A 214,044-nucleotide genomic window follows, 5' to 3' on the forward strand; every position below is an offset into this window, starting at 1 on the left:
GAGGAGCTGCTGTCGGCGCTGCTGCGCCGGCTGCCGGGGCTGCGGCCTGCCGTGCCCGCCGGGGAGATCGCCTGGCAGGGCAGTGTGCTGATCAGAGGGCCGGTCGGGCTTCCGGTCACCTGGTGAGCGCGGCGGCGGCCGGTGCGGGCACGCTCCGGCCGCCCGCTGCCGGACCTTCCGTCCGGCGCGTCCGCCGCTCGGACCCGGAAACGGCCGCACCCGGTCCGGACGGGACTCGGTCGGAGTCCCGCGGACCGGGTGCGGCCGTTCGTACCCGCGGAAGGGTGACCTGCGGGCCGGTTCAGCCCTGCTTGGTCTCCCAGAAGATCTTGTCGATCTCGGCGATGAGCTCCAGCGCCTTCTGCCCGGTGGCCGGGTCGGTGGAACCCTTGGCGGCGCTCAGCGCCTTGAGGGTGTCGTTCACCAGCTGGTGCAGCTGCGGGTACTTCTCGAAGTGCGGCGGCTTGAAGTAGTCGCTCCACAGCACCGAGACGTGGTGCTTGGCGAGTTCCGCGCGCTCCTCCTTGATGACGGTGGCCCGGGTCCGGAAGTGCGGGTCGTCGTTGGCCTGGTACTTCTCCTGAACGGCCTTCACGGATTCGGCCTCGATCCGGGCCTGTGCCGGGTCGTAGACACCGCAGGGCAGGTCACAATGGGCGCTGACCTGCACCTTGGGGGCGAACAGTCGGGAGAGCATAAAAGCCGTCCTTCCTCGTGATCGTCTTCTCACGTGCGAGATTACTCCGTGTGGGAAGTCTTTTCGCGTGTGCCCCCACGGGCTTAGGACAAAAGTCCGGTGACGGACTGGATCTGGTGGAGTGATCGGGCCGGAGACGGCCTTGGGACCGGAGGCGGAAATATGCCGGAGCACAGGCCGCAGCGCGGGTCGGGCCGCGGGGCGGAGCGCCGGGAGGGCGATCGGCACGAGGGGCCCCTGAAGCGGATCGGGCTGGCCGAGGTCTACAACCCGTCGATGCGGCCGACCCTGCTGCCCGGGGACCAGCTGGTCGTCGGCTACGGGGGCGCCGTGCGTCCCGGGGACGTCGTGGTGCTGCGCCACCCGTTCCAGCACGACCTGCTCATCGTCAAACGCGCGGTCGAACGGCGTCCCGGCGGGTGGTGGGTGCGCGGTGACAACCCCCGGGTGAAGAACGACAGCCGGGAGTTCGGCGCCGTCCCCGACGACCTGGTGGTGGCCCGGGCCTGGCTGCGGCTGCGCCCGCCGCGCGGGGCTCAGCGCTCGCCGGGTTCCGCGGTGCGCTGGGCGGTCTCCGCCGTGCGCCCGCTGGTGGGCCCGCTGCGGTCCCGGCCGCCCGCGGGGTCCGGTGCGCCCTCGGAGGCGGCCGGGCTGCTCTCCAGGCGTTTGCGGGCCCGGTAGGCCGCCACGTTGGCGCGGGTCGCGCAGCGGTCGGAGCAGTAGCGGCGGGAGCGGTTGGTCGAGGTGTCCAGGTAGGCGTTGCGGCAGGGCGTGGCCTGGCAGATGCCCAGCCGGTCCACGCCCAGGTCGGTGAGGTGGAAGGCGAGCCCCATGCAGGCCGTCGCCGCGTAGGCGGCGGTGGCGTTGGCGGGCTGTTCGGCCAGGTGCATGTGCCAGCGGGGCCGTCCCTCGTCGTCCAGGTCCCCGTGTCCGGAGATCTGCGGACTCGTGGGGAACTCCATCAGCAGGGCGTTCAGCAGGTCGACCGCGCGGACCTCGTCGTCCTCGGCGGCTGCGGTGAAGACGGCGCGCAGCCGGGTGCGTACGGCGCGGAGCCGGCTGACGTCCGCCTCGGTCACGCGGCGGGCCATGGTGCCGTGCGGCCCGAAGAGTTCGAGGACGGCGCCGACCGAGGTGAGGGTGTCTTCGCCGCGCTCGGGCTGCTCGCTGTTCACGAGACGCACTGCCAGATCCGAGTAATAGTTCAGTTCCACTTGTGATCCTTACGGCGGGCGGTCTATCGTCAGTAATGGTTGAAAGTCGTCAGAGCGTATTACGGCGGAGGACGGGTATGGCGACCCACGCACGGAGCGCTGCCGACTGGCGGCGCCGGCAGGAGAGTTGGGACCGGCAGCAGGAGTGGTACCTGCCCGACCGCGAGGAGCGATTCCGGGTCATGCTCGACATGACCGAGGCCCTGGTGGGCCCCGAACCCCGGGTGCTCGACCTCGCCTGCGGTACAGGCAGTATCTCGGACCGCGTGCTGCGGCGGATGCCGGGCGCGAGCACCGTCGGCGTCGACCGGGACCCGGCGCTGCTGGCCATCGCGCGCGGCACCTTCGAGGGTGACGGGCGGGCCCGGTTCGTCACGGCGGACCTGAGCGATCCCGACTGGCCGGCCGCGCTGCCCCGGGGCCCCTACGACGCGATCCTGACGGCCACGGCCCTGCACTGGATGCGCACCGAACCGCTGCGCGCGCTCTACGGCCGGCTCGCGGGCCTGGTGCGGGAGGGCGGGGTGTTCCTCAACGCCGACCACATGCCGGACGAGTCGACCCCGCGCATCAACGCCGCGGTGCACGTCTTCGACGAGGAGCGGCGCGCGCGGCGGACCGCCGAGGGGGCGCAGGACTGGAAGGGGTGGTGGCGCGCGCTGGGGGAGGACCCGGAACTGCGGGCGGTCGCCGCCGAGCGGTTCGCCCTGTTCGGGAACCCGGCCGAGGCGCAGCACAGCGACCACAACGACGAGGAGTTCCAGAGCGCGGAGTGGCACGCGGCCGCCCTGCGCGCGGCCGGTTTCGGCGAGGCCCGCACGGTCTGGTCCTCGCCCGCCGACGCCATGGTCCTCGGACTGCGCTGAACGCTCCGCACGAGGCCCGCGCGCGGGCCGGCACCCGCGGCCGGACCGGCACCCGAGCCGATCCGGCGGGGTGCCCGGGCCGCCCACCCGCCGGCAGAGGGCGGGCGGCCCCGGTGGGGCTCAGCGGCGGGCGACGCCCTCCGCGCGGGCCGCCGCCGCCACCGCGGAGGTCACGGCCGGGGCGACGCGCTCGTCGAAGGGCGAGGGGATCACCCGGTCCGCGCTCAGCTCGTCGGCCACCACGGCGGCCAGCGCCTCGGCGGCGGCCAGCTTCATGCCCTCGGTGATGTCCGTGGCGCGCACCTGCAGGGCTCCGGCGAAGATGCCGGGGAACGCCAGCACGTTGTTGATCTGGTTCGGGTAGTCGCTGCGGCCGGTGGCCACCACGGACGCGTACTTGCGGGCCACGTCCGGGTGGATCTCCGGGTTCGGGTTGGCCATGGCGAAGACGAAGGCGTCCTCGGCCATCCGTGCGACGGCCTCCTCGGGGACCGTGCCGCCGCTCACGCCGATGAACACGTCGGCGCCCTCGAGCACCGACTCCAGCGAACCGGTGCGGTTCCCCTTGTTGGTGAAGCCCGCCAGATCCCGCTTGACCTCGGTGAGGTCGCCGCGGTCGCGGGAGACGACGCCCTTGCGGTCGCAGACCGCCACGTCCCCGATGCCGGCCTCCACCAGGATCTTCGCGATGGCCACCCCGGCGGCGCCCGCGCCGGAGATGACGGCGCGCAGCGAGCCCAGCGCCCGGCCGCTCAGCTTCGCGGCGTTGCGCAGCGCGGCCAGCGTGACGATGGCCGTGCCGTGCTGGTCGTCGTGGAAGACCGGGATGTCCAGCGTCTCCTTGAGGCGGGCCTCGATCTCGAAGCACCGGGGTGCCGAGATGTCCTCGAGGTTGACCCCGCCGAACGAGGGCGCCAGCCGCTGGACCGTGGCCACGATCTCGTCCGTGTCCTGGGTGTCCAGCGCGAGCGGCACCGCGTCGACGCCGCCGAACTGCTTGAAGAGGATGGCCTTGCCCTCCATGACCGGGAGCGAGGCGCCGGGGCCGATGTCGCCCAGCCCGAGCACGGCGCTGCCGTCGGTCACCACCGCGACGACCTGGGACTTCCAGGTGTAGTCGTCGACGAGCTCGGGCTGCTCCGCGATGGCGCTGCAGACCTTGGCGACGCCCGGCGTGTAGGCGAGGGACAGGTCGTCCGCGTCCCGCACGGGCACGGTCGCCTGAACGGCCATCTTGCCGCCCCGGTGCAGGGCGAACGCCGGATCGATCACGTCCGGCTCCAGCCCGTCCTTCTGATTGACGATCTCCGCTGCCACTGTGTTGAACCCCTTAGTCGAATCTGGTGAGGGTGACCGCTCCCTGCGGTGAGGAACGGGCGGGCACCGCGTCCGCTTCCCGGGCGAGCGGCCTGCCGCTGCCCGGAGGGAGGTACGGACGCCGGGCGCGCCGCACACGCGCCCTGGTCCCCGGGTGAGGGGTGTAATCGACCTTTCTACCCGACACCCGCCGCCGGGGACGACCTACTTCCGGCCGCACCGGTGTCCAAGCTGGCGGAATGCGGGACAAAGTGCCTCGACTCCGACTCGAAGTCCGCAGGGTGAGACGGCCGGGGAGTGTGAGAGACCGCACTCCGGCCCGTAATCCCCTTTACGGCCGTTCCCACCGCCCTGTATCCGGAGTCCTGTATCCGTTATCCGATTTTGACCTCGGAGGCGTCCTGCTGCCGCTTGTCCGGATGGCAAGATGCCCCCCATCGTTCATCCGTTCATCCGTCGGACACGGTCGCGACATCCGAAGGTGTGTGCCCGACCCCACGGCTGCTCTCCCTCACCGCAGGAGGACCCGCTCATGACCGCTAGCAGGCGCATGACCGCCGGCCGGGCCGCACGTACGGCCGCTCGTACGGCCACTCGGCGTGCCGGGATCATCCCGGTCGCCCTCGTCACCGGCGGCGCCCTGCTGCTGACCGGCTGCGGCGACCAGACCGAGGGCGCCGACGGCGGCAGCTCCGGCGAGAAGGCCGAGCTGAGCTCGAAGCTGCCCGACGAGATCCGCAGCGCCGGTGTCATCAAGGTCGGCACCGACGCCGCGTACAAGCCGATGGAGTTCAAGGAAGGGGCCGACATCGTCGGCCTGGACCCCGACCTCGCCAAGGCGATGGGGGAGAAGCTGGGGGTCCGCTTCGAGTTCTCCAACGGCACCTTCGACGGTCTGATCACCTCCATGCAGACCGGCCGCTTCGACATGATCATGTCGTCGATGACGGACACCAAGGACCGCCAGGAGGGCCTGGACGACAAGGGGAAGAAGGCCGGCAAGGGCGTCGACTTCGTCGACTACCTCTCCGCGGGCTCCTCGATCCTGGTCAAGAAGGGCAACCCGGACAAGATCGAGTCGGTCGACCAGATGTGCGGCAAGAAGGTCGCCACCCAGCGCGGCACCACCTCGCACGAGATCCTCAAGACGCAGACGAAGAAGTGCGTCGAGGACGGCGAGAAGAAGATCGGCATCGAGGCGTACAACACCGACGACGAGGCCCGGGTGCGGCTGAAGGCCGGCGGTGTCGTCGCCGACATCTCGGACTTCCCGGTCGCCGCCAACGCGGCCAAGTCCGGCTCCGACTTCGAGGTCGTCGGCGACCAGATGCAGTCCGCCCCCTACGGGATGGCCGTCGCCAAGGACAACAAGAAGCTCCGCGACGCCCTCCGGGCCGCGATGGACGCGATCATCGAGGACGGCTCGTACAAGAAGGCCCTGGAGAAGTGGGGCGTCGAGGACGGCGGCGTCGAGAAGGCCGCGATCAACGGCGGCTCCTGAGCCGCGCGGCGACGACGCACCAGACACACCCCGCAGGACGTCCAGGACGCTGAGAGGCAAGCCCCCGTGACACCACCCACCACCGACAAGATCCCCTCCGGCGGGGCACCTCCGTCGAAGGACGCACCGGAGGCCATCAAGGCCATCCCCGTACGGCACTACGGGCGGTACGTCTCCGCCGTCGTGGTCCTCGCGCTGCTGGCGCTGCTGATCCGCGCCTTCGCCACCGCGGAGGGGCTGCGCTGGCAGGCGGTGGGGGACTTCTTCTTCAACGACCAGATCCTCGAGGGCGTCCGCAACACGCTGGTCGTCAGCGTGCTCTCGATGCTCATGGGGCTGGTGCTGGGGATCGTCCTGGCCGTCATGCGGATGTCGAAGAACCCGGTGACCTCGTCCGTCGCCTGGGGCTACATCTGGTTCTTCCGCGGCACACCCGTCTATGTGCAGCTGCTGCTCTGGTTCAACCTGGCGCTGATCTTCCCGGTGCTGAACCTGATGCCGCTCTACAAGGACGAGATGACCGACGTCATGACCCCGTTCATGGCGGCGCTCCTGGGCCTGGGGCTGAACGAGGCCGCCTACATGGCGGAGATCTGCCGGGCGGGCATCCAGTCCGTCGACGAGGGCCAGACCGAGGCGTCCCAGGCGCTGGGGATGACCCAGGGCCAGAACATGCGGCGCATCGTGCTCCCGCAGGCGATGCGGGTGATCGTGCCGCCCACCGGCAACGAGTTCATCAACCTGCTGAAGACCTCCTCGCTCTGTTCGGTCGTGATGTACGAGGAACTGCTGCGCAAGGCGCAGAACATCGGCAACAACTCCAGCGCCGTCGTCGAGATGCTGCTGGTCGCCACCATCTGGTACCTGGTCATCACCAGCATCTTCAGCGTGGGCCAGTACTACCTGGAGCGGCGCTACGCGCGCGGCTCCCTGCGCCAACTGCCCGAGACCCCGTGGCAGCGCGTACGCAAGAACGTCTTCGCCTTCGGGCGCGGCACCGGATCGGGGGCGCAGGGCGCATGAGCACGTCGGTCAAGAAGAAGGAGAGCGGCGGCCCGATGGTCAGGGCCGAGCGCGTCTGCAAGTCGTTCGGCCACGTCGAGGTCCTCAAGGGCATCGACCTGGAGGTGAAGACCGGCGAGGTGTTCTGCATCGTCGGTCCGTCCGGGTCCGGCAAGTCCACCTTCCTGCGGTGCATCAACCACCTGGAGAAGATCAACGCCGGCCGGCTGTACGTGGACGGCACGCTCGTCGGGTACCGCGAGAAGGGCGGCAGGCTCTACGAACTGCGGGACCGCGAGGTGGCGGCCCAGCGCCGCGGCATCGGGATGGTCTTCCAGCGCTTCAACCTCTTCCCGCACATGACCGCGGTGGAGAACGTGATGGAGGCACCCGTCCAGGTCAAGCGGACCCCGCGGGCCGAGGCACGCAAGCGGGCCGCGGAACTGCTGGACCGGGTGGGGCTGGCCGACAAGATCGACTCGTTCCCCGCGCAGCTGTCCGGCGGTCAGCAGCAGCGCGTCGCCATCGCGCGGGCGCTGGCCATGGACCCCAAGCTGATGCTCTTCGACGAGCCGACCTCTGCGCTGGACCCGGAGCTGGTCGGCGAGGTGCTGGACGTGATGAAGGCGCTGGCCCGGGACGGGATGACGATGGTGGTCGTCACCCACGAGATGGGCTTCGCGCGGGAGGTCGGCGACTCGCTGGTGTTCATGGACGGCGGCGTCGTCGTCGAGTCCGGCAACCCCCGGGACGTCCTCACCGACCCGCAGCACGAGCGCACCAAGTCGTTCCTCTCGAAGGTGCTCTAGACCGCCGTCCGCCGGGAACCGCGGCCCGCCCCGCCGGGCCGGGACGGACCGCGGTTCCTGGAATACCGGCCCGCGGTGTGATGCTGTGTCCGCCATGGCACATCACGCATCCCTGGGCAGGGTCGGCATCTGGGCCTCCGCACTGCGTACCGACGACGCCGCGCGGCGCCCCCTGGTCGAAGAGGCCGCCGCCGAACTCGACGAGCTGGGCTACGGCACGCTGTGGATCGGCGGCAGTCCCTCGCCGGACATGGCGCAGCGGCTGCTGGCCGCCACCTCGCGGGCGACGGTCGGCACCAGCATCCTCAACATCTGGGAGCACGCGGCTGTCGAGGTCGCCGCGCGGCACGCGCAGTTGACGGACGAGTACGGCGGCCGCTTCCTGCTCGGTCTCGGGGTCAGCCACGCGGAGACGCGCAGCGGGCACGCGCTGGACCATCCGCTGGCCGGCCGGCCGCGGTCGGCCATGCGCTCCTATCTCGACACGCTCGACAACGCGCCGCGTCCGGTGCCCGCCGCCGGGCGCGCGCTGGCGGCGCTCGGGCCGAAGATGCTGCAGTTGGCCGCCGAGCGGTCGCTGGGCGCGCTGCCCTACCTCGTCACCGTCGAACACACCGCGGAGGCCCGCGACATCCTCGGCGCCGACCCGCTGCTGGCCCCCGAGCTGAAGGTGGTCCTGCAAGGGCCGGGCGCCGACCCGGCCGCGGCGTACGCCACCGCGCGCGACTACCTCTCCCGGTACCTGGCCCTGGCCAACTACCGCAACAGCCTGCTCCGGCTCGGCTTCGCGGAGTCCGACTTCGACGGCGGCGGCAGCGACCGGCTCGTCGACGCGCTGTTCGCCATCGGCGACGCCGAGGCGGTACGCGCGAAGGCGGACTCGTTCCTGGCGGCGGGCGCCGACCACGTCGCCCTCCAGGTGGTCACCGCCGCCACCGGCACCGACCTCCCTCGGGAGGAGTGGCGCGCGCTGGCCGCGGCGATGCCGCTGCGGGACTGAGGCCGCGGGACCGGGCGGCGGCCGGGGCGTTCCGGGCCCGGCCGCCGTGCGCCGACGGCGTGAGATCGGTCGCTCCGTGGCCGGATGGTCTGTCGGTGGGTCGGCGGGGCGGCGTAGCGTCGGGGCATGTTTGCTGCTTACGCCGCTCGTATCGACAAGGAAGAGCCGCTCAGCGGGCTGGAGCTGGGGCAGAGGCCGGAGCCCAAGGTGCCTCCGGGATGGATGACCGTGGCGGTGAAGGCGGCGTCGCTCAACCACCACGACCTCTGGTCGCTGCGCGGCGTGGGGATCGGTGAGGAGTCGCTGCCGATGATCCTCGGCTGCGACGCGGCGGGGGTCGACGACGACGGCAACGAGGTCGTCCTGCACTCGGTCATCGGGCAGTCCGGCCACGGGGTCGGCCCGCGCGAGCCCCGCTCCATCCTGACGGAGCGCTACCAGGGCACGTTCGCGGAGCGGGTCGCGGTGCCCCAGTGGAACGTGCTGCCGAAACCGGCGGAGCTCTCCTTCGAGGAGGCGGCCTGCCTGCCGACGGCCTGGCTGACGGCCTATCGGATGCTGTTCACCAACGCCGGGGTCAGCCCGGGGGACTCGGTGCTGGTGCAGGGCGCGGGCGGCGGGGTCGCCACCGCCGCCATCGTGCTGGGCGCCGCCGCCGGGCTGCGGGTCTTCGCCACCAGCCGGGACGAGGCCAAGCGCAAGCGGGCCCTGGAGCTCGGCGCCGAGGCGGCGGTGGAGGCGGGTACCAGGCTGCCGCACAAGATGGACGCCGTGCTGGAGACGGTGGGCGCCGCCACCTGGTCGCACTCGGTCAAGTCGCTGCGCCCCGGGGGCACTCTGGTCATCTCCGGCGCCACCAGTGGTCCGAACCCGCCCGCGACCGAGCTGAACCGGATCTTCTTCCTGGAGCTGCGGGTGGTGGGCTCCACGATGGGCACCAAGGAGGAGTTGGCGGGGCTGCTGAACTTCTGCGCCGCCAAGGGGATCCGGCCCGTCATCGACTCCGTGCTCCCACTCGACCGGGCCCGGGACGGCTTCGCGAAGATGGCGGAGGGCGACCTGTTCGGCAAGGTCGTGCTGACGGTCTGAGCCGCGGCCGCGCACGGTCGGCCGGGCCGCCGGGGTCCGGCCTTCGCGGTGTCCGGTCCGGTGCCGCCGGGCCGGGCACGCGGCGCGGTGCCGCGCCCGGTCGCACGGGGCCGGGCGGGGCCGCACGGGGTCGCGGGCGCGGGGACGGCCCCCGGACGGACCGGGCCCGCGCCCTCACGCCGGAAGGGGCGGCGCGGTCCCGGAGGTCCGCGCGGTCCCGGCGGTGGCGCGGATCTTGGACTGGCCGTGTCCCAGGAGCTCCCAGTCGTCCATGAAGCGGGCGCGCAGGCCGTGCCGCGCGGCCAGCGCGGTCAGCGTCTCGGTCCGGTAGTAGAAGTCCTCGCGCAGCACGTGGTGCTCGGCACCGACCGTGCGGTCGAACGTGAAGTCGAAGAATCCGCCCGGCGCCAGCACCCGGCCCACGTGCGCGAAGCACTCCTCGATGACGTCGAGCGGCGAGTGCGAGAAGACGCTGTGCGCGTGGACGACGTCGAAGTGCGCGTCCGGCAGGAAGTCCAGTGTCAGATCCTGGGTAAGGGTCAGATGGGGAAGCTTGGCCTGGAGATTGCGCTCGGTCACCGTGCGTTTCGCGGCGATCAGCACGTCGGGGGAGATGTCGATGCCGTAGTAGTGGCCCGCGTCCAGATGCTCGATGAAGCGCCAGCCCGCACGCAGATTGCCGCAGCCGATGTCCAGCATCCGCGCCGACGGTGCCAGCCCGTGCCGCCGCAGATAGCTGAACTGCAGTTCGCCCAGCTTGAGCCACCCCTCGCGGGTCGCGCTGCCGACCGCGGCGTCCGGATCGCGCCGGGTGTCGGAGGCCATCACCGCGCGGTAGTAGCTGACATGGTCGCGGTGCCTGAACGCCAGCCACCGGTCGCGGCCCGCACGCCGGAGATGGCCGGGGACGCGCTGCGGGTGCGCCAGCGCGTACCGGGCCTTGTGGGCGAGGGCGGTGCGGTCGGCGACGAGGTTCTTCCTGCTGGCCATGCGGACTCCGGCGGCGAGGCGGTGGCACGGGCGGGGGACGGCGGCGGGCGGCGCCTCCGGTGCGCGGGCACCGCGCCTGGCACCGCGAGTGCCCTGCCTTGAGTGTCGGCGGCTGCGGCCGCCGCCGCTCGCCCGGGCTCCGCCGTCCGGGGCGCGCACCCCCCGCAGGGGTGATCCGCGGCCGACGGGCAGGTCCGCGGAGGCGGCGGACCCCTGCTCGGAGGGCCTGCCCGGCGGACGCCGACGCGCGCCCCGGCACGGGGCCTGGCCCGTGCGCCGGCTCCCACGGCGATCCGCCCTCCTGCGGCGCCGTCCGGTGCGGTGGCGGTGCAGTCCGACGGCGGAGAAGGGAGGCCGCTGTGGTGCAGCGGGCGGCTCGAAGCGTTCGGCCGGGCCCAGGGCGACACACCTGGGCCCACGCTCCCAGGTCGCCTGGAGAGCGCCGACCGGACCCCGCGGGAACGCCCGATTCAGCAGGATGTGGGCTCGCAGGGCGCGGAGTCAGCCCGCGTGCGTGAGGCAGCGGCGGGACACTCGGACGGAGGTGCCCAGCACGGCGTGCGAGGCGGCGGACAGTGCCCCCGCGAGCAGCAGCAGCGGCCAGTGCGCGGTGGCGGCGGCGGTGCAGCTCAGGACCAGCGTGGCGGCTGCCATACCGGCGCTCGCGCCGGTTCCCGTCCAGGCGACCAGGCGCGGCAGCGCCTCCGGGACGCCGAACCGGCGCGCCGCCGGGCCACCGGTCGCGGTCAGGGCGGCCGCTGCCAGCAGCGCGCTGACGGTGGCGAGGATCGCCAGCGGAGCGGCTGCCGCGCCCAGCGCCGTGCGCGCCAGCGCCCAGCACACCAGCAGCAGCGGGGCGCAGAGCGCGGCCGCACGCGAGGTCTGCCGGGTCTGGGCGAGCGCCAGCTCCCGTCGGCACTCGGGCGCCAGTTCGGCCACCGGTCCGAAGTCGCGCACGGCGCGGTGGGCGGCGTCGGTGCGCGGTACGCCCTCCCGGACGTAGGCGTCCGTCGCGTCCAGCAGCCCGTGGTGGATCTCCTCGACCATCCGGGACGCGGCCCGGGCGGGCCCCGGCAGTGCCGCTCGCAGCTGGGCGGTGTAGACGAGCAGCGGGTCGCGGAACTGCTGCGGCGCGCTCATGTCGCGGGCCGGTGCCGGGCCGGTCCCAGGGATGCCGGGCCGCCGGCCGCCGGAGTGTTCCCGGTCGGCGTCGACGGGTCGAGCACCGCGCCGATCGCCGCGGTGAACTGCCGCCACCCGGTGCGCTCGTCCGCGAGCGTCCGCCGCCCGGCACCGGTGAGGGCGTAGCAGCGCCTGCGCCGTTCGCCGACGGACTGCCAGTCGCCGGCCAGCAGGCCCAGCCGCTCCAGCCGGTTGAGCGCGGGATAGACCGTGCCCGTCCGCAGCTCCAGCACCCCGCCGCTGCGCTCCTGGACCGCGGTGATGATCGCGTATCCGTGCAGCGGTCCGTCCTCGAGCGCGGCCAGCAGCAGCCCGTCCAGATGTCCGCGTACCGCTTCCGTCTTCATGAGCGGAGTGTAGGCAGAGAATATATTGCTGTGCTACCTATTGCCTGCCAATGTATTGCAGGGGTGTCGGTGTCCACGGCGGACACGTCGGCGCCCCTGCTCCCTCGCCCTGCCGAATCGGAGCCCCGGTGACCGAGTTGCTGCTCTCCCTGCACGTGCTGGCCGCGATCCTGGCGGTGGGGCCGATCTCCGTCACCGCCTCGATGTTCCCGCGCAGAGCCCGGGAGCTGCTCGCTGCCGGCTCCTCCGGTGACCCGGGTGGCGAGACCCCGCCCGGCGGTGCGGCGGGCGCGGCCCTGCTGCACCGTGTCTGCCGGGCCTACGCCGTCTTCGGTGTGGCCGTACCGGTCTTCGGTGTGGCCACCGGTGCCCGGCTCGGGGTCCTCGCCGACGCCTGGCTGCTCGCATCCGTCGTCCTGACGGCCCTCGCCGCTGTCCTCCTGGGCGCGGTCGTCCTGCCCCGGCAGGCGCGACTGCTGGGTGCGGCCGGTGTCGGCCTCGACGAGGGCGAGGCCGTGCCGGAGATACCCGACCCGCGTGCCGCAGCGGCCCGACTGGCCATGGTGACCGGCGTCTTCAACCTGCTGTGGGCGGCGGTGGTCGTCCTGATGATCCTCCGCCCGGGCTCGACCACGAGCGTCTGACCTCGCGCCCGCGGCGACCGGACCCCCGGGCGGGGTCCGGCGCCGCGAACGGGCCGGCGCCCGGCGCCCGGTTCAGCGCTCCCGCTGGTAGGTGGTCATGCTGATGCCCGACGCGAAGTCGCGGGTGGTGACGGGCCGGAACGGGGTCGGTGCGAACGCGCCGTCGAGGAGCGGGACTCCGGCACGGGCCAGCCGGGGGCTGCGCTTGATCATCAGCTCGTCGATCTCCTCCACCAGCGAGCCTGCCAGCTTCCCGCCGCCCGCGAGCCAGATGTCCTGGCCCTGTTGCTGTTTGAGTTCCTGTACGACCTCGACCGGGTCCCGGTCCCGCACGATCTCCACCTCCGGGTCCGTCCCGGGCGGCAGCGTGCGGGAGAAGACGATCTGCCGCAGATGCGCGTACGGGCTGATGATGCCCTGGCCGAGTGCGGGCTCGTAGGTGCCGCGGCCCATCAGTACCGTGTCGAAGCGCCGGTTCGGGGTCTCCTGCAGGCCCATCGCCGCCCGGGCGGGGGTGGGGATCGTCTCGGGCAGGTTCTCCACGGTCGCCGAGACGAAGTCGTCCGGCACCGGGAAGAAGTCGTACTCGCCCTGCGGGCCCGCGATGAGCCCGTCGATCGTGACGGCGACGTAGTAGACGAGTTTGCGCATGGGGTTGCTCCTTCGTGGCGATGACTTGCTCTGCCGGGGGCGGGTGAGGTGCCGCGGTCCCGTTCTCCGTGCCCTTGCAGGCGAGGAACCTCGCGAGCGCTCTGCGCTTCACTCGGAGTACTCTGGTTGGAGTGGTTTGAACGTAGTACTTCAAGTGAAGTGGTGCAAGGGGGTTCGGTGCGGACCCGCGGAAACCTTCAGGAGAACCAGGGAGTCGTCATGCGGCAGAACACCGAGCGGCGCACCGCGCTGCTCGACGCGGCCATCGAGGTGCTGGCGCGGGAGGGCTCCCGCGGACTGACGCTGCGCGCCGTCGACAAGGAGGCCGGAGTGCCCACCGGCACCGCCTCCAACTACTTCGCCCACCGTGGCGACATGCTCACCCAGGCCATGCGCCGTACCCGCGAGCGGCTCACACCGGACGAAGCGGCCTTGGCGGCGCGGATGAGCGCCCCGCGCACGCTCGGGCTCGAAGTGGAGCTGATGCGCGACCTGCTGGCCCGGATGCGCGCCGACCGCAGCAGCTATCTGGCCATGCTGGAACTGCGGCTGGAGGCCACCCGGCGTCCCGAACTGTACGAGGAGCTGTCCGGGTTCCTGCGCGCCGAGTTCGAGGGTCTGCTCGGCTATCACCGCGACGCCGGGATGCCCGGCGACGACCTGGGCGTCGCCCTCCTCTACCTCGCCATGGCGGGCCTGCTGCTCGACGACATGACGGCCCCGGACATCCTGCGCGACCCCTTCGGCGCCGACCGCCTGATCCGGACGATGGTGTCCCGCGTCTTCGGCGACAGCGCGGCACCGGGTGGTGCGGGCGAGGAGGCGGGCGCCGACTGACCGGTGGTCCCTCGCTGGACGTACGCACGAGGGAGCGGGCGGGTGGGAGGTGTGTTCCTCCCGCCCGCCCGCTCCGTGGCGCGTCGCCGGGGTGTGGCGGTGGTGTTGGTTTGTGTGTGTCAGTAGGCGGAGTCGACGTTGTCCATGCTGCCGTAGCGGTCGGCGGCGTAGTTGCAGGCGGCGGCGATGTTGGCGACGGGGTCGGTGAGGTCGTCGGGGGTGCCCTTGACGTGGTACTGGTCGAAGGTGGGTTGGATGACCTGGAGGAGTCCCTTGGAGGGGATGCCCTTCTGGGCGTTGATGTCCCAGTCGTTGACAGCGTTGGGGTCGCCTGCGGACTCGCGGATGATGTTGCGTTTGATGCCGTCGTAGCTGCCGGGGATGTCGTGCTTGGCCATGACGGCGCGTGCCTCGCGGATCCAGCCGTCCAGGTTGTCGGCGTACTTGGCCTTCGCGCCGCTCTTGCCGCTGTCCTTGGCGGCCTTGGCGGCCTTGTCCGCACTCTGCTTGGCGTGGTGGGCCTGGGTGGTCAGGTGCTGGGCGGTGGCGGCGGCCCGGTGGCCGGCCGGGCCGGCGGTGTCGGGGGTGGCGGCGTGGGCGGTGCCGGTCAGGGCGGTGGCGGCGATACCGGCCGCGCCCAGGGCGGTCAGGCCGCCGACGGCCAGCCGGCGGGTGGGGCGGACGGTACTCAGAGCGGTGAGGGTGGTGCGCATGGGGGAGCGGAACCTTTCGCGGGGGGACGTGGCGCCGCACCCGGCACGGGGCTGCCGGTGGTCTGGTTGCGGCGTGGGGCCCACCGTGCGGGAGGCACCCCCCTCCCCGGCAACCATGTGACCTACGACCCCGCCTCGTCCCCCGCACCCGCCCCGGCACGCCATCCCCACCCCCACCCCGAACCCGGCATACCGGACATACGATGCCGGTTCGTACGTGACGTGGACCCTATGGGCGGCCTCACACCACCCACCCCGCAAAACCCCCGCCCCCGCACCCCCAGTACTCACCCCCACGCACACCGCAACCGGTTCCGGGGATCGCACCGGAGGAGGGTGACGTGCATGCACTTCTCGTGCTGGGTGCACTCCTACGAGCACGCCACGGAGAAGCCGGATCCCGCGCTCTTCCGGACGGCCTGCCGGGAACTCGGTGCCGGTCCGGGCGAGACGCTGATGGTCGGCGACCACCCGGCCAACGACGGCGGCGCCGTGGCCGCGGGCCTGCGGGCGTACGTCCTGCCGGCCGGTGCGTCACCCGGAGGGTTCCGGGGCCTGGATGCCGTGCTGCGCCTGGCCGGGATCCGGGAACGGGGGTGCGGGTAGCGGGGGCCGCCCGTGCGTACCGGCTGGTTGCCGCGTGGGGCGGTGCCGCGGGTCAGGCGGGCCAGGGGAGGGTCGCGTAGAGGCGGTAGTCGGTGCCGTCCCTGCCGTGTTCGAGGGTGCCGCCCGCGAGCAGTGTGCGCTCCGCCAGCCCGATGAGGCCCTGTCCCCCTCCGGGGACCCGTGGACCGGCGGGGTCGCCGGCGGCGCCGTCGTGCCGTACCGGGTTGCGGATCTCGACGGTGAGGCCCGCACCCGAGGCGCCGCGTACGGTCACGGAGACCGGCGCGGCGGGGTGCGCGCCGTGCTTCCGGGCGTTCGTCAGGCCCTCCTGGACGATGCGGTACGCCGTGCGGCCCGCGACCGCGGGCGCGGAGCCCGGGCCGCCCGCCACCGCGACGTCGAGTGCGACCGAGGCGCCTGCCCGCCGGGCCTCGTCCGCCAGGTTCCCGATGTCGGCGAGCACCGGCTGGGGGCGGTCGCTGTCCTCCGGTGCACGCAGTACGCCGATGACGTCCCGCAGGTCCTCCAGCGCCCGGTGGGCGCTGTCGCGGATCACGGCCGCGGCCTGCCCGATCTCCTGCGGGGCGGCGCCGGGGTTGAACTCCAGGGCGCCCGCGTGGACGCTCAGCAGGGAGAGCCGGTGGCCCAGTACGTCGTGCATCTCGCGGGCGATGTCCTCCCGCGCCGCACGCCGCGACTCGGCCGCGGCCCGTGCGGCCTGCTCCCGCAGCGAGGCGACGAGCTGCCGCCGCGACCGTACGTACAGGCCCCAGCCGATGCTTCCGGCGAGCAGCGCGAAGTACGTGGCGGCCGACGCGGTCCTGGGGTCGTCCGCCGCCGGTCCGCTCGCCAGGAGGAACGGAACCGGCGCGAAGGCCACGCACGCCAGGTACCCGGTCACCCGGGGCGGCTTGTCGACCGCGACGGTGAACAGCGCCACCAGGATCGGGCCGGTGACGAAGTGCGAGAAGGGCTCCAGGAGCAGCAGCCCGACGGCGAGCGCCACCGGCTGCCACCGCCGCAGGAACAGCGCCGTGCAGGCCAGCGCCCCGGTCAGCTGGTCCAGGAACAGCGCGGTCTCGGAGGTGCCGGGGTCGATCACCACCGAGTCCGCGGTCAGTACCAGGAAGCATCCGGCGAACAGGAACGCGCCGGTGTCGACGACCCGGTCCCGTGTCCCGCGGCGGGTGCGGGGGGCGGCGCCGTGCTCCTCGCGGTGCCGCCGGGTCCGGCGTATCCGTCGCGCGGCGCGGCGCACCGGCTCGCTGCCGCGGTGCAGCAGCCGCCCCGCGGCGGGGAGTCGTGCACCGCGTCCGGTCCCGAGCAGTTCCATGCGGTGAATCTACGGCGGACCGCGTGGTGTCGGGACCGGTGCCCGGGAGGCGGCGACTTCGGTATGACGTCGGCGCGCCCTGTCGGATACTTCGGTCGCCTCCGCCGAGGCCGAAGCCCGATCCGGCGGCCGGTCCGGGCGGGCCAGTCTGCCGCCATGAAGAACTTTCTCGGGTTCGTGTCCTTCGTTCTCCTCGCCCAAGGCGCCGGCGGCATCCTGCACGAGGTGACCGGCGGCCGGTTCAAGCTGTGGACGGTGGTCCAGCGGATCGGCTTTCTCGACGGCTACGAGGTGTACGCCTGCGTCCTGCTGCTCGTCCTCGGTGTCGCGGTCGGTGCGGCCTCGGACGCGGTGGGGCGGCGCGGCTGACGGCTGCCGACGTCGGCGACGCGGCGGTGCGGGCGGCCGGACGGGCCGGTGGTTCCGACCGGCGGGGCGGGAGGGGGCGGGCCGCGGCATATTCTGAGGCGGCGGCAGGCCGCACTGCCACTCCCCGTACGGACCGATCAGGAGCAGAACCGTGTACTTCACCGACCGTGGCATCGAAGAGCTGGCGCAGCGGCGCGGCGAGGAGGAGGTCAGCCTCGGGTGGCTGGCCGAGCAGTTGCGCACCTTCGTCGATCTGAACCCCGACTTCGAGGTGCCGGTGGAGCGGCTGGCGACCTGGCTGGCGCGGCTGGACGACGAGGACGACGACGAGGACGACTGACGAGCGCGGACCGGGCCGTTCGGTCCTGCCGGGCGGACGGGGCCGGGCGGTTCGGTCCGGTTCGGTTCGGGGTGTTCGAGGTGGTCCGCTCCGGGACGGGCGGGCCGTCGTCGCCGGACGAGGGCGGGAGGGGCCCGGGAACGCCGGTTCCGGGGCGGGTGCGCGGGCTCACCGGACACGGAGGCTTGCACCACTCGCGATACGCGACATATCGTGTTCACCGCGATACGCGATATGTCGTCGCGCTGCGGTGCCGTACGGCCGGTTCCGTACGGTTTTCCGTGCGCCCGCAGTGCCCGAGCCTGGGAGGCCGCGCAGTGTCCGCACCCGACGATCGCTCGTGGGAGATCACGACGCCGCAGCGGATCGAGTTCGACGATCCGGTGACGGAACTCCAGGTCCGTGTGGTGGGCGGTACCGTCAACGTCGTCGGTACCCAGGAGCCGACCACCCGCGTCGAGATCGGCAAGGTCGAGGGACCGCCGCTGCGCGTCCGGCGGGAGGGCGGCAGGCTCGTCCTCGCCTACGACGACCTGCCCTGGCGCGGCTTCCTCAAGTGGCTGGACCGCAAGGGCTGGCGGCGCGCGGTCGAGGTCTCCGTCCAGGTGCCGGCGCACGCGGAACTGTCGGTCGGTGTCGTCACGGCCGGAGCCGTCGTCTCCGGGGTGCACGGCCGCACCCGGGTGGCCGGCGTCTCCGGCGACACGACCCTGGTCGGGCTGTCCGGTCCCGTCGCGGCCGACACCGTCTCCGGCAGCGTGGAGACCCAGCGCCTCTCCGGCTCGCTGCGCTTCTCCACCGTCTCCGGCGATCTGACATGCATCGACGCCTCCGCCGATCAGATCAAGGCGGACTCGGTCAGCGGCGCGATGATCCTCGACCTGGCCTCGCCCCGCGGCGACCGGCCTGCCGACATCCGGCTCTCCAGCGTCTCGGGTGAGCTCGCGCTCCGGCTCCCCGACGACGCGGACCTCACGGTGGACGCGCACACCACGGGCGGCGCGGTCTCCAGCGCCTTCGACGATCTGCACACCGGCGGCTGGGGCGACCACCGCATCACCGGCACCCTGGGCACCGGCCGCGGAGCGCTGCACGCCGTGAACGTCTCCGGCGGCCTCGCCCTCCTCCGCCGGCCCCCCGGCGAGGCCGCCGAGGGCGCCGCGGAGGACGCGGCCGCCTTGGCCGCGGCCCGCGACCCGCACCCGCCCGGGCAGCCGGGCACCCCCTCTCCGGCGAAGGACCTGTGACATGCCCCCCGTCTTCGCACACGGCCGCCTGCGCCTGTATCTGCTGATGCTGCTCGACGAGGCGCCCCGGCACGGCTACGAGGTCATCCGCCTGCTGGAGGAGCGGTTCGAGGGGCTGTACGCGCCCTCCGCCGGAACCGTCTACCCCCGGCTGGCCAAGCTGGAGGCCGAGGGGCTCGTCAGCCACACCACCGAGGGCGGCCGGAAGGTCTACTCGATCACGGAGGCGGGCCGGGCCGAGCTGGTCGACCGGCAGGCCGAACTCGCCGAGCTGGAGGTGGAGATCCGCGACTCCGTGGCCGCGCTCGCCGCCGACATCCGCGAGGACGTCAGCGGCACGGCCAGCGACCTGCGGCGCGAGATGCGGGAGCAGGCCCGGGACGCCCGGGGCCGCGCCAAGAGCGGGCGCGGACGCGGCCGCTCCGCGGCCACCGGGGCGGCTCCCGGCACCGAGAGCGCCTGGGGCGGCGCCTGGGAGGGCGTGCGCGGCGACAAGGAGGGGTGGCGCCAGGCCAAGGAGGAGCTGCGCCGCGCCAAGGACGAATGGAAGGAGCAGGCCCGCAGGGCCAAGGAAGAGGCCCAGCAGGCCAAGCAGCAGGCCCGCAAGGAACGCGAGGCGCACAGCGCCGCCCTCGCCGAGGTGCGGCGCATCGCCCACCAGGTGCAGGAACAGGTGCAGACCCGGATGCGGGGCGGCGACTGGTCGGGCGCCGTCCGCGACGGCATGTCCGAACTCGCCCGTGAGATGGGCGACCTGGGGCGGTTCGCCGGTCAGCCGGCGCCTCGCCCCGCGGCGGAGCACCCCGGCGCCGCCGGAGCGGAGTCCGATGACGAGGGCGGTCTGCCGCTTCCCGACTCCACCGGAGACCCGGCGCGCGACCTGGAGCGTCTGCTGGACCGCTTCCGCGACGACGTGCGGGACGCGGCGCGCGACCACGGCGTCGGCGAGGGCGAACTGCGGGAGGTGCGGCGGCAGCTGTCCACCGCGGCGGCCCACATCGGGGTCGTGCTGCGTGGTTCCGGCGGAGGAGCCGGCGCCTCGGGCGGCGGATCGGCGGAGGGCGCCGCGAGCGGGAACTGAACCCCGCACGCGGCGGGCCGGTGCGCCCCGCCGGCCCTGCCGGGACCCGGCCCGCGGCGTGTATGCCCCCTGCGGACCCGGACCCGGACCCGGACCCGGACCCGGACCGGGTGCATGGCTCCCGGACGCCCGGCGCCCGGATGCCCGGCGCCCTGCGTCGGCCCTGCGGCCTCCGGTGCCGAGTGCGCGACCGCCGTCACTCGGCCCGGCCGGCCCGACCGGTGCGGGGGTGCTCCCAGAGGCGGACCAGGTGCGCGCGGAGGGCGTCCTCGGCTTCCTCGGTGCTCAGGTGCCCGATGAGAACGTGGCTGGTCAGACCGTCCGCGAGGGCGAGCAGGGCGCGGGCCTCGCGCTGCGGATCGACCGACGTCGCGCCGCTGTCGGGGCCGGCTGGGTCACCGGGGCCGCCCCGGACGGCGTCGGTGACCAGGCGGGCGAGGAGGTCCTGGAGGGCCGCGTAGCTGATCCGGAGCCGGGCGGCGAGCGGCTCGCTGATCGCGGCCTGGGCGAGGAAGGCGAGCCACACCCGGGCCTCGGCGCGATGCGCGCTGCGGAGCAGTGCGATCTCTCCGGCCGCGTGTTCCAGGGCGGTGCCGGCTGTCTGGTCCGGGCTCTCGGACAGCCGGGCCCGCATGCGCTCGGTGACGCGTTCGCCCACGTGGTCGACGGCGAACACCAGCATCTCCTCCTTGGTGCGGAAGCAGCGCTGCACGGCGCCCAGCGAGACCTCCGCGTGGGCGGCCACGTCGCGCATCGTCACCCCCTCGGGGCCGTGCGCGTCGGCGAGCACGCAGACGGCCTCGGCGATCCGCCGGCGTCGGTTCTCGTAGTCCACCTGCTTGGGCATGCGGAGGCGCCTCCTTAATTCGATACGAGTGTATCGGATCTGGGTTAGGGTGCTGCGACGAGCACTTCGACACAGGATTCGACACAGGAACGGGGAGGGCAGCAATCGTGCGGGACGCCCTTTGGAAGATGCCGGCCGCGGCCCAGGCGGCGGCGGTCCGGAACGGCGACGTATCGGCCGCCGAACTGGTCGGCAGCCACCTGGACCGCATCGCCGAGGTGAACCCGCGGGTCAACGCGGTCACTCAGCTCATGGCCGAGCGCGCGCGGGAAGCCGCGGCGCGGACGGATGCGCGCCGGGCCGCCGGTGCGGAACTGGGGCCGCTCGCCGGAGTGCCCTTCACGGTGAAGGAGACCACGGCTGTCGAGGGCGTGCCGACCACGATGGGAGCCGCCCGCTTCCGCGATCTGGTCGCGGCGGCCGATGCGCCCCCGGTGGCCCGGCTGCGCGCCGCCGGAGCCGTACCCATCGGCCACAGCAACGTTCCCACCATGATCCTGGCCGGGATGCACACCCGCAGCGAACTGTTCGGCGACACCGTCAACCCCTGGGACCCGAGCCGGACTCCGGGCGGCTCCAGCGGTGGCGACGGAGCGGCCGTCGCCACCGGCATGGCCGCACTCGGCCTCGGCAACGACTCCGGCGGGTCGGTGCGGATCCCGGCCTCGTTCTGCGGTGTGGCCGGACTCAAGCCGACCGCCGGCCGGTTCCCCGCCGATCACCGGCTCTTCGGCCCGGCCGACCCGGGGCCGGCCTCGCAGATGCTGGTCACCGACGGCCCCCTGGCGCGCACGACCGCCGATCTGCGGCTGGCGTACGAGGTGCTGGCCGGGACCGACCCGCGGGACCCGCGGGCCGTTCCGGTGCCCGTCCGCGGCGAGCCGCTGCCCGGGCCGGTGCGGGTCGCGGTCGTCGCCGACCCCGGCGGCCACGGGGTCCACCCCGCGGTCGGCGGCGCCGTCACGGCAGCGGCCGAAGCGCTGCGCGACGCCGGCTACGACGTGCGGGAGGTGGCGGACGTGCCGCGGCTGGACGAGGCGCTGGAGACGTATGAGCGGATCGTCCTCACCGAGTTCGCCCCCAACTGGCCGGTGCTGCGCACGCTGCTCGGCGAGGGCGGAGGCCGCTACATCGAGATGGCGCTGGAGAAGACCCCGCCCGCGACCGCCGAGGAGTTCATGCAGCTGATGGGAGCGTGGCTGAACATCCGCCGCTCCTGGGCGGAGTTCCTCGACACCTGTCCGCTGCTGCTCGGCCCCGTGTTCACCGAGCCGCCCGTCGAACCCGGACTGGAGTCGCGCGACCCGGCGGGACGGGAGCGGGTCGGCTCGGCGATGCGCCTGTGCACGGCGACCAGCTTCGTGGGCGTGCCCGGCGTCGCCGTGCCGACCGGCGTGTCCGACGGGCTGCCGCTCGGTGTGCAGCTCGTCGGGCGCGCGTTCCGCGAGGACCTGTGCCTGGACGCCGCTCAGGCGGTCGAGGACCGCCTCGGCGTGCTCTCCCCGGTCGACCCCCGCCCGGACGCCGCACCGGCCGCCGCGCGCTAGGAGTGCCGTGCCGCGGGACGGCCGGCGCGGGGGGCCGGCCGTCCCGCTCGGCACGTGGCCGGTCCCGGCCGGTGCGGCCGGGACCCGAGGGCCAGGAGGGTTCAAGGAGGACTCGTACAGGGCAGGTTGACGCATGCAGGGCCGTGACGGGAGCGTCGGCGGCAGAGGCGAGGGGGCGCACATGGAGCAGGAGATCCGGGAGATCACGCTGCCGGGCGGGGAGACGGTGCTGGCCAGGGTGCACGTCCTGGACGACGGGGAAGTGCCGTTGGAGGCCGAGGAGTTCCAGTACGACGACGTGGGCGTGCAGGACATGCTCGTCGCGCGGGCCCAGCAGCTCAACGAGGTGATCGGCGGAGTGGGCTCCGCGGTGCTCGCCGCCGCCCGGCACGCGCGCCCCGACGAGGTCAGCGCGACGTTCGGCGTCGAACTCGCCGTCAAGTCCGGCAAGGCCCTGGCCGCGGTCCTCGCCGAGGGCGAGGCCAAGGGTGCTGTCTCCGTCACCCTCACCTGGCGCAAACCCGAACCGGCCGCCCCCGGACCGGACTCCGGCGCCGGTGGCGGCGGCACGCCGCCGCAGGACGGGTGAGTCGGCGTCCGCCGTCCCGGCGGGCGGGAGGCTGGACCGGCGGCCTGCCGGGCTCCCCGCGGGAGGGCGCGGGGACCGGCGTGCCCTGGGCGTACGAAGGTGTGGAGTCGGCGCACGGCGATTGACGCGCCCCGGCGTCGACGTCCCCGCGCGCTCCCCGGTCACCACCCGCTGCCAGGGCCGCGCGGACAGGGAGCTGTCCGGACCGACGAAGGCCGGACCGACGAAGGCCGGACCGACGAAGGCCGGACCGACGAAGGCCGGACCGGCGACCGGCGAATGGCGCACGGCGCACGGCGCACGGCGCACGGCAAGGCCGATCGGCGAAGGGCGACCCCGCCCGGCGAAGGGTGAGGGCGAACCGGTATCCGGCGGACCGGGGGAGGAGCCACCGTCCCAACCGGCAGCGGAGCCGGGCGGGTTGCGAACCCGCTGCTCCCGCCTGTCAGTTGCGGCCACTAGCCTGCTGGAGGGCTGCGGGGAACCCGGCGTGGAGGGGGAGCGTTGTGACAGGAGTGCGAGCCGCGCGACACGGCGGTTCACGATTCGGCGTGCTGCCGTGCGCGCCCTGTGCCGTATGAACGCCCCCGCGAACCTCGCAGACTCCGTTCGGACCTCGGTGGTGCGCATCGGGGCACCCCCCGAGGGGTACGACGGAAGCAGCGGGACAAGCGGCGACAGCCGTCGCAGCGACAGGAGCCGGCGAGCGTTCTGGGGGAGCGGCTTCTTCGTCGCGCCCGGATGGGTCCTCACGTGCGCACACGTCCTCGCCAAGGGGGCCGCGCCCGTCTGGAGGGGGGAGCGCGCCATCGGCATCACGATCGGGGACGCCGCGGGCAGCACGGGCGGCCCCGGCGCCGCGGACGGCACCGGCGGGGGCGGCGGCACCGTCCTCCTCGGAGAGCTGGCCTTCGGACTGCCGCGCCCCGAGGACCCCCAGGCACCGCCCTCCCCCTGGCCCTTCCCCGATCTGGCGCTGGTGCGGGTGCCGGGCGCCGAGGACGCCGACTGCCTGTGGCTGAGCGACCGTTCCGTGCTGACCCCCGCGGACATCGGACTGTACGGCTGGGCGCCGGGTGAGGTCCGGGGCGAGCAGATGTTCTTCACCGGGCTGGGGAAGGCCACCGGGGTCGTCGGCCGCCCGCTCATGCTCAGCGGCGACCAGCTGACCGAGGGCTGCTCCGGCGGGCCCGTGCTCGACCAGCGGCGCGGCACGGTGCTGGGCGTCAGCAAGGGAGCCGGCCGGCGGCCGGGCACGGGCCTGGCGACGCCCGTCACGGCCCTGCGCCGACTGTGCGACGCGGGCCCGCGCGGCGCCCGGGTGCTGCACGAGGTGCTCTCCGCACACGACCGGCACCACCTGAGCCGCTACACCGGATTCGGCCACAGCTGGCACCGGCAGCACGCCCGGCTGGGCCCCACCGGCGGCGAGCCCGCCTACGGATTCACCGTCGACCGGCGCGCGGAGCTGTACGCGCTGTTCGCCGAGGTCGAGCCGCCCACCGGGGCCGGTCAGGTGCTGCAACTGGCCAACGAGGCCCGGAACATGGTGCTGCGCCGGCCCTACACCCTCCGCGACCACGATCCGCGCTCCTGGCGGGAGGGCGCGGGCCTGCTCTACGACCCGCGGGACCACAGCACGGCCGAGGAGGAACCGTCCCCGGACCTCGCGCTGGAAGCGGTGGTGCTGTACGCCGCGAAGGTGACGGCCGCGCTCCACCGATCGGGTCCCGGGCGTACGCCGCGCGCGGTCCGCGCACTGGCCGAGCTGCGCGAGTGGGTGGAGCGCACGGCGCGGACCCTGCTCAACGACGTCATCCGGGCCCAGGTCCCCGGTGTGCTGGACGGCCACCGCGCGGCCTCCGCGGCGCGCGCCGACGTCCTGGTGGAGATAGAACCGGACATCTACGGTTCCGGCCGGCACGCCTGGCGGGTGGCGCTGGTGCGCCCGGCCGACAAGGACGACCTCCCCGGCGAGCCCGCCGGCGGAGCCTTCGGACACCTGCCCGACGCGGACCAGGCCGCGGGTGAGGACGGCGAGCGGGAGGAGCTCACCGTCGAGCAGAGCCGGGAGGACGCGCCGCGCTCCGGCCTGGAGGAAGCGGTGCGCGCCGCGCTGTCCCGGGCGCTCGACCAGTGCGACGTGGACGACCACCTCGCGGCGGTGGAGTTCATGCTGCCGCGCCCGCTGTTCGACGAGCCGGTGGACGGATGGCGGGCCCGCCCCTACGACCCCGACGATCCCTTCAACCCGCACACCATGCCGCTGGGCCAGCGCAGACTCGTCGTCCTGCGCGACCGGACGCGCAAGGACCAGGGCTTCACCCCGGAATGCCGTACCCGCGCCGCCGCGGTCCTCAGCGGCCCGCTGGAGGCCGTGCCGCTGCGCCGCGAGGTGCCCGGCGCCGGGCACGACGCGCCCGGTCCGGAGAGCGGGCAGGCCACCTACGGAAGACTGCGCGCGGCGGCGCCCGGTGCGGTGCCGGTCCACTGCGCACGGGTCGGCGGCGGCCCGGGCGCGCGGGCCATGGCGGCGGCGCTCGGCGCGGGGCACGCGATGGCGCTGTGGCGGCACGGCTGCGGTGACGGCCAGGACCACGACGACTGCGCCGAGTTCCACCGGCGTGCCGCCGAACTGCTGGCCGAGGCGCACTCCGCGCGGCAGGTCCCGCTGCACATCAGAACCCTGCGCAACCGCAACGCCGAGGCCGCCGATGACCCGGAGGAGTCAACAGGCGTCAACAGCGCGCCAATTGATCCCTCGTCGGCCTGGGCACGGCATATCGTCCTGCTCTACGATCCGCCCCACAGGACCTCGGGGGACGGACCGTTGCGCGAACCACCGCTCATGCCCAGGCCGCCGACAGCGTTGAGGAGCACACCGTGAGCGATTGGCGCATCTACCGCGGTGCGGGGGTGCCGCACGAGGCTGTGCGCGAGCTGCCCGACCCGCCGCCCTGGCGGGACTTCACCGGCGCCGGCACCGGCCCGGACTCCCCGGACGGCGGGGACGGTCCGGAGGGCGCCGACACCGCCCGGCGGCTGGGGGCCCGGCGCCGCCTGGTGGAGAGCCTCCATCCGCGCCCCGAGGAGGTCGAGGCCGTCAACGCGGCGCTGTACCTGCGCCGTCCGCTGCTGGTCACCGGCAATCCCGGCACCGGGAAGTCCACCCTCGCGCACGCGGTCGCACACGAGCTGGGCCTGGGCAGAGTGCTGCGCTGGCCCATCGTCAGCCGCACCACCCTGCAGGACGGCCTCTACCACTACGACGCCATCGGCCGGCTGCAGGACGTCCAACTGGACCGCGCGGTGGCCGGGGACGGCACTCCGTCCGCCCGCCCGCCGATCGGGTCCTACCTGCGGCTCGGCCCGCTCGGTACGGCGCTGTTGCCCGCGCGCCCCGCCGAGCCGGGCGGGGTCCCGCTGCCCCGGGTGCTGCTCGTCGACGAGTTGGACAAGAGCGACATCGACCTGCCCAGCGATCTGCTGAACGTCCTGGAGGACGGCGAGTTCACCCTTCCCGAACTGGAGCGCATCGCCGACCGCGAGCCGGTCACCGAGGTGCTGACGGCGGACGGCGACCGGGCCCGGATCGAGGGCGGCCGGGTGCGCTGCACCGCCTTCCCGTTCATCGTGCTCACCTCCAACGGAGAGCGGGACTTCCCGGCCGCGCTGCTGCGCCGCTGCATCCAGCTCGACCTCAAACCGCCCGGCGACGAGCAGCTCGCCGCGATGGTCCTCGCGCACCTGGGAGAGGAGGCGCTGGAGGACGGCGCCGAACTGGTCCAGCGGTTCCTGCGGCGCCAGCCGGGCCAGGTCATCGCCACCGACCAGCTCCTCAACGCCCTGTTCCTCACCCAGCACGCCTCCGGCGTCGAGCGGGTCTCCCGCGACCGGCTCGCCGAGATGCTGCTGCGGCCGCTCGACCGCCCGAGGTGACCGTGACATGAGTGCGGCGTCGACCCCGCCGCGGCGGCCTCCGGGCAGCGGCCGGGAGTCCACCGCGGACCCGGGGCCCGCGCAGCGGTACCGGCAGGACGTCACGGAACTGGTGGCACGGCTGCGTGCCGCGGGCCGGGAGCCGGGGTCCGAGGAGCTCGCCGAGGCACTGTGGCTCGCCCGCTTCGCCTCGGGCGGCGCTGCACGGGAACCCGACGCGGACTCCACCGGCCCCCGCTACCAAGGGAGCCGGACGCCGCAGCCGGAGCCTCCCATGCCCCCAGTCGAGGACCACGACGCCGACGAACCCGCCGACGCCGCCCCGGTCCAGGAGCGCACCGCCCCGGTCTCGCTGTTCGCGCCGCGCCGGCACGGCGGGGCCCCGCCGGCCGGCTTCCCGGTGCGGGCGCCCGCGGCGGGGGCGCTGTCCGGACTGCTGGAACTGCAGCACGCGCTGCGCCCGCTGCACGGCTACCGGCCGCCGCTGCCCCCGGCCACCGGCGCGCTGGACGAGGCGGCCACTGCCGATCTGAGCGCCCGCTCCACCACCGTGCTGCCCGTCTTCGGCACCGAGCAACGCCGCTACAGCGAGATCCAGCTCCTCATGGACGCCTCACCCACCGCGTCGGTGTGGCAGCCCACCCTGGAGCGGCTGCGCCAGACCTTCGAGCAGCTCGGCGCCTTCCGCGACGTCCAGGTCCGCTATCTGCACCGCGCCCCGGACGGAGCCCCGCTCATCGGCACCGGTCCCGCCGACGGGACCGCGCGGCTGCGCCCCGCCGACGAGTACCGCGACACCACCGGGCGGCGGCTCACCCTCGTGGTCAGCGACTGCGTCGGCGCGCTGTGGCAGGACGGCCGCGCGCAACGCCTGCTGCACCACTGGTCCGGGCGCTCCCCGCTGGCCGTGGTGCAGCCGCTGCCGCCCCGGCTGTGGCCGCGTACCGCGCTGCCGGCCGAACCCGGCCTGCTGCTGCGCGAGCGCGGAGCCGGCGGGCGCGTCACCTTCGAACCGGACAGTTTCGCCGCGCCCGAGCAGGACGACGCGGTGCCGGTGCCGGTGCTGCTGCCCACACCCGAGGCGCTGGGCAACTGGGCGCGGCTGCTGGGCACCGAGAGCGAGCGGGCGGTCGCCGGTGCCGCCGCCTGGGTGCTGCCCCGGCACCCGGCGATGCCCGCGCCGCGCACCTCCCCGGGCGGCGTACCGGCCCGCACCCTGCTGCGCGAGTTCCGCAACAGCGCCTCACCCGGCGCCCTCGACCTGGCCGTCCACCTGGCGGTGGTGCCGCTGCTGCTGCCGGTCATCCACCTGGTGCAGGAGGCGATGCTGCCCGACACGGGGTCGATGGAGCTGGCCGAAGTGCTGCTGTCCGGCCTGCTGACCCGGCTGCCGGAGGATGACGGCCCGCACAGCCGCGGGGAGGCGGCCGACGGCCGCGGAGAACCGTCCGGGCCGCGCTACGCGTTCGCGCCGGGCGTCCGCGAGCTGCTGCTGCAGTCGCTCGACCAGGGCGCCGCCGTCCTCATCCTCAAACATCTGTCCGGCTACGTGGCGCAGCGCTTCGGCAAGGGCACCCGCAACTTCGCCGCCGTGGCCGTCGCCCAGCTCTCCGGCCGCACCGGCCCGGCCCAGCCGGTCCGGTCCTCCGGAGGACCCGCGGAGGAGGCCGCCGGGCCCGACGAGGCCGAGGACGGGGACGAGATGTTCGCGACGATCCCCGCCGAAGTGGTCCGCTTCTACCTTCCCGAACAGACCGCGGTCGACCAGGTGGCCGAGACCGAGCGGCTGCTGCGCCGCTGGCGCGACCAGGGCGACATCCAACTCCTGCACCGCGCCCGCTCGGTGGGCGAGACCGCCCGCACCGCCGACCACGACAGCCTCCGCGCCCGGCTGGCCCTGGGCCGGGTGCTGCACGCCCTCGCCGGCACGGCCTCCGTGCGCCGCAGCCCGCAGGGCCCCGAGCCGTTGCTCCGGGAGGCAGCCGAACTGCTGACCGGCGACGCCCCCGGCACACTGCTGGAGCGCGCCGGTGTGGAGTACTCGCTGTGGCAGGCACGCGGCGCGCAGGCGGAGCCCGACCCGGCCGGCACCCGGCACCTGCTGCGCGCCGAGGGGCTCCTGCGCTCGCTGGCCGGACGCACCACGGCGACCGGCCGGGACACGACGGACCCGTCGCTCCCGCCGGACGCCGAGCGCACCCGTAGACTCCGGCTGGGCCGGGTGCTGCTCGCCCTGGCCCGGACCGCGCCCGAACACCGTCACCGGGCGGCCGCCGAGGCCGCCGGCGAACTCCGCGAAGCGAGCGACATGCTGGCAGACCGCGCCCCCGGGTCCCCCGAGCCCTCCGGTGCCCCCACGACCTCCGAACCCCGGCCCGCGGCGGTGCCCGGACAGCACCCGGAGGAGCACCGGGCGCAGCACTGCGGGGCTCTTCTCGACCTGGCGGCCGCCCTGCGGCTGAGCGGCGCCCCGCGGCAGGAACGCCTCGACGTGCTGACGCGTGCCGGGAGTCTGGCCGGGGAGCACTCCGGACTGCGGCTGCGCTGCGTCCGCGAGCGTGCCCGGGTGCTGCGCGAGACCGGGGACCTGGAGGCGGCGAACGCGGCGTACGCGGAAGCCGAACAGCTGTCCGACCGGGACAGCGCGCAGCGCGGCGACCTGCTCGTCGAGTGGGGCGAGATGCTGTTCACCGAGATCGGTGCCCTCGCACGCGCGGAGGGCCCGCTGCGTGAGGCCCTCACCCGCGCCCCCTCCGGCAGCCCCACCGTGGCCAGGGCCGGGCTGCTGCTGGGCCGCCTCCTGCTGCTCCGCTACGAACGCGAGAGCTTCCTGCCCGACCTCTACGAGGGATGCCACCTGCTGGAGCAGGCCGCCCGCCAGAGCCCGGAGGCCGGGAGCCGCGCACAGGCGTGGCTGCGCCTGGCCGCGGCGCGTGCGCACTTCCCCGCGGGCGCTCCCGAGGCCCAGCAGGCGGCCGGCGAGTACGGCAGAGCACTGGAGGAGCTGTCCGGTACGCGTACGGGCGGCTCCCTCACCGCGGCCAGGGCCCTGCACGGGCGGGCCGAGTTCCACCGCGCCCAGGGGCGCACCGCGGAGGCGCTGGCCGACTACCGCGCCGCGGAGGCCGAGTGGCAGCTGCTGGCCGGTCACCTCGCGGACATCCCCTGGGCCGAGGTACGCGCCACCCGGGAGCGGATGGCCGAACTGCCGGGGTGACGGGGCCCGGCCCGGCCGGGTACGGCGGGCGGGCACGGCCGGAGCGGCGACGACGGACCGAGGGGCGAAGGACCGGCAGACCCGGAAGCGAAGGGGGACGAACCGATGCGGTGCACGGGGGAGGACGAGGACCGGCCGAATGCAAGGACGGCGCGGCGCGCGCGGGTTTCCGGCTATCCGCCTCGGGAAAGAGACAGCAGCCGTGTCACGACCCCGGAGCGGGGCCCCAGGGAGGAGAAGAGCGTGCCGAAGCGGACCGAGGGCACCGTCCGCAGCCCGGGCCGCCGGCCCGCTGCCGCACCGCAGCCGCCCCTGCCCGATCTGACGGGTGTGACCCTGCGCGCCCTTCGGACCTGCGACGATCCAGCCGTCACCGCCGCGGTGGAGAGCACGCTGCACGCTCCCGAGGAACTGTCACGGGTGTGGCGCTCGTCCGGCACCCAAGGCGGCCAGGTCGAGCGGCGGCACTCCGGCACCCCGCAGGTGAACACCCCGAGGACAGGTCGGAAACGGGGCGCGATCCGGTCAACCTCCGGCCCGGTCCACGGCGTCTCCGACCCGCCCGCGGGCCCGGGAGACGGCGTGGGCCGCCATGAACCCTCTTGAGATACCGGGCCCCCGGCTGCGCCGGATGGGGGAGACCCGGCCGGTACCGGGAGAGGCCGCCGCGCTGGAGGGCTGGCTGCACAGCAGGCGCCTCGTCCTGCTCAAGACCCTGCTGACCCGCGCCGAGCGCGCCCCGCTCCCCGGCCCGGCGGCCCGCGCCCTGCGTGCGCACTGGACGCTGCTGGAGGACGCCGAGCAACTCGACCCCGCCGCGGCGCGCCGCGCCCTCGGCTCCCCGGCGGCCGGGAACTGGCTGGCGCACGCGCTCGCCGCACCGCCCGGGGAGGACTTCGCGGCGGCCGTCGCCGACCTGGGCGCGCTCGCCGCCGTCGTCGCCCTCGCGGCCGGAGCCGACTTCCGGCTCGACCTGCCGGCGTCCGCCGGACGGCTCTCCCTTCCCGGACTCGGCGCGTATCTGTGCGCGGCGCCCCGGGTGCGGGTCGCCGCACACGGCGGCACCGTCACCTTCGCCCCGCCGGACGGGGCGCCGAGCTCCCTGACGCGAGGCGCCCTGCTGCGCCACGAGGTGCCGCCGGCCGGCCCCTGGCGTCCGCTGAACCGGCTGCCCGGCGGCCGCGCCGTCCTGGACGACCGCGATCCGCACCTGGCCCGGGAGGAGGGCCGTGCCGGGCTCGCGGGCCTGCTGCCGACCACTGTGACGGCACCCGGCGAGGCCCGCGAGTGGCGGGAGCTGTGGACGCGGGCGCTGGCCCTGCTGCGCGACGCCGACCCCGAGCGGGCCACTGAGGTGGCGGCCCTCGTACGGACCGTGGTCCCCGTCCGGTGGAAGCCCGACGGGCGGGCCAGCGCCACCCGGCTGGCAGCGCCCTGGGCGGTGCTGACGACCCTTCCGGAGTCGCCCCAGGAGATGGCGGAGGTGCTCGTCCACGAGGTGCAGCACAGCAAACTGGCCGTCCTGGGCGGGGTCGTACGGTTGGACCACGAGTCCGCCGAGGCCGTCTTCCGGGTGGGCTGGCGCAGCGATCCCAGACCGCTGGGCGCCGTCGTGCAGGGCACCTACGCACATCTGGCCCTCGCCGACCTGTGGGGCAGGCTCGCGGACCGGGCCGCGTCCCCGGCAGCCGAGCGCGCAGCCGCCCGGCGCCGCGCCGCGGACTACCGGGCCCAGGTCGACCACGCTCTTTTCCTCCTTCTGGGCTCTGGTCAACTCACCCGGCAGGGCACAGAGTTCGTGGAGGGCATGCGCCGCCGCCACGAGCGGCTCGGCTCCCCGGGCGGGCCGGCCGTCCGTGCCGCGGAGCACGCGGAACGCGGTGACCCGGCCGACGACGCGGAAAACGCAGCAGACAGGCTGACGAACGGTCACTTTGGGTAATCTCGCCGTACACGTCGCCCGCGGGGCGGCGACGGCTGCTGGACGAGGGAGAACGCAGGCATGGTCGCTCAGCGGGAAACGGCTCGGGGCAGGCCGCCCGGAGGGGAGCCCGAGCACTTCGTGGTGGTCTTTCCCGGCTACCACCGGGGCTGGGGCAACTGGATCGCGCACCGGCTGGAGAGCCACGGGCACCGCACCACGCTCCAGCGCTGGGACCCGGACCGCGAGCAGCCGCTGGCGGAAGCCCTCGGCGACCTCCAGCTCGCCACCGGGCGGGTCCTGCTGGTCATCAGCGACCTGTTCCTCCAGCTCGGCCCGCGCACCGAGGCCGACTGGAACGCCGTGCTGCGCGGCTACGTGGCCGAGCACGCCGAGGAGTTCGCCGCCGTCAACCTCACCAACCGCGAACTGCTGCCCGCCACCGCCGTACTGGAGCCGGTCAACCTGTGGGGCGTCGGCGAGGAGGAGGCCGAGCGCCGGCTGCTGAACCGGCTGGGGCTGCGGCCCCGCCGCGTGCCCGTCCCGCAGCCCGGCTACGCCAGCCGCTACCCCAACGATCCCCCCGCCGTCTGGGGCGAGGTACCGCGTCGCAACGGCCGCTTCACCGGACGCGACGTCATCCTCGGCGACCTCCAGCAGCGGCTGATGGACGCCGAGCACGGCGCCGCCGTCTGCACCCTGGTCGGCACGGCCGGTATCGGCAAGACGCAGATCGCGGCCGAGTACGCGCACCGCTTCGCCCCCGACTACGACGTGGTCTGGTGGGTCAACTGCGACCAGCGCAACACCCAGCGCGACACCTTCGGCGCGCTCGCCGCCGAGATCGGCCTCGACAGCTCCGGGGAGGTCGGTGAGCGGGTCCGCGCGGTACGCGACGCGCTGCGCCGGAACGAGCCCTCCGGCCGCTGGCTGCTGATCTTCGACGGCTGGGAGGAGCCCGAGGACGCGGCCGGCTACCTCCCGCAGGGTGGCAGCGGGCACGTCCTGATCACCTCCCGCAACAAGAGCTGGCGGGCCGGCACCGACATCAAGCAGATCAGCGCCTTCCGCCGGGCCGAGTCCACCGGCTACCTGATGCGCCGCGCCCCGCACATCACCGTCGAGCAGGCCGACCAGGTGGCGGGCGAGTTCCAGGACCTTCCGCTGCAGCTCGCGCAGGCCGCCGCCTGGCTGGGCGAGGAGGGCATGGAGGTGCCCGAGTATCTGCGCATGGTGCGCGGTGTCGGGCTCACCCGGCTGGAGAGCAACACCATGCCGGACGACTACCCGTACTCGTCGCTGACCTCCTGGTCGATGCTGCTCAACAAGCTGCGCAAGTCCGAGCCGCGCGCCGTCGAACTGCTCTCCCTGTGCTCGGTCTTCGCCCCCGGGCGCATCCCGCTGGGCCTGGCCCGAGCCATCCCGTCCGGTGAACTCCCCGAGAGTCTGCGCTGGCTCAGCAGCGACCGCTCCGGCTGGTCCCGCGCCCTGGACTCCCTCGTCAACTACTCGGTGCTCACCCGCGAGGCCCGCGCGCCCGCGATGGGCGACGTCGACCAGAACGACTCCGTGCACATGCACCAGGTCGTCCACAGCGTCATCGGTGAGCTGACCCGGGGGCGGGAGGACGAGGTCTACCGCGACACCGTGCACCGGCTGCTGGTGGAGGCCGACCCGGGAACGCCGAACGACAGCCGCCAGTGGGGCCGGTACGCCGAGATGCTGCCCCATCTGGTGGCCTCGGCGGCACCCGCCAGCAAGGAGCGCCGGGTCCAGGAGATGCTGCTCAACTGCCTGCGCTACTGCTTCGCCAGCGGCGAGTACAGCGTCGGCTCCGAGCTGGCCGAGAGCATCCGCGCGGACTGGGAGACGTTCCTGGACCCGGCGGCGGACCAGATGCTGGCCCTGGCCACCCTCCAGGGCAATCTGCTGCGCCAGCGGGGCCGCTTCCGGGAGGCGCAGGTGCTCGACAGTGCCCGGCTGCAGCGGCTGCGCGGAATGCCGCACGCCGACGGCCTCCATGAGGAGGCCGTCATGGACGCCACCAGCTGCCTCGCCTCCGATCTGCGGCTGCTGGGGCAGTACGACGAGGCGCTGCACCTGCAGGAGCAGGTGGTCGCGGTCTCCCGTAGGCTCTACGGCCCATTGGAGTGGACGAGCCTGCTCGCCCAGCACAATCTGGCCGTCGGCCTGCGGCTACTGGGCCGCTACGAGGACGCCTACGAAACGGACCTGGACACCCTCCGTAAACGCGAGCAGGAACTGCGCGCCCGGCACCCGCACACCCTCGCCTCCGGCAACGCCAGCGCCCGCGATCTGCGGCTGATGGGCCGCTACCAGGAGGCGCTGGCCCGGCAGGAACTCGGCATGCGGCTGCACCTGCAGGTGCTCGGTGCCCAGCATCCGCAGACCCTCATGGCCCGGCACAACCTGCTGCTGTGCCAGCGCAGGGCGGGCGCCCCGGGCCAGGACATCGCCACCGCCATGGCGCTCCTGCTGGAGCAGCACGAGAAGGTGCACAACCGCAGCCACTACTCCACGCTGTCGCTGCTGACCGACTACGGCAACTTCCTGCGCGAACAGGGGGACGTGGGCCTGGCCCGGGAACTGCTGATCGAGGCGGAGGACGGATTCCGCTCGCTGCTCGGCCAGGCGCACCCGGTCCCCACCGCGATGCAGTCCAACGCGGGCCTGGTGCTCCAGGCGGAGGGCGAACGCGACGGCGCGCTCAACATGTTCGAGCAGGCACTGGTCGGACTCACCACGCTGCTGGGCGCCGACCACCCCACCACCCTGGGCTGCGCCCTGAACGCCAGCGGTGGGCGCAACTTCAGCGAGGCGCTGGAGGACGCCTACGAGCTGAGCGGTGACACCCTGGAGCGCTCCCGGCGGGCACTGGGCGAGGACCATCCGCTCACCCTGTCGTGCATGGTCGCCCACGCGGGCGACCTGCGCTCGCTGCGGCGCCGCGAGGAGGCCCGCACGCTGGAGAGCACGGCCCTGGAGCGGTTCACCCACTCGCTCGGCGCCCAGCACCACCACACGCTCGCCGCCCGCCAGCGCACCCGTCCCTACTGGGACTACGAGCCGTACCTGGGCTGACCCGCCCTCCGCGGTCCGGGCGGGCAGCAGCACGCGGTCCGGGCCCCGCACGGCCGGGGGCCCCGCCGCACAGCTGTGCGGCGAGGCCCCCGGCCCGGTACGGCAGGACCGCTCAGATCTCGAAGACCTCCTTGAGGAGCTGCGCCTGCTCCTCCGCGTGCCGCTTGCCCGAGCCCACGGCGGGCGAGGACGAGGACGGCCGGGAGACGCGGCGCAGCCGGTCCGCGTTCGGCACCGGCTCCGAGCCGATGATCAGGTCGAGGTGGTCGACCAGATTCAGGGCGATGAACGGCCATGCGCCCTGGTTGGCCGGCTCCTCCTGGGCCCAGATGTACTTCTCGGCGTTGGAGAACCGCGCCATCTCGGTCTGGATCTCCTTGCCGGGCAGCGGGTAGAGCCGCTCCAGCCGGATGATCGCCGTGTCGGTCAGCCCGCGCTTGGTCCGCTCGGCGTCCAGGTCGTAGTAGACCTTGCCGGAGCAGAAGACCACCTTGCGGACCTTGGCCGGATCGATACTGCCGTCGTCGACCATGGTGTCGCCGAGGACCGGGCGGAACCCGCCGCTGGTGAACTCCTCCGTCTTCGAGGCCGCCGCCTTCATCCGCAGCATCGACTTCGGGGTGAAGATGACCAGCGGCTTGTGGTGCGGGTTGTGCACCTGCCAGCGCAGCAGGTGGAAGTAGCTGGAGGGCAGCGACGGCATCGCGACCGTCATGCTGTTCTGCGCGCAGAGCTGCAGGAACCGCTCGATCCGGGCCGAGGAGTGGTCCGGGCCCTGGCCCTCGTAGCCGTGCGGCAGCAGCAGGGTGACCCCGGAGGTCTGGTTCCACTTCTGCTCGGCCGAGGAGATGAACTCGTCGATGACCGTCTGGGCGCCGTTCATGAAGTCGCCGAACTGCGCCTCCCACATCACCAGCGCGTTCGAGCGGGCCAGCGAGTAGCCGTACTCGAAGCCCATCGCCGCGTACTCGCTCAGCAGCGAGTCGTAGACGTTGTAGCGGGCCTGGTCGTCGGAGAGGTACAGCAGCGGCGTGTAGTCGTCACCGGTGTTCTGGTCCAGCAGCACGGCGTGCCGCTGGCCGAACGTGCCGCGGCGCGAGTCCTGGCCCGCCAGCCGGACCGGGGTGCCCTCCATCAGCAGCGAGCCGATGGCGAGCGTCTCCCCCATGCCCCAGTCGATCGTGTCGTCCTCGACCATCTGCGCGCGCCGCTGGAGCTGCGGCGTCAGCCGGGGGTGGACCGAGACCCGCTCGGGGATGTTGACCTGCGACTCGGCGATCCGCTTGACGACCTCCTGGCTGATGGCCGTCTCCACGTGCACCGGGAACTCCGCCTGCGGCGCGGGGACCTCGGCCGGTGCCGGCGCCGAGGTGGCGTCCCGGACCTCCGTGAAGACCTTCTCCAGCTGGCCCTGGAAGTCCTGGAGCGCCTGCTCGGCCTCCTCCAGCGTGATGTCGCCCCGGCCGATCAGCGACTCGGTGTAGAGCTTGCGCACCGAGCGCTTGCGGTCGATCAGGTCGTACATCAGCGGCTGGGTGAACTTCGGGTTGTCGGTCTCGTTGTGACCGCGGCGCCGGTAGCAGAGCAGGTCGATGACCACGTCCTTGTTGAACGCCTGCCGGTACTCGAACGCCAGTCGCGCCACCCGGACGACGGCCTCCGGGTCGTCGCCGTTCACGTGGAAGATCGGCGCCTCGACCATGCGGGCCACGTCCGTCGAGTACATCGAGGAGCGCGCCGACTCGGGGGCCGCGGTGAAGCCGACCTGGTTGTTGATGACCACGTGGATGGTGCCGCCGGTGCGGTAGCCGCGCAGCTGCGACATGTTGAGCGTCTCGGCCACCACGCCCTGGCCCGCGAAGGCCGCGTCGCCGTGCAGGGCGAGTGGCAGCACCGTGAAGTCCGTGCCGCCCTTGCCGATGATGTCCTGCTTGGCGCGTGCGACACCTTCCAGGACCGGGTCGACGGCCTCCAGATGGGACGGGTTGGCGGTGAGCGAGACCTTGATCTGCTCGCCGTCCAGGCCGGTGAAGACGCCCTCGGCCCCCAGGTGGTACTTCACGTCGCCGGAGCCGTGCATCGACTTCGGGTCGAGGTTGCCCTCGAACTCCCGGAAGATCTGCGCGTAGGGCTTGCCCACGATGTTCGCCAGCACGTTCAGCCGGCCGCGGTGCGCCATGCCGATCACGGCCTCGTCCAGCCGCGACTCGGCGGCCGCGTCGATCACCGCGTCCAGCAGCGGGATGACGGACTCGCCGCCCTCCAGCGAGAACCGCTTCTGCCCCACGTACTTGGTCTGCAGGAACGTCTCGAACGCCTCGGCGGCGTTGAGGCGGCGCAGGATGCGCAGCTGCTCCTCGCGCTCCGGCTTGACGTGCTGCAGCTCGACCCGGTCCTGGATCCACTTGCGCTGCTTGGGGTCCTGGATGTGCATGTACTCGATGCCGGTGGTGCGGCAGTACGAGTCGCGCAGCACGCCGAGGATGTCGCGCAGCTTCATCATGGACTTGCCGGCGAAGCCGCCGACCGCGAACTCCCGCTCCAGGTCCCACAGGGTGAGCCCGTGCTCGGTGATGTCCAGGTCGGGGTGCTTGCGCTGCTTGTACTCCAGCGGGTCGGTGTCGGCCATGATGTGGCCGCGCACCCGGTAGGAGTGGATGAGGTCGAAGACCCGCGCCGCCTTGGTGACGTCGTCGTCGTGCGAGGCGTCGATGTCCTGGTTCCAGCGCACCGGCTCGTACGGGATGCGCAGCGCCTTGAAGATCTCGTCGTAGAAGCCGTTCTCGCCCAGCAGCAGGTTGGCCACCTGGCGCAGGAACTCGCCCGACGCCGCGCCCTGGATGACGCGGTGATCGTAGGTGCTGGTCAGCGTCATCACCTTGGAGACGCCGAGCCGGTTGAGGGTGTCCTGCGAGGTGCCCTGGAACTCCGCCGGGTACTCCATCGCGCCGACGCCCATGATCAGGCCCTGGCCCGGCATCAGGCGCGGCACGGAGTGCACGGTGCCGATGCCGCCGGGGTTGGTCAGCGAGCAGGTGACGCCGGAGAAGTCCTCCATCGTCAGCTTGTTGTTCCGGGCGCGGCGGACGATGTCCTCGTACGCCTGCCAGAACTCGAAGAAGGTCAGCGTCTCGGCCTTCTTGATGCCCGCCACGACGAGCTGCCGCTCGCCGTTCGGCTTCACCAGGTCGATGGCCAGGCCCAGGTTCACGTGGTCCGGCTTGACCAGGGTGGGCTTGCCGTCCTTCTCGGTGAACGCGTGGTTCATCGAGGGCATCGCCTTCAGCGCCTGCACCATGGCGTAGCCGATCAGGTGCGTGAAGGACACCTTGCCGCCGCGGGCGCGCTTGAGGTGGTTGTTGATGACGATGCGGTTGTCGAACAGCAGCTTCACCGGGACCGCGCGCACGGACGTGGCCGTGGGCAGCTCCAGCGAGGCGTTCATGTTCTTGGCCACGGCCGCCGAGGGGCCGCGCAGCGCCACGTACTCCGGTCCCTCGGCGCTCTCCGCCGCCGAGGCCTTCGCGCCGCCCGGCTGCGCGGGCTGCTGCGCCGCGGGCTTCGCGGGTGCGGCCTGCTTCGGCGCGGGCTGCGCCTGCTTCGGCTGTGCGGCGGCCTGCTTCGGCTCGGCGGCGGGCGCCTGCGCCGGAGCGGGCGCCCCGGCGGGCTGCGCCGCGGCCGGTCCGGACGCGGCCGGCTGCTGGGCCGGGGCGGCCTTGGCGGGCGCCGGGGCGTTGTCCCGGGGGGTGCCCGCGCTGTTCGGCGCCGTGCTTCCGTCGGAGGACTCCGGCTGATAGTCAGCGAAGAAGTCCCACCAGGCTCGGTCTACCGAGTTCGGGTCCTGGAGGTACTGCTGGTAGATCTCGTCGACGAGCCACTCGTTCGGGCCGAACGACGGGCCGGGTTCCTTGCCCGGACCGTCCTTCCGTTCCGTGGTGGTGCTCGATGAGCTGTTGGGGGACTGTGACGACACGGCGGCAACCGCCCTCTTCCGCTTCCTTAGGTGGTGGACAGCGGAAATAAAGGCTACGCCTCTCCGGACGATTGGTGGAGTCCGGGCCGCTCTTGGTCACGTACATCACATCGCGGCGGCGGTTTCGGGGCGGAATTTGGCGGGAATCACTCCCGGTTCCGCCTCGGCACCGGAACCGGGCAGCCCCTATTTCGCGTCTGCGGGGTTTCACCTGCGAGGCTACGTCAAACCTGCGGCTGACTCGTCCCCGGAAGAGTGAGCTGGATCCGGCAACCGCGGGGAGATTCGGCCACTCTGATCCGGCCCCCGTGCAGTTCCACCGCCCACCGGGCTATCGCCAGCCCCAGCCCGGTGCCGCCTCCTGGACTGATCCCGCCGCCCTTGCGCCCGGTGGCCGACTCGGTGCTGTGCGTGCCGTTGAACCGGTCGAAGACCCGGTCCCGCTCCGACTCGGGGATGCCGGGCCCCTCGTCCAGCACCTCCATCTCCAGGCTCCCGTCGCCCTCGGCGGCCGCGCCGGGCCTGGCCCGCACCGTGACCCGGCCGTGCTGCGGGCTGTGCTTCACGGCGTTGTCGATCAGGTTGGCCACGACCTGGTGCAGCCGCTCCGGGTCCGCATAGGCCCGCAGCTCGGGCGGGGAGACGTCCAGATGCAGATGGACGTCCTTGCGGGAGTGGCCCGAGCCCTTGCTCATGTTGGCCTCCTTCAGCACCCCCGCCAGATACGGCCACACCTCGAAGCGCCGCGAGCCCAGCGGCACCACCCCGTTGTCCAGCCGGGAGAGGTCCAGCAGATGGTCCACGAGGCGGCCCAGCCGCTCGGTCTGCGACAGGGCCGTGCGCATCGTCTCCGGATCGGCGTCCGAGACCCCGTCCACCACGTTCTCCAGCACCGCGCGCAGTGCCGCGATCGGGGTGCGCAGCTCGTGCGAGACATTGGCCACCAGCTCCTTGCGGTGCTGGTCGACGGCCTCCAGGTCGGCCGCCATCCGGTTGAAGTTCGCAGCCAGCTCACCGAACTCGTCGCGCCGCTCGCCGCGCACCCGCCGGGAGTAGTCGCCGCCGGCCATCGCCTTGGCCACGCTGCTCATCTCGTCCAGCGGTGCGGTCAGCGACTGCGCCACGAACTGGGTGATCAGCAGCGAGGCCACGATGGAGATGATCGTGATGACGCGCAGCTCGGTCGCCGACTGCACCGCGAAGAGCGCCAGCAGTGTGGTGATCACCACGGAGACGATCACCAGCCAGCCCAGGGCCGCCTTCACCGACCGGTACGGGTCGACCGGCCGCAGGCCTTCCCACAGCTGGCCCCAGGCCTCGGCGCCCTGCCGCGCCGCGGCCCGGCGGCAGCGGACCAGCGCACGGCCCAGGAAGCGGACGACCCGGCGCGCGCACGAGCGGGTGCGCGCCCGGAGGGTGACGGACACGGAAACGGACACCTCGCTCCGCCCTCCGGCCGTCAGGAGCTCTCCGCCGCGGCGCCCGTGACCGGTGCCGGCGCGCCGTCCGGGTTGCCCGGTGTCTCCAGCGCGTAGCCGACCCCGTGCACGGTGCGGATCCGCTCCGCGCCGATCTTGCGGCGCAGCGCCTTGATGTGGCTGTCGACGGTGCGGGTGCCGGAGGCGTCGGCCCAGTCCCACACCTCGGCCAGCAGCTGCTCGCGCGAGAGCACCGCTCGGGGCGAGTGGGCCAGGCACACCAGCAGATCGAACTCGGTGGGTGTCAGGTGCACGTCCTCGCCGGTGACCCGGACCCGCCGCTGCGCGTGGTCGATCTCCAGCTCCCCGAGCCGCAGGATGCCGCTGCGCGGCGTGTGCGCGGCCAGCGTGGCCCGCTCGACCCTGCGCAGCAGCACATGCACGCGGGCCGCGACCTCGCGCATGGAGAACGGCTTGGTCATGTAGTCGTCGGCGCCCACGCCGAGTCCGACCAGCATGTCCGTCTCGTCGTCCCGCGCGGTCAGCATCAGCACCGGCACCGGGCGCTGGGCCTGCACCCGGCGGCAGACCTCCAGGCCGTCGAATCCGGGCAGCATCACGTCCAGCACCAGCAGGTCCGGCTGCCAGGCCTCGGCGGTGTCCACGGCGGCGGGCCCGTCCCCCGCGGTCTGCACCTGGAAGCCCTCGGCACGCAGCCGCCGTGCGAGAGCGTCCACGATGGTGGGATCGTCCTCCACGACGAGGATGCGGCGCTGCGCGCCCGGGGTGGTCGCGGCGGCAGCGCCGCCAGGTGTCTGAGTGGTGTTCTTCTGGTCCATGCGACCCCGCCCCTGTGGCTCTTCCGGCTTTCCTGGGACAGCAGCGTAAGGGCCTGCTACGGGCCTCGGCTACGCCGGTCGGGCCGCGAAGTGGACCACGTCGGGGACGCCTCGGGCGACCGGGATCTCATCCGTCCGAACACGGCAGAAGCCCGCATTGCGCAGAGATCCCTCGAATGCGGACGACGGCTGGGCCGACCACACGGCCAGGATCCCGCCGGGGGCCAGGGCCGCGCGGCAGGCGGCCAGCCCGGCGGGGGAGTAGAGGGTGGAGTTGCCGTCGGTGACCGTCCACTCCGGGCCGTTGTCGATGTCCAGACACAGCGCGTCGAAGCGCGGCCCGGTCTCGGCGGCCCGATGGACGTAGGCCACCAGGTCGGCTTCCACCAGTTCGGTCCGCGGGTCGGCCAGCGCCGGTCCGGAGATTCCGGAGAGCGGTCCGCCGCGGTGCCAGTCCAGGATCGCGGGCTCCCGCTCGACGACCGTCACCCGGCCCCAGTGCGGCTCGGCCGCCGCCTCCGCCAGCGAGAAGCCGACTCCGAGGCCGCCGATGAGCAGCCGCGGGCCGGCTGGGCGGCCCGTCCGGTCCTCCGCCCCCGGGGGAGTCACGGTCCGCCCGGCGTGGTCCTCCCCGCCCCGGGAGAGTGCGTCCAGGGCCGCACGCACCAGCAGCCGTTCCGAGCGGCCGTCGGAGGTGTCCATCAGGAAGCAGCCGTTGGCGATGATCTCGAAGTGTGCGCCGCGCTGCCGCAGGACCACCTCGCCGTACGGTCCCGAGCGCCACTCGAGGGTGACTGTCTCCTCCGGGGCGGCTGAGCGGGACGCGGGGGTCGCGGGGTTCGACATGGGAGCAGCGTAGGACGGCCGTGGTGAGTCGATGAGAATGATCACGTCAATCGCACCCCGGGGCGGTGGCCTCCGCTCGGATCGCCCGCCCCACGCGGGCTGACCACACCACGTCCGGGTGACGCGGCGGGGTGCGCGTCCCCGTTCCGGCGGGCGCAGTCGCGGGTGGCCGGGCGGTCGCCTCCGCGTGCCGGGGAACGACGGGAGGTCCGATCGCTCACGGCGAACGCGCCTCCCTCCTCCTCGGGGAACATCAGCAGCCTCAAAAGCATTGAGCGGGTACTACTCAACTTGCCTGCCTAGGGAGAGATCATGGCTGCTGAGTCCCTGGAGTCCACACCGCTCACCCTGCCCGTGCTGCCCATCGACGCCGAGGACGGTGTCGTGCTGCCGGGAATGGTGGTGCCGCTGGAGCTCTCGGACAACGATGTGCGGGCCGCCGTCGATGCCGCGAAGTCCGCCGCCTCGGACGCGCCCGACGGGGAGAAGCCGCGGGTGCTGCTGGTCCCGAGGATCGAGGGCAGCCATGCGGAGATCGGCGTCGAGGGCCGGGTGGAGCAGACCGGCCGCCTCGCGGACGGCGACCCCGGGGTGCTGATCCGCGGAGTGCGCCGGATCCGCGTCGGTACCGGGACGACCGGGCCCGGGGCCGCCCTGTGGGTCGAGGGCACGCCCGTCGCCGTGCCCGACCCTTCCCCCGCCTCCGGCCGGGGAGCCTCCGAGCCCGGCCAGGTCGCCGAGCAGATGAAGGAGTACAAGGCACTCATCACCGACTGGCTGCGCAAGCGCGGCGCCTGGCAGGTCGTGGACCGGGTGCAGCAGATCGACGACGCCGGCCAGCTCGCCGACAACGCGGGCTACTCCCCGTTCCTGTCCACCGAGCAGAAGCTGCAGCTGCTGGAGACCACCGACCCCGTCGAGCGGCTCCGGCTCGCCATCGGCGCGCTGCGCGAGCACCTGGCCGAGCAGGACGTGGCCGAGTCCATCGCCAAGGACGTCCAGGAAGGGGTGGACAAGCAGCAGCGCGAGTTCCTGCTGCGCCGCCAGCTCGACGCGGTCCGCAAGGAGCTGAGCGAGCTCAACGGCGACCCGGAGGGCGAGGGCGAGGACTACCGTGCCCGCGTCGAGGCCGCCGGACTGCCCGAGGAGGTCGAGAAGGCCGCCCTCAAGGAGGTCGACAAGCTGGAGCGCTCCAGTGACCAGTCGCCCGAGGGCAGCTGGATCCGCACCTGGCTCGACACCGTCCTGGAGATGCCCTGGAACGAGCGCACCGAGGACGCCTACGACATCACCAGCGCCCAGCGCGTGCTGGACGCGGACCATGCCGGTCTGCAGGACGTCAAGGAGCGCATCACCGAGTACCTCGCCGTCCGCAAGCGGCGCGCCGAGCGCGGACTCGGCGTCGTCGGCGGACGCCGCGGCGGAGCGGTGCTGGCACTGACCGGACCTCCCGGGGTCGGGAAGACCTCGCTCGGCGAGAGCGTCGCCCGTGCGATGGGCCGGAAGTTCGTCCGCGTCGCGCTCGGCGGCGTCCGGGACGAGGCCGAGATCCGCGGCCACCGGCGCACCTACGTCGGTGCCCAGCCGGGCCGGATCGTCCGGGCCGTCAAGGAGGCCGGATCGATGAACCCGGTCGTGCTGCTGGACGAGGTCGACAAGGTCGGCTCCGACTTCCGGGGCGACCCGGCGGCCGCGCTGCTGGAGGTGCTGGACCCGGCGCAGAACCACACCTTCCGGGACCACTACCTGGAGGTCGAGCTCGACCTGTCCGACGTCGTCTTCCTGGCCACCGCCAATGTCCTGGAGGCCGTGCCGCAGCCGCTGCTCGACCGGATGGAGGTCGTCGAGCTCGACGGGTACACCGAGCACGAGAAGGTCACCATCGCCCGCGACCACCTGCTGCCCCGGCAGCTGGAGCGGGCCGGGCTGGAGAGCGGCGAGGTCGTCATCGAGGAGCCCGCGCTGCGCAAGCTGGCCGCGGAGTACACCCGGGAGGCAGGCGTCCGCTCGCTGGAGCGGTCCGTGCAGCGGGTGCTCCGCAAGGTGGCGGCCAAGCACCAATTGGGCGAGGCGGAGCTGCCCTACAGCGTCGGGGTGGACGCGCTGCGCGAGCTGATCGGCCGTCCCCGGCACACCCCCGAGGCCGCACAGGACCCGGCCGAGCGCCGCACCGCGGTGCCCGGTGTGGCGACCGGGCTGGCCGTCACCGGAACCGGGGGCGACGTGCTCTTCGTCGAGGCGTCGCTGGCCGACCCCGAGACGGGTGCCTCCGGGCTGACCCTGACCGGACAGCTCGGCGACGTGATGAAGGAGTCCGCGCACATCGCGCTGTCCTACCTCCGCTCCCGCGGCGCGGAACTGGAGCTGCCGGTCGGCGATCTGAAGGAGCGCGGCATCCACCTGCACGTACCGGCGGGCGCCGTGCCCAAGGACGGTCCCAGTGCCGGTGTCACCATGACGACGGCCCTGGCCTCGCTGCTGAGCGGTCGCCAGGTGCGGCCCGAGGTGGCGATGACCGGTGAGGTGTCGCTGACCGGCCGGGTGCTGCCCATCGGCGGCGTCAAGCAGAAGCTGCTGGCGGCGCACCGGGCCGGGGTGACCACGGTGGTCATCCCGAAGCGGAACGAGCCCGACCTGGACGATGTTCCGGCGGAGGTGCTGGAGGGCCTCGACGTCCACCCGGTCTCCGACGTCCGCCAGGTCCTGGAGCTGGCGCTGACCCCCGCGCAGGCACCTGCGAGGGAGGCACCGGTCGCGGCGTGACGGGCGCGACCGGCGCAGAGTGGCCCCCGCCGGACGGCGGGGGCCACTCGCATGCGCGGTGTGACGGAACTGCTCAGCCTCCGTTGGCCAGAACCTTCAGACGGGTCATCGACCCGTTGAAGTAGTCGTGGTCACCCACGGTCGGGCCGCTGGAGGTGTACTGCCAGAAGGTGTAGAAGCCCCACCCGGCCGGGAGGGTGCCCGGCGAGGAGGCGTAGCGGGCGATCCAGAGCGGGTTGGAGTTCCCGAAGGCACTGCTGTTGCCGGTGCACTGGGTCCACCAGCTCGTGGTGGTGTAGATGACCGCGTCGCGGCCGGTCCGCGCCTTGTAGGTGCTGGTGAAGTCCTTGATCCAGTTCACCATCGCGCTCTTGCTCAGGCCGAAGCAGGTCGCCCCGTAGGGGTTGTACTCGATGTCGAGTACGCCCGGCAGGGTCTTGCCGTCCTTGCTCCAGCCGCCGCCGTTGCTGGCGAAGTAGTTCGCCTGGGTGGCGCCGCTGGAGGAGTTGGGCAGCGCGAAGTGGTACGCGCCCCTGATCATGCCCACGTTGTAGGAGCCGTTGTACTGCTGGGCGAAGTAGGGGTTCTTGTAGCTGGTGCCCTCGGTCGCCTTGGCGTAGGCGAAGCGGACCCCGCTGTTCCACAGCGTCGACCAGGCGACGTTCCCCTGGTGGCTGCTGACGTCCACGCCGTGGACCGACGCGAGCAGGCCGGCGCGGTTCTTGTCGGGCTGGGTACCGTCGGTGGAGTCGCCCTCGTGCATCCGCACACCCGCGCCCATCCAGGCTTCGCCGCGCTTGGCGGGCGCCTTGGGATTGCCGCGCAGGCCCGCGGTGCTCTTGGCCGATTCCGAGGCCTTGCCAGGTGTCGTGGCCTTGGCCGACTTCGTACCGCTGTCCCCGTTGCCGGAAGCGGCCGAGGCCGCGCCCGGAAGTGCCAGGACGAGTGCGAGAAGGGAGACGAACATCCCGATGACAGCCGCGATTCCGCGTCTGCGACGGGCCGTACCGGATCTGAAGCTGGGCATCGCTGCCTCCGGAGCCTCGGTGGTGGGGGTCTGGTACGTACGTAGTATTTACCGATGTGGGGGGTTTTGCTCTGCGACGCGCGGGAGCAACAACACGCCACTGGTGTGGTCATGTCAGGACGAAGGTACGCGCGTAGACCGGCCACGCGGAAGACGCCCCGCCCGCTGCCGTTGGTCTACTCCTGCGAAATACTGGCGGAGCTGCGACTATCGGGCTCGCTGGAGATAAGTTTCTTCATGGAAAACGCCGGAGGCACCACTGACGTGCACAAGAAGTCCACAGACCCCGCGGGCCACGAGGACCCGGCAGCGCCGTTCGGCCCCGAATGCCTCGACGTCGAACGCGAGTTGGCCGTCTTTCTGCGCCGCGCCCGCGCCTCCTCGGGCGAGATGGCCCGCCAGGTCCACCCCGACCTGGAACCCGCCGCCTACGGACTGCTGGTCCGCCTCGAGGACGCGGGCGAGCAGCGGGCGACCGAACTCGCCGCCTACTTCGGAGTCGGCAAGGCGACGATAAGCCGCCAGCTGCACGCGCTCCTGCAGCTCGGCCTGGTGGACCGGCGCACCGACCCCGCGGACCGGCGCGCCTCGCTCGTCCGCCTCACCGCGGAGGGCCGGGAGCGGTTCACCCGGGTACGGGACGCCCGCCGCCTGTCCTACGCCCGCAAGCTCGCCGCCTGGGACCGCATGGAGATCGCCGAGCTGGCCCGCCTCCTCCACCGCCTCAACTCGCTGGCCGACCAGGACGAGTAGCCGCCGGCGTCGGAAGCCGCGCGGGCGCCGGGGAGCCCCGCGGCAGCTCTACCGGCCCGCGCTCGCGCCCACCGCTCCCCGCAGCTCACTGCGCAGCTCGGGCGTCAGCACATGTCCGGCCCGGCCGACGAACAGCCCCATCTGGTAGCCGACCGCGGCCATGTCGCAGTCGGCCGCGGCATGCACCCCCAGCAGCGAGCCGTCCCCGATGGCCATCACGAGCAGCGCGCCCTCGTCCATGGAGACGATGGTCTGCTTCACCACACCGGCCTCCATCAGCTCGGCCGCCGCGAACGTCAGCGAGGCCACCCCGGACACCAGAGCGGCCAGGTCCCCGCTGGTGCCCCGGGGGCCGGCGGCCGGCCGCCCGCCGCGCCGCCGCCGCACCGGAATCCCCGCCCGCGTGGCGCCGCCCTCCTCGCGGGCCGCCGCCGGGGTCCCCCCGCCCGGGGGCCCCGCGCCCTGCCCCGCGTACGCGGGCCGCTGCTCGCGGAGCCCGGCGTGCTGCTCCTGGTGCCGTCCCTGCTCGGCAACGACGACGGAGCGGCCGTGGCCGGTCCCCAGGGCGGAGGACCCGTGCTCGACACCGAGCGCGGGATCGGACGCGAGCAGCAGCAGGCCGTCGGACGAGACGACTGCCACCGACCGGATCCCCGGGACCTCTTCGACCAGTTCGCCGAGCAGCCGGCGAAGGCTACGTGCCTCCGCGCTGCCGGACGTGCCCGTGTTGAGCGGGTTCACCTACGTGCCTCCTCGGCGGTACCACCGTCAAGCTGCGCCCCCGCTCGCTGTTCCGCACTGCTGATGTCCTCGGGCTGCTCGCCCCGTGCTTCCCGTTCGCCGCCCCGGCCCTCCCGGTCCGGCGGAGCGTCCTGCTGCTCGGGCCCGTCGTGCCCGTCCTGCGGCTCCGGTCCGTCGGGCGGCTCCGGTCCTTCGTGGGCCCCGTGCGCCTCCCGCACATCCTGCCCGGCGGGCCGATCCTGCGCGTCCTGCCCGTCGTGCGCGGCGTGTTGCCCCTGTTCCCGGAGCGCCGCGGGCCGGTTCTGCTCGTCGCGCGGCGTGTCCTGCCCGGCGTGCTCGTCGTCTCCGGTGTGTTCGTCCTGCCGGATCCGTTCGGCCTCCGGCGAACCGGCGGGCGAGGGGACTCTGGCGGTCGACGGCGCGGCCTGCGTTCCCGCGTCCCGGAGTCCCTCACGGGCCCCCTGCTGGAACCCGCCGAGCTTGCGGCGCAGCTCCTCAGCGGTGGCGCCGCCGCGCGGATGCGGGACAGCCGACTCGCGCGGCGTCTCCCTCCGCACCCGCTGCGGCAGGCCCGGATGGGTGAGGGGGCCCCTGGGCTCGGCCTGTCGCGCCTCCGGCCCCGCTGCACCCGCGCCGGAGGCCCTCGCCCCGGGTGCGCCGGTCCCGGACGCACCTGTCCTCGATCCACCCGCCCCGGTTGCGCCGGCCTGAGGGTGCTCGTCCGCGGTCCGTGCGTGGTCCTCGGCCTCGAGTGGCCGCCCCGCCCCGTCGCCGCTGCCGGGCAGCAGGGCCCGGGGCACCGTCACCTCGGCCACGGTGCCGCCCGCTTCCCGGCCGCGCAGCTCCACCCGGATCCCGTGCCGGGTCGACAACCGGCCGACCACGTACATTCCCAGGCCCCAGCCACTGCTCGCCCGCAGTGCCTCGGCCTCGGTCGCGGCCTGCGGTTCGGCCAGCCGGGTGTTGAGCTCGGCGAGCTGCGGCTCGGGCACCCCGCGGCCCTCGTCCTCCACGGACACCAGGGCGGCGCCGCCCTCCAGCAGCTTGGCGCTCAGACGTACTCCGGAGCCGGCCGGGGAGAAGCCCGCCGCGTTGTCGAGGAGTTCCGCGACCAGGTGGCTGAGATCGTCCGCGGCGGATCCGGCGATCCGTACCTCCGGCGCCGGGGTCCCCAGCTCCACCCGCTCGTACTCCGCTATCTCGCTGACAGCCGCGCGCAGCACGTCCAACAGCGGCGCCGGGGCCACGTCCGCGGACGAGTCGTGGCGCTCGGTGCGGTCCGTACCCGCCAGCAGCAGCAGGTTCTCGCTGTGCCGCCGCATGCGCGTGGCCAGGTGGTCCAGTTTGAAGAGAGTGTCGAGCCGGTCGGGGTCGGCCTCCCTCTCCTCCAGTCCCTCGATGATGCCGAGCTGGTGTTCGACCAGCGTGAGGGTGCGGTTGCCCAGGTCGGCGAACGCGGTGCGGTCCGCACCCGTGCCGTCCTTCGCGGCCCCGTGCGGGCTCGCGCCGAAGCCGTCCGCAGCGGTGTCCGGAGCCCCCGGAACCGCCGTCGCTTCCGGGGCCGCGGCGGGCGACTGCTCGCGCGCCGCTCGGAGTTCTTCCCGCAGGGCGTCGCACTCTTCGCCCAGCAACTGGTGGCGCTCGGTCAGTTGCGCCTTCTCGACCGCGAGCTGGTCCTGTTCCTGCTCCGCGCAGGCCGACCGGCGCCGCAGGTCGGCCGCGGTGGCACGCAGTGTGTTGAGCGCGCGCACCACGTCCGCGAACTCGTCGTTGCGGCCCCGGAAGGTGATCGGTTCCTCGCCCACCGGGTCCTTGAGGAGCCGCTGCGAACCGCGCTTGAGCACCGAGAGCGGGCGGGTGAGCGAGCGGGCGACCGCGACACTGACGGCGACGGCGAGCAGGAGGCAGCCGCCCACCAGCCCGGCGCGCAACTGCAGTGCCGTCACGTCGTCGTCCCGCAGCTTCTCCAGCCGCTCGGTCTCCGCCGCCGCGAACGACGACTGCACCCCGCGCATATGGGCGAGGCGAGCCGAGACGGCACTCTCGAACCGCTCCCGGTCCAGCGCGCGCGCTCCGGCAGTGAGCCCGTTCTGCGCGGTGAGGGACTTCAGGTAGCGCTCGGCGACGTTCACGTCCGTACCGTTCACGGTCGTGCGATAGCGGTCGCGTGCCGCGGTGTCGGCCGTCTCCTCGAAGTCCGCCAGGGCCGCCTGTTCCCGGACCCGGGCCTGCCCCGCCGCCGTGACCAGCGCGCGCTGGGAGCCCTGCCCCGCGAGTGCCGCTTCCAGCAGCCCGCGGGTGGCCGACGCCTGGTCGACCGCGCGGGCCAGGTCGGGGAGCGCCGCCGCCGTCCGGTCGGCCGCCCGCGCGGGCAGACCGTCGGCGATGCCGCGGGTGAGGTTCCGGAGGGGCTGGATGATCTCGGAGTAGGCGTCGTAGGAATCCAGCGGGTCGCCCTTGCCCGCCAGCGCACGCTTCCGGACTCCGGGCAGCTTCTCCAGCGCCTCGGCGATCGAGGACGGGGAGGCGGACGACCCCGCGGGACCCGACGGCGCCGCCGCCGCTTCCGTGCGCAGCTCGCGGGCCAGCCGGTCCACCCGGTTGCGCTGGGCCTCGCTGACGCCCGTGCCGCTCTTGTCCCCGCCGCCACCCGCGGCGTGCCGTTCGACCATTCCGTCACGCTCGTCCGCGAGCGAGTGGGACAGGGCGATGGCCTGCTGGTCGAGTCGCGCCAGGTCGACGAGGTCCTGTGCGTCGGCGGCGTCCCGGGAACCGGCGACGAGCGTGGGTGCCCCGGCAGCCACCACGGCCACGGCTCCCACCGCGACGGACACCAGCAGCCGGTTGCGCGCCCGCGCGCGCCGACGTCCCGTAGGGGTGAGGTTCTCCGTGTCCGCCGCAGCGGTGGGTTCCGCGCTCCTTGTGGCTTCCGCGTCCCCGGTGGCGCCGGTGCCGGTCGCCTCCTGGGGAACGTCCGCTTTGAGACGTTGCTTCTTCCGCACCCGCACTCGCAATCTCGTCCCGCCTCTCCCGGAGCCCGGGCGGCACAGTCCAACGTGTGTGGCGAGAGGGTGGCCCCGCCCCCGCGCCGGCACCCTCCGCGTCCTTCCGTCCCCAGCTACCTCTCCGGGCCCCTGGACGCGCGGTGCTCGGCAGCGGTGTCCCCACACTCGACGACCGACCTTGGCAGTGCGCTCCCGAGGCGGGTGAGAATCCCCTGCTGGGCCACCCGAAGGAGTGAACATCACTCCTCGGCGGCGGAACAACTCGGCCCGAGCCGGGCGATGTCCGTCCCCCGGGCACTGGTTGGAAATCCGCGCGCGGTCCTGGCAGGATGCCTGCCGCACTGTGCGGAGGGGTAGGTTCCGTTCGGTGTCCGGGTGTTTTCCGGCCTTCCACGTCGCCCGTGTACCCGGGAGCGGCTCCGGGCGGAGGGCTCCCGTTGCCCTCCCGGCCCGGCGGACGGCCGGGGGCGCGGTGAGCGGCACGGCGGCCACCGGCCCTGCGGTGATCCGCCGTCGGGCAGACTGCGAAGCATGCGCATCGACATGGTCACCGAGCCCGGCAGCCCGCAACGCCTCAACGAGGACTACATGTCGGCCGCCGTTCCCGCTGCCGACGGCGGCGGAACGCTCGTGGTGCTGGACGGTGTCACCCCGCCGGAGGAGGACGGCTGCCGGCACGGGGTGCCGTGGTTCGTGGCACGGCTGGGGGGCGCGCTGCTCGAACTGGCGGGGACCCGCCAGGACATGTCGCTGGCCGAATGCCTCGGTGCCGCCGTCGTCCGGACCGCGGACGCTCATCGCGGCACATGTGATCTTTTTCACCCCCGTACGCCTCAGGCAACCGTCGTCGCCGCCCGCTGGGACGAGGAGCGGGTCGAACATCTGGTGCTGTCCGATTCCGCGCTCCTCCTGGAGGCCGCCGACGGCACGGTGCACCCGCTCCTGGACCGGCGACTGGCCGAACTGCCCGCCACCGTCCGAGACCTGCGCGACCGGGCCCGTCTGACCGGCGAGGAGGCCGACCGGACGGCCTACGTGGACGCCGTCGAGGCGCTGCGCAACGCACCGGACGGCAGGGGCTTCTACACGGCCGCCGCCGATCCGGGGGTCGCCGCCTACGCGGTGACGGGCAGTCATCACAGGGGCGGGGTCCACGCCCTGCTCGCCGTCACCGACGGCGCGGCCCGCTGGACGGAGACCTTCCACCTCGGTGACTGGGCCGGGCTCCTCGCCCTCGTGCGCACGGAAGGGGCGCGCGCGCTCGTCCGGCGCGTGCGGGCCGCCGAGTCCGAGTCGGCACCCCGGCGCGGCAAACAGCACGACGACGCCACGGTGCTGCTCGCCGAGCTGGACTGAGCCCGGGGCCGGCATCGCCCCCGCGGCCGAGCCGGGGGCCGCTGTCCCCTCCGCGGGGCGGAGCCGCGCCAGGGCCGCCCGCCTCACGTGCGCCGTCCGTCCGGTCGTACCGCGCCGATGGGCGGGTCCACGGCGAGCTCGGTCAGCCGGACCTCGCCTCCGGGGCGTGGAGCCTGCACCACGCGGCCCCCTCCCGCATACAGGGCCACATGCGTCGCACTTTCGAAATAGATCACCAGGTCGCCCGGCCGCAGTTCGTCCAGCCCCACCTTCGGCAGCCGACGCCACTGCTCCTGGCTGGTACGCGGGATCTCCCGGCCCGCATGGCGCCACGCCTGCCGGGTGAGTCCGGAGCAGTCGAAGGCCCCCGGCCCCTCGGCGCCCCACACATACGGCTTGCCGATCTGCTCCAGCGCCCAGTCGAGCGCTTTCCGCCCCTGAGCCGAAGCGGGCCGGCCCGCGCCGCTGGGATCCAGCGCGCCCCCGGCCACCAACTTCTGCTGCGCCGCGTCCGTGCGCTCGCCTTCGAGCGCGTTCAGGCGGGCGAGCTGCTCGCCGGTCAGCGACGAGAGCAACCCCTCGACCTTCCGCAGCCGGGTGCGCACCTCGTCGCGCTGGTGCTTCTTGCGGTCCGCCAGCCGCTCCTGCCGAGTCACCGCCGCACGTGCCTTGCGGACCGCGGCCGTGTGCCGGCGTTGCCCCCGGGCGAGCCTGCGCAGCGTGTCCGCCTGGTCGTCCGCCGCCCGCTGGAGCAGGTGCCCCCGATCCAGCAGCCGGTGGGGATTCCGCGTGAGCAGCATCCGCACCGCCGAAGGGATTCCCGTACCCCCGTTCCGGTACTGCTGCCGGGCCAGCTCACCGGCGCGCCGCCGCTCCCGCGCCAGCACCGAACGGGCCCGGCCCAGTTCGGCCTGTGCCCGCCGGGCCGTCGTGCGCTGTGCCTTCAGCTTCTCCGCCGTGCCGTTGTACGCCTCCGATGCCTTTTCCGTGCGTTGGTACAGCATGCTCAGCTCGCCCAGCAGTTCCCCGAGAGACCCGTGCCGCGCACTCGGCGGACCCGGTTCCGGACCCGGCTGCGGAGCACCGGGCGCTCTCGACCCCGCCGCCGGTGCCGCCCCGGCGTCCACCGCCGCGCCGGGCACCAGCACGGCCGCTGCCGCCAGTACCAGCCCCGCCGACATCGCACCGGGCCTGGACCGGGCAACCGCGCCCGGCCCTTCTCCGCGCGCCCGTCGCGCCCCGGCCTCCCGCAACACCCGCCATACCCGCAACACCGTGCACCTCGTTCCCGAGCGGCGTCTCCCCGTCCTCGACCGCTCTGCCGCGATCGTGGCACGGCCGTGGACCCCGGCTCAGGGCGAGCTGCGCGGCTGGGCGCATGGCTCTCACCCGAACGAGAGGCCGCCGTGTCCCCGTCCCGCCCCGGCCGCTGCCCTTCCTCCCGTCAGGCGGCAGTGGGGCCCGGCCCGGTCCTCATCGGCCGGAGGGGCTCCATGGCTGGTGGGAACAGTCGCCGGAAAGGCTGTGTCCCCCGGGGGCGTCGAAAGCGCCCTGCCCATATCCCCGGCCCCAGTCCCTGTCCAGCGACGGCGACCAGCTCCACATCACCCGAACGTGTGGGATCTCGCCCTCGCCCCGCCAGCTGCCACCGGCCAGGTGGAGCCGCCCGCGACGACGGAGGTGCTGTCGCCCGGAGGCCGAGGGCAGCTGCTCAGCGGTTCCGGCCCCGACGTCCGATCAGCGCCCGTGCCGTGTCCGCGAGTCGGCCGATCTCCTGGAGATACGGGCCCCGAAGCCGCTCCCGCCCGGACGTGTCGCGGTTCCGGAGAGGTCCAGGGTGCGGGCCCGCGTCGCCGCGTGCGAGGACCCCGAAGAGCCGGAAGGGGCCGAGCGCCGGGGATCCGTCTCGCGCAGCCGCGCGATGCCTTCGATCACGTCGGCAGAGAACCCCCTCTTCGCCGCTCTGTCCAGGCCGATCGCGCCCCCGCGGCGGGGCCGGCGCGTCCCGGGGCCTTCCGGAGGGCACCGGGCCCGCACCCAGCGGTCTCAGCGTTCGCGCCGCCTGCGCCACGGCAACCGCTGCAGCGGACCCTTCGCCGGTCGCCCTCCGGGTTCGTAGACGTACGCCCAGCCCCGCGGCAGCCCCAGTCTGTTCAGCGCGGCAGGCTCCAGCCGGTAGACATGGACCACGGTCGGGCCGCCCGCCGGATCCGGTACCGGTACTTCGTAGCTGCGCGGCGGTCTGCCGGTCGGGCCCAGCGGCACCGACAGCGTCCGCCCGTCGAGCGGCCCGCCGCGGAAGCTCGTCTCCTCGCTGCGCACTGCCTCAGTTCCCTTCGGCCGCGCGGGCGGTGGCGGCGTGCGCCCGTCGGCCGCCGGGCGCCGCGTCGGCGGTGCCCGCGTGCGCGTTCCCCGCGGCCGCTGCGGTGCCCGCGCGGCCGGTGGCTCCGCCGCCGCGGCAGCCGGACGCGTCACCGTGAGCGGGATCCGGGCCGCACGGCTGGCTGAGCCGGCGGGCACCGGGGCCCTGCTCGCCGAGCCGGTCCTGCGGGTTGGCCAGTGCACACGAGGTCAGTGACAGGCAGCCGCAGCCGATGCAGTCGGTCAGGTGGTCGCGGAGCTGCTCCATGAGGGCGATCCGCTGGTTGAGGTCCTCCCGCCAGCACTCCGAGACGGCTGCCCAGTCCTCGCGCGTCGGCGTCCGGCCCTCCGGCAGCAGGGCCAGCGCCCCGCGAATGGCGGAGAGGGGGAGGCCGAGCCGCTGCGAGGCCCTGATGAAGGCGACGCGGCGCAGGGTGTCGCGGCTGTAGCGGCGCTGGTTGCCCGAGGTACGGCGGCTGTGGATGAGCCCTTCGCGCTCGTAGAAGCGCAGCGTCGAGGTGGCCACGCCCGCGCGTTCCGCCAGTTCTCCGACGGTGGCTTCCGGGGCCTTCCATGAGAGCTGAGTCGGCATGACCGCAGCCTAGCTCAGACTTCAAGCAGGCTTTAAGTGTCGGACGGTCCCAGGGGGCCGGGGAGCAGATGCCCGGACTCCGCGACCACCGGCAGCACTCTGCCGACCAGGTCGGCGACCGCGCCGTCGGGCTCCTCCAGGGCGAGCGCCCGCCGGGTCGCGGCTGCCGTCCGGGCGTCTCCGGCCGCGGTGGCGGTCAGGACCGCGACGAAGTGGTCCACCAGCCAGTCGCGCAGCTCCGGCAGCGGCGGCTGCTTGCCCTCGTCCAGCCAGATCAGCGAGGCCGCCTCCACCGCCGAGATCCAGGTGCGCACCGCCATCCGCAGCCGCGGCGACCCGCGGCTCCCGCCGTCCCCGTCCGCCGCCAGATGGGCGAGGATCTGGTCGGCCGCGTCCCTGCGGACCTCGTCGACCATGGCGTCCGTCCGGGAGGTCCCCACCACGCTGCCTCCCTGGAGCAGCGCCATGAACCCCGCGTCATGCTGGTCGACGAAGCCCAGGTACCGGTCGAGGGCGCGGGCCAGGCGGGTGGTCAGGGGTCCGGTCGGCGGCTCGGCGAAACACTGTTCGAGCTGGTCGGCGGCGCTGCGCAGGGCGGCTTCGTAGAGCTGCTGCTTGCCTCCGGGGAAGTACCGGTAGACGAGGGGCCGCGACACCCCGGCAGCGGCCGCGACGTCGTCCAGCGACACGTCCTCGGGGGGCCGGTGCGCGAACAGGCCCAGTGCGTGTCCGAGCAGTTGGCTGCGCCGCTCCTGCACACTCAGCCTGCGATACGCCGGGGCGGTGCCGCTGCTGCTCATGCATGGCAGCGTAACCGCCCGGCGGCCACCGGTGTCCTCCGCGTGCACCGGAGTTCCTCACCGGGGCTTCACGCGGCCCTCACCGGCGGCCCTCACCGGCGGTGCTCACTTGGCCAGCAGTCCCGAGCTGACCCACAGCTTCCTGCCCACGCCGCGCAGTACGCCGATCTCGTCCAGGAAGTCGGTCAGCCGCCTGGCGCCGTTCTGCATGACCTCGCGGCGGTGCCCGCTGGCCTTCACCTGGGCGACGGCCTCCCGCTTGTCCAGGCCGACGTTCTCGTAGACCTGCGGGTTGACGAAGGAGATGGAGAAGACGCGGGCGGCCTCGCCGGAGCTGACCCGTGTCAGTTCCGCCTCCCAGCGGGGGCAGCTGACCATCTGGCGGCGCAGCTCCTCGCGCGCGTAGCGCACATGCCGGGCCTCCTCGATGACATGGATCCGGGTCACGCCGCGGATCAGCGGCTGGATGCGCTCGTCGGGGAAGGTCAGCCGCTGCATCCAGTCCAGGATCTCCTCGCCCAGCAGCGTCGCGGTGAACGAGCCGGGCGTCGTGGAGATCGTCTTGAGCAGCCGGGCCATATTGTGGTGCAGCCTGGAGACGGGGTACGCGGGGGCACCGCCCCGCTTGATCATGCGCGCGAACATCATCGAGTGCCGGCACTCGTCGGCGATCTCGGTCAGTGCGTAGCGGACGTGATTGCTGGTCAGCGGCTTGTCGTAGATGTGCCGTACCAGCAGCTGCATGAGGATCACCTCGAACCAGATGCCCAGCGACGCGAGTGACGCCGCCTCGTGCCGGGCGAGGTCCATCCGCTGCTCCTCGGACATCCGCCGCCACAGCGGGGTGTCGTAGAGCGACACCAGCTCCGGCGGCCAGAACCACTTGCCGTCCTCGAAGGGGGCGTCCCAGTCCAGCTCGGTGTCCGGGTCGAAGGAGTGCTTCCGGGAGGACTCCAGGAGGCGCTCGGCGACCTGTTCGCGGTCCTTGAGCAGGCCGAGGGCGTCCTTGAGCACCTGCTGTTCCTTCTCGGCGAGGTCAGGCGCTGTCGTCATGCTGAGGCACCTCTTCGTCGGGCGGCGCCGGCGCTCCCGTGGGTGTTACCGGCGGTCACATCTACTGTCCTCTCTTATGAGACTGCGTGTCAGCAAGGACGTCAATCCCTTGCGCGCAACTTGTTGACCGTGCAGTAACCCCCGTGTGAGCCTGCCAACCATCCACCCTCACCGGGCAGTCCGTGACCGAAGGAGATGTCCGTGTCCACACACGATCTCTATGTGCACGCAACCGACGCCCCCCTCTGGCAGGTCCCCGCCTCCGGCAGCGCCCGCTTCTCCTGGGAGTACGACGACGGCCGGGACCGGCTGCTCGCGCTGTACCAGAAGGGCAAGGACAAGCAGTGGGACGGGCAGCGGCGCATCGACTGGGACCTGGAGGTCGACCCGTACGACCCGCTGGGCACTCCTGACGAGGCCATGACGCTGCACGGCACGGCCTACTGGGACAAGATGAACGAGGCCGAGCGCGGCGAACTGCGCCGGCACTACGCCTCCTGGCAGTTCAGCCAGTTCCTGCACGGCGAGCAGGGCGCCATGGTGTGCGCCGCGCGGATCGTGGAGTCGGTTCCCGACATGGACGCGAAGTTCTACTCCGCGACGCAGACGATGGACGAGGCCCGGCACGCGGAGATCTACGGCCGCTTTCTCCACGAGAAGGTCGGCATGCTCTACCCGATCAACGACAACCTCCAGTCGCTCCTGGGCGACACTCTCCGCGACTCCCGCTGGGACATGCCGTACCTGGGCATGCAGGTGCTGATCGAGGGACTGGCACTGGCCGCCTTCGGCATGATCCGGGACACCACCGACAAGCCGCTGCCCAAACAGATCCTCGCCTACGTCATGCAGGACGAGGCCCGCCACGTCGCCTTCGGACGGATGGCCCTGCGCGACTACTACAAGCAGCTCTCCGACGCGGAACTGCGGGAGCGCGAGGAGTTCGTCATCGAGGGCTGCTATCTGATGCGGGACCGGCTCAAGGGCGTCGAGGTGCTGGAGAACTTCGGCATCCCGCGGGCGGAGGCGGAGACCTTCAGCGAGCAGTCGGAGTACCTTCAGCTCTTCCGCAAGCTGCTCTTCAGCCGCATCGTGCCCTGTGTGCGCGACATCGGCCTGTGGGGCGAACGCCTGCAGCGCGCCTACGTCGACATGGGCGTCTTCGAGATGGGCGACCAGAATCTCGACCTGCTGATGGCCCAGGACGAGGAGATCGCCGAGAAGCTGGACGCCGAGCGCTTCGCCGCAGAGGAAGCCGAACGGACGGCTGAGGTGGCCGAAGCCATCGAGGAAGGCAAGACTCAGGTGTAGCCCATCCGGCACTCCACGGCTCGCGGAGGCCGGCGCTCCTGAGGAGGACGGCCATGGCACGCGCTGTCGGAATCGACCTCGGCACCACGAACTCGGTGGTCAGCGTTCTGGAGGGCGGTGAGCCGGTGGTCGTCGCCAACGCCGAGGGCGCCAGGACGACGCCGTCCGTGGTCGCGTTCGGCAAGGGCGGCGAGGTGCTCGTCGGCGAGGTGGCCAAGCGGCAGGCGGTCACCAACGTCGACCGCACGGTGCGCTCCGTGAAGCGCCACATGGGGGAGGCCGCCTGGCGCTTCCCGGAGTCCGGGAGCATCGACGGGACGTCGTTCACGGCTCAGGAGATCTCCGCCCGGATCCTGCAGAAGCTCAAGCGGGACGCGGAGAGCTACCTCGGCCAGGACGTCGGCGACGCCGTCATCACCGTCCCGGCGTACTTCAACGACGCGCAGCGGCAGGCCACCAAGGAGGCCGGCGAGATCGCCGGACTGGAGGTGCTGCGCATCGTCAACGAGCCGACCGCCGCGGCCCTCGCCTACGGTCTCGACAAGGAGGAGGAGCAGACGGTCCTCGTCTTCGACCTGGGCGGCGGGACCTTCGACGTGTCGCTGCTGGAGATCGGCGAAGGTGTCCTGGAGGTCAAGGCCACCGCGGGGGACACGCACCTGGGCGGCGACGACTGGGACCAGCGCGTGGTCGACCACCTGGCCGAACGCTTCAGGAACGCGCACGGCGTCGACCTGTCCCAGGACCGGATGGCCGTGCAGCGCCTGCGCGAGGCCGCGGAGCGCGCGAAGATCGAACTGTCCTCGGCCACCGAGACCACCATCAGCCTGCCCTACATCACCGCGACCGCCGAGGGGCCGCTGCACCTGGAGGAGCAGTTGACCCGGACCCGTTTCCAGCAGTTGACGGAGGACCTGCTGGAGCGCTGCAAGGTCCCCTTCCACCAGGCGGTGGAGGACGCCGGAGTCGACCTGTCCGACATCCACCACGTGATCCTGGTCGGCGGCTCCACCCGGATGCCCGCGGTGACGGACCTGGTCAAGAACCTCACGGGCCGGGACCCGCACAAGGGCGTGAACCCGGACGAGGTCGTGGCGATCGGCGCCGGACTCCAGGCCGGTGTGCTCAAGGGCGAGGTCAAGGACGTCCTGCTGCTGGACGTCACCCCGCTGTCCCTGGGGATCGAGACCAAGGGCGGCATCATGACCAAGCTGATCGAGCGGAACACCACCATCCCGACCAAGCGCTCGGAGACGTTCACCACCGCGGAGGACAACCAGTCGTCGGTGCAGATCCAGGTCTTCCAGGGGGAGCGGGAGATCGCCGCCTACAACAAGAGGCTGGGAGTGTTCGAGCTGACCGGTCTGCCCCCGGCGCCGCGCAATGTCCCGCAGATCGAGGTCACCTTCGACATCGACGCCAACGGGATCATGCACGTCTCCGCCCGGGACACCGGCACCGGCAAGGAACAGAAGATGCAGGTCACCGGAGGATCAGCGCTGCCACGCGACGACATCGAGCGGATGGTGCACGAGGCGGAGCAGTACGCCGAGGAGGACGCGCGGCGCCGCGAGGCCGCCGAGACGCGCAACCAGGCCGAGCAACTCGTGCACCAGACCGAACGGCTGCTCGCCGACACCGGTCCGGACACCGTGCCGGCCGAGACCCGGTCCGAGGCCGAGGCCGCCCTCGCCGACCTCCGGGCGAGGCTGGCCGAGACGCCCGAGGACCCGGCCCGGGCCACCGAGCGCACCGCGACGCTGCGCGAGGCGGTCGACCGCACCGCCGCCGCGGCGCAGCAGATCGGCACGGCGATGTACGCGCAGGCGCGGAGCGGGCCGTCCGGCGGTGCGGAGGGGCAGCAGGCGACGGGTGAGGAGCCGCGTCAGGGGAGCGCACCCGGGGACGAGGACGTGGTGGACGCGGAGATCGTCGACGACGAGGAGCCCGGCGGCTCCACCGGGCCGGGGAGCGGCGGGGGCGGCCCCCGAGGATCCTGACCGGTCCTCCCGGCCGGGGCCGGGCCGGGGACTGCCGCAGGGGGTGCCGCCGGGCGCCGGGCGTGCCCGGCCGCGAGCGCGGGGGCGGGTCCCGTTTCCGCCGGGGGAGTGGGCCGGGACCGGATCCGCTGGTCAGTCCCCGAACCATGTCGCCGCGTCCAGACCGAACGCGGCAGGCCCCACCACGGTCTCCAGCGCGTCCTCCAGCTCTGCCAGGCGCTCCTGCCCCAACCGGTCGGCCCATCGGCCGCGCAGTTCCTCGAAGACCGTGCCGGAGAGCACCAGAGCGTCCTGGCCGTGCGGTGTGAGCCGCACCAGCTTGCGCCGTGCGTCCCCGGGGTCGGAGACCCGTTCCGCATAGCCCAGTGCCGCCAGCCGGTCCACCGTCTTGCCCGCCGCCTGCTTGGAGACGCCCAGCCGTCGCCCCAGTTCGCTCGCCGTCACCCCGTCCCCGCCCACGGCCTGCATCGCGAAGCCGTGCACAGGGCGCAGTTCGGGGTGTCCGTGGTCGGCCAACTCGGCGTGCAGCTGGTCGATCAGCGAGCGGAACCCGGCGAACAGCAGCAATGGCAGCTCGAAGCCCCACCGTTCCCGGTCAGCCATGGCGGGGCCCGCACTCGACATATTCGACAACCTGGTTTACCTTTTTTTCGACAACCACGTTGACCATTTTAGGAGAGGGGCCCGCCGTGCCCGAATCCGCCTTCACGGATCTCACCCCGCAGTCAGCTCCCGCCGGTTCGCGCCGGGTCATGGAATCCACCCGGCAGCGCCTGGGCTTCCTGCCGGCGGCGGTGGCACGCCTTGCCGCCTCGCCGCACACCCTGGAGGCGTTCATGCGGATCAGCGCCGCCTTCGAGGCCACCAGTCTGGAACCGCAGGCGCGCGAGACGGTCGTCTTCACCGTCGCGACCCGCAACAGGTGCCATGTGTGCGTCGCCATGCACACCCGCAAGCTGCGCGCCCTGCGCGCGGACGAGGCGCTGATCGCGGCCCTGCGCGAAGCCCGCCCGCTCCCCGACGAACGCCTCGAGGCCGTGCGGGTGTTCACCCTGCGGGTGCTGGACCGGGCGGGGGACGTCGGAGAGGAGGCGCTCGAAGCCTTCGCCGCGCACGGCTACACGCCGGAGCAGGCGCTGGAGGTCGTCCTGGGGATCGGCGCGTACACCCTCTCCACCCTGGCCAACAGGCTCACCGGCGCCCCTGTGGACGCCGAACTGGAGGCGTGTGCCTGACTGTTGCTCCGTCGCGGCCCGCCGCCCGCCGCCCGCCGCCCGGTCGTGCGTGACTGGGCGGCGGGCGGCTGCGCGTTCAGCTCGCCAGCCCCCGGACCGGCAGCATGCAGTGGGCGGCGGTGGACATCATCTCCTCGCTGACGAACTCCCGCAGGGCCTGCTCGCCGATCTCGAGACCCGGGCGCGCCTGCGGCCAGGGGGTGCTCGCGAGCATGAAGTAGACGAGGCCGCGCTCCTGCGCCGCCGCGAGCCACTGGGGTGGTGCCACGTACTGCGCCGTCAGCTTCGGCATCCGCAGCACGGCCTGTCCGCCCTCGACGAGCAGAGTCACCGGGAAGTTGCGGTTCTCGGCCGCGTCCACCACCTCGCCCACCGGCAGTCCGACCTCCTGGGCGAGCTGCCGCATCGCGCGGGAGGCCGCCTGGGGGCCGTCCGCGCCGTCGCCGAGCGAGTAGGCGAGCAGGAAGGCCATGTCCCGCCCGTCCTCGTACTCGCCTGCCCAGCCGATCACGGTCAGGGTGCCGAACTGCTGTTGCTGGATGCCGCCCGGGGCGGCATGGGGGGAGGTCATGGATCGGCACCCTAGTGGCGACCATGGACCCCGACGGCACCCGAATCACCCGCAATGACCACCCTCGGGCCCGTGAGTACGCCACCGGGGGCAGGTTCGCTCACCTGTGCGTCATCAACGCACTGACGCCGGTACCCCGGCCGTGCCCCGGCCGGGTTGGAGCCCGACGGAACCGGTCGACTACTGTATGGAGTCATGCGGTGACATGTTGTTGTCCCGCCTTCCGCACGACCTCGTACTCGGTGGTGACACATGCTGAACTCCCGACCTGCCCGTCACAGGGCCCCCTCCCAGCGCGTCCTCCTGCGGGCCGGACTCCTCGCGACGGTCCTCGGGGCCGCCGCGCTCGGTTCGGGCGGCCAGGCGGCGATGGCGGCGGAACACGGCGGCACGGCCGAGAAGAGCGGTGTCGCCGAGGACCTCGACGCGGCGGGCAAGGGCGGCGCCGTCGCAGCCCGATCCGCCGCCGAGGGGCTCAAGGCGCCGGCCAGGGAGACGGTGCGCGGCACCGGAATCGCCCTCGCCAGGACCCTGGAGACGGTCACCGGCCTGCAACTCGACCCGCTGGCCAACACGGGCACGGACCCCCTGGACAATGCCGTGGGCACCCAGGTCGCCGACTTCCGCGCGGTGAGCACCGCCGCGCTCACCGGCCCGCTCGCCCGCGGTGCCTCCCTGGGCGAACTCCCGCTCGTCGGCCCCGTGGCCAACGGCGTGATCGACGCGCTGCCGCGCTGAGCGTGCCGCCGCCGCGCGGCGGCGGCACCCACATGAAGAAGCCACCGGCTGGATGCCGGTGGCTTCTTCATGTACGGAACTTCTCCGTGCGGATCCGCGGGAGGCGGACCGCGGTCGGGCCGGGGGCCCGGTGGCTCAGCGGTTGCCTTCGCCGTTCCCGGACAGGACCGGGATGTCGTCCAGGATGTGCGACAGCGAGTCGTCGCCCTTGGCCTGGGTCGAGTTGTCCGAGCACTGCTGGTTCTGCGGGTTGTGCAGGACGTTGATGTCCTGGACGGCCACGTTGACCAGGCCCACCAGCGAACCGACGTTGACCTTCGCCGGCACGCCGACGCAGAGCTTGTTCAGGGTGCCCTGGACGGCCTGGAACTGCGGGCTGCCGTTGCCGTAGGTGGCGGCGTTGCCGAAGCTCTGGTCGGCGCCGTTCCCGTTCACCGAGGTGGTGCCGGTGTCGTTGCCGACGGCCAGCGCCTGCGGGGCGGCCAGCGCGGAGACGCCGACGAGCGAAACGGCCACCGTAGCGGTGGACAGAGCCTTCTTCATCATGGGTATTACCGATCCTCTTCGAAGAGTGCGGAAGTCTGGGACGTCGGGTTCAACTGTCTTCCGCTTCATGAGTTGTTCTTTTTCACCTGAATGGTGAATCCCCGGGATCCCCCGTGACGGGGAAATCCGTTCGCCAGGCGGTACCGGTCACCCGAGTAGCGGCAGACCGCCGAGCAGATTCTGATCGCTGGTGAGCTCCCCGTTCTTCGCCGTCTCCTCCACGGTGTTCACGAGGGCGTCCACCTGTGGACCTTTGACGCCGACCGGGGGATAGGTGAGAAGCTCACCGCTCGCGAGAGCCTTGTCGAGAGCGCCGTTGAGGCTGAAATTCGGGCCCACCGGGGGTGCGTCGGCGGAAGCGGGCGTCGCGGCGCCCAGCGCCAGCACCGTACCCGCGACGGCGGTGGCGGTCTTGGTGTACTTCATGGGGTGTCTCTTCTCCCGGTACGTTTTCGACTTTCCGGCGGAACCGCAACAACGGGACCGCCGCAGAGAAACCCGGTGCCTGCGGGCGGTGCGCACCGATCCGCGGAAAGCCGCAGACAGAATCGCGGAACAGCCCTGTGGACTGTTCCGCGATTCCTTCGCGTCGCCTTCGCCTCGCCGTTGCCGAGGTGCCGGACGCGTGCGGACACGGTCCGCTCAGACGCGGCGGCTCGTCGAACGGCGGTAGAGCACCGTGCCGCCCAGCAGCGCGGCGGCACCAAGGGCTCCGACGGTCCAGGCGCTCTCCGAGCCGGTCTCCGCCAGCGCCTCGGGCGCCTCGTTGCTCTGCGGCGTCACCGGGGTCTCGGCGGCGGCCTCCTCCACGGGAGCCGCGGGCATCTCCGGCTGCTCGGGCGCGCGCTCCTCGACGGGCTCCTCGGCCGGCTTCTCCTCGGGCTCCGCCGGCTTGTCCGGGGTGCGTCCCTCGGGGCGCTCCGGCGGTTCCTCCTCGGTCTGCCGCGGCGGCTCGGGCCGCGGCGGGTGGTGCGGGGTCACCGACTCGTGGTGCCCGTTGGCGCAGCTGTTGCCGAACGAGGGGTTCAGCACGCCGACGATGTCCACGGTGTTGCCGCAGACGCTGGCCGGAATGTGCACCGGGGCCTGCACCGCGTTCCCGGACAGCACACCGGGGGAGTCGGCGGCGCCACCGCCGGCTCCCGCGTCGGCCTGTGCGTACCCGGCTGCTGCGGCGAGCACCCCCGTCGTCGCGGCAGCGGTCAGGAGGCTCTTGCTCAAGACCTTTCGCATGGTCTCTTCCTGCTCTCATTCTGGTGCGGAAGGCGCGGACGGTGCGGAAGACCCGCAGTCTCCGTCCGCGTCTCAGGAGACCGGACGGCTCCGGCGCGCGGGCTCACGCCGCACGCACCGGAGCCGGTCCGAACTGGTTCCCGCTCACGAGGGCGGGGAGTGTCAGTCGGCGACGCAGGTGTTGCCGAACGCCGGGTTGAGCAGCCCGATGACGTCGATGGTGTTGCCGCAGACCTGGACCGGAACGTGGACCGGAACCTGGATGACGTTGCCCGAGATGACGCCGGGCGAGTTCGCGGCCCCACCCTGGGCGCCGGAGTCGGCGAGGGCCGGAGCGGCGGCGGTGCCCAGGGCCATCAGCGTGCCGGCGGCGACGGTCGCGACCTTCGTGTACTTCACGTGGGAGTCCTTTCTTAAGCGGGTTTCGTTGGACCACGGATTTCGTATGTCCACGAGTGCTGGCTCATCGCCCGCAACTCCGCTGCTGCCATTCGTAACGATGCCGCGTTCCGTACGACACGAGTTATGCCGAATTCCGGCTCTTATCCCTCGGACGGCCTAATTGTGCGACCGGCCCGGTCGGACGTTTTTCCGGGTGCCGCCCGCTGCGGGGAGTGCCGATTCCGGCCGCGGGCCGGGCTGTTGATTCCCGGACGCCGTCTCCGGAGGCGCGCATTCGGGTCGCCGTTCCGCAGTGCCTCTCCCGGTCCGCCGGGAGCGTGCTTTCGGCCCGCTCGGGGGGTCGCCCGCTCGGCGAAGGGGCGGGCGGGACCGGAGAGGACGGAAGGGCCGGAGAGGCTGCAAGGGTGCCGGAGAACAGCGCAAGGCCCGGGGCGCATTGCGCCCCGGGCCCGTTGCCCGCGTTCCGCTCCGGTCGCGGTGGGAACCGCCTCAGCGGTTGCCGGCACCGTTTCCGGAGAGGAGGGGGATGTCGTTCAGGACGTGCGAGAGCGGCTCGTCACCCTTGGCCTGGGTGGAGTTCTCGACACACTGCTGGTTCTGCGGGTTCGACAGGACGTTGAGGTCCTGGACGGCGACGTTCACCAGACCCACGAGCGAGCCGACGTTGCCCTTCAGCGGCAGGCCGATGCAGGGCTTGTTCAGCGAACCCTGGATGAGCGCGAACTGGGGGCTCCAGTTCCCGTAGGTGGCCGAGTTGCCGTACATCTGGGACGCGCCGTTGCCGTTCACGGTCGTGGTGCCGTGGTCGTTGCCGACGGCCATGGCCTGCGGGGCGGCGACACCGACGACGGCGGTGGCGGCGGCGGCCGTGGCCAACGCGTTCTTGATCATTGATAGTCCAATCCTGATGTGGAGCTCAGACGCGGAGCGCACTGGACAACTCGGCCGCCCGGGGTTGGTTGCGCAGGTTCACCCGGACGACGACTCTCTGACCTGCGCAGATCCGATACTCGTTTCATCAGCTCGGCCTGTTCGCCCGGCCTGTCCGTCTTGTGTGCCTGCCCGGCCCGCCGGCCCGCCGGCCCGCCAGTTCGCCCGGCCCGGTGCGCGGACGGTTCGGCCGCCCCGTCGGCCGAACGGTGGACGGCGGCCTCCCGGCCGTGCCCCCGCCGGTACCGCCGCGTTCACCAGTCCGCGGCGCCAAGTCGGGGCCGTGAACAACCCTGTGGAGGAACGCACATGAAGACCCCGAAGAAGGCCGCCCTGGTTCTCACCTGCGCCGGGATGGCGGTGGGCGCCGCCTCCGGCTCCGCCTTCGCGGACGCGGGAGCCACCGGCGCCGCGACCGGTTCGCCCGGCGTGGTCTCGGGCAACGTCATTCAGGTGCCCGTCTCCGTCCCGGTGCAGGTCGTGGGCAACACCATCAACGTCGTCGGCGTGCTGAACCCCGCCTTCGGGAACCTCGGCGTGAGCCGCTGATCCTCGACGGCGCCTCCCCGCCGCCGGATGCCACCGATCCGCGGCCTGCCGTTCCGCGGCGGGGACCGCCGCCGGTCCCCGCCCCCGGAGCACGAGTGACACCGGCCGGGGACCTCGCGGGGAACCGATCGGTCCGGCCCCCGCCCGGCCTTCGGTCCGGCCCCGGCCCGACCTCCGGCCGACTCCCCGGCCACCCTCCTCCCCGCTCCGCGGCCCCGCCCCTGTGCGGGGCCGCGCGCATTCCCTCCCGGTGCCCGGGCCCCCGGTCCGCCCGTTCGGGCCATCTGCCGCTGCCGTTCCGTCCCGCGGACGGTATGCCTGGAGTGACGCAGGAGGGACGCACCCGGCCACGGCGCCGCAGCGCGGTGCCGGGTGGGAGCCCCGGAAAGGAGCGCCGCCGTGAGCGGGACCGTGGTGGTCGGTGTCGACGGTTCTCCGTCGAGTCTGGAAGCCGTCGATGTCGCCGCCCGCGAGGCGAAGCTCCGCGGCGGCTCGCTGCACGTGGTGCACGCGTTCGTCTGGCCGACGATGAAGGTCCCGCTCGGCCCGTCCACCATGGGGCCGCCCGAGGGCGGGCTGCGCAACCTCGCCCACCGCACCGTGGAGGAGGCCGCCGCACGCGCGAAGAGCTCCCAGCCGACCGTCGAGGTCAGCCACGCGGTCATCACGGGGGAGCCGCTCTCCGTGCTCGCGACCGAGTCGCGCGACGCCGCACTCGTCGTCGTCGGAGACCGCGGCCTCGGCGGCTTCACCGGACTGCTGGTCGGCTCCGTCGCCGTCTACCTCACCGCGCACGCCGAGTGCCCTGTGCTGGTCACCCGCGGCAGGAAGCACCCCACCGGGCCGGTGGTGCTCGGAGTGGACGGCTCCGAGGTGGGCGACGCGGCCGTCGGCTGGGCCTTCGAGGAGGCGTCGCTGCGCGGCGCCGAACTCGTGGCACTGCACAACTGGAACGCCTGGACCGGACCCGTCGCGGCGGGACCGAGCATCCAGGTGCCCACCTACTACGACGTGGACCTCTACCGCGCCGAGGAGGAGCGCGTGCTGACGACCGCGATCAGCGCCCGGCGCGAGCAGTACCCCGATGTCCGGGTGACGCCGAGGCTCGTCCAGGAGTACACCCGGCAGGCGCTGATCGCAGCCAGCGAGGAGGCGCAACTGCTGGTCGTGGGGGCCCGCGGCCGGGGCGGCTTCACAGGGCTGCTGCTCGGATCGGTGAGCCAGGCGGTGCTCCACCACGCGTACTGCCCGGTGGCGGTCGTCAGGGCGGATCGCGAGCACCGGCACGGGACGAGCCACCGCCACCACAGGGGGCCGGGGCAGCCGGGGCGATGAACGGGCCGGAGCCGAGCGGTGGCGGGTGGCCTCCTGACATCAGGGGCGGTGCCTGACACGTCGGTCAACAGGTCTGCTTCGGGGGCGGCCTGCCCCTCGCCGGCCACCTGCGCGCCGCGGTCGCAGGACATGCGCGGCCGGGCGCCTGCCATGTCCCTGAAGATGCGGCAGCGCAGCGCCTGCCGAACGATACCGGCCACGACGGCCCTGCCAGGTCAGCCGTCCAAGGTCGAATTCCGCCCGATCCGCTGAGCCGACGCGGCCGTTGAGGCATCCTGCCGGAACGTGGACCGGGAGGTCCGGGCCCCCGGCGTCCGGCTTCTCCCGGACCCCGGACCGTGACCGCCCCTCGGACCCGCACCAGGAGTTCCACCATGTGTGCCCGCTGTCGTCCGCCCACGCGGCGGCTGTCCCACCGCCTCCGGACCGCCGCCGCTGTCCTGGCCGCGATCCTCGTCGCCGGAACCACCGCGGGCTGCACCGGAGGGCACCTCTCCGGAGCGGAGGGTTCCGGACCGGCCGACCGCGGCGCCCGCGGCAGCGACGGCCGCACCAGCGGACCACCGCATCCGCGCGCCCCTGTGACCGCCCCACAGGCCCGCCGGATCCTCGACCACTACGAGCGCGTCGCGACCCGCGCCGACCGGCACCGGGACGCCGCCCTGCTGGCCCACGTCGCTGCCGGAAACGCGCTGGAGCGTGCGACGGCGGGCTACGAGCAGTACGACGCGCTCCCGCGCGCCGAACGCGCCGCGTTCGCCCGTCCGACCAGCTTCCGCAAGGCCGAGTTCCACATCCCCGCGGGAGCCCGGTGGTTCATGGTGACGGCCACCCGCACCTCCCCCGAACCGCAGAACACGGTGCTGGTCTTCGCCCGGAACGGGAAGGACGCGCGGCCGCGGACCACCGCAGGGCACGACAGCGCCCCTGCGGCCGGCTGGCGGCTGCACGCCACGCTGCCCCTCCAGGCCGGAGAGCTGCCCCGGATCTCCACGACCCGCTCCGGCCTCGCGGCCGAGGCCGGGATCTCCACCAGGAGCGGCGCCCTGCGCCCGCACGATGTCCCCGAGATGTACGAGGACCTGTGGCGCACCGGCGGCACCGGCGAAGCCGCGGCACTCGCGCCCAACGCCGTGACCGAGGAAGCCCGCCGCACCTACCGCCACCGCGACGACGAACTGGGCCCGGAGCACGCCCGAAGACGCTTCGTACCGACGCGACCCAGCCACGACGAGAGCTACGCACTGCGTACCGCCGGAGGAGGAGTGCTGGCGGTCGTGCCCCTCGCACACGAACAGCGGCTGCGCGTCACCGGACCCGGATACCAGATCACCCCCTCCGACGAGGAAGCCGTCTACGACGCGACACCGCGCGACTCCGTGGTCAGCACCTTTCACGGTCAGGCGCTCGCCCACCTGCCCCGGCACGGACGTCCCGCGGTGCTCTCGGCGAAGTACGCCCTGGTCGACTCGCGGTGAGGCCGCCACCGACCGGCATCCTGGACATGGCCGAGCCAGGCGACGCGGCTCAGCACACGCGGTGCAGCCAGCCGTGCGCGTCACCGGCGCGGCCGTACTGGATGTCCAGAACATGCTCCCGCAACTGGAGCGTCTTCCTGCCCGGCGTTCCCCCGCCCACGGTGAGCGCGTAGCCGCCACCCCCGGAGTCCTCGCCCTTGAACCCGGTGATCGGAGTGACCACGGCGGCCGTGCCCGCCGCGAACGCCTCGACGAACGTGCCGTCGGAGATCCCCGCGCGCAGTTCGCCGACCCCGACGGAGCGCTCCACCACCGTCAGCCCGTGCTGGTCGGCCAGCGCCATCAGACTGTCCCGGGTCACGCCCTCCAGGATGGTGCCCAGCTCCGGAGTGACGAGACGGCCGTCCGAGGTGACCAGGAAGAGGTTCATCGTGCCCGACTCCTCCAGGTTCCCCTTCCCGGCGCTGTCGAGATACAGCACCTGGTCGCAGCCGTGCTCGGCGGCCTCCCGCTGCGCCACCAGGCTCCCGGCGTAGTTTCCGCCGCACTTGGCGGCACCCGTACCGCCTTCCGCCGCGCGGCTGTACCTCGTGCTCACCCACAGGGTGACCCCGGTGACCCCCGACGCGAAATACGGTCCCGCGGGTGACGCGATCACCGCGTACTCCACCCGGGCCGCGGGCCGCACCCCCAGGAACGCCTCCGAGGCGAACATGAACGGCCGCACATACAGGCTCTCCTCGCCCGCGGGCGCCGGCACCCACGGCTCGTCCGTGCGCACCAGCGCGCAGACACCGGAGACGAAGTCCTCCTCGGGCAGCACCGGCAGCGCCAGCCGCCGCGCGGACCGTGCGAACCGCCGCGCGTTCGCCTCCGGCCGGAACAGCCACACACTGCCGTCGCCGTGCCGGTACGCCTTCAGCCCCTCGAAGATCTCCTGCGCGTAGTGCAGCACGGCCGCACTCGGATGCAGCCGGAACGGCTCCAGCGGACCGACCCTGTGCCCCGTCCAGCCGGCGTCCGCGGTCCAGGTCGCCGAGGCCATGTGATCGGTGAAGTACCGTCCGAACCCCGGCGCCGCCAGGATCGAGGCGCGCGCGTCCTCACCCACGGGCCGCTCACTGCGCACCACTGCGAACTCCGCACTCACCCTCGGCTCCTCCCGCCTCCCGCCACGACCGGCACCGGGCATCGTAAGTCGCCCGACCCGCCCCGGACGCGGCTCGCCCGCGGCGCGGCGCGGCGCCCCTCCGTGCGCCGTACAGCGCCCACGGCCGGCACCGGTCAGCCGGCCACCCGACGCAACCAAGGCCCCGGCCGGAGCCCAGCTGCCCGGGCTCCTCCGGGCAAGCCGAAAAAAATCTCGGCGATCCCGGCGAGCGATGTCGAGAACCCGGGACCGGCTCCGTCCCCGGAGCGAAGACGGAAACAACACGGAACGACCCGTACACGCGGAACAGCCTGTGAACACCGGACAGACTGTGAATGCGGAACAAGCTGTGAACACTCAGCAGAAGCCCGACAGACTGTGAACGCGGCGCCAAGAGCCGCGTCCGCACCGAGGAGGACCACGATGGCCAAGTACCTGCTGCTCAAGCACTACCGCGGCGCCCCGGCCGCGGTGAACGACGTGCCCATGGACCAGTGGACGCCGGAGGAGATCTCGGCGCACATGAAGTACATGCAGGACTTCGCGGCGCGGTTGCAGGAGACCGGCGAGTTCGTCGACGGCCAGGCACTCGCCCCCGAGGGAACATTCGTCCGCTACGACGGCGAGGGCCGCCCGCCGGTCACCGACGGTCCCTTCGCCGAGACCAAGGACCTCATCGCCGGCTGGATGGCCATCGACGTCGACAGCTACGAGCGTGCCGTCGAACTGGCCGGAGAACTGTCGGCCGCACCGGGCGCGGGCGGGAAGCCGATCCACGAGTGGCTCGAACTGCGCCCCTTCCTGACCGAGCCGCCCACCGTCACGGAGTGACCTGACAGATGGACGAACTCCTGCTCCGGCGCCTCACGCCGAGCGTGCTCAGCATCCTCGTCCGCCGCGGAGCCGACTTCGCGGCGGCCGAGGATGCCGTGCAGGAAGCGCTCATCGAGGCGCTCCGCGTCCGGCCCGCCACCTCCGCACCGGACTCTCCCGGCGGCGGATCCCCCGTGCGGGATCCGCAGGGCTGGCTGGTCACCGTGGCCTGGCGCAAGTTCCTCGACGCCACCCGGGCGGACAGCGCACGCCGCAGACGCGAAGACCTCGTCGAGGAGCAACCGGCCCCCGGACCCGCCGGCTCCGCGGACGACACCCTCCAGCTCTACTTCCTGTGCGCCCACCCGTCGCTGACACCGTCGTCCGCTGTCGCGCTCACCCTGCGCGCCGTCGGCGGGCTGACCACCCGCCAGATCGCCCAGGCGTACCTGGTGCCCGAGGCGACCATGGCCCAACGCATCAGCCGGGCCAAGCGCACCGTCTCCGGAGTACGGTTCGACCAGCCCGGCGACCTCGCCACCGTGCTGCGCGTCCTGTACCTCGTCTTCAACGAGGGCTACGGCGGTGACATCGACCTCGTCGCCGAGGCCATCCGGCTCACCCGGCAGCTCGCGGCCGCCGTCGACCACCCGGAGGTGGCGGGGCTGCTCGCTCTCATGCTGCTCCACCATGCCCGGCGAGCCGCCAGGACAGCGCCCGACGGCAGCCTGGTGCCCCTCGCCGAGCAGGACCGCGGCCAATGGGACACCGGGGCGATCGCCGAAGGCATCGCGATCCTCCAGGCCGCCCTCGCCCGCGACCGGCTCGGCGAATACCAGGCGCAGGCCGCCATCGCGGCGCTCCACGCCGACGCGCCCACCGCCGAGGAGACCGACTGGATGCAGATCCTCGAGTGGTACGACGAACTCACACGCTTCACGGACAGCCCGATCGTCCTGCTCAACCGCGCCGTCGCCGTAGGCGAGGCCGACGGCCCGCGCGCCGGACTGGCCGCCCTCGCCGCCCTGGACGACTCCCTGCCCCGCCACACCGCGGTGGCCGCCCACCTCCACGAACGCGCCGGCGACCGGGCGACAGCGGCGCGGCTGTACGCCGAAGCGGCCCGCAAAGCACCCAACCTCGCCGAACGCGACCACCTGACCCGCCAGGCCGCCCGCCTCAACGCCTCCGCTCCGTGACGGCTTCCGCGCCGGCTGCGGCCGACAGCCCGATCCCGCAGTGCCGCCGCGACCCGGTCCGGACGCCGAGCCACCCACGTCCGTGCTGAGCTGTCGGTTCGGTGAGAGTTCCGCCCTGTCCCGCGCGGAGCCGCACGGTGAAGTTGCGACGTGCGTCACGGCGGGGCCACAGGTGACCGGCCGGGACGGACTCCAGCCACAGATCTGGGCTCCGACCTTCAAACAACCTGTCGCTGATACGCGCAGTGAGGTATTTTTCACCTTCTGTGTGGCGCAGCAGCGCTCAAAGGCCCGGGGCCGGTGGGGAGTTGGCAGATGGGTACGTGCAAGAAATGTGGTGCCACCGGTCTCGACGACGGCATGACCTTGTGCGATTCATGCTTGCGGGAGATCGGTTCCGCCATGCAGGAGCTGGAGCGTCAAGGCGTCGATCTTCACGACCCCGACGACCCCGCGAATCCATTCGCGCCTCCGCAGCGATGACCACCTCTTCCCGGATGTCCCGTCTCCAGGTGGCCCGGCGATTCCGTCGGGCCCCGTGGTTGCCGGATCCCCTCATCGCCGGGGAGCACCTCCCCCTCGGAGTCTGCTCCGCGCGGCCTGCCGACGGTTGAAGAGGGGGCCTGACCAGGCTCAACGCCCCTCATCGCGGTGGTCGCTTGACACGGGTCAGGTGGCGTGGAAACTGGGTAATAGACCAGAAAACCGGAGAATCCCACCGTCGACAGAGACGTCTGTCGGCAGGAGATTCCCGCAGGCTCTGGCGAGGCCCCCGAAGCCCCTCGCTACCGGAGCCTCGGCGACGACCGAGGTTGATGGCAACGAGAGGACTCCGGGGACTGTTTTGTGTCACGAGAGGATCCGGATGGGCCTCATCTACCACCGGCCCGCCCCGCCGCCGCCGCGTGGGCACCTCAGCGGACTGATGCCGACTCGGGTCATCATGAACCGCGTATACGACAAACGCCCTGTGACTATCACGATGATGAGTCACAGGGCGTTTCGGCACTTCGTTCAAAGTACCCCCGGCAGGATTCGAACCTGCGCACACGGCTCCGGAGGCCGACGTGCTTCTCTGCGTCTGTGCAGGTCGGCGCGCTGATCGGCTTGGGCTGGGGGTGCGTCACGCCGCGTATACGCCGTGGGCGGTCTGTAAGCGGCGACTGCGAAGCGATACCGTCGACATGATCTATGCGGCGGGGAGGCGCGAGCATGACGGCGGAGTTCACTGCTGAGTCGGCGGGCGCGGTGCTGGGGGAGGCGTGCCGCTCAGCGGGGCTCGACCCTACGGGCGCGGAACTGCTGCGCCTGGGCTCCAACGCGGTGTACCGGCTGTCGACCGCGCCTGTGGTCGTCCGGATCGCGCGGGACACCGATGCCCTGGACGAGATGTCGCGGGCGGTCGGCGTTGCTCGCTGGCTGGAGACGGAGGACTTCCCCGCCACGCGCGCGCTGGGCGACGTGGAACAGCCGGCCGTCATCGGTGGCCGCGTCGTCACGTACTGGGTGAACCTTCAGGACGAAGTCGAGTACGCCCGCCTGGACGAGCTGGCCGACCTGCTGAAGCGGCTGCACTGGCTGGAAGAGCCGAAGTCGCTCGGGCTGCCGCATTACGACCCGTTCGGCAAGGTGTGGGACTCGCTGCGTGGTCTCGGTAGCGCTGTCTCGGACGGGGACCGGTCGTTCCTGGAGGAGCGGGCGGGAGAGCTGAACAAGGCGTATGACCGCTTGGACTTCGTGCTGCCGTTCGGCATGATCCACGGGGACGCCAACGTCGGGAACTGCCTCCGCGACCGGACCGGCCGCGCTGTCCTCATCGACCTCGACGGCTTTGCCCTGGCACCTCGTGAGTGGGACCTGGTCCTCACCTCGCTGTACTACGAGCGCTTCGGCTGGCACACGCGGACCGAGTACGAGTCCTTCGTGCACCACTACGGGTTCGACCTGATGAACTGGCCGGGCTACCCGGTGCTGGCTGACGTGCGTGAGCTGATGATGACGCTGTGGCTCGGGCACCAGGTGACGACGAACAGCAGGGCGGCGGAAGAGTTCCCCCGACGGGTCGACAGCATCCGGACCGGAGGTAGCCGGAAGGATTGGCAGCCGTACTGATCAGCGGTTTCCGTCGCGCTGTCCCTCGGCGGCGGCCCACAGCCGGTGTCCATGCGCTTGCTCGCGGAAGGAACGGACAGCGGCTGTCTCTCCCACTGCCAACAGGCCGTCCCGGAACTCCTTGAGGTAGCTGACACAGCGTGCTGACTTGAGCTGTTCGCCAAGATCAAGAGCGTCGAGGGCTACGCGGCATGCCTCCTCGGGATCTCCGGCCCGAAGGTGGGCGTCGGCAAGGACCATGGTGGCGAAGAAGTCGCTCCGCACGTGGCTGCCGCTCATGGCGTTCTCAGCATGGGCCACGGCTCGGCGGGCGCTGTTCACGTCGCGGAAGCAGTGGGCGGCCTCGGCTGCCAGCTCGGCCTCGTCGAAGTAGGTGATCCACTCCGGCTCGTCGCTGCTGTTTCGGCTCTCCAGTGCCTTGGTGGCCTCGCCGAGTGCTTGTTCGCACGCGCGGATGTCACCCGTACGGGCAAGGGCACGGGCCTCCATCGCGTGGAACTGCGCCATCAGGGTCGGTGTCGCAACGCCAGAGATGCCCATACGCGCGGCTCGGGCGAGTGTCGCGGCCTCGGTGTAGTTGCCCAGGAACGTGGCCTGGTGGCTCATCGCGGACAGTATGCTCCCCGCCAGTCGGCGGTCGTCGCCGTCCTGGGCGAGACGGAGCGCCTGGAGGAAGTACCGCTGGGCAAGGCCGTGGTGACACGCGTCGTAGGACATCCAACCGGCCAGCAGTGTGGACTCCGCGACTGTGGAGAACAGCGCCCGGCCGACAGCTTCCGTGTACTGGCCCGTGAGCAGGGGTGCCACATCTTGGCTGAGGTACTGGACCACGGACTGTCGCGCATGCGCGCCGCCGAACCGGTCGTCCATCTCGGCGAACATGTCGCTGGTCGTCTTGATCATCGCTACGTCGGCCAGCCCCACCCGTGCGCCATCCGTACGGGCGGCCGATGGGAACGAAGGGTCCGGTGCAACCAACCAGCGCAAGGACGCTTCGCTCCACGCGTGCTGTGACGCCTCGGAGAGCAACAGCGGCTCGTAACCGTGCAAGTCAGCGCGCCACAACTGGCTGACGGTCTGAAACGCTTCCTCCGGTGTCGGGGGATAACGCGTCTCCAGCAAGCGGGAGTCCTGGCCGGCGGCGGTACTCAGCCCCAACTCGGCCGGAGCGATGTCGAGCGCCTCGCAGATGAGTGCCCCGTAGAACTCGTCGGGCGTGCTGTGCCCGTTCTCCCAGGTTGCGATGCGGCGCTTCACGCTGTCGTCGGACGGGAGTGCCTTCCCGTGGCGCTTCGCGCACCGTCGCATCTCGCTGACGAGCCGGAGCTGTCCCCAGCCGCGGGCCTTGCGAGCCGCGCGGAGGAGTTCCCCAAAGGACCGGTTCGCTTCCGTTCTGATCGCCTCCCCGCGCTTCCGACCAGATGCGATGCCCTGCTTACCTCTCCGAATCTACGGAATGTGATGCCGCGCTGTCTGCTCGTAATGCGGACCTCTTGCCTCCCTCGGTAGATGATCCAGGGTGACGCGGGGTTGGAGGGCACGTCATCCCCCGTCACCTCTCGTCATCTGCCCAGCTCAGGGCGGTGCGGCCGAAGGTGGTTCCCACGCGGCCAAACGGCTGGGACTTGGACCAACTGAGGTGATTCGACGTGCAGATGATGACAAGAAGGGGAGTTCAGTGGATCTCCTGCGCAGCCGATGACCCGGACGAGTGCCGGGAAGCCTGGCTGGTTGACCCTCGACGCCCCTACGCGTTTCCGGCTGGACGCTTCTTCGACGTCGTGGTGGTCGGACAGCGGGTCGGGCTGGAGACGTTCGACCAACTCCAGCGCCACGGTATGCCGCTCGGGCCCGTGATGGCGGACCGCGCCTCCGGTCAAGTCGGCTTCTTCGTCCCCACCTGGGCGCGCGAGCCGTTCGGCCGCATGGTCCGGCAGGAGTCGGCGGACGAAGCACCTGAGTACCGCTATCTGGGTGAGGGCTCGGTAGTGGTCGTCCCCGGGCCGATGCCGCTGACGGGGGATCGCTACATCTGGCTCCGGGCTCCGATGCGTCGACCGGAAGCGTCCCCCTCGCGCATTGCGGCGCTGGCCGCGATGTTCGTCGCCGCCTCGTCTGTCGTGGCTCGGGCGGACAGGTACGGCCGCGAGCAGACAGCCGCCTCCGCGGAAGGTGAGGCCACCCATGCCGGCTGACCACGAACACAGTGGCGACAGCGCGAGCTGGTCCCCGCTCGACAGCGAGGAGTGGTACGCGGCGCGGGACGCGGTCGCCGGGCTCCGGGACGTACTGATCGCTGCTGGGATGGAACGCGACTTCCCGTACCTGCGCGCCGACCTGAACGCCTTCGGACACGGGCTGATCGAACTCGGCCGCATCTCGCCGGAGACGGCCGAACGGCTCACGGAGCTGCTGCGGCGGGCACTGGAGAGCACGTACGAGGTGCCGGGCACGGGCACGAACGGCCGTCAGCAGCGGAACGACTGAGCAGAGCGGATGAGGTGGACGACGTGACGGACCCCAAGGGGGTATGCGCGCGGCCTGCGGATTGCCTCACTCCCGGTGTGGCCTACGTACGCGGCTGGGCGGAAGGCAAGCGCGCTGCTGACGGCCTCGCGGAGATGCTGCGCGCGGTCGGCCTGGAGGTGGACCTGCCGGGGCTCAAGGCGGACGTGAACGTTTTCGGAGACGGCGTCGTCACCCTCGGCACGGTACGTCCGGACGCGGCGCGGCTGCTGGCCGACTTGCTGACGACTGGGCTGACGGCGGAGATCGCGTGGCAGGAAGACGGCCGCCCGGGACTCGGAGGCGCTGCTGACAGTTCAGCGGCATAGCATCGCCCGGCGAACAAGCCTGCCAAGCAGCACAGGTGGCTCGTCGTCGGCCGGGACCGGCGCCCCAGCGCCGCAGCCCGAGCCGAACGACGAGCCACCTTCATGTCCGTTGAGCTGTGGGCAAGGAACAAGGGGCAAGAACGGTTGAGTGTTGGCTGAGCTGGGTGTGCGCGGGGTCGTGGGTGACGGCGAATCAGCATGGTGTCCTCTTTGCTCGCTGGCCAATGGCGTTCTGGCGCCAGAACTGTTGCCTACCTGCTCCAGGCAGGTCGGGTATCGACCGTTGGTCGCCTTCGCTCGACTTCTGCCCCAGGTCCGTCGGGGGACAGCAGTACTCGGCAGGCGCCGATCAGTAGTTCCTCCAAGGAACCCCAGGGGATCTGCCTGATACCTACCTCTGGCGGCAGACTGCGACATAGAGTGTCTGCTTGGTGACGGGCCACTACCAGGATGTGGGCCGACGAACGATCTTCTGAGGAGAATTATGGATCCTATATCAGCGGCATTGAGTAGAACTGTGGGCTCAGTGCTGGGCACCCTGGCGGGCGGAGCAATGAAGCAGGGACGGCAGGGCATCAGACACCGACTTGCTCTGAGCAAAGCGAAAAAGACGCTTAGCCTCCCTTGTAAGGCTGATGCTCTAGGACGGGTGGACAACCTTACGCCCGCATTCCGTGAGTGCATCGTGCAATTCATCGGCTCCAGCGAGTTCGAACAGTTTACATTACAGCTTGTGATTGCAGTTTCTTCAAAAAAGAAGAAAATGATCGAGGCGCTACGGAAAACGTTGAGGGAATCCCTGCGACTATACAGGACGATTCCTGAGGATGGGGTTGATTGTATTGCTACAGCCTTGTTCGATGATCTGCATCAATCTATCCACGCTTCACTAATTGCACCGGAAGGACGGAATGGATTTAATCCAATATCTGCGAAGATCGCATCCGCTCAAGCGGCAGCCGCCTTGCGCAATTGTGAAATTCTAGCGCGCATTGAAGACCTCCACGAATATGACGAGTTCGCTCGGACCTTCAATCGTCAAGTTTCCCTTGTCGACAGCAAGGTCAGGCCACCACAGATCGACACTGGTCGCAAAATTCCCATTGATCGAATTTACGTGCAGGCTACGCTGGTAGAAGAAGGCGAAAGAGGGGAGGAGACCACGGGAGCCGCTCTTCCCCCCAAGGAGATATTCGGAATATTCCCCAGGGTTGCCATCTTGGGCGATCCGGGGGGAGGTAAATCTACACTGGCCTCCAAACTATGTGTGGATTTCGCTCGGGGTAAGGTGCGCGGCTCGGCCAGGGTATCCTTTAAGATCATCGTGCGAGATTTTGGGGTACACTTCAAATCTTCGAAGATGTCAGTTGTTGAATATATTGAAAAAATGTGTGCTGCCGACTATTCGACTCCGACTCCAGACGGATGTGTCGAATATCTGCTTCTGAACTCGCGTGCCGCAGTCGTATTTGATGGCCTGGATGAGCTGACTGATACATCGTTGCGGCAAGATATGATAAGGGCTGTCGAAGCTTTCTGCCTCGCGTACCCTAGTGCATGGGTTATGGCTACGTCCCGCAAAGTTGGATACGACTTGGCTCCCTTAGACAGGGATATTTTCGACACCCTGGAGCTGGGAGCATTTTCCCATGACCAGGAGCGAACTTACATCAAAAAATGGTTCAACTCCATGAAGTCGGGGAGTCAGCATGAGAGAGCATCTCTGGCGGATGGCTTCCTCAATGAGCTCAGTCACGCAAATGAACTGAGTCGCAACCCACTCATGCTTGGGCTCATGTGTGCGCTCTACCGGGGAGCCGGGTTCATTCCTCGAAACCGTCCCGAGCTCTACCGCCGGTGCTCGGAATTCTTGTTTGAACGCTGGGACTCCTCTCGGGGAATTCTGGTCGAGAAGCCATTTGAACGCGGAATCCAGTTCGCCATGTTTGCGCTCGCGTTAAGCATGTTGAAGAACTCTGAGGGGGGTGGACTTACCGAAAAGCGACTCATTCAGTTCGCAACGGCTCACCTCCATGGTCGGCATTATGAGGACTTTGATTCTGCTCAGGATGCCGCTCGAAGTTTTGTGAAGTATTGTCGTGGGCGCGCATGGGTTCTTACTGATGTGGGGACCGATGCTTCGGGGAATGATCTGTATTCCTTCACGCATCGAACATTTTTGGAATACTTTGCAGCCCGACAGTTGGTGCGTGAGTGTAGTGATGTCGAATCGCTCGCGTCAGCTATCTATCCGAAGTTGAAGGTGCAAGAGTGGGACGTCGTCTCACAGTTGGCTATTCAGACTCTAGATGAGCGCTTGGAGGATGCTTCCAATGGCGCTGTAGCTGCCTTGATTGAATTGGCAGAGAACGAGCAAGACCTAGACGCTCAAAAATCAATCGCGAGCTTCTGCGTGCGGTCTGTGGAGTTTATGGATTTGCGTCCTTCCGTGTTGCGCTCAATTGTAGATTTTTACTTGCGTACCATCACTCCTGCGGTGAACGCGGGGAAGGTGGACTATTTCTATGTGGGCGCTGCTGATGCTCTACTTAAGTGTCCTCGCGAGCTTCGGGATGTTGTGGTGGACCAAATGCGTCGCACTGCGCAGTTGTATCCCGAAGATAAGAACATCCTTGCTCTCGTAGTTAGTCTTGGCCAGCGAATTCCTTGGGATGGTGACTACTGGATAGCGGCAGACCAAGAGACTATTGAGATGTTCTCCGACCGAATGGATCGGCTAGATGACCAGGAGGTATGGTTTGATGTAATCCAATACAGGTACGGGAGGGTGCCCCTTCAGCATCTTCTTGACTCACATGGAGTCGGAGCTTTGTTCAATTCACAATTCTGGCCGCTAGGGGATGCGCTCGGGAGGAACCTATTCTCGGATTTCGTATATGGGCCAGAGGGAGCCGGAAGGGTAAGATTCGAGGATAGAGGTAAGGTGATCCGAGCGATCTTGAATTCACCTCGGCCTTTGTGTCACACCCTGGGGTCACATAGATGGATTCACGATGATAGGGATGCGCTCCCGGAGGATGAAGAGCTTCTATTCCTTGTACTTGTGAATTATATGCTCGGTTTGGATTTTCTGGGGAACGAGACATTTGGGTCGGTTAAGCGTCCTCTCGCAGGGCCTCTGGGTCGGCTATACCAGATGATTCGTCGAGCCCGTAAGGGAGAAGTAAGTTCGGATTCCTTGTCCGCCCAGCTGGATATGTTGCCCGCGGCTCAGGTTGATTTCATCACCAGTTGGGCAGCAGAGGGGTTCAAGCTCGTTGAGCGGCATGATCGCAGCAGTCAGACTTGAGTGCGGCGGAGTCGCTTTGAGCTGCGAGATTACTGCCTAACGCCGCAGAGTTACCGCTCCAGTGGTCGCTGTTCCGGCGGTTCGTGGAGAGGGCCGGGAGATGGCCGAGGAGCAGGCGGCGGACCTATGCCGCCGGCGTGCGGCCCGCGTCAGCGGGCCGCCTTGAAGACGTGGAGAAAGTCTGAGCCACATCCGCTCAGAGGGGGTACGTCAGCTCCAAGTCATTGCCGGGCAGGTGTAGCTCCTCTAGGGCTAGCGGTTGGCCGTCAGAGTCCCGTGTGACCCGGAGGAGTTGGAGGAGCGGGACGCCATCCGGTAGGCGCAGCGCTTCCGCTTGGTCTGGCAGGGGCATGCGGGTGCGGACGCGCTCGGTGAAGTGGAGTTCGTGGCCTAGGGCCGACAGGGCTTCGTAGAGCTCCGGTGCGGGAGGCGGGGGCTCTTCTTCGTATCTGGTGCTGACCAGTACGGAGAACGGCACGTACGTGCGGTGGAGCTGGCGGAGTGGGCTGCCCTCGGCCGTCTGGAGCACGTCGTACGTGAACAGTGGCTCGCCCGGGGGCACGCGGAGTAGGTCCGCCAGTGCGACCGGGGCGTCCGTGCGCGTGGCTGTGGGTTCTTCCGCGTTGGTCCAGCGGATGCCGTCGGCCTCGACGTAGCGGCCGTTCGGCTCGCGGCGTACTCCGCGCGGGCGGGTGAGACTGGGTCGGCTGTGGGGGGAGCGGACGAAGCCGCCGCGGCCGGCCATGACTTCGACCAGCCCGGAAGCTCGTAGCTCTGCAATGCCCTGGCGCACGGTCGGACGCGTGACGCTGAACTGCTTCGCCAGGGTCTCCTCTGACGGCAGCGGCTGGCCCGACGGGTAGGTGCCGTTCATGATGCCAGCACGCAAGTAGTCCGCGATCTGGCGGTACTTGGGCTGTTTCTGCTGATCGCTGGCCCTCTGCGATGGCATCTGACTCCCCGAATCGCTGGTCAAGCCTCTGCTGTCTCGATCCGGAGACGAGTCGTCTCCGAACGGGTACAGCGTCTCTCATCCCAACACGGTTGACAACCCGTACTACGGGTGGTCACTCTGGACTCTCCGCAACCCGTACTACGGGTTGTCAAGCAATCCGGAGGAAGGGCCTTCGGGTGCGACAGACAAGGAGTTCAGAGAGTGGTAGCTCTACCGATCGATACGGCGAAGTTCACGGGGATCATCTGCGCCGTGGCCCCTACGCCGCGCATCGCCAACCGGGAGACCGGACAGCTTCGCGTCGACCGGGACACCGGCCAGACCGTGTATCAGGTGGGCCTCTGCCTGATGTCCGGGAGGTCGGCCGATGTCGTCACGGTGAACGTGCCGGGGGAGCCGTCGGGCGTGCAGAACGGGGTGCCCGTTCAGGTCCGGGACCTGGTGGCCACGCCGTGGGAGAACGAGGGGCGGCACGGGGTCTCGTTCCGGGCGACCGAGATCAAGCCCCTGACGGCTCCGGCAGCCTCGTCCGCGTCCGGCTCGGCGGCGACGGCGTCCGGGAAGGGGGCCGGACAGTGATCGCCCTGGCCTCCGCGAATTCTGCGGGGTCCGCCTCGTCGAGCTGGGTGCTCGTGGTGGCCGCAGTGCTGGTGTCGGGTCTGCTTCTGGCGGGCCCGGCCCTGCGCCGGCGCTATCCGGTGGCCTGGTGGGTGTGCCTCGGGTTTCCGGTGGTGTGCATACGGGTCGTGCGGACCTGGCGGCCGTTGATGGCCGGTTGCGGGCTGGCGGTGAGCCGTAAGGCGGCGCTGATGGTCGTCTCCGGGCTCGTCGGCAACGGTTCCGCTCCGCCACAACCTCGGGTGCCTCACCGTGGACTCATACGGCCGACTCGGGGCGGCTTCTGGTTCCTCGTCCGGCTGCTGCCGGGGCAGGTGCCGGAGGACTTCGTCAAGGCGGCTCCAGCCATGGCGCACGACTGGGAAGTGCACGCGGTCCGCGTGACGACGTGGAAGCCCGGTCTCGTTCGGGTGGTGGCCTCGGCCAGTGATCCGCTTAAGGCGCCACAGATACCGAAGCAGCGGGGTGCGGGTCGACTGCTGCGCGTTGCAGTCGGGGCGCTGGAGACCGGTGCTCAGTGGGTCATCGACCTACGGCAGGTACCGCACTGGCTCATCGTGGGCGCCACTCGTTCCGGCAAGTCGACGCTGATCAATGCCCTCGTCGCGGGCCTCGCTCGGCAACCTGTCGCGCTGGTCGGCATCGACTGCAAGGGTGGCATGGAACTTTCGCTCTACGGCCCTCGGCTGTCCGCGCTGGCGACCAACCGAACACAAGCGGTCGAGCTGCTCGGCGCGCTGGCCGACCTGACCTTGGACCGGATGACGGTCTGTCGTGCTGCGCGGGTCCGGAACGTCTGGGGGCTGCCGGAGGACGAACGGCCCGTTCCGATCGTCGTGATCGTGGATGAGCTGGCGGAGCTGTTCCTGGTCGCCAGCCGCAACGAGAAGGAAGAAGCACAGGCGGCGAGTACGGCGCTCATCCGGCTGGCGCAACTCGGTGCTGCGCTCGGCGTGTTCCTCGTCGTCGCGGGGCAACGGGTCGGCTCGGATCTCGGACCAGGAGTCACGGCCCTCCGCGCTCAGCTCGCCGGCCGCGTCTGCCACCGGGTGGCCGACCCCGGTACGGCGGAAATGGCGCTCGGTGACCTCAACCCCGATGCACTGCACGCGGCGCAGTCGATCACACCCGAACAGGCCGGTACGGCGGTGCTCGCCTCGGCCGACGGCTGGGACCGTGCCCGGTCCCACCTGGTCTCGGAGACGGAAGCGGAGCGCGTTGCCGCCGAGTATGCGCACCTCACGCCCCACGTGCCGGAGCTGGTCGCAGCAGGGGGAGGAACCTCGGCGGACGACGCTCCCCGCGTGCGGCTCGAACGACTCGACGGCGAAGAGAACGAGTGAGAGAGGGGGTGGATTCTCGTGATCGTTTCCGTATCCGCGGTGGTGCTGCTCGGCCTTCTGATCTGGTTCCTGCTGCGCATCCGGTACTTCCGATGGGCCGAGGTGCTGATCTGTTCGACCTTCGGTTTTCTCCTGGCCGAGACCGGCGCCGGACCTGTCGTTCAGGGGGTCCTGGACGGGCTCGGTGGACTCCTCAGCCAACTGAGCTGAAGGGAGGAGTCGCCCAAATGATCTCCATGAAAAACGGCTCCCGACGGGGCGCGAAGTCGCCAAACCCGACCCCGTCAGGAACCCACTCCATCCGCTACGTCAGCAGTGAAAGGAGCAGTCTCACTTTGTCCACTGCGCATCGATCGCGCAAACCGTCGCGCCGCCCCTGGTGCGACCTGAAGGACGACGCTCACCTGAAGTGCCAAGGTTCCGAACAGGTGGTCCTGGCCGACCGCGAGGGCGCTGAGCGGCGCGCCTGCCCTGCGCACGCCGCCTCGCTCTGGCTGACGGACCCGAGTCTGCGCTTCTCCGCGAAGACTCCACCGGAAGCCATCGCCGCAGTGATGCGGCAGGCGTTCGGGGGTGGCCGATGACGGAGGCCAGTGAAGCAGTCGCGGCGCTCATCGAGCGCGCAGGGCGGTCGGACTTCGACGGCTGGCGGCGGAGCGTTCTCCGCCTCGGCGGCTGCACCAACCCCATTCACCTCGTCGGCTCCGCCGCGTACGTGGACGCTGCCACGGGGGCGGCGCTCCACTCGTACACCTCGGAGGCGCTCGGCGGTCGGCTCCTGGTCGCGTGCGGCAACCGCCGGGCGACGGTCTGTCCGACCTGCGCTCAGCTCTACCGCGCGGACACGTATCAGCTCATCCGGGCCGGGCTGGTCGGCGGTAAGGCGGTCGCGGAGACGGTGAGCGGGCACCCTCGGGTGTTCGCCACCCTCACCGCTCCGAGCTTCGGTCCCGTGCACTCGCGGCGGGAGCGGGGCGGCCGAGTGCTGGCCTGCCGTCCGCGGAAGGCGGGGGAGTGCTGCCCTCATGGCGCTCCCGTCGGGTGCCATACCCGTCATGCGGCGGACGATCCGCGACTCGGTGAGCCGCTGTGTCCACGCTGCTACGACTATGCCGGCGCCGTGCTCTGGCAGGCGCAATCCGGTGAGCTGTGGCACCGCTTCACGCTCGAGCTGCGGCGCGTGCTGGCTCGGCGTGCGGGGCTGTCCCGTTCGACGCTGGCGGATGCGGTGCGGCTTTCGTACGCGAAGGTGGCGGAGTACCAGCGGCGGGGCCTCGTGCACTTCCATGCCGTCGTCCGTCTCGACGGTCCTGACGGGCCGGGGGAGACGCCTCCTCGCTGGGCAACGTCGGGTCTCCTGGCGGACGCCGTGCGGGAAGCGGTCGGCCGGGTGCGGGTCGTCGCATACGGGGCCGACGTGGTCGGCTCGCGCGTCCTGCGGTTCGGCGGGCAGTTGGACATCCGTGCCGTTCCGTCGTCCGACTCGGCGGACGGGCTGTCCTCGTCGGCAGTCGCGGGCTATATCGCCAAGTACGCCACCAAGGGTGCCGAGTCGGCCGGGGCCGTCGACGGGCGTATCCGGCACGGCAAGGACCTGGCCACGCTGCCCGTGCGGGATCACGTGCTCCGCATGATCGGCACCTGCTGGTGGCTCGGCGCGCTGCCCTCCTTCGAGGAGCTGAGGTTGCGGCGCTGGGCACACATGCTCGGCTACCGGGGCCACTTCTCGACCAAGTCCCGCCACTACTCCACCACCCTCGGCGCGCTGCGCTCGGCCCGTGCGGAGCACCGTGCGCGCGAACAGCGGTCCGCGCTGGGCCTGGACGACCGGGACGTGGTCCTCGTCGGCCAGTGGCGGTACGCCGGGCGCGGCTACAGCCCGGAGGCCGCCCTGCTCGCGGCCTCGGTCCGGGAAGGCGGTGACGGACATGGCGGCTGATGAGCTGATGACCGTTCCGCAAGTTCTGGCCGAACTGGGCGGTGTCTCCCGGCGCACCTTCTACCGCTGGCGCGAGGTGGGACGTGGCCCTGCCTCGCTCAAGCTGCCGAACGGTGAGATCCGCGTCTGGCGCAGTGAATTCACTGCATGGCTCCGGCGTCGTGAGGAGGAGGTCGTATGAAGTCGCAAGACGTGCGGGTCTGGGAGATCCGGCGCAACAAGTCGAGCAAGCGGCCCTCCTACGAGGTGCGGTGGAAGGTGGCCGGGAAACCGTTCTCGAAGACGTTCCGCACCAAGGCGCTGGCCGACAGCTACCGGGCCGGCCTCGTCAAGGCGTCTCGGGCAGGGGAAGGGTTCAACACGGAGACCGGCCTGCCGGGCTCCTTGGTCGAAGCGGCCCCTTCCCTCACCTGGTACGAGTTCGCACTGAAGTACCTCGCGATGAAGTGGCCGCACGCGGCCCCCAACTCGCGCGACAGCATGAACGAGACGCTGACGCTGGTGAGCACGGTCCTCGTGGGCAAGAAGCCCGGTCGGCCTGCGGACGCGGTGCTGCGCAAGGCGCTGCGGGGCTGGGCGTTCGTGCACGCGTCGAACGAGGACAAGGAAGAACCACCGGCCAAGGTGAGCAACGCGCTCGCCTGGGTGGCCAAGGCATCGCTGCCGCTTGCCGACCTGAAGAATCCGGCCGTGATGCGCAACGTTCTCAACGCACTCACGCTGAAGCTGGACGGGACTCCGGCCGCGCCGGAGACGGTACGGCGCAAGCGTGCGGTGCTGTCCAACGTCCTCCGGTACGCGGTCGAGGTCGCAGAGCTGAACGAGAATCCGGTGGCGTCCGTGCAGTGGAAGCCGCCGAAGCTCGCCAAAGAGGTGGACCGTCGGGTCGTGATCAATCCTGTACAGGCTCGGGAGCTGCTGACCGCGCTCTCGTACGTGGGGCTGTACAAGCGGGCGCGGGGGCGTCGGATGGTCGCGCTGTTCGCCTGCATGTACTACGGCGGGCTGCGGCCGGCGGAAGCGGTCGGCCTCCGTCTCCAGGACTGCGAACTGCCGGAGAAGGGATGGGGGCGGTTCATCCTGCACAAGACGCGTCCCACGGTGGGGAAGCGGTGGACCGGAACCGGCAAGGTCCATGATCACCGAGGGCTCAAGAATCGTTCGGAGGACGAAGTCCGGCCCGTGCCGGTGCCGCCGCAACTCGTGCGGATCGTCCGCAAGCACCTTGCGGAGTTCGGCACGGCCGAAGACGGCCGGCTGTTCTTCAACGAGCGGGGCGGTGTCATCGGCTCGTCGTCGTACTCCCGTACCTGGGAGGAAGCGCGCGCCCTGGCCCTCACCCCGGAACAGGTCGCTTCACCGCTCGCCGGTACGCCGTACGACCTGCGGCACGCGGCGCTGTCCTCCTGGCTGAACGCCGGAGTCGATCCGGCCGAGGTGGCGGAGCGCGCGGGCAACAGCGTGGACGTACTGCTGACCCGCTACGCGAAGTGCCTCGACGGTCGGCAGCACGTAGCCAACCAACGGATCGACGCCCTCTGGGAGGACGGTTCCGACACCGAGGATGCGAGCGAGACCGACTGAGAGCTGAGAACTGAGAGCTGAACGGCTACCGTCAGGCCCCTGGGAACCATCCCGGGGGCCTTCTCATGTGTCGGCCCTGACCTGCGGAAACGGGACCGAAATCCATCCCGCGAATACGCCGCGACCACCGACAAACAGCGGCTCGCAGCCGCATCCGGCTGCACAACGACAAACGCCCCGCAACCAGCATCCAACCTGGTCACAGGGCGTTTCGGCACTTCGTTCAAAGTACCCCCGGCAGGATTCGAACCTGCGCACACGGCTCCGGAGGCCGTTGCTCTATCCCCTGAGCTACGGGGGCGTGGCCGTCTGGGCGGCGACAGGTAGAACACTACCAGGTCACCGGGGGTGGGACGGAACGCGTTGTGCGGTTGGGTGGGAGCAGGGGTGGAAATGGGCAAATCCCGGACGCGGGTGGAGGGACGCGCCTACGCTTCTGGGTGTGCCAGGTATGTCCGGCCGGGTGCTTGTTGTGGACGACAGCAGCGTCATCCGGCAGTTGATCAGGGTCAATCTCGAGCTGGAGGGCTTCGAGGTGGTGACCGCAGTCGACGGTGCCGAGTGCTTGGACGTGGTGCATCGCGTGCGGCCTGATGTCGTGACGCTCGATGCGGTGATGCCGCGTCTGGACGGGGTCCGTACTGCCGAGCGGCTGAGGGCCGATCCGCGTACGAGGCACCTGCCGCTCGCGCTCGTGAGCGCGTGCACCGAGTTGGAGAGCGGGGGTGTGGTCGGCGATGAGAGAGGCGTGGACGCGTTCCTCGGGAAGCCTTTCGAGCCCGCGGATCTCGTGCAGCTGGTGCACCGGCTGACGTTCGGGAGACCGGGAGCAGCCGGGGCGGAGGGCGGCGGTTCCGGGAGAGTGCCGGACGGGGCTTCCGATGCCTTCGGCGGCGCCGACGAGGTCTCCGGAGTCTCCGAGACTGTCGAGCCCTGAGTCCGGGAGTCCCGAACGTGTGGCGGGTCCGGGTGCCTGCCGGCCTCGGGGGTCGGGCGCGGCGCCGGGGTTCGGCGCGGATACGGGGGTGCCCTGCGGGCCCGTGTCGAGGCGTTGCGTCTCCGTATCCCGCGCTCCGCTGTCCCGCGCTCCGCTGTCCCGCGCACCGTGCTGCGCTCCGTTTCGGATGCCGTGCGTCGCCGGGGCGGCGCAGTGCGTGAGCGCGGCCGCGGCGGGGGCCGTGTGGACGTCCCAGCTGCCGAAACCGGTTCGCGCGGACCCACCCCACCTCCCATACGCTTGCTCTGTGACACCCGCCCAGCTCTCCCGCACCATCCGGCAGGCGCTGCCCCATGTGCTGCCCGACGGTCCCGACGGTGAGGTCGTCGCTCCTTCCGCGGGGGACGGGTCCTCGGCTGACGCGGTGGCTGTGTTCAGCGGTGTACGTGTCGTGGTGGAGTCCCCGCCGCGGCGGGGCGCAGGTGACTACGCGACCGGGGTCGCCTTCCGGGCGGCGGCGGTCTGCGGCCGTCCCGCGCGGGAGGTCGCGCAACTGCTGTGCGCCCGCCTGGAGGGGGATGTGGACGCGGTCGATGGCGCGGAGGTCGTCGGTGGCGGGTTCGTGAACGTCACGCTGACGGACGACGCCCGGGTCGCGCTGCTGCGTGCGCTGGCGGAGGGCGGCCCGGCCGAGACCGCAGTCCTGACCGGGACCACCCCGACCGGGCCCGGGAACCCGGTCCGGGCCGCGGACCCGGTCCGGACCGCGGACGGACGGACAGCGTCCGCCGCCGAGGCACTGCCCACGGCGCCGCCCACCGCACCGACCGACGTCCCCGCCCGGGACATTCCGCGCTGGGCCGCGGTCACCGGTGAGGATCCGGCGGTGCTCGCCGTGCGTACCGAGCGTGCGAGTTCGCTCTTCCGGGTGCAGTACGCGCACGCCAGGGTCTGTTCGCTGCTGCGCAACGGGCGCCGGCTCGGGCTGCGCCCGGAGGTGGGGAGCGCGGTGCCGCTGGAGACTGCGGGTGCCCGGCTGCTGGCGCTGCTCGCGGACCGGGCGCGGGTCACGGCGGCCGGGCCGCTGGCGCGGCATCTGGACGCCGTCGCCCAGGCGTTCGCCGCCTTCCACGACGTGTGTCCGCCGCTGCCCCGGGGTGAGGAGAAACCCGGGGCCGCGCACTGCGGCCGGCTGGCCCTCGCCGAGGCCACCGGAGCGGTGCTGGCAGGCGGCCTGTCCCAGCTCGGCGTCAGCGCACCCGCGCATCTGTAGACATTTCGCAATCCAGGGACACAGGGACACGATCATGAGCCGTTCCGCACACCCGGCAGGGCCCCGGCACGCCGACGTTCTTCCCGAGGGCCATTACACGGCGCCTCCGGCCGATCTCAATTCGCTCGACCCGCGCGTGTGGGCGCAGACCGTGGAGCGCACGCCGGAGGGGGCCGTCGCGGTCGGCGGTCTGGACGTGCGCCGCCTCGCCGAGGAGTTCGGCACCCCGGCGTATGTGATGGACGAGACCGACTTCCGGGCCCGCTGCCGTGCCTGGCGGGACGCGTTCGGGCCCGATGCCGACGTCTACTACGCGGGGAAGGCGTTCCTCTCCCGGGCTGTCGTGCGCTGGCTGCACGAGGAGGGGCTGAACCTCGACGTGTGCTCGGGCGGCGAGCTGGCGACCGCGCTGGACGCGGGTATGCCCGCCGAGCGCATCGCGCTGCACGGCAACAACAAGTCCGACGAGGAGATCGAGCGGGCCGTCGAGGCGGGTGTGGGGCGGATCGTGCTGGACTCGTTCCAGGAGATCGCCCGGGTCGCGCACACCGCCGCGCGGCTGGGGCGGCGGCAGCCGGTGCAGATCCGGGTCACGGTCGGTGTCGAGGCGCACACGCACGAGTTCATCGCGACGGCGCACGAGGACCAGAAGTTCGGGCTGGCGCTGGCCGGGGGCGGCTCCTCCTCCGAGGCAGGCGAGGGACCGGCGGCCGAGGCGGTGCGGCGGGTCCTGATGCTGGACAGTCTGGAGCTGACCGGGATCCACTCGCACATCGGCTCGCAGATCTTCGACATGGCCGGTTTCGAGGTCTCGGCCCGCCGCGTGGTGGGGCTGCTGACCCGGATCCGGGACGAGCACGGGGTCGAGCTGCCGGAGATCGACCTGGGCGGCGGGCTGGGGATCGCCTACACGCCGGAGGACGATCCGCGTGAGCCGCACGAGATCGCCAAGGCGCTGGGGGACATCGTCACGCGCGAGTGCGAGGCGGCGGGGCTGGCGGTGCCGCGGCTGTCGGTGGAGCCGGGGCGTGCGATCGCCGGGCCGACGGCGTTCACGCTGTACGAGGTCGGCACGCTCAAGGAGCTGGAGGGGCTGCGGACGTATGTGAGCGTGGACGGCGGGATGTCGGACAACATCCGTACGGCGCTCTACGACGCCGAGTACAGCGTGGCGCTGGTCTCCCGGGCGTCGGCGGCGGAGCCGATGCTCAGCCGGGTGGTGGGCAAGCACTGCGAGAGCGGTGACATCGTCGTACGGGACGCGTTCCTGCCCGCCGACCTGGCGCCGGGCGATCTGCTGGCCGTGCCGGCGACCGGCGCGTACTGCCGTTCGATGGCGAGCAACTACAACCATGCGCTGCGGCCGCCGGTCGTCGCGGTGCGGGACGGGCAGGCGCGGACGATCGTGCGGCGTGAGACGGAGGAGGATCTCCTGCGGCTCGATGTCGGTTAGCGAGATATACGTCCCACATACTGGAACAGGCGTGGAATCTCCGTATCGGTACGTGAGACTTGACGGGACGAAGACGCCGCGTGCGGCGGGCCGGAAGGCGGGCCGCACGAGAAGAAGTCGAGAATGAGCCGAGAAGAAGAGGTCAGATGATGCGTACGCGTCCGCTGAAGGTGGCGCTGCTGGGCTGTGGGGTCGTCGGCTCAGAGGTGGCACGCATCATGACGACGCACGCGGAGGACCTCGCGCAACGCATCGGCGCCCCGGTGGAACTCGCCGGGGTCGCCGTGCGCCGCCCCGACCGGGTCCGCGCGGGCATCGACCCGGCGCTGGTGACCACCGACGCGGCGGCGCTCGCCGCGCGCGCGGACATCGACGTGGTGGTCGAGGTCATCGGCGGCCTGGAGCCCGCCCGGACCCTGATCACCTCGGCCTTCGAGCACGGCGCCAGCGTCGTGACCGCGAACAAGGCGCTGCTGGCCGAGGACGGCTCCACCCTCCACGAGTCCGCCGACAAGTACGGCGTCGACCTCTTCTACGAGGCGGCCGTGGCCGCCGCCATCCCGCTGGTGCGCCCGCTGCGCGAGTCCCTGGCGGGCGACAAGGTCAACCGCGTGCTGGGCATCGTCAACGGCACCACCAACTTCATCCTCGACCGGATGGAGTCCACCGGCGCCGGCTACAGCGAGGCGCTGGACGAGGCCACCGCGCTCGGCTACGCGGAGGCCGACCCCACCGCCGACGTGGAGGGCTTCGACGCCGCCGCCAAGGCCGCCATCCTGGCCGGTATCGCCTTCCACACCCGGGTGCGGCTGGACGACGTGCACCGCGAGGGCCTGGCCGAGGTCACGGCGGCCGACATCGCCTCCGCGAAACGGATGGGCTGCACCGTCAAGCTCCTGGCCATCTGCGAGCGGGCCGCGGACGGCCGCTCGGTGACCGCACGGGTGCACCCCGCGATGCTGCCGCTCAGCCATCCGCTCGCCTCGGTACGGGAGGCGTACAACGCCGTCTTCGTCGAGTCCGAGGCGGCGGGGCAGCTGATGTTCTACGGCCCGGGGGCGGGGGGCTCGCCCACCGCCTCCGCCGTGCTCGGCGACCTGGTCGCCGCGTGCCGCAACAAGCTCAGCGGCGGCCGCGGCCCCGGCGAGTCCGCCTACGCGCAGCTGCCCGTCTCGCCCATGGGCGAGGTGGTCACCCGCTACCACATCAGTCTGGACGTCGCCGACAAGCCGGGTGTGCTGGCACAGGTGGCGATGGTCTTCGCCGAGCACGGGGTCTCCATCGACACCGTGCGGCAGAAGGGCAAGGAGGGCCCGCACGACGGCGCCTGGCTCGTCGTGGTCACCCACCGTGCCCAGGACGCGGCGCTCGGCGCGACGGTCGAGGCGCTCCGCGGCCTCGACACGGTGCGCGGGGTGGCCAGCATCATGCGGGTCGAGGGGGAGTGAGCGTGCCGGGCGCCGTCCGCGGGAACGCGCGGGGCGGCGGACCCGGGGAAGGCGCGGCCGCGGCACGCGGCGCGAGCAGCCGGCGCGGTGGGCAGCGTCGGACAATGGTCAGTAAGGGAGCCGAGGAACAGTGACCGTCATGGAGCCTGCGATGTCACAGATGCGGGAGGCTGGCGACGCCGGTGCTCCGGCCGCGCCCGCCGCCGGGCCCGGTGCGGGGCGCCCGCAGTGGCGCGGCATCATCGAGGAGTACCGGGACCGGCTGCCGGTCGCCCCGGGGACCGCGCCCGTCACCCTCCGTGAGGGCGGCACGCCGCTGGTGCCGGCCCAGAAGCTCTCCGAGCTGACCGGCTGCGACGTCCACCTCAAGGTGGAGGGCGCCAATCCCACCGGTTCCTTCAAGGACCGCGGGATGACGATGGCCATCACCCGCGCCAAGGAGGAGGGTGCCCAGGCCGTCATCTGCGCCTCCACCGGGAACACCTCCGCTTCGGCGGCGGCCTACGCCGTGCGGGCCGGGATGGTCTGCGCCGTGCTGGTGCCGCAGGGCAAGATCGCGCTGGGCAAGATGGGCCAGGCGCTGGTGCACGGCGCGAAGATCCTCCAGGTCGACGGCAACTTCGACGACTGCCTGGAGCTGGCCCGCGGGCTGTCGGACAAATATCCGGTGGCGCTGGTCAATTCCGTCAATCCGGTGCGGATCGAGGGGCAGAAGACCGCGGCGTTCGAGATCGTGGACATGCTCGGCGACGCGCCCGACATCCACGTCCTCCCGGTGGGCAACGCGGGCAACATCACGGCCTACTGGAAGGGCTACCGCGAGTATCACCAGGACGGTCCGGCCGCCCGCACCCCGCGGATGTGGGGCTACCAGGCGTCGGGCGCGGCGCCGATCGTGCGGGGCGAGGCCGTCAAGGAGCCGAGCACCATCGCCACCGCCATCCGGATCGGCAACCCGGCGTCCTGGACGCTGGCCGAGCAGGCGCGCGACGAGTCGGGCGGCTTCATCGATGCGGTGACCGACCGTCAGATCCTGCGTGCCTACCGGCTGTTGGCCGCTCAGGAAGGTGTCTTCGTGGAGCCGGCCTCGGCCGCCTCGGTGGCGGGCCTGCTGCAGGCCGCCGAGCAGGGCAGGGTCGATCCCGGGCAGCGGATCGTCTGCACCGTCACCGGCAACGGGCTCAAGGACCCGGACTGGGCCGTGGCGGGCGCGCCGCAGCCGATCGTGGTCCCCGTCGACGCGGACGCCGCCGCCGAGCGCCTCGGCCTGGTCTGACCCGGTGTCGCCGCCGGTGCGGTCCGCCGCGCCGGCGGTGCCGCCGCGGTGCCGCCGCACCGGAGTTCCGGACCGGATCCGCTCCGCGGGTTTCCCCGGGGTGGTCGCCGGGGCAGACCCCTGGTGCGGGTCTCGACCGAACCGCCCACCCCGACCGGCCCACCCGGGCCGGCCCCCTCCGGGGCGGGAAGGTTCGGCGCGCGGTACGGACGCGTACCGCGCGGAAGCACGGGGAGGCTTACGACACGCATCGTGCGCCTCCCGTGCGCCCTATGTCGCCAGTGAACCCACCTTCGATAGGCTGAGTTTCACCCCGACTCCCGTACGTCCCCGCCACGGGTGTGCCCGGAGCCGTGACCGGTCCGGCCCAGCCGCGGTCGAGGGGATGCTCCGCACACCCAAACCAAGGAGAGTCATCGAGAGATGGCCGGTCCCGCGTTCCGCGCCGCCGCCGTCCGAGTGCGTGTCCCCGCCACCAGCGCCAATCTCGGCCCCGGCTTCGACGCACTCGGTCTCGCTCTGGGGATCTATGACGACGTGGTGGTCCGCGTCGCCGACTCCGGTCTGCACATCGACATCGCGGGCGAGGGCGCCGAGGCCCTGCCCCGGGACGAGGAGCATCTGCTCGTCCGCTCCCTGCGCACCGCCTTCGACCTGCTGGGCGGGCAGCCGCGCGGCCTGGAGGTGGTGTGCGCCAACCGCATCCCGCACGGCCGCGGCCTGGGCTCCTCCTCCGCCGCCATCTGCGCCGGGGTGATGGCGGCCCGCGCCGTGACCACCGGCGGCGAGGCCCGGCTGGACGACACCGCGCTGCTGGAGCTCGCCACCGAGATCGAGGGCCACCCCGACAACGTCGCCGCCTGCCTGCTCGGCGGCTTCACCCTGGCCTGGACGGACGGCGGCGCGGCCCGCGCGCTGCGGATGGCGCCCGCCGCCTCCCTCGTCCCGGTGGTCTTCGTCCCCGCGCAGCCCCTGCTCACGCAGACCGCCCGGGGGCTGCTGCCGCGCACCGTGCCGCATGTCGACGCGGCGTTCAACGCGGGGCGCGCGGCGCTGCTGGTGGAGGCCATGACACGCCGCCCGGAGCTGCTGCTGGCCGCCACCGAGGACCGGCTGCACCAGGAGTACCGGGCCCCGGCGATGACGGAGAGCGCGGATCTGGTCGGCCGGCTGCGCGTCGAGGGCGTTCCCGCCGTGATCTCGGGAGCGGGCCCGACGGTCCTGGCGCTGGCCTCGGACGAGGGCGAGGCCGACAAGGTGTCCCGGCTGGCGGGTGAGGGCTGGACGGCGAACCGGCTGGCTCTCGACCTGGACGGAGCAAGCGTCCTGCCGCTCTCCGCGGGCGCCCGGAGCGGTGCTGACGAGGCCGGGGACGCGCCGGGAGGCACGGACAGCGGGTCCCGGTGACAGCGGGTTGTGGATCTTCGAGAGGGGGAATGTTTGTTGGATCCGGTAGTGTTAACCTCAAGTCTGCACGTGCAGTCTCGTGGACTTCGCACAGGTATGTGTGATGGTCCGAAGAGTGCGGTGCTTGCGTGTTCCCCTGGTAGCTCCAGTAGGGACCACCTCTTCTTCCAGGAGCCTCCCACACTGCTCGGGCCGTTGCCGGGCAGCGGCGAACACGCTCCGGAGCCGACGTGAAGGACATCCATGTCGAGGCTTCACGCCGAACCCACGTACTGATCTGCCCGCCGTACATCCAGGCGGGACCACCGCCCCGGCCAGGTCCGCACAGACCGGACCGCAGCCGGACAGCACAACCGGTCGCCGAGCCAGACTGGCCGACGTCCGCTCCAGGGAAGGACCCTTCGTGAGCGACACCACCGATCTGATGGGCGTGAACGCCGATACCGCCGCCGACGGTGCCGCGGCGCCCGCCACGGACGCATCCGCCACGCCTGCCTCCGGTGCCGCACCCAGGCGACGGCGCTCCGGCACGGGGCTGGAGGGCATGGTTCTGGCCGAGCTCCAGCAGGTCGCCTCCGGCCTCGGTATCAAGGGCACCGCGCGGATGCGCAAGAGCCAACTGATCGAGGTCATCAAGGAGCGCCAGGCAGGCGGAAGTTCGGACTCCGCGCCCGCGGCCTCGGACAAGGGCGGCAAGACCGCCGAGAACAAGCAGGCCAAGCCCGCCAAGAGCGCCGACGCCGGCGCGGAGGCCACGTCCGGCGGCGAGGGCGCCGAGGAGGCCAAGCCCAAGCGCCGCGCCGCCTCCCGGGCCCGCACCACCGGCGAGGCCGAGGGCGCGCAGCAGGACGGGCAGGGCCAGATCGACATCCCCGGCCAGACCGAGGGCGACGCCAAGGCGGCCCAGGAGGGCGGCGGCCGCGGCCGCCGCGCCAAGGGCGATGCCGAGGGCGCCGAGGGCCGCACGGACGGCCGGTCCGGCGGCGAGGGCAAGCAGGACGGCAAGGACAACCGGGACGGCCGGTCCGAGCGCTCCGAGAAGGACGGCAAGGGCGGCTCCTCCGGCGAGGGCAAGCAGCAGCAGGACCGCCCCTCCAAGCGCGAGCGCCAGCGCGACCGCGACCGCAACCGCAACAAGAACGAAGGCGGTGGCGGTGGCGGTGGCGGCCAGCAGAACCAGGGCGGCGGCGGTGGCGGCGGCGGCCGCCGCGACGACGGCTTCGACGACGACGGCAGCGGCCGGCGCGGCCGGCGCGGCCGCTACCGGGACCGCAGGGGCCGGCGCGGTGGCCGCGAGGACTTCGAGCCGCAGATCGCCGAGGACGACGTCCTGATCCCCGTCGCGGGCATCCTCGACATCCTCGACAACTACGCGTTCGTCCGAACCTCGGGCTACCTGCCGGGGCCGAACGACGTGTACGTCTCGCTGGCCCAGGTCCGCAAGAACGGCCTGCGCAAGGGCGACCACGTCACCGGTGCGGTGCGCCAGCCGCGGGAGGGCGAGCGGCGCGAGAAGTTCAACGCGCTGGTCCGGCTGGACTCGGTCAACGGCATGACGCCCGACGACGGCAAGGGCCGCTCCGAGTTCAACAAGCTCACCCCGCTCTACCCGCAGGAGCGGCTGCGGCTGGAGACGGAGCCCAACCAGCTCACTCCCCGGATCATCGACCTGGTCTCGCCGGTCGGCAAGGGCCAGCGCGGTCTGATCGTGGCCCCGCCCAAGGCGGGCAAGACGATGGTGCTGCAGTCGATCGCCAACTCGATCACCCGGAACAACCCCGAGTGCCACCTGATGGTCGTCCTGGTCGACGAGCGTCCGGAAGAGGTCACCGACATGCAGCGGTCGGTCAAGGGCGAGGTCATCTCCTCGACCTTCGACCGCCCGGCCGAGGACCACACCACCATCGCCGAGCTGGCCATCGAGCGGGCCAAGCGGCTGGTGGAGCTGGGGCACGACGTGGTGATCCTGCTGGACAACATCACCCGGCTCGCCCGTGCCTACAACCTCGCCGCGCCCACCTCGGGCCGCATCCTCTCCGGCGGTGTGGACTCCACGGCGCTGTACCCGCCGAAGAAGTTCTTCGGTGCGGCGCGCAACATCGAGGACGGCGGCTCCCTGACGATCCTCGCCGCGGCGCTGGTGGAGACCGGCTCCCGGATGGAGGAGGTCATCTTCGAGGAGTTCAAGGGCACCGGCAACATGGAGCTCAAGCTCGACCGCAAGCTCGCCGAGAAGCGGATCTTCCCCGCGGTGGACGTGGACGCGTCCAGCACCCGCAAGGAGGAGATCCTCATGGCGAACGAGGAGCTCCAGATCGTCTGGAAGCTGCGGCGTGTGCTGCACGCCCTGGACCAGCAGCAGGCCATCGAGCTGCTGCTGGACAAGATGAAGCAGACGAAGTCCAACGCGGAGTTCCTGCTCCAGATCCAGAAGAACACCCCGACCCCCGGCGGCCAGGACTGACGCCACCCGGCAGCCGGCCGAAGCGCCCGGAGCGGCCCGGACCCCGGTCCGCGAGCCGCTCCGTCGCCCGGACGGGTCAGAACGAGGGCCGCCCCACCACACACGGTGGGGCGGCCCTCGCCGTGCGTCCGGGCCGCTGAGAGCTTGCCCACAGCCCCTCCCGGCCGGTGCCCGCCCGCCGCTCGGCAGGCGCGAGCGCGTCGTCGCAGGTAAAACGGGAGCAGTGCCGCGTTGCGGCCCGGTCCGTACGCCGTAGTGCCGACCCGCGCTCCTGCCGAGCGCGGCGACGCGTTGTGCGACCCTTCCGGCGAGACAGCGCGTCCCCCGCGGGGACGACATCTCGACCGGAACGACCGCACGGCGTCCGCACAGGACACACGGCGCCACGAGGCAGGACTGAGGGAAGTGACCATGGCGGGCGACAGCTACGAGGGCGACACGGCGGCAGCGCGCCGCTCCGGGGGCATACGTGCCACCGGCCGTCGCCGCAGGCCGCTCAGCGGAAGCCGGCGCGCCCTGCGGGTCGCGGCCTGGACCGTGGCGGGCGCGCTCGTGCTGGGCGGGGGGAGCCTGGGCTTCGTCTACTTCAAGCTCGACGGCAACATATCCGGCGTCGACATCAACGCGGCCCTGGGCGCCGACCGGCCGGAGGACACTCCGGACGGCTCCATGGACATACTGGTGCTCGGCTCGGACAGCCGCGCCGGGGCGAACGCGAAGTACGGCAGGAACGAGGGCGGCGCCCGCTCGGACACGGCGATGGTGCTGCACATCAACGAGAAGCACGACAAAGCCAGCGTCGTCTCCATACCCCGGGACACGGTGGTGCAGCGGCCCAGCTGCAAGGGCGACGGGTCCGAGAAGGGCAGGACCGTCCCGGCCCAGCGGGCCATGTTCAACTCCGCGTACAAGGTCGGCGGCCCCGCCTGCGCCGTCAAGACCGTCGAATCCCTCTCCGGCGTCCGGATGGACCACTACCTCGAGGTCGACTTCGCCGGCTTCCAGAAGCTGATCGACACCCTCGGCGGGGTGGAGATGACCACCCACAAGGCGATCGACGACAAGGACAGCCACCTGAAGCTCGAGGCGGGCACCCACCGCCTCGACGGCGAGCAGTCCCTCGGTCTGGTCCGCACCCGGCACGGGGTGGGCGACGGCAGCGACCTGGGCCGCATCCAGCTCCAGCAGGCGTTCCTCAAGGCACTGATCGACCAGGTCAACAGCGTCGGCCTGTTCAGCAGCCCCAAGAAGCTCTACGACCTGGCGGACACCGCGACCTCCGCGGTCACCACCGACTCGGAGCTGGACTCGGTCGGCAAGCTGACCGGCATGGCGAAGACACTCAAGGGCATCAAGTCCGACGACATCCGGATGACCACGCTGCCGGTCGCCTACGACCCCGGGGACCCGAACCGGGTGGTGCAGATCCGCTCCAAGACCGCGAAGGTCTGGTCGGCGCTCCGGCACGACGAGCCGGTGCCGAAGTCCGCCACCAAGGGCTCGGCGGGCGACCGGACCGACATCGGCGGCGTGGTGGACGACGGCCGCGCCAGTGCCTCCGCGACGCCGCAGGCGGGCACCGGGCAGCAGTCCGACGGCTGACCTGCGCCGCGGCGGCCGCCGCAGGGGCGGTCCGGCCCGGCGCGCGGTCCGTCCGGGCGTGCCGACGGGGGCCGCCGGGCCGCGCCGGCGCCTCCCGGCCGGGCCGTGGCGGCGGTGCCGGGAATACCGGGCCCGTCCACCCGGTTTTGGGGGGTGCGGCCACCAGTGGCAAACTGGACCGTCGGCCCCGGTTCACGGGAAACAACCCGTCTCCCGACCCGGTGCCCTCCCGAACCTAGGAGTGACCTTGAAGCGCGACATCCACCCCGAGTACCGCGAGACCCAGGTGAGCTGCACCTGCGGCAACTCGTTCACCACGCGCACGACCATGTCGGAAGGCATGATCCGCGCGGACATCTGCTCGGCCTGCCACCCCTTCTACACCGGCAAGCAGAAGATCCTCGACACCGGTGGCCGCGTGGCCCGCTTCGAGGCCCGCTTCGGCAAGAGCGCCGGCAGCGCCAAGAAGTAGCGACACCCCAGCGCCGGTCCGCGGCTGCCCCTGCCGGGCAGCGCGGCCCGGCGCTCTTTTGGTGCTCAGCGCCCCAGGCGCCCGCCCGCTGCCCGCTGCGCGGCGGTGCGCCCCCACTCATCAGCAAGGGATGGCCACGATGTTCGAGGCGGTCGAGGAACTCGTCGGCGAGCACGCCGACCTGGAGCGGCGACTCGCCGATCCGGCGATCCACGCCGACCAGGCGGGTGCCCGCCGGCTCAACAAGCGCTACGCCGAACTCACCCCCATCGTCACCGCCTACGGCGAGTGGAAGCGGACCGGGGACGACATCGGCACCGCGCGGGAACTGGCCGCGGAGGACCCGGACTTCGCCGACGAGATCAAGGAGCTGGAGCGGCGCCGCGAGGAGCTCACCGAGCGGCTGCGGCTGCTGCTGGTCCCGCGCGACCCCAGCGACGACAAGGACGTCATCCTGGAGATCAAGGCGGGCGAGGGCGGCGACGAGTCCGCGTTGTTCGCCGGTGACCTGCTGCGGATGTATCTGCGCTACGCCGAGCGCCTCGGCTGGAAGACCGAGCTGATCGAGTCCAACGAGTCCGACCTCGGTGGCTACAAGGACGTCCAGGTCGCCGTGAAGACGAAGGCCTCGGCCGAACCGGGCCAGGGCGTGTGGGCGCGGCTGAAGTACGAGGGCGGGGTGCACCGTGTGCAGCGGGTGCCCGCCACCGAGTCCCAGGGCCGCATCCACACCTCGGCGGCCGGCGTCCTGGTGCTGCCGGAGGCGGAGGACGTGGACGTGGAGATCAGCCCGAACGACCTGCGCATCGACGTCTACCGATCCTCCGGGCCCGGCGGGCAGTCGGTGAACACCACCGACTCGGCCGTGCGCATCACCCACGAGCCGACCGGCATCGTCGTCTCCTGCCAGAACGAGAAGAGCCAGCTCCAGAACAAGGAGCAGGCCCTGCGCATCCTCCGCGCGCGGCTGCTGGCCGCGGCGCAGGAGGAGGCCGAGAAGGAGGCCTCGGACGCCCGCCGCAGCCAGGTCCGGACGGTCGACAGGTCCGAGCGGGTGCGCACCTACAACTTCCCGGAGAACCGCATCTCCGACCACCGCGTCGGGTTCAAGGCGTACAACCTGGACCAGGTGCTGGACGGCGAACTCGACCCGGTCATCCAGGCGTGCGTGGACGCGGACTCCGCGGCCAAGCTGGCCGCCGCTCAATGACGCCCGGGAGGGGGACGGAGTGAACGTGCTGCTCGCCGAGGTGGCCCAGGCCACCCAGAGGCTGGCCGACGCGGGTGTGCCCTCACCGCGCTTCGACGCGGAGGAGCTGGCCGCCTTCGTGCACGGCGTGGGACGGGGCGAGCTGCACCGCGTCGCCGACGCCGACTTCGACGCGCGCTACTGGGAGGCGGTCGCCCGCCGCGAGGCCCGCGAACCGCTCCAGCACATCACGGGGCGGGCCTTCTTCCGCTACCTGGAGCTGTATGTGGGAGCCGGCGTCTTCGTGCCCCGGCCCGAGACCGAGTCCGTGGTCGGCTGGGCGATAGACGCGGTACGGGCGATGGACGTGGCCGAGCCGCTGATCGTGGACCTGTGCACCGGCTCCGGTGCCATCGCGCTGGCGCTCGCGCAGGAGGTGCCCCGCTCCCGGGTGCACGCCGTGGAGCTGGACGAGTCGGCGCTGGTGTGGGCGCGCAAGAACGTCGAGGGCTCGCGGGTGACCCTGCACCGGGGCGACGCGCGGACCGCGCTGGGCGAGCTGGACGGCCAGGTCGACCTGGTCATCTCCAACCCGCCCTACATTCCGCTCACCGAGTGGGAGTATGTGGCGCCGGAGGCCCGCGACCACGACCCCCAGGTCGCGCTGTTCTCCGGCGAGGACGGCCTGGATGTCATCCGCGGCCTGGAGCGCACCGCCCACCGGCTGCTGCGCCCCGGCGGCGTCGTGGTCGTCGAGCACGCCGACACCCAGGGCGGGCAGGTGCCCTGGATCTTCACCGAGGACCGCGGCTGGGCTGACGCCGCGGACCACCCCGACCTCAACAACCGGCCCCGTTTTGCCACTGCACGCAGGGAGGTGCCGTAATGGCACGGCGATACGACTGCTCCGACGCGACCGACCGGGCGACCGGCCTCCGCGAGGCCGCCTCGGCCGTCAGGCGCGGAGAACTCGTCGTGCTGCCGACCGACACCGTCTACGGCGTCGGTGCGGACGCGTTCAGCGCGGACGCGGTCGGCGATCTGCTGGAGGCCAAGGGGCGCGGCCGCGGCATGCCCTCGCCGGTCCTGGTGGGCTCGCCGAACACGCTGCACGGCCTGGTCACGGACTTCTCCGAGGCGGCCTGGGAACTGGTCGACGCCTTCTGGCCCGGTGCGCTCACCCTGGTGGCCCGGCACCAGCCGTCGCTGACCTGGGACCTGGGGGAGACCCATGGCACGGTGGCGGTGCGGATGCCGCTGCACCCGGTCGCGATCGAGCTGCTGAACGAGTTCGGCCCGATGGCCGTCTCCTCGGCCAACCTCTCCGGGCACCCGGCGCCCAAGGACTGCGACGAGGCCCAGGAGATGCTGGGCGAGTCCGTCGCCGTCTACCTGGACGGCGGCCCCACCCAGGACAACGTGCCCTCGTCGATCGTGGATGTCACCGGCTCGGTGCCGGTGCTGCTGCGGGCGGGCGCCATCGACGCCGACGAGCTGCGCAAGGTCGTACCGGGCCTGGAGGTGGCCCCGTAGTGACCGCCCCACCCGGGCGTGGGCCGGCCGCGGCCGGCGGCATAAGCGGCGCCGACGGCGCGTTCCGTATCCTCCACGTCTCCACAGGCAACGTGTGCCGCTCGCCGATCACCGAGCGGCTCACCCGGCATGCCCTGGCCGACCGGCTCGGGGAGCGCCGCACGGGCGGCCTCGTGGTCGAGAGCGCGGGGACGTGGGGGCACGAGGGCGCGCCCATGGAGGAGAACGCGGTCGCCGTGCTGCTCGAACACGGTGCGGACGCCGAGGGGTTCACCGGGCGCGAGCTGCTGGACGAGCACGTGATCCGGGCCGACCTGGTGCTGACGGCCACCCGCGACCACCGTGCGCAGGTGATCTCCATGGGTCACTCCGCGGGCCTGCGCACCTTCACGCTCAAGGAGTTCACCCGGCTGGTGCGGGCGATAGACCCCGCGACGCTGCCGGTCGCGGGCAGCCCCGAGGACGTGGTGGAGCGGGCCCGCGCGCTGGTGCAGGCGGCGGCCGCGCTGCGCGGCTGGCTGCTGGCGCCCAGCCCGGAGGCGGACGAGATCTACGACCCCTACGGCGCCCCCATCCCGTACTTCCGCAGCGTCGGCGAGGAGATCAGCGGAGCGCTGGATCCGGTGGTCACCGCCCTGACGGGGGTCCCGGCGCCTGCCTAGACCGTGCCCTCCCGGCCGCACCACCGCGTACCGCCGCACCAGAACCAGCGGTCAGCGGTGAGCGTGTCCTATGGTGTGGGCCTGAACAGCCCGGCCGACCGGGCCTGCGTCCGAACTGCGAGACCTCTGGGGAGCCTTTCCGGTGCGTGAATATCTGCTGACGCTGTGCGTCACGGCTGCGGTCACCTATCTGCTGACCGGGCCGGTGCGGAAGTTCGCCATCGCGGCGGGCGCGATGCCGCCGGTCCGCGCCCGCGACGTGCACCGGGAGCCGACTCCCCGGCTCGGCGGCATCGCCATGTTCGGCGGACTGTGCGCCGGGCTGTTGGTCGCTTCACAGCTCACCAACATCGGGAAGCTGTTCACTCTTTCCGATGAGCCCAGGGCGCTGCTCTCGGGTGCCGGGCTGATCTGGCTGATCGGCGTGCTGGACGACAAGTGGGGCGTCGACGCGCTGGTGAAGCTCGGCGGGCAGATGATCGCCGCCGGTGTGATGGTGCTCCAGGGGCTGACGATCCTGTGGCTGCCGGTGCCGGGCGTGGGGAACGTCGCACTCACTCCCTTCCAGGGCACGCTGCTCACGGTGGCGCTGGTGGTGATCACCATCAACGCGGTGAACTTCGTGGACGGCCTGGACGGCCTCGCGTCGGGCATGGTCTGCATCGCGAGTGTGGCGTTCTTCATGTACGCCTACCGCATCTGGTACGGCTACGGCATCGAGGCGGCGGCCCCCGCCACGCTCTTCGCGGCCGTGCTGATGGGGATGTGCCTGGGCTTCCTGCCGCACAACATGCATCCGGCCCGCATCTTCATGGGCGACTCCGGTTCGATGCTGATCGGCCTGGTCCTGGCCGCGGGCGCGGTCTCCATCACCGGCCAGGTCGACCCGGACCTGATGGTCGAGCACACCGGTTCGGTCAAGTCCGCGGTGCACACGATGGTGCCGCTGTACATGCCGCTGCTGCTGCCGCTGAGCATCATCGCGATCCCGGTGGCCGACCTGGTGATGGCGATCGTGCGGCGCACCTGGAACGGCCGCTCGCCGTTCGCGGCCGACCGGGGGCATCTGCACCACCGGCTGCTGGAGGTCGGGCACTCGCACAGCCGTGCCGTGCTGATCATGTACTTCTGGGCCGCGTTGATCGCCTTCGGGGCCGTGGCCTTCTCGGTGCGCTCCTCCAGCCTCGCCATCGTGCTGACGATCGTGCTGCTGAGCGCAGTGGGTCTGGTGGTGCTGCTGATGCCGCGCTATACGCCGCGGGTGCCCGGCTGGGCGCAGCAGGTGCTGCCGCCCCGGTATCGGAGGGGCGGCCGGGAGGCGGCGGATGCCGAGGCGGCGCCGGAGTCGGCCGCGGAGGGCGCGGGGGAGCGGGCGGCGCCGCGGGAGGCGGAGCGTGAGCCCGCGATGGCCGGGTTGCACGGGGCGACGGCCATCGGGGAACGTCGGCAGTTCACCCGGGAGAAGAAGATCAACACCCCTGAGTGAGCTGCTCGGTGAGCAGTCGAAGCCTCTGATACCAGACAAAGTGGCTGGCGTCAGCTGGAGATGCTCTCTGTCACACCTGCGTGTGACGGGGGGCACACCAAGTAGGTAAAGACCTCATCAAATAGTTTGTGATACCGTTCACGAAACCCGGTGGCCAGCCGAAGTTCCGCACTCTCGCGGGCTCTTCTGTGGGAGGTCCGCCCTCCGCGCCGGGCTACGCTCTTCCTCGACGACTCACGTCCCCCAGATTTCCCCCGGAGCACACCACATGCAGTCGAACGACGCACGCATGCTGCTGCACTGCGCCGTCCCGACCGCCGTGGCCGCTGTCGTGGCCGCAGTGATCAGCGGCGTCTTCGCCGGAAGCAAGGGAGCGATCGGCGGCGCCGCCGGAGCGCTCGTGGCGATCCTCTTCATGGGGATCGGCCTCTACGCCCTGCAGCGCACGGCCAGGTCTCTCCCGCACCTCTTTCAGGCGATGGGTCTGCTGCTCTACACGACGCAGATCCTGCTGCTGCTCGTGGTGCTGATCGCGTTCCGGGACACGACCCTCTTCGACACCAGGAGCTTCGCTCTCGCCCTTCTCGCCAGCACCATCGTGTGGGTGGTCGCGCAGACCCGGGCGCACATGAAGGCGAAGATCCTGTACGTCGAGCCCTCCTCCAGCTCCGGCGAGAAGGCCAGTGGCACGTAGGGGCGGGATAAGTGCTCGTTCGAGCAACTGCTATCGTCCGAGACCAACTGCGGCGCAGCAGGCGGGGACGGTCGAGGTTCCGCGTTCCGGGAGACGGAACGGGCGCTCTCGCTCTCCGGCCGGCCGCCGCCCCCCAATCCGCAAGACCAGTCCAGTGCCGCTCCGCGGTCGCACGCCGCGCCGACACACCGAGGTAGCCGTATACATGCGCCATGCAGAAGGAGCTCGCGGTGAGTGCTGACCAGATGCTCGCCTTCGAGACCGATTGCCACATCTTCTCCGGCTGCGGCTTCGAGGCGCCCGGAGTCCATTCGTTCATCTTCAAACCGCTGTTCACCGTCGGTGGCATCGAGTTCAACAAGACCATGCTGCTGGCGCTGGTGGGCACGGTCGCGATCGTCTGGTTCTTCTGGGCAGCTTTCGCCAGGCCGAAGCTGGTGCCGGGCAAACTCCAGATGGTCGGCGAGGCCGGGTACGACTTCATCCGCCGCGGTGTCGTGTACGAAGGGCTCGGCAAGAAGGAAGGCGAGAAGTACGTTCCGCTGATCGTCTCGCTCTTCTTCTTCGTCTGGATCATGAACATGTGGGCGGTCATTCCGCTCGCGCAGTTCCCCGTGACGTCGGTCATCTCCTACCCGGCGGCCCTGGCCCTGATCGTGTACGTGCTGTACATCAGCCTCACGTTCAAGCGCAACGGATTCGTCGGAGGCTGGAAGAACCTCTCGGGCTACGACAAGTCGCTCGGCGCGGTGCTGCCCCTGATCATGTTCCTGGAGCTCTTCCAGAACCTGCTGGTGCGTCCTTTCACCCACGCGGTACGACTCTTCGCCAACATGTTCGCCGGGCACACCCTGCTGCTGCTGTTCACGCTCGCCACGTGGTACCTGCTGAACGGCTTCGGCATTCTCTACTCCGGCGTCTCCTTCATCATGACCGTGCTGATGGTGGCCTTCGAGCTGTTCATCCAGGCGGTTCAGGCGTACGTCTTCGTGCTGCTGGCCACCAACTACATTCAGGGCGCTCTCTCCGAGAGCCACTGACCGGCCGCCGCTCACCCGATTTCCCATCCACCGGTGGCCAACCCCCACCGGTCCGTGAACGAGAAGGAAGTAACGAGCATGTCCGCTCTCCAGAGCCTCGCCGCCGTCCAGATCCAGGGCAACCTCGCCGCGATCGGCTACGGCCTCGCCGCCATCGGCCCCGGCATCGGCGTCGGCATCGTCTTCGGCAACGGCACGCAGGCGCTCGCCCGGCAGCCCGAGGCCGCCGGCCTCATCCGCCAGAACCAGATCCTCGGCTTCGCCCTCTGTGAGGCGCTGGCGCTGATCGGTCTGGTCATGGGCTACGCCTACCCCAGCTGATCCGGCGACCCCGTCCCTTTCGACGAAAGGCACTGATGTGATCGCCTTCGTACAGATGGCGGCCGAGGAGGAGAACCCCCTCGTCCCGCCGATCCCCGAGTTCGTCATCGGGCTGCTCGCCTTCGCCATCGTCTTCTTCTTCCTGTGGAAGAAGCTCCTCCCGAGCATCAACAAGGTGCTGGAAGAGCGTCGTGACGCCATCGAGGGCGGCATCGAGAAGGCCGAGGCCGCGCAGCAGGAGGCCGCCGACGTACTCCAGCAGTACAAGGACCAGCTCGCCGAGGCCCGCCACGAGGCTGCCCGGCTGCGGTCCGAGGCCCAGGAGCAGGGCGCCACGCTCATCGCCGAGATGCGCGCGGAGGGCCAGCGGCAGCGTGAGGAGATCATCGCCGCCGGTCACGCCCAGGTCGAGGCCGACCGCAAGCAGGCCGCGCAGACGCTGCGCCAGGACGTGGGCAAGCTCGCCACCGACCTGGCGGGCAAGCTCGTCGGCGAGTCGCTCGACGACCACGCCCGGCAGAGCCGCGTGATCGACCGCTTCCTCGACGGGCTCGAAGACGCCGCCGAGGCAGACGCCAGCGGAGCCGCCCGATGAATGGTGCGAGCCGTGAGGCGCTTGCCGCCGCGCGCGAGAGCCTGACCGCGCTGACCGACTCCACCTCGGTCGACGCAGCGGCCCTCGCCGACGAGCTCGCCGCCGTCACCGCGCTGCTGGAGCGTGAGGTCTCGCTGCGCCGGGTCCTCACCGACCCGGCGCGGGACGGCGAGGCCAAGGCGTCGCTGGTGCAGCGGCTGCTCGCCGGCCAGGTCGGCGGCCCGGCCACCGACCTGGTCACCGGCATGGTCCGCTCCCGCTGGTCCGCGCCGCGCGACCTGGCCGACGCCGTCGAGCAGCTGGCGGACCTCGCCGACCTGGTGTCGGCCGAGCGGGACGGGCAGCTGGACGACGTCGAGGACGAGCTGTTCCGCTTCGGCAGGACCGCCGTCTCCTCGCCGCAGCTGCGTGCGGCGCTCGCCAGCCGTACGGCCGGACCGGAGGCCAAGCGCGCCCTGCTGCGGGAGCTGCTGGGCGGCCGGGTCCGGCCGGCCACCGAGCGCCTGGTGACCCGGCTGGTCACCCAGCCGCGGGGACGTAGCCTGGACAGTGGGCTGGAAGCCCTCTCCCGGCTGGCTGCCGAGCGGCGCAACCGTTCGGTCGCCGTCGTGACCTCCGCGGTTCCGCTGAGCGACGAGCAGAAGCGGCGCCTGAGCGCGGCACTGGCCACGCTCTACGGCCGTCAGGTGCACCTGAACCTGGACGTGGACCCCGAGGTCCTCGGCGGGATCACGGTGCAGGTGGGCGACGAGATCATCAACGGCTCGATCGCCGACCGGCTGGAAGCGGCCAAGCGGCGGATGGCGGGCTGAAGCAGTACCCGGCGCGCGAGCGCCAACCAACTCAACAAGCACGAAAGCGGCCCGAGTTGGGCCGTACACAGGGAGTCGGGGGAAAGCGCCCCCCGGAGCCCGAAGGAACTTACGGGCCCAACAAGGAGAGCAGGGAACCCAGATGGCGGAGCTCACGATCCGGCCGGATGAGATCCGGGACGCGCTGGAGAACTTTGTCCAGTCGTACACGCCGGACGCGGCCTCGCGCGAAGAGGTCGGTACGGTCAGCGCTGCCAGTGATGGCATCGCGAAGGTCGAGGGGCTGCCCTCGGCCATGGCGAACGAGCTGCTGAAGTTCGAGGACGGCACCCTCGGCCTCGCCCTCAACCTCGAGGAGCGCGAGATCGGTGCGGTCGTCCTCGGTGAGTTCAGCGGCATCGAAGAGGGCCAGTCGGTCCAGCGGACCGGCGAGGTCCTGTCGGTCCCGGTCGGCGACGGCTACCTCGGCCGTGTCGTCGACCCGCTGGGTGCGCCGATCGACGGCCTCGGGGAGATCGAGACCGAGGGCCGCCGTGCCCTGGAGCTCCAGGCCCCCACGGTCATGCAGCGCCAGGAAGTCAACGAGCCGATGGAGACCGGCTACAAGGCCGTCGACACCATGACGCCGGTCGGCCGCGGCCAGCGTCAGCTCGTCATCGGCGACCGGCAGACCGGCAAGACCGCGCTGTGCGTCGACACGATCATCAACCAGCGCGACAACTGGCGCTCGGGCGACCCGGACAAGCAGGTCCGCTGCATCTACGTCGCCGTCGGCCAGAAGGGCTCCACCATCGCGTCCGTGCGCGGCGCGCTGGAGGAGGCGGGCGCGCTGGAGTACACCACCATCGTGGCGGCCCCGGCGTCCGACCCGGCCGGCTTCAAGTACATCGCCCCGTACACCGGCTCGGCCATCGGCCAGCACTGGATGTACCAGGGCAAGCACGTCCTGGTCGTCTTCGACGACCTGTCCAAGCAGGCCGACGCCTACCGTGCCGTCTCGCTGCTGCTGCGCCGTCCGCCGGGCCGCGAGGCCTACCCGGGCGACGTCTTCTACCTGCACTCCCGGCTGCTGGAGCGCTGCGCCAAGCTCTCCGACGACATGGGCAAGGGCTCGATGACCGGGCTGCCGATCGTCGAGACCAAGGCGAACGACGTCTCGGCGTTCATCCCGACCAACGTCATCTCCATCACCGACGGCCAGTGCTTCCTGGAGTCCGACCTGTTCAACGCGGGCCAGCGCCCGGCGCTGAACGTCGGTATCTCGGTCTCCCGCGTCGGCGGCAAGGCCCAGCACCGGGCGATCCGGCAGATCACCGGCTCGCTCCGGGTGGACCTGGCCCAGTACCGCGAGCTGGAGGCGTTCGCCGCCTTCGGTTCCGACCTGGACGACGCCTCCAAGGGCGCGCTGGAGCGCGGCAAGCGGATGGTCGAGCTGCTCAAGCAGTCGCAGTACGCCCCGTTCTCCACCGAGGACCAGGTCGTCTCCGTCTGGTCCGGGACCAACGGCAAGATGGACGACGTGCCGGTCGAGGACATCCGGCGCTTCGAGCGCGAGCTGCTGGACTACATGCACCGCGAGGAGCAGCCGCTGCTGAACAGCATCCGCGAGGGCGGCAAGATGTCGGACGACACCGTCCAGATGCTGGGTGACGCGGTCGACAAGTTCAAGACGCAGTTCGAGACCTCGGACGGCAAGCTGCTGGGCGAGGGCTGAGCATGGGTGCCCAGCTCAGGGTCTACAAGCGGCGGATCAAATCCGTCACTGCGACCAAGAAGATCACGCGTGCGATGGAGATGATCGCGGCCTCCCGCATCATCAAGGCGCAGCGCAAGGTGACGGCGTCGGAGCCGTACGCGAAGGAGCTGACCCACGCGGTCACCGCCGTCGCGCAGGGTTCCGACACCAAGCACCCCCTGCTGACCGAGGCGGAGCAGCCCAGGCGGGCCGCGGTCCTGCTCATCACGAGCGACCGCGGTCTGGCGGGCGGCTACAACTCCAACGCCATCAAGGCGGCCGAACAGCTCAACACGCGGCTGGCCGCCGAGGGCAAGGAAGTCGAGAGCTACATCGTCGGCTCCAAGGGCGTCGCCTACTACAGCTTCCGCGACCGGGCGGTCAAGGAGTCGTTCACCGGCTTCACCGACAACCCGAGCTACGCGGACGCGAAGGCCGTCGCCGCACCGCTGATCGAGGCGGTGCAGCGGGAGACCGCCGAGGGCGGCGTGGACGAGCTGCACATCGTCTACACCGAGTTCGTCTCGATGATGACGCAGACCGCGGTGGACGCCCGGATGCTGCCGCTCTCCTTCGCGGGGGGCGTCGAGTCCGCCGCTGAGGGCGAGGGCACCGCCAAGGGCGGTACCGCGCTCATGCCGCTCTACGACTTCGAGCCGTCGGCCGAGGACGTGCTGGACGCGCTGCTGCCCCGGTACGTCGAGTCGCGGGTCTACAACGCCCTGCTGCAGGCGGCTGCCTCCAAGCACGCCGCCACGCGCCGGGCGATGAAGTCCGCGACCGACAATGCCGAAGATCTCATCAAGTCGCTGACACGGCTTGCCAACGCGGCCCGCCAGGCCGACATCACCCAGGAAATCAGCGAGATCGTCGGTGGGGCGAGCGCGCTGGCTGACGCTAACGCGGGGAGTGACCGCTAACCATGACCACCACAGTTGAGACGGCCGCTGCGACGGGCCGCGTAGCCCGGGTCATCGGCCCGGTCGTCGACGTGGAGTTCTCCGTCGACGCCATGCCGGACATCTACAACGCGCTGACGGTCGAGGTCCTCGACCCCTCCGAGGAGGGCAAGCGCAAGACGCTGACCCTCGAGGTCGCCCAGCACCTGGGCGAGGGCCTGGTCCGCGCCATCGCCATGGAGCCGACCGACGGCCTGGTCCGCCAGGCCCCGGTGACCGACACCGGCACCGGCCTGACCGTGCCGGTCGGCGACGTCACCAAGGGCCGGGTGTTCAACACCCTCGGCAAGATCCTGAACGAGCCGGAGGCCGAGTCCGAGGTCACCGAGCGGTGGGCGATCCACCGCCAGGCCCCCAGCTTCGACCAGCTCGAGTCCAAGACCGAGATGTTCGAGACCGGTCTGAAGGTCGTCGACCTGCTGACCCCGTACGTCAAGGGCGGCAAGATCGGCCTGTTCGGCGGCGCGGGCGTCGGCAAGACCGTCCTCATCCAGGAAATGATCATGCGTGTGGCCAAGCTGCACGAGGGCGTTTCCGTGTTCGCCGGCGTCGGTGAGCGCACCCGTGAGGGCAACGACCTCATCGAGGAGATGAAGGAGTCCGGCGTGCTCCCGCAGACCGCGCTGGTCTTCGGGCAGATGGACGAGCCGCCGGGGACCCGGCTGCGGGTCGCGCTGGCCGGTCTGACCATGGCGGAGTACTTCCGCGATGTGCAGAAGCAGGACGTGCTGTTCTTCATCGACAACATCTTCCGCTTCACCCAGGCCGGTTCCGAGGTCTCCACCCTGCTGGGCCGGATGCCCTCCGCGGTGGGCTACCAGCCGAACCTGGCGGACGAGATGGGTGTGCTCCAGGAGCGCATCACCTCGACCCGCGGCCACTCCATCACCTCGATGCAGGCGATCTACGTGCCCGCGGACGACCTCACCGACCCGGCTCCGGCGACGACCTTCGCGCACCTGGACGCCACCACGGTGCTCTCGCGTCCGATCTCGGAGAAGGGCATCTACCCGGCGGTGGACCCGCTGGACTCCACCTCCCGGATCCTGGACCCGCGCTTCGTCTCGCAGGACCACTACGACTGCGCCGAGCGCGTCAAGGGGATCCTGCAGAAGTACAAGGACCTGCAGGACATCATCTCCATCCTCGGCATCGACGAGCTGTCCGAGGAGGACAAGCTCACGGTGTCCCGCGCCCGCCGGATCGAGCGCTTCCTGTCGCAGAACACCCACGCGGCGAAGCAGTTCACCGGTCTCGACGGATCGGATGTCCCGCTGGACGAGTCGATCGCGGCCTTCAACGCGATCGCCGACGGCGAGTACGACCACTTCCCCGAGCAGGCGTTCTTCATGTGCGGTGGCCTGGAGGACCTCAAGGCCAAGGCGAAGGAGCTCGGCGTCTCCTGACGTCGGGCCCCGGCATCCCGGCGCATCCATGTGCCCCCGTGCGCGGTCGCGAGCGACCGGGTGCGGGATGTGCGCCGGTCGTGCTCCGCGGCGGGGGCGGGTGGAGTACCCGCCCCCGCGCCGCACCCCGTATCCTTTCCCCATCCCAGTCTGAGGAGCCACAGTGGCTGAGCTGCACGTCGAGTTGGTCGCGGCCGACCGCAAGGTCTGGTCCGGCGAGGCCAGCCTGGTCGTCGCGCGTACCTCCTCGGGTGATATCGGCGTCATGCCCGGCCACCAGCCGCTGCTCGGTGTGCTGGAGTCCGGCCCGGTCACCATTCGTACGACGGGCGAGAGCGGCAACGGCACCGTCGTCGCCGCGGTGCACGGCGGGTTCATCTCCTTCGCCGACAACCAGCTCTCGCTGCTCGCCGAGATCGCCGAGCTGACCGACGAGATCGACGTCGAGCGGGCGGAGCGTGCGCTGGAGGACGCGAAGTCCCAGGCGGACGCCGACGCCGAGATGCGCGCCGATGTCCGGCTGCGGTCGGTGACGGCCGCACGCTGACGTCAGTCGCGTCACATCCGGCGCACGACGACCCTCAGCCGCGGGCGGTCCCGGAATTTCCCGGGTCCGCCCGCGGCTGAAGCCATACCGCAGGGTTTGAGAGACTTGTCGCGCGGCAGGTCCCGAAGAGAGCGAGGAGGTCGGTGACGATGGCCCTTGCTCTGCTGCTGTGCGGCGTGGTCGTCCTGCTGGTGGTGGCGGGACTCCTCGCCTTCGGCGTACGCCGCCGGCTCATCCAGCGGTCCGGCGGAACGTTCGACTGCAATCTGCGCTGGGCGGTCTCCGAGGGAGAGGCCGACGACCCCAAAGGAAAAGGCTGGGCGTACGGGATCGCCCGCTACAACGGAGACCGGATCGAATGGTTCCGCGTCTTCTCCTATGCCCCCAGGCCCCGCCGCCATCTGGTGCGCGGGGCCATCGACGTTCTGGAGCGGCGCTCCCCGCTGGGCGAGGAGGAGCAGGCGCTGCTCTCCGACGCGGTGGTGCTGGCCTGCGCCGTCGGCCCCGACCGGGTGCGGGTCGAGCTCGCCCTGAGCGAGGACGCGCTCACCGGCTTCCTCGCCTGGCTGGAGGCCGCACCTCCCGGCCAGCGGGTGAACGTGGCCTGACTCGGCCGTACGGCTCGCGCCGGGCGCGCGGCCCCCGGCCCCCGGCCCCCGGGCCGGAGGTCCGGCGGGACCGCTGCGGCTACGGCGCCCCGACACCCCACTCCTGGGCGCGTACGGCGGCCTGGGTGCGGCTGCGCAGTTCCAGCTTGGCGAGCAGCCTGCTCACATGGGTCTTGACGGTGGCCTCCGCCATGGTGAGGCGGTCGGCGATCTCGGCGTTGGACAGGCCCCCGCCCAGGCAGCCGAGCACCTCCCGCTCCCGGCGGGTGAGTTCGGCCAGCCCGGGCGGCGGTGCGGCCGGGGCGCCGGGGGAGCGGGCGCCGCCCGGCGCCGCGGAGCCGGCGAACTCGGCGATCAGCCGCCGGGTCACGGCAGGTGCGATCATGCCCTCGCCGCGTGCGACGGTGCGCACCGCCGCCACCACCTCGGCCGCCTCGCTGTCCTTGAGCAGGAACCCGGCGGCGCCCGCGCGCAGCGCCCCGAAGACGTAGGAGTCCAGGTCGAAGGTGGTGAGCACCAGGACGTCGGCGAGCCGGTCGCCGGTGATCTGCCCGGTGGCAGTCACCCCGTCCAGGCGCGGCATCTGGATGTCCATCAGCACCACGTCCGGGGTCAGCTCCCGGGCCAGCCGGACGGCCTCCTCGCCGTCCCCCGCCTCACCGACGACGTCGATTCCGGCGGCGTTGCGGAGGATGAGCACGAGCCCCGCGCGTACGGCCTGCTGATCCTCGGCGATCAGTACGCGGATGGTCCGTTCAGCGGTCACGCTCCGGCTCCCTCTTCTCGTGCTTCTCGGATGTCCCGTGCTTCCCGGGCCGGCGTGCGGAGCCGTCGGCGGCCGAGCCGTCGACGGCCGGTTCCGCCTCGTGCGGGGCGGGCAGCACCGCGTGCACCTGCCAGACCCGCTCCCCGGCCGCGCCGTCCGCGGGCCCCGCGGTCAGCTCGCCCTCCAGCAGTTCGACCCGCTCCCGCATCCCGACCAGGCCCGCACCCGCGCCGGGCGCGCGCGGGGCGCCGTCGTCCACCGGAGTGTCGCCCAGCGGACTGCGGACCCGGATGCCGAGGGTGTCCGGGCGGGCCGCGTCCCGGTCGAGTGCCACGGTGACGGCGCCGGGGGCCGCGTGTTTCAGCGCGTTGGTGACGGCCTCCTGGACGACGCGGTAGGCGGCCAGTTCCACGGGGGCCGGAAGGCGCTCGCCGCGGGGCCGGTGGTCGGCCAGGGCGAAGGTGCGGCCGTCGCCCGCCATGGCCCGGGCCCGCCGCAGCAGCGCCTCCAGCCCCTCCAGCGAGGGCGTCGCGGTCGGCTCCTCGGGACCGTCCGCGTTGCGCAGCAGCCCGATGAGGCGGCGCATCTCGGCCAGGCCCTGCACGCTGTTCTCCCGGATGACGCCCAGTGCGTCCCGGGTGGCGCCGCCGGCGGCCGGCTCCGGGAAGGAGAGCGCCGCCGTGGAATGGATGGCGATGGCCGAGAGGTGGTTGGCGACGACGTCGTGCAGTTCACGGGCCATCCGGGCGCGTTCGGCACCGACCGCCTGCTTGCGGTCCAGCTCCGCCAGCAGTGCGGTCTGCTCCGCCCGCAACCGCTCGGCGGCCGCTTTGTCGCGGTGGTTGCGGATCATCTCGCCCGAGGTGGTGGGCACCACGAGCACTCCGGCGCAGGCGGCTCCGACCAGCAGCATCTCCGGGTTCCGGAAGGCGATCAGCAGACCGGCCGAGACCAGCACGCTGACCACGACCGAAGTCCGCAGCACGGTGCGGGAGAGCCGGGCCGAGCCGTAGAGCACCGCGGCGTAGAGGACGTCGGTGAACAGCACCATGGTCGCCAGCAGCGACCCCACCGTCAGGTCGGCGACCTCGGCGACCGTGCCCAGCAGCAGCGGGTACGGCTGCCCGAACCGCCGGGACAGCGTGGCCAGGCACATCGCGGCGAGCGGCAGCAGGACCAGCCAGCGCGGTCCGGTCTGCCACAGCGGTCTGCTGTTCAGTTCGAACGCCCACAGCAGCAGCCCCCCGGCGGCACCGGCGGCCGCGACCAGCACGTCGTCCCGGTGCGGACGGGGTCCGCGCGGGGTACGAGCGGCCCGGGGTATGGCTGCGGCGGCGATCACGACTCCAACAGGTCACGGCCCTCCGGGAGAGAGCGTCCCTTCCGCGGGGCGAGCATCCGGGTGTCCGTCCGGCGCGACGGTCGCGGGCTCGCGGTTCCGGAACCCGGCCGGTGGGACGCCTCCGGACTTCCCCGGCGGGACCCCTGCGGATTCCGTCCCCCGGCCGACTCAGCCTATCCGGGTCCGCTGTGGCGGCCCTCGTCCGCCGGTGCGAACAACCGGAGGCCGGGGACTGCATCGAAAGATGCAGTCCGGGCCGCCCCGAATCGTCGCGCGCGACGACGCCGCGGGCGGTTCCCGGGCGCCACAGTGGTCAGGCGCGTCGGGACCGCCCCGCCGCGGACCGGGATACCGGCGGCCGGCCGCGCCGCCGTCGTCCTCCCCTCGTCCCAGGGCCGTGTCGAGAAAGGCTCCGCCTGTGATCGTGACTCTGATCGTCGTCTGCGAGGTCGCCTTCTGGGTGCTGCTCGCCGTGGGCCTCGCCCTGCGCTATCTCGCGAAGCGGCCCCGTGCCGGTGCCGTCGTGCTGCTGTGCGAACCGCTGCTGGAGGTCGTGCTGCTGCTCGTCACCGCGGTCGACCTGCGCAACGGTGCGGAGCCGGACTGGAAGCACGGGCTGGCCGCCGTGTACATCGGGTTCACCGCCACCCACGGCCACTACCTGGTCAGGTGGGCGGACGGCCACGCAGCGCACCTGCTCGGCAAGGGGCGGCGCCCGGCCAGGCCGCCCCGCCACGGCATGGCGCACACCGTGCACGAGTGGAAGATGTGCGGGCGCGCCATCGGCGCGGCCGTCATCGCCGCCGCCCTGCTGCAGGCCGCGATCTGGTACATCGACGACGCGTCGCAGGCCGCGCCGCTGCGCGAGTGGCAGAGCCGGATGGGCGTGGTGGCCGGTATCAGCCTGCTGATCGCGGTCAGCTACACGATCTGGCCCAGGCGGCCGAAGCGTGCGGACGAACACGCACACGCACACGCACACGCACACGAACCCGGACCCGGACCCGGACCCGGACACGGGCAGCGGGCCGAGCGGTTGGAGCGCTCCGGGCCGCCGCGGCCGACGCGCAGGCCAGGTCACGCGGAGTCCGGGTCCGAGCCCTGGCCCGCGCAGTCCGATGCCGGTCCCGGACGCACGGAGCCGGAGACCGAAGCGAGGCCCCCGGCCGCCCATCGGCATCCCGAGGGGCGGGCGGACCCGTCGGCCGCGCGGGTCCGGGAATAACCGCCGGGCGCGGGCCTGCGCCGCTCGGAGGCTCACCCGTGCCGCGGCGCAGGGCGCCGCGAGCGCGTCAGGCGTCGGGATCGCGGCCCGGGACGTCCTTGGAGTCGGGCTTCTCCAGGGCCTTCAGGGTGGCGCGGGTGTCGGTCTTCAGCCACTCGGTGACCGTGTCGGCGGACGGCGGGTCGGCGTCCTCGTCGATGCCGCCGCCGAACCAGCTCCAGCGCATCTCGTAGGTCATCCACCCCGCGCGCACGGTCAGCTTGAGGCTGCCCAGGCTGCTGCCCCGCTCCTCCTTGATCAGGTACGCCTCGTCGCCGAAGCCGTCCACGGAGGTGACCTCGTACTTGTACGTGCGGGACTTCTGGTCCTCCCACACCTGCTGCCGGGAGGCGAACTCCCCGCTGGGATCGGACCTCTTGTGCCACTCCACGGTGGTGCTCACGTACGTGGTCGGCGGAGTGCTGGACGTCTCGCCCTTCTTGGTCATCGTGCGGCTGCACTGGCTGACGTCGTACCCCTTCTGCCGGGAGGAGTAGCCGTCGGGGTAGTCCGAGGAGGTGTCCTTGAGCTCGTAGTCCTCCTTGAACGAGGCGAGTTCCGCCGTCTCGCACATGTCGTGGTGGAAGCGGTAGCCGCGGAAGTCGGCCGTGTCCTTCTCCAGCGCCCCCGTGGCCATCAGCGTCGCCGCCCAGGTGACCGAGGCGACCACCACCCCGCCCAGCGCCCACAGCCAGCGCGGCCCGCCGCCGCGTCCCGGCCCTGTCGGGGGCTGCCCGGGCGGGCCGGGCGGCGGAGTGGACGGCTGCGCGTACGGGTTGAACTGGTACGCGGGTGTCCCGACGGATGTGGGCTGCTGTGAGAAAGGCTGCTGCGGCTGTGCCCCCGGTATGGCCATGCACGCACAGTACCCGGTTCCCCTCGGCGGCAGACTGCTGGCTACAGGTCTGTGACCTGCGGAAGCCGGGCGGTGAACGCTTCCAGGGCGGCGAGGCTGCCGGCGGTGCCGGTGTGCAGATGACCGGCCATTCCCAGCGCCCGGGCGGCCTCGACGTTCTCCGGGACGTCGTCGACGAACAGCGCGTCCCCGGCGGCGGCGCCGAGCAGGTCCAGGGTGTGGGTGTAGATGCGCGGATCGGGCTTGGCGAAGCCCACTTCGCAGGAGAGCACGACCGCGTCGGCCACCGGCAGGTGCGGGGCCAGGTTCGGGCGGGCATCCGGCCAGGCGTTGCTGACGAACGCCGTACGCGCGCGGCCCCGCAGCGCGGCCACCGCGTCCAGCAGCGCCGTGTCCCACACCGGGTCGCCGGCCAGGTCGTGGCGCAGTTCGGCCACGGCTGCCGAGTCCAGGCCGAGCCGCTCGCGGACGACGGACCACCACGCGGCGCCGCTCATCCGCCCCACGAGCACCTCGGTGTCGTTGCCCGCGTAGACGGCCGTGACGATGTCCCGCTCGGAGCGGCCCAGCCGCGCCGCCCACTTGGCGGCGGCGGCCGGCAGCTTGTCGGCGACCAGCACCCCGCCCAGATCCATCAGCAGCGCGGGCCGTCCCCGCGCGGGCCGGGCGCCGGGTGGGTTCACCGCTCGCCGCCCGGCACCCACAGCACGTCGCCGACCGGCTTGTTGGCCGTCCGCGCCAGGATGAACAGCAGGTCGGAGAGCCGGTTGAGGTAGGTCGCCGGCAGCGGGTTCATCGTCTCGCCGTGCTCCTCCATGGCTGCCCAGGTGGAGCGCTCCGCCCGCCGTACGACGGTGCACGCCTGGTGCAGCAGCGCCGCGCCCGGGGTGCCGCCCGGAAGGATGAACGAGCGGAGCTTCTCCAGTTCCTCCAGGAAGCGGTCGCAGTCGGCTTCCAGCTTGTCGATGTAGCTCTGCTCGACCCGCAGCGGCGGGAACTCGGGGTCGTCCACGACGGGCGTGGACAGGTCGGCGCCGACGTCGAACAGGTCGTTCTGCACCCGCAGCAGGACGCTGCGGACCGGCTCGTCCAGTCCGCCCATGGCCAGTGCGACGCCGATCGCGGCGTTCGCCTCGTTGGCGTCGGCGTACGCCGCGATCCGGGTGTCGGTCTTGGCGGTGCGGCTCATGTCGCCGAGTGCCGTCGTGCCCTTGTCGCCGGTGCGGGTGTAGATCCGCGTGAGGTTAACCATGCAGCGAGCGTAGCCCGCACCCGCCGGCGGGGAAGGGCGCCGCCGGGGGAGTCCCTAGGCGCCCGCTCTGCGGAACACCCGGGTGCCCAGCGCCAGCGCGGCGGCGGCCAGTGCCACAGCCACCGCCGTGCCGAGTGCCAGGGTGCCGTCCGCGTAGTCCCCGGTGTAGGCGTCGCGCACGGCCTCGACGACGTACCGGAACGGTACGCAGCGCGAGACGGCGTCCAGCCAGCCCGGCGCCAGCGTCATCGGCAGCAGGACTCCGGAGAGCAGCATCGCGGGCATGTTCAGGGAGTTGATCACCGGTGCGAACTCCTGGGGAGTGCTGACCCGCATCGCCAGCGCGTAGGACAGCGCGGCCAGGGCCGCGGCGAGCAGCCCGACCAGGGCGAAGCCGAGCAGGATCCCGGTCAGCGGCGCGCGCAGTCCCATCGCGACGCCGGCCAGGACCAGCAGGGCCGACTGCACGGAGAGCTGGAGGACGTCGCGCACGAGCCGGCCCAGCAGCAGCGCGAGCCTGCTCACCGGGGTGACCCGCATCCTCTCGACCACGCCGTGGTGCTTCTCCATCAGGAGGGTGAATCCGGCGAAGGCCGAGGAGAAGAGACTGAGCTGGACGAGGAGTCCCGGCACCAGGGTCTGCCAGGAGTCGCCGTCCCCGCCGATGCTCAGGTCCTCCAGCAGGGGCCCGAAGAACAGCAGGAAGAGCAGGGGTTGGAGGAGGCCGAAGAGCAGTCCGAGCTTCGATGCGGCCGTCTGCCGGATGCAGCGGCCGGCGATGATCCGGATGTCGGTCAGCAGCTGGTGCACAGCGGGGTGGTCCGTTCTCTGCGGAGGCGGTCGGCGGTCGGGGGGATTCAGACGGCGACGGGGGCCTGTTCCTCGCGCGGGACGGGCCGCCCGGTGACCGCGAGGAACGCCTCGTGCAGTCCGGCCTCGGCCGAGCCGCCGTAGGTGCGCCGCAGCTCCGCGGAGCTGCCCTGTGCCGCGATCCGCCCGTCGGCCACGATCACCAGCCGGTCGGCGAGCGCGTCGGCCTCGTCCAGGTGGTGCGTGGTGAGGAAGACGGTCACACCGCGTTCGTCGCGCAGCCGCCGCACCAGCCGCCACACCTCGGCGCGGCTGCCGGGGTCGAGTCCGGTCGTGGGTTCGTCGAGGAAGAGCAGCGCCGGGTCGTGCGTGAGGGCCATCGCGATGTCGAGCCGGCGCCGCTGCCCGCCGGAGAGCGCGCCGCAGGGGCGGTCGAGCAGGCCGGTCAGGTCGAGGTCCGCCGCCAGCTCCCGGGTGCGGCGTGCGGCTGCGCTGCTGCTCAGCCGGTAGAGCCTGGCCTGGGTGGTCAGTTCCTCGTGGACGCGCACGGCGGGGTCGGTGCCGCCGGCCTGGGCGACGTATCCGATGCGCCGCCGTACCCCTCGGGGGTCGGCCCGCAGGTCGTGCCCGGCGACGGTCGCCGTGCCGGAGCTGGGCGGCAGCAGTGTGGTGAGCATCCGGAGCGTGGTGGTCTTGCCTGCTCCGTTGGGGCCGAGGAAGCCGAGGATCTCGCCCTGCTCGACGGTGAGGTCGATGCCGCGGACGGCTTCGACGGTGCGGGGCGTGCGGGGTGTGCGGGACAGGCGGAACGTGCGGGATCCAGGGGACTTGGTGCGGAACGTCCGGGTCAGCCCGGAGGTCCGGATGGCTGCTGGCATGACACCCAGAAAAACAGAGTGACTCAAAATTTGCAATGACTCCAAAATTTCATCGGCACCACACCCGGCCTACGATGGAGCCATGACCAGCACCGCACCCCAGGAGGGCCGCAGGGAACGGAAGAAGCGCGAGACCCGGCTGCGGATCTCCGACATCGCCACGGGACTCTTCCTCGACCGCGGCTTCGACGCCGTGACCATCGCCGAGATCGCGGAGGCCGCCGACGTCTCGGTGAACACGGTCTACAACTACTTCCCGACCAAGGAGGACCTCTTCTTCGACCGCGCAGAGGAGGTGATCGACCGCCCCTCCCGGTTCGTGCGCGAACGGCTGCCGGGCCAGTCGGCGGCGGACGCGGTGCTGGGCAGGCTGCGTGCCGAGATCGAGGACCGCAGCGTCTACGCCGGGATGATGGAGGGCTACGACGCCTTCATGCGCTGCATCCACGGGGCGCCCTCGCTGCTGGCCCGGATGATGCTCATGCAGTACCGCACCGCCGAGCGGCTCACCGAGACCCTCGCCCAGGAGACCGGCGACGACCCCGAGGACCCCATGCCCCAGCTGGTCGCGGGCGAACTCGTGCACATCTCCAACCAGCTCTTCCGGGGTGCGACCCGGGCCATCGCCGCCGGGATGTCACCCGAACAGGCGGCGCTCGCCGCGCTCGGGAAGCTCGACACCTACGAGGGGCTCGTCTCCGAGCGCTTCCTCAAGTACGCGGTGCGGCCCGGCTGATGGGACCGGCGGCAGGGTGCGGCGCGCGGGGTGTGACGTCCGCCATGTGAGACGTGATACGTGTCTCTTCGCCTCCCACACCCCGCCGGGAGGCGCTAATGTCCGCCCAACGAACGGTCATTCACAAGGCGCCGGGCACGCCCCCGCAGCGGGCGTGCGGGCCGGCGCGACGAAGTGAGGGTGAAGAACGTGGCGAAGAAGCTCGCCGTCATCGGAGCCGGACTCATGGGCTCCGGAATCGCACAGGTCTCCGCTCAGGCGGGCTGGGACGTGACGCTCCGCGATGTGACGGACGAGGCGCTCGCCCGCGGCAGGGACGGGATCAAGGCGTCGTACGACAAGTTCGTCTCCAAGGGCAGGCTCGACGCGGCCGACGCGGAGGCCGCCCTCGGCCGGATCACCACCACCACCGACCTGGAGGCGGTGTCCGAGGCGGATGTCGTCGTCGAGGCCGTCTTCGAGCGGATCGAGGTCAAGCGCGAGATCTTCGCGGCCGTCGACAAGCTCGCCCGCGACGAGGCCGTCCTCGCCTCCAACACCTCCGCCATCCCGATCACCAAGATCGCGGCGGCCACCGCCCGGCCGGAGCGGGTCGTGGGCACGCACTTCTTCTCGCCCGTGCCCATGATGGCGCTGTGCGAGCTGGTGCGCGGCCTCAAGACGAGCGACGAAACCCTGGCCACCGCACGGGAGTTCGCCGAGTCGGTCGGCAAGACCTGCGTCGTCGTCAACCGGGACGTCGCCGGCTTCGTCACCACGCGCCTGATCTCGGCGCTCGTGGTGGAGGCCGCGAAGCTCTACGAGTCCGGCGTCGCCTCGGCCGAGGACATCGACACCGCCTGCCGGCTCGGCTTCGGCCACGCCATGGGCCCGCTGGCGACCGCCGACCTGACCGGGGTGGACATCCTCCTGCACGCCACGGAGAACATCCACACCGAGTCCCAGGACGGCAAGTTCGCCCCGCCCGAGCTGATGCGCCGCATGGTCGACGCCGGGGACCTGGGCCGCAAGGCCGGGCAGGGCTTCTACCAGCACTGACCTCGGGGCCGGTGCGGTCGGGGGCGGCGCCGATCCGCCCGCCCCTCGGCCGTACCGGCCCCCGCCGCGTGCGGCCCGTCCGGGAGCGGCGCGCGCGGCCCGGCCGGAGCGGGGAGGTCGGGCCGGACGGCGGCCGGATCGTCGCCCGAGGCACCCGTGGGGGTGAAACTCGGTATCGGTCCGGAAACGGACGGCAACTCCGCCGCTGTGGCACCAGTCATCCGCAGTGGGACTGCACCAGCATGAGGAATCACGCCACGGACACCACGCCGGGAGCACATATGCATATCAGGGGCGACCACGCCGAGCTGGTCGTCGGAGGTCGTCTCGACGTCCGCAGCGCGGCGGACGCCCGTACGGTCCTGCACGCAGCCGTCGACTCGGGCGACGGCGACCTCGTGCTGGACCTCGCCGAGCTCGACTCGTGGGACGCCACGGGGCTCGGGGTCATCATGGGCGCACACCGCCGCGCGGGACGCTGCGGCCGCAGACTCGTCCTGCGCAAGGTGCCCCCGCAGATGCGGCGCCTGCTGGTGGCCACCCGGCTGCACCGGATCCTGGCCATCGAGACCGCCGCGCCGGGCGCCTCCCCGGCCGCCGGAGCCCGCCCCGGGCAGCCCGGTATCCTGGCGAAGCCATGACAGCCGGGCCGGTACCGCCCTCACGCGCCGTCGCTTCCTGGACAATGGGGGCCGTGCGCCGGACCGGCCCCTCCCGGTCGGCCGATCGCGCCACCTGTTCTTGGGAGACATGACGATGGAACGGCACGGCAGCGACCGTCCCGCACACGGCGACGAGCAACCGTCCACCAGCGGTGGGACCAGCGGCGAACAGGTCCGGGCCGTCCGGCTCGTCGCCGACCGGTACCTCGTGACGGTCAACCCGGTCGACGGCAGCGAGGTGGAACCCAGCCCTCCCGGCACCGAGCACGACGCCCCGCGCAAGCGCGCCCTCCGGGACCGTCCGGTCCAGGAGGCCACCGCCGCCGCGGCGCTGCCCCCCGGCAGCCTCCTGGAGCGCGACGAGGAGCGCGAACGGCTCTCCCGGCTGCTCTCCCGCGGCCGCTCGGTCCGGCTCACCGGGCCCGCCGGATCCGGGCGCACCGTCCTCCTGGACGCCGTCGCCGAGGACGTCGCCACCCTGGCCCCCGACGGAGTGGTCCGGCTCAACGGGTACCGCCGCACCCCCAGCGATCTGCTGTACGACCTGTTCGCCGCGGTCCACGACGCCCCCCAGCACCGCCCGGGGAAGGCCGAACTGGACAGCGCACTGGGCGGGATCGGCGCCGTCGTGCTCGTCGACGACCTGGAGTTCGGCGGTGCGGCGCTCGACGACCTGCTGCGGGCCACCCCCGAATGCGCCTTCCTGTTCACCGCCACGCCCGAGGCACCCGCGCCCGCTTCCGGCTCCGGCCTCGAAGAGGTGTTCCTGCCCGGACTCAGCCGCACCGCCTGCCTGGAGCTGCTGGAGCGGGCCGTGCACCGCCAGGCCACCGACGGCGAGGCCGACTGGGCCGCCGACCTGTGGTTCGGCTCCGAAGGGCTGCCGCTCCGCTTCGTCCAGGCCGGCGCGCTGCTGCGGCTGCAAGGCGGCGAGAGCGTCGTCGCCGACCTGCCGGACGACGTGGCACTCGCCCCCCTGCTGGCCGCGGCTCTCTCCGAGGCGGGCCGCGAGACGCTGCGGCTCGCCCTCGCGCTCGGCGGAGAGCTGCCGCACGCCGAACACCTGCCGGCCCTGATCGGCGATCCGCAGGCCGCGGACTGCCAGGGTGAACTGCTGGCCGCCGGACTGCTCAGCCCGGCCGGCGACCACTTCAAGCTCGCCGCGAACTGCGCCGCGGAGCTGACCGAGGCCGGGCACGCCGAGACCGCCATTCCCTACGCCCTCACCGCCGCTCAGCACTACAGCTGGTGGGCGGGGCAGACCACCGTCACCGCCGACCGCATCGCGCTGGAGGCCGACCCGCTGCTCGCCGCCGTGCGCGGCGCACAGCGCACGGGCAGCGCCAGCGCCGCCGTACTGCTCGCCCGCACCGCGGCGCCGGTGCTGGCCGCGGCGATGCGCTGGAGCGCCTGGGAGCGAGTGCTGCGCGCCGGCCAGGAGGCGGCACGGGCTTCCGGGGAGGTCGCCGAGGAAGCCTATTTCCACCACGAGCTGGGCGTGCTGGCCCTCGCCGCCGGCAACCCCGAGCGGGCCCGCTCCGAACTGGAGACGGCCCTGGGGCTGCGCGGCACACTGGCCGAGCAGCGGGGGACGGTCGCGGGCCGCAGGGCCCTCGCGCTGGTCACCGACCAGCTCGCCGCCGGGGCCGGGGCGCCGGGCGGTGCCGCCGTGGCCGGTGCACCGACGCCGGGCACACCGCGGGCCGCCGCCGACGCCACCACCACTCCGGTGCTCTCGACCGCCGCCGCCCAGCAGCAGCCGGGCGCGACGCTCGTCTCCCCCTCGGACGGTGCGCAGGACGCGGCATCCCCGGCCGGCGGCACCGCCTCCGCGAGCCGCCGGCACGGCACCGCGCGCGGCTGGCGCGCCTTCACGAGCAGCAGGCGGAACCTGGCGGCGGCCGGTGCCGGCGCCCTGCTGGCGGCCGTGCTCGGCACCGTCGTCACCCTGGGCACCGTCTCCGACGAGAGCCCGCCGGACTCCGTGCAGCCGGACTCGGCGACCTCGCAGGACGACGAGGACAACGCCCCCGGCGACGCCGCGCCGGAAGACGGCGGCCGGAGCGGGCAGCCGGACCAGCGGCCCGTCGCGGACCGGCCCTCGCCGGACACGGACAGCCCCTCCTCCTCGCGGGAGGCCGGGAAACCGGGGGAGGAGCCCAGTTCCGCCAAGAGCTCCTCCGAAGCCCCCGACGACCCCAGCAGCCCGCACGAGCCGCCGTCCTCGCCGGACGATCCGCCCTCCTCGCACCGGCCCCCGTCCTCCTCGCCGGAGGACCCGCCCACTTCCGAGGACCCCTCGCCCACCCCCAGCGACGACCCGACCTCCGAGGACCCGCCGAAGACACCCTCCGGCGGCGCGGACAACACCACCACCCAGACCGGTGGCGAACCGCAGCGGTCGCCCAGCGGCAGTGCGGATGCGAGCGCGCCCGAACCCTCGGCGTCCTGAGGCGCGGTACGGGCGGCCCGCACGGGCCCGCCCGGCGGTGTCGTCGCGGTCTTCCGCGGTTCCGCGGTCTCCTGCGGTTCTCTGCGGCTTCCTGCGGTCTTCCGCTCCCGCGCACGCGGGCGCCTGCACCCGCCTGCACCCCCCTGCGGGCGCAGCACAGCGCCCACCGGCCGCCTCGGCGGTCCGGTGGGCGCCGACGCCGGTGAGCGCCGCGGCGCGGCTCAGAACAGCCGGAGCTTGTCGTCCTCGATGCCGCGCAGACCGTCGTAGTCGAGGGTGACGCAGGAGATGCCGCGGTCCGCGGCCAGCACCCTGGCCTGGGGCTTGATCTCCTGTGCGGCGAAGACGCCCTTGACGGGGGCGAGATGGGGATCGCGGTTGAGCAGCTCCAGATAGCGCGTGAGCTGCTCCACGCCGTCGATCTCCCCGCGGCGCTTGATCTCCACGGCGACCGTCGTCCCGTCGCTGTCGCGGCCCAGGATGTCGACGGGGCCGATCGCGGTGGGGAACTCACGGCGGATCAGGGACCAGCCCTCGCCCAGCGTCTCCATCCGGTCGGCGAGGAGTTCCTGGAGGTGCGCTTCCACGCCATCCTTGATCAGCCCCGGATCGGTGCCCAGTTCGTGGGAGGAGTCGTGCAGTATCTCCTCCATCGTGATGATCAGTTTCTCGCCCGCCTTGTTCTCCACCGTCCAGCGCTGGTCGTCCCCCTCTTTCAGGGTGCACGGGGGAGACATCCAGTTGAGGGGCTTGTACGCCCGGTCGTCGGCATGGACGGACACCGAGCCGTCCGCCTTGACCAGGATCAGCCTGGGTGCGGCGGGCAGATGCGCGGTGAGCCTGCCGGCGTAGTCGACCGAGCAGCGGGCGATGACGAGACGCATGGTCGGTCACGCTACTCGACCGCCGCCACCGCGCGCGATTCGCCCCCGGATGGGGTGTTCGGCAGTGGCGCGAGTATTCCCATTCTCGTGCTGCCCTCACGTCCGGAGCCGTACGGTAAGGCTGGACGTCGCCGTACGAGGTTGCGCGACTACACGGTGATGTCTTTTCACCCCCAAGAGACCCCGGCCCCAGGGCCCGGGTCGCGAGAGGAGAACCCCATGTCGCTCGACGTCCCACCTGCGCTTCTGGACCAGGCAGAGCGTGGCGAGGTGGATGAGGCGGCGTTCGTCGACTGCGTCCGCACTTCCCTCCCGTACGCGTGGGAGATGGTCAGTTCGCTCGTCGCGCAGTTGAAGGTGGACGGCGGGGAGTTCGCCGACAACCAGACGCCGCCCCCGGACGAGCAGCACCGTGGCCAGTTGCTCCGAGCGCTGGCCAGCGACGCGATCCGCGGTGCCCTGGAGCGGCACTTCGGGGTGCGGCTCGCCTTCCAGAACTGCCACCGGGTGGCGGTCTTCCCGCTGGACACGTCGGCTGACGACCGGCTCGCCCGCTTCACCTCCATACGCGGGCAGCTCCTCAACCAGTCGCCGGAGCTGCGCGACTGCTGAGCGGCCCGCGCGACTGCTGAGCGTCGGGGCCGTGTCCGTTGCGGCGGTGGGGACCCACCGCCGCAACGCCGCTGTGCCCTGCGGCAGTCCGCCGCCGCCCGGCAACACCGTCCGGCTGCAACGTTTTTCGGCCTTTGCGGGAGGCCGCGCCAGGGATCGGATACCGGGCCGCGGCGCGGCCATCAGACGAGCAGCGGCAGCACCTCGTCGGCCAGCAGCTGGACGTTCCGCAGCGTGCCGTCCCGCTCGCCGGTGCCCTCGACCAACAGCGCGAACCGCTCGATCCCGGTGCGCTCGGCCGTCGCCGCGAGCCGTTCGGCGCACAGCCGGGGCGAGCCCACCGCGTGCAGCTCGCACAGCAGTTCCGTGTACGCGAGCGGGTCCCGCATGGAGCGGGGGCGGCCGTCCACGGTCACATGCTGCCCCAGGCCCTCCTGCAGCCAGCCGGGCATCGCCTTGGTCAGCGCCTGCCGCGCCTCCTCGTGCGAGTCGCCCACCTGCACGACCCCGGCCGACACATGCCGCCGGGCGGCCGCCGAGACCGCCTCCGGAGCGTGTCCGGCCGCCAGCGCCGCGCTGCGCCACAGCCGCGTCATGTCCGCCTTGTCCGCGTCCCCGCAGTGCATGCCCAGCAGCATGGGCAGCAGCCGTTCCGCGGCCAGCCGGACGGTTCCCGGCGAGGTGCAGGCGACGACCACGCCGGGCCCGGTACCCGCACCGGGACCGAGCTGCCCGGCCGGTTCCGGGCGCGGCACCACGGCCACCTCGCGGAAGCGGTAGCGCTCGCCGTCCGCGCCCACCCGCGGCTCGCTCAGCCAGCGCAGCAGCAGGTCCAGCGCCTCCGGGAAGCCCTCCTCGAACGCCTGGGTCCCGCCGCCGAAGACCTCCAGATCCACCCACGGGCCGCCGCGCCCGACCCCGAGCGTGAAGCGCCCCTCGGAGAGCAGGTGCAGCAGCGCGGTCTGCTCCCCGAGCGCGACCGGGTGCGCGTTGGGCAGCACGCTGACCGCGGTGCCGATGCCGATCCGCCGGGTGCGTCCCAGCAGCAGCGCGGCGAGCGTCACCGCCGAGGGGCATACGCCGTACGACACGAAGTGGTGCTCGGCGAGCCAGACGTGGTCCAGCCCCGCCCGCTCGGCGGTCTCCGCGACACTCACGACCCGGTCCAGCGCCTCGCCCTGCTGCTGGCCCGGGAACTGCGCGCCCAGGACGAAAGCTCCAACCTGCATTCCCCACCGCTCTCATGGCTGCCCGCGGCCGGTCCGGTCCGGGCGGGCGTTCGGCAGGACCGGACACCCCATCCAGCACTAACGGCGCACGGGGTGCCGAAGGCACGGTCCGGAGCGCTGTTCATCGGATGAACGCCGACGCGCTCGCACCTGTGGACGGGGGCGTGCGGTCGTCGGTCCTCTGCGTAGGCTGGAAAATACCGGGCCGCCACACCCCACGGCAGCAGAACCGCGCGTACCGCACGCCGTACCGTGACCGGCCGGGAACGCGCCCATCGCCGTCGACCCCAGAGGTGCCCCCGTGTCCCCGCGTCGTAACCGCTCCCGCAGCGGCGCCGTCAAGTCAGCCAAGGCCGCCCGCACCGGATCCGGGACCCCGGGTGGCGGGGAGCGCGAGGGGCGGGAGCGGTTCGGGGTGCAGCGCACGGAGGACTGGCAGGGCGAGGAGTGGGCCGTCCGGCAGATAAGCGGGGGCGCGGCGGTCAAGCACTACCGGTGCCCCGGCTGCGACCAGGAGATCCCGCCCGGCGTCCCGCATGTGGTGGTCTGGCCTCTGGATGGCGACGTGGCCGACCGCCGGCACTGGCACCGCGCCTGCTGGAACGCGCGGGACCGCCGGAGCGCCAGGCTCCAGCGGTCCCGCAACGCACCGCGCTACTGACGCGGCTCCGCGGACGCGACGGGGCCCGCGCGGGGCGCCGCCGCACGCGTCCTACACGTCGCGCTTGTTGAGCAGCGCGTAGGCCGCCGCGAGGACGACCAGCGTGACGACCGCCAGGCCGCCCAGCAGCGGCCATCCGGTCGTGTCCTGGTCCTCGCTCATCGGGATCCGGTAGAGGGAGGCCAGCCCGTTCAGGGGCGAGTACTCCAGCAGCATCCTGCGGACGTCCTGCAGTGCCTCGCCCACCATGAACAGCGCCATCACCAGCGGCAGCAGCACCACGCCCAGCATCGTGGTGATCGCGCCGGCCGAGTGCCGCAGCAGCGCGCCCACCGCCAGCGACAGCAGCCCCAGCAGTGCCACGTAGAGCCCCGCGCCCACCGTGGCGCCCAGCCACTCGCCGCCCGAGGCGACGACCTTCCCTCCTTCGAAGGACCCGCTGAAGTCCTCGGCGTTCACGTACGAGGGACGGGTCTGGTCGCCCAGCAGCGCGGAGTTGATCAGCGCGGTGAGCGTGCAGGCCAGGGTCGTGGTCACGAAGGCCAGCCCGAAGAAGACCACCGCCTTGGCCAGCAGCACCCTGCCGCGCTGCGGGCAGGCGGTGAGGGTGGTGCGGATCATGCCGGTGCCGTACTCGGAGGTGACCACGAGTACGCCGAGCGTGATCACGCAGATCTGCCCGAGCATCAGCCCGAACAGTCCCCCGGCCAGCAGCGGCTGGCCGGTGAAGTCGTCACCGCTCAGTCCCAGCGCCGTCAGGAAGCCGATCCCGACGACGAGTGCGAACATCAGACTGAGCGTCCACACGGTGGAGCGGACGGTGCGGATCTTCGTCCACTCCGAGACCAGCGCGTGGCCGAGGTGGGTGCGCGCCATCGGGATGGGCGAGCTGTAGGGGGCGATCCCGTTCGGCCAGTTCGCCTGCGCCGCCTGCTGCTGCGGCGCACCCGGAGCCGCCTGGCCGTCGTGCTGCTGGATGCTCATCAGGCGTCCTCGCCTTCGTTCTTGGCGCTGTCGGCCGCGCTGCCGGGGGTGGTGCCGGGGCCGGCGGCGGGCGGGTTCCCGGCCGGTGGGCCGACCGGGGGCGCGGGACTGTCGGTCGCGTACGGATTCGGGGCGCCCGAGCCGCCCGCCGGGGCCTGCGGCGCCCGCATCTGGAGCGTGCCCCCCTCGGGGGCGCGGGGCTGCGGCGGAACCGCGGGCGGCGGGCCCTGCGGTGCGGGAGCGCCCTGCTGCGCTGCGGGAGCGCCCGGCTGCATCGGGGCGCCCGGCTGCATGGGGGCGCCCTGCTGCTGCGGCGGGCCGTACGGAGCCGGGTGCGGGGCACCCTGTGGCGCCGGCGGCATCTGCGGCGCCGCGGCCATCCCCGGAACCGCGGCCGCCTGCGGCGGCACCGCTCCCGGCCCGGCCGCTCCCGGCGCTCCCATCGGCTGCTGCAGGCCGGAGCGCATGTCGGCCGTCGAGCGGTAGTCCACCGAGCCCTGTGTGAGGCGCATGTACGCCTCCTCCAGCGACGCCTGGTGCGGCGACAGCTCCCACAGCCGTACGTCGGCGCCGTGCGCCAGATCGCTGATGCGGGGCAGCGGGAGCCCGGTGACGCGCAGCGCCCCGTCCTCCTCGGGCTGCGCCTGGCCGCCCGCCTCCTGGAGCGCCGTCAGCAGCTTCTCCCGCTGTTGCGGCTCACCGTCGGGGGTGCGCACCCGTGCGAAGCCGATGGAGTTGTGCTCGATGAACTCCCGCACCGACATGTCGGCCATCAACTGCCCGCGGCCGATGACGATGAGGTGGTCGGCGGTCTGGGCCATCTCGCTCATCAGATGGCTGGAGACGAACACCGTCCGGCCCTCGGCGGCGAGCTGCCGCATCAGGTTGCGGACCCACAGGATGCCCTCCGGGTCCAGGCCGTTGACCGGCTCGTCGAAGAGCAGCACCTGCGGGTCACCGAGCAGCGCCGCGGCGATGCCCAGCCGCTGGCCCATGCCCAGCGAGAACCCCTTGGAGCGCTTCCGGCCGACGTCCTGCAGTCCCACCACGCCCAGCACCTCGTCGACCCGGCGGGCCGGGATGCCGGAGAGCTGGGCGAGGGAGAGCAGGTGGTTGCGGGCGCTGCGCCCGCCGTGCACCGCCTTCGCGTCGAGGAGCGCGCCGACCTGGCGGGGAGCGTTGGGCAGCCCGCGGAAGGCGTGGCCGCCCACGGTGACCTGGCCGGACGTCGGTGTGTCCAACCCCAGGATCATGCGCATCGTGGTCGATTTCCCGGAGCCGTTGGGCCCCAGGAATCCGGTCACGGCTCCCGGCCGTACCTGGAAGGACAGGTTGTAGACGGCCGTCTTGGCGCCGTAGCGCTTCGTCAGGCCGTACGCCTCGATCATCCTTTGCCCCTGGACGCAGTTCGGGGCTCGTTCGCCCCCGGACATGGGCTAGGAGGCTACGGGGCGGGGAATCGGTTCCCTACGGCGCCCCCTGGCAGCGCGCACGCCCCTGGCCGGGCGCCCTCCCGCAAGGCGCGCATACCCGCCCGCAGCGCGCACGCCGGGGACAGCGCACGCCGGGGCGACGCGCACCCGGGTCCGGCGGGGCGACGCACCTCCGGGCCCGGTGGCCGGGCCGGCCACCGGCGGGGCTCAGGCGTCGCGCTTCTTGAGGACGAGGAAGCCCGCCAGTAGTGCGGCGGCCGTCCAGGCCACCATGATCAGCAGCCCTTCCCAGGGCCCGTACGGCCGGTTCAGGGTGTCCGGCACCACGGCCATCACCGTCGTCCCGGCCTGGTCCGGGAGGTACTGGCCGACCTTCTTGGTCGCCTCGACGTTGCCCAGGATGTTCGAGATCAGGAAGAAGAACGGCATCAGGATCGCGAACGCCAGCAGCGGGCTGCGCAGCACGAAGGTGATCCCCACGGCGAACATCGCGATCAGCGCCATGTAGAGGCCGCCGCCGACCACCGCGCGCAGCACGCCCGCGTCGCCGATGCCCACCCCGTGCGAGCCGAGCAGCGCCTGGCCGAGGAAGAACGCGCAGAAGCTGGTGACCATCCCGACGACCAGGACCAGCGCCCCGGCGATCAGCACCTTGCTCCACAGGAACGTGCCCCGCTGCGGAACCGCGGCCAGCGAGTTGCGGATCATGCCGGTGCTGTACTCGGCCGAGACGATGAGCACACCGAACGCGATCATGGCGAGCTGCCCGATGCCCATCCCCGCGAAGCTGGTGTAGGTGGCGTCGAACGTCATCCGCTCCGAGCCGGACATGTCGTCGAAGGTGGACGCGGTCACCCCGCAGATCAGGGCCCCCAGGCCGACCGAGACGAGCAGCGCGGTGGCCAGCGTCCAGACGGTGGAGCGGACGGAGCGGACCTTGGTCCACTCGGACTTGAGTACCCGCGTGCTGTGGCTCATCCTCGGCGCCCCTTCCGGTCCTGCCAGTCCTCGCCCCACGCCGGAGGCGGCTGGGCCGGGCCCGGAGGGCTCTGCGTGCCGTCCGGAGGCGGCGCCGTCCCCTCCTGCGGCACCGGCGCCGGGGGCGCGCCGCCGGGTGCGGCGGCGTGGTACTCGACGCTCTGGGCCGTCAGCCGCATGAACGCCTCCTCCAGGGAGGCCCGCTGGGTGCTCAGCTCGTGCAGCACCACGCCGTGCTCGGCGGCCAGTTCGCCGATCCGGGGTGCGTCTCCGTCGTCCACCTCCAGGGCGCCCTCGGCACCCGGTGCCGGACGCAGCCCGGCCTCGGTGAGGAGGTCCCGCATCCGCTCCGGCTCCGGGGTGCGCACCCGGACGTGGGTACGCGAGTTCTCGGCGATGAACTGCGACATCGAGGTGTCCGCCAGCAGCTTGCCCTGGCCGATGACGATGAGGTGCTCGGCGGTCTGGGCCATCTCGCTCATCAGATGGCTGGAGACGAACACCGTCCGGCCCTCCCGGGCCAGCTGCTGCATCAGCGTGCGGATCCAGTGGATGCCCTCCGGATCCAGCCCGTTGACGGGTTCGTCGAACATCAGGATGCGCGGATCGCCCAGCAGTGCCGCCGCGATCCCCAGCCGCTGCCCCATGCCCAGGGAGAACCCCTTGGGCCGCTTGCGCGCCACCTCCCGCAGGCCCACCATCTCCAGCACCTCGCCGACCCGGCGCTCGGGGATGCCGTTGGACTGCGCCAGGCACAGCAGGTGGTCGTGGGCCCGGCGCCCGCCGTGGACGCCTTTGGCCTCCAGCAGCGCGCCGATGCTGTGCAGCGGCTCACGCAGCTCCGGGTAGCGCTTCCCCTCGATCCGGACGTCCCCCCGGGTCGGCTCGTCGAGCCCCAGCACCATGCGCATCGTCGTCGACTTGCCCGCGCCGTTCGGGCCCAGGAATCCGGTGACCGTACCGGGACGGACGGTGAAGCTGAGGCCGTCGACGGCCAGCTTGTCACCGTATCTCTTGGTGAGATCCCGCAACTCGATCATTCTTCGACGCTAAGGGCCGCCCCCCGCTCCCGCCACTCGTGCGCATTATCCGCACATCATCCGCACACGCGAAACGCATCACTCCGGAGTCGGCCGGACGGCGGTGTGCCGCGTGTCGTAGAGGCACACACACGCCGCGCGGGGCCGGCGGGGCTGCTGGAACCCCACCGGCCCCGCGCGGCGGGAACGGCGGACGGGCACGTCGTACGGCCGCGTCACGCAGCGGACGCGGCGGAGGACGGCGCCCCCCGGCGCGGACGCTCAGCGGGACTGCTGAGCCGGCACCGAGCGGCCCGCGGCCTCCTCGTCGGTGGCTTCCTCGGCGCCGGGCTGACCCGCGGCCGCCACGGCCGCGCCGGTGAGCGTGGCCAGCATCTCGCGCACGTTGGTGAGCTGCGCGTTGATGCTGTCGCGGCGGTTGGTGAGGGCGGCCAGCTCGCGCTCGGACTCGCTGCGCACCCGGTCGGCCTTCGCGTTGGCGTCCGCCACGATGTCCTCGGCCTGGCGCTGCGCGGTCTCGACGGTCTGCCGGGCGCGCCGCTCCGCGTCCGTGCGCAGCTTCTCGGCCTCCAGCCGGAGCTGCTCGGCGCGGTGCTCGATCTCGGCCAGCCGCTTCTCGGCCTTGGCCTGCCGGGAGGCGAGGTCGCGCTCGGACTGCTCGCGCCGCTTGGCGAGGTTCGTCTCGAAGTCCGCGGCGGCCTGGGCCGCCTTGGCGCGGGTGTCCTCGAAGAGCGAGTCGGCTTCCTCGCGCTTGGACTGCGCGTCCTTCTCGGCCTCGCTGCGCAGCGAGGCGGCCTCGGTCTTCGCCTTGTCGACGATGCCCGAGCCCTCTTCCTCGGCCTTCGCCTTGCGCTCGGCGGCGAACGCCTCGGCGTCGTTGCGCACCTGCTGGGCGGCGCCCTCGGCGAGCTCGCGGTGCTGCTCGGCGGCGCGACGGGCCTCCTCACGCAGGTCCTTGGCCTCTTCCTCCGCGAGCCGGAGGATCTTCTCGACACGGGCGCCCAGCCCGGCGTACGACGGCTCCGAGTCGTTGACCTGAGCCTGGGCATTCTGCGTTTCGAGGTGCAGCTCCTCGATGCGCTTTTCCAGAGAGGTGATACGGGCCAGGGCGCTGTCACGGTCGGCGACGAGCTTCGTGATGCGGTCGTCCACCTGCCCGCGGTCGTAGCCACGCCGCACGAGCTCGAAGCCGAAGGGGGAGGAAGTGTCGCTCATGGGGTTCCTGTCGAGTCAGACGGGTTATCAGACGGGGGAGTGATAGAGGGAATCCTAGGGGCCGAAGCGGCGTGTCATCGAGCTTATGCGGGTTTGATCTGGAGAATGTGCCCTCGTTCGAGTGGCTAACTCTCCGAACTCTTGCCACTCGAACGAGTTGTACCAGCGCCAACGCCCGCTGTCACACCACCCTTTGCGCCGGTGTCACGTCCACTCTTCCGGCCGGACCCCCCGTTACGCCCCGACCCGGAACCCGAGCCGGAGCCGCCCCCCGAGCCGGAAGCGGAATCCTCCTCGGAGTCCGGTCCGGAGTCCGCCCCCGCCGCTGACGCCGCCCCCGGCGTCTCGAACGACTCCAGCGCCTCCAGCACGTCCTGTACCCGGGAGATCTCCGCGTTGATGTCCTCCTGACGGCGCATCAGCACATCCAGCTCCTGCTGCCCCGTCTCGACCGTGTGCCGGGCCTCCTCCGAGGCCTCCTCCCGCATCCGCTCGGCCTCCTGGAGCATGGCGGCCTTCTTCTGCTCGGCCTCCTTCAGCAGCCCCTCGGCCTTCCGGACGGCGGCGATGCGCACCTTGCCCGCCTCGGCATCGGCGTCCGCACGCACCTCCTCGGCCTTCTTCCGCGCCTCGGCGAGCTGCTCCTCGGCGGCCGCCACCAGCTTGTCGCACCGCTCGCCCGCCGACTGCATCGCCTCGGCGGCCTCCCGGCGGGCCCGCTCGTGCAGCTCCTCGACCTCCGCCTCGACGCGGGTGCGCAGCTCCTCGGCGCGCTCCCGGATCGCGCCGGAGTCGCTGCGCGCCTCCTCCAGCATGGTGTCCGCGTCCGAGCGCGCCTTCTCGACCAGCTCCCGGCCCTCGGCCTGCGCCTCGGTCACCAGCCGGTCGGACTCCCCGCGCGCGGCACCGACCATCGAATCCGCCTGCTCCTCCGCGGTGGCCTGCGTGCGCAGCGCCTCCTCCTGGGCCTTGGCGAGGAGCTGGTCGGCCTGCTCGGCGGCCTCGGCGCGCTTCTTGGCGGCCTCCTCGCGTGCCTCGTCCCGCAGCCGGTCGGCCTCCGTACGGGCCTCCTCGGCGATCCGCTCGGCCGCGGCGTGCGTCTCCTCGCTGAACCGCTCCGCCTTCGCCCGCAGCTCGGCGTCGACCCGCTCGGCCTCGGCGCGGGTCTCCTGGCTGTACCGGTCGGCGCCGGCATGGGCCTCGGCGCTGTACCGGTCGGCGCCGGTGCGGGTCTCCGTGCTGTACTGCTCCGCCTCGCCACGCGTGCGGTCCGCCTCCTGCCGGGCCTCGGCGAGGAGCTGGTCGGCCTGCTCGGCGGCCTCGGCGCGCTTCTTGGCGGCCTCCTCGCGCACCTCGTCCCGCAGCCGGTCGGCCTCCGCGCGGGCCTCCTCGCTGCCGCGCTGCGCGTCGGCACGGGTGCGCTCGGCCTCCTCCGCCGCCTCCGAGACCGTGCGCTCGGCCAGCGACTTGGCCGCGTCGGCCTCCTCCTGCGCCTCGCTGCGCAGCGTCTGCGCCGCGAGTTCGGCCGCCGACCGCAGCCCGGCGATCTCCTCCTCGGCCTCCTCGCGCAGGCCCGCGACCGAGTCCCGCACCTGCTGGGCCGTCTCCTCGGCCGACGCGACGAGTTCGGCAGCGCGCCGCTCCGCCTCCTCCGTCAGCCGCTCGGCCTCCTCCTGGGCCTCGGCCACCCGTTTGCGGGCCGCCGCCAGCAGCTCCTCGCTCTGCTCGCGGGCCGCCGTGCGCTCCTGGTGCGCCTCCTCGCGGGCGGAGGTCAGCAGCTCCTCGGCCTCGCGCCGGCGCCGGGCGGCCTCCTCCTGGGCCGCGCTCAGCGCCTCGGCGGCCTCCGTGTTCGTCCGCTCGGCCGCCGCGTCCGCCTCGGCGCGCACCCGGTCGGCCGTCGTCCTGGCCTCCTCGCGCAGCCGCTCGGCCTCCGCCGTCGCCTCGCTGCGCAGCTGGACGGCGACCGACTCGCCCTCCGCGCGGGCCTGCGAGGCATCCGAGGCAGCCTCGGTGCGCAGCCGCTCCGCCTCCTCCTCGGCCTGCTCGCGCAGCGTGCGCACCCGCTCCGCCGCCTCGCTGCGCAGCCGCTCGGTCTCGGTCCTGGCCTCCTCGCGCAGCCGCTCGGCCTCGGTGCGGGCCTCGACGAGCCCGGACTCGGCCTCCGCCAGCCTGGCCTCGGCCTCCTCGCGCAGCCGGGTCAGCTCCGCCTCGGTCTCGGCCTTCCGCTCGCGGACCGCCTCCTCGGCCTCCTCGCGGGTGCGCCGGGCGGCCTCGTCCGCCTCGGTGCGCGCCTGCTCGGCGTGCTCCTCGGCCTCGGTACGCGTCTCCTCGGCCTCCGTACGGGCCCGCTCCAGCGCCTCCTCGGCCTGGGTGCGCAGCGCAGTGGCCCGCTCGATCGCCTCCGTGCGCACGCGCTCGCTCTCCGTGGCGGCGTCGGTGCGCGTCTCCTCGGCGTCCGCCTTGGCCTTGCCCAGCAGCTCCTCGGCCCGGTTGGCGGCCTCCTCGATCTGCTGGACGGCGTCGCGGCGGGCCTCGCCGCGGATCTTCTCGCCCTCCTCGACCGCCTCGGCGCGCAGCTGCTCGGCCTCGCCGCGCAGCCTGCGGGCCTCCTCCTGGAGCTCGACCGTCTTGGCCCGGTACTCCTTGGTGTCGTCCTTGGCGGCGCCCTTGAGCTCCGCGGCCACGTCGTGCGCCTCGGCGCGCAGCCGGTCGGCCTCCTCCTCGGCCTCCCGGCGCAGCCGCTCCGCCTCCTCGGCGGCCGACTTCGTGGTGGCCTGGGCCTCCTCCGAGGCACGGTTGAGGACGTCCTCGGCCGTGCGGGCCGCCTCGGCGAGCTGGTTCGCGGACTCCTCGGCCGTGGTGGTGCGGGCCTTCTCGCGGGCCTCCGCGATCAGCCGCTCGCCCTCGGCCCTGGCGTCCTCGCGCGCCTGCTCCGCCTCGGCGGTGATGGCCTCGGCGTCCTTGGTGGCCTGGCCCACCAGCCGGGCCACCTCCGCCTTGGCGGTGCGGGTGCGCTGCTCGTTGACCGACTCGGTGTCGCTGAGCCGCTTGCCCGCCTCCTCCTCGGCCTCCTGGAGCTTCTCGGCGGCCTGCTCCCGGGCCTCGCGCAGGGCCTCCTCGGCCTCCCGCATCCGCTCCTCGGCGCCGCGCATCAGCTCGGCGGACTCCCGGCGGCTGCTCTCCACCTCCCCGGCGGTGGAGCTGCGCAGCTGCTCGGCGTGGTCGGTGGCCTCCTGCGCCTGGGTCGAGGCCGCGGTCAGCAGCCGCTCGGCGTCGGCGCGGGCCCGCCGCAGGATCGACTCGGCTTCGCTGCGGGCCTGCTCGGCCTCGGTGGTCAGCCGCTGCCGCGACTCCTCCGTCAGCCGCTGCGCCTCGGCGCGCGCCTGGGAGAGCGCCTGCTCCGACTCGGCGCGGGTCTCCTCCATCAGCCGGCGGGCCTGCTGCTCGGTGCGGGAGCGGAGCTGCTCGGCCCAGGCCACGTTCTCGTTGACGTGGGTCTCCACCGTCGCGCGGCGGTCGGCCAGCTCCTGGTCGAGCTGCTGGCGGCGGCGTACCGCCTCGGCGTGCAGCTCGGCCTCCAGCCGGGCCTGCTGCTCGGCCTGCTCCTGGAGCACCCGCTGGGTCTGGGCGCGCGCCTCGCGCAGCTCGCGTTCGGCGTCGGCGCGCATCTGGTCGGCCTGGAGCTGGGCGTTGCGCAGCAACTGCTCGGCCTGATGGGAGAGATTGTCGTACCCCGCCGGGCGCGTGGCCAGGGCGCGGCGCGCCTCGTGCAGCTTGGCGCGCAGCACTTCGACCTGGTAGCCGAGGTCGTCGGCATGCTCGACGGCCTTCTCCCGCTCCTTCTTCAGCCGCTCCATCTCGGCCTCGAACTGCGAGAGGTGATCGTCAGCCTCGTAGCGGTCGTAGCCCCGCACTGCGCGGTCCCATCCGTCCCCTGGTAGTCGTGGAGATGATCCGAGCCCTCTCCCGGACTTGAGTGGACACGTCTCCCGGAAATGGTGTCAGATCATCGGCGGAACGTGGACCGAGCCCCCAGCCCGGAGATCTCCGTACGGGTGGGGAGGGCCCGCCCCGGCCAAGGGGCCACTCTACCGGGCCTGGAAGCCGACGTCAGTGGTCCGTTGGTGCTGCTGTGGTCCAGGGGGTACGGGGGCGGTGCGCCGGGCGTGGCGGAGTGTGACCGGACCGGAGCGCCGAGGGCCGCGGATCTCGGGGTCGCCGATCCCTCGGGGGCGGGCCGCGCCGTCGCCCGGACGGCGCGCGGTGCCCGGCCGGACCGGGGTCCGGTGCGCGTGGCGGGCCGGGACTCAGTGCTCCCCGTCGCCGGGCGTCGCCGCGGTGACCAGTTCGGTGAGCACCCCGTGGCAGTCCTTGGGGTGCAGGAAGGTGATCCGCGAGTCCATGCTGCCCCTGCGGGGCTCGTCGTACAGCACACGGACGCCCTTGTCGCGGATGGCCTCCGCCTCGCCGTCCACGTCCGCGGTGCCGAACGCGATGTGGTGGACGCCCTCGCCGTTCTTGGCCAGCCACTTGGCGACCGCCGAGTCCTCCCGGATGGGCTCCAGGAGCTGGAGGTAGGAGGCGCCCCCGTCGTCCGTGCCGTTGATCCGCAGCATGGCCTCGCGGACGCCCTGCTCCTGGTTGACCTCGGTGTGGAACACCTGGAAGCCGTAGGTGCGAGAGTAGAAGTCGACGGTGGCCTCCAGGTCCCGGCAGGCGATTCCGATGTGGTCGATACGCGTCAGCATGGGGAACAGTGCAGCGCTCTCCGCGCGGTTACGCAACGTGCGCACGGTCACACTCACCGACCGGTGACCGCGGGCGGTACCGCTCAGTATCTTGAGTGGTAACCCTCGTTAACTTCCCCCCGGAAGGGAACTCCTCATGACTCCCACCCCCAGCAGCACCACCTCCGTGATCGTCTCCGGAGCCCGTACGCCCATGGGGCGGTTGCTCGGTTCGCTGAAGTCCTTCTCGGGGGCGGACTTGGGCGGCTTCGCCATCAAGGCGGCCCTGGAGCGGGCGGGGATCGGCGGCGACCAGGTCGAGTACGTGATCATGGGCCAGGTCCTGCAGGCCGGGGCCGGGCAGATCCCGGCGCGGCAGGCCGCGGTCAAGGCCGGCATCCCGATGAACGTCCCGGCACTGACCGTGAACAAGGTCTGCCTCTCCGGGCTCGACGCCATCGCGCTCGCCGACCAGCTGGTGCGCGCGGGCGAGTTCGACGTCGTCGTCGCCGGCGGCCAGGAGTCGATGACCAACGCCCCGCACCTGATGCCCAAGTCCCGCGAGGGCTACAAGTACGGCTCCCTCGAGGTGCTCGACTCCATGGCGCACGACGGCCTGACCGACTCCTTCGACGGGGTGGCCATGGGCGCCTCCACCGAGAAGCACAACACCCGCCTGGGCATCCCGCGCGAGGTGCAGGACGAGATCGCCGCCCGCTCCCACCAGCGGGCCGCCGCCGCGCAGCGCGACGGGCTCTTCCAGGCGGAGATCACCCCCGTGGAGATCCCGCAGCGCAAGGGCGACCCGGTGCTCTTCTCCGAGGACGAGGGCATCCGGGGCGACTCCACCGCCGAGTCGCTGGGCAAGCTGCGGCCGGCCTTCGCCAAGGACGGCACGATCACCGCCGGTTCCGCCTCCCAGATCTCCGACGGCGCCGCGGCGGTCGTCGTGATGAGCAAGGCGAAGGCCGAGGAACTCGGGGTGGAGTGGATCGCCGAGATCGGTGCACACGGCAACGTCGCCGGACCGGACAACTCGCTCCAGTCGCAGCCCTCGAACGCCATTCAGCACGCGCTGAAGAAGGCGGGACGCGCGGTCGCCGACCTCGATCTGGTCGAGATCAACGAGGCGTTCGCGGCCGTGGCGCACCAGTCCATGAAGGACCTGGAAATCGGCCCCGAAAAGGTGAATGTGAACGGCGGTGCCATCGCCCTGGGGCACCCCATCGGGATGTCCGGGGCGCGCCTGGTCCTCCACCTCGCGCTGGAGCTGAAGCGCCGCGGGGGCGGGCTGGGCGCCGCCGCCCTGTGCGGCGGGGGCGGACAGGGCGACGCCCTGCTCATCCGCGTCCCCTGACGACGGCTCCCCGCCGGGGCCCGGGAAGCAGTCCGCTCCCGGGCCGGGCGGCCGCCCGGCGGGTGCCCTCCGTCCGCCGGCGGCGGGCCGTGCGAGGTGCGGCGGGCCCCGGAGCGGAGATCCCGCCGCAGCCGGGTAGGAGGAACGGACAGACGGTGACAGCCCAGAACGGAGCGGTTTGACATGGCGGATGTCGCAGCGCTGGTGGCGGCGGCCCGGGAGGGCGCGCCGCGGGCCGTGGCGCGGCTGATCTCCCTCGTCGAGGGAGCCTCCCCGCAGCTTCGCGAGGCCATGGCGGCCGTCGCGCCCCACTGCGGCAACGCCTACGTGGTCGGCCTGACGGGGTCGCCCGGTGTCGGCAAGTCCACCACCACCTCCGCGCTGGTCAGCGCGTACCGCGCACAGGGCCGGCGGGTGGGCGTGCTGGCCGTGGACCCGTCCTCGCCGTTCTCCGGCGGCGCCCTGCTGGGCGACCGGGTGCGGATGGGGGAGCACGCCTCCGACCCGGGCGTCTACATCCGGTCCATGGCCACCCGCGGCCACCTGGGCGGCCTGGCCTGGGCCGCCCCGCAGGCGATCCGGATGCTGGACGCGGCGGGCTGCGACGTGATCCTGGTCGAGACCGTCGGTGTCGGGCAGTCCGAGGTGGAGATCGCGGCGCAGGCGGACACCAGCGTGGTGCTGCTCGCGCCCGGCATGGGCGACGGCATCCAGGCGGCGAAGGCCGGAATCCTGGAGATCGGCGACGTCTACGTCGTCAACAAGGCCGACCGGGACGGCGCCGATGCCACCGTCCGCGAGCTCAACCACATGCTCGGGTTGGGCGAGGCCCGCGGTCCCGGCGACTGGCGGCCGCCGGTGGTCAGGACCGTGGCCGCGCGCGGGGAGGGGCTGGAGGAGATGGTCGCCGCCCTGGACAAGCACCGCGGCTGGATGGAGGAGCGCGGGGTGCTGGCCGAGCGCCGTGCGGCGCGTGCCGCGAAGGAGATCGAGACCATCGCGGTCACCGCGCTGCGCCGCCGGATCGGCGAACTGCGGGGCGGCAAGCGGCTCGACGCGCTGGCCGCGCGCGTGCTCGAGGGGACGCTGGACCCCTACACCGCGGCCGACGAACTGGTCGAGGGCGTCACCGAGGGGTGACGCGCCGACGGGGCCGGCCTGCTGGACCACGCCCGGCGGCACGCCGCCGCGGCGGGACGGGTCCCGGTGCGGCGGGAGGGCGGATCCTCGAACGCCTTGTGCGGCCGGATGCCGTGCGCATCCGCGACGGCGGGGCCGGTCCGGGGCCGGCCATCGCCCGGACGTCGCGGAGCGGCACGGCGGCACCTTCCGCGCACCGGCCCCCTCCGGGAGAGGGGCCGGTGCGTCCTGCGGCTGCCGCTCGCCGACGGGTGAGACGGACGGGGAGCCCGGCGGGTGGGGCCGGTCGGTGCGGGAGCGCTACACGCGGCCCCGCTCGGTGCGCAGCTTCTCCGCCATGGGGCGCAGGATGCGCTCCAGGTGGGCGAGGTCCGAGGGGGAGACCCCGTCGATGAAGTGCCGCCGCACCGAGGCGACATGGTGCGGTGCCACCGTGCGCATGGTCTCCCAGCCGTGCTCGGTGAGCACCGCGAACAGCCCTCTCCTGTCCGACTCGCAGGACTCCCGCCGCACCAGCCCGGCCTTCTCCATCCTGGTGATCTGGTGCGACAGCCGGCTCTTGGACTGGAGCGTCGCCGTGGCCAGGTCGGTCATCCGCATGCGGTGCTCGGGTGACTCCGAGAGATTCACGAGTATCTCGTAGTCGTTGAGGGTCAACCCGAACGGTTGCAGATCGCGCTCGAGCTGATGGCTGAGCAGCCTGCCGACGTCGAGGTGGGTGCGCCAGGCACGCTGCTCGTCCTCGGTGAGCCAACGGGTGCCGTCATCGGTGTCCATACCGTGGGACTCTACCCAGGCTCGTACAGGCGTGCTTACGCCGCGTGGTATTCGGGCTCCGCAGCGTTGCCGGACGGCTGTTCACAGCCCCAGCCGGCGCTGCAGACCGCCGAACTGGCCCGGCAGCTGCGGCCCCTGCTGCCCGCCGTGGCCGCCGTCGCCCCCGTGGCCGTCTCCGGGCACCCCGGCCTGCTGCGGGGCGGCGCCGGTGTCGCGCTCGTCCATGAGCACCTCGGACGACTGGATCAGCACGGTGCCCGCTCCGACGAACTCGAACTGGTGCTCCTCGCCGGAGGCGCCGCCCACCCCCGTCAGGGCGCGCAGCCCGCCCATGACGCCCTTGAGGTACCGGTGGTCGTAGTGGTGGCACGGCGAGGGGCAGTCCGCCCAGCCGACCAGCGCCTGCGGATCGACCCGCACCGGCGGCTCCACGAAGTGCACCTCCCCGTTCGAGGCGGCCACGAAGGAGCCGGTGCCGATCAGGGTGAGGAAGCCCGGGATGATCGACTGCTTCAGCGAGAGGGACGGGTCGAAGGCGAGCAGGTTGCCGGACCGGACGGTCAGATTGCCGTCCTCCAGGTCGTAGGAGTTGATGTCGAAGGCGCGGTCGGCCAGCAGCAGTTTGCCGCGCCCCTGGGCGACCACCCAGTCCGCGGCGTGCAGCGGCGAGTGGAAGCTGCTCGCGACGAGCCCGTCCAGCGGGCCGTGCCCGATGCCGTGGAAGTCGATCTGCCCGTAGTAGGCGATCATCTTCCCCTTCTGCAGGAACCACCGGCCGTCCAGCTCGACGCAGAAGGCGTAGGGGTTGACGTTGTCGTTCGCGGGCAGCGACACCGCGTCGTACACCCGGTAGTCCTGCGGGGCGCCCCCCTGCGGCGGCTGGGACATCACAGCTTCTCCTCACTGGCCTGCACGAAGACGGCGCCGCTGCCGGACAGTTCGAGCTGGAACGCCTCGCCCGAGCCGCGCCCCACCATGTCCCGCCAGCCCAGCGCCGAGGACAGCTTGTTGCGTACGTCGCCGAAGTGCGCCACATACGCCTGGGGGTCCACATGGACGGGGCGCCCGGGCGCAATGGTGAGCTGGACGATGCCGCCGTGCGCCATCACGGCCGCCGAACCCCGTCCGGTGAGCGTGGTGGTGAACAGGCCCTGCCCGGAGACCTGGCCGCGCACCATGCCCAGCACCCCGCCGTCCCTGCCGAGGAAGAGGGTGCCCTGCTGGAGGGTGCCGTCGAAGGCGAGGAGGCGGTCCGACTCGACGCACAGCGTGTCGCCGTCGAGGTCGATCACCTGGATGTGGTGGCCGCCGTGGCCGAACATCACGGTGCCGTCGCCCTCCACGGTCATCAGGGGCGCGGCCTCGCCCGCCACCCGGCGGCCGATCATCGACATCACACCGCCCTGGCCGCCTTGGATGTTCGGCGTGAAGGAGACCTCGCCCCGGTAGCCGACCATGGCGCCGCGCTGGCTGAACATCCGCTGCCCGGGGGCGACGCGGGCCTCCACCAGCTTGCCGGACAACTCCCGGAACGGCATCAGACGTCCCCTCCCAGCGTGTTGCGCTCGCTCGGCTGCACGTAGACCAGGCCCGTGCCCTCGAACCGGATCTGGAAGGCCTCGCCGGAGCCCTCGCCGATCAGCGTGCGGAAGTTCACCCCGGACTGGAAGCTCTGCCGCAGGTCCCCCTGGTGTGCGACGTAGGCGCCGGGGTCGACCTGGAGCGGCGTCTGCGGGCCGACCCGCAGCAGCACCGCGGGGCCCGCCGACATCAGCGCCGCCTGGCCGGTGCCCTCGACGGACGTGGTGAACAGCCCGTTGCCCTGGGAGGCCCCGCGCAGCCCGGTGAAGCTGGTACCGGTGCGCAGACCGCTGTCCGTGCACAGCAGGTTGCTCGCCTCGACGTGCAGCTTCTCGCCGTTCAGCCGGACGAGGTTGATGTCGCAGGCCCGGTCGGCGAAATAGCAGGTGCCCCGGCCCTTCACCTCCATCACCGTCATCTGCTCGCCGGTGAGCCGCCGCGTGACCATGCCGCGCACGCCCTCGCCGCCGCCGCTCAACTTCTTGAACGCCATCTCGCCGTCGTAGGCGACCATCGAGCCGTTCTTCGCCTTGACCGCGTCGCCGCCGCCCTCGAGCGTGACGGCCAGCACCTTGGTGCCGTCGAGTCGGAACTGAGCCACGTGAGGAACCTACCCTGCGGCCCGTGATCCATTGCAGGGCTGCCACAATGGAAGAGCTTGTGCATCCCTTCACAATCAATCCGAGGACCCTGCCGTGGCCATACTGGAAACCCCGAGCGGCCTGCCGCCCAAGTCGGTCTCAGCGCTGCGCCGTCTGCGACTCACCTCCGTGCCCGAGGCGATCTCCTGGCTGATCCTGATCGTCTGCTCGCTGGCGAAGAACCTCACCGACGTCAGCTGGGGGCCGGGCTCGGTGAAGGTGATGGGACCTGTGCACGGTCTCCTCTTCGTCCTCTACGTGATCTTCTGGCTCGACGCCTGGAATCGCACCAAGTGGGAGAAGGGCCGGGCCACCCTCTACTTCGTGCTGTCGATCCTGCCGACCGGCGGCTTCTTCGCCGAGAAGTCGCTGCGCAAGGAGGAGGAGGCCGGGGTGATCGCGATGCGCGCCCGCAAGGAGCAGAAGGGGACCGTCGCCACCTCATGATCGTCGCCTTCTCCGTCACCCCGCTCGGCGTCGGCGAGGACGTGGGGGAGTACGTGGCCGACGCCGTGCGGGTGGTCCGCGAATCCGGGCTCCCGCACCGGACCGACGCCATGTTCACCTCGCTGGAGGGCGACTGGGAGCAGTGCATGGAGGTCGTACGGCAGGCGGTCGCGGCGGTCGAGGCGCGGGCGCCCCGGGTCTCGCTCGTCCTCAAGGCCGACATCCGGCCCGGCGTCACCGACGGACTCACCTCGAAGGTCGCGACGGTCGACCGGTACCTCGACGGGAGCTGACCGGGCCACCGGGAGCGGCGGCGCCCCCGTCCCGGCCCGCTTCCGGGCTCGGCCCGGCGGAGTGCGCCCGTACAGCACCTGGCGGCCGGCCCCCGCGCGAGACCGGCAGCGCCGCGGGGCGGATCCGGACCGAGGCGGACCCCTGTCCGGCGCGGGCCGAGTGGTCCAGGCTCGTGCCATGCCTCCGGACAACGAACTGAGCACCCCGTCGGACGGCGCGCAGCCGGACGCGGACCCGCACCGGCCGGACAGCGACGCGGACAGCGGACGGGTCGACGCGGTCCCGCAGCGGGCGCGGTACGCGGCGCTCTTCCGCGTGCCGGAGTTCCGCGCCGTGTTCGCGGCCCATGTGCTGTCCTTGCTGGGCACGGTCGTGGCGGGACTCGCGCTGCCCGTGATGATCTACGCGGAGACCTCCTCGCCGCTGCTGAGCGCACTGACCTTCGCGCTCGGTTTCCTCCCGAACGCGGTGGGCGGCGCCGCCCTGGCCTCGGTCGCGGACCGGTTCAGCGCCCGCCGGGTACTGGTGGCCTGCGACGTGTTCAGCGCGGCCTGCGTCGCCGCGATGCTGCTGCCGGGGGCGCATGTGGCGCTGCTGCTCGCGCTGCGGGCCGCGGCCGCCTTCGTGCAGCCCCTCTTCACCGGGGTGCGGGCCGCCAGTCTGGGCGCGATCCTGCCGGGCCAGGACGCGTTCGTGCTCGGCCGGTCGCTGCTGCGGGTCGTCGCGCAGAGCGCCCTGATCGTCGGCAACGCGGCCACCGGGCTGCTGCTGGTCTTCATCGCGCCGCGCACCGCGCTGGTGCTCACCGTCGCCGGTTTCCTGGGCTCGGCGCTGATCCTGCGGACCGGCACCCGGCTGCGGCCCGCCCTGGTGCGCGCGGCCGCGCACACCCGCGGCGGCACCCGCCGGCTGCTGGCCGATCCCCGGGTGCGGGCGCTGCTGCTGCTGTGCTGGCTCCCGCCGCTGTTCGCGGTCGTCCCCGAGGGGCTGGCGGCGCCGTACGCGGACGCGCTGGGGGCCGGGCCCGTCGGGGTGGGTCTGCTGCTGGCCGCGGCGCCGGTGGGCAGCGTGGCGGGCGAGCTGGCCGTCGGTTCGCTGCTGTCCCCGGCGGCCCGCGAGCGGCTGGTCCTGCCGCTCGCCGCCACGCTGCTGCTTCCGCTGCTGGTCTTCGCCCTGCGCCCCGGGCTGCCGCTGGCGCTGGCCGCGCTGTGCCTCTCGGGTGCGGGCATCGGCTACACCCTGGGCCTGGACCGGTGGTTCTTCGACGCTGCCCCCGAGGAGCTGCGCGGCCGGGCGCTGACGCTGATGACGGCGGGCCTGATGAGCTCCCAGGGCCTGGGGATGGCGCTGGGCGGTGCGCTGGCCGAGGCCGTGCCGGCGCACACCGTGATCGCGTCGACCGGTGTCGTGGGCACCGGGTGCGTGGTGTGGAACGCCCGGAGAGTGAGACGGCTTCAGCCGGTACATGACCGGCCGGTAGGGTCGTAGGGTGTCCAAGCCGCTCAGTCTGACGTTCGACCCGATCGCCCGTGCCGATGAGCACTGGAAGCAGCGATGGGGCTCGGTCCCGTCCATGGCCGCGATCACTTCGATCATGCGCGCACACCAGATCCTGCTGTCCGAGGTCGACGCGGTGGTCAAGCCCTACGGGCTGACGTTCGCGCGGTACGAGGCCCTGGTGCTGCTCACCTTCTCGCGGAAGGGCGAGCTGCCGATGTCGAAGATCGGTGAGCGGCTGATGGTGCATCCGACGTCGGTGACCAACACTGTGGACCGGCTGCAGTCGGCGGGCTTCGTGGAGAAGCGGCCCAACCCCGACGACGGCCGCGGCACCCTGGCGGCGATCACCGACAAGGGCCGCGAGGTGTGCGACGCGGCCACCGAGGACCTGATGGCCATGGACTTCGGCCTCGGCGCCTACGACGTCGGGCAGCTCGGTGACATCTTCGCCCTGCTGCGTCCGCTGCGGGTGGCCGCCGGGGACTTCCCCGAGGAGCCCGGGCGCTGAGCCGGTCCCGTCCGAGGGGGCGGCGGGAGGCGTCCCCCAGGGGGCCGCTGCGCGGTCCGGGGCGGTGGCGGGAGGCGCCGGAGCGGCGGTTACGCTCGTTTCCATGAAACGAAGCGTGCTGACCCGCTACCGCGTCATGGCGTACGTCACCGCTGTGCTCCTCGTCCTGCTGACGCTCGGCGTGATCGGCAAGTACCTGCTGGGTATGGACGGCGCCGACGGCTTCACCAGCGTGGTCGGGATCGCGCACGGCTGGCTCTACATCCTGTATCTGATCTTCGCCTTCGATATGGGCCAGAAGGCGAAGTGGCCGCTGGGCAAGCAGCTGTGGGTGCTGCTGGCCGGCACCGTCCCCACCGCCGCCTTCTTCGTCGAGCGCAAGGTCACCCGCGAGGTCGCGCCGCTGGTCGAGGACGGGACGGCGGCCCCGGCCGGCGTCTGAGCGCCGCCCGGCTCGCTTCCGGCACCGCCGGCTCCGGCCCTCCGGCCGGGGTCGGGTGGGCCACACCGGGCGCTTTGTCATCGACATTTACTTGGACGTCCTAGTAAATTCGGTGGTATGGATGCTGACGCCATCGCACAAGGCCGCCGCCGCTGGCAGGAGCGCTACGACTCCGCGCGCAAGCGGGACGCCGATTTCACCACGCTCAGCGGCGACCCCGTGGAACCGGCCTACGGGCCCCGGGACGGCGACACCGTCGCGGGTTTCGAGCGCATCGGGTGGCCGGGTGAGTTCCCCTTCACCCGCGGGCTCTACCCGACCGGCTACCGGGGCCGGACCTGGACCATCCGCCAGTTCGCCGGGTTCGGCAACGCCGAGCAGACCAACGAGCGCTACAAGATGATCCTCGAGGCCGGCGGCGGCGGACTCTCCGTCGCCTTCGACATGCCCACGCTCATGGGACGGGACTCGGACGACCCGCGCTCGCTGGGCGAGGTCGGCCACTGCGGTGTCGCCATCGACTCCGCCGCCGACATGGAGGTCCTCTTCCGGGACATCCCGCTGGGGGAGGTCACCACCTCCATGACGATCTCCGGCCCTGCCGTCCCCGTCTTCTGCATGTACCTGGTCGCCGCCGAGCGGCAGGGCGTCGACCCGGCCGTCCTCAACGGCACCCTGCAGACCGACATCTTCAAGGAGTACATCGCGCAGAAGGAGTGGCTCTTCCAGCCGGAGCCCCATCTGCGGCTCATCGGCGACCTGATGGAGCACTGCGCGGCGGGCATCCCCGCCTACAAGCCGCTGTCGGTCTCCGGTTACCACATCCGCGAGGCCGGGGCGACCGCGGCGCAGGAACTCGCCTACACGCTGGCCGACGGCTTCGGCTACGTCGAACTGGGGCTCAGCCGCGGCCTGGACGTCAACACCTTCGCGCCCGGACTCTCCTTCTTCTTCGACGCCCACCTCGACTTCTTCGAGGAGATCGCCAAGTTCCGCGCGGCGCGCCGCATCTGGGCCCGCTGGATGCGCGACGTGTACGGCGCCACCAGTGAGAAGGCACAGTGGCTGCGCTTCCACACGCAGACCGCGGGCGTCTCGCTGACCGCCCAGCAGCCCTACAACAACGTGGTCCGCACCGCCGTGGAGGCGCTCTCCGCGATCCTGGGCGGCACCAACTCGCTGCACACCAACGCGCTGGACGAGACCCTCGCGCTCCCCAGTGAGCAGGCCGCCGAGATCGCGCTGCGCACCCAGCAGGTGCTGATGGAGGAGACCGGTGTCACCAACGTCGCCGACCCGCTGGGCGGTTCCTGGTACATCGAGGACCTGACGGACCGCATCGAGGCCGACGCCGAGAAGATCTTCGAGCAGATCCGCGAGCGGGGGCGGCGCGCCGTGCCCGACGGGCAGCACCCGATCGGCCCGATCACCTCCGGCATCCTGCGCGGCATCGAGGACGGCTGGTTCACCGGCGAGATCGCCGAATCCGCCTTCCGCTACCAGCAGGCGCTGGAGAAGAACGACAAGAAGGTCGTCGGCGTCAACTGCCACACCGGGTCGGTCACCGGCGACCTGGAGATCCTGCGGGTCAGCCACGAGGTGGAGCGCGAGCAGGTGACGGCGCTCACCGACCGGCGCGCCGCGCGGGACGACGCCGCCGTGCGCACCGCGCTCAGCACCCTCGTGCAGGCGGCGCGGGGCGAGGGCAACATGATCGCGCCCATGCTGGAGGCGGTCCGGGCCGAGGCCACGCTGGGGGAGATCTGCGGAGCCCTGCGGGACGAGTGGGGCACCTACACCGAGCCGCCGGTCTTCTGAACCGGGTGCACGGGGAGCCGGGACGCGGGCCGCACGGCCCCGCGGCCCGGCTCTTCGCGTGCCGGGCCGGCTGGTGGTGCCCCCGGTCCCCGGCCCCTCCGCGCGATTCCGGTGCCGGGCGTGGACTCCCGCCGCCGGGCGGCTACCGGCCTCCGCCGCCGGGCGGCTCCGTCCCGTCGGGCCGGGGCGCGCCGCCGGCCTCCGGCGGGGGCGAGACCGCGCCCAGGCCCTCCAGCAGCAGAGTGGTGAACAGGCGGGCCCACGCCTCGTCCACCGGGCAGTCGCTCACCAGCGAGCGGTGCACCACGGCGCCCGCGATCACATCGAAGATCAGGTCGACGACGCGTGCGGTCTCGGCGGGGTCGGCCGGGTCGGGCGGCAGCTCTCCGCGCCGCTGCGCCCGCGAGCGGCCGTCCAGCACCAGCCGCTTCTGGCGGTCCACGATCGCCTCGCGGATGCGGGGCCGGAGCGCCTCGTCGGTGGTGGACTCGGCGAGCACGGCCATCAGCGCGGTCTTGGCCTCGGGGCGGCGCAGCAGGGCCGCGAAGGAGAGCACGACGCCTTCCACGTCGGCGCGCAGGCAGCCTCGGTCGGGCAGTTGCAACTCGTCGAAGAGGACGGCGACCGCGTCGATCACCAGCTCGCTCTTGGCGGCCCAGCGTCGGTAGAGGGTGGTCTTGGCGACTCCGGCGCGCTGGGCGATCTCGCCCATCGTCAGCCTGCTCCAGCCGACCTCGACCAGCGCGGCGCGCGTGGCGGCGAGGATCGCCCGGTCGGCCGCGGCGCTGCGCGGACGGCCGCGGCGCTGGGCTGAGGGCAGGGGGTCGGGGACGGCCATGCGCAGACCCTACCGATCGGTACGGGAGGTGCAGAGTGAGGTGGATCACTGCGTGCCGGGGTGCTTGCGTCTTGCGGGGGCGCGGGGCGCACAAGTTACGCTACGACTCGTAGCGGAATGACCTCCGCGACGATCACGCGCCGGGTGGGGACCTGGCGACCACTGCACACGAGGCCGCGGCAAAGGGGGGAGACTGGACTCATGCAGCCACGCAACATGTCCATGAGCGGAGTCGTCGACCTCGCCGCGGTGAAGGCGGCCGGTGAGGCCAAGCAGAAGGCGGAGCAGGGGAGAGCCCGCGCCGCCGAGGGAAACGGGGCGCCGGGTCCGGCCGGCCTGGTGCTCGACGTCGGGGAGGCCGACTTCGAGGCGGAGGTGCTGGAGCGCTCCGCCGAGGTGCCGGTCGTCATCGACTTCTGGGCGGAGTGGTGCGAGCCGTGCAAGCAGCTCTCACCGCTCCTGGAGCGGCTCACCCAGGAGTACGCGGGCCGGCTGCTGCTGGCCAAGATCGACGTCGACCAGAACCAGATGCTGATGCAGCAGTTCGGCGTCCAGGGCATCCCGGCGGTCTTCGCCGTGGTGGCCGGGCAGGCGCTGCCGCTGTTCCAGGGGGCTGCCCCCGAGCAGCAGATCCGCGCCACGCTGGACCAGCTCGTCCAGGTCGCCGAGCAGCGCTTCGGCATCACCGGTCTGCAGGGTGTCCCCCAGGAGGAGGCCGCCGCCGAGCCGGCCGAGCCGCAGGCCCCGGAGGACCCGGTGCTGGCCGCCGCCCAGCAGGCGCTGGACTCGGGCGATCTGCCGGGTGCCATCCAGGCGTACCGCAACAAGCTGGCGGACGAGCCGGCGAACGTGGAGGCCAAGGTCGGTCTCGCGATGGCCGAACTGCTCTCCCGGGTGCAGGACATGGACGCGCGGCAGGTGCGCAAGGATGCCGCCGACCGTCCGGACGACGTGGCCGCACAGCTGCGGGTGGCCGATCTCGACATGGCCGGCGGCCATGTCGAGGACTCCTTCAGCCGGTTGGTGGACACGGTGCGGCGCACGGCCGGTGAGGACCGGGATGCGGCACGGGTGCGGCTGCTGGAGCTGTTCGAGGTCATCGGCCCGGAGGATCCGCGTGTCGTGAGCGCGCGCGCGGCCCTCGCTCGCGCGCTGTTCTGACCTGCCCGTACCGACGGTCACACGGGCGTCGCCACTCATTGATTTAGCGACTTCGGCGGCCGCGCTTTACCAAAACTTGGTAATCGCGGCCGCCCTTACGCGTGGTAGCGAAATCTCGCGGAAACCTCCCGGCTTGCCCGGTTGATGCGCTTCCGCGCCCACCCCCTTCCGCAACCCTCCGTCGCCGAACGGTACCCCGCGACGGCTTCCGGGTTATCCAGCCGTTACTCGTAAGTAACGAACCCCCTTGTGCGTCGGGCTCAGATGCACCACGATCGGCCACGCTCGGTCCATCGCCCCGCAGCCCGGCATCCATTCGGCGCCGCGGCCGATGGTTCCCCACCGAGTGGACCGGCATCGCACCATCTGCACCACTTGCATCACCCAACATCCGTTTCACCCGCCGGTCCTCAGGACAGGGGGGTCCCTGCTCCACGGCAGGGCCTGTCCTTGCAAAGCAAGGTTGCGCGAGAGCGTGGCCCGTGGTTGTCGCTCGGGGGTGATCGTCAACAACTCGGACGTGACGTGCGTGAGGACGGCATGGACGACGTTGGCGCTCTCCGTTCCGAGGACGTAGCTCGTCTCCCTCCCCAGCCACGTGGCCGGGAGGTACCCCCACGGCAGGAGCGGCCCGCTGAGCACAGGCGGCACGGCTCTCCGAGCCGGAGATGTACGTCCGAGAAGGAGGAAAGTCATGGAGTCCCTGGCTCGTGGCGGGACCAGATGGAAGCGGTTCGCCGTAGTCATGGTGCCGAGCGTGGCCGCTACGGCAGCGATCGGCGTCGCCCTCTCGCAGGGTGCGCTGGCGGCGTCGTTCAGCGTCTCCGGCCAGCAGTTCAAGGTCACGGCGGATCAGCTGGACGGCAGCGGGTTCGTCCAGTACGGCGCGCTCGACAGCACGGAGAAGGGCAAGAAGCCCGTCGCCGTCGTCGGCATGAACTCGGCGAAGATACGCAATCTCTGCCAGTCGGTCGTCGTTCCGGTCCCGGTCTTCGGCGATGTCTCGATGAAGCTGAGCGCCGGCGGGGCAGGTGGCCCCAAGGTCGAGGCGAAGAAGCTCTACATCGACGCCGACGACCTGTACGCCAACGCCACGTTCAAGAACATCGACATCGGCGTCAGCACGGACAAGACCACCAAGGGTCCCGGTCCGCACAAGGGCGACGCCTACGCCAAGGGCTCCTTCGCCCAGCAGGCGGAGAGCGTGCGGTTCACCGACGTCAAGCAGCGCGCGTGGGCTACCACCGCCGGCACCTTCAAGCTCAGTGGTCTGCACATGAGCGTCAAGAAGGGCAAGTCCGAGTGCTACTGATGTGAGCCTCCCACGGGTGCGGAGGGCGAGGGCACCCGCTCCGACCGCACCTCCGCACCCGTAGGGTCCGCTCCACACCAGCAAGTTCTGTGCCAGTTCCGAGGAGCCCCGTACCATGAGCGCCGACACGCGACAGAGTCTGACGAACGGATTCGGCCACAAGAGGCAGTCCTTCCGGCACTGGCGCGGCCAGCGCCCGTTCTGGGGCGGGATGCTGACGCTGCTGGCGGGCATCCCGATCATGTACGTCCCCTACCAGAACCTCACCCTGGGGTCCCTGACCATCCGGATGTCGACCACCGCGGGCGCGGGGTCGCTGATCATCGGCGTGCTGCTGGTCGTCCTCGGACTGACCATGTGGTTCCAGCCCCAGTCGCGGGTGTTCGCAGGCGTGGCCGCGATCCTCCTCGCGCTGGTCTCCCTCGTCGTCTCCAACTTCGGCGCCTTCCTGATCGGCTTCCTGCTCGGACTGATCGGTGGAGCGCTGGGCGTCTCCTGGGTCCCGGGCAAGACCGTCGCGGCCGAGCCCGCCGCGCCGGCCGAACGGGCCGAGCGCACCGAGCAGGCCGACCGCACCGAGCAGGCCGACCGCGCCGAGGAGGCCGGGCACCCCGCGGAGGATGCCGGTACGGACGCCGGAACGGGGCCGGCGAGCGACAACACAGCAGTCTCTGGAGCGTCCCCCGCGGACGGGGTCGACGCGTACGACGGGAACGGGAGGCACCGTGCCGGGTGACGAGGTCAACGAAGGGGAGGGCGCGCGCCCGGGCGCCGCGTCGGGTGCCCGGGGCAGAGCCGGGCCCCGGCACGCCGCCCCCAGGAAGCCGCTGCTGACCCGGTTCCACCTGCCGGCCGGCAAGGCGGTGGCGCTGGCCGCGATGCCCTCGGCGGTCCTGCTGGGAGTCGGGATCACCCCGCAGCTCGCCAACGCCAAGCCGCTCCCCAAGAACCCCTTCAAGGGCGACTCCTGCGTCTCCATATCCGAGCAGCAGGAGACCGAGGAGGAGAAGGCCGAGCGCAAGGAGCGGGCCGAGAAGCTCAAGAAGGAGCTGGCCCGCAAGCAGGCCGAGCGGGAGAAGGCGGCCGAGGAGGCTGCCGGGAAGGCCGACGGCGAGAAGGCCGGCGAGGCCGACGGCAAGGCCGACGGCACGCCCGGGGACGGCACCTCCGACGGCGGATCCGGCGGCGACAAGCCGTCCGGTTCCTCCGGGAAGACCACTTCCGAGGAGCCCGCCACCGCGCCCTCGCCGTCCGCGAAGTCCGAGGACAGCGCGCCGGACGACGAGGAGGAGAACCCCTGGTACGACCCGCTGGGGGTGGGCAAGACACTCGACGACCTCCTCCACCCGGACAAGGGCGAGGACACCGACGAGCCCGCCGACGAGCCCTCCGACAGCCCCGCGCCCAGCCCCTCGAAGGGCTCCGGCGACGCCGATGACGGGGACGGCTCCCCGTCCGGTGGTGGCGCGAAGTCCGGTCGCGGGTCGGACGGTGGCGGCACTGCCGACCGGAGCGGGAAGGCCGACGGGGACGGTGCCGCGAGCGGCTCCGACGAGACCGACGAGACCGGCAAGGCCGGCAAGGGCGACGACGGCGAGGACGCCGGGGACGAGAAGGACGGCGAGGACGGCAAGCCGGGCGAGGACTCGGGAGTCGGCGCCGACGCGAAGGACGGCACCGCTCGCGACTACGACCCCGAGAAGGACGCCGGGAAGCCCTTCCCGTGCCCCGAGAAGATGGACGTCCAGGGCACCGGCGAGCAGACCCCGGCCCAGGTCCCCAACGTCCCCTGGCAGCTGGAGGCGTCCTCGCTGACGCTGATGGGCCTCGACTACGAGGGGGTCGTCAACATCACCATGCCCAACGGGAAGACCAAGCAGGCCCTCAAGTTCACCGCCGACGCGCTGGACATCGGCGATCTGCACCAGACGGTGCAGGCCGACGGCGTGACCTACCACGTGCAGGCGGCCGAGGGATCCAGGTCGACCATCCGCGGCGGCAAGGTGACCATGTACACCGAGGAGCTGAAGGGCAAGCTGTTCGGGCTGATCCCGATCACCTTCAGCCCCGAGACGCCCCCGCCGATCAATGTGCCCTTCGCGTACTTCACCGACGTGTCGGTGCGGCAGGCGGGCCAGTTCGGCGGCACCCTGACGATTCCCGGACTGCACCAGTACGTACGCCAGTAGGCCGCGGGCGGCCGACCCGACCCCCGCACGAGAAGTCCCGCACCCTGCCCGGGGTGCGGGACTTCTCGTCGGTCCGGTCGGCGCGTCCGGCGCGCCCGGCGGCCGGGGGCGCCGGACGCGGGTACCCGTCAGGGGATCAGGCGGTGCCCAGGTGGTGGACGCGGACCATGTTGGTGGTGCCGGGGACGCCGGGCGGGGAGCCCGCGGTGATCAGCATCGTGTCACCCGTCTCGAACCGCTGCAGCCGCAGCAGTTCGGCGTCGACGAGTTCGACCATCTCGTCCGTGTGGTCGACGTGCTTGACCACGAACGTCTCCACGCCCCAGCTCAGCGTCAGCTGGTTGGCGGTGGCCGCCTCCGTGGTGAAGGCGAGGATGGGCTGGCCGACCCGGTAGCGGGACAGCCGCCGGGCCGTGTCGCCGGACTTGGTGAAGGCCACCAGGGCCTTGCCGTCCAGGAAGTCGGCCATCTCGCACGCCGCGCGGGCGACGGAACCGCCCTGGGTGCGCGGCTTCTTGCCGGGCACCAGCGGCTGCAGGCCGCGGCCGAGCAGCTCCTCCTCGGCGGCCTGCACGATCTTCGACATGGTCTTGACGGTCTCGACGGGATACTGGCCCACCGAGGACTCGGCGGAGAGCATCACCGCGTCGGCACCGTCCAGCACGGCGTTGGCGACGTCGCTGGCCTCCGCGCGGGTGGGCCGGGAGTTGGTGATCATGGACTCCATCATCTGGGTCGCCACGATCACCGGCTTGGCGTTGCGCCGGCACAGCTCCACCAGCCGCTTCTGCACCATCGGGACCTGCTCCAGCGGGTACTCCACCGCCAGGTCGCCGCGCGCCACCATCACGCCGTCGAAGGCCAGCACGACCTCCTCCATGTTGGCGACCGCCTGCGGCTTCTCGACCTTGGCGATCACCGGGACCCGGCGTCCGACCTCGTCCATCACGCGGTGCACGTCGCGCACGTCGGAGGCGTTGCGCACGAACGAGAGGGCGATCATGTCGGCGCCCATCCGGAGCGCGAACTTCAGGTCCTCGATGTCCTTCTCGCTGAGCGCCGGCACGTTCACCGCGGCGCCGGGCAGGTTGATCCCCTTGTGGTCGGAGATGACACCGCCCTCGATGACGATCGTGCGGACCCGGGGGCCCTCGACCTCGACGACCTGGAGCGCGACGTTCCCGTCGTTGATCAGCACCGGGTCGCCCTTGGAGACGTCACCGGGGAGCCCCTTGTAGGTGGTGCCGCAGATGCTCTTGTCGCCCGCCACCTCCTCGGTCGTGATGATGAACTCCTCGCCGCGGACCAGCTCGACGGGTCCCTCGGCGAAGGTCTCCAGCCGGATCTTGGGGCCCTGGAGGTCGGCGAGGACACCCACGGCGCGGCCGCTCTCCCCGGCGGCCTTGCGGGTGCGGTGGTACCGCTCCTCGTGCTCGGCGTGCGAGCCGTGGCTCATGTTGAACCGGGCCACGTTCATACCCGCCTCGATCAGCGTCTTCAGCTGTTCGTAGGAGTCGACGGCGGGGCCCAGGGTGCAGACGATTTTGGAACGGCGCATGGTGGCGATCCTATCGTTTTGTTTAGGTACTGAACGATTCGGGGGCGGCGCCCCCGGGCGTCGGGGCCGTCCGGCTCGGGGCGACCAGCGCGTAGGTCTGCTCTGCGATCTCCAGTTCCTCGTCGGTCGGTACCACGGCCACGGCCACTCTCGCGTACGCGGGCGAGATCAGCCGCGCCTCCTTCCCCTGCGCCGCGTTCAGCTCGCCGTCCACGGCCAGCCCCAGCTCCGCCAGCCCCGCAACGGCGGCCTCCCGCACCGGTGCGGCGTTCTCGCCGACGCCCGCGGTGAAGACCACGGCGTCGACCCTGCCCAGCACGGCGTAGTAGGCGCCGATGTACTTCTTCAGCCGGTGGATGTAGATGTCGAAGGCCAGCGCCGCGGCCCGGTCACCCGCCTCGATCCGGCGGCGGATCTCCCGCATGTCGTTGTCGCCGCACAGCCCCAGCAGGCCGCTGCGCTTGTTCAGCAGCTCGTCCACCGCGTCCGCGTCCATTCCGGCCACCCGCTTGAGGTGGAAGACCACTGCCGGATCGATGTCCCCCGACCGGGTTCCCATCACCAGCCCCTCCAAGGGGGTCAGCCCCATGGAGGTGTCCTCGCACCGCCCGCCGCGCACGGCGGAGGCCGACGCGCCGTTGCCCAGGTGCAGCACGATCAGGTTCACCTCGCCGGGGTCCTTGCCCAGCAGCTCGGCGGCCCTGCGCGACACACAGGCGTGCGAGGTGCCGTGGAAGCCGTAGCGGCGCACCCGGTGTGCGTCGGCGGTCTCCGTGTCGATGGCGTAGCGGGCCGCGTGCTCCGGCATCGTGGCGTGGAACGCGGTGTCGAAGACGGCGACCTGCGGCAGGTCGGGGCGCAGCCGCTGCGCGGTGCGGATGCCGGTGAGGTTCGCCGGATTGTGCAGCGGCGCCACCGGGACCAGCCGCTCGATCTCCTGGAGCACCGCGTCGTCCACCACCGTCGGCTCGGTCAGCCGCAGCCCGCCGTGCACCACCCGGTGGCCGATCGCGGCCAGCTCGGGGGAGTCCAGGCCGAGTCCGTCGGCGGCCAGCTCCTCGGCGACGGCTCCCAGCGCCGCTCCGTGATCGGCCAGCCTCCCCGCGCGGGTGCGCCGCTCGCCCCCGGCGGCGAGCGGCTGGTGGGTGACGGCCGAGGTCTCCTCGCCGATCCGCTCGGCGAGACCCGCGGCCAGCCGGCTGCGGTCCGCCATGTCGATCAGCTGATACTTCACCGAGGAGGAGCCGGAGTTGAGGACGAGGATCCGGGTGGGGCTCACGGCAGGGTGCTCTCTGTGCGGGTACGGGGGGACGGGGGCGACGCTCAGCCGCCGGAGCCGTGCGGGAACGCGTCCTGCGCCTGGACCGCGGTGATCGCGACCGTGTTGACGATGTCCTGCACCAGCGCGCCGCGGCTCAGGTCGTTGACCGGCTTGCGCAGCCCCTGGAGCACGGGGCCCACGGCGATGGCCCCGGCCGAGCGCTGCACGGCCTTGTAGGTGTTGTTGCCGGTGTTCAGATCGGGGAAGACCAGCACGGTCGCCTGCCCCGCCACCGCGGAGCCGGGCAGCTTGGTGGCGGCCACCGAGGGCTCCACGGCCGCGTCGTACTGGATCGGTCCCTCCGTGAGGAGGTCCGGGCGGCGCTCGCGGACCAGTTCGGTGGCCCGCCGCACCTTGTCCACGTCGGCACCCGAGCCGGAGGTGCCCGTCGAGTACGAGAGCATCGCGACCCGCGGCTCCACCCCGAACCGGGCCGCGGTGGTCGCCGACTGGATGGCGATGTCGGCGAGCTGCTCGGCGCCCGGGTCCGGCACCACGGCGCAGTCGCCGTAGACCAGCACCCGGTCGGCCAGGCACATGAAGAACACCGAGGAGACGATCGAGGCGTCCGGCCGGGTGCGGATGATCTCGAAGGCCGGGCGGACCGTCGCCGCCGTCGAGTGCACGGCACCGGAGACCATGCCGTCGGCCAGCCCCTCGTTGACCATGAGCGTGCCGAAGTAGGACACGTCGGAGACCACGTCGTGGGCCAGCTCGTAGGTGACGCCCTTGTGCGCGCGGAGCGCCGCGTACACCTCGGCGAAGCGCTCCCGCAGCGGGGAGGTCTGCGGATCGACGATGCGCGCGGTGGCGCCGCCCGGGCCCGAGAGGGGTTCGGCGGGGACCTCGTCGCCGGCCGGCAGGTCGAGACCGATGCTCAGCTCGGCGGCGCGCTTGCGGATCACCGCCGGGTCGCCCAGCAGCGTCAGGTCGCAGATGTTGCGCCGCAGCAGCACCTCGGCCGCGCGCAGCACCCGCTCCTCGGTGCCCTCCGGCAGCACGATGTGCCGCCGCGCCGCGCGTGAGCGCTCCACCAGCTCGTGCTCGAACATCATCGGCGTGACCCGCTCGCTGCGCTCCACCGAGAGCTGCGCCGAGAGCTGGGCGGCGTCCACATGGGTCTCGAACAGCCCCAGTGCGATCTCGGCTTTCCGCGGGGTGGCGGCGGTCAGCTTGCCCTCCAGGGACAGCAGCGCGTCGGCGGTCGGCATCGACCCCTCCGGGACCACCAGCACCGGCGTGCCGGGCGCCAGCCGTGCGGCCAGCGCCAGTGTCTGGTCGTCGGGGCGCTCGTCCAGGGTGAGCAGCACACCGGCGATGGCGGGGGAGCCGGCGGAGTGCGCGGCCAGCGCCCCGATGAGCAGGTCCGAGCGGTCGCCGGGTGTTACCACCAGGCAGCCCTCGGTGAGTGCGGGCAGGAAGACGGGCAGGTGGGCGCCGCCGAAGACCAGGTTGCGGACGTCGCGGGAGAGTCCGGCGTGGTCGCCGAGCAGTACCTTCGCCGCCGTCGACTCCTTGACCTGGGCCACCGTGGGCGCGGCCAGCGCGGGCTCCTCCGGCAGCACGAACACCGGCTCGGGCAGCCGTTCGGCCAGTCCGCGCACGGCTGCCGCGGCCTCGGGGTCGGCCACCCGGTTGGCGACCATGGCGATCAGGTCGGCGCCCAGCGAGGCGTAGGCGTCGTGCGCGTTGCGCACCTCGGCGACCACTGCCTCGGGCGCCTGGTCGCGGGCGGCGACGACCGGCAGCACGGCGGCCCCGAACTCGTTCGCGAGCCGTGCGTTGAGCGCGAGTTCGGCGGGCAGCCCGGTGTCGGCGAAGTCGGTGCCGAGCACGAGGACGGCCTCGTAGGCGTCGGAGACCTGGTGGTAGCGGTCCACCAGGCGGGAGATCAGCTCGTCCGTGCCCTGCTCGGCCTGGAGCGCCGCCGCCTCCTCGTATCGCATGCCGAAGACCGAGGAGGCGGGCTGGGTGAGCCGGTAGCGGCTGCGCAGCAGGTCGTAGAGCTCGTCGGGCTCGTCGTGCACCAGGGGCCGGAACACCCCGACGCGGTCCACCTGGCGGGTCAGGAGCTCCATGACTCCCAGCTCGACCACCTGGCGACCGTCGCTGCGGCCGATGCCGGTCACGTACACGCTGCGCGTCACGCGCTGTCTCCTCCGGTCGCGGTCGGGGGCGCCTCGGGGATCTCTTGAGCAGTTCCGCCTGGAAAGCACCCGTAAGGGTAGGGCTATACCCTTGACAATACCTGTGCCTCTGGTTAGCACGCGCGCCAGGCGGGTGGCTGGTGCGCCTCCGCCGGAGGGTGCCCGTGGCGGTCCGGATGCTGAGCGGGGCCCCTTCCCTCGCCTTCAAGACGTGAAACAATCGCACCGGCTCAGGGACCAGCGGCACCCCCGGACAGTGAGGTCCGACCGTGCCCCCAAGCGGCCTGCCTGCCGGGCGGGCATCTACGGAGCAGGAGAAGCGAACCCCATGCGTATCGGAGTGCTCACCGCGGGCGGAGACTGCCCCGGTCTCAACGCCGTGATCCGATCCGTCGTGCACCGCGCCGTACACGACCGCGGCGACGAGGTCATCGGATTCGAAGACGGATTCAAAGGCCTGCTGGAGGGCCGCCACCGGCCCCTGGACATAAACTCCGTCAGCGGCATCCTCGCCCGCGGCGGCACCATCCTCGGCTCGGCCCGGCTGGAGCGGGACCGGCTGCGGGAGGCGTGCAACAACTCCGAGGAACTGATCGACCGGCTCGGCCTGGACGCGCTGATCCCGATCGGCGGCGAGGGCACCCTGACCGCCGCGCGGATGCTCGCCGAGATCGGACTGCCGGTCGTCGGCGTCCCCAAGACCATCGACAACGACATCTCCGCCACCGACCGCACTTTCGGCTTCGACACCGCCGTCGGTGTCGCCACCGAGGCCATGGACCGTCTCAAGACCACCGCCGAGTCCCACCAGCGGGTCATGGTCGTGGAGGTCATGGGCCGGCACGCGGGCTGGATCGCGCTGGAGGCGGGCATGGCGGCGGGCGCGCACGCCATCTGCATCCCCGAGCGCAACTTCGAGGTCGACGACCTGGCCAAGATGGTCGAGGAGCGGTTCGCGCGGGACAAGAAATTCGCCATCGTCTGCGTCGCCGAGGGCGCGCACCCGGCCGAGGGCTCCATGCCGTACGAGAAGGGCGTGATCGACCAGTACGGTCACGAGCGCTTCACCGGCATCGGCAACCGGCTCGCGGTCGAGCTGGAGCACCGGCTCGGCAAGGAGGCGCGGCCCGTCATCCTCGGCCACATCCAGCGCGGCGGCACTCCCACGGCCTACGACCGGGTGCTCGCCACCCGCTTCGGCTGGCACGCCGTCGAGGCCGCGCACCGCGGGGAGTTCGGCCGGATGACAGCCCTGCGCGGCACCCGGATCGTGATGGCCCCGCTCGCCGACGCGGTCTCCGAGCTCAAGCGGGTCCCGCAGGACCGCATGGACGAGACCGAAGCGGTCTTCTGAGCCGTCCCGCGGCCACGTTCCCGCCGCGGCGCGTGTGCCCTGCCCGGACGCCCGCCGCCGGAGCCGGGAGGTTCGAGGGGCCCGTACCGCCCGGCCCCCCGGCACCTCCGCACGGCCGGCGCCGCCGCCCGGTCACCGGCCGGACGGCTCCGCGGCCCCGGTGTGCGCCGTGCTGGGCGCGGTCCGCGCCGCCGCCCGGCTCCCCGCGGCCTCCGGCCGCGGACCGACCGCCACCGGTGGCCGGCCGGCCGGGGCCCGCACGAAGGCGAGCACCACCGCCGCGCAGCCGGCCAGCGCGGCGCCCACCAGCAGCACCGTGCGCAGCGGTGCGGCGTCCACCACCCGGCCGCCGACGAAGGCGCCCAGCGCGATGGCGGCGTTGAAGACGGAGGCGAACAGGGCACCCGCCGCCTCGCGTTCGAGCGGCGCCGCGGCCAGCACCCAGCTCTGGCTGCTCACCGAGACCCCGCCGTAGGCCAGCCCCCACAGCAGCAGCGCCGCGACGGCCGCTCCGGTGGCCGGGCCCGCCGCGGCCAGCAGCAGGGTCGTCACCGCGATGCCCCCTGCCAGCGTCAGCAGCGTGCTCCTGGGCCGGCGGGCCGCGCGGGCGCCCGCCGCGAAGTTCCCGGCGACGCCCGCCGCACCGTAGGCCAGCAGCAGCACCCCGACCAGCGCGGGCGCGACGCCGGAGAGCTGCTCCAGCACCGGCCGCACATAGGTGTAGGCGGCGAAGTGCCCGGTCACCAGCAGGGCGAGGAAGACGAATCCGGTGCACAGCCGGGGATTCCGCAGCAGCCGCGGCAGCGTGCCGGGGCGTACCGGGCGGTCGGCGGGCAGCGCGGGCAGCAGCAGCGCGAGGGCCGGCGCGGTCCCGGCCGACAGCCCCGCCGCGGCGCCGAACGCGGCCCGCCAGCCGACCGCTTCGCCCAGCATGGTGCCCGCGGGCACCGCCAGCACGCTGGCCAGCCCGATACCGCCGAAGACGGCTGCCAGCGCCGTGCTCAGTGAGCGCTGCGGCACCAGCCGGACCGGCAGGGTGGCCGCCAGCGCCCATACCCCGCCGAGTGCGACACCCACCAGGACGCGCGCGAACAGCAGCACGGCGAGGGAGGGCGCCGTCGCCGAGAGGGTGTTGGCGGCGGCCAGCAGCAGCGCCAGCGCCGCCAGCACGGTACGGCGGTCGAGCCTGCCCGCGGCGGGCGGGACGAGGGGGGCGGCGAGGGCCGCGACGACTCCGGTGAGGGAGACGGTCAGCCCGGCCGATCCCTCCGAGACCTCCAGGCTCGTGCCGATCGGGGTGAGCAGCCCGACGGGCAGCATCTCGGCCGCGGTGACCGCGAAGGTGGCGGCCGTGAGCGAGGCGACGCCGAGCCACGCCCGCAGCGGCGTGCGCTCCCTTCCGCCGGGGGCGTGTCCTGGGGGATCCGTGCAGGTGGGGGTCTCAGTCATGGTTCAAGACTTCGCGCCCGGCCGCCCGGGAACAACGGCGGACTTCTCATCCTTCCATGAGCGGGGCTCATCGGTCTGCCGCGAGCGGGGCAGGGGCAGCGGCCCCGTCGACACGGCGGGCGGGAGCGCGGAGCCAGTGCGGGAGGCGGAGTTGGACAGCGGTGGCGGTACCCGGATCCGGTCACTGGAGATGCGGGAGCTGGAGTGCTTTCTCGTCCTCGCCGAGGAACTCCACTTCGGGCGCGCCGGAGAGCGGCTGTATGTGTCGCAGAGCAGGGTCAGCCAGCTGCTGCGCTCGCTGGAGAACCGGATCGGGGCGCGGCTGGTGGAGCGCACCAGCCGCCGGGTGGCGCTGACCGAACTGGGCTCCCGGTTCCTCGAACGGCTGCGGCCCGCCTACGGCTTGCTGGGGGAGGCCGTGGACGAGGCACGTGCCGCGGCCCGGAGCGTGACCGGGCGGCTGCGGCTGGGGTTCCTGGGCAGCGCGGATCATCGCACCACGGCGGCCCTCGTCCTCTTCCACGCCCGCCATCCCCAGGTGGAGACCGCCGTCGTGGAGATCACCATGGCGGATCCGTTCGGACCGCTGCGGCGCGGCGAGGTGGACGCCGCCGTGGTGCTGCTGCCGGTCGCGGAGTCCGATCTGGTGGTGGGGCCCGGCTTCGGGGCGCAGCCGTGGACACTGGCCGTCTCCTCCGGCCACCCGCTCGCCGCCCGGTCCGCGTTGAGCGCCGAGGATCTCGCGGACTGCCGGCTCCTCGCCGCCGCGCCGCCCGCCCCCGGCTACTGGCGCGACCATCAGGCCCCGCCGCGTACACCGGGCGGTCGCACCATCGCACGGGGCCCGGCGGTGACCACTCTCCAGGAGGGGCTGGCCAACGCCGCCGCGGGGCGCGGGGGGATGCTGCTGTGCCGCCCCACGGCCGAGGCGCACGCCCGTGCGGACATCGTCTTCGTACCGGTCGACGGACTGCCCTGCTCGGAGCTGGCCGTGGTGACGGGGGGCGGCCACGGCAGCGCGCTGCGGCGGGCGTTCGTGCGGGCCGTGGCCGACTCGGCCGGTACGGTCCCTCCGGCTCCGGCCGTGCCGGGGCCCTGCTGAGGACGGCGGCTGCCGGCCGCGGGCGGGGCCGCGGCCGGTGGCGCGCCCCGGAGGCGGATGTCCAACTTCACCCAATCGCAACCTTCTTCCCGCCGGCACCCGCCGTCCCCGCTGCGACCTGCGGTCTCCCCCTCGGGACCGGGACCCGGCGAACTGGGCCACGGACGGGAACACTTGGATATTCCGGGGCGCGTGTGCTCCGGGTTGAGGATGCGAGTACCGTGCTGTCACCCGTCGTGCGTGCATCTCGTACGACGGTCCTACCGGAAGGAAAACGATGACAGCACTGCGCCTCAGATGGCAGCGGTCGGTCGCCATCGCGGCGACCGGTGCCGCGGCGTTCGTCGGCACCGCGATAGCGGCCGCCCCCGCCCAGGCACACACCCCTTCATGGTCGGTGACCTGTGACTCGGTCTCGATCGACCTGAAGATGTACGCGCCGAAGGACAACAAGGTCACCATCAAGGCCGGTGACGAGACGCTGATCAGCGAGACCTTCGGCCGTAGCTTCCAGAAGAAGGTCGACCTGCCCGAGCACGGCGAGCCGCTGAAGGTCACCGCTCAGGTCGTGGCCTCGGACGGCGACCGGTTCTCGTGGGGCCCGGAGACCAAGACGTCCCCGGTCTGCGACAAGCCGACGCCCACCCCGACGCCCAGCGAGTCGGAGTCCACCCCGCCCTCGCCCAGCCCCTCGCAGAGCCCCAGCGAGAAGCCGGAGCCGAGCGCGCCCGAGTCCAGCTCCAGCGCCCCGGCGGAGAAGCCGCAGGGCGGCGGCGACGACCTCGCCGAGACGGGTTCCTCCAGCAACACCCCGATGATCGCCGGCATCGCGGCCGCCGTGGTCATCGCAGGCGGGGGCCTCGTCGCCTTCGCGCGCAAGCGCCGCTCCTCGCAGAGCTGATCCACCCGGGGCTGTCCCCCGTGCAGCCCCGGACCGTTCGTTCGGACGGTTGACGGACAGCCCGCACCACCGCCCGGCGGCCCGCCTCGGCCGGCCGCCGGGCGGCACGGGCCCCGGGCCCCGTCCCGCGGAGCGGCCGTTCCGGCGACGGGACCTCCGCACGCCGGGCGGGGCCCTACGGCCCGCCGGACGCCGGGCCCCCGCGCCACAGATAGTGGTGCTCGGGGCGTCCCACCTGCCCGTAGCGCTGCCGCCGCTCCGCGGAGCCGGTGGTGACGAGGTGTTCGAGATAGCGGCGTGCGGTGATCCGGTTCACGCCGAGCGCCGCCGCCGCCTCACTCGCCGTCAGCCCCTCCCGGGCCGCCTCCCGCAGCCGGTCCGTCACCCGCGCCAGCGTCGGGGAACTCAGCCCCTTCGGCAGCGCCGAGGCGGTGGGCGCGGCCCGCAGCACCGACAGCGTCCGGTCCACCTCGTCCTGACTGACCGCCTCGCCCCCGGCCTCGGCCGTGGCACGGAAGTCCGCGTAGCGCAGCAGCCGGTCGCTGAGCGTCCGGAAGGTGAACGGCTTCAGCACATGCTGGACGACCCCGAGCGCGACCCCCTCCCGGATCATCGTCAGATCGCGGGCCGACGTCACCGCGAACACATCCTCCGAATGGCCCGCCGCACGCAGGGCACGCAGCAGGTCCAGGCCGCTGCCGTCGGGCAGATACAGATCGAGCAGGATCAGATCGACGCCCCCGCCCCGGCCCGCCGCGTCCTCCAGGGCGCGGAGCGCCTCGGCCCGGGAGTGCGCCTTCCCGGCCACCTCGAAACCCGGCACCCGGCTGACGTACAGGGCGTGCGCGTCGGCCGCCACGGGATCGTCCTCGACGACCAGGACACGGAGTGTCATCGCAGTACCTCCTGGGCTCCTGCCTCCCGCGGCAGCGGCAGCCGCACCTCGAACTCGGCGCCCGCGCCGGGGAGATCGCGGGCCTGTACCTCGCCCCCGTGCCGGTGTGCCGTCTGCCGCACCAGGGCCAGGCCGATGCCGCCGCCCCGGCCGGTCTTGGTGGACCAGTTCCGCTCGAAGAGCCGGTCCCCGGCCCCGGGCGGCAGGCCGGGGCCGGTGTCGGCCACGCGCAGCAGCAGGACGCCGGAGCGGTCGCACCGGACCGTGACCGTCACCCGGGGGCCGGCCGGGGCCCGCTCCTCGCCGGCCGGACCCGGCACCCGGCCGGCGGGCGGGGCCGTGACGGCCTCCACCGCGTTGTCGATCAGATTGCCCAGCACCGTCACCAGGTCCCGGCCCGGGATGCCCGGCACGTCCTCCACACCGGAGTCCGGCGCGAGGGTCAGCTCGACGCCGCGCTCCTTGGCCTGCGCGGCCTTGCCCAGCAGCAGCGCGGCCAGCACCGGCTCCCGCACCGCACTCACCACCCGGTCGGTCAGCGCCTGTGCCAGCTCCAGCTCCTCGGTCGCGAAGCGCACGGCCTCCGCCACTCGGCCCAGTTCGATCAGGGAGACGACGGTGTGCAGCCGGTTGGCGGCCTCGTGGGCCTGCGAGCGCAGCGCCTCGGCGAAGCCGCGCACCGAGTCCAGCTCACCGGCCAGCGCCCGCAGCTCGGTGTGGTCGCGCAGGGTCACCACCGTGCCCCGGCGCTCCCCGCCGTCCACCGGCGCGGTGTTGACGACCACGACCCGCTCGCCGGTCAGATGGACCTCGTCCCGGCGCGGCTCCCCGGCCAGCAGCGCTTCGGTCAGCTCGGCGGGCAGCCCGAGGTCGGCGACGTTCCGGCCCACCAGGTCCCGGGGTCCGTCCCGGCCCAGCAGCAGGCGGGCGCCGTCGTTGACGAGCGCGACCCGCCCCTCCCCGTCGAGCAGCAGCAGTCCCTCGCGCACCGCGTGCAGTGTCGCCTGGTGGTAGTCGTGCAGCCGGCTGAGTTCGACCGCGTTCATCCCGTGGGTGTGGCGGCGCAGCCGGGCGTTGGTCAGATACGTGCCGACGGCGCCCAGCGCCAGGGCCCCGCCGGCCACCGCGAGCACCGCGGTCAGCTGCTCGCCGACCTGCCTGCTGATGGTGTCGATGGTGATCCCGGCGCTGACCAGGCCGATGATCCGGCCCTCCCGCCCGCCGTGCCCGGCTTCCCGGACGGGCGTCACCACGCGTACCGACGGGCCCAGCGTGCCGGTGTAGGTCTCGTCGAAGGTGTGGCCCCGCAGCGCGGGCCCGATGTGGCCGACGAACTGCTCGCCGATCCGGTCGGGGTCGGGGTGCGTCCAGCGCTTGCCGTGCGGATCCATGATCGTCACAAAGCTGACGCCGGTGTCCCGGCGCACCCGCTCCGCGTAGGGCTGCAGGCGCGCGCTGGGATCGGCGGAGCCGATGGCCGCCCGTACGGAGGGGGAATCGGCCACGGCCTGCGTGGTGGCCCGGGCACGGTGCGTCGCCGCCTCCCTGGCCTGTGACTTTCCGGAAACGTACGCGAACACCGCGCATCCGGCGACCACCACGGCGACCAGCACCACCTGCATGGCGAAGAGCTGTCCTGCCAGGCTGCGCGGGCGGGACCGCAGGGGGAAGCGGGGTCGGGGGACGCGCATCGTCTCAGTCTGCCGTGGCTTGTTTCGTGCACGTAATGCACGTAAGGGTGACGCACATCGCACCGTGTTGCATAGTCGCCGGGACTCAACACGATCGGAATTCGCAATCGAGCGTCCACCAGGGCGTTCCGGCGGAGACATCGTGACGTGACCCATGGACGAGGAGCCGCCGACGTGTCGAAGAAGACACCGCAGCAGGCCGCAGCGGGTGCTGCGCCGGAGACCCAGCAGCAGCCGGGGCCCAAGCGGGACCGCACCCATTACCTCTACATCGCGGTGATCGGCGCCGTGGTGCTGGGCGTGGTGCTGGGACTGACGGCACCTGGTGTGGCCACCGAGCTGAAACCGCTCGGCACGGGGTTCGTCAATCTCATCAAGATGATGATCTCCCCGATCATCTTCTGCACGATCGTGCTCGGCATCGGCTCGGTCCGCAAGGCGGCCAAGGTCGGCGCGGTCGGCGGCCTGGCGCTCGGCTACTTCCTGGTGATGTCGCTGGTCGCGCTGGCGATCGGGCTGGTCGTCGGCAACGTCCTGGAGCCGGGCCACGGGCTGCAGCTCACCGACGCGGCCCGGGACGCGGGCGCCTCGCAGGCCGAGGGCGGTGAGGGCCTGACCGACTTCCTGCTCGGCATGGTCCCCACCACCATGGTCTCCGCCTTCACCGGTGGCGAGGTGCTGCAGACCCTGCTCATCGCCCTGCTGGTCGGCTTCGCGCTGCAGGCGATGGGGTCGGCGGGGGAGCCGGTGCTGCGCGGTATCGGGCACCTGCAGAAGGTGGTCTTCCGGGTGCTGGCGATGATCATGTGGGTGGCCCCCGTCGGCGCCTTCGGCGCGATGGCGGCGGTGGTCGGCGAGACCGGGGTGGACGCGCTGAAGTCGCTCGCCGTCATCATGATCGGCTTCTATCTGACCTGCTTCGTGTTCGTCTTCGTCGTGCTCGGGACGATCCTGCGGGTGTTCACCGGCGTGAACATCTTCAAGCTGCTGAAGTACCTGGGCCGGGAGTTCCTGCTGATCCTGTCCACCTCCTCGTCCGAGTCGGCACTGCCCCGGCTGATCGCGAAGATGGAGCACCTGGGCGTCAGCCGGCCCGTCGTGGGCATCACCGTGCCCACCGGCTACTCCTTCAACCTCGACGGCACCATGATCTACCTGACCATGGCCTCGATCTTCGTCGCCGAGGCCATGGGCAACCCGCTCGGCATCGGTGAGCAGATCTCGCTGCTGATCTTCATGTTCGTCGCGTCCAAGGGCGCCGCCGGGGTCACCGGCGCCGGGCTGGCCACCCTGGCCGGCGGCCTCCAGTCGCACCGTCCCGAGCTGGTGGACGGCGTGGGTCTGATCGTCGGCATCGACCGGTTCATGAGCGAGGCCCGCGCGCTGACCAACTTCGCCGGGAACGCCGTGGCCACCGTGCTGGTCGGCACCTGGACCAAGGAGATCGACCGGGAGCGCGTCGGCGAGGTGCTGCGCGGCGCGCTGCCCTTCGACGAGCGGACCCTGGAGGCCGCCCACGAGCCCGCCCCGGACCGGTCGGAGGAGACCGCGGCCGAGCAGGTCCCGCCGCAGGAGCGCGCCGCCGCGGCCACCAAGGGCTGATCCGGACGCCGCCCGGCCCCGGTCCGCCCGGCCTCCCGAGGCCGTCCCGCCCCCGCCCCGCATCCGCCGGAGCGGGGGCGGTCCCGTCGGTGTTCCGCCGGCTCCGGCCCCCGGTGGCCGCGGGCGGCCACGGGCGGGTGGCGCGCTCCGGACCGGATCAGGTCCTGCGCAGCCGGAACCAGTAGAAGCCGTGCCCCGCGAGTGTCAGCAGATAGGGCAGGCCCCCGATCGCGGGGAAGCGGACGCCGCCGATCAGTTCCACGGGGACCCGCCCCTGCCACTCCCGCAGATCCAGTTCGGTCGGCTGCGGGAACCGCGAGAAGTTGTGCACGCACATCACCAGGTCGTCACCGCCGCCGGGGAGCGCCAGCTCCCGCAGGAAGGCCAGGACGCACGGGTTGGAGGAGGAGAGCTCCTCGTAGGAACCCAGCCCGAAGGCGGGGTTCTGCTTGCGCACCTCGATCACCCGCCGGGTCCAGTGCAGCAGCGAACTCGGCGAGCTCATGGCGGCCTCGACGTTGGTGGCCTGATAGCCGTGCACCGGGTCCATGACGGTCGGCAGGAACAGCCGCCCCGGATCGCAGGAGGAGAACCCGGCGTTGCGGTCGGGCGTCCACTGCATCGGAGTGCGGACCGCGTCCCGGTCGCCGAGCCAGATGTTGTCGCCCATGCCGATCTCGTCGCCGTAGTAGAGGATGGGCGAGCCGGGCAGCGACAGCAGCAGCGCGGTGAACAGTTCGATCTGCTTGCGGTCGTTGTCCAGCAGCGGCGCCAGCCGGCGGCGGATGCCGATGTTGGCCCGCATCCGTGGGTCCTTGGCGTACTCCGCGTACATGTAGTCGCGTTCCTCGTCGGTGACCATCTCCAGGGTCAGCTCGTCGTGGTTGCGCAGGAAGACGCCCCACTGGCAGCGGGAGGGGATCGCGGGCGTCTTGGCGAGGATCTCGGAGACGGGGTAGCGCGACTCGCGGCGCACGGCCATGAAGATGCGCGGCATGACCGGGAAGTGGAAGGCCATGTGGCACTCGTCGCCGCCCGTCGCGTAGTCGCCGAAGTAGTCGACGACGTCCTCCGGCCACTGGTTGGCCTCGGCCAGCAGCACGGTGTCGGGGTAGTGGGCGTCGACCATCCGGCGGACCCGTTTGAGGAAGGCGTGCGACTGCGGAAGGTTCTCGCAGGTGGTGCCCTCCGCGGCGTACAGGTAGGGGACCGCGTCCAGCCGGAAGCCGTCGATGCCCAGGTCCAGCCAGAACCGCAGGGCGGAGATCATCTCGTCCTGGACCAGCGGGTTGTCGTAGTTGAGGTCCGGCTGGTGGGAGAAGAAGCGGTGCCAGAAGTACTGCCTGCGCACCGGGTCGAAGGTCCAGTTGGACACCTCGGTGTCGACGAAGATGACGCGGGCGTCCTGGAACTGCTTGTCGTCGTCGGCCCAGAGGTAGTAGTCGCCCCACGGCCCTTCCGGGTCGCGCCGGGACTCCTGGAACCACGGGTGCTGGTCGCTGGTGTGGTTCATCACGAAGTCGATGATCACGCGCATGCCGCGCTGGTGCGCGGCGTCCACGAACTCCACGAAGTCCGCGAGGTCGCCGAACTCGGGGAGCACGGAGGTGTAGTCGGAGACGTCGTAGCCGCCGTCCTTGAGCGGGGACTCGAAGAACGGGGGCAGCCACAGGCAGTCCACGCCGAGCCACTGGAGGTAGTCCAGCTTCGCGGTGAGCCCGCGCAGATCCCCGATGCCGTCGCCGTCGCTGTCCTGGAAGGAGCGGACGAGCACCTCGTAGAAGACGGCGCGCTTGAACCAGTCGGGATCGCGGTCCCGGGCGGGGGTGTCCTCGAAGGTGTCGGGGACGGGCTCGTTGACGCTCATGTGTGGGTGACCCTCCGGTCGGTGAGGACGGTCGCAGGGTGCGGGCGCGGGCCGGGCGGAGGACCCACCTCCCCCGCAGCAGCCGCACGCCGCCCTCCCTGCCCCAGTGATCGGGCTGTTCGGCGCACGCGGCGCGTACCGGCAGGACCCGTGGCCGCTCAACTGAGCGGCACACGGTCCGGATGCGAAGCGCGCGCTGTTCAACGACTTCGCCCCCGCGTGGGTGTGGTGCGCCGGCGGCCGTCGTCGCCACCCGGACCCTCCGAAGGCCACGTGCGCCGGTACCGGCCCGCCTCCGGAACGCCAACGGCTCCCAGGACCTGTCGAGGTCCTGGGAGCCGTTGTCATGCCAGGCGCGTGCGCCGGTCCGCCGCATCCCCGGCCGGGGACGGGGCGAAGCCCCGCGGGCGGCGCCGCCCGCCGGTCAGCTACCGGTCACGTTCACCCCGGTCCAGGCGGCCTTGACCGCCTTGACCTCGGCACTGTCCGCGCCGTAGAGGTCGGTGGCCGACTGCACGGTCGCCTTGCGCGCGTCCGCGTAGTCCGTCGTCGAGGTCATCTGCTCGGTCAGCGCCTTGAACCAGATCTGCTCGGCCTTCTCGATGCCGATCCCGTCCAGCTTCTCGCCGTTCTTGGTGGGCGAGTCGTACTTCACGCCGTTCACCTCGCGCTCCCCGCTGCCCACGGACAGCAGGAAGAAGAAGTGGTTGGCGATGCCGGAGGAGTAGTGGACGTCCACGTCCCCGGCCTCGGGGCTCCAGTAGTCCAGCGAACTGCCGTCCTTGCTCGGCTCGTCCATCCAGCGCAGCGGGGTGCCGTCGCCGTTGATGTCGATCTTCTCGCCGACGAGGTAGTCCGGCACGTCGTCCGGGCTGTCGGCGTGGAACTCGACCGCGGCGGCGAAGATGTCGGAGGTGGCCTCGTTCAGGCCGCCCGACTCGCCCGCGTACTCCAGGTTGGCCGTGGTCGAGGTGACCCCGTGCGACATCTCGTGCGCCGCGACGTCCAGCGAGGTCAGCGGGTTCTTGTTGCCCTGGCCGTCGCCGTAGGTCATGCAGAAGCAGGAGTCGTCCCAGAAGGCGTTGACGTAGTTGTCGCCGTAGTGGACCCGGCTGAGGGCGCCCTTGCCGTCGCCCGCGATGCCCTCGCGGCCGTGCACCTGCTTGTAGTAGTCCCACGTCTGGCCGGCGCCGTAGTGCGCGTCCACGCCCGCGGTGGCCGGGTCGCCGGTGGTGCCGTCGCCCCAGACGTCGTCGTCGTCGGTGAAGACCGTGCCCTCGCCGCTCTGGCCGCCGTTGAGGTCGGAGGTGCGGTTGCCGCCGCGCGCGTCGTCCTTCATCGTGAACGAGCCGGACGAGCCCGAGGTCCCGATCTCGACCTTGCCGCTGTACTGGCTGTTGCCGGTGCCCTCCTTGATGCCCTGGAACTCGAAGAGCTTCTTGCCGGTCCTCGCGTCGGTGATCACGTGGAGCTGGTTGGGCGCGCCGGACTTCTGCACGCCGCCGACGACGGTCTCCCAGGCGAGCACGGGCTTGCCCTCGCCCGCCCAGACGATCTTCCGGGGGGCCTTGCTGCCCTTGGCCTCGGCCTTGACGGGCTTGTGCGCGGCGGGGGCCGACGTCTTCACCGCGATCTTCGCGCGGGTGGCCTTGGAGGCGCCGGTGCGCTTGCCGGAGGCGGACTTGTGCACCACGAGGTCGCCGCCGAGGACCGGCAGCCCGTCGTAGGTGCGCTCGTAACGGACGTGTGTGGAGCCGTCCTTGTTCTTGACGACATCCTTGACGTGGAGCTTCTCCTTGGAACCGAGGCCCAGTGCGCGGGCGTCGGCGGACTTCGCCGCCTCGGTGTTCGCCGTCTTGACCAGCTCGGTGTGCTGGCTCGCGGTCAGCTGCGCGGGCAGCGCGCCGTTCGCGGTGGTCTCGCCGGCCGGGGCCGCGCCGGCGGTGCCGGCGGTGACGCCTGCCGCGACCAGGGCCGCCGTGGCGGCGAGGGCGGATATCCGCTGCTTGGAGGTGAATCTCACAGTGACTCCTTCTGCCGTGGGGGCCGGACGGTATGACTGATCAACCGTCCGGGCAGAACTGAACTGCGGTGCGCCACGCGAAAGTACGGACGGGGTTCGTGCTGCTGTACGCATCCCGTGTGACGTGCTGGTGAGCCTGCCACTTTCGACATGGGCATGTCACCGGCACATCGAGCTCTGATCAGAGGTTGGCCAGATTCTGTTCGTTGATACGAAACCCGTGCCCGCATAGCGGACAACTGGCAGAAGCCCTTCCGCTGTCCAGTGCCCGCGCACCACCCGCTGCCGTGTTCCACCGCCCCCACCGCCCCCACGGCGCCGTCCCGGTGCCGGGCCGTCAGCGGCAGGCACCGGGCGCCGCCGGTGCTCCGCACGGGAGCGGGCTCAGGCGTTGACGTCGTGCCGTGCCGCGCCCCGCCCCGCGGACGGCTCCCCGCGGGCCGGAGCCCGGCGGGGGACCGCGCGCAGCGTGCGGACGGCCGGGACCGACAGCAGTGCCGCACTGATCCCGATCATGATCACGCCGCCCGCGAGCAGTACCGTCCGGGCCCCGAGCAACTGTGCCGCCGGGCCCGCCAGCGCCTGGCCCGCGGGCATCATGGCGAGCGAGCCGGCCACCTCGTAGGCGTGGATGCGGTTGAGGATCCGACCGGGAACCTGGGTCTGCACACTGGTCGCCCACATCACGCTCCACACGCCGCCGCCCATGCCCCAGACGGCCGCGGCCGCCATCATGGCGGCGGGCGGCAGGCCCAGACCGACGGCGGCGGGGTAGCAGCAGCACCCGACCAGCGCGAACGACCCGGCACGCAACTGCCGTTCGGGCCGGAAGCGCAGCGCCAGCAGCCCGCCCAGCGCGGTGCCGCCGCCCAGCGCCGAGTTGACCAGCCCGTAGACGCCCGGCCCGTCCGACGGGATGATCTCGGCGGCGGTCAGCGGCACCAGCGGCCCGGAGACGGTGACCATGTAGACCATCCAGATGAGGATGACGCTCCACATCCAGGTGCGGGCCCGGAACTCGCGCCACCCCTCGGCCAGATCGGCACGGTAGCGGGTGCGCCCGGCGGGGCGGCCCCGGGCGGCCGGCAGCCGCAGCAACGCCAGGCACACCGCGCTGAGCAGATAGGTCCCGGCGTGCGCGGCGAACACCCCGCCCGGGGAGAAGCCACCCACCAGCGCACCGGCGAGGGCCGGGCCCAGCAGCATGGCCAGGGACTCCGCCGTGCGGATCAGCCCGTTGGCGCCCTGCACGTCGTCGGCCACCCGGGGGACGGTGCTGGCGACCCCCGGCTGGAACAGGCCCGCACAGATGCCGTTGACGGCTCCGATCGCGCACACCTGCCACAGCACCACGTGCCCGCTCAGGAAGAGCGCCGACATGCCCGCCTGGGTGACCACCCGCACCAGATCCGAGCCGATCATCAGTCTCCGGGTGTCGAACCGGTCGCAGAAGACGCCTCCGAAGATGACGAAGCCCGCCAGGAACACCGTCAGCGAGGCCAGCGCCGCTCCGATCGCGCCGGGCCCGTGGCCGTGCTGGATCAGCCCGGCGGACAGCGCGATGGGCAGCATCGCGTCACCGAGCTTGGCGACCGCACGGCCGGTGAAGAACAGGGCGAAGTTGCGGGAACGCAGAGCGGCCGTCGCGGCACCGGAAGGGGTCACGTCCAGCCAGTGTGGCCAAGAGCGCGGTCCGGAGCGAACTGATTTCGCACGGCGCCCGCCGCCGTGTCGCGCTCCGGGGCGGCTCGGCTGCCGCGGGGATTCCTCGTTCACTCGTGTGAGCCCGGTGTCCCTCCCGCACGCGCTTCGTTGGTCCGTTCGTCCGGGTGAGGCGGCTGAACGCCCTCGACAGCAGGCGACGCACAGGAGCGGGGACGGCATGGGACGGGGCACGACGGCACGGCGAGTCCGGGCACTGCTGTACCACGCGGGGGGCGTGCGACGGGCGGTGCGCGCCGTTTCGGCCGTCGTGGCGCTCGCGCTGCTGTGCACCGCGCCTGCGGGATGCGCCGTCGTGGACGACTCCAAGCCGCCGGGGGGCGCCATCCGGGTGACGCCCGAGGACGGTGCCAGCGATGTGCCCACCGACGCACGGGTGGAGGTCTCGGTCGCGGAGGGGAAGCTGCGCAGCGTCCGGATGCAGCACAAGGGCAAGGACGCCGGGCGCGCCATCGCGGGCCGGTTCTCCGCCGACCGGCGGAGCTGGCGCCCGCTGCCCGCCTCCGCGGAGAACGCCTCCGGGCGCGGAGCCGGGCACGGCAAGGGCACGGTGCTGGAGTTGGCCGGCACCTACGAGGTGGACGTGGTGGCCGTCGACGGCGAGGGCGACCGGGTGATCCGGCACGCCACCTTCTCCACCCGGGTGCCGCCGCACCGCTTCGTGGGCTACTTCCGTCCGGAAGACGGCCAGACCGTCGGTACCGCGATGATCGTCTCGCTGGAGTTCAGCCGGCCCATCGCCGACCGGGCGGCCGTCGAGCGCGCCATCGACGTCACCTCCACGCCCCGCGTGGAGATCGCCCCCCACTGGTTCGGCCGCAACAGGCTCGACTTCCGGCCCCGCACCTACTGGCAGCCCGGCACCGAGGTGACCCTCGATCTGCGGCTGCGCGATGTGCGCGGGGCGCCCGGCGTCTACGGGACGCAGCGCAAGCAGGTGACGTTCACCGTCGGCCGCGACCAGCGCAGCGTCGTGGACGTGGGCCGCGGCACGCTGACCGTGCGGCAGGGCGGCCGCCGGGTCGACCGGTTGGACATCACGGCGGGCACGAAGAAGAACCCGACCTACAACGGCCGCATGGTCATCAGCGAGAAGTTCCAGGAGACCCGGATGAACGGGGACACCGTGGGCTTCGGCGGCGAGTACGACATCAAGGACGTGCCGCACGCGATGCGGCTCACCCGCAGCGGCACCTTCCTGCACGGCAACTACTGGGCCGCCGAGCGCACGTTCGGCAAGAAGAACACCAGTCACGGCTGCGTCGGACTGGAGGACGAGCGCGGCGGGGACGACAAGTCGCCCGCCGGGCGGTTCTTCCACCGCTCGCTGATCGGCGACCTGGTCACCGTGCGCGGTTCGCACGACCGGACCGTGGCGGCGGACAACGGCCTGGGCGGCTGGAACATGCCGTGGGAGACCTGGGTCGGGGGTTCGGCCCTGAACTGACCGCGGCCGGGAAGGCGCCCCGCCTCCCTGCCGTGCATCCGCCTCCCTCCCGTCCGTTCCGGCTCTCGTCCACGGCGGGCCTGCGGGTGATGCCGGCGGTGTGCCGGCCGCCCGGTGGGCGGGGCCTCCCGGCGTCGGCGCACGGGCGCTCTCCCTCCTTCCGGCCTTCCCAAAAAACGCGACCGAATGGTGACCACGGAGTGCGGTTCGCCGTCATTGCGGTGTGGTTATCTAACAATGCGGATGCGCGCCGCCGTTCATGTGCCGTTCACGGCCGGGCGGCGCGATGTCGCGTTTTCGGGGGCGCACACGGGTGCGCGAAGCCGTGTGAGGACAAGGGATGGGGCCGTCTTGGATCTGAAGACCGTGGCCGGGGACAAGTTCACGTGGAAGGCGATCCGGGGGGACAGCCGCGCCCGGATCATCGGAGGCTCAGCCGTCGGCTTCGTGGTGCTGCTCGTGGTGCTGCTGCTCACGCTGACCACCTGCGGCGGCGGTGGCGGCACCGGCGCCCGCGCGAACAGCGGGGACGACGACCGGGACAAGCCCGCCAAGGGGCCCTCCGAGGCCGTGCTGACCGTCGCCCCGAAGGACGGCGCCGACGACGTGAAGACCTCGGGCGTCCTTCAGGTCCAGGCGGCCGAGGGCAAGCTGACGAAGGTGACCGTCCAGGACTCCAAGGGTGCGAAGGTCGAGGGGAAGCTCGCCGAGGGCGGCACGGTCTGGCGCCCCGCCACCCACCTGGCGGCCGGTACCAAGTACACGGTGGACGCCGTGGCCGAGGACTCCGAGGGGCGGGCCGCGGCCAAGCACGCCACGTTCACCACGTTCGTGCCGCAGAACACCTTCGTGGGCTACTTCACGCCGGAGAACGGCGACAAGGTCGGCGCCGGGATGCCGTTCTCGATCAACTTCAACCGCCCCGTCGCCCACCGGGAGGCCGTGGAGCAGGCGATATCCGTCTCCGCCGACCCGGAGGTCGAGGTGGCGGGCCACTGGTTCGGCAACCAGCGCCTCGACTTCCGGCCCGAGAAGTACTGGAAGGCCGGGACGAAGGTCGCCGTCGACCTCAACCTCAGCGGCGTCGAGGGTGCCGAGGGCGTCTACGGGACGCAGCGCAAGACCGTGCGGTTCACCGTCGGCAGGCAGCAGGTCAGCGTGGTGGACGCGAAGAAGAAGACGATGACCGTGACCCGCGACGGCGAGAAGATCAAGACCTTCCCCATCAGCTCCGGGCGCCCGGCCAACCCCACCTACAACGGTGTGATGGTCATCAGCGAGAAGCACGAGGTCACCCGGATGAACGGGGACACCGTGGGGTTCGGCGGCGAGTACGACATCAAGGACGTCCCGCACGCGATGCGGCTGAGCACCTCGGGCACCTTCATCCACGGCAACTACTGGATGGCCAAGTCGCAGTTCGGCCAGGTCAACAGCAGCCACGGCTGCGTGGGCCTGTTCGACCTGCGCGGCGGCGGCGCCAACGGGACGCCGGGCGCCTGGTTCTTCAGCCACTCCATGGTCGGCGACGTGGTCGAGGTCGAGAACTCGCAGGACGACACCATCAAGCCGGACAACGGCCTCAACGGCTGGAACATGTCCTGGGAGAAGTGGACGGCGAAGCAGTAGCGGGCCCGGCGGCCGGCGGCCCGCCGCGCGGAGTGCCCGGGGGCGGCGGCTCCCGGGCGCCCCGGCGCGGCCGGGGGCCGGGCCGGGGCTGTGAGCAACGGCACCGGGCCCGCGGCGCGGAACGGCCGTTAACCTTCCCGGCATGACGACTGACGAATCCAGCGGCGCCACCGCGCGCCTCGAGGTCGCCGACGGTGTCGGCACCATCCGGCTCGACCGGCCGAAGATGAACGCCCTCGACATCGCCACCCAGGACCTGCTGCGCGAACTCGCCGAGGAGGCCACCCGCCGCGAGGACGTGCGCGCCGTGGTGCTCTACGGGGGCGAGAAGGTGTTCGCGGCCGGTGCGGACATCAAGGAGATGCGCGAGATGGACCACTCCGCGATGGTCCTGCGCTCCCGCGGTCTCCAGGAGGCGTTCACCGCGGTGGCCCGCATCCCCAAGCCGGTCGCCGCGGCGGTCACGGGCTACGCCCTGGGCGGCGGCTGCGAGCTGGCGCTGTGCGCGGACGTCCGGTTCGCGGGCGAAGGGGCCAAGCTGGGGCAGCCGGAGATCCTGCTGGGCCTGATCCCCGGTGCGGGCGGCACCCAGCGGCTGTCCCGGCTGGTCGGCCCGGCCAAGGCCAAGGACCTGATCTTCACCGGGCGGACGGTGCCGGCGGCCGAGGCCGCCCGGATCGGCCTGGTCGACCACGTGGTACCGGACGCCGAGGTGTACGAGCAGGCGCACGGCTGGGCCGCGCGGCTGGCGCGGGGTCCGGCGCTCGCGCTGCGCGCGGCCAAGGAGTCGGTCGACTTCGGTCTGGAGGCGGACATCGAGACCGGTCTGGCGCTCGAACGGAACTGGTTCGCCGGGCTGTTCGCGACCGAGGACCGGCAGATCGGCATGCGCAGCTTCGTGGAGGACGGCCCGGGCAAGGCCCGGTTCCGCTGAGCGACCCGCGACCGGGCCGGGGGCGGCACGGGGGACCGGCCGCCCGGCCCCGGGGACGGCCGGCCGGCCGCCCATCGACCCGCCCGGCCGCCCGCACCGGCGCTGGGCCGCTCCCGTCCTCCGCCGTTCCGGTACGTGGCAAGAGGCCGCCGGGGTGGGGTGGTTGGGGGTGGCGTAAAGCCCCGCACAGGCCGAACACTCCACCGTGTGGGGGAATCCGCTGTGCCCGGTCCTCCCTCGTTCGTGGGTGGGCCGTGGCGCGGTGTGATCATCTGCGCACGGCTTGTCACCCCGGGTCGTCCCAGGTCAGTGCATGTCCGCCGGGTCTCGGGGCGCCGGGTCGCGGCGGTCGCGGCGCGCTGGAGGGGGTCGTTCCGCCTTGGTGGATACCCGCGAACCGCCCCCAGCGGCATCCCCCTGCCGCCATGATGGAGGCATGGCGGGTCAGGGAGATGTGGCGAGCGTGACCGAACGGGTTCCGGAAGACCCAGCGGGGAAGTGGGACGCCGAGCCGGTGCGCACGGTTCTCGAACGGGCGGGCGATCCGACCGTACGGGAGGTGCCGCTCCCCAACCTTCCGGAGTCCGCTCGGCTGGCCCGTCGCCTCACCCAGGCCGTGCTGCAGGAGCGGTGGGCCCTCCCGGCGGAGCGCACGGAGTACACCGTGCTGCTCGTCTCCGAGCTGGTCGGCAACGCCGTGCGGCACACCGGCGCGCACACCATCGGTATCCGGATGCTGCGGCGCTCGGGGTGGATCCGCGTCGAGGTGCGGGACCCCTCCCGCGGACTGCCCTGCCTGCTGCCGGTCGGCGAGCTGGACACCAGCGGCCGGGGGCTCTTCCTCGTGGACACGCTGGCCGAGCGCTGGGGTGTGGACCTGCTGCCGCGGGGCAAGACGACGTGGTTCGAGATGCGGGCCACGAGCTGACCCGTGCGCGGCCCCGCCGCCCCGCGGCCCCGACCGCGGTGCGGGCCCGGCGGCCCGTCCGCCCTCCGGGTGCGCCGTCCGCCGAGGTGTGGCGCCCCCGGGGCGGGGAACCCGGCGCGAAACCGCCACGAGGGCGTGCCCCGGGCCGGTGCGCGGCTCCGACGGGGCTCTGTCGACGTACGGAGGAAGCCATGCCCGCAGGGTCCGACCGCAAGCGCGAACGCCAGTACGAGCACATCAAGGAAGGGGCCCGGCGGCAGGGCGCCTCACCCGCGCGGGCCAAGGAGATCGCGGCCCGCACGGTGAACAAGGAGCGCGCCCGGCACGGTGAGGCCAGGAGCGCCGGCCGCACCTCGGTGCGCGACACCGCCCCCGCCCGGCGCGGCGGCCGGCGCTCCGGCAACCGCATGGGTCCCGGCGGCCCCACTCGCGAGCAGCTCTACAACGAGGCCCGGCAACGCGGCGTCCGGGGCCGTTCGCAGATGACCAAGGCCCAGCTCCAGCGCGCCCTCGGCCGCTGACCGCCGCTCGACCGCCCGGCACCGGGCACCCCGCGCGTACCGGGCCCGCGCCCCCTGGGCCCCCGTACTCCCGGGTCCCTCTCCTCCCGGAGCCCGGGCCGCGCACGGTTCCGGGTCGGCCGGGCAGCCACGCGAACAGTGGTTCGGCAAGGTTTGACCTTGTGCTCGGCGGAAACCCCGGGACGGGAACAGCTCACGTACGCCCACTCCGTGGAGCCGTACCAGCTGGGAGGGCGACGGCCCATCGCGCCCGCCCGCCCCTCCCGACCACATCCGAGGATTGGAGCGCACCGTGGCAGCTCACGCGTCCAACGAGGGCTCGACCCCGTCCTACACCGTTCCCGGCATGTCCACGGCAGAGGGCGGCAGCGTCATCCAGCTGCTCCGCATGCGGCTGCACGCGCTCAACGACCTGGCGCTGACGCTGAAGCACGTGCACTGGAACGTGATCGGACCGCACTTCATCGCCGTGCACGAGATGCTCGACCCGCAGGTCGACGCCGTCCGCGACATGATCGACAACACGGCCGAGCGCATCTCCACCCTGGGCGGCTCCCCCTGGGGCACCCCGGGCGTGCTGGTCGCCGAGCGGACCTGGCACGACTACACGCTCGGACGCGCCGAGGCCATCGAGCACCTCGGCGCCCTCGACGTCGTCTACACCGGTGTGATCGAGGACCACCGCAAGGCCGTCCAGGCGACCGACAGCTCCGACCCGGTCACCCAGGACCTGCTCATCGAGCATCTGCGCAAGCTGGAGCTGTTCCAGTGGTTCGTGCGCGCCCACATCGAGAGCTCCGGCGGCAAGCTCGCGACGGGCCCGCACGACTCGGAGTCGGCCGCCGCCGAGAAGGCCGCCGGCCAGGCACGCGGAAAGCCCTGACCGCGGGCCCCGCACCCGCGTCCCCGCCAGGACCCCGGCGCTCCGGCGCCGGGGTCCTCGGCACTCCCGCCGTCCCCGGACCGCCCGACCGGCCTGCCCGGCTCCCCTGACCGCCCTGCCGTCCGCCGCCCGGCCGCTCCCTCACGCGTCCGGGCCGGCGCCGCGCTCCTCGACGCGCGGTACCGGTCGGCTCCCCGCATGATGGGGAGGTGGCCTCGCCAGGCGCTGCCGCGGCTGTCGCCGAGCGGGGGCGCAGGCACCGGGGCCACGCGATCGGGAGACAGCGATGCACCGCTTCCGCGAACCGAACACGGGGCCCGCCGGTCACGGCGACCCGCCGGTCGCCGCCCATGTCGCGCTGGCCGTCAACGGCATGGGCAGCTTCTGCTGGGACCTGCGGTCGGGCGAGATGAAGTACGACGACGCGGGACTCGCCGTGCTGGGGTTCGAGCCGGGCGAGTACGACGACCGCCCGGCCACCGTCGCCGACCGGATGGTGCCCCAGGAACTGCCCGGGATCCAGGCCCAGGTCAGCCGTGCGCTGAAGGCGCGGACGGGATACAGCATCTACTTCCGGGTGCGCCGCCCCGACGGCTCGCTGCGCTGGACGCACTCCCAGGCCACCGTCGTGTGCGACGACGCCGGCACCCCGGTGCGGGTCGTGGGGATCATCCGGGACGCCAGCCAGGAACTCCAGGCGGTCGACCAGACGAGGGAACTGCGGCAGGCCAAGAGCGAGCGGCGGCGGCAGGCCGACCTCGTGGGCCACGTCAACGACGCCCTCGCCCCCACCGTCACCGTCGAGGACGTCGCCGAGGCCCTCACCACCACCCGGCTGGTGCAGCGGCTGGGGGCGGCCAGCATCACCCTCGGCCTGGTGGACGGCGGGCGGATGGGGCTGGTGGGCTCCAACGGGGTGCCGGGCGAGATCATCCGCGACTTCCATCTGGCCCGGATCGGCGCCCCGCTGCCGCTCACCGAGGCGGTCCGCACCCGGGAGCCGGTCTTCGTCACCAGCCGCGCGGAGTTCGCCCGGCGCTACCCCGGGCTGGGCCAGTACCTGGGCCTGGTGCCCCGCGCCACCGCGGCGGTCTACTTTCCGCTGATCGCGCACGACACCCCCATCGGCGCCGTGGGCCTCACCTACGAGGGCAAGGACCGCTTCACCCACGACGAGCGCACCGTGCTGACCGCGCTCAGCAACACCATCGCCCAGTCCCTCCAACGGGCGCTGCTCTTCGACCAGGAGCACGAGCTCGCCGCCGGACTCCAGACGGCGATGCTGCCCGGACACATCCCGCACGTTCCCGGCCTGGCCATCGCGACCCGCTACCGTCCGGCGCGGGCCCGCGGCGGAATCGGCGGCGACTGGTACGACGCCGTCACGCTGCCGGACGGCCGGATCGCCGCCGTCGTGGGCGACGTCCAGGGGCACGACGTGACCGCCGCCGCCGTCATGGGGCAGCTGCGGATCGCGCTGCGCGCCTACGCGGCGGAGGGGCACCCGCCGCTGACCGTCATGGCCCGGGCCTCGGCCTTCCTCGCCGAACTGGACACCGACCGGTTCGCCACCTGCCTGCTGGTGCTGTTCGACCCCCGCACCGGCGTCGCCGTGACCGTCCGGGCCGGTCACCCGGAACCGGTCCTGCGCCGCCCCGACGGGAGCTGCGTATGGGTGGACACCCCCGTCGGACTGCCGCTCGGGCTCGCCGCACCCTCGGCCCAACCCCCGTACGCGCTCTCCGAGACGCTGGTGGAGCCCGGTTCCTCGCTGGTGATGTGCACCGACGGCCTGATCGAGTCCCGCACCCGGGATCTCGACGAGGGGCGCGCGAGGCTTCTGGAGGCGGTGCGGAACGGGCCGGTGCGTCCCGACGACCTCGCCGACCACCTGCTGCGCACCATGGGCGACTTCACCGGTGAGGAGGACGACGTCGCGCTGCTGCTGCTGCGCCGTGCCTCGGGCCGGCGTCCGGCCGCGCCGCAGATGGCCGTCACCATCTCCTCCAGCGACCCGCAGTCCCTGCACGCGGCCCGGCAGGCGCTGCGCACCGCCCTGCACCGCTGGTCCCTGGACTCCCTCGCCGACACCGCCGAGCTGCTCGCCAGCGAGATGGCCACCAACGCGCTGCTGCACACCGAAGGCGACGCCACCCTCACGGCCCGGCCGGTGCGCAACGGCAGCCGCGCCCTGCGCATCGCGGTCACCGACACCTCGCCGGACAACCCCTACCGCCGGGCCGCCACCGAGCAGTCCACCTCGGGGCGCGGCCTGATGCTCATCGAGGAGCTGGCCACCGACTGGGGCGTCGAACCGCGCGGCAACGGCAAGCGCGTCTGGTGCGAGATCCCGCTGAACGCACACTAGCGCTGTGACCGGGAAGGCTTGTTCCTGACCGCCCGACGTGTCATCCGCCAGTTCGTGTGCGCGGAGAGGTTGTCGAGTGTCAAGGTCGTGGCCGGCGCTTTGCCTGTCCTCGTGCCCGGTGCCGTCTTGCGTACGACCAAGTCACCGCAGTCATCAGGGCCGGGATGGCGAACAGCGGGGCGAAAGCGAAGCCCCAGACGGTCTGTGCTGTACCACTCGACAGGTACGTCTGGCTCTCGACGGTGAAAGCGACCACGAGTTGCCACAGTGCCACCAGGACCAGGATGCCCGAGGCGGTCCAGGCCAGCGGGGCGAGGATCCTGGGATGCAGCGGCCGCCACCGGTTGCTGACGAGCAGCAGCGGAAACAGAGCGGCCAGCTCGGCAAGGAGGGAGAGACCGACGACGTATGCGATGCCCCAGCCCGGGATGTCGTAGACGTCGCGGAGCACCTGGTCGCTGTAGCCCACATGGACACCGGATGCCATGGCGATGCGCCACAGGCCGGACGGGACCGCGCACAGAGCGATGGCGTGGGCGGCGCGGCGAGCCCAGGCAGGCGCAGATGCGGAGCCGGGGAGCGGAACGGTCGCTGTCGTCATGAGGTACATGCTGGTCCTGGACAGGTCAGCCGCGCGTCGTCCGCAACGGCGGACCGTCTCCGCCCTGCGGATGACGGCACACCCGCCGAGGGAGGACCTGAGGACTGCGCACATCGCCGGACACGCTGGGATGTCCAGTCGCCCGGCGATCGAGGACATCGCCCCGACCCGGTGAACGTCCGCGGTCACAGCACCAGGCGGGGCCCGTGTCCGGTTGTCCGCCGGGTGCGTGCCGCACTAGCGTGCCGACAGTGGACCTCTTCGCCTGCTCGTGGACGGCGCTGCGGACGGCGGTCGCCGCGCTCCCGGAAGCCGACTTCGAGAAGCCCTCCGGGTGCGCGGGGTGGCTCGTGCGGGACCTGGTGTGCCATCTGGTCATCGACGCGCAGGACGTCCTGATCACCCTCGCCACCCCGACCGGGAGCGAGCCGACCGCCGACGCGGTGACCTACTGGGAGGTCGCCGACCGACCACGGCCGGCCGCTGGCCCCGGGCATCTGGGACCTGCGCTTCCAACTGGGCTGCGGCGGCTGGCGCACCTCCCAGCCGCTGCGCGGGTACGCGATCGAGGTGCCGGAGGCCGCCGGTCCGGACGGGGCACCTGCGGCAGTCCGGGAGCAGGACCGGGCCGTCCGCGGCGCGGCGGTGCGCTGAGCGTCGGCCGCCGGCCGCCGACCGCCGACCGGAGGGCCGTCAGGGGACGGTGAGCCGGGGCACGCCGCCGGAGTCCCGGCCGCGGCCGGCCGCTGCGGACACCGGGGCCGGGGAGCCGTGCCCGGGTGCGGTGGCCGGCAGGGCGATCGCGGTGACCAGCAGGTTGTCGCGGCACAGCCAGCGCCCGGCGAACCCGTCCAGGCGCCTGCCGCCGACCGTCGGCCCCGGGACCAGGAGCCGGGCGGTGAAGGTCCCGTCGTGCGGGTCGACCTCGATGTGCGCCTCCTCGAAGTCCAGTTCGCGGCGGGTGAGCGGATACCACACCTTGAACACCGACTCCTTGGCGCTGAACAGCAGTCTGTCCCAGCGGACTCCGGGCGCGGCGCGCGCGTGCGCGGCCACCCACTCCCGTTCGCGCTCCAGCGAGATGAGGTCCAGGACCCCGGCCGGGCAGGGCTCGTTGGGTTCGGCGTCGATCCCGACTCCGAGCATCTCCCGGCTGCGGGCCACGGCGGCGGCCCGGTAGCCCTCGCAGTGGGTCATGGCGCCCACCACGCCCTCCGGCCACTGCGGGGCGCCGCGCCGGTCGGGCAGCAGGGGGACGGGCCGTACGCCGAGGCTGCCCGCGGCCCGCCGGGCGCACTGCCGCACGGTGGCGAACTCGCGCTGCCTGCGCGGCACCGCGTGGTCGACCACCTGCCTCTCCTGCGGGTGCAGATGGTCGGCGGGCGACCCCGGCAGATCCGCGAACGCCTCGGCGGCGGCCACCGAGGAGGGCAGCAACGCGCCCAGCAGGGTGCTCTCCCCGGCCGGAGCCGCCGCCGGAACGGGAGCCTGCGCGGCCGGAGCCGCCGCCGGGGCGGCGGGCGGCGGTGGTGGCGGGACGGCGGCGGGCAGCACCGGGCGCAGCGGCTCCCGCGGATCACGGGGCTGCCATTCGCGCGGGTAGCCCACTGAGACTTCCTCGAACCTGACTCCGTCGTGCCAGGTGACGCGGGGGATGTGCAGATGGCCGTAGACGACTGCCGCTGCCCGGAAGCGGCGGTGCCAGTCGGCGGTCAGCTCGGTGCCGCACCACTGGGCGAACTCCGGATGGCGCAGGATCCTGGTGGGTTCCCGGACCAGCGGCCAGTGGTTGACCAGTACCGTCCGCTGCCCGGGCGGGAGTGCTTCGAGCCGGCGCCGGGTCCACTCCGCGCGGGCCCGGCACCAGGCGTCCGGGGTCGGATAGGGGTCGGGGTGCAGCAGGTACTCGTCCGTGCACACCACACCGGCCTCGTGCGCGCGGCGCAGCGACTCCTCCTTGGTCGCCGTTCCCGGGGCGCGGAAGGAGTAGTCGTAGAGGACGAACAGCGGGGCCACGGTGACCGGTCCGCCCGCGCCGCGCCACACCGGGTAGGGGTCCTCGGGTGTGGCCACCCCGAGGCTGCGGCACATCTCGACCAGCCGCCGGTAGCGGCGGTCGCCGCGCAGGGTCACCGGATCGCCGGGATGGGTCCACAACTCGTGGTTGCCGGGGGCCCAGAGGACTCTGGCGAACCGTGTGCTCAGCAGTCGCAGGGCCTGCTCGACGTCCGCGAACCGTTCCGCGACGTCCCCCGCGACGATCAGCCAGTCGTCGTCGCTCCCGGGGCGGAGGGACTCCAGCAGGGCCCGGTTCTCGCGGAAGGCGACGTGCAGGTCGCTGACGGCCAGCAGCCTTCCGGCCATGTGCTCACCCCCGTCCGCGAGGGGCGACGCGCGCCCGGAGTGCCCGCGCCGGCCGGCGGCTGACGGGCAGTGCTCGCTGCCGCATGGAAACAAGCGCCCGCCCGGCGTGTCAACGGCTCCCGGAGGTGCTCCGGGCACCGGCCCCGGGGTGCTGCGGGCCGGGGTCCGGTGCCCTGCCGGGAGCCGTCACCTCGGGAGATCACACAACCAACTTGCTTGGTCTATACAGAAGTTCAAGTTCCCGTACCGAGTGGTATGTGATCAGGGATACACTCCTGGCGCCCCGGTGCATGCGCGTCGCGAACCTGGTCGAAGATGCCCTTATGGAGGCGTACATACCCTTCTCCATGGCGCGATCCTTCCGCCGGGAGGATGTTCCTGTCCCCGACGTCCCCGACGTCCCCGACCACGGGGCCCCCGGCCACGGGGCACCCGACTTCGACGCGGTGCTGCACGAGCAACTCGCCGGTCCGGACCACCGGCTCGCCGGCATCAACGGTGAGCTGGCCAGAATCGGCACCTGCGACCCGGGCGCACTGGCACTCCTGCTGGAGGCGAGCAGGTGCTATCTGCAGAAGAACGACCATCTGCGGCAGGAGTACTACGCCGCACAGGCGTTCGAGCGCGCGGTCGCCTTCGGTGACCGCGGCGCCGTCGCCGAGGCGGGCATGTCGCTGGCGCTGTCCGGCTGCTGGACCGGCGGGCTCTACACGGCCCGGGTGCACGCCGACCGGGTTGCGGCCCACCTGGACCGTGCCGACGACACCGCCGTCGGCCGGCTGCTGCCCTTGCTCACCGACCTGTCCTGGGTGGAGAGCCAGCTCCAGCGGTTCGCCGAGGCCGAGGCGCACCAGCGCCGCGGCATGCGGGTCGCCGAGGCGCTGGAGGAGTGGCGGCACGCACTCCTGCTGCGCGTCCTGCACGGCGCCACACTGCGCGAACTCGGCCGGCTCGGCGAGGCCGAGCAGCACACCCTGCACGCCCTGCGGACCGCGGAGGCCCGCGGCCACCCGGACCTGGTCGAGACGGCGCTGATCGCGCTCGGCGAGATCGCACTGGAGGCGGGCGACAACGAGCGCGCCCGGGAACTGGCCGAGCAGGCGCGGACCGTCACCCCCTCCCGCGGCCCGTTCGAGGACGCGGCGCTGGCGCTGATCGGGATGACGATGCTGCGCACCGGGTCGCTGCGGGACGGCCGGGACACGGTGCTGGAGGCGGTGGGCGGCAAGCGGCTGCCGCTGGTCCCGGTCGTCGGCCGGGCCCGCGTCTACGCGGTGCTGGCCTCCGCGGACTCCTCGCTCGACCAGCACGGCGAGGCCCGCGAGTGGAGCCGGCTGGCCATGAGCAGCGCGCTGGCCTGCGGTATGAACCGGGCCCACGGCTACGCCCAACTCGCGCACGCCGAGGCGGTGCTCGGCTCCGACCCGGACAGTGCGCAGCGCGCGGCCGACGCCGCGTGCGTGGCCTTCGAGCGCGGCCGGGCCCGGCTGGGGCTGGCCGCCGCGTACCTGATGGTCGGGGCGGCGCACGGCCGGAAGGGCCGCCGGCGCGCTTCCCAGTCGGCGCTGGCCCGGTCGGAGGAGCTCTACCGGGTCTCCGCCGCGCCCGTCGCGGCGGACAACGTCCGGCTGCTGCGGGCGGCCGGGCGGTCGGCCCCCGCCGGCGACGCGGGCCCGGGTCCGGGGCCGATCGAGTGCCTGTCCCCGCGGGAGTTGCAGGTGGCCCGGCTGATCGCGCGCGGCAGCTCGAACCAGCAGATCGCCAGTGCGCTGGACATCAAGCTGAACACCGTCCAGGTCCACGTCGGCCGCATCCTGCGCAAGCTGCGGGTCGGTTCGCGGGTGGCGGTCGCCCGGGTGGTCATGCTCGCGGAGTCGACGGCGGTATCCGACCGGGCGGCCGTACCCGCGGGCGGGGGTAACTGATTCTCGTTATTGGCAGGTTCGCTCATCGGCCCATAGGTTCGAGACGCCCTTGAGGGACAGGAGAGGTGGAAGCGTATGACGACCTTGACCGGGCCCGGCCGCGAAGTCCTCGACATGTCGTTCTTCCAGGATCCGTACGCGGTCTACGACCGCCTCCGGGTGGAAGGACCCGTCCACGCGATGCGGACCCCCGACGGTATCGACGTCTGGGTGATCACCCGCTACGAGGAGGCCAAGGAAGCCCTCTCCGACGCCCGGTTCACCAAGGACTTCTCCGGTGTCCCGGACATCTTCGCGCAGCAGAGCACCGGTGTGTCGGCGCACGAGGGATACACCGACATCCTCACCAAGCACATGCTCTTCGCCGACCCGCCGGACCACACGCGGCTGCGCGAACTGGCGGCCAAGGCGTTCACCCGCCGCCGGGTCGAGGCCCTGCGTCCCGAGATCCAGCAGATCGTCGACGGCCTGCTGGACACGATCTCCGCCGCGGGCGAGGTCGACCTGCTGCGCTCCCTCTCGTTCCCGATGTCGATGGCCGTGACCTGCCGGCTGCTGGGGATCCCCCCGGCCGACGAGGACGCCTTCCGCACCTGGACCGAGACGATCTTCACCACCAACGACCCGGCCCGGATGAACGAGGCGGTGCGCGGGGTCGACCAGTACCTGGTCGACGTCATCGAGGCCAAGCGGGCCGACCCGGCCGACGACCTGATCACCGCGCTGATCAACGCCCGCGAGGACGGCGACCGGCTCAGCGACCGCGAACTGGTCTCGACCTGCGCGCTGATGTTCGTCGCCGGTTACGAGACCACCGCCAGCATGGTCGGCAACGCCGTGCTCGCGCTGCTGAAGAACCCCGACAAGCTGGCCGAACTCAAGGCGGACCCGTCGCTGATGCCCAACGCGGTGGACGAACTGCTGCGGTTCGACGGCCCGGTCAACGTGGCCACCCTGCGCTCCACCGCCACCGACGTGACCGTCGCCGGCACCACCATCCCCAAGGGTCAGTTCGTCCTGGTCTCGCTGATCGCCGCCAACCGCGACGGTGAGAAGTTCCCCGAGCCGGCCCGGCTGGACTTCACCCGGCCGCTGGGCGGCAGCCTCGCCTTCGGCCACGGCATCCACTACTGCCTCGGCGCACCGCTCTCCCGGGTGGAGATCGAGGTGGCGCTGAGCAGGCTGCTGGCCCGCTTCCCGGACCTGAGCCTGGCCCGGGAGCCGGAGACCCTCCAGTGGCGCAACAGCCTGCTGGTCCGCGGCCTGAGCACACTGCCGATCCGGCTGCACTGAGCGAGCCGCTCCGCCGGCCGCGAGCGAGGGCCAGGGGAGCGGCGCACTGACGGGGAACAGCGGGGGCATGGGAACGGGGAAGCCTTGCTCAGTGAAAGTCTCTTTCGGCGTGCCGTCGAACGCTCCACCGGCGCCGCTCCGCCCGCGGCGGAGGCGCCGGCCGCCTCGCCCGGCCGGGACACGGCCCGGCTGCTGGACGAAGCGGAGCGGTTCGTCGGCCTCTTCCACGACGAGGGCGAGGGGCAGGGCGGTTCGGCCGCCCGGCGGATGGCCGACATCCGCGCCGAGGTGGACGCCACCGGCACCTACACCCACACCCAGGCGGAACTCGCCTTCGGGGCGCGGGTGGCCTGGCGCAACAGCAACCGCTGCATCGGCAGGCTGTACTGGCGCAGTCTGCGGGTGCGCGACCGGCGCGGCACCCGGGACGCGGCGGACATCGCAGCCGAGTCGGTCAAGCATCTGACGGAGGCGGGCGGCGGCGGCCGGATCCGGCCCACCATCACCGTGTTCGCCCCGGACGGGCCCGAAGCGCCCGGACCCCGCTTCCACAACGAGCAGCTCATCCGGTACGCCGGATACCGGCAGCCGGACGGCACGGTGCTCGGCGACCCGATGAACACCGGCCTGACGGAACTGGCGCTGCGGCACGGCTGGCCCGGCGGCCCCGGCACCCGGTTCGACGTGCTGCCGCTGGTCATCGAGACCCCGCAGGACGGGATCGAGGTGTTCGAACTCCCCCCGGAGGCCGTGCTGGAGGTCGAGCTGTCCCACCCGCGGTACCCCTGGTTCGCCGGGCTGGGGCTGCGCTGGCACGCGGTGCCCGTGATCTCCGCCATGGACCTGGAGATCGGCGGCATCCGCTACCCGGCGGCGCCGTTCAACGGCTGGTACATGGGCACCGAGATCGGCGCACGCAACTTCGGGGACACCGACCGCTACGACATGCTGCCCGTCGTCGCGGCGAAGATGGCGCTGGACACCAGCTCCGACACCTCGCTGTGGCGGGACCGGGCGATGGTCGAGCTGAACGTCGCCGTCCTGCACTCCTTCGCCCGGGCCGACGTCAAGATCACCGACCACCACACCGAGGCCAAGCGCTTCCTCACCCACGTCGAGCGCGAGGAGGAGGCGGGCCGCAGCTGCCCGGCGGACTGGTCGTGGATCGTGCCGCCGCTCTCCGGCTCGGCCACCCTCGTCTTCCACCGCTACTACGACGAGGGCGATCTGCGCCCCAACTACCTGCACCGCACCTGCCCCGTCACCCAGGAGCAGGCCCCGGCCCCCGGCGGCCGCGCCGACGGCCCGCAGCGGACCCCCGGCCCGCACCCGGGGCCGGCCCCCCGTGCGGACCGGCATGCGGCGGACGGTCCGCCGCGCCCAGGAGGGATCACCGGATGACGCGGGAGAACGCACCCGTCGACCGGATCGCGGTCGTCGGGGTGGGGTGCCGTGTGCCCGGAGCCGCCGGCCCGGCGCAGTTCTGGGACAACCTGGCGGCCGGAACCGACAGCGTGGCCCGCCCGTCGGCGCGCCGCCGCACCGCGCCGGTCCCGGCCGGGCCCGGACTGCCGGACGAGGGCGGCTTCCTGGACTCCGTCGACGAGTTCGACGCGGACTTCTTCGGGATCCCCGACCGTGAGGCGGCTGCCATGGACCCGCAGCAGCGCCTGGCGCTGGAGCTGGCCTGGGAGGCGATGGAGGACGCCGGGGTCGTACCCGGCGCGCTGCGCCACCGGCCGGTCGGCGTGTTCGTCGGCTCGCTGTCCGACGACTACGCGCTGCTGGCCTCCCGGCACGGATCGGCGGGCCTGTCCCACCACGCCATGACCGGACTGCAGCGCGGCGTGATCGCCAACCGGATCTCGCACCACCTGGGGGTGCGCGGCCCCAGCCTGCTGGTGGACACCGGGCAGTCCTCCTCGCTGGTCTCGGTCCAGCTGGCGTGCGCGAGCCTGCGCGCCGGGGAGTGCGAACTGGCACTGGCCGGCGGGGTGAACCTGGCCCTGGCGCCGGACACCCAACTGGCGGCCGCCCGCTTGGGCGTGCTCTCCCCGCGCGGCCGCTGCCGGGTCTTCGACCGGGACGCCGACGGGTTCGTCCGCGGCGAGGGCGGCGCACTGGTCGTGCTCAAGCCGCTCGCCGCCGCGGTCGCCGACGGCGACCGGGTGTACTGCGTGATCCGCGCCGCCGCGGTCAACCACGACGGCGCGGGCGAGGAGATGGCCGCACCCGACCCGCGGGCCCAGGGAGAACTCATCAGGGCCGCGCACCGGGCCGCCGGGACGGACCCCGCGGACGTGCAGTACGTGGAACTGCACGGCACCGGGACACCGGCCGGCGACGCGGCCGAGGCGGACGCGCTCGGCGAGGTCTTCGCCGGCCGCCCCGGCGGTCCGCTGGCCGTGGGCTCGGTGAAGACGAACATCGGCCACCTGGAGGGCGCCGCCGGGATCGCGGGCCTGGTCAAGACCGCCCTGGCGCTCCACCACCGCGAACTGCCCGCCAGCCTGCACTTCACCGCGCCCGCCGACCGGCTCCCGCTGGACGCGCACGGTCTGCGGGTGCAGACCGCGACCTCTCCGTGGCCCCGTCCCGGAGCGCCGCTGGTGGCGGGCGTCAGCGCGTTCGGCATGGGCGGTACCAACTGCCATGTCGTCCTCGCCGCGCACGACGGGGGCGCCCCACCCGGGCCCTGCGACGACGCCGGGGACGCCGCGGAGCCGCTGCCCTTCCCGCTGTCCGCGCGGACCCCCGAGGCGCTCGCCGCGGCGGCCCGCGCACTGCGCGCGCACCTGGCGGACCGGCCCGGGACGCGCCGGGTCGACGTGGCCTGCACGCTCGCCACAGCCCGCACCGCACACCCCTGCCGCGCCGTCGTCCTGGCCCACGACCGGGCGACCCTGCTGGCCGGGCTGGACGAACTGGCCGGCGCCGCCGACCCGGTGGGCACCACCGTCGGCGGCGACGCCTCCGCCGCCCTGCCCGTCCAGGAGTGCGCGGAGCGCTTCCTGGCCGGTGCGGAGACCGACTGGCGAGCGGTGTTCGAGCAGTACGCACCGGTCCGGGTGCGGCTGCCGGGCTATCCGTTCCAGCGCCGCCGCCACTGGCCCACCGCGCCGGCTGCTCCCGAAGCCGAAGCCGAAGCCGAGGACGCCCCGGCGGCGCGGCCCGCGCCGCCCCGGGCCGCCGCAGCCGCCCCCGGGGCCCAGGAACCGCCGCTGGCCGCGGTACTGGAGTTGGCCGCGGGAGTGCTGGGCGCGGCCGTCGCGCCCGACACCCCCTTCCGGGACCAGGGCTTCGACTCGATGATGGGCCTGGAACTGCGCGACCTCGTCGAGGAGCGGACCGGCGCCGAACTGTCGGTCGCCCTCCTCTACGACCACCCCACCCCCGCCGCGCTGGCGGAGTACCTGGCGAGCACACCGGACCGGGAACCGGCAGTGGCCGCCCCGGCGGCGGCCGCCCCGGTCCCCGCCGACGAGGCGACCGACCCGGTGGTGGTCGTCGGCATGGGCTGCCGCTTCCCCGGCGGAGTGGAGAACCCCGAGGACCTGTGGCGGCTGCTGGCCGACCGCGTCGACGCCATCACCCCGCCGCCCGCCGAACGCGGCTGGCAGCGGATGGACGTCAGCGGCCTGCGCCCCGGCGGATTCCTCACCGGCATCGACCGCTTCGACGCGGAGTTCTTCGGCATCTCCCCCCGGGAGGCGGCCGCGATGGACCCGCAGCAGCGGCTCTTCCTCGAAGTGGCCTGGGAGGCCGTCGAACGCGCGGGCATCGTCCCCGGGACGCTGCGCGCCACCCGCACCGCGGTCTTCGCGGGCGCCACGGCCCAGGACTACGGCGCCCGGCTGCACGAACAGGCCGACGCGGCGGGCGGCTTCCTGCTCACCGGCGGCACCCCGAGCGTGCTGTCCGGACGGCTCGCCTACGTGCTCGGCCTCTCGGGCCCCGCGCTCACCGTCGACACCGCCTGCTCCTCGTCGCTGGCCGCGGTGCACCTGGCCTGCCGGTCGCTGCGCACCGGCGAGTCCAGCCTGGCCCTCGCGGGCGGGGTCACCGTGATGCCGCTGCCGGGCATGTTCACCGAGTTCGCCCGGCAGGGCGGGCTGTCGGCGGACGGCCGCTGCCGCGCGTTCGGCGCCGCCGCGGACGGCACCGGCTGGGCCGAGGGCGCGGGAGCCGTGCTGCTGGAGAGGCTCTCCGACGCGCGCCGCAACGGCCACCCGGTGCTGGCGGTGGTCCGCGGTACGGCGCTGAACTCCGACGGCGCCAGCAACGGACTCACCGCCCCCAGCGGACTGGCCCAGCGGCAGGTGATCGCCGAGGCGCTCGCCGACGCGGGAGTGCTCCCGCACGAGGTGGACGCCGTCGAGGCGCACGGCACCGGTACCGCGCTCGGCGACCCCGTCGAGGCGTCCGCGCTGCTGGCCGCCTACGGGACCGGCCGGCCCGCCGGCCGACCGCTGCTGCTCGGCTCGGTCAAGTCCAACATCGGGCACACCCAGGCCGCCGCCGGACTGGCCGGGCTGATCAAGATGGTGCTGGCGCTCCGGCACGGCGAACTCCCCGCCACCCTGCACGCCGAGGAACCCTCGCCGCACATCGACTGGGCCTCGGGCGGCCTGGAACTGCTCGACCGGGCCGTGCCCTGGCCGTCCGCCGACCGGCCCCGGCGGGCCGGGATCTCCTCCTTCGGCATCAGCGGCACCAACGCGCACCTCGTCCTGGAACAGCCGCCCCGCGCCGAGCCGTCCCCGCCCGACCCGCAGCGGCCCGGCCCCGGCCACCCCGTGGTGCTCGCGCTCTCCGGCCGCACCGAGCAGGCGCTGCGCGACCAGGCCGCCCGGCTGCACACCGAACTGGCCGCCCGCACCGACTGGCGACCGGCCGATGTCGCCCACTCGCTGCTGACCACCCGCACCCGCTTCCGGCAGCGCGCCGCGGTCACCGGTACCGGCCGGGACGCGCTGCTGCGCGGCCTGACCGCCGTCGCCGAGGGCACCGCCGACCCCTCCGTCGTCCTGGGCAGCGCCACCGAGGACCACCGTCCCGTCCTCGTCTTCGGCGGCCAGGGCGCGCAGTGGGCCGGCATGGGGCGCGAACTCCTCGACACGACACCGCCCTTCGCCGCCTCGATCGCCCGCTGCGAGCACGCCCTGGCCCCCCATGTGGACTGGAGCCTGACCGGAGTGCTGCGCGGCGAACCGGGGCAGCCCGGACTGGACCGGGTCGACGTGGTGCAGCCGGTGCTGTTCGCCACCATGGTCGCGCTCGCCGAACTGTGGCGCACGCACGGCGTGGAACCGGCCGCCGTGGTCGGCAACAGCCAGGGCGAGATCGCCGCCGCGTGCACCGCCGGGGCGCTGACCCTGGACGACGCCGCGCTGATCGTCGCCCGCCGCTCGCAGGCCCTGGTGGCGCTGGCCGGGCGGGGCGCCATGGCCTCCGTCGCGCTGCCGACCGACCGGGTGCGCGCGCTGCTGTCGCCCTGGGAGGAGCGGGTGTCGGTGGCCGTGCGCAACGGCCCCGGCGCCACCACCGTCTCCGGGGAACCCGAAGCGGTCGCCGAGGTCGTGGAGCGCTGCGTCGCCGACGGCGTCCGCGCCAAGCTCGTCGCGGTCGACTACGCCTCGCACTCCGCGCAGGTGGCCGAGCTGGAGGAGCGGCTGCGCACCGACCTGGCCGACGTCCGCCCGGCCGCCCCCCGCATTCCGCTGATGTCCACCGTCGACGCCGCCTTCGTGCGGGACGCCGCACTCGACTCCGGCTACTGGTACCGCAACCTGCGCGAGACGGTCCGCTTCGACGAGGCCGTCGGCGCCCTCCTCGACGCCGGGCACCGCGCCTTCGTCGAGGTCAGCCCGCACCCGGTGGCGCTCTCCGGAATCGCCGAGTGCGCCGACGAAGCAGCCGCGGACGTCGCCCTCGTGGAGACGCTGACCCGCGACGAGGGCGGGCCGGAGCGGTTCCTTCGGTCGCTGGCCAAGGCCGACGCGCACGGACTGCCGGTGGACTGGTCCGGGACCGTACAGGGCACCGCGGTCCCGCTGCCGACCTACCCCTTCCAGCGGGAGCCGCACTGGCTCCCGGTCCCGGCGGGCGCCGGCGACCTGTCGGCCGCCGGACTGGAGGCCGCGGCGCACCCCCTGCTGGGGGCCGCCGTCGAACTCGCCGACAGCGGCACCCTCGTGCTGACCGGGACCCTCTCGGTCGAGGAGGCGCCCTGGCTGGCCGACCACGCGGTGCTCGACACCGTGGTGCTGCCCGGTACGGCCTGCCTGGAACTGGTGCTGTGCGCCGCCCGCCGGGCCGGCTGCCCCACGGTCACCGAACTGATCCTGGACCAGCCGGTCGTGCTGCCTGCCGAAGGCGCGCTGACCACCCAACTGGTGGTGGCCGAGCCCGACGCGGAGGGCCGCCGCCCGGTCACCCTGCACACCCGCGACGACGCCGAGGGCGCGCGGTGGGTCCGGCACGCCACGGCGGTCGCCGGACCGGACACCGCGGACCCCCCGGACGCGGCGGCCCCGCCCGCATCGTGGCCCCCGCCGGAGGCGACCCCGGTGCCGGTGGCCGGGCACTATCCGCGGCTCCGGACCCTCGGGCTGGACTACGGACCGGTCTTCCGCGGTCTGCGCTCGGCCTGGTCCCGGGGCGGGGAGCTGTGGCTGGAGGTCGCCCTGCCCGACACCCCGCAGAGCGAACCGCGCGGGTTCGCCGTGCATCCGGCGCTGCTGGACGCGGCGCTGCACGCGATCTGGCTGCGCGACGGCGACGAGGGAACCTGCCGGCTGCCCTTCTCCTGGAGCGGGGTGCGGATGTCCGCGACCACCGCGACCACCCTGCGGGTACGGCTCGCAGCCGCGGACGAGGACGGCGCGGTGGCGCTGTCCGCCTGGGACGAGGACGGGTCCCCGGTGCTCACCGTCGAGGCTCTCGCGCTGCGCCCGGTCTCCCCGGAACTGCTCACCGCGGACGCCGGGCTCTACTCACCGGACTGGATGCCGGCCGCCGAGCCGGACACCGGCCCCGCCGCCGGCGCGGGGGAGGAGGCCCCCGTCGTCCTGGGCGCCGGACTGCCCGCCGAGGCGCCCGCCGTCGCCGTCCTGACCTGCCCGGCCGGCGAGGACCCCGCGGCCGCGGCCGCCCGCGTGCTGGAGCGGGTGCGCGCCTGGACGGGCGACGAGCGGTTCGCGGCGTCCCGGCTCGCCGTGGTGACCACCGGCGGCGACGGCGAGCTGTCCGATCCCGGCCACGCCGCCGTGTGGGGACTGATGCGGTCGGCGCAGACCGAACACCCGGGCCGCTTCCTGCTGCTGGACACCCCCGAAGCAGCGCCCGACCCGGCACGGGTCGCCGCCGCGCCGGCCACCGGCGAGGCACAACTGCGCGACCGCGACGGCCGGTTCGAGACCCCGGTACTGCGCCGCAGCACCGCGCCGCAGCAGTCGGCCCCGGCCCCGGCGCTCGGCGGCACCGCGCTGATCACCGGCGGGACCGGCGGGCTCGGCGCGCTCGTCGCCCGCGAACTCGTCACCGCGCACGGTGTGCGCCGGCTCCTGCTGCTCAGCAGGCGCGGCCCGGACGCACCCGGCGCGGCCGAACTCGTCGCCGAGCTGGCCGCGCTGGGCGCCGACGCCGAGGCGGTGGCCTGCGACGCCGCGGACCGCGACGCGCTGGCCCGGGTGCTGGCAGCCGTCCCGGACGGCTGCCCGCTCACCACGGTGGTGCACGCCGCGGGCGTGCTGGAGGACGGTCTGGTGTCCGCCATGGACACCGACGCACTGCACCGCGTGATGCGGCCCAAGGCGGCGGCAGCGCAGGCCCTGCACGAGCTGACCGCGCAGCTCCCCTCGGTCACCGCGTTCGTGCTGTTCTCCTCGGTCGCGGGCCTGCTGGGCACCGCCGGGCAGGCCAACTACGCGGCGGCCAACGGCGCGCTCGACGCGCTGGCCAGGACCCGGCACGCCGCCGGGCTGCCCGCGACGTCGATCGCCTGGGGACTGTGGTCCCGGCGCAGCGGCATGACCGGCCAGTTGGACGACACCGCCGTGCGGCGGCTGGCGGCCGCGGGCATCGGGGAGCTGGAGACCGACGCCGGACTGCGGCTTTTCGGCGCCGCGCTGCGGTCCTCCGCGCCGCTGGTGGTGGCCGCCCGGCTGCACGGCTCGGGCAGCTCCGGCATGCTGCGCGGCATCGCGCCCGCGCGGCCCCGCCCGGCCGCGCGCCAGGAACCGGTCCGCTCGGTGGCCGAGGAGCTGGCCGGACTGCCCGCGGCGCAGCGGCGCTCCCGGATGGTGGCGCTCGTCGGCGCGCACACCGCGGCGGCGCTCGGGCACAGCGCCTCGCACACCGTCGACGCCGGCACCTCGTTCAAGGCGCTCGGCTGCGACTCCCTGATCGCCGTCGAGGTGCGCAACCGGCTCGCCGCGGCGACCGGGCTGCGGCTGCCCGCCACCGTCGTCTTCAGCCACCCCACGCCCGCACAGCTCGCCGCCTGGCTGCTCGACCGGTTGGCGCCGCCCGCGGACGACGCACAGCCCGCACCACGCCCCGCGGAGGACCTGCAGCGCATCCCGGACGCACCGGCGGCAGCCCCGGACGGCACCCCCGCGCCCGGCCCGGCGCCCGGCCCCGCGCCGACCACGGCGGACGCGCCGCCGCGCACCGGTGCCGAGGAGATCGCCCACATCCTGACCGACGCCGACGTCGGCGAACTCTTCGCACTGATCGACGCCGACCCCGACCCCGGACCCGGCGACCCCGCTGCCCTGGACGACTCCGGCGCCCTCGACGGCGCGGTCTCCCCCGGAAGGAGCCCCGATGGCCGATGAGCAGGAACTCCTCGCCTATCTGCGCCGGGCGACGGCCAAGCTCCAGCAGACCAGGCAGCGGCTGCACGCGGTCACCGAGGCGGCGCACGAGCCCGTCGCGATCGTCTCCATGGGCTGCCGCTACCCCGGCGGGGTGCGCGGGCCCGAGGACCTGTGGCGGCTGGTGGCGGAGGAGGGCGACGCCGTCGGCCCGCTGCCCGGCGACCGCGGCTGGGACCTGGACGCGCTGGTCGACCCGGAGCCCGGAGTGCCCGGCCGGACCTACGCGTCGGCGGGCGGCTTCCTCGACGACCCCTACCGGTTCGACCCGGTGTTCTTCGGCATCAGCCCGCGCGAGGCGGCGGCCATGGACCCGCAGCAGCGGCTGCTGCTGGAAGTCTCCTGGGAGGTCCTGGAACGCGCGGCCGTCGACCCGGACTCGCTGCGCTCCAGCGCCACGGCCGTCTTCGTCGGCGCCATGGGCGGCGAGTACGGGCCGCGGCTGAGCGACGCGGACGGCGACGCCGCCGGATACCTGCTCACCGGCACCTCGCTGAGCATCGCCTCCGGACGGCTGGCGTTCCGCTACGGGCTGCACGGCCAGGCCGTCACCGTGGACACGGCCTGTTCCTCGTCGCTGGTCGCCGTGCATCAGGCGGTACGCGCGCTGCGGCTGGGCGAGTGCGACCTGGCCCTGGCCGGCGGCGCCACGGTGCTGACCTCGCCGGGCGTGTTCGTCGAGTTCGCCCAGCAGCGCGGCCTCTCCCGGGACGGGCGGTGCAAGTCCTACGCGGCGGCGGCCGACGGCACCGGCTGGGCCGAGGGCGCCGGTCTGCTGCTGCTGGAGCGGCTCTCCGACGCCCGGCGGAACGGCCACCCGGTGCTGGCCGTGGTACGCGGCGGCGCCGTCAACTCCGACGGTGCCAGCAACGGGCTCACCGCACCGAGCGGACCCGCGCAGCAGCGCCTGATCGCCGACGCGCTCGCCGACGCGCGGCTGGGCCCCGGCGACGTCCAGTTGGTCGAAGGGCACGGCACCGGCACCACCCTCGGCGACCCGATCGAAGTGGAGGCGCTGCGCGCGGGATACGCGGACCGCCCCGCCGACCGGCCGCTGTGGCTGGGCTCCCTGAAGTCCAACATCGGCCACGCCCAGGCGGCGGCGGGCGTCGGCGGCGTGATCAAGACGGTGATGGCGCTGCGGCACGGAGTGCTGCCGCGCACCCTGCACGTCGACCGGCCCACGCCGGAGGTGGAGTGGGCGGACGGCCCGGTGCGGCTGCTGACCGAGGCGCGGCCGTGGCCGGAGACCGGCGGACCCCGCCGGGCCGCGGTCTCGGCCTTCGGCATCAGCGGCACCAACGCCCATCTGCTCCTGGAGCAGGCCGACGAGCGGCAGGACGAGCACGACGACCGGCACCCCGACGCGCCGGCCCGGGCGGCCGGACCGGCGCCGGTCGTGCTGTCCGCCGCGACCCCCGCCGCGCTGCGGCGCACTGCCGCGGACCTCGCCGCACATCTGCGCAGCCACCCGGAGACCGGTCTGGCCGACACGGCCCGCACCCTGGCCTGCGGCCGGGCCGCGCACCGCTACCGGCGCGCCGTCCTGGCCGCGGACCGCGAGGACCTGCTGCGGCAACTGTCTGCACCGCAGGAGCCGGGCACCGCGGCACCGGTGGTGTTCGCCTTCGACGCCCGCGTCCCGGAGCCGGCGGCGCGGCTGGCGGAACTGCTGGCGTCCGAGCCCGCCGCCGGGGCGTTCGCCGCCGAGTGCGGCGCCGACGCGCCCGCCGCCTTCACCCTGCTGCACACCCTGGCCCGGCTGCGGCTGAGCTGGGGCCTGCTGCCCGAGGCCGGCTACGCGTGCCCCGCCTCGGCCGGCCTCGCATACGCCGCCGCCGGAGGATGCGACCTGGCGACGGCGCGCCGGGTGTGGGACGAGCCCGCCGCCGCCGAAGGGCTCACCGGTGCTTCCTTCCCCGTCCGTCCGCTGGCCGAACTGCCGCCGGAAGCGGTCGCGCTGGCCGGTGAACCGCCGCTGGAGTCGCTGTGCCGCGCCTGGGAGGCCGGCGCCGCCCCGGACTGGACGGCCGTCTTCGCCGCGCGGCCGGGACGCGGCGTCGTCCTGCCCACGTACCCGTTCGAGACCGCGCCCTACCGGCTCGACGACGGCGCCGCCGGACCCGCACGGCGCGGGGACGCCGCGGAGCCGGGCACGGTCGCCGCACAGACCCGCGAGATCGCCGTCACCGGTACCGAGCCGTTTCTCGCCGACCATGTGGTCCGGGGGGTGCCGACCCTGTCGGCCGCCGCGGGCAGCCTGCTGGGTCTCGCCGCCCTCCGCGCGCTCGACCCCGGTGTCACCGGGCTGCGCCGGGTCAGGTTCGACCACCCGTGCGAGGTGCCGGGGCCGCGGACGCTGACGGTGAGCGCGCGGGCGGCCGACGGCGGCCGGTTCGCGCTCGGCGCCGACGGCGTCACCTGCGGCGCGGGCAGCGCACTCACCGGGCCCGCCCCCGCACCGGGGGAACCCGCACGCGCCGACGGCGGGACCGTCCTCGACCACGACCGCTGCTACGCGCTGCTGGGCGCGGGCGGGCTGGAGTACGGTCCCGGACTGCGCGGCCTGCGCACGGTCGCCGTCGGGGACGGCACCGCGGTCGCCGGCCTCGCGCCCCCGGCGGGCGCCTCCCGGTTCGACCGCGAGGCGGCCGTGCTGGACCTGGCGATGCAGGCCGCGGCCGTGTCCGTGCTGCACACCGCCGAGCCGGGCACCCTGCTGCTGCCCGTCGCCGTGGACACCCTCGTGATCGACGCCCCCGTCGCCGCCGCCCGCACCGTGGCCCTGCGCACCACGGCGGACGAGGGACTGGTCCGGGCCGACATCCAGGTGCTCGACCGGCACGGGTCGGCCGTCGCCCGGCTGGGAGGCGTCGCGCTCCGGACCGCTCCGAGCCGCGGCGCCGCCCTGGTCGCCCGGCACTGGGAGGCCGGCCCGGCGGTGCCGCAGCCCGGACAACTGACCGGCACCTGCCTGCTGTTCGGCGGACCCGCGGCCGCCGGGGACACCGCGGCGCCGCGCACGCTGGGCACGCAGGTGGTCACGGTCACCGAAGGCGCCGCCTTCCGGCGGGTGGACCGGCTGCGCTACGAGATCGCACCCGGCCGCGCGGAGCACTGCACCCGGCTGCTGGCCGCCCTCGCCGAGGACGGCCTCACCCCCGACCGGATCCTGCACACCTGGGCGCGGGGCGCGGACCCGGACACCGCCCGGGACGGCGACCTGGACCGCGGCGTCCGCTCGCTGCTGCACCTGTGCCGCGCCCTGCTCGCCACCGCGCCGCCCGGACCGATCCGGATCGTGGTGGCGCACGACGGCGCCCCGTCCGCGCTCGGCCTGGACGGACTCGCCCGCACCGCGGCCGCCGAGGACCCCCGGCTGCGGATCAGCCTGGTCGAGGGGCCGGACCCGGTGCTGCCCGCCGAGTTCGCCGCGGGCGACCCGGTGGTGCGCCACCGGGACGGAGTGCGGCAGGTGCGCCGCCACCGGCAGGCCGCGGCGGACGGCATCCCGTGGGCGCCGCGGGACGGCGGGGTGTACCTGATCACCGGTGGCGCCGGCGGTGTCGGACTGCGCATCGCCGCGAGCCTCGCCGAACGGGCCCGCGTCCACCTGGTGCTGACGGGCCGCTCGGCCGAGCCGCGCGCGGCGGCCGCCGCGGCGCTCGACGCGCTGGCGGACCGCGCCCTGTCGGTGACCTACCGGGCCGTCGACGTCACCGACCGGGCCCGGGTGGCGGAACTGGTCGCGCAGCTGCGGGCGGAGCACGGCGGGATCACCGGCGTGGTGCACGCCGCCGGGGTGCTGCACGACGCGCTGCTGGCCGACACCACCGACGCGCACCTCGACGCCGTAATGGCGCCCAAGGTGCGCGGCGCCGAGGCCCTGCACGCGGCGACACTGGACGAACCGCTGGAGTTCTTCGCGCTGTTCACCTCGGTCGCCGGGGTCGTCGGCAACCCCGGCCAGGCCGGCTACGCCTACGCCAACGCGGTGCTGGACGCGCTGGCCGAGCGGCGGGCCGCGACCGGTGCACCCGGCCGCACGGTGGCGCTGGCCTGGCCGCGCTGGCGGGACGCCGGGATGCGGCAGGAGGAGCGGTCCGCCGCGCGGCTGCGGGCGCGCTACGGACTCGGGGACCTGTCCGGCCGGGAGGCCGCGGCGGCGTTCGCCGCCGCGCTCGACGGCACTCCGGGTGCGCTGCTGGTCGTACCGGGCGATCCGGCGGCCACCCGCACCGCGCTGGACGCCGTCCGGGTCGAGCCGTCGCCCGCCAGCGGCCAGCACGCACCGGGCGGCCCCGCGGCGAGCGCGCACTCCGCGGACCCGGCCGGCACGTCCGCCGGGGCGCCCGACGGTGCAGAGCGGCACGCAACGGACCAGGACCCGGCGGAGTCGGCGCGGCTGCTGCTGCGCGCCCTGGTCGCCGAGCAGACCAGGCTGGCGCCCGACCAGGTCGAGGACACCGTGCCGCTCGAACGCTACGGGCTGGACTCGCTGATGGTCACCCAGCTCTCCGCCGAACTGGAGATCAGGCTGGCCACCGGGTTCGACAAGACCCTCTTCTACGCGCACCCCACCCTCGCCGAACTCGCCGACCATCTGGCCGTCGAGTACCCGGAGGCGCTCGCCCGCCTCCGGCCGGAGACGGGTGAGCCGTCCGCGCCGTCCGCCACCGTTCCCGAACCGCCTGCCGCGGCCGAGCCGTCGGAGCCGTCCGTGCCGTCCGTGCCGTCCGTGCCGTCCGCGCCGGACAGCGGGCACCGGCACCCGGCGACGACCGCACCGCGCTCCGCGCAGGCCGGGGCCTTCCCCGTCGCGGTCATCGGGCTCAGCGGACGCTATCCGGGCGCCGAGGACCTGGACGCCTTCTGGGACAACCTGGTGGCGGGCCGCGACGCCGTCACCGAGATCCCCGCCCGGCGCTGGGACCCGGACCGCGACTTCCACCCCGAGCGGGGCACCCCCGGGGCCAGCTACTCGCGGTGGGGCGCCTTCCTCGACGGCGCCGACCTGTTCGACCCGCTGTTCTTCGACATCTCCCCGCGCGAGGCCGCGCTGATGGACCCGCAGGAGCGGCTGTTCCTGCAGACCGCCTGGCACGCGGTGGAGGAGGCCGGGTACCGGGCGGCCGACCTGGCCCGCCGCCCGGTCGGGGTCTTCGCCGGAGTGATGCACGGCCACTACCAGCTCTACGGTGTCGATGCGATGCGCGCGGGCAAGCCCGTGCCGGGCTCCTCGCACGCGGGCGTCGCCAACCGGGTGTCGTACACGCTCGACCTGCGCGGCCCCAGCGTCGGGGTCGACACGATGTGCTCCTCGTCGCTGACCGCGCTCCACCTGGCCTGCGCGTCGCTGCGCTCGGGGGAGTCGGAGCTCGCACTGGCCGGCGGGGTCAACCTCTCGCCGCACCCGTACAAGTACGTCTTCCTCAGCCAGGGCAGGTTCCTGTCCACCGACGGCAGATGCCGCGCCTTCGGGGCGGGCGGCGACGGCTATGTGCCCGGCGAGGGCGTCGGAGCCGTGCTGCTCAAACCGCTGGACCGGGCGCTCGCCGACGGGGACCACATACACGGGGTGATCACCGGGCACGCGGCGGCACACGGCGGCCGCACCAACGGCTACACCGTGCCCAGCCCGGAGGCCCAGCACCGGGTCGTGGCCGCGGCGCTGGAGTCCGCGAGCGTCGACCCCGCCGCCGTCTCCTACGTGGAGGCCCACGGCACCGGTACCGGGCTCGGCGACCCGATCGAGATCTCCGGCCTGGCCAAGGGGTACGCGGGCGCGGAGCACATCGCCCTCGGGTCGGTCAAGTCGGGTATCGGGCACCTGGAGTCCGCCGCCGGGATCGCGGGTCTGACCAAGGTGCTGCTGCAGTTGCGGCACCGCAGGCTGGTGCCCTCGCTGCACGCCGATCCCCCCAACCCGGACATCGACCTCTCGCGCACCCCGTTCGCGGTCCAGTGCGCGGCGGCCGAGTGGCCGGCTGCACAGGACGGGCCGCGCCGCGCCGGGCTCAGCAGCTTCGGCGCGGGCGGCGTCAACTGCCACCTCGTCGTCGAGGAAGCGGAGCCGGTACCCGCCGCCGCGGAGCCGGCCGGGCGGCAGCGCAGGGAGCCCCTGCTGTTCGTGCTCTCGGCCCGTGAGGAGGACCGGCTGCGCGCCTACGCCGCGCGGCTGGCCGCGTTCCTGCGCACCTCCCGCACCGAACTGGCGGACGTCGCCCACACCCTGCGGGTCGGCCGGGAGCCGATGGAGCACCGGCTCGCCGTCGTGACCGGCAGCGGCGCCGAACTGGTCGGCGCGCTGGAGGCGTTCGCCGCGGGCCGCGACGGTGCGGACGGCGTGCTGAGCGGCCGCGCCCCGCGCACCGGGACCCCGCGCACCGGTGCCGCCCCGGCCGCCCCACCCGGACCGGCCCCGGAAACCGGCCCAGACTCCGCCGCCGAGCTGTCCGCGCAGGCCCGCGCCTGGATCGACGGGGCCGAACTGCCCGTACGGCACCCCCGCGGACGCCGGGTGCCGCTGCCGCTGTACCCGTTCGCGGCGGAGCGCTACTGGGTCGACCTGCCGCCGCACGCCGACGCCCCGGCCGCGGCGCACGGCACCGAGCACGTCGTGCGTGCCGACGACCCGCTGCTGCGCGACCACCTCATCCGCGGAGTACGGCTGCTGCCCGGCAGCGCCTGTCTGGAACTGGTGCGCGCCGCGGCCGGGGCGCAACGCCGCGGACCGGTGCGCGGGTTGTCCTCGATCACCTGGGGCAGCCCGATCACCGCGGAGGAGGGCGAGCACCGGATCCGGGTGGTCCTCGCAGCCGGATCCGGCTCCGGAACCGCCACCGGCTCCGGAACCGCCACCGGCTCCGGAGCCGGGGAGCGGACGGCTTTCGAAGTCGTCGGCGAGGACGGCCGCGTGCACGTACGCGGCACCGTCGACTTCGGCCCGCCCGGGCCCGCCCCCGCGCCGCTCGACCTCGCGGCGGTCCGCAGCCGCTGCGCCGAGCGCCGTACCGGCGCCGAGGTGCACGCCTGGTACCGGGCCGCCGGGTTCCGCTACGGGCCCGCGTTCGACGTGGTCGAGGAGGTGCGCAGCGGGCCGCACGAGGCACTGCTGCGGCTCGTGGCACCGGCGGACGGCGCGCCCTGCGGAGCGGGGCTGCTGGACCCGGCCCGGCTCGACGGGGCGCTGCGGGTGTGCCACTGGGTCGGCGGCACGCGCGAGGGCGAGCCCGCCGTCCCGTTCAGCACCGGCGCCGTGCGCTTCCGCGGCCCGCTGCCGGAGGTCTGCTGGGCGCACGCGGTCGTGCGGCCGGGTACGGACCCGGCGCAGCTGCGCTACGACGTGACGGTCACCGACGCGGACGGCCACGAGGTGCTGCACGTGGCGGACTTCGCCCTGCGCACGCTGAACCGGCCGGCGCCTCCGGTACCGGTGACAGGACCGGACCGCACCGGGGCGGACCCCAACCGGTCCGCCGTCCGGGAACGCGGCCTCCGGGAGCCCGGCCGGACCCGACCGGCTCCTGCGGTGAGCGGCCCGCCGGAGGCCGCCGACCGTCCGCGGCCGGCGACCGCCTGGTACCGGCCGGTGTGGCGGCCGGCGGAACCGGCGGCACCCGTGGATCCCGCACCGACCCTGCTGCTGTGCACCGCCGACCCCGACCGCACCGTCGACGGGCCGTGGCCGCGGGTGGTGCGGGTCGCCGAGCCGGCGGACCTGGCGGCGGCCGTGCGGCGCACCGAGGGCGCGCTGGACGTACTGCTGGCAGTGGGGGCTGGAGGACGGCTCCGGCGCCGAGCACGGGGCGCTCGCCGCACTCGGGCTGGCCCGGGCCGGTGCCGGCCGGCGGGTGCGGTGCCTGGCCGTGGCACCGGACGACGGCCGGCCCGAGCAGGAGGCCGTCGCCGGGTTCGCCCGGTCCAGCGGCCGGCACTTCCCCACCTTCCGGCTGGCCACCCTGCGCATCGGCGCCGGAGTGGACGCCGCTCGGGCCGCCGCCGAGGAGTTCGGCGCTCCGCACGGCGCCGAGCTGCTCCGCCGTACGGACGGCCGGTTCGCGCGGTCCGTGGAGCGGTTGGCCGGACTGCCCGCCGTCCGGCCCGCGCCGCTGCGGCCCGGCGGCACCTACCTGATCACCGGTGCCACCGGGGCGCTCGGCCGCTGGCTGGCCGGCGAACTCGCCCGGCGGTACGCCGCCCGGCTGGTGCTGGTCTCGCGCGGTGCCGAACGGCACCCGGAACTGGCCCGCCGGGTGGCCGAGCTGGGCGGTGCGGCGGAGCTGGTCTCCGCCGACGTCGGCGACCCGGCGGGAGCTCGGCGCGCGGTGGCCGGGGCCACGGCGCGGTTCGGCTCCCTGGACGGGGTCTTCCACCTCGCCGGGGTCTCCGACGACACCCCGCCCACCGAGGTGGACCCGGGCCGCTTCGCCGCCGGGATGGCGGCCAAGGCCCAGGGGACCGCGCATCTCGCCGCCGCGACCGCGGACCTGCCGACCGCGCTGTTCGTCGTCTTCTCCTCGCTGGCCTCGCTGCTGGGCGACTTCGGCGGCACCGGATACGGCACCGCCAACCGGTTCGCCGACGCCTGCGCCCTGCGCCGGGCCGGAGCGCTCACGCTGGCCTGGCCGCTGTGGACGGCCGGCGGACTCGACGAGCGGCTGGACGAGGCGCAGTGGGCGGCCTACCGGGCGCTGGGCTTCGCCCCGTTCGGCCCGGACACCGGCTGGGCGGCGCTGGAACAGGCGCTGGCCGCCGACGAGCCGTGGCTGGTGCCCGCCGTGGGCGACCAGGACCGGATCGCCCGTAGCCTGAGCGCCCCCGCAATCACCGCTCCGCCGCCCGAGGCGCCCGCGGGCACCGGGCCCGTGCCTGACTCCGGGCGCGCGACCGCCGGCGCCGAACTGCGCGCCGTCGCGGTCGGGATGCTGCGCACCCGGCTGTCGGCCGTCCTGAAGGTGCCGGCGGAGCGGATCACCGAGACCGAGACCCTGGACCGGTTCGGCATCGACTCCGTGATGATCATGGAGCTGAACGCGGCCCTGGCCGACTCGCTGCCGGACCTGCCGCAGACCCTGTTCTTCGAGCACCGCACCCTCGGCGCACTCGCCGACCACCTCACCGCACACCATCCCGAGGAGCTGCGGCGGCTGCTGCCGGCGCCGGGCCCGGCACCGGCAGCAGAACCGGATCCGGCACCGGACGCGTCGGCCGGTCCGGTGGCAGCGGCCCCGGCCGCACCCGGTACCCCGGCCGCACCCGGTACCCCGGCCGCACCCGGTACCCCGGCCCCGGCAGCAGCCGCCGTGCCCGCGCCCCCGTCCGCACGTACCGCCGAAGCGGACGACATCGCGATCATCGGCATCAGCGGGCGCTACCCCGGCGCCGACGACCTGGACGCTTTCTGGTCCCGGCTGCGGGCCGGAACCGACGAGATCACCGAGATCCCCGGCGACCGCTGGGACGCCTGGGCCCACCACGACCCCGAAGGCCGCGCGCCGGACTCGGTCACCGGCCGCTGGGGCGGCTTCCTGTCCGCCGTCGACACCTTCGACTCGCGGTTCTTCCGGATGTCCCCGCCGCAGGCCCGCGCGATGGACCCGCAGGAGCGGCTGTTCCTGGAGACCGCCTGGGCGGCGCTGGAGGACGCCGGATACCCGCCGACCCGGCTGCCCAAGGCCCACCACGCCGACTCCGGCCTGGACGTGGGCGTGTTCGCCGGGGTGATGTGGGGCGACTACGCCACCCTGGCCGCAGAGGAGTCCTTCCGCGGCAACCCCGTCTCCGTGCCCGCCAACCGTGCCTCCGTCGCCAACCAGGTCTCCTACTTCGGCGACTTCCGCGGCCCCAGCCTCACCGTCGACACGGCCTGCTCCTCCTCGCTGGTCGCCGTCCAGCTGGCGGCGGAGAGCCTGCGCCGCGGCGAGTGCGCCTACGCGCTGGCGGGCGGGGTCAACGTCCTGGCACACCCGCTGAAATACGTGAACCTCAGCCGGATGAACATGCTCGCCGCCGACGGGCGGTGCCGTTCCTTCGGTGCGGGCGGCACCGGATACGTGCCCGGCGAGGGCGTGGGCGCCGTGCTGCTCAAGCCGCTCGCGGCGGCGCGTGCCGACGGCGACCGCATCCACGCGGTCATCCGGGGCGACGCGGTCAACCACGGCGGCCGCACCAACGGCTACACCGTGCCCAACCCGGCCGCCCAGCAGGCGCTGATCGAGCGGGCCTGGCACGCGGCGGGACTCGACCCGGCCGACGCCGGCTACATCGAGGCGCACGGCACCGGCACCGCGCTCGGCGACCCGATCGAGCACGCGGCGCTGGAGCGCGCCCTCGCCGGGCGCGGGCTGGCTCCCGGCAGCCGCGCGCTGGGTTCGGTCAAGTCCAACGTCGGCCACCTGGAGGGCGCGGCGGGCATCGCGGCGCTCACCAAGGTGGTGCTGCAACTGCGGCACCGGGCGCTGGTGCCCTCGCTGCACTCGGCCGCCACCAACCCGAACATCGACTTCACCCGCTCCGTGTTCGCCGTGCCGCAGGAGCCGGCGGCCTGGCCGCGGACCGCACCGGGCCGGCCGCGGCGCGCGGGGATCAGCTCCTTCGGCGCGGGCGGCACCAACGCGCACCTGGTCGTCGAGGAGTACCGCGACGACCGGGTGCCGCCCGCGCCCCGCGACCAGCCCGAGGTGCTGGTGCTCTCCGCACTCACCGAGGAGCGGCTGCGCGTGTACGCCGGACGGCTGGCGGCCGCGCTGTCCGCCGACAACCCGCCCCCGCTCGCGGACGTGGCCCACACCCTGACCGCCGGCCGGACCGCGATGCGCCACCGGCTGGCGCTGACCGCCCGGGACACCGCACGGGCCGCGGCGCTGCTGCGCGCCTTCGCCGCGGGGGAGCGGCCCGAGGGCGTCTTCACCGGCGACGCGGACGCGCCGCACGCGCTCGGCGACGTGCTGGCCGGCACCGCGGCCGGAGCGGAATTCGTCCGGGGGCTGTTGCGCGAGGGGCACCCCGACCGGCTGGCGCGGCTGTGGGCCTCCGGCGCCGACCTGGACTGGTCGGCGCTGCCCACCGGTCCGGTGCCGCCGCGCATCGTGTCGCTGCCGACCTACCCCTTCGAGCCCGAGCGCCACTGGCTGACCACCACCGCGCCCGGTGCCGTCGCGCCCGGTGCCCTCGTGCCCCGCACCGCCGAGGTGCCGCCGCTGGTGGTACCGCCCGCCGAACCGGTCGTCGCCGAGCACGAGGTGGCGGGGGAGCGGGTGCTGCCCGGCGCCGCACATCTCGCCCTGGCCGCACAGGCCCTCGCGCCGGGCCGGACCGCGTTCGCGGTGAGCGCGGTGCGCTGGCAGGCGCCCGTGGTGGTCGGCGACCGGGCCGCGCGGCTGGAGCTGTCGGCCGTGCCCGCGGACGACGGGATCGCCTACGAACTGCGCGAAGGGGACGGCGTCCGCTCCCGCGGCGTGCTGCACACCGAGCCGTCCCCCGAGCCGGCCCGGGTCGACCGCGCGGCGCTCTCGGCCCGGTGCGGCACCGAGGTGGACCCGGCGGGGATGTACGCGCGACTGCGCCGGGACGGGCTGCGCTACGGGCCGTTCTTCCGGCTCGCCGAGTCCGTCCGCACCGGCGACGGCGAAGTCCTGGCCCATCTGCGCGCCGCGGCGCCGACGCCGCCCGGGTACGCCGTGCACCCCGGGCTCCTGGACGCGGCGCTGCACGTACTGGCCGCGGTGGTGGCCACCCAGGACGCGCCGCCGATGCCGTTCGCCGCCGACCGGGTGACCGTCCACCGGCCGCTGCCGCACTCCTGCCATGTGCACGCGGCCGTGCGCGACGGGAGGTGCGAGGTCACCGTGTTCGACGACGAGGGCACCGTCTGCCTGACCGTCTCCGGGCTGGTGCTGCGCGCCCGCGCCGCGGCCGGACCCGACTTCCTGCATGTGCCCACCTGGACGCCGGCACCCCCGGCGGCGCAGCACCCGGCGGACGAGGACCCGGCGCACGAGGACCTCCCGCACGAGGACCCGGCGCACGAGCGGCCGGTGCTGATCGTCGCCGGGGCGGCCGACACCGTGCTCGCCGACCGGATCGCCGCCGCGCACCCGGACGCCGAGGTGCTGCGCCGCGCACCGGGCGAACCGGCCGCGGACTTCTGCGGACTGCCGGGCGCGCACCGGGGCCTGGTCTACTTCCTCGGCTCGGTGACCGGCCCCGACGACCGGCGGGACGAGTCGGTGCTGGCGCTCTACGGGCTGCTCGCCCAACTGCACCGCCGCGGCCTGCTGCCGGGGCCGCTGCGACTGAAGGTGATCACCGGGGACACCTGCCCGCTGGGCGAGCGGGACGCCGCCCGGCCCGGCGCCGCGGGCCTGGCCGGGCTGGCGATGACCGTGGACAGCGAGTTCGGCGAGCTGCGTACCGCGCTGCTGGACGTGCGCGGCACCGAGGCGGCGGCCGCACCGGACCGGGTGGCGGCGGCGATCGTCGCCGAACCGTGCGCGCCTCGGGTGCGCCAGGTGCTGCTGCGGGACGGGGTCCGCTGGACCCGCAGGCTGCGCAGGGCCCGGCTCACCGCACCCGAGCGGCCCGCGTTCCGCGACCGCGGGGTGTATCTGCTGGTGGGCGGACTCGGCACGGTCGGCTTCGACACCGCCCTGCACCTGGCCGGCCGCTACGCCGCCCGCCTCGTGCTGGTCGGCCGCGGTCCGCTCGACGACCGCAGGCGGGCGCAGCTGGAGCGGATCGCACAGGCCGGCGGCGAAGCGGTGTACCTGACCGCCGACATCACCGACCCCGCGCAGACGGCCGCCGCCGTGGCCGAGGCCAAGCGCCGGTTCGGCGCCCTGCACGGGGTGCTGGACGCCGCCATGGTGCTGGTCACCACCCCCTTCGGGGAGCTGGACGCGGAGCGCTTCGGTGCCGCGCTGCGCGTCAAGACCGAGGGCACCCGGGTGCTGTGCGACGCGATCGCCGGCGAACCGCTGGACCTGGCGCTCTTCCACTCCTCGGGCATCTCCTTCGGCGGCAACCAGGGCCAGGCCGGGTACGCGGCGGGCAGCGGCTACCAGGACGCGTACGCGCTGGCCTTCGGCCGCACCGCGCCCTTCCCGGTGCGGGTGGTCAACTGGGGCTTCTGGCACGACGGCGGCGACCGGGACCGGCAGCGCGCCCTGGAGCGGCTGTCGGCCTCCGGCGTCACCCCGATCGGCGCCGCGGAGGGCATGCGGGCGCTGGAGCTGGTCGCGGGCGGTCCGCTGCCGCAGGTGGTGGCCAGCAAGGCCGAGCAGCGCGTGCTGGCGGGGATCGGGGTCGAACCCGGCCCGGGCGTGGAGCAGATCGGGCACGCCGAGGCGGCCCCGCTGCCCGTGCCCCCGGTGGCCTCCGACCCGGTGCGGGCCGGGCGGGCCGCGGCGCAGCTGCGCGCCGACCGGGCGCTCGACGCGCTGGCGGTCCGGCTGCTGACCGGTGCGCTGCGCGACCTCGGCGCCCGCCTCGACGCCGGGCACCCGGAGGACCGGCAGGCGCTCGCCGGCCGGCTCGGGGTGGTGCCGGAGCACCGTGCGCTGTTCGACGCGGCGCTGGAGATGCTGTCCGCTGCGGGCCTCGCCCGGCTGACCGGCGGCCTGTTCGAGGGCACCGCGCGGGCGCAGACCGAGGACGTCGCCGCGGCCTGCGCCGACCCCGACCGGGCCGCCGCCGCGCTCGTGGCCGGCCATCCCGGCGCGCGGCCCGCCGCCGAACTGCTGGTGCGCTGTGTACGGGCGCTGCCCGACGTGCTCACCGGCCGCCGCGACGGGGTCGACGTGCTCTTCCCCGAGGGGTCCTCCGACCTGGTCTCCCGCTTCTACCAGGCGGACCCCGTCATGGAGCAGTACAACGAGCTGCTGGGCCTGCTGCTGGCCGAAGCGGTCCGGACCGCACCCCGGGACCGGGCGGGCGATCCGGTCCGCGTCCTGGAGGTCGGCGCGGGCACCGGCGCCACCACACGCGCCGCGCTGGACGCGCTGGCACCGTTCGGCGACCGGGTGCACTACACCTTCACCGACCTGTCGTCCGCCTTCGTCCGGCACGGCCGCCGCGCGTTCGGCGACCGGGAGGGCACCTCCTTCCGCGTCCTCGACATCGAACGCCCGCCCGGCGAGCAGGGGTTCGGCGACGAGGCGGGCTACGACGTCGTACTGGCCGCCAATGTGCTGCACGCGACGCGGCGGATCGGGACGACTCTCGACCACGTCAAGGACCTGCTGGTGCCCGGTGGTCTGCTCGTGGTCGACGAGGGCGTCCGGCCCGCCGCCTATCTGACCCTCGTCTTCGGCCTGACCAGCGGCTGGTGGCTGCCCGAGGACACCGCGCTGCGGCTGCCCGCCGCACCCGTGCTCAGCGCGCCCCGCTGGCTGGACGCGCTGGCCGCGGCCGGGTTCGCGCCCGCCGCCGAACTGGCGCTGCCCGACGAACCCGCCGGCCAGCGCCTGATCGTCGGCCGCGCCGACGGGCTGCGGACGCGCCCGGCCCCGCCGGATGGATCCGCGCAGCACACCGGAGCACCGGGGCACCCCGGAGCACCGGAGCAGCCCGGGCCGCAGCAGCGGAACGGAGCCGTGGAACACACCGGACCGCGCCACGCCGAACCGTCCGGCGCACCGGCCCGCACGTCGCGGGAGGCGACCGAGCGGCAGGTGACCGAGGTCTTCGCCCGGGTGCTGGAACTGCCCCCGACCGGCTCGCACCCGACGCGGCCTTCGCCGACCTGGGGGTCGACTCCCTGGTGGCCCTGGAACTCACCAAGGCACTGGAAGCCGACCACGGTTCGCTGCCCGCGACGCTGCTGTTCGAGCGGACGACGATCCGGCGGCTCGCCGACCATCTGCACTCCCGCGCGGGCGGCCCGGCGGCCGCGGCGCCGGAGCCGGCCGCGCCGGTGCCCGCACGGCCCGCACCGGCCGAAGCCGCCGTCGCACCGCCCCGGGCCGCGCACCCCGCCGCTCCCGCACCGGCGGCCGCGCCCCCACCCGCACCGCCGACGCCGTCCGCAGCGCGAACGGGCCCGCCGCCCGCACCCCGGCCCGCCGCACCGGCAGCCGCCCCCGCGCCGGTGGAGGGCCCGCTGCGGGCCGCCGTCGACCGACTGTCCGACGCCGAGGTCGACCGGATGCTCACGCTCCTGGGCGCTCTCGCCACCACGACCGACGAGAAGGGCGATACCGCATGACAGCGCCGTCCGAGCCCGGCCGCCCCGTCACCGGACAGGCCCCGGCCGACCGCCGCGAACTGCTCGCGCGGATCCTCGCCGACCTCGGCCTCGCCGCCGCGCCCGCGACCGAGGTCGCGATCATCGGCGTCGCGGGCCGCTACCCGCTGGCCGACGACCCCGGCCAGTTCTGGCACAACCTGCGCGCCGGACGCGACTGCGTACGCGAGGTCCCCGCCGACCGGTGGTCGGCGGCCGACCACTACGACCCGGCGGGCGGACCCGGCCGCAGCTACAGCAAGTGGGCCGGATTCCTCGACCACGTGGACGCCTTCGACCCGCTGCTGTTCCAGATCTCGCCGAGCGACGCGGAGGACATGGACCCCCAGGAGCGGCTGTTCCTGGAGACCGCCTGGGCCGCCGCCGAGGACGCCGGATACCCGCCGCGGTCCCTGGGGGACGGCGGTCCCGTCGGTGTGTTCGCCGGGGTCATGAACAACGACTACGAGTGGATCGGGGGCGAGGCGGAGGCCCGGGGCGTGTTCACCCACGCGCGCTCCAACCACTGGTCGGTGGCCAACCGGGTGTCCTACACCCTCGACCTGCACGGCCCCAGCCTGACCGTGGACACCGCCTGCTCCTCGTCGCTCACCGCCCTCCACCTCGCCGTGCAGAGCCTGCGCAGCGGCGAGTCGGCGCTGGCCCTCGCGGGCGGCGTCAACCTGATCCTGCACCCCTCCCACCTGTGGCACCTCTCCGACCGGCGGATGATCTCCCCCGGACGGCACAACCGCGCCTTCGGCGCCGGTGCCGACGGCTTCGTCGACGGGGAGGGCGTCGGCGCCGTGCTGCTCAAACCGCTGGCCGCCGCGGTCGCCGACGGCGACCGGGTGCTCGGCGTGATCCGCGGCAGCGCGCTCAACGCCGGGGGCCGCACCAGCGGTTACACCGTCCCCGACCCCGGCAGCCAGGCCGCCGTGATCTCCGAGGCGCTGCGCAGCGCC

The 214,044-nt window shown here is 72.7% G+C and carries 168 protein-coding genes, 1 tRNA gene and 7 pseudogenes (1 of these 176 running past the window's edge); 110 read left to right on the forward strand and 66 right to left on the reverse strand.

Annotation, left to right across the window (positions count from 1 at the left end; genetic code table 11):
- Positions 1 to 126, forward strand: the 3' portion of a protein-coding gene (locus A949_RS0103020; RefSeq protein ID WP_019354526.1) for a cytochrome P450. 1,071 nt of this gene lie to the left of the window's left edge; only the last 126 of its 1,197 coding nucleotides appear in the window; the start codon falls outside the window, past its left edge; its stop codon occupies positions 124 to 126.
- A 175-nt stretch (positions 127 to 301) separates the two neighbouring features.
- Here the strand turns inward: A949_RS0103020 and sodN are convergent, their stop codons facing one another.
- Positions 302 to 697 (reverse strand): superoxide dismutase, Ni, encoded by a 396-nt coding sequence (gene sodN, locus A949_RS0103025; protein WP_019354527.1) that lies wholly within the window; start codon positions 695 to 697, stop codon positions 302 to 304.
- Positions 698 to 859: 162 nt separating this feature from the next.
- On the opposite strand from sodN, the pseudogene sodX reads away from it, so the two are divergent.
- Positions 860 to 1,189 (forward strand): annotated as a pseudogene (sodX, locus tag A949_RS36050) (nickel-type superoxide dismutase maturation protease); the annotation flags it as partial.
- A 44-nt stretch (positions 1,190 to 1,233) separates the two neighbouring features.
- On the opposite strand, the gene A949_RS0103035 reads toward sodX, so the two are convergent.
- A complete protein-coding gene (locus A949_RS0103035; RefSeq protein WP_019354528.1) occupies positions 1,234 to 1,911 on the reverse strand; it encodes a CGNR zinc finger domain-containing protein in 678 nt (225 codons plus the stop codon).
- A 77-nt stretch (positions 1,912 to 1,988) separates the two neighbouring features.
- Between A949_RS0103035 and A949_RS0103040 the strand changes: the two genes are divergently transcribed.
- Positions 1,989 to 2,777 carry a class I SAM-dependent methyltransferase gene (locus A949_RS0103040; protein ID WP_019354529.1) on the forward strand — a complete coding sequence of 263 codons (789 nt, stop codon included), beginning with the start codon at positions 1,989 to 1,991 and terminating at the stop codon, positions 2,775 to 2,777.
- 120 nt (positions 2,778 to 2,897) lie between these two features.
- Here A949_RS0103040 and A949_RS0103045 read toward each other — a convergent pair whose 3' ends face one another.
- Positions 2,898 to 4,094: an NAD(P)-dependent malic enzyme gene (locus A949_RS0103045; RefSeq protein ID WP_019354530.1), complete on the reverse strand. Its 1,197-nt coding sequence runs from the start codon at positions 4,092 to 4,094 to the stop codon at positions 2,898 to 2,900.
- 532 nt (positions 4,095 to 4,626) lie between these two features.
- Here A949_RS0103045 and A949_RS0103050 point away from each other — a divergent pair.
- The 5 genes from A949_RS0103050 (at position 4,627) to A949_RS0103070 (ending at position 9,495) form a co-directional block, all read left to right on the forward strand.
- Positions 4,627 to 5,595 (forward strand): ABC transporter substrate-binding protein, encoded by a 969-nt coding sequence (locus A949_RS0103050; RefSeq protein WP_063826239.1) that lies wholly within the window; start codon positions 4,627 to 4,629, stop codon positions 5,593 to 5,595.
- A gap of 66 nt (positions 5,596 to 5,661) precedes the next feature.
- A complete protein-coding gene (locus tag A949_RS0103055) occupies positions 5,662 to 6,618 on the forward strand; it encodes an amino acid ABC transporter permease (protein ID WP_019354532.1) in 957 nt (318 codons plus the stop codon).
- Positions 6,615 to 7,406, forward strand: coding sequence for an amino acid ABC transporter ATP-binding protein (locus A949_RS0103060; RefSeq protein WP_019354533.1), 792 nt, complete (start codon positions 6,615 to 6,617; stop codon positions 7,404 to 7,406). Before A949_RS0103055 ends, A949_RS0103060 begins: the two co-directional genes overlap by 4 nt.
- Positions 7,407 to 7,500: 94 nt before the next feature.
- Entirely contained in the window at positions 7,501 to 8,406 is a 906-nt protein-coding gene (locus tag A949_RS0103065) for a TIGR03620 family F420-dependent LLM class oxidoreductase (protein ID WP_019354534.1), read from the forward strand.
- 126 nt (positions 8,407 to 8,532) lie between these two features.
- Complete coding sequence (locus tag A949_RS0103070) at positions 8,533 to 9,495, forward strand: zinc-binding dehydrogenase (RefSeq protein WP_026004294.1); 963 nt, start codon at positions 8,533 to 8,535, stop codon at positions 9,493 to 9,495.
- A gap of 174 nt (positions 9,496 to 9,669) precedes the next feature.
- Here A949_RS0103070 and A949_RS0103075 read toward each other — a convergent pair whose 3' ends face one another.
- The 3 genes from A949_RS0103075 to A949_RS0103085 form a co-directional block, all read right to left on the reverse strand.
- Entirely contained in the window at positions 9,670 to 10,485 is an 816-nt protein-coding gene (locus A949_RS0103075) for a class I SAM-dependent DNA methyltransferase (RefSeq protein WP_019354536.1), read from the reverse strand.
- 501 nt (positions 10,486 to 10,986) lie between these two features.
- Positions 10,987 to 11,625 carry a permease prefix domain 1-containing protein gene (locus tag A949_RS0103080; protein ID WP_019354537.1) on the reverse strand — a complete coding sequence of 213 codons (639 nt, stop codon included), beginning with the start codon at positions 11,623 to 11,625 and terminating at the stop codon, positions 10,987 to 10,989.
- Positions 11,622 to 12,014 (reverse strand): helix-turn-helix transcriptional regulator, encoded by a 393-nt coding sequence (locus tag A949_RS0103085; protein ID WP_019354538.1) that lies wholly within the window; start codon positions 12,012 to 12,014, stop codon positions 11,622 to 11,624. The genes A949_RS0103080 and A949_RS0103085 overlap by 4 nt, the downstream gene beginning before the upstream one ends.
- Positions 12,015 to 12,142: 128 nt before the next feature.
- On the opposite strand from A949_RS0103085, the gene A949_RS0103090 reads away from it, so the two are divergent.
- On the forward strand, positions 12,143 to 12,658 hold the full coding sequence (locus A949_RS0103090) for a DUF2269 family protein (RefSeq protein ID WP_019354539.1): 516 nt from the start codon (positions 12,143 to 12,145) through the stop codon (positions 12,656 to 12,658).
- 72 nt (positions 12,659 to 12,730) lie between these two features.
- On the opposite strand, the gene A949_RS0103095 is transcribed toward A949_RS0103090, so the two are convergent.
- The gene (locus A949_RS0103095) at positions 12,731 to 13,309 is read right to left on the reverse strand and encodes a dihydrofolate reductase family protein (RefSeq protein ID WP_019354540.1); all 579 of its coding nucleotides are present in this window, start codon (positions 13,307 to 13,309) and stop codon (positions 12,731 to 12,733) included.
- 219 nt (positions 13,310 to 13,528) lie between these two features.
- On the opposite strand from A949_RS0103095, the gene A949_RS0103100 reads away from it, so the two are divergent.
- Positions 13,529 to 14,146 (forward strand): TetR/AcrR family transcriptional regulator, encoded by a 618-nt coding sequence (locus A949_RS0103100; RefSeq protein ID WP_019354541.1) that lies wholly within the window; start codon positions 13,529 to 13,531, stop codon positions 14,144 to 14,146.
- A 119-nt stretch (positions 14,147 to 14,265) separates the two neighbouring features.
- Here A949_RS0103100 and A949_RS0103105 read toward each other — a convergent pair whose 3' ends face one another.
- On the reverse strand, positions 14,266 to 14,859 hold the full coding sequence (locus A949_RS0103105; protein ID WP_019354542.1) for a transglycosylase SLT domain-containing protein: 594 nt from the start codon (positions 14,857 to 14,859) through the stop codon (positions 14,266 to 14,268).
- A gap of 345 nt (positions 14,860 to 15,204) precedes the next feature.
- Here A949_RS0103105 and A949_RS0103110 point away from each other — a divergent pair, with 345 nt between their 5' ends.
- Positions 15,205 to 15,465, forward strand: coding sequence for an HAD family hydrolase (locus A949_RS0103110; protein ID WP_019354543.1), 261 nt, complete (start codon positions 15,205 to 15,207; stop codon positions 15,463 to 15,465).
- A gap of 52 nt (positions 15,466 to 15,517) precedes the next feature.
- Here the strand turns inward: A949_RS0103110 and A949_RS0103115 are convergent, their stop codons facing one another.
- Entirely contained in the window at positions 15,518 to 16,798 is a 1,281-nt protein-coding gene (locus A949_RS0103115) for a sensor histidine kinase (RefSeq protein ID WP_019354544.1), read from the reverse strand.
- Between the two features lie 156 nt (positions 16,799 to 16,954).
- Here A949_RS0103115 and A949_RS0103120 point away from each other — a divergent pair, with 156 nt between their 5' ends.
- The 4 genes from A949_RS0103120 to A949_RS0103135 all read left to right on the forward strand — a co-directional run bounded on the left by A949_RS0103120 (position 16,955) and on the right by A949_RS0103135 (position 19,835).
- Positions 16,955 to 17,167 (forward strand): hypothetical protein, encoded by a 213-nt coding sequence (locus A949_RS0103120; RefSeq protein WP_019354545.1) that lies wholly within the window; start codon positions 16,955 to 16,957, stop codon positions 17,165 to 17,167.
- Between the two features lie 151 nt (positions 17,168 to 17,318).
- Positions 17,319 to 17,507, forward strand: coding sequence for a DUF6104 family protein (locus A949_RS0103125; protein WP_019354546.1), 189 nt, complete (start codon positions 17,319 to 17,321; stop codon positions 17,505 to 17,507).
- A gap of 317 nt (positions 17,508 to 17,824) precedes the next feature.
- Positions 17,825 to 18,754, forward strand: a complete 930-nt coding sequence (locus A949_RS32275) for a DUF4097 family beta strand repeat-containing protein (RefSeq protein ID WP_019354547.1) — start codon at positions 17,825 to 17,827, stop codon at positions 18,752 to 18,754.
- Position 18,755: 1 nt separating this feature from the next.
- The gene (locus tag A949_RS0103135) at positions 18,756 to 19,835 is read left to right on the forward strand and encodes a PadR family transcriptional regulator (RefSeq protein WP_019354548.1); all 1,080 of its coding nucleotides are present in this window, start codon (positions 18,756 to 18,758) and stop codon (positions 19,833 to 19,835) included.
- A gap of 196 nt (positions 19,836 to 20,031) precedes the next feature.
- Here the strand turns inward: A949_RS0103135 and A949_RS0103140 are convergent, their stop codons facing one another.
- The gene (locus tag A949_RS0103140; protein WP_019354549.1) at positions 20,032 to 20,682 is read right to left on the reverse strand and encodes a TetR/AcrR family transcriptional regulator; all 651 of its coding nucleotides are present in this window, start codon (positions 20,680 to 20,682) and stop codon (positions 20,032 to 20,034) included.
- Between the two features lie 107 nt (positions 20,683 to 20,789).
- Here A949_RS0103140 and A949_RS0103145 point away from each other — a divergent pair, with 107 nt between their 5' ends.
- From A949_RS0103145 to fxsT, 8 genes are all read left to right on the forward strand, one after another.
- Entirely contained in the window at positions 20,790 to 22,229 is a 1,440-nt protein-coding gene (locus tag A949_RS0103145) for an amidase (protein WP_026004295.1), read from the forward strand.
- A 133-nt stretch (positions 22,230 to 22,362) separates the two neighbouring features.
- On the forward strand, positions 22,363 to 22,818 hold the full coding sequence (locus A949_RS32280) for a CU044_2847 family protein (protein WP_019354551.1): 456 nt from the start codon (positions 22,363 to 22,365) through the stop codon (positions 22,816 to 22,818).
- A 577-nt stretch (positions 22,819 to 23,395) separates the two neighbouring features.
- The gene (locus A949_RS0103155; protein ID WP_019354552.1) at positions 23,396 to 25,705 is read left to right on the forward strand and encodes a VMAP-C domain-containing protein; all 2,310 of its coding nucleotides are present in this window, start codon (positions 23,396 to 23,398) and stop codon (positions 25,703 to 25,705) included.
- Positions 25,702 to 26,757 carry an AAA family ATPase gene (locus tag A949_RS0103160; protein ID WP_019354553.1) on the forward strand — a complete coding sequence of 352 codons (1,056 nt, stop codon included), beginning with the start codon at positions 25,702 to 25,704 and terminating at the stop codon, positions 26,755 to 26,757. Before A949_RS0103155 ends, A949_RS0103160 begins: the two co-directional genes overlap by 4 nt.
- A 7-nt stretch (positions 26,758 to 26,764) precedes the next feature.
- Entirely contained in the window at positions 26,765 to 29,974 is a 3,210-nt protein-coding gene (locus tag A949_RS0103165) for an SAV_2336 N-terminal domain-related protein (protein ID WP_019354554.1), read from the forward strand.
- 243 nt (positions 29,975 to 30,217) lie between these two features.
- A complete protein-coding gene (locus A949_RS32285) occupies positions 30,218 to 30,580 on the forward strand; it encodes a hypothetical protein (protein WP_019354555.1) in 363 nt (120 codons plus the stop codon).
- Positions 30,567 to 31,916, forward strand: coding sequence for an aKG-HExxH-type peptide beta-hydroxylase (locus A949_RS32290; protein ID WP_106428720.1), 1,350 nt, complete (start codon positions 30,567 to 30,569; stop codon positions 31,914 to 31,916). The genes A949_RS32285 and A949_RS32290 overlap by 14 nt, the downstream gene beginning before the upstream one ends.
- 60 nt (positions 31,917 to 31,976) lie before the next feature.
- Positions 31,977 to 34,997, forward strand: coding sequence for an FxSxx-COOH system tetratricopeptide repeat protein (gene fxsT / locus A949_RS0103180; protein ID WP_026004296.1), 3,021 nt, complete (start codon positions 31,977 to 31,979; stop codon positions 34,995 to 34,997).
- A gap of 112 nt (positions 34,998 to 35,109) precedes the next feature.
- Here fxsT and A949_RS0103185 read toward each other — a convergent pair whose 3' ends face one another.
- The 4 genes from A949_RS0103185 to A949_RS0103200 all read right to left on the reverse strand — a co-directional run bounded on the left by A949_RS0103185 (position 35,110) and on the right by A949_RS0103200 (position 42,073).
- A complete protein-coding gene (locus tag A949_RS0103185; protein WP_019354558.1) occupies positions 35,110 to 38,970 on the reverse strand; it encodes a multifunctional oxoglutarate decarboxylase/oxoglutarate dehydrogenase thiamine pyrophosphate-binding subunit/dihydrolipoyllysine-residue succinyltransferase subunit in 3,861 nt (1,286 codons plus the stop codon).
- A 224-nt stretch (positions 38,971 to 39,194) separates the two neighbouring features.
- Entirely contained in the window at positions 39,195 to 40,340 is a 1,146-nt protein-coding gene (locus A949_RS32295; RefSeq protein WP_051019380.1) for a sensor histidine kinase, read from the reverse strand.
- An 89-nt stretch (positions 40,341 to 40,429) separates the two neighbouring features.
- The gene (locus A949_RS0103195; protein WP_019354560.1) at positions 40,430 to 41,227 is read right to left on the reverse strand and encodes a response regulator transcription factor; all 798 of its coding nucleotides are present in this window, start codon (positions 41,225 to 41,227) and stop codon (positions 40,430 to 40,432) included.
- A gap of 69 nt (positions 41,228 to 41,296) precedes the next feature.
- Positions 41,297 to 42,073 carry a spermidine synthase gene (locus A949_RS0103200; RefSeq protein WP_026004297.1) on the reverse strand — a complete coding sequence of 259 codons (777 nt, stop codon included), beginning with the start codon at positions 42,071 to 42,073 and terminating at the stop codon, positions 41,297 to 41,299.
- A gap of 312 nt (positions 42,074 to 42,385) precedes the next feature.
- On the opposite strand from A949_RS0103200, the gene lon reads away from it, so the two are divergent.
- Positions 42,386 to 44,836 (forward strand): endopeptidase La, encoded by a 2,451-nt coding sequence (lon, locus tag A949_RS0103205; RefSeq protein WP_019354562.1) that lies wholly within the window; start codon positions 42,386 to 42,388, stop codon positions 44,834 to 44,836.
- Between the two features lie 73 nt (positions 44,837 to 44,909).
- On the opposite strand, the gene A949_RS0103210 is transcribed toward lon, so the two are convergent.
- Complete coding sequence (locus tag A949_RS0103210) at positions 44,910 to 45,863, reverse strand: lysozyme (protein WP_026004298.1); 954 nt, start codon at positions 45,861 to 45,863, stop codon at positions 44,910 to 44,912.
- Positions 45,864 to 46,100: 237 nt separating this feature from the next.
- On the opposite strand from A949_RS0103210, the gene A949_RS0103215 reads away from it, so the two are divergent.
- Positions 46,101 to 46,616: a MarR family winged helix-turn-helix transcriptional regulator gene (locus tag A949_RS0103215; RefSeq protein ID WP_078534003.1), complete on the forward strand. Its 516-nt coding sequence runs from the start codon at positions 46,101 to 46,103 to the stop codon at positions 46,614 to 46,616.
- Between the two features lie 48 nt (positions 46,617 to 46,664).
- Here A949_RS0103215 and A949_RS39580 read toward each other — a convergent pair whose 3' ends face one another.
- A complete protein-coding gene (locus tag A949_RS39580) occupies positions 46,665 to 47,357 on the reverse strand; it encodes a roadblock/LC7 domain-containing protein (protein WP_019354565.1) in 693 nt (230 codons plus the stop codon).
- Entirely contained in the window at positions 47,354 to 50,359 is a 3,006-nt protein-coding gene (locus A949_RS32300; RefSeq protein WP_078565322.1) for a nitrate- and nitrite sensing domain-containing protein, read from the reverse strand. The genes A949_RS39580 and A949_RS32300 overlap by 4 nt, the downstream gene beginning before the upstream one ends.
- Positions 50,360 to 50,893: 534 nt before the next feature.
- On the opposite strand from A949_RS32300, the gene A949_RS0103235 reads away from it, so the two are divergent.
- Entirely contained in the window at positions 50,894 to 51,718 is an 825-nt protein-coding gene (locus A949_RS0103235; RefSeq protein ID WP_019354568.1) for a protein phosphatase 2C domain-containing protein, read from the forward strand.
- An 83-nt stretch (positions 51,719 to 51,801) separates the two neighbouring features.
- On the opposite strand, the gene A949_RS0103240 is transcribed toward A949_RS0103235, so the two are convergent.
- The 5 genes and pseudogenes from A949_RS0103240 to A949_RS0103260 all read right to left on the reverse strand — a co-directional run bounded on the left by A949_RS0103240 (position 51,802) and on the right by A949_RS0103260 (position 56,524).
- Positions 51,802 to 52,899, reverse strand: a complete 1,098-nt coding sequence (locus tag A949_RS0103240) for a C40 family peptidase (protein WP_019354569.1) — start codon at positions 52,897 to 52,899, stop codon at positions 51,802 to 51,804.
- Between the two features lie 865 nt (positions 52,900 to 53,764).
- Positions 53,765 to 54,040 (reverse strand): hypothetical protein, encoded by a 276-nt coding sequence (locus A949_RS0103245; protein WP_019354570.1) that lies wholly within the window; start codon positions 54,038 to 54,040, stop codon positions 53,765 to 53,767.
- Between the two features lie 184 nt (positions 54,041 to 54,224).
- Positions 54,225 to 54,671 (reverse strand): annotated as a pseudogene (gene soxR, locus A949_RS32305) (redox-sensitive transcriptional activator SoxR); the annotation flags it as partial.
- A 32-nt stretch (positions 54,672 to 54,703) separates the two neighbouring features.
- Complete coding sequence (locus tag A949_RS0103255; protein WP_019354572.1) at positions 54,704 to 55,471, reverse strand: TetR/AcrR family transcriptional regulator; 768 nt, start codon at positions 55,469 to 55,471, stop codon at positions 54,704 to 54,706.
- A gap of 105 nt (positions 55,472 to 55,576) precedes the next feature.
- Positions 55,577 to 56,524: an AurF N-oxygenase family protein gene (locus tag A949_RS0103260; RefSeq protein ID WP_019354573.1), complete on the reverse strand. Its 948-nt coding sequence runs from the start codon at positions 56,522 to 56,524 to the stop codon at positions 55,577 to 55,579.
- Between the two features lie 201 nt (positions 56,525 to 56,725).
- Between A949_RS0103260 and A949_RS0103265 the strand changes: the two genes are divergently transcribed.
- On the forward strand, positions 56,726 to 57,835 hold the full coding sequence (locus A949_RS0103265) for a ferritin-like domain-containing protein (protein WP_026004299.1): 1,110 nt from the start codon (positions 56,726 to 56,728) through the stop codon (positions 57,833 to 57,835).
- 53 nt (positions 57,836 to 57,888) lie between these two features.
- Positions 57,889 to 59,835: a molecular chaperone DnaK gene (gene dnaK, locus A949_RS0103270; RefSeq protein WP_019354575.1), complete on the forward strand. Its 1,947-nt coding sequence runs from the start codon at positions 57,889 to 57,891 to the stop codon at positions 59,833 to 59,835.
- A gap of 132 nt (positions 59,836 to 59,967) precedes the next feature.
- Here the strand turns inward: dnaK and A949_RS0103275 are convergent.
- A pseudogene (locus A949_RS0103275) lies at positions 59,968 to 60,505 on the reverse strand (MarR family winged helix-turn-helix transcriptional regulator).
- A 19-nt stretch (positions 60,506 to 60,524) separates the two neighbouring features.
- Between A949_RS0103275 and A949_RS0103280 the strand changes: the two are divergent.
- Entirely contained in the window at positions 60,525 to 61,070 is a 546-nt protein-coding gene (locus tag A949_RS0103280) for a carboxymuconolactone decarboxylase family protein (protein ID WP_019354577.1), read from the forward strand.
- A 76-nt stretch (positions 61,071 to 61,146) separates the two neighbouring features.
- Here A949_RS0103280 and A949_RS0103285 read toward each other — a convergent pair whose 3' ends face one another.
- Positions 61,147 to 61,641, reverse strand: coding sequence for a DUF5949 family protein (locus A949_RS0103285; protein ID WP_019354578.1), 495 nt, complete (start codon positions 61,639 to 61,641; stop codon positions 61,147 to 61,149).
- Between the two features lie 252 nt (positions 61,642 to 61,893).
- Between A949_RS0103285 and A949_RS0103290 the strand changes: the two genes are divergently transcribed.
- A complete protein-coding gene (locus tag A949_RS0103290) occupies positions 61,894 to 62,379 on the forward strand; it encodes a hypothetical protein (RefSeq protein WP_019354579.1) in 486 nt (161 codons plus the stop codon).
- A gap of 135 nt (positions 62,380 to 62,514) precedes the next feature.
- On the opposite strand, the gene A949_RS0103295 is transcribed toward A949_RS0103290, so the two are convergent.
- The 5 genes from A949_RS0103295 to A949_RS0103315 all read right to left on the reverse strand — a co-directional run bounded on the left by A949_RS0103295 (position 62,515) and on the right by A949_RS0103315 (position 65,451).
- The gene (locus A949_RS0103295) at positions 62,515 to 62,925 is read right to left on the reverse strand and encodes a rodlin (RefSeq protein ID WP_019354580.1); all 411 of its coding nucleotides are present in this window, start codon (positions 62,923 to 62,925) and stop codon (positions 62,515 to 62,517) included.
- A 147-nt stretch (positions 62,926 to 63,072) separates the two neighbouring features.
- On the reverse strand, positions 63,073 to 63,351 hold the full coding sequence (locus tag A949_RS32310; RefSeq protein ID WP_019354581.1) for a hypothetical protein: 279 nt from the start codon (positions 63,349 to 63,351) through the stop codon (positions 63,073 to 63,075).
- A 216-nt stretch (positions 63,352 to 63,567) separates the two neighbouring features.
- Positions 63,568 to 64,158 (reverse strand): chaplin, encoded by a 591-nt coding sequence (locus A949_RS0103305; RefSeq protein ID WP_019354582.1) that lies wholly within the window; start codon positions 64,156 to 64,158, stop codon positions 63,568 to 63,570.
- 162 nt (positions 64,159 to 64,320) lie between these two features.
- Complete coding sequence (locus A949_RS0103310; RefSeq protein ID WP_019354583.1) at positions 64,321 to 64,557, reverse strand: chaplin; 237 nt, start codon at positions 64,555 to 64,557, stop codon at positions 64,321 to 64,323.
- A gap of 492 nt (positions 64,558 to 65,049) precedes the next feature.
- Positions 65,050 to 65,451 carry a rodlin gene (locus tag A949_RS0103315; protein ID WP_019354584.1) on the reverse strand — a complete coding sequence of 134 codons (402 nt, stop codon included), beginning with the start codon at positions 65,449 to 65,451 and terminating at the stop codon, positions 65,050 to 65,052.
- Positions 65,452 to 65,799: 348 nt separating this feature from the next.
- Here A949_RS0103315 and A949_RS0103320 point away from each other — a divergent pair, with 348 nt between their 5' ends.
- The 3 genes from A949_RS0103320 to A949_RS0103330 all read left to right on the forward strand — a co-directional run bounded on the left by A949_RS0103320 (position 65,800) and on the right by A949_RS0103330 (position 68,852).
- On the forward strand, positions 65,800 to 66,039 hold the full coding sequence (locus tag A949_RS0103320; protein WP_019354585.1) for a chaplin: 240 nt from the start codon (positions 65,800 to 65,802) through the stop codon (positions 66,037 to 66,039).
- 399 nt (positions 66,040 to 66,438) lie between these two features.
- Positions 66,439 to 67,374 (forward strand): universal stress protein, encoded by a 936-nt coding sequence (locus A949_RS0103325; RefSeq protein ID WP_019354586.1) that lies wholly within the window; start codon positions 66,439 to 66,441, stop codon positions 67,372 to 67,374.
- Between the two features lie 374 nt (positions 67,375 to 67,748).
- Positions 67,749 to 68,852: a hypothetical protein gene (locus A949_RS0103330; RefSeq protein ID WP_019354587.1), complete on the forward strand. Its 1,104-nt coding sequence runs from the start codon at positions 67,749 to 67,751 to the stop codon at positions 68,850 to 68,852.
- Positions 68,853 to 68,901: 49 nt separating this feature from the next.
- Here the strand turns inward: A949_RS0103330 and A949_RS0103335 are convergent, their stop codons facing one another.
- Entirely contained in the window at positions 68,902 to 70,002 is a 1,101-nt protein-coding gene (locus A949_RS0103335; protein ID WP_019354588.1) for a branched-chain amino acid aminotransferase, read from the reverse strand.
- A 423-nt stretch (positions 70,003 to 70,425) separates the two neighbouring features.
- Between A949_RS0103335 and A949_RS0103340 the strand changes: the two genes are divergently transcribed.
- From A949_RS0103340 to A949_RS0103350, 3 genes are all read left to right on the forward strand, one after another.
- The gene (locus A949_RS0103340) at positions 70,426 to 70,833 is read left to right on the forward strand and encodes a YciI family protein (RefSeq protein WP_019354589.1); all 408 of its coding nucleotides are present in this window, start codon (positions 70,426 to 70,428) and stop codon (positions 70,831 to 70,833) included.
- An 8-nt stretch (positions 70,834 to 70,841) separates the two neighbouring features.
- Positions 70,842 to 72,014 carry an RNA polymerase sigma factor gene (locus tag A949_RS0103345; RefSeq protein WP_019354590.1) on the forward strand — a complete coding sequence of 391 codons (1,173 nt, stop codon included), beginning with the start codon at positions 70,842 to 70,844 and terminating at the stop codon, positions 72,012 to 72,014.
- Between the two features lie 1,212 nt (positions 72,015 to 73,226).
- Positions 73,227 to 74,126, forward strand: coding sequence for an aminoglycoside phosphotransferase family protein (locus A949_RS0103350; RefSeq protein ID WP_019354591.1), 900 nt, complete (start codon positions 73,227 to 73,229; stop codon positions 74,124 to 74,126).
- On the opposite strand, the gene A949_RS0103355 is transcribed toward A949_RS0103350, so the two are convergent.
- The gene (locus tag A949_RS0103355) at positions 74,127 to 75,383 is read right to left on the reverse strand and encodes a hypothetical protein (protein WP_019354592.1); all 1,257 of its coding nucleotides are present in this window, start codon (positions 75,381 to 75,383) and stop codon (positions 74,127 to 74,129) included.
- 398 nt (positions 75,384 to 75,781) lie between these two features.
- Between A949_RS0103355 and A949_RS0103360 the strand changes: the two genes are divergently transcribed.
- The 4 genes from A949_RS0103360 (at position 75,782) to A949_RS36060 (ending at position 80,270) form a co-directional block, all read left to right on the forward strand.
- Positions 75,782 to 76,321 carry a bifunctional DNA primase/polymerase gene (locus A949_RS0103360; protein ID WP_037705831.1) on the forward strand — a complete coding sequence of 180 codons (540 nt, stop codon included), beginning with the start codon at positions 75,782 to 75,784 and terminating at the stop codon, positions 76,319 to 76,321.
- Positions 76,311 to 76,613, forward strand: a complete 303-nt coding sequence (locus tag A949_RS0103365) for a hypothetical protein (RefSeq protein WP_019354594.1) — start codon at positions 76,311 to 76,313, stop codon at positions 76,611 to 76,613. Before A949_RS0103360 ends, A949_RS0103365 begins: the two co-directional genes overlap by 11 nt.
- A 23-nt stretch (positions 76,614 to 76,636) precedes the next feature.
- Positions 76,637 to 76,960 carry a hypothetical protein gene (locus A949_RS0103370; protein WP_443332982.1) on the forward strand — a complete coding sequence of 108 codons (324 nt, stop codon included), beginning with the start codon at positions 76,637 to 76,639 and terminating at the stop codon, positions 76,958 to 76,960.
- Positions 76,961 to 77,486: 526 nt separating this feature from the next.
- Entirely contained in the window at positions 77,487 to 80,270 is a 2,784-nt protein-coding gene (locus tag A949_RS36060; protein ID WP_158687530.1) for an NACHT domain-containing protein, read from the forward strand.
- 196 nt (positions 80,271 to 80,466) lie between these two features.
- On the opposite strand, the gene A949_RS0103375 is transcribed toward A949_RS36060, so the two are convergent.
- Complete coding sequence (locus A949_RS0103375; RefSeq protein WP_237735722.1) at positions 80,467 to 81,246, reverse strand: GntR family transcriptional regulator; 780 nt, start codon at positions 81,244 to 81,246, stop codon at positions 80,467 to 80,469.
- Between the two features lie 180 nt (positions 81,247 to 81,426).
- Here A949_RS0103375 and A949_RS0103380 point away from each other — a divergent pair, with 180 nt between their 5' ends.
- From A949_RS0103380 to A949_RS0103405, 7 genes are read left to right on the forward strand one after another with little or no spacing between them, the layout of a single operon-like run.
- Positions 81,427 to 81,804: an SCO3933 family regulatory protein gene (locus tag A949_RS0103380; RefSeq protein ID WP_019354597.1), complete on the forward strand. Its 378-nt coding sequence runs from the start codon at positions 81,427 to 81,429 to the stop codon at positions 81,802 to 81,804.
- Positions 81,801 to 83,186 (forward strand): FtsK/SpoIIIE domain-containing protein, encoded by a 1,386-nt coding sequence (locus tag A949_RS0103385; RefSeq protein WP_019354598.1) that lies wholly within the window; start codon positions 81,801 to 81,803, stop codon positions 83,184 to 83,186. The genes A949_RS0103380 and A949_RS0103385 overlap by 4 nt, the downstream gene beginning before the upstream one ends.
- A gap of 18 nt (positions 83,187 to 83,204) precedes the next feature.
- Positions 83,205 to 83,396 carry a hypothetical protein gene (locus A949_RS0103390; RefSeq protein WP_019354599.1) on the forward strand — a complete coding sequence of 64 codons (192 nt, stop codon included), beginning with the start codon at positions 83,205 to 83,207 and terminating at the stop codon, positions 83,394 to 83,396.
- A gap of 17 nt (positions 83,397 to 83,413) precedes the next feature.
- A complete protein-coding gene (locus A949_RS36065; protein ID WP_237735723.1) occupies positions 83,414 to 83,770 on the forward strand; it encodes a hypothetical protein in 357 nt (118 codons plus the stop codon).
- Positions 83,767 to 85,125 (forward strand): replication initiator, encoded by a 1,359-nt coding sequence (locus A949_RS0103395; protein WP_019354600.1) that lies wholly within the window; start codon positions 83,767 to 83,769, stop codon positions 85,123 to 85,125. The genes A949_RS36065 and A949_RS0103395 overlap by 4 nt, the downstream gene beginning before the upstream one ends.
- Positions 85,115 to 85,306, forward strand: coding sequence for a helix-turn-helix transcriptional regulator (locus A949_RS0103400; protein ID WP_019354601.1), 192 nt, complete (start codon positions 85,115 to 85,117; stop codon positions 85,304 to 85,306). The genes A949_RS0103395 and A949_RS0103400 overlap by 11 nt, the downstream gene beginning before the upstream one ends.
- Entirely contained in the window at positions 85,303 to 86,709 is a 1,407-nt protein-coding gene (locus A949_RS0103405) for a tyrosine-type recombinase/integrase (protein ID WP_019354602.1), read from the forward strand. The genes A949_RS0103400 and A949_RS0103405 overlap by 4 nt, the downstream gene beginning before the upstream one ends.
- Positions 86,710 to 86,938: 229 nt before the next feature.
- On the opposite strand, the gene A949_RS0103410 is transcribed toward A949_RS0103405, so the two are convergent.
- A tRNA-Arg gene (locus A949_RS0103410) sits at positions 86,939 to 87,010 on the reverse strand.
- A 150-nt stretch (positions 87,011 to 87,160) separates the two neighbouring features.
- Here A949_RS0103410 and A949_RS32315 point away from each other — a divergent pair.
- From A949_RS32315 to A949_RS0103530, 24 genes are all read left to right on the forward strand, one after another.
- Positions 87,161 to 87,646: a response regulator gene (locus tag A949_RS32315; protein ID WP_019354603.1), complete on the forward strand. Its 486-nt coding sequence runs from the start codon at positions 87,161 to 87,163 to the stop codon at positions 87,644 to 87,646.
- Positions 87,647 to 87,953: 307 nt separating this feature from the next.
- Positions 87,954 to 88,919 carry a DALR anticodon-binding domain-containing protein gene (locus tag A949_RS0103420; RefSeq protein ID WP_019354604.1) on the forward strand — a complete coding sequence of 322 codons (966 nt, stop codon included), beginning with the start codon at positions 87,954 to 87,956 and terminating at the stop codon, positions 88,917 to 88,919.
- Positions 88,920 to 88,953: 34 nt separating this feature from the next.
- On the forward strand, positions 88,954 to 90,372 hold the full coding sequence (lysA, locus tag A949_RS0103425) for a diaminopimelate decarboxylase (protein WP_026004303.1): 1,419 nt from the start codon (positions 88,954 to 88,956) through the stop codon (positions 90,370 to 90,372).
- A gap of 149 nt (positions 90,373 to 90,521) precedes the next feature.
- A complete protein-coding gene (locus A949_RS0103430) occupies positions 90,522 to 91,820 on the forward strand; it encodes a homoserine dehydrogenase (protein WP_026004304.1) in 1,299 nt (432 codons plus the stop codon).
- A gap of 160 nt (positions 91,821 to 91,980) precedes the next feature.
- Positions 91,981 to 93,096: a threonine synthase gene (gene thrC, locus A949_RS0103435; protein WP_019354607.1), complete on the forward strand. Its 1,116-nt coding sequence runs from the start codon at positions 91,981 to 91,983 to the stop codon at positions 93,094 to 93,096.
- Between the two features lie 423 nt (positions 93,097 to 93,519).
- Positions 93,520 to 94,503 carry a homoserine kinase gene (thrB, locus tag A949_RS32320; protein ID WP_019354608.1) on the forward strand — a complete coding sequence of 328 codons (984 nt, stop codon included), beginning with the start codon at positions 93,520 to 93,522 and terminating at the stop codon, positions 94,501 to 94,503.
- A gap of 403 nt (positions 94,504 to 94,906) precedes the next feature.
- On the forward strand, positions 94,907 to 96,967 hold the full coding sequence (rho, locus tag A949_RS0103445; protein WP_019354609.1) for a transcription termination factor Rho: 2,061 nt from the start codon (positions 94,907 to 94,909) through the stop codon (positions 96,965 to 96,967).
- 411 nt (positions 96,968 to 97,378) lie between these two features.
- On the forward strand, positions 97,379 to 98,569 hold the full coding sequence (locus A949_RS0103450; protein WP_019354610.1) for an LCP family protein: 1,191 nt from the start codon (positions 97,379 to 97,381) through the stop codon (positions 98,567 to 98,569).
- A 247-nt stretch (positions 98,570 to 98,816) separates the two neighbouring features.
- Positions 98,817 to 99,041, forward strand: coding sequence for a 50S ribosomal protein L31 (gene rpmE, locus A949_RS0103455; protein WP_019354611.1), 225 nt, complete (start codon positions 98,817 to 98,819; stop codon positions 99,039 to 99,041).
- A 139-nt stretch (positions 99,042 to 99,180) separates the two neighbouring features.
- The gene (gene prfA / locus A949_RS0103460; RefSeq protein WP_026004307.1) at positions 99,181 to 100,251 is read left to right on the forward strand and encodes a peptide chain release factor 1; all 1,071 of its coding nucleotides are present in this window, start codon (positions 99,181 to 99,183) and stop codon (positions 100,249 to 100,251) included.
- 19 nt (positions 100,252 to 100,270) lie between these two features.
- A complete protein-coding gene (gene prmC, locus A949_RS0103465) occupies positions 100,271 to 101,116 on the forward strand; it encodes a peptide chain release factor N(5)-glutamine methyltransferase (RefSeq protein ID WP_019354613.1) in 846 nt (281 codons plus the stop codon).
- Positions 101,116 to 101,763, forward strand: coding sequence for an L-threonylcarbamoyladenylate synthase (locus tag A949_RS0103470; protein WP_019354614.1), 648 nt, complete (start codon positions 101,116 to 101,118; stop codon positions 101,761 to 101,763). Before prmC ends, A949_RS0103470 begins: the two co-directional genes overlap by 1 nt.
- A complete protein-coding gene (locus tag A949_RS0103475) occupies positions 101,763 to 102,425 on the forward strand; it encodes an arsenate reductase/protein-tyrosine-phosphatase family protein (protein WP_019354615.1) in 663 nt (220 codons plus the stop codon). The genes A949_RS0103470 and A949_RS0103475 overlap by 1 nt, the downstream gene beginning before the upstream one ends.
- Positions 102,426 to 102,567: 142 nt before the next feature.
- Positions 102,568 to 103,911, forward strand: a complete 1,344-nt coding sequence (locus A949_RS0103480; RefSeq protein ID WP_019354616.1) for an MraY family glycosyltransferase — start codon at positions 102,568 to 102,570, stop codon at positions 103,909 to 103,911.
- A gap of 268 nt (positions 103,912 to 104,179) precedes the next feature.
- Positions 104,180 to 104,605, forward strand: a complete 426-nt coding sequence (locus A949_RS0103485; protein WP_019354617.1) for a hypothetical protein — start codon at positions 104,180 to 104,182, stop codon at positions 104,603 to 104,605.
- Positions 104,606 to 104,817: 212 nt separating this feature from the next.
- Positions 104,818 to 105,645 carry a F0F1 ATP synthase subunit A gene (gene atpB / locus A949_RS0103490; protein WP_019354618.1) on the forward strand — a complete coding sequence of 276 codons (828 nt, stop codon included), beginning with the start codon at positions 104,818 to 104,820 and terminating at the stop codon, positions 105,643 to 105,645.
- 78 nt (positions 105,646 to 105,723) lie between these two features.
- A complete protein-coding gene (gene atpE / locus A949_RS0103495; RefSeq protein WP_019354619.1) occupies positions 105,724 to 105,966 on the forward strand; it encodes an ATP synthase F0 subunit C in 243 nt (80 codons plus the stop codon).
- Between the two features lie 55 nt (positions 105,967 to 106,021).
- Positions 106,022 to 106,561, forward strand: coding sequence for a F0F1 ATP synthase subunit B (locus A949_RS0103500; RefSeq protein ID WP_175488595.1), 540 nt, complete (start codon positions 106,022 to 106,024; stop codon positions 106,559 to 106,561).
- Positions 106,558 to 107,373, forward strand: coding sequence for a F0F1 ATP synthase subunit delta (locus A949_RS0103505; protein ID WP_019354621.1), 816 nt, complete (start codon positions 106,558 to 106,560; stop codon positions 107,371 to 107,373). Before A949_RS0103500 ends, A949_RS0103505 begins: the two co-directional genes overlap by 4 nt.
- A 142-nt stretch (positions 107,374 to 107,515) precedes the next feature.
- On the forward strand, positions 107,516 to 109,087 hold the full coding sequence (gene atpA, locus A949_RS0103510; RefSeq protein ID WP_019354622.1) for a F0F1 ATP synthase subunit alpha: 1,572 nt from the start codon (positions 107,516 to 107,518) through the stop codon (positions 109,085 to 109,087).
- Positions 109,088 to 109,089: 2 nt separating this feature from the next.
- The gene (locus A949_RS0103515; RefSeq protein WP_019354623.1) at positions 109,090 to 110,028 is read left to right on the forward strand and encodes a F0F1 ATP synthase subunit gamma; all 939 of its coding nucleotides are present in this window, start codon (positions 109,090 to 109,092) and stop codon (positions 110,026 to 110,028) included.
- Positions 110,029 to 110,030: 2 nt separating this feature from the next.
- A complete protein-coding gene (gene atpD / locus A949_RS0103520) occupies positions 110,031 to 111,473 on the forward strand; it encodes a F0F1 ATP synthase subunit beta (protein WP_019354624.1) in 1,443 nt (480 codons plus the stop codon).
- Between the two features lie 163 nt (positions 111,474 to 111,636).
- The gene (locus tag A949_RS0103525; protein ID WP_019354625.1) at positions 111,637 to 112,020 is read left to right on the forward strand and encodes a F0F1 ATP synthase subunit epsilon; all 384 of its coding nucleotides are present in this window, start codon (positions 111,637 to 111,639) and stop codon (positions 112,018 to 112,020) included.
- A gap of 149 nt (positions 112,021 to 112,169) precedes the next feature.
- Positions 112,170 to 112,628, forward strand: coding sequence for a DUF2550 domain-containing protein (locus A949_RS0103530; RefSeq protein ID WP_019354626.1), 459 nt, complete (start codon positions 112,170 to 112,172; stop codon positions 112,626 to 112,628).
- Positions 112,629 to 112,707: 79 nt separating this feature from the next.
- On the opposite strand, the gene A949_RS0103535 is transcribed toward A949_RS0103530, so the two are convergent.
- Both A949_RS0103535 and A949_RS0103540 read right to left on the reverse strand, forming a co-directional pair.
- Complete coding sequence (locus tag A949_RS0103535) at positions 112,708 to 113,394, reverse strand: response regulator (RefSeq protein ID WP_019354627.1); 687 nt, start codon at positions 113,392 to 113,394, stop codon at positions 112,708 to 112,710.
- Positions 113,384 to 114,736: a sensor histidine kinase gene (locus A949_RS0103540; protein ID WP_019354628.1), complete on the reverse strand. Its 1,353-nt coding sequence runs from the start codon at positions 114,734 to 114,736 to the stop codon at positions 113,384 to 113,386. Before A949_RS0103540 ends, A949_RS0103535 begins: the two co-directional genes overlap by 11 nt.
- A 418-nt stretch (positions 114,737 to 115,154) precedes the next feature.
- Between A949_RS0103540 and A949_RS32325 the strand changes: the two are divergent.
- Positions 115,155 to 115,751: pseudogene (locus A949_RS32325) on the forward strand (hypothetical protein); the annotation flags it as partial.
- Between the two features lie 277 nt (positions 115,752 to 116,028).
- On the opposite strand, the gene A949_RS32330 reads toward A949_RS32325, so the two are convergent.
- The 5 genes from A949_RS32330 to A949_RS0103570 are packed head-to-tail and all read right to left on the reverse strand — an operon-like array spanning position 116,029 to position 119,796.
- Positions 116,029 to 116,856 carry a hypothetical protein gene (locus A949_RS32330; protein ID WP_237735724.1) on the reverse strand — a complete coding sequence of 276 codons (828 nt, stop codon included), beginning with the start codon at positions 116,854 to 116,856 and terminating at the stop codon, positions 116,029 to 116,031.
- 41 nt (positions 116,857 to 116,897) lie between these two features.
- A complete protein-coding gene (locus A949_RS0103555) occupies positions 116,898 to 117,539 on the reverse strand; it encodes an HAD family hydrolase (RefSeq protein WP_237735725.1) in 642 nt (213 codons plus the stop codon).
- Positions 117,536 to 118,108, reverse strand: coding sequence for a cob(I)yrinic acid a,c-diamide adenosyltransferase (locus A949_RS0103560; protein WP_019354632.1), 573 nt, complete (start codon positions 118,106 to 118,108; stop codon positions 117,536 to 117,538). The genes A949_RS0103555 and A949_RS0103560 overlap by 4 nt, the downstream gene beginning before the upstream one ends.
- 54 nt (positions 118,109 to 118,162) lie before the next feature.
- Complete coding sequence (locus tag A949_RS0103565) at positions 118,163 to 118,918, reverse strand: ABC transporter permease (protein WP_019354633.1); 756 nt, start codon at positions 118,916 to 118,918, stop codon at positions 118,163 to 118,165.
- A 47-nt stretch (positions 118,919 to 118,965) separates the two neighbouring features.
- Positions 118,966 to 119,796 (reverse strand): ABC transporter ATP-binding protein, encoded by an 831-nt coding sequence (locus tag A949_RS0103570; RefSeq protein WP_019354634.1) that lies wholly within the window; start codon positions 119,794 to 119,796, stop codon positions 118,966 to 118,968.
- An 82-nt stretch (positions 119,797 to 119,878) separates the two neighbouring features.
- Between A949_RS0103570 and A949_RS0103575 the strand changes: the two genes are divergently transcribed.
- The 4 genes from A949_RS0103575 to A949_RS0103590 all read left to right on the forward strand — a co-directional run bounded on the left by A949_RS0103575 (position 119,879) and on the right by A949_RS0103590 (position 124,684).
- The gene (locus A949_RS0103575; protein ID WP_019354635.1) at positions 119,879 to 120,532 is read left to right on the forward strand and encodes a TetR/AcrR family transcriptional regulator; all 654 of its coding nucleotides are present in this window, start codon (positions 119,879 to 119,881) and stop codon (positions 120,530 to 120,532) included.
- Between the two features lie 189 nt (positions 120,533 to 120,721).
- The gene (locus tag A949_RS0103580) at positions 120,722 to 121,570 is read left to right on the forward strand and encodes a 3-hydroxyacyl-CoA dehydrogenase family protein (protein WP_026004309.1); all 849 of its coding nucleotides are present in this window, start codon (positions 120,722 to 120,724) and stop codon (positions 121,568 to 121,570) included.
- 281 nt (positions 121,571 to 121,851) lie between these two features.
- Positions 121,852 to 122,211 (forward strand): STAS domain-containing protein, encoded by a 360-nt coding sequence (locus A949_RS0103585; protein WP_019354637.1) that lies wholly within the window; start codon positions 121,852 to 121,854, stop codon positions 122,209 to 122,211.
- A 109-nt stretch (positions 122,212 to 122,320) separates the two neighbouring features.
- On the forward strand, positions 122,321 to 124,684 hold the full coding sequence (locus A949_RS0103590; RefSeq protein ID WP_019354638.1) for an ATP-binding protein: 2,364 nt from the start codon (positions 122,321 to 122,323) through the stop codon (positions 124,682 to 124,684).
- A gap of 221 nt (positions 124,685 to 124,905) precedes the next feature.
- Here A949_RS0103590 and nucS read toward each other — a convergent pair whose 3' ends face one another.
- Complete coding sequence (gene nucS, locus A949_RS0103595; RefSeq protein WP_019354639.1) at positions 124,906 to 125,568, reverse strand: endonuclease NucS; 663 nt, start codon at positions 125,566 to 125,568, stop codon at positions 124,906 to 124,908.
- Between the two features lie 219 nt (positions 125,569 to 125,787).
- Between nucS and A949_RS0103600 the strand changes: the two genes are divergently transcribed.
- Positions 125,788 to 126,180 (forward strand): SCO5389 family protein, encoded by a 393-nt coding sequence (locus A949_RS0103600; RefSeq protein WP_019354640.1) that lies wholly within the window; start codon positions 125,788 to 125,790, stop codon positions 126,178 to 126,180.
- A gap of 182 nt (positions 126,181 to 126,362) precedes the next feature.
- On the opposite strand, the gene A949_RS0103605 is transcribed toward A949_RS0103600, so the two are convergent.
- Entirely contained in the window at positions 126,363 to 127,409 is a 1,047-nt protein-coding gene (locus tag A949_RS0103605) for an LLM class flavin-dependent oxidoreductase (RefSeq protein WP_019354641.1), read from the reverse strand.
- Between the two features lie 301 nt (positions 127,410 to 127,710).
- Here A949_RS0103605 and A949_RS0103610 point away from each other — a divergent pair, with 301 nt between their 5' ends.
- On the forward strand, positions 127,711 to 128,070 hold the full coding sequence (locus A949_RS0103610; protein ID WP_019354642.1) for a hypothetical protein: 360 nt from the start codon (positions 127,711 to 127,713) through the stop codon (positions 128,068 to 128,070).
- Positions 128,071 to 128,121: 51 nt separating this feature from the next.
- Here A949_RS0103610 and A949_RS0103615 read toward each other — a convergent pair whose 3' ends face one another.
- The 7 genes from A949_RS0103615 to mce all read right to left on the reverse strand — a co-directional run bounded on the left by A949_RS0103615 (position 128,122) and on the right by mce (position 138,468).
- Complete coding sequence (locus tag A949_RS0103615) at positions 128,122 to 129,054, reverse strand: ABC transporter permease subunit (RefSeq protein WP_019354643.1); 933 nt, start codon at positions 129,052 to 129,054, stop codon at positions 128,122 to 128,124.
- Entirely contained in the window at positions 129,054 to 130,442 is a 1,389-nt protein-coding gene (locus A949_RS0103620) for an ABC transporter ATP-binding protein (RefSeq protein ID WP_019354644.1), read from the reverse strand. The genes A949_RS0103615 and A949_RS0103620 overlap by 1 nt, the downstream gene beginning before the upstream one ends.
- A gap of 252 nt (positions 130,443 to 130,694) precedes the next feature.
- Positions 130,695 to 131,465: an ABC transporter permease gene (locus tag A949_RS0103625; protein ID WP_019354645.1), complete on the reverse strand. Its 771-nt coding sequence runs from the start codon at positions 131,463 to 131,465 to the stop codon at positions 130,695 to 130,697.
- Positions 131,462 to 132,505: an ATP-binding cassette domain-containing protein gene (locus tag A949_RS0103630; RefSeq protein WP_019354646.1), complete on the reverse strand. Its 1,044-nt coding sequence runs from the start codon at positions 132,503 to 132,505 to the stop codon at positions 131,462 to 131,464. The genes A949_RS0103625 and A949_RS0103630 overlap by 4 nt, the downstream gene beginning before the upstream one ends.
- Positions 132,506 to 132,766: 261 nt before the next feature.
- Positions 132,767 to 133,720 (reverse strand): cellulose-binding protein, encoded by a 954-nt coding sequence (locus tag A949_RS0103635; RefSeq protein ID WP_019354647.1) that lies wholly within the window; start codon positions 133,718 to 133,720, stop codon positions 132,767 to 132,769.
- Between the two features lie 125 nt (positions 133,721 to 133,845).
- Positions 133,846 to 137,634, reverse strand: coding sequence for a polarized growth protein Scy (scy, locus tag A949_RS0103640; RefSeq protein WP_019354648.1), 3,789 nt, complete (start codon positions 137,632 to 137,634; stop codon positions 133,846 to 133,848).
- Between the two features lie 393 nt (positions 137,635 to 138,027).
- On the reverse strand, positions 138,028 to 138,468 hold the full coding sequence (gene mce, locus A949_RS0103645; protein ID WP_019354649.1) for a methylmalonyl-CoA epimerase: 441 nt from the start codon (positions 138,466 to 138,468) through the stop codon (positions 138,028 to 138,030).
- Positions 138,469 to 138,604: 136 nt separating this feature from the next.
- On the opposite strand from mce, the gene A949_RS0103650 reads away from it, so the two are divergent.
- Positions 138,605 to 139,804, forward strand: coding sequence for an acetyl-CoA C-acetyltransferase (locus A949_RS0103650; protein WP_019354650.1), 1,200 nt, complete (start codon positions 138,605 to 138,607; stop codon positions 139,802 to 139,804).
- A gap of 183 nt (positions 139,805 to 139,987) precedes the next feature.
- Entirely contained in the window at positions 139,988 to 140,944 is a 957-nt protein-coding gene (gene meaB, locus A949_RS0103655) for a methylmalonyl Co-A mutase-associated GTPase MeaB (RefSeq protein WP_019354651.1), read from the forward strand.
- 300 nt (positions 140,945 to 141,244) lie between these two features.
- On the opposite strand, the gene A949_RS0103660 is transcribed toward meaB, so the two are convergent.
- The 4 genes from A949_RS0103660 to A949_RS0103675 form a co-directional block, all read right to left on the reverse strand.
- Complete coding sequence (locus tag A949_RS0103660) at positions 141,245 to 141,721, reverse strand: MarR family winged helix-turn-helix transcriptional regulator (protein ID WP_019354652.1); 477 nt, start codon at positions 141,719 to 141,721, stop codon at positions 141,245 to 141,247.
- A gap of 81 nt (positions 141,722 to 141,802) precedes the next feature.
- On the reverse strand, positions 141,803 to 142,609 hold the full coding sequence (locus A949_RS0103665) for an AIM24 family protein (protein ID WP_019354653.1): 807 nt from the start codon (positions 142,607 to 142,609) through the stop codon (positions 141,803 to 141,805).
- Positions 142,609 to 143,259, reverse strand: coding sequence for an AIM24 family protein (locus tag A949_RS0103670; protein WP_019354654.1), 651 nt, complete (start codon positions 143,257 to 143,259; stop codon positions 142,609 to 142,611). Before A949_RS0103670 ends, A949_RS0103665 begins: the two co-directional genes overlap by 1 nt.
- Positions 143,259 to 143,903: an AIM24 family protein gene (locus A949_RS0103675; RefSeq protein ID WP_019354655.1), complete on the reverse strand. Its 645-nt coding sequence runs from the start codon at positions 143,901 to 143,903 to the stop codon at positions 143,259 to 143,261. Before A949_RS0103675 ends, A949_RS0103670 begins: the two co-directional genes overlap by 1 nt.
- 94 nt (positions 143,904 to 143,997) lie before the next feature.
- Between A949_RS0103675 and A949_RS0103680 the strand changes: the two genes are divergently transcribed.
- The 6 genes from A949_RS0103680 to A949_RS0103705 all read left to right on the forward strand — a co-directional run bounded on the left by A949_RS0103680 (position 143,998) and on the right by A949_RS0103705 (position 148,952).
- Positions 143,998 to 144,390 carry a DUF3817 domain-containing protein gene (locus A949_RS0103680; RefSeq protein ID WP_019354656.1) on the forward strand — a complete coding sequence of 131 codons (393 nt, stop codon included), beginning with the start codon at positions 143,998 to 144,000 and terminating at the stop codon, positions 144,388 to 144,390.
- Positions 144,387 to 144,683 (forward strand): MTH1187 family thiamine-binding protein, encoded by a 297-nt coding sequence (locus A949_RS0103685; protein WP_019354657.1) that lies wholly within the window; start codon positions 144,387 to 144,389, stop codon positions 144,681 to 144,683. The genes A949_RS0103680 and A949_RS0103685 overlap by 4 nt, the downstream gene beginning before the upstream one ends.
- 178 nt (positions 144,684 to 144,861) lie before the next feature.
- Positions 144,862 to 146,172 carry an MFS transporter gene (locus A949_RS0103690; protein WP_019354658.1) on the forward strand — a complete coding sequence of 437 codons (1,311 nt, stop codon included), beginning with the start codon at positions 144,862 to 144,864 and terminating at the stop codon, positions 146,170 to 146,172.
- 1 nt (position 146,173) lies between these two features.
- On the forward strand, positions 146,174 to 146,692 hold the full coding sequence (locus A949_RS0103695) for a MarR family winged helix-turn-helix transcriptional regulator (protein ID WP_019354659.1): 519 nt from the start codon (positions 146,174 to 146,176) through the stop codon (positions 146,690 to 146,692).
- A 103-nt stretch (positions 146,693 to 146,795) separates the two neighbouring features.
- Positions 146,796 to 147,134 (forward strand): DUF3817 domain-containing protein, encoded by a 339-nt coding sequence (locus A949_RS0103700; protein WP_026004311.1) that lies wholly within the window; start codon positions 146,796 to 146,798, stop codon positions 147,132 to 147,134.
- 117 nt (positions 147,135 to 147,251) lie between these two features.
- A complete protein-coding gene (locus A949_RS0103705; RefSeq protein WP_019354661.1) occupies positions 147,252 to 148,952 on the forward strand; it encodes an acyl-CoA mutase large subunit family protein in 1,701 nt (566 codons plus the stop codon).
- Positions 148,953 to 149,094: 142 nt separating this feature from the next.
- Here the strand turns inward: A949_RS0103705 and A949_RS0103710 are convergent, their stop codons facing one another.
- Positions 149,095 to 149,790: a TetR/AcrR family transcriptional regulator gene (locus A949_RS0103710; protein WP_019354662.1), complete on the reverse strand. Its 696-nt coding sequence runs from the start codon at positions 149,788 to 149,790 to the stop codon at positions 149,095 to 149,097.
- Positions 149,791 to 149,991: 201 nt separating this feature from the next.
- Here A949_RS0103710 and A949_RS0103715 point away from each other — a divergent pair, with 201 nt between their 5' ends.
- The 4 genes from A949_RS0103715 to A949_RS0103735 all read left to right on the forward strand — a co-directional run bounded on the left by A949_RS0103715 (position 149,992) and on the right by A949_RS0103735 (position 154,452).
- Positions 149,992 to 150,951: a tetratricopeptide repeat protein gene (locus tag A949_RS0103715; RefSeq protein ID WP_019354663.1), complete on the forward strand. Its 960-nt coding sequence runs from the start codon at positions 149,992 to 149,994 to the stop codon at positions 150,949 to 150,951.
- Positions 150,952 to 151,645: 694 nt separating this feature from the next.
- Positions 151,646 to 152,263: a DUF6230 family protein gene (locus A949_RS0103725; protein WP_026004312.1), complete on the forward strand. Its 618-nt coding sequence runs from the start codon at positions 151,646 to 151,648 to the stop codon at positions 152,261 to 152,263.
- Positions 152,264 to 152,378: 115 nt separating this feature from the next.
- Entirely contained in the window at positions 152,379 to 152,999 is a 621-nt protein-coding gene (locus A949_RS0103730; protein ID WP_019354666.1) for a DUF6114 domain-containing protein, read from the forward strand.
- On the forward strand, positions 152,989 to 154,452 hold the full coding sequence (locus A949_RS0103735) for a hypothetical protein (protein ID WP_019354667.1): 1,464 nt from the start codon (positions 152,989 to 152,991) through the stop codon (positions 154,450 to 154,452). Before A949_RS0103730 ends, A949_RS0103735 begins: the two co-directional genes overlap by 11 nt.
- A gap of 136 nt (positions 154,453 to 154,588) precedes the next feature.
- On the opposite strand, the gene pyk is transcribed toward A949_RS0103735, so the two are convergent.
- Genes pyk through pta form a run of 3 tightly spaced genes read right to left on the reverse strand, consistent with a single transcriptional unit; the run spans position 154,589 to position 159,478 of the window.
- A complete protein-coding gene (gene pyk / locus A949_RS0103740; protein WP_019354668.1) occupies positions 154,589 to 156,010 on the reverse strand; it encodes a pyruvate kinase in 1,422 nt (473 codons plus the stop codon).
- Between the two features lie 22 nt (positions 156,011 to 156,032).
- The gene (locus tag A949_RS0103745) at positions 156,033 to 157,289 is read right to left on the reverse strand and encodes an acetate kinase (RefSeq protein WP_019354669.1); all 1,257 of its coding nucleotides are present in this window, start codon (positions 157,287 to 157,289) and stop codon (positions 156,033 to 156,035) included.
- A gap of 44 nt (positions 157,290 to 157,333) precedes the next feature.
- Complete coding sequence (pta, locus tag A949_RS0103750; RefSeq protein WP_019354670.1) at positions 157,334 to 159,478, reverse strand: phosphate acetyltransferase; 2,145 nt, start codon at positions 159,476 to 159,478, stop codon at positions 157,334 to 157,336.
- Between the two features lie 328 nt (positions 159,479 to 159,806).
- Between pta and A949_RS0103755 the strand changes: the two genes are divergently transcribed.
- Positions 159,807 to 160,832 (forward strand): ATP-dependent 6-phosphofructokinase, encoded by a 1,026-nt coding sequence (locus A949_RS0103755; RefSeq protein WP_019354671.1) that lies wholly within the window; start codon positions 159,807 to 159,809, stop codon positions 160,830 to 160,832.
- Positions 160,833 to 160,964: 132 nt separating this feature from the next.
- Here A949_RS0103755 and A949_RS0103760 read toward each other — a convergent pair whose 3' ends face one another.
- Positions 160,965 to 162,281, reverse strand: coding sequence for an MFS transporter (locus A949_RS0103760; RefSeq protein ID WP_019354672.1), 1,317 nt, complete (start codon positions 162,279 to 162,281; stop codon positions 160,965 to 160,967).
- Positions 162,282 to 162,471: 190 nt separating this feature from the next.
- Between A949_RS0103760 and A949_RS0103765 the strand changes: the two genes are divergently transcribed.
- Entirely contained in the window at positions 162,472 to 163,383 is a 912-nt protein-coding gene (locus A949_RS0103765) for a LysR family transcriptional regulator (RefSeq protein ID WP_037705844.1), read from the forward strand.
- Between the two features lie 277 nt (positions 163,384 to 163,660).
- Entirely contained in the window at positions 163,661 to 164,284 is a 624-nt protein-coding gene (locus tag A949_RS0103770; RefSeq protein ID WP_019354674.1) for an Hsp20/alpha crystallin family protein, read from the forward strand.
- Positions 164,285 to 164,459: 175 nt separating this feature from the next.
- Here the strand turns inward: A949_RS0103770 and A949_RS0103775 are convergent, their stop codons facing one another.
- On the reverse strand, positions 164,460 to 165,179 hold the full coding sequence (locus tag A949_RS0103775) for a response regulator (protein ID WP_019354675.1): 720 nt from the start codon (positions 165,177 to 165,179) through the stop codon (positions 164,460 to 164,462).
- Complete coding sequence (locus A949_RS0103780; RefSeq protein ID WP_026004314.1) at positions 165,176 to 166,870, reverse strand: ATP-binding protein; 1,695 nt, start codon at positions 166,868 to 166,870, stop codon at positions 165,176 to 165,178. The genes A949_RS0103775 and A949_RS0103780 overlap by 4 nt, the downstream gene beginning before the upstream one ends.
- Before the next feature lie 270 nt (positions 166,871 to 167,140).
- Here A949_RS0103780 and A949_RS0103785 point away from each other — a divergent pair, with 270 nt between their 5' ends.
- The gene (locus A949_RS0103785; protein ID WP_051019381.1) at positions 167,141 to 168,472 is read left to right on the forward strand and encodes a cation:dicarboxylate symporter family transporter; all 1,332 of its coding nucleotides are present in this window, start codon (positions 167,141 to 167,143) and stop codon (positions 168,470 to 168,472) included.
- A 157-nt stretch (positions 168,473 to 168,629) separates the two neighbouring features.
- Here the strand turns inward: A949_RS0103785 and treS are convergent, their stop codons facing one another.
- The 3 genes from treS to A949_RS0103800 form a co-directional block, all read right to left on the reverse strand.
- Entirely contained in the window at positions 168,630 to 170,339 is a 1,710-nt protein-coding gene (gene treS / locus A949_RS0103790; protein WP_019354678.1) for a maltose alpha-D-glucosyltransferase, read from the reverse strand.
- 424 nt (positions 170,340 to 170,763) lie between these two features.
- Complete coding sequence (locus A949_RS0103795) at positions 170,764 to 172,362, reverse strand: M4 family metallopeptidase (RefSeq protein ID WP_019354679.1); 1,599 nt, start codon at positions 172,360 to 172,362, stop codon at positions 170,764 to 170,766.
- Positions 172,363 to 172,746: 384 nt separating this feature from the next.
- Positions 172,747 to 174,027, reverse strand: coding sequence for an MFS transporter (locus A949_RS0103800; protein ID WP_019354680.1), 1,281 nt, complete (start codon positions 174,025 to 174,027; stop codon positions 172,747 to 172,749).
- Between the two features lie 217 nt (positions 174,028 to 174,244).
- Between A949_RS0103800 and A949_RS0103805 the strand changes: the two genes are divergently transcribed.
- The 7 genes from A949_RS0103805 (at position 174,245) to A949_RS0103835 (ending at position 182,794) form a co-directional block, all read left to right on the forward strand.
- Positions 174,245 to 175,531, forward strand: coding sequence for a L,D-transpeptidase (locus A949_RS0103805; RefSeq protein WP_019354681.1), 1,287 nt, complete (start codon positions 174,245 to 174,247; stop codon positions 175,529 to 175,531).
- A 351-nt stretch (positions 175,532 to 175,882) separates the two neighbouring features.
- The gene (locus A949_RS0103810) at positions 175,883 to 177,160 is read left to right on the forward strand and encodes a L,D-transpeptidase (protein ID WP_019354682.1); all 1,278 of its coding nucleotides are present in this window, start codon (positions 175,883 to 175,885) and stop codon (positions 177,158 to 177,160) included.
- Between the two features lie 142 nt (positions 177,161 to 177,302).
- Positions 177,303 to 178,094: an enoyl-CoA hydratase/isomerase family protein gene (locus tag A949_RS0103815; protein ID WP_019354683.1), complete on the forward strand. Its 792-nt coding sequence runs from the start codon at positions 177,303 to 177,305 to the stop codon at positions 178,092 to 178,094.
- Positions 178,095 to 178,530: 436 nt separating this feature from the next.
- Positions 178,531 to 179,022, forward strand: a complete 492-nt coding sequence (locus tag A949_RS0103820; protein WP_026004315.1) for an ATP-binding protein — start codon at positions 178,531 to 178,533, stop codon at positions 179,020 to 179,022.
- Positions 179,023 to 179,213: 191 nt separating this feature from the next.
- Positions 179,214 to 179,543 (forward strand): hypothetical protein, encoded by a 330-nt coding sequence (locus A949_RS0103825; protein ID WP_019354685.1) that lies wholly within the window; start codon positions 179,214 to 179,216, stop codon positions 179,541 to 179,543.
- A gap of 346 nt (positions 179,544 to 179,889) precedes the next feature.
- Entirely contained in the window at positions 179,890 to 180,426 is a 537-nt protein-coding gene (locus A949_RS0103830; protein ID WP_019354686.1) for a Dps family protein, read from the forward strand.
- Between the two features lie 286 nt (positions 180,427 to 180,712).
- Positions 180,713 to 182,794: a SpoIIE family protein phosphatase gene (locus A949_RS0103835; protein WP_019354687.1), complete on the forward strand. Its 2,082-nt coding sequence runs from the start codon at positions 180,713 to 180,715 to the stop codon at positions 182,792 to 182,794.
- 79 nt (positions 182,795 to 182,873) lie between these two features.
- Here A949_RS0103835 and A949_RS0103840 read toward each other — a convergent pair whose 3' ends face one another.
- A complete protein-coding gene (locus tag A949_RS0103840; RefSeq protein ID WP_027758969.1) occupies positions 182,874 to 183,404 on the reverse strand; it encodes a hypothetical protein in 531 nt (176 codons plus the stop codon).
- A gap of 242 nt (positions 183,405 to 183,646) precedes the next feature.
- Here A949_RS0103840 and A949_RS38805 point away from each other — a divergent pair, with 242 nt between their 5' ends.
- Positions 183,647 to 184,102, forward strand: coding sequence for a maleylpyruvate isomerase N-terminal domain-containing protein (locus A949_RS38805; protein WP_019354690.1), 456 nt, complete (start codon positions 183,647 to 183,649; stop codon positions 184,100 to 184,102).
- On the opposite strand, the gene A949_RS38810 is transcribed toward A949_RS38805, so the two are convergent.
- A complete protein-coding gene (locus A949_RS38810) occupies positions 184,089 to 184,817 on the reverse strand; it encodes a 4'-phosphopantetheinyl transferase family protein (protein WP_443332983.1) in 729 nt (242 codons plus the stop codon). The genes A949_RS38805 and A949_RS38810 overlap by 14 nt on opposite strands.
- 102 nt (positions 184,818 to 184,919) lie before the next feature.
- Positions 184,920 to 185,759 (reverse strand): annotated as a pseudogene (locus A949_RS38815) (metallophosphoesterase family protein); the annotation flags it as partial.
- Positions 185,760 to 186,106: 347 nt separating this feature from the next.
- Here A949_RS38815 and A949_RS0103860 point away from each other — a divergent pair.
- From A949_RS0103860 to A949_RS39710, 8 genes and pseudogenes are all read left to right on the forward strand, one after another.
- Positions 186,107 to 187,684, forward strand: a complete 1,578-nt coding sequence (locus A949_RS0103860; RefSeq protein WP_158687531.1) for a LuxR C-terminal-related transcriptional regulator — start codon at positions 186,107 to 186,109, stop codon at positions 187,682 to 187,684.
- 75 nt (positions 187,685 to 187,759) lie between these two features.
- Positions 187,760 to 188,977 carry a cytochrome P450 family protein gene (locus A949_RS0103865; RefSeq protein WP_019354693.1) on the forward strand — a complete coding sequence of 406 codons (1,218 nt, stop codon included), beginning with the start codon at positions 187,760 to 187,762 and terminating at the stop codon, positions 188,975 to 188,977.
- 84 nt (positions 188,978 to 189,061) lie between these two features.
- Entirely contained in the window at positions 189,062 to 190,378 is a 1,317-nt protein-coding gene (locus A949_RS0103870; RefSeq protein ID WP_019354694.1) for a nitric oxide synthase oxygenase, read from the forward strand.
- The gene (locus A949_RS0103875) at positions 190,375 to 197,817 is read left to right on the forward strand and encodes a type I polyketide synthase (RefSeq protein ID WP_019354695.1); all 7,443 of its coding nucleotides are present in this window, start codon (positions 190,375 to 190,377) and stop codon (positions 197,815 to 197,817) included. Before A949_RS0103870 ends, A949_RS0103875 begins: the two co-directional genes overlap by 4 nt.
- Positions 197,818 to 197,926: 109 nt before the next feature.
- Positions 197,927 to 205,270, forward strand: a pseudogene (locus tag A949_RS38820) (SDR family NAD(P)-dependent oxidoreductase); the annotation flags it as partial.
- 655 nt (positions 205,271 to 205,925) lie between these two features.
- A pseudogene (locus A949_RS38705) lies at positions 205,926 to 212,213 on the forward strand (SDR family NAD(P)-dependent oxidoreductase); the annotation flags it as partial.
- A complete protein-coding gene (locus A949_RS39705) occupies positions 212,183 to 213,061 on the forward strand; it encodes an acyl carrier protein (protein ID WP_443332984.1) in 879 nt (292 codons plus the stop codon). The pseudogene A949_RS38705 and the gene A949_RS39705, both read left to right, overlap by 31 nt.
- Positions 213,058 to 214,044: beta-ketoacyl synthase N-terminal-like domain-containing protein (locus tag A949_RS39710; RefSeq protein WP_037705814.1), on the forward strand; the 987-nt coding region annotated here is incomplete at its 3' end. The genes A949_RS39705 and A949_RS39710, both read left to right, overlap by 4 nt.

It is taken from the genome of Streptomyces sp. AA1529 (assembly GCF_000280905.1).
GTDB lineage: Bacteria > Actinomycetota > Actinomycetes > Streptomycetales > Streptomycetaceae > Streptomyces.

What these genes read in the sequence shown, in the direction of transcription:
- lon (WP_019354562.1), top strand. Translation starts at nt 42,386, where the DNA reads ATGGCTGCTGAGTCCCTGGAGTCCACACCGCTCACCCTGCCCGTGCTG.
- A949_RS0103405 (WP_019354602.1), top strand. Translation starts at nt 85,303, where the DNA reads ATGAAGTCGCAAGACGTGCGGGTCTGGGAGATCCGGCGCAACAAGTCG.
- A949_RS0103115 (WP_019354544.1), bottom strand. Translation starts at nt 16,798, where the DNA reads ATGGAACTGCTCGGGACCGGACGCGGTGCACGACTCCCCGCCGCGGGG.
- A949_RS0103635 (WP_019354647.1), bottom strand. Translation starts at nt 133,720, where the DNA reads ATGAGCGACACTTCCTCCCCCTTCGGCTTCGAGCTCGTGCGGCGTGGC.
- A949_RS0103705 (WP_019354661.1), top strand. Translation starts at nt 147,252, where the DNA reads ATGGATGCTGACGCCATCGCACAAGGCCGCCGCCGCTGGCAGGAGCGC.
- A949_RS0103690 (WP_019354658.1), top strand. Translation starts at nt 144,862, where the DNA reads ATGCCTCCGGACAACGAACTGAGCACCCCGTCGGACGGCGCGCAGCCG.
- A949_RS0103095 (WP_019354540.1), bottom strand. Translation starts at nt 13,309, where the DNA reads ATGCGCAAACTCGTCTACTACGTCGCCGTCACGATCGACGGGCTCATC.
- A949_RS0103200 (WP_026004297.1), bottom strand. Translation starts at nt 42,073, where the DNA reads ATGTCGAACCCCGCGACCCCCGCGTCCCGCTCAGCCGCCCCGGAGGAG.
- A949_RS0103285 (WP_019354578.1), bottom strand. Translation starts at nt 61,641, where the DNA reads ATGACCTCCCCCCATGCCGCCCCGGGCGGCATCCAGCAACAGCAGTTC.
- A949_RS0103485 (WP_019354617.1), top strand. Translation starts at nt 104,180, where the DNA reads ATGCAGTCGAACGACGCACGCATGCTGCTGCACTGCGCCGTCCCGACC.
- A949_RS0103660 (WP_019354652.1), bottom strand. Translation starts at nt 141,721, where the DNA reads ATGGACACCGATGACGGCACCCGTTGGCTCACCGAGGACGAGCAGCGT.
- A949_RS0103315 (WP_019354584.1), bottom strand. Translation starts at nt 65,451, where the DNA reads ATGATCAAGAACGCGTTGGCCACGGCCGCCGCCGCCACCGCCGTCGTC.
- A949_RS0103765 (WP_037705844.1), top strand. Translation starts at nt 162,472, where the DNA reads ATGCGGGAGCTGGAGTGCTTTCTCGTCCTCGCCGAGGAACTCCACTTC.
- A949_RS0103330 (WP_019354587.1), top strand. Translation starts at nt 67,749, where the DNA reads ATGTGTGCCCGCTGTCGTCCGCCCACGCGGCGGCTGTCCCACCGCCTC.
- A949_RS0103585 (WP_019354637.1), top strand. Translation starts at nt 121,852, where the DNA reads ATGCATATCAGGGGCGACCACGCCGAGCTGGTCGTCGGAGGTCGTCTC.
- A949_RS0103400 (WP_019354601.1), top strand. Translation starts at nt 85,115, where the DNA reads ATGGCGGCTGATGAGCTGATGACCGTTCCGCAAGTTCTGGCCGAACTG.
- atpD (WP_019354624.1), top strand. Translation starts at nt 110,031, where the DNA reads ATGACCACCACAGTTGAGACGGCCGCTGCGACGGGCCGCGTAGCCCGG.
- A949_RS0103755 (WP_019354671.1), top strand. Translation starts at nt 159,807, where the DNA reads ATGCGTATCGGAGTGCTCACCGCGGGCGGAGACTGCCCCGGTCTCAAC.
- A949_RS0103065 (WP_019354534.1), top strand. Translation starts at nt 7,501, where the DNA reads ATGGCACATCACGCATCCCTGGGCAGGGTCGGCATCTGGGCCTCCGCA.
- A949_RS0103235 (WP_019354568.1), top strand. Translation starts at nt 50,894, where the DNA reads ATGCGCATCGACATGGTCACCGAGCCCGGCAGCCCGCAACGCCTCAAC.
- A949_RS0103295 (WP_019354580.1), bottom strand. Translation starts at nt 62,925, where the DNA reads ATGATGAAGAAGGCTCTGTCCACCGCTACGGTGGCCGTTTCGCTCGTC.
- A949_RS0103500 (WP_175488595.1), top strand. Translation starts at nt 106,022, where the DNA reads ATGGCGGCCGAGGAGGAGAACCCCCTCGTCCCGCCGATCCCCGAGTTC.
- A949_RS0103135 (WP_019354548.1), top strand. Translation starts at nt 18,756, where the DNA reads ATGCCCCCCGTCTTCGCACACGGCCGCCTGCGCCTGTATCTGCTGATG.
- A949_RS32290 (WP_106428720.1), top strand. Translation starts at nt 30,567, where the DNA reads ATGAACCCTCTTGAGATACCGGGCCCCCGGCTGCGCCGGATGGGGGAG.
- prfA (WP_026004307.1), top strand. Translation starts at nt 99,181, where the DNA reads ATGTTCGAGGCGGTCGAGGAACTCGTCGGCGAGCACGCCGACCTGGAG.
- A949_RS0103110 (WP_019354543.1), top strand. Translation starts at nt 15,205, where the DNA reads ATGCACTTCTCGTGCTGGGTGCACTCCTACGAGCACGCCACGGAGAAG.
- A949_RS0103570 (WP_019354634.1), bottom strand. Translation starts at nt 119,796, where the DNA reads ATGCCAGCAGCCATCCGGACCTCCGGGCTGACCCGGACGTTCCGCACC.
- A949_RS0103630 (WP_019354646.1), bottom strand. Translation starts at nt 132,505, where the DNA reads ATGATCGAGTTGCGGGATCTCACCAAGAGATACGGTGACAAGCTGGCC.
- pyk (WP_019354668.1), bottom strand. Translation starts at nt 156,010, where the DNA reads ATGCGCCGTTCCAAAATCGTCTGCACCCTGGGCCCCGCCGTCGACTCC.
- A949_RS0103600 (WP_019354640.1), top strand. Translation starts at nt 125,788, where the DNA reads ATGTCGCTCGACGTCCCACCTGCGCTTCTGGACCAGGCAGAGCGTGGC.
- A949_RS0103715 (WP_019354663.1), top strand. Translation starts at nt 149,992, where the DNA reads ATGCAGCCACGCAACATGTCCATGAGCGGAGTCGTCGACCTCGCCGCG.
- A949_RS0103050 (WP_063826239.1), top strand. Translation starts at nt 4,627, where the DNA reads ATGACCGCTAGCAGGCGCATGACCGCCGGCCGGGCCGCACGTACGGCC.
- A949_RS0103450 (WP_019354610.1), top strand. Translation starts at nt 97,379, where the DNA reads ATGGCGGGCGACAGCTACGAGGGCGACACGGCGGCAGCGCGCCGCTCC.
- A949_RS32280 (WP_019354551.1), top strand. Translation starts at nt 22,363, where the DNA reads ATGCAGGGCCGTGACGGGAGCGTCGGCGGCAGAGGCGAGGGGGCGCAC.
- A949_RS0103215 (WP_078534003.1), top strand. Translation starts at nt 46,101, where the DNA reads ATGGAAAACGCCGGAGGCACCACTGACGTGCACAAGAAGTCCACAGAC.
- A949_RS0103290 (WP_019354579.1), top strand. Translation starts at nt 61,894, where the DNA reads ATGCTGAACTCCCGACCTGCCCGTCACAGGGCCCCCTCCCAGCGCGTC.
- A949_RS0103710 (WP_019354662.1), bottom strand. Translation starts at nt 149,790, where the DNA reads ATGGCCGTCCCCGACCCCCTGCCCTCAGCCCAGCGCCGCGGCCGTCCG.
- dnaK (WP_019354575.1), top strand. Translation starts at nt 57,889, where the DNA reads ATGGCACGCGCTGTCGGAATCGACCTCGGCACCACGAACTCGGTGGTC.
- A949_RS0103260 (WP_019354573.1), bottom strand. Translation starts at nt 56,524, where the DNA reads ATGACGACAGCGCCTGACCTCGCCGAGAAGGAACAGCAGGTGCTCAAG.
- lysA (WP_026004303.1), top strand. Translation starts at nt 88,954, where the DNA reads ATGAGCCGTTCCGCACACCCGGCAGGGCCCCGGCACGCCGACGTTCTT.
- A949_RS0103210 (WP_026004298.1), bottom strand. Translation starts at nt 45,863, where the DNA reads ATGCCCAGCTTCAGATCCGGTACGGCCCGTCGCAGACGCGGAATCGCG.
- A949_RS0103620 (WP_019354644.1), bottom strand. Translation starts at nt 130,442, where the DNA reads ATGATCGAGGCGTACGGCCTGACGAAGCGCTACGGCGCCAAGACGGCC.
- treS (WP_019354678.1), bottom strand. Translation starts at nt 170,339, where the DNA reads ATGAGCGTCAACGAGCCCGTCCCCGACACCTTCGAGGACACCCCCGCC.
- A949_RS0103650 (WP_019354650.1), top strand. Translation starts at nt 138,605, where the DNA reads ATGACTCCCACCCCCAGCAGCACCACCTCCGTGATCGTCTCCGGAGCC.
- sodN (WP_019354527.1), bottom strand. Translation starts at nt 697, where the DNA reads ATGCTCTCCCGACTGTTCGCCCCCAAGGTGCAGGTCAGCGCCCATTGT.
- A949_RS0103070 (WP_026004294.1), top strand. Translation starts at nt 8,533, where the DNA reads ATGTTTGCTGCTTACGCCGCTCGTATCGACAAGGAAGAGCCGCTCAGC.
- A949_RS0103530 (WP_019354626.1), top strand. Translation starts at nt 112,170, where the DNA reads ATGGCCCTTGCTCTGCTGCTGTGCGGCGTGGTCGTCCTGCTGGTGGTG.
- thrB (WP_019354608.1), top strand. Translation starts at nt 93,520, where the DNA reads ATGGCCGGTCCCGCGTTCCGCGCCGCCGCCGTCCGAGTGCGTGTCCCC.
- A949_RS0103040 (WP_019354529.1), top strand. Translation starts at nt 1,989, where the DNA reads ATGGCGACCCACGCACGGAGCGCTGCCGACTGGCGGCGCCGGCAGGAG.
- A949_RS0103770 (WP_019354674.1), top strand. Translation starts at nt 163,661, where the DNA reads ATGACAGCACTGCGCCTCAGATGGCAGCGGTCGGTCGCCATCGCGGCG.
- A949_RS0103665 (WP_019354653.1), bottom strand. Translation starts at nt 142,609, where the DNA reads ATGTCCCAGCCGCCGCAGGGGGGCGCCCCGCAGGACTACCGGGTGTAC.
- fxsT (WP_026004296.1), top strand. Translation starts at nt 31,977, where the DNA reads ATGGTCGCTCAGCGGGAAACGGCTCGGGGCAGGCCGCCCGGAGGGGAG.
- A949_RS0103470 (WP_019354614.1), top strand. Translation starts at nt 101,116, where the DNA reads ATGGCACGGCGATACGACTGCTCCGACGCGACCGACCGGGCGACCGGC.
- A949_RS0103085 (WP_019354538.1), bottom strand. Translation starts at nt 12,014, where the DNA reads ATGAAGACGGAAGCGGTACGCGGACATCTGGACGGGCTGCTGCTGGCC.
- A949_RS0103365 (WP_019354594.1), top strand. Translation starts at nt 76,311, where the DNA reads ATGCCGGCTGACCACGAACACAGTGGCGACAGCGCGAGCTGGTCCCCG.
- A949_RS0103730 (WP_019354666.1), top strand. Translation starts at nt 152,379, where the DNA reads ATGAGCGCCGACACGCGACAGAGTCTGACGAACGGATTCGGCCACAAG.
- meaB (WP_019354651.1), top strand. Translation starts at nt 139,988, where the DNA reads ATGGCGGATGTCGCAGCGCTGGTGGCGGCGGCCCGGGAGGGCGCGCCG.
- A949_RS0103685 (WP_019354657.1), top strand. Translation starts at nt 144,387, where the DNA reads ATGATCGTCGCCTTCTCCGTCACCCCGCTCGGCGTCGGCGAGGACGTG.
- A949_RS0103165 (WP_019354554.1), top strand. Translation starts at nt 26,765, where the DNA reads ATGAGTGCGGCGTCGACCCCGCCGCGGCGGCCTCCGGGCAGCGGCCGG.
- A949_RS0103350 (WP_019354591.1), top strand. Translation starts at nt 73,227, where the DNA reads ATGACGGCGGAGTTCACTGCTGAGTCGGCGGGCGCGGTGCTGGGGGAG.
- A949_RS0103625 (WP_019354645.1), bottom strand. Translation starts at nt 131,465, where the DNA reads ATGAGCCACAGCACGCGGGTACTCAAGTCCGAGTGGACCAAGGTCCGC.
- A949_RS0103875 (WP_019354695.1), top strand. Translation starts at nt 190,375, where the DNA reads ATGACGCGGGAGAACGCACCCGTCGACCGGATCGCGGTCGTCGGGGTG.
- A949_RS0103835 (WP_019354687.1), top strand. Translation starts at nt 180,713, where the DNA reads ATGCACCGCTTCCGCGAACCGAACACGGGGCCCGCCGGTCACGGCGAC.
- A949_RS0103805 (WP_019354681.1), top strand. Translation starts at nt 174,245, where the DNA reads ATGGGACGGGGCACGACGGCACGGCGAGTCCGGGCACTGCTGTACCAC.
- A949_RS0103590 (WP_019354638.1), top strand. Translation starts at nt 122,321, where the DNA reads ATGACGATGGAACGGCACGGCAGCGACCGTCCCGCACACGGCGACGAG.
- A949_RS0103780 (WP_026004314.1), bottom strand. Translation starts at nt 166,870, where the DNA reads ATGCGCGTCCCCCGACCCCGCTTCCCCCTGCGGTCCCGCCCGCGCAGC.
- A949_RS0103515 (WP_019354623.1), top strand. Translation starts at nt 109,090, where the DNA reads ATGGGTGCCCAGCTCAGGGTCTACAAGCGGCGGATCAAATCCGTCACT.
- A949_RS0103505 (WP_019354621.1), top strand. Translation starts at nt 106,558, where the DNA reads ATGAATGGTGCGAGCCGTGAGGCGCTTGCCGCCGCGCGCGAGAGCCTG.
- A949_RS0103320 (WP_019354585.1), top strand. Translation starts at nt 65,800, where the DNA reads ATGAAGACCCCGAAGAAGGCCGCCCTGGTTCTCACCTGCGCCGGGATG.
- A949_RS0103080 (WP_019354537.1), bottom strand. Translation starts at nt 11,625, where the DNA reads ATGAGCGCGCCGCAGCAGTTCCGCGACCCGCTGCTCGTCTACACCGCC.
- A949_RS0103430 (WP_026004304.1), top strand. Translation starts at nt 90,522, where the DNA reads ATGCGTACGCGTCCGCTGAAGGTGGCGCTGCTGGGCTGTGGGGTCGTC.
- nucS (WP_019354639.1), bottom strand. Translation starts at nt 125,568, where the DNA reads ATGCGTCTCGTCATCGCCCGCTGCTCGGTCGACTACGCCGGCAGGCTC.
- atpE (WP_019354619.1), top strand. Translation starts at nt 105,724, where the DNA reads ATGTCCGCTCTCCAGAGCCTCGCCGCCGTCCAGATCCAGGGCAACCTC.
- A949_RS0103195 (WP_019354560.1), bottom strand. Translation starts at nt 41,227, where the DNA reads ATGGACCAGAAGAACACCACTCAGACACCTGGCGGCGCTGCCGCCGCG.
- A949_RS0103725 (WP_026004312.1), top strand. Translation starts at nt 151,646, where the DNA reads ATGGAGTCCCTGGCTCGTGGCGGGACCAGATGGAAGCGGTTCGCCGTA.
- atpB (WP_019354618.1), top strand. Translation starts at nt 104,818, where the DNA reads ATGCAGAAGGAGCTCGCGGTGAGTGCTGACCAGATGCTCGCCTTCGAG.
- atpA (WP_019354622.1), top strand. Translation starts at nt 107,516, where the DNA reads ATGGCGGAGCTCACGATCCGGCCGGATGAGATCCGGGACGCGCTGGAG.
- A949_RS0103305 (WP_019354582.1), bottom strand. Translation starts at nt 64,158, where the DNA reads ATGCGAAAGGTCTTGAGCAAGAGCCTCCTGACCGCTGCCGCGACGACG.
- A949_RS0103060 (WP_019354533.1), top strand. Translation starts at nt 6,615, where the DNA reads ATGAGCACGTCGGTCAAGAAGAAGGAGAGCGGCGGCCCGATGGTCAGG.
- A949_RS0103815 (WP_019354683.1), top strand. Translation starts at nt 177,303, where the DNA reads ATGACGACTGACGAATCCAGCGGCGCCACCGCGCGCCTCGAGGTCGCC.
- A949_RS0103840 (WP_027758969.1), bottom strand. Translation starts at nt 183,404, where the DNA reads ATGTACCTCATGACGACAGCGACCGTTCCGCTCCCCGGCTCCGCATCT.
- A949_RS32315 (WP_019354603.1), top strand. Translation starts at nt 87,161, where the DNA reads ATGTCCGGCCGGGTGCTTGTTGTGGACGACAGCAGCGTCATCCGGCAG.
- A949_RS0103830 (WP_019354686.1), top strand. Translation starts at nt 179,890, where the DNA reads ATGTCCACGGCAGAGGGCGGCAGCGTCATCCAGCTGCTCCGCATGCGG.
- A949_RS0103075 (WP_019354536.1), bottom strand. Translation starts at nt 10,485, where the DNA reads ATGGCCAGCAGGAAGAACCTCGTCGCCGACCGCACCGCCCTCGCCCAC.
- A949_RS0103825 (WP_019354685.1), top strand. Translation starts at nt 179,214, where the DNA reads ATGCCCGCAGGGTCCGACCGCAAGCGCGAACGCCAGTACGAGCACATC.
- A949_RS0103615 (WP_019354643.1), bottom strand. Translation starts at nt 129,054, where the DNA reads ATGAGCATCCAGCAGCACGACGGCCAGGCGGCTCCGGGTGCGCCGCAG.
- A949_RS0103360 (WP_037705831.1), top strand. Translation starts at nt 75,782, where the DNA reads ATGATGACAAGAAGGGGAGTTCAGTGGATCTCCTGCGCAGCCGATGAC.
- A949_RS0103140 (WP_019354549.1), bottom strand. Translation starts at nt 20,682, where the DNA reads ATGCCCAAGCAGGTGGACTACGAGAACCGACGCCGGCGGATCGCCGAG.
- A949_RS36065 (WP_237735723.1), top strand. Translation starts at nt 83,414, where the DNA reads ATGATCTCCATGAAAAACGGCTCCCGACGGGGCGCGAAGTCGCCAAAC.
- A949_RS0103255 (WP_019354572.1), bottom strand. Translation starts at nt 55,471, where the DNA reads ATGAGCAGCAGCGGCACCGCCCCGGCGTATCGCAGGCTGAGTGTGCAG.
- A949_RS0103345 (WP_019354590.1), top strand. Translation starts at nt 70,842, where the DNA reads ATGGACGAACTCCTGCTCCGGCGCCTCACGCCGAGCGTGCTCAGCATC.
- A949_RS0103575 (WP_019354635.1), top strand. Translation starts at nt 119,879, where the DNA reads ATGACCAGCACCGCACCCCAGGAGGGCCGCAGGGAACGGAAGAAGCGC.
- A949_RS0103120 (WP_019354545.1), top strand. Translation starts at nt 16,955, where the DNA reads ATGAAGAACTTTCTCGGGTTCGTGTCCTTCGTTCTCCTCGCCCAAGGC.
- A949_RS0103605 (WP_019354641.1), bottom strand. Translation starts at nt 127,409, where the DNA reads ATGCAGGTTGGAGCTTTCGTCCTGGGCGCGCAGTTCCCGGGCCAGCAG.
- A949_RS0103700 (WP_026004311.1), top strand. Translation starts at nt 146,796, where the DNA reads ATGAAACGAAGCGTGCTGACCCGCTACCGCGTCATGGCGTACGTCACC.
- A949_RS0103100 (WP_019354541.1), top strand. Translation starts at nt 13,529, where the DNA reads ATGCGGCAGAACACCGAGCGGCGCACCGCGCTGCTCGACGCGGCCATC.
- A949_RS0103775 (WP_019354675.1), bottom strand. Translation starts at nt 165,179, where the DNA reads ATGACACTCCGTGTCCTGGTCGTCGAGGACGATCCCGTGGCGGCCGAC.
- A949_RS0103105 (WP_019354542.1), bottom strand. Translation starts at nt 14,859, where the DNA reads ATGCGCACCACCCTCACCGCTCTGAGTACCGTCCGCCCCACCCGCCGG.
- A949_RS32330 (WP_237735724.1), bottom strand. Translation starts at nt 116,856, where the DNA reads ATGGCCATACCGGGGGCACAGCCGCAGCAGCCTTTCTCACAGCAGCCC.
- A949_RS0103340 (WP_019354589.1), top strand. Translation starts at nt 70,426, where the DNA reads ATGGCCAAGTACCTGCTGCTCAAGCACTACCGCGGCGCCCCGGCCGCG.
- A949_RS32310 (WP_019354581.1), bottom strand. Translation starts at nt 63,351, where the DNA reads ATGAAGTACACCAAGACCGCCACCGCCGTCGCGGGTACGGTGCTGGCG.
- A949_RS0103760 (WP_019354672.1), bottom strand. Translation starts at nt 162,281, where the DNA reads ATGACTGAGACCCCCACCTGCACGGATCCCCCAGGACACGCCCCCGGC.
- A949_RS0103860 (WP_158687531.1), top strand. Translation starts at nt 186,107, where the DNA reads ATGGCGCGATCCTTCCGCCGGGAGGATGTTCCTGTCCCCGACGTCCCC.
- mce (WP_019354649.1), bottom strand. Translation starts at nt 138,468, where the DNA reads ATGCTGACGCGTATCGACCACATCGGAATCGCCTGCCGGGACCTGGAG.
- A949_RS0103240 (WP_019354569.1), bottom strand. Translation starts at nt 52,899, where the DNA reads ATGTCGGCGGGGCTGGTACTGGCGGCAGCGGCCGTGCTGGTGCCCGGC.
- A949_RS0103155 (WP_019354552.1), top strand. Translation starts at nt 23,396, where the DNA reads ATGAACGCCCCCGCGAACCTCGCAGACTCCGTTCGGACCTCGGTGGTG.
- thrC (WP_019354607.1), top strand. Translation starts at nt 91,981, where the DNA reads ATGCGGGAGGCTGGCGACGCCGGTGCTCCGGCCGCGCCCGCCGCCGGG.
- A949_RS0103865 (WP_019354693.1), top strand. Translation starts at nt 187,760, where the DNA reads ATGACGACCTTGACCGGGCCCGGCCGCGAAGTCCTCGACATGTCGTTC.
- A949_RS0103670 (WP_019354654.1), bottom strand. Translation starts at nt 143,259, where the DNA reads ATGCCGTTCCGGGAGTTGTCCGGCAAGCTGGTGGAGGCCCGCGTCGCC.
- A949_RS0103820 (WP_026004315.1), top strand. Translation starts at nt 178,531, where the DNA reads ATGGCGGGTCAGGGAGATGTGGCGAGCGTGACCGAACGGGTTCCGGAA.
- A949_RS0103395 (WP_019354600.1), top strand. Translation starts at nt 83,767, where the DNA reads ATGACGGAGGCCAGTGAAGCAGTCGCGGCGCTCATCGAGCGCGCAGGG.
- A949_RS0103560 (WP_019354632.1), bottom strand. Translation starts at nt 118,108, where the DNA reads ATGGTTAACCTCACGCGGATCTACACCCGCACCGGCGACAAGGGCACG.